Source organism: Mucilaginibacter sp., assembly GCF_025359345.1.
Taxonomy (GTDB): Bacteria; Bacteroidota; Bacteroidia; order Sphingobacteriales; family Sphingobacteriaceae; genus Mucilaginibacter.
Map to the genome: position 1 here is coordinate 171295 of NZ_JANYGQ010000026.1, position 230686 is coordinate 401980.

Sequence of the window (230686 nt, forward strand, 5' to 3'; positions counted from 1 at the left end):
GCAGGCCACGTCGTCAGACTCGCGCGAGAAGAGGACTTGATCCGCATAAAAATCATTTGTTTGCGTCAGCGCCCTGCTGAGGTTACTAGATTAAAGTTAGTGGATTATCTTTCCGATGTTGTAAAATACCTCTCGTAAGCGGAACACTTACACCTGTTGGGTTCAAGTTGGACGATTGAACCAGACAGAGAGAACCAATTATGATTTAAACCCGTCCGGTTTCCTTTTCGTATGGAAAACCGAAGTAATAAATACGGTGTTTAAATTATCATCGTACCAAAAAACAATAACGTAGGGGAATTTATTTAATGGGGTAAAACGCAAATCGGTGTCGTATCTCTTCGCGTACAATTTCGGATTCAAATCGATGAATTGTAGCGAGAATCTTAGTTCCTTTCTGAATTTAGCTGAAAGACCTACTTGTTGTTTCTCGTACCATTCACAAGCATCAATTACTTCAAGTTCTGCCCGCTTTAATAATTTAATTGTAGGCACCGTTCAGGTCTTCTTCTATGTCTTTCCAATCGCGCGCAGTTGTTTTACCGTCAATAAAGTCTTGTTTTGATTTTAAAAAGCTTTTTATCTCTGCTTCGTTAAAGCTATAATCGGCACTTGCATCTACGATATAAGACAATTCGAAACGGTCTAATGCTTCTTGCACAGCCGCCAAATCTTTATCATCTGGTATGTTTACAGTTAATATCGTCATACCCAAAGTTACAAAAGAAAAAATCAAATTTTGAGACGCCAATTAAAATAGGAAAATCAGCAAAATTGAAACTTCTTCCGCCGGTTTAAGCGGGAAGCTGTACCGGCGGGGGATTTACTTTGTGATTTTTCCGCCATGACTCCGGCTAAGCGTTCTATTTTTGCACGCGGAACACCCCGAACGCTATGAAACATGCTGATTATCAGGTGTTCCATTTTTAGCCAGGATATTTTTTTATGATAATTTTTTCGTTTTAGCCCTATTGCCGCTGCTTCCCGCCATTCTCGGCCAGATTCGAGGAATAGTCTTTCTGAATCTTTTCCACCATAAAAATGCTGTCTGCTTGAGTACGCGAGATCGTTTTATTGTTCATCCCCGCTTCGTACCTATAACTGGTTGAATCGACGCTTCCTGATTTAGAAAAATATGTACTTATGCTAACATATCTGTCAACACTATCGGCATGCTTAAGGTTATAGAAATCTTCTTCGAATTCAAGCCGGTGCAGCGAGTCGAGAAATATACTTTTATTTTGATGACCAATTGTGTTGCCTTTTTTACGCCATTCAGCATCGCGACCGCCGTAATAAGATGATTCCCAATTAGCCGGGATAACCGGTATGCCGAATTTAGTGCGCTTTGCGTTGAATGCGGGCCCATATTTAGCGAGCTGCAACTTATTTTGGTGGTCGTTGTAATTTCTGCGCAGGTTAAAAAAGGAAATCCATACCATATAAAATGCCAGGTAAGCCACTTGGCCCCAATTGGGACTGCGCCAACTTTTTATGGTTTGCCACGAAAGTACCAAAGCAAGCAACGGGAGAAATATCGCCTCAAACTGGTTATCAATACCATACTCCCATATCGCTACGGCCAGCAACCAAATAATAACTACGCCCATACAGATGCGGTAGAGAATTATTTTAAGCTTAGTCGTATCCATTGCTGTAAAATGGTTTGGTTACACAATGATAATAAAAACGTTGAGCATTTCCAGTTCAGGAGAGAGTCTTGTTCGACGTCCAGATCTGTTGGGGGGCTGAAAGGTAATAACTGTGCTTGTGCTATTGATTGGGAAAAATATCACTTAGTTAACCTATCTAATGATTACTTAGCATGCAGGCCACAAGTCGGAATGCTTGCGGCTACTAACAGGGAAGCTAATCAACTAATTGCCGGCCCAGCAAAAGGATAAACAATTTTTACGCAACACAGCATAAATTTAGATATTCTGATGTTTAAACCCGTTTCTAATGCTCCCCAATCTCTCTCCCCGGTGCATCCACGTTGAGCAACTGCTTAACAAAAAAATCCCTTTTCTTCCTGCGGCCATAAGGTCCGCCATCCGTATGGTTTGAACCCGGGATAACAACCAGGTCGAAGTTTTTATTACTCTTTTCCAGGGCATCCGCAAAACGAAAAGTAGACTCAGGTGGCACGTTTTCATCTGCCTCGCCGACGATAAGCAAGAGGGCCCCGCCCAATTTACCCGCATTGGTAATGTTTGATTGTTCATCATAATGCGGTCCAACCGGGTAGCCCATCCACTGTTCATTCCACCATTGCTTATCTATACGGTTATCATGGCAGCCGCAGGACGAAACTGCGGCCTTATAGAAATCGGCATGGAACAATACGGCCTGTGCCGAATTCTGGCCGCCTGCAGATGTACCATAGATACCCACCCGTGTAGTATCAGCCTGCGGATATTTTTTAGCCAGTGCTTTTATCCATAAAATACGGTCGGGGAATCCGCCGTCTACTATATTTTTCCAGCACACGTCGTGAAAAGCTTTGGACCGGTTTGCTGTTCCCATGCAGTCCACCTGTACCACAATAAAACCAAGCTGGGCAATGCTTTGCATTTCGTTTGCCGGACTAAAGTTTTTGGGCACAAACGAATCCTGCGGGCCGGCGTATATATTTTCAATTATGGGGTAGCTTTTCGCGCTGTCAAAATTAGCGGGGCGGTAAACAACACCCCAAATGTCAGTTTTGCCATCCCTTGCCTTGGCTACAAATACCTCAGGTAATTTAATCCCGGTAGCTAACAATGCCTGGGTATCAGTTTTTTCTACTTCCAGGATTTTTTCAGCGCTAATAGTTTTACACAGTATGGTTTCTGGCGGAACATTCACTTGCGAATACGTATCGAGATAATAAGCCCTGTCCGGCGAAAATACGACAATATGGTTGCCCTTTGCAGGTGTCAGGTCGATCATGTTTTTGCCGTCAAATCCTATGCGATAATAGTGGATGAAATACGGGTCTTCATTGGGATTTATACCGCTGGCGGTAAACCATATCTGCCTTTTTTGGGTGTCGACACTATCGATATCGCGCACAACCCAGTTGCCTTTTGTAACCAGCTTTTGGTCGCCGGTTATATCATTTACCAAATAAATATGCCGCCAGCCGTCCTGCTCCGTTATCCAGACTATTTCATGGGTATCAGGTAAATAACGGGTATACAGACGCTGTTCATAAATAAACGTATTTGTTTTTTCATCAATAACATTCCGGGTTTTGCCGTTGGTAACATCAACTTCAATTACGCGAAAGCGCTGGTGCCCCCTGTCAACCCTTTCATACGTATAGAACCTGTCGCTGCCTTTTCGCCAATGAGCCTGGGGTGCGCCAAAAAAATCAATTTTGTCTGCATCTACTTTGATTGCGCTCTTATCGTCGATGTTAAAAATAAAAGGCGTATAAGTGGTAAACGGGTCTCCCGGCTGGTCATACTCATGCGACTTTAGCTGTCCCCGACTGGTGCCCGCAACCGAACTCAACACATAGTAAACCTTTTTCGACTCGACCGGATCGCTCAAATACCCGATAAGATGCCTGCTATCCGACGACCAGGAGAAATCGCCATAAGGCTTATCCAAACTTCCGTCGCGGGTTAACTGCACCTCTTTGCCGGCTTCAAGCTCCTTTATAAAAAGATTGCCCCCTTTGCTGTAAGCCCGCCACTTTTTATCCGGAGAGATAGAATCCCTTCGCGCCGCTTCCCACCGGTAAGTACGTGATTGCAACGGTTTCGAACTATCATAGCGGTAAAATGAGGTATCGGTGGCCCTTACACAATGGTAGGTATTTAAATTACACTGTATCCAGTCGGCGCCCTTTTTTAAAGTGATAGTTTTGGCATCTGCACTGAAAAACATTTTCGATATACTCAATTTCAGCGGCGATACATTTTTGCCCGTCACAGCCTTTATACCTTCCGCCAAACGCTGCTGATCAAACGCTTTCTCCTTACTGCCTTTAACCGCATTAACGAAATAATATTCCTGGTCGTCGGCTGGTAAATGTTTCACGTACCAAAAGGAATTATCCTGTTGCCAGTTAGCCTGTATGCGGGCGTTGAGCGGGATTGTTTTAAGCAGCGAATCGAGCCTCGCCTGCTTTATGTACGATTCCACAACCTCCTGTTTAGAGGGATAATATGGCGCAAGTTTTTGCTGAGCATAAACCTGTTGTAAACAAACTATGCTCAGCGCACCCGGCAGTAACCACTTTGATAAAAAAGGCATTCGATTTGATATTTAATAAGGTATAACGAAGATGTGAGATTTGTCACTCATTTTGCCCTATAAATTACCAAATCTTAGCTATATTTTAGCTTAATCTTTTGAAACCTTTAGCCTGTAGTTTCCCCAGCCAAAACTCATTCCCCCAAAAACTTCCCCGTTGCCTCAATTACACTTTTCTCATTAAAAATCAGGTGTCCTAAATCGTTATCCATAACAATTAATTGGGCCTTTGTCATTTCGGCAAATTTTATGGCGAGGGTTTGGTTTATAATATGGTCCTGTTTGTTGGCAATGATCAGCAGTTTTGCTTTTATTAGTTTAGCGGCATTCTCCAGTGATCCACCGGCTTTGGTAGTAATATCTTGCTTCATCACCGCGTCTGTTTGCCACAGAAAATTATTGGCATCAACTTTAAACGGATTCTTTTCGAGCGATGCAAGGTACGCGGACAAACTATCTGCAGGTACCGCATTGTTCAAATATGCAGGTGTAGTAAGTATTAATTGCATCATATGGGTGGCCAACCGCGAATCGGGATTAACCGTATAATTGCCGGCATGATAAGCCGTGTCGCTTTTTACCGCCGCTTTATAAGTGTTCATCCACAATAGGTCGTAGGTAGTAAGTTTCGGTGTGCCTTCAATTGCGACTACTTTGTCCATAAAATCAGGACAACTTACTGCCCATTGTAAGGCCTGGCATGCACCCATGGAACCGCCCACCACAGCGGCTAAATGATGAATATTCAGTTTATCGATAAGCATTTTATATTGGGTGTTTACCATGTCGCGTATGCTAAATTGCGGAAACGACGTTTTTGGCTGACTAACACTGTTACTTGGCGAAGATGAAACGCCATTACCCAAAGCATCTACCAATATGAGGTAAAATCGGGTGGTATCCACCTCAGTACCCGCACCAAAAAGTTCCATCATAGCCGTTGTACTACCGCCGGATGTAGGGTATATCAACGCGTTAGACCGGGTTGCATTTAGTTTCCCAAATGTGCGGTACCCAATTTTACAATCAACAATATGCTGACCATTTTCCAAAGTAAAATCGCCGAGCGCTGCGTACTGTTGCCTGCCGCCGGTTGTAGCCTGTGAATATGCATTTTGCCTTGTCGCCAGTTGCAAAATGACAACTAAGAAAAGTATAGCCTGTTTCATATGGATATAGTTTTTGTTTATGATTTGTTTCAGCAGGGTCTCTCAAAGAGGACCCTGCGGGGATTGGAAATTGCAGCTCACGCTCTTTCCGCGCAGCGAAGAGATGGTCGACCAGCAAAGCGTGGTCGGGGAGAGTCGACGCCAGTGCATTTGCGTTAACGCCGCTCGTATATCGACTCACCCGGTCATTGCTTCGCTCGACCACCCTCTCTGCTCCGCAAAGAGGGAAAAGCCAGTTGACTAGTTCCGGCTATGAACCATGAACCATCAACTATGAACTACCCAACCGGCACATATTTATTAACTATTTTCCCGCTCTTAAAAGCGACTGAACTTTGCAATTCCAGCACCTTTCGCTCCTTAAAAATGGACAGACCTGCACCGATGGCAATTGGGTTAACGATAAGGTAATATTCATCAATCAGGTTGAGGCCAACCAGCGAGCTGACAAAATCGACGCCGCCGTAAACGATGATGTCCTTGCCGGGTTGATTTTTAAGGGCCTTTACCGTTGTTTCCAGGTCGCCGTTTTCCACTTCTATGTTGGGGTCGGGCACGCTTGTTTCGGTGTGGCTAAAGGCTATTTTGCGGTGGTCGGCCATAAGCTGCCCAAAAGGCTGCCAGGGGTTTTCAGGCTGTTTGGCCACATCTTCCCAGTAACCCACAAAACCAGCACCACCAAGTTTGCGGCCCAGCAGAATGGTATCGCAGCCGGCGGCCAGCTCTACGCCAAACGCGATAACCTGTTGTAAAGCCTCAGGGTCCTGCTTGCCGGGTATAAACACCCAGTCGTTCTCACCGTTCGGACCAGCAACGAAGCCGTCGAGGGTGGTTTGCATTTGTAATTTTAATTTTCGCATTGTGATTTTTCTTTAATTCATTGTGTTTGTTAAGTATTCTGTCTCAGCAGGGCCCCTTGCCGGTTTAAGTTAACTCACAAAAATTCCTCAAATATTTGAAGGGCCATCGGCCCGGAACACATTGTAGCCAAGGGTTTCAACCCGTGGTAGATTGATTGAAAAAATAAAGAGTGCCGTCGGCACGAGCCATATTTAGGTGTAAATATTCCAAAATATTGGTCGAACCTACGGTTCTGAATCCATTTCGTCTTTATTCCACGGGTTGAAACCCGTGGCTACAACATCTGGCCGAGGCTACGCCTCTTTAATTCACCTAACCATCTGCTGCAAAATCCGCATATTTTTTATGGGTTAATGTAAACTTGCCTGAAACCCTGCGGAAACCGTATTTATTCCGAAGCCAGTAATTCATCCAGGTTGTTAAAGCTCGCGCCAGTACCCTGTTTGAAGCCCCCATCCATGAACATTTTTATGGTAGATTCTTCTTCAAAGGTTATCACCGAAGCCACTTTTGACCTGTTACCGTCAATAGATAGAAATTTAGTATCGCGGTATGATTTTGGCCCGCCAGCAACCGGGTTGCCATCCCCGTCGCAAAACATACCTGTTGTTGAAATTGCACTGCCATTTTCTATCGCGGTAAATAATGCATAAACCCAGAACCGCTGCCCGTCAGTGCCAACCATGGCGTAAAGCCATACGCCGCCAACGGTAAAATCCCATGTTTTGGTTTCGGCCGTCCATGGTTTTGGTGCGATCCATTTCTCGATCAGGGCAGGCTCTGTCCAGGCCCGCCATACTTTTTCAACCGGTGCATTAAATTCACGGCTTATATAGATCTTTTTAGCAGCAAGGTCTGGTTCGAACACAAAGTTGTTTGTCATAATTTTTTGGTTTATAGGTCTTTTAATAAGTCGTCTAATTGGTCAAAACGGGTCTCCCATAACTTGCGGAAAGATTCCATCCAATGGTCTATCTCTTTCATTTTATTAATATTTAGCTGGTAATAAATCTCGCGGCCGCGTTGATCCTGGTCAACCGCGCCGCATTCGGCCAGTATCTGTATGTGTTTTGAAACCGCTTGCCTGCTGCTGCCAAAATGCCCGGCAATGGCATTGGGCGTCATGGCGCCTACGGTAAGCAGGGTGAGTATGGCCCTGCGGGTGGGGTCGGCTATGGCCTGGTAAATATCTCGTCTGATGTCCATTTGCAACTATTTGATTGCAAATATATTTGCAATTATCTGGTTGCGCAAATTTTTTTGAAAATATTTTTTGAAATGAGGTTGATATATGGGCTGGCGTATCAAAACTGTTACTTCGCCTCACCTAAATCCTCTCCAAAGGAGAGGACTTAAGCTTCGCACGCGAAAATATGCTTTTTAAGCCCCTCTCCTTTGGAGAGGGGTTTGGGGTGAGGCGACCGCTAGCTTATATCGAAAAAGCCAATCGGGAATTACAACGGAATTAAACCCTCAACCGGGTTTGCTGTCAAACGGATATCATGAAGCTTTTATCACCGATACTTATCCTTTTCGTTTTTCTATTTGCATCGTGCGGGGCGCCGCTATACGTTTCTGTTCCTGTTGAATATACGCCGCATTCTTATTTTCGTAAAGACTCTACGACGATAGTAGTAATCAACCGGTTTGATGCGGATGCACTAAAAATCGGCAACAAAAAAAAGCTCGCCGTTTTTAAAACAGGAGCTTTTACAGCCATCAAATCGGCTGCTAAACAATTGGGACAATTACAGCATGTAAAGACCATTAACCTTGTCGATTCCGCCGATTTTAAGGTGAATACTGATTCGATAAAGCTGATCGCAAAGAACTATAAAGCCGATTATGTACTGGCGCTAACGAATTTCAACGCCGGTATTGAGATGAATGAATTCGATGGCTCTGCTAGTTTTTACAGTTCCAATGTGGCGGTTAATTTCCTGTTATACGAGCACAACGGAATTTATTCCAAAAAACTCGATGGCATAGCCAGCGACCCAATGGCCGACAAGCTATCCAACAACCTGCTGGCAGTAATAGCTCTGGAGCCTGCCGTAGGGCGTAACAAGGCGACAGTAAACAGCTCTGCGGAGCATGCAGTGCAAATTGCCCTTCGCGAATATCTCCCATACGCTATAACCCACAACAGGCCACTTTATAACGATGATTTTTTGATGCCGGCCGTGAAGGAAATAGTAGCACATAACTTTGAAAAAGCCGATAGCCTGCTGCAGCCTTTTCTACAGGATAAAGTTAAGGTGCGTGCAAGCAAAGCCGCGTATAATCTGTCGGTAGTATATGAGGCAGAGGGTGATGTAGGTGCGGCCATCAACGCTGCACAGCAGTCGTCTGATTTATTTTTTAACGAGTACGCGACTGCTATTTTGTATGATTTGAAACAGGAGTAATTGGCTTTTCCATTACTTCGTAGTCGATCCCCTTTTTTGTAAAGAACCTGCCGGTTTGCACAAAACCCAGCTTAAGATAAAACGCAACCGCATCAACCCGTGCGTTACACCAGATTAGCGTGCCGCTGTTTTCTTCGGCGTATTGGGTCATGTAATTTACCAATAATGTGCCGAGGCCTTTGTGTTGGAAAGATGCATTAACCGCCAGCTTACGGAACTGGAATGAGGTGCCGTTCTGAAACAGCGAAACAACTCCCGCCAGTTTATTTTCCGTAAAAAGCCCGAAATGGATGCCATCAACATCTTCCTCCATTTCCATTTCACGCTTGGTCAACGCAGGGTACAAAATATCCCTGCGCAGTTGCCAGGTATGCTCCGGGCGGATTTGTTCTATTTCGGAATTCGGATGTTCGATTTCGGAATTATCAATTTGCATAACGTTGATAACAATTAGAAAAGGCAGTTTAGTCCTATTACAGAAATTTTAAATAATAAATATTCCCAAATCCGAAATCGAAAATCCGATATCCGAAATTCTTACAACGGGATATTCCCATGCTTCTTCCTCGGATTATTCACAACTTTATTTTCCAGCATTTTAAATGCGTGAATTAGCTTGAGGCGCGTTTCGGCCGGCTCAATTACTTCATCAATAAAGCCACGTTCGGCAGCGCGGTAAGGGTTGGCAAAAATTTCGGCATACTGTTGCTCTTTTTCGCGCCATTTGGCTTCCGGGTCTGCGGCCGAGGTTATTTCCCTTTTAAAGATGATCTCTGCCGCGCCTTTGGCGCCCATTACCGCAATCTCGGCAGTTGGCCAGGCGTAGTTCATATCGGCGCCTATGTGTTTGGAGTTCATTACATCGTACGCGCCGCCGTAGGCCTTGCGGGTAATAACTGTGATGCGCGGTACAGTTGCTTCGCAAAACGAGTAAAGCAGCTTGGCGCCGTTGGTGATAATGGCATTCCATTCCTGGTCTGTACCCGGTAAAAAGCCCGGTACATCTTCAAACACCAGCAACGGAATGTTAAAGCTATCGCAAAATCGCACAAACCGCGCGCCTTTGGTTGATGAATGAATATCAAGCACCCCGGCTAAAAACGCGGGCTGATTGGCGACAATACCAATACTGCGGCCAGCCAAACGGGCAAAGCCAACCACTATGTTTTCGGCAAAATCTTTATGTATCTCTAAAAACGAACCCTCATCAATCACATGGTCAATCACCTCGCGTATGTCGTAAGGTTGCGACGCATTTTCGGGCATTATGGTATTCAACTCCTCCCGCAATTCGTTCTTTATCTCGTACGGGATGTTCGGTGCAACATCCTCGCAGTTTTGCGGCATGTAGCTCAGCAGGCGTTTTACGTTTTGGATGGCTTCGATCTCGTTAGCACATGCAAAATGGGTTACCCCCGATTTGGTGGCATGGGTTGTTGCACCGCCTAACTCTTCGGATGTTACCACTTCGTGCGTTACGGTTTTTACCACGTTGGGGCCGGTAACAAACATGTAGCTGGTGTTCTCCACCATCAATATAAAATCGGTAATGGCAGGCGAATAAACCGCGCCGCCGGCACAGGGGCCCAATATGGCCGATATTTGGGGCACCACGCCCGATGCCATGGTGTTTTTGTAAAATATATCGGCATAACCGCCTAACGATACCACACCTTCCTGTATACGCGCGCCGCCTGAGTCATTGAGGCCTACAACGGGCGCTCCGTTTTTCATGGCGAGGTCCATTATTTTGCAGATTTTCTCAGCATGGGTTTCAGACAGCGAGCCGCCGAAAACGGTAAAATCCTGCGAGAAAACATAAACCAACCGGCCGTTTACCGTGCCATAGCCGGTTACCACGCCATCGCCGGGGTATTTTTCTTTTTCCATCCCAAAATCGGTTGAGCGGTGCGATACCAGCATGCCGATTTCCTGGAATGAGCCCTCATCCAATAAAAAATGTAAACGCTCGCGTGCAGTAAGCTTGCCTTTTTTATGCTGACTTTCAATACGCGCCTGGCCTCCGCCTAAAAGGGCCTCTTCGCGCTTTTTGTTCAATAATTTTATCCTGTTATCCACAACATCGGTTTAAATAAGTCCGGATTCCGAAAAAGGCCGGAAGTCCGAAAGATAGAAATTAGTCTACGTAAATAATAATTGATGCCAAAATTAATAGGAATACGCTAACCGGCAAGTAAACGAATGGCCGAAAAAGGTTAAATTCGTCGGGCGATGACTACTTACCATATCATATCTATCCTTATTTTACTAACGGCAATTTTTGCCTATGTAAACGACAGGTGGATAAAATGGCCGCCTACCATAGGTATTATGGTGATAGCGCTGCTGTCGTCCATCCTTATAGCCATCTTCGGCAGTTTAATTCCGGGGTTTTCGTCGAAAGCACTGCTGCTGGTATCAAATATCAATTTTGAGCAGGTACTGATGAAAATAATGCTGGCATTTTTACTGTTTGCCGGCGCCTTGCATGTTGATGCCAACGAACTAAAAAAGGAATTCTGGCCGGTTATGCTAATGGCTACCATCGGCACTTTTATATCTACTTTTTTAGTAAGCGTAATGGCTTATTATCTGTTTGGGGCCTTTGGCCTGCAAATACCCTACATCTATTGCCTGTTGTTTGGCGCCTTAATTTCACCAACAGACCCCATAGCCGTTATGGGCATACTAAAACAGGCAGGCATCCCCAAAACGCTGGAAGTAAAAATAACCGGCGAATCGCTTTTTAATGATGGGGTGGGCGTAGTTGTTTTTTTAACGATTTTTGAAGCCGCTGTAAACGGAACGGCTAAATTTTCGATAGGTAATACCGCACTGCTTTTTTTAAAAGAGGCAGGGGGCGGTTTATTATTTGGGGCGATACTTGGCTACGTTGCGCATCTGCTTATTAAATCAATCGATAATTACCGGGTAGAGGTTTTGATAACCCTAACTGTTGTAATGTGCGGGTATTGGCTAGCAGATTATCTTCATCTGTCGGGGCCGCTTGCAATTATCATAGCAGGTATCATAATGGGCACTAAAGGCAAAAGTGAAGGGCTTTCTGAAACATCGCGCGATTACCTTGGCAAATTCTGGGACCTTACCGATGAAATATTTAACGCCATACTTTTCCTGTTGATTGGTTTGGAAATGCTCGTGATAAAAGTTAACCCTACGATTATGATAATTGGCGGCATAATGGTTGGGGTAGTTCTATTTGCCCGACTACTTTGTGTTGCCGTGCCGGTTCTGTTTTTAAAAATCTGGATAAAATTTGAAAAGAATGCCATCCTGATGCTTACCTGGGGAGGCCTGCGCGGCGGGCTGTCAGTAGCTATGGCGCTTTCAATACCCGAAGCTATGCACCGCGATGAATTTGTTTTGATAACCTATGTAATTGTAGTGTTCTCTATCGTAGTGCAGGGATTGACGATTGGGAAACTGGCGAAGATGTCTGAAGTCTGAAGTCTGAAGTCTGAAGTCTGAAGTCTGAAGTCTGAAGTCTGAAGTGACATTATGTTAAGTCGCCACCGGAGTCGGTGAAATCATGCTCCAATCGGTGAAATCAAAAAAATAGAAATCACAGTTTCGCCCGCGTAGATAATACCACTACGCTCATGCCCATTATCGCTATAAAAACAAATGAAGCCCGCAGCGTGGCAAGCCCTGCGATAAAGCCTATTACCGGCGGCCCAATCAAAAATCCTATAAAGCCAATGGTTGAAACTGCTGCCAGCGCAACTCCAGGCGACATTGTCTTTGATTTTCCGGCGGCACTGTAAACCATGGGCACTACTGACGATACGCCGACACCTACAAGCATAAAACCGGCCATAGCTGTATAAAGATGCGGAAATATAACAGCCGTAAGTAAGCCGGTAACCGTTAATGAGCCGCTAACCTGCAATGTACGCTTTAACCCGAACCTGGCGGCAAACAAATCGGCGACGAACCTGCCGCCTGCCATGGTGAGCATAAAGGCCGTAAAACCTGCGCCTTGCATGGCAATAGGGGCATCCACTACTTTTTTAAAGTAAATAACGCTCCAGTCGAACATGGCGCCTTCGCATATCATGGAACAGAAAGCAATACTGCCCAACGTTAGCAGCGGGAGCATTAAACGTAAACGCTCCAGGAGTTTAATTTTAACAGCAGAATCTATTTTCGGGGCGCCAACATCATCATATAAATATCGCGATGCTATGGTTACACCCAAAGCAAGTATGGCCAGCACAATTACAAAATGATGAAAGGGATTGATGTGATTAGCTATCATTATGGTGCCTATACCCGCCCCGGCGAACCCTGCCAGGCTCCACAAACCATGGAATGAAGCCATAATCGGCCGCTCGTACATACGTTCGGCAACAACGGCCTGCGTGTTTACAGAAATATTTACCGCATTGCTCGAAAAGCCGAAGCAAACCAGGCCGACAATTAACTGGAGGGTGGTTTGTGCCAATCCCAATGATATCAAACAGATGCCGTAAACCAGGATGGCCCCCAGCAACACTTTTTTACTGCCCACTTTGGTAATGGCCCAGCCCGAAAAAGGAAGTGATAACATTAACCCAACCGGCAACGAGAATAAAACCGCACCCAAAGCCGCATCTGTTAAGCCCAGGTTTTGCTGAACAGTTGCTATACGCGATGCCCAGCTGGAAAAGCATAACCCAGCCATAAAAAATAAAACTCCAACAGCAATGCGAAGCGTTTTACGGGTATTTGTTGCCTGGATTAAAGTAGTTTCTGTCATTAAAAACGGATCAACTAAGTGTATTTTTTACACTTAGTATTATTAACGCAAATGTACCTGATTTATAGCAGAATTTGAAGGATAGCTTTAATTTTTACGAAAGAATTAGATAGCCGATTATTTGCTGATTGAAAATGAGCCCGGGCAATTCCGGTAAATTTTTGTGTTGTCGTTAGCGTCGGCCATATCTGCTGTAAATGTGCCTTCTATTTTTTTGGCGGTAAATATGGTGACATTGATCTGTGCAGAAGGAGACGGCGCAAGCACAAAATTACCGGCTATTACATCAGGCAGATCGAATGTGCCGGTGGTTGCATTTCTGAATACCAGCGCTATCACATCGGTTTGTGTATTCCCAACGGCGCCTAAGCTAGTCTGCCCGTCAGTAGCGCCTGCAGCCTGCGCCTCGGATGAACCAGCTGGGTAAGAAGTAAACGACGCGCTATTGCTGAAGGTGTAGTTGATGTCGCCTATTTTAATTTTGATGTAGCCAGAAGCTGGCAGGCCGGTGCCAGGAGCTGTTCCGGCAGGATAAATAGGCGGATCCAGTTTACAGCCGGCAAGGCTGCCAATAAAAAACAGGGCGATAAAGATTTTGTAGTAAAGTTTTTTCATGCGGACTTGTATACGTTGCAAATTAAGCGTCGGTTAATATGATACGTAATTGTAAGCCGCGGGGTTACATTATAATTAATTAGTTACAATCGCCATCCGGGCTGCATGATTCGCCTTCAACAGTTTCAAATTTGGGCCTGGGGTTTTCTTTTTGCCAGTCGGCATAGGCCTTTTGAAGCGTTTGTTCAAATACCGGCACAGCCTGTGCGCCGGATACAGCATATTTATTATTCAGCACAAAAAACGGTACGCCCTGTATGCCCAGGTGCTGCGCAGTTTCAATGTCGTGCTTTACGTCAGCCGCGTAGGCATTGCTTTCCAGCACCTGCTTTACTTCGGCAGCATCAAGGCCAATTTGTTTGCCCAGTTCAATTAGTGTGTTATTATCGTCAATATTTTTGCTGTTGGTAAAATAGGCTTTAAACAAAGCTTCCTCGGCGGCAATGCCAAGGCCGTGGCTTTTAGCCAGGTGGCTAAACCTGTGGGCCTTAAAACTATTCGCAACAACAGCTTTATCCATGTTGTAGGTTAAACCTGCCTCGGCAGCCATTTTGGTGACATGGTCGTTCATTTGCTGCGCGTGGTCAATCGTCCATCCTTTTTTATCGGCAAGGTATTGGTTTATATTGATGGTCGGGTCGGTCTCCAAATGGGGGTTAAGCTGAAAACTTTTCCATTCAATTTCTATCTTATCCCTGTGCTCAAATTGCTGTAAAGCATCTTCAAACCTGCGCTTGCCGATGTAGCAAAACGGGCACATTACATCGCTCCAAATTTCAACTTTCATAACCTTCACCTTTTAATACAAAGTTAATTTACTACCTTGACATCCCCGTAAGGGCAAAGTAAAATTTACCGCATCGCAAATTCTATATGAAATCATTACTTAAATATTTTTTTGTTGTAATTTTAATAACGCCGGGTTTTAAATCTGTCGCCCAGCGAAAGGCACCTGTTACCGGCGGCAATCTGTATAGCGCAGGCTATGCGTCTGCGTTTATTGGCGGATTATATGATGCCTGGTATCCATATAAAAAACTCCACCAGCATGGCAATTTTGGCTTGGGTGCGCCGGCTAAACTGGATGGTGAATTGTTAATGCTTGATGGGGTTTTTTACAAAACCCAATACACCGGTAAAACCAGCCCGATTAATGATGCCGACGAAACGCCTTACGCAGTTGTTTGCTTTTTCAAGGCCGCTAAGGTTTATAAGCCAGCGGGGCAGCTAACCAAAGCCGGGCTTTTTAAATATATGGACAGTGTGCTCACCAACCAAAACGGGATTTACGCCATTCACATAAAAGGAAAATTTAAATACGTAAAAACCAGGGCCTTCCCGCCGGTGCAGCAGAAGCCGTATCTGCCGCTTGCTGCCATGCTCGATAAGCAACATTTTTTTGAATTTAACGCTATAAAAGGCGATTTAGTAGGCTATAAGTTGCCTGTCTTTATGGAAGGTCCGCATATTGCAGGCTATCATTTTCATTTTTTGTCGGCCGATAAAACCTCAGGCGGTCACATTATCGATGTAATAGCTGATAATGTAACTATTGAGGTAGATATGCTCAACAGCTATACTATGGAATTGCCGCCAACTACTGATTTCAGAAATTTCGACTTTAAAAAAGACCGCAAGGAAGAAATTAAAAGCGTGGAAAACGGGAAGAAGCAGTGACCAACCATCCCGTCATTGCAATGACGGGAGCGGAGGCTATTCGTTTCATCATGCTTTCGCAGCCGACAGCGAATCACTAAACGCTTTAACCAAAAATTGGTTGTCTGTCCTCAGCATGTTTCGTTTACCTGTAACTTGATGATGCCATCCGGACCTGCGCCGCGAATTATTACCTTATGGTTTTCATAAAGCGCCTTCCTGAATTTTTTAACGTCGGTACCGGCCGTTAACTTAAAGTCGAATATGTTACTGCCGCCTTTTAGTGCGGTAACACTTAGACCGGGTACCTTATTCAGCTTTTCAAAAAGGTCTGTGGCTTGTATTGCGGTTTTCTTTAGCCGGTCTTCCAATCCGTCAAGATGATACAGGGCCATTGCCGCTTTGCTCCAATTGCTAAAGATGGTGCCGCCGTAAATTTTTATCAAATGCTCCATTTTGTCAATCACCGCTTTTTCACCGCAAAGGATAGCACCGCCATCCGCACCCAGGTATTTATAAAGGGAGATGTAAACGGTATCGAAATTGGCAGCATACTCGGCAATGGACGCCCCGCCAAAAGCCGACGCCAAATAAAGCCGCGCGCCATCCAAATGAAGTTTGTAGCCCTTGCTGCGGCAAAACTCCGATATCTTTTTTATTTCCTCAAGCGGTACCTGCCGGCCATCGCAACGCCTTACCGGGTTCTCTATGGCTATCGCCCCAATACCGCTTTTAAAAACCTCGCCTTCATTGGTAAAGTTGATGCCAGCTTTCAGATCGTCTAAGGTAAAATAGGGTTCATTAGGCGCCAGGGGCATTAATCTTTTATTATGGACGGATTGTGCCGCGTCGGCCTCGTCACGATAAATGTGGCTGGTGTCCTGTACAAATATCTTGGTGTTTTCGCCGCTAAGCACCGATATGGCCAGTTGATTGGCCATAGTACCCGTAGGCATATAAACAGCTGCTTCTTTGCCGGTTATTTCGGCAAATTTTTTCTGAAGCGCGGCTAATGTTCCGCCACCACCATATACATCAGCTTTTATCGGATTTTTCTTACTGATCTCCTGCAACTTGGCAAGGTATTCATCCGGCGGATAATGGATGCCATCGTCAGTAAATGAAATTAGCGGGCTTGAAGGAGTATCATTTTTTATTGCGACTTCCGGCGATTTTGCATTAACTGCGAAGGAAGGTAGCAAAGCGGGGACCATTGCCAGGCCCGATAGTTTCAGGAAGTTTCTTCTTTTAAGCTCTTTCATACTGATAATGTTTAATTGTGCAGGGATAGTATTCAATATTAAATATTTCTTTGGGTTTACCCAAGTATAGTCGTTTCAACCAGTGATAATGTTACAAAAAAGGAGCTGCTTTTTGGCAACTCCTTCAAGATTGATATTTTGGTGAATTTTTATTTAAAATCGTCAGCGGTTACACCGGTGTTTATTTTCACATCGGTAATAGTCATTTCAAATGTTTGGTCCTGCCCGCCAGCCGATTGGGTTATCGTTTGTTTGTAAGGGAACATCAGGTTGCCCACTTTGCGGTAATCGGCAAAATCAACTGTAGCGTTTACGCTCGTGCCGTTGGTTACAGTGGTACTTTCGTTTTTTACCAGCAGTTTGCTTTTTACATCATAATATTCGGTCGACGTTTTGCCGGTTGGGTCAGTAACACTAAGCTGGTAAGCATCTGCACCATTTATTTTTTGGATGCCTTTTACCACAAGCTTAAATGCCGGGTTGGTTAAGTAATCAAGCTGTTCGGTTAATGAAGTAAACACTTTTTTCTGAGCCACTTCGTCGGCACCAAGATCCTTTTTGTTGGGACCTTGTTGCTGGTAACCGGCTGCTCCGTCAAACACTTCTTTCATTACCGTGTTGCCGCCCATGGTGATATTCATCATCTCTTTATTAGGCGCCATTTTTTTCTGCGTTACTGCAAGCTTCATACCCTGCATGCTCATATCCATGGTAACCGTATATGATGTCAGTTTTCTTAGCTCAGCCTCACCGCCCAGGGCATTGATATAACCTTTAATCACATCAGCCGGCTTAACATCAGCTGTCGAAGCTGCGGCTGCGCCTTCAACTACAGGATTGGCAAATTTATCATACAGTTTAACCGGGTAGCCGCTTTTCTTTAAGCCTTCAAGCATCTGTGCGGCACCGCCTACAACCACCACACGGGTGTTATCGTAGTTAAAATACTTTTGTGCCACGCGCAAAATATCATCGGCAGTTACTGCATTTACTTTTTGCAGGTAAGTTTTGTAAAAGTCAGCCGGCAAATCGTTTATCAAAATATTGCTGGCAAAAGTTGCAGTACGGGCCGGGTCTTCCAGGCCTAAAGCAAACGAGCCGTTGTACAGCGCTTTGGCGTTGGTTAGTTCTTCGTCAGACACCTTTTCTGTACGGATTTTTTTAATCTCGTTCAGCATTTCGGTAACTGCGCTGTCAACCTTGGCATTCCGTACCGAGGCCGAAGCATCAAATGTTTCCTGGAAACGGCCGGTGCCTAACTGCGAATATGCGCCATAGGTAAAGCCATGCTTTTCGCGCAGGTTCATAAATAAACGGCTTTCGGCGCCACCACCTAAAATATAGCTGGCCAATATTGCAGGGAAATAATCCGGGTTGTTTTTCTTAAGGTCGATAAGGTTAATTACGTTAATTTCCGACTGTACGGCTGTAGGCACGTCAACCACATCAATTTCAGTTTTGGCCGGGTTTGGTACTTCTGCAAGTTTGGCAAGGCTAAGCGTTGCGCCTTTCCAATTACCCAGTACTTCGGTAGCCAGTGCCTTTGCATCAGATGGTTTAATATCGCCAATGATGGTTAAATAACCCCTCGATGGCGTAATATATTTGCTATAGGCATCTTTAACATCCTGTAACGTAAGGGCCTGTATGCCTTCTTCGGTCTGAAATTCGCCTTCCGGGTGGTTTTTACCATAAACCAGTGCGTTGTTTACACGGTTTGCAATAGCAGGCGCACTTTTGGCCGAGGACTTTAAACCGGTTATTGTCTGGCTCTTCAACTTATCAAATGATTCCTGGGTAAATGCGGGCTCTTTCAAAGCGGTGCCCATTAACGTAAACGCTTCTTTAAAATAACGGGTAAGCGCAGAGGCATAGCCACCGGTAGAGCTAAGCCCTATGTTGGCACCCAACTTTTCGCCTGCTTCGTCAAATACAGCCTTCGGCATTGTTTTGGTTCCCTCGTTCAGCATTTGCCCCATAAGGCTAACAACGCCGGCTTTGCTACCCTCGGTTACCGGGCCTAGATCAATTAGATAGCTGGCGTTTACCTTTGGCAGGCTGTGGTTTTCAACAACCAAAAGGGTAATGCCGTTGGGCAGTATGTATTTAACCGGGTCCTTTATGGTTAAAACCGGCGCAGGGCCTGGTTTGGGTTGTTTAGTACGGTCAATAGTTTGCGCCTGTGCATATTGCAGCAATAATGCCCCGGCAGCTATAATTATATATTTCTTCATGACTTTCTTTTCGTGATGTGGTTAATTATTGGGCTTTACCTTTTCCGGGCAAATAATACAAAATAAGGCGCTGGTTAGGGTTAAGGTATTTCCTTGCGGCGTCCCTTATTTCTTCCCTTGTTACCGAGCGTATTTCGGTCAATTCCTTATTAACATGGCCGGTATCTTTATGGTAAAAAGTGTAACCGTTGCTCAGGTTTTCAGCAAGGCCCAGCATACGGGTGTTAGCGCTTACAAAGTTATTTTCAAACTGATTCTGTAATTTCTGGTATTCTTCCGGACTGATTAAGTCAGCCTGCAGCTTTTTAATCTCTTCGTCCATATCTGGCAATAGCGATGCAGGGTCGGCGCCACCGTTTGGTAATGCGCCAACAATGTACATGCCGTAATCTTCAAGGGCGTAATTAAACGCAACTACCTGTAGCGCGTTCTTCTTTTCGTCCACCATCTTTTTGTACATGCGCGAGCTTGCACCACCCGAAAGCAGGGTAGATATCATCTGCATCACTTTCGAATCATGACTGTCACGACCGGGCACGCGGTAGGCCTCGATCATAAATGGCAATTGGATGTTAGCATCGTAAGCGGTATCAACAATTTGTTTGGTGATTGGCGCCTCGTCAACTTTTTTGTAAACCACGTCGGCGCCTTTCGGTATATCGGCAAAATACGACTGCACCAATTGTTTGGTTTTAACAATATCAATATCGCCCGCTATAGTTAATACGGCGTTGTTTGGCACATAATATTTCTTAAAAAAGTCTTTAAACTCGTCCAATTTGGCGGCGTCCAAATCTTTCATCGAACCAATTACACCGTTATGGTATGGGTGTGTCGGGAACAATCCCTCGCTTATGTAAGTAATTAAATTGCCATAAGGGCGGTTATCCAAACTCTGACGTTTTTCTTCTTTTACTACCTCGTTTTGGGTTTTTACGCCAATTTCGTTTATTACCGGGTGCAGCATGCGCTCACTCTCCAGCCACATACCGGTTTCCAATTGGTTCGACGGAAACACCTCGTAATAAAAAGTACGATCCTGCGTGGTATTGGCGTTGTTTTGCCCGCCGTTTGCCGATACTATTTTAAAAAACTGGCCGCGCTTGATGTTGTCGCTGCCCTCAAAAAGCAGGTGCTCGAAAAAGTGTGCAAAGCCGGTACGCCCTGCAGCCTCATTTTTCGACCCTACGTGGTACATAACACTCACCACCGCTACCGGCGCTTTGCTATCCTGGTGCAGAACTACGTGCAGTCCATTAGGAAGGTCGTATTCTGTAAATTCTACCTTTTGCGCTTTGGCTTGTAAGCCTAAAAAGGCTACTGCGAGGGCGCAAAAAACGTTTTTATTTAATTGCATATTTAATTATTGATTTATGGCTAATGTATTAATTTGTTTTAAATATTGATTGATTTGTTGCTTTGCGGTCCGTGTTTTAAGGTTTTTAGATTGTAAATCTACCAATCATCTTTTATACTTACGAACTTTTTAACTAAAAATATAGTATTCAACGTTTCTTAATCAACCCTTCACACTAAATGCGTTTATTTGCGTTATAATATGTTTTATAGATTCAATATCGAGTTTTAAATGAGCCGCTCCGCCAAAATGAGAATAATTGTGCCGCTGGTAATCGTCCTTTTTGTAGGTGCCTATGGCCGGCACAGGCAGCTTAACCGCGAAACGGATATAGCAGGCAAGCTTGAAAGCAAACAAATGAACGAAATTTCGGGCATTGCTGCTTCGGGCACTAGTCCGGATATTTATTATGTGCACAACGATAGTGGTGATACCAGTCGTTTTTTTGCGATAACACCTGATGGTAAATTAAAATCGACTATTTATTTTAAAGGAGATTTAAAGGCCAAACAGGGCGTTTATGATTGTGAGGACATCGCCGTTGGGCCAGGTCCCGCAAAGGGCAAAAGCTATGTTTATTTAGGCGATATTGGCGACAACCTGGCAAAGCGACCCTATTTAACAATTTATCGCTTTGCTGAAAAGGCTGATTGGCTGCAAAATGAAGTTACTTCGGACGAGCCGGTGCGGGTTAACTTAAAATACCCGGACGGGCCCAGGGATGCAGAAACGTTGATGGTTGACCCCGTAGAAAAACTAATGTACGTCGTTTCCAAACGGCAGGACTCGGTAACCGTTTACACAGCACCCTTAAAATATAAGGACAACGATACCATTACCCTAACCAAACGCTGCAAGCTGTTTTTTGCCGGGCTGAAATTGTTTAAATGGATAACTGCCGGAGACATTTCAAAAGATGGTTCGCAGGTAGTATTGAAAAGTTATGAAAAGGTTTATTACTGGAAGCGCAACGGCAACGAACCTGTTTGGAAAACCATGCAAGGCAAACCCGTAATACCATTTTATGTGCCCGAAAAACAAGGCGAGGCAATAGGCTTTACAGCAGACGGGAAAGGATACTATACCACCAGCGAAGGGGTTTATTCGCCTATTTATTATTATAAAACGCCTTGAGGCAGTGATTAGAGACCAGAGGTTAGAGATTAGGAAAATAAAGTATAGAATTCCAAGTATTTAAATCTCTAATATCCGGGAGTTTTTTCCTGATTCTTGTATCTTGATTTCTTGCTTCTATTCCTGCTCTACCGCACTCGCGTAACTATTCACATAATCCCTTGGCGACACGCCGGTAATACTTTTAAACACATAGTTAAAATTGGTAATGCTGTTAAACCCACAGCTGTAAGCAATGGTGGCAATGCTTTTGGCCGAACCGTTTACCAGCATCTTACAAGCCTCGTTCACCCGCACTTTGTTTACAAAATTTACCAGGGTATGTCGGGTATGCTTTTTAAAATAACGGCAAAAAGCAGTGGGCGTAAGGTGGGCCTGCATGGCAACATCCTCCAGGGTTAATGCGCTGCTGTAGTTTTGCATAATGTAATTGTATACCGATGCAATGCGCATGCCCTCGGGGTCGGTCATTGAAAACGCGTAGCTGCCCGACGATAGCGGCTGCAGGTTAGGCGTTGTGCTTAATACATTAAGCAGGCTTATAAAGCCGTATAACTGCTCAGCTCCGCTGGCTTGTTGAATTGCCAGTATACGATTTACCATATCGGGGTACATGGCGTCGGGTACTTTAAAGCCGCTTGGGTTTTGAGTAATAAACGCCTCAACAGATTTCATCTCGGGCAGTCCAAATAAAGCAGACAACTTACCTGACGGGTTAAAAAAAATGGTAACAGTCCGAACCTCTTTATCGCTATCAGGTTGAAAGTATGCCGGGTCGCTTTTAAACAAATGGGGTAGGTTGGCGCCAATCATATAAATTTCCCCCTCCCTGAACACGTGCATGTTGTTACCGGCCAGCAAGGTGCCTTCGCCGCTTATAATCCAGGTAATTTGAATTTCAGCATGGCGGTGCAGGTAGGTATAAAAATGCGGCAACACTTCTTCCTGCACAATTATGGAGTGGTCGTGCGGAACTGGAATGGTGAAGGGGAGCACTTTCATGATGTAAAATTAGTTAATTAGGTTGATTAAGTTGATTGGGTTGAATGGAGTTGCGGAATGTTTATTGTTACCTTAGATTTAACAACTCTTTAAGAGTTGTCAAATCTTCGCACGATTTATAAAATGGATACTACTATAAAATACATAGATGATGTTTGGACTGAACTAACCTTCGCCGAAGCGAAGCAATTAGATCGTTACCATAAGGTAATTGTTGATAATAATGACAATAAATACATTGAAACTTATATCGGAGAAAAGTTATCTGGTACAACTTACTACGTAAAGTCAGAAAATGAAATTGCTGAATACTTAGAAACAAATCCGGATGTTTCATTTAACCTTACCTATAAAGTGCGTAATTATAGTGTAGAGGAGCAACTGTCATACAGAGATGCCAAACTGAGTTTCAAGCGAGTGTTTATTTATGATATATCGGACAACCTTATTTGCCTGCAGAATTATGATGTTAAGACCGGTTTGCCTAAATATCCTGGTCCCGACAAAAGCTATTATGATGAGTCTGGCACGCATATTTACGAGTTTGTTTATAACGAAGACGGCTCATGTTTTTCTATCGACCGGGCTCAAATAATAGATACCGACGCTGAATTTTTGGCCAGTGAAATAGGGGTAAACCCCGAAGTAGATTTTACGTGGGCAGGATTTGAATATTATAAAAATGCTGAGCCATTGATACCGTTTGCTTCGGATAATGAGAAACTCTAACGAATTAAATATTATGGAAGGCACCAGCAAAATTGAATTAATACAAGGCGACATCACCAAAATAATTGTTGATGCAATTGTAAATGCCGCCAATACCTCATTATTAGGCGGAGGAGGAGTTGACGGCGCCATACACCGCGCCGGCGGTCCGGCAATTTTGGATGAATGCCGCGCCATAGTTGCCCGGCAGGGCGGCTGTAAAACGGGAGAAGCAGTGATAACCACCGCCGGGCGGATGCCTTCAAAACACGTCATCCATACCGTCGGCCCGGTTTGGAACGGTGGCAAACATCATGAAGACGAAAAGTTGGCCAATTGTTACAAGAATTCACTGCAATTGGCTATCGATAATAATTGCAAAACTATCGCCTTCCCCAATATCAGTACAGGCGTTTACAGGTTCCCGAAAGATGCTGCCGCGAAAATTGCTGTTGATACGGTCAAATATTTTTTATCCGGAACCGATAAAATTGAAAAGGTGATTTTTGTTTGTTTTGACGATGAGAACTACCAGCTTTATGAAAGGCTGCTGACTACTTATCGCGTTTAAGTTTGCAATGAAACTTTATGCCTTTGAAATCAATATCCATTCCTACTGAATCGCCTTCGGGATAATACCTGCCGTTATGCGGTATAACAACTCCTTCGGTGTTGGTAACCTTAAAAGTAAAATCGTTGCCGGCTATTTTGCCCTCTTCAATGTTCACAGGATTTCCCTGCGATTCGCCCGTGCCCGTTAGCTTATCGCCATCAACTTTGATGTTGTAATTCAGCGTGATTTCCTGGCCATCCGGGTCGGTAACAGTACCTGTCCATTTTCCTGATAACTCCGCTATTGCTGCTACAGCCAGGCAAACTATAAAGCAGCATACCAATGCCACAGTGGTAAATAATCTTTTGCTCATATTTTTAAGTTTAGTAATTATATGATGCACCGGCGCGACAAAAGGTTACAGGAAATTGCCGAATAAAAAAAGCCCTGCCGGTTTGGCAAGGCTTCTCAACATTAAGACTTTTAATTTTATTTATCAGTGCTGCGTTTTAAGGTCGCATGCATTTTAAAGCCCTGGTAATCTATGTCCATTCCTACTGAATCGGCTTCCGGGTAAAATTTACAGGTGTTTTTTACGTCAACGCCGTTTACGTCAATATTAAACGAAAAATCGTTGCCGGTAATTTTTCCATTCGTAATGTCTACACTTCCTTGTTGGCCGGTACTGCTGCCGGTTAGTTTATCACCGTCAACTTTAAATGCATAATTTAAAGGATAATCGTTGCCATCCGGTGCGTGTAATGAGCCGGTCCATTTACCGGTTAGGTCGGCGAAAAAAGCAAAGCAAACCATCACGCAACAAACCAGCGCCACGGTTGTGAAAATCTTTCTCTTCATAAAGTTTGGTTTTAGTGGTGATAGTTAGTTGGCTTTTTTAACAATAAAGTGTGCTTTCTGGCCGCCAAAATCGATGTCCATAGCAAGCGAATCGGCATAAATTTTACCGGTATGCGGGTAATCGGTGCCTGATACATTCACTTTAAACGAAAAAGCATCGCCGCTGATTTTGCCGTCATCAATTGTTACCGAGCCTTGAGGAGAATCGGCAGTTCCGGTTAATTTTTCGCCGTCAACTTTAAAATTGTAGGTAACCGCAATGTCCGAGCCATCAGTCGCTACAATAGTACCGGCCCATTTTCCTGAAATGTCTGCTATTATTGCGAAGCAAACGATAAAGCAGCATAATAATGCTGTAGTTGTAAAGAATTTTTTCATGTCAGTTTGGTTTTTTGTAAGATGCTTTAGGCGTTATAAATGTTACAATAAAGATATAATTAATAACGCTCATAGCGGCTCAACTATATTTCAATAAAAATAAAATTTTTGTCAATTAAATGGATGGAATAAGAGAAATATTTTTAGCGATGGCAAAAACTGAAGATATTAAACCATCGAAATCGTGCTGGGGGGCAATATTTATTCTTTTATCCCCCCTTTAGGGGGTTAGGGGGTCACTGCCTTGATCAATGTTGCGTGCGATTTTGCATCGCCCAAACTAATGTCAACCCCTACCGAATCGCCGTAAAATTTACCGGTATGGTCAATTTCCATATTGTTAACCATTACATTAAAGGTAAAAGTGTTGCCGGTTATTTTTCCATCGTTGATGGGCATATCGCCTTTGGGGGTTTTTGCAGTGCCGGTTAGCTGGGTGCCATCAATTTTAAAGTTGTAAAGCAGTGGGTACTCGTCGCCCTGGTCGGTTTTTAAAAGGCCCTGCCATTTGCCGTTTAAGCTTTCAATAGTAGCAAAGCCTGTAAAAAAGCAGCACATTAACAAAAAGGTAAAAATGATTTTCGGAGTTTTCATGATTAATGATTTTGTTTGATTTGATGATGTTTTTTTAATATTGATCGCGCCTTAGTTGGTTAGTTTTACATCGGCAAAAGTAGGATTGGCATTAGACGTTAATATGAACAATAGGTTAAGTTTTCATGCAGCGATTAACGGGCATTTGCCAATTTTTTAACATTTAGCAATGTTTAAATTAACAAAGGATTAATGATGTGAAAACCGGCGGCGAAGTGGCTAAAATAAAACTACGCTGACGCGAATAGAAAGGTGAAACGGCTTTCCCGTTAAGCAGTGATTATTTGAAATTATTAAACTTATAACTCACCCCCAAAAACACATACCGCTGAATATTTGAATAGCTGATAGTTTGCGTATAAGTAGGCCCCACATAATTGTTATAAAATTTAAACGAATTAAATATGTCGTAAGCCTGCAGCCAGGCCGACACATAGTTTTTAAAGAAACTCCTTTTAATTTCACCGTTCATTGAAAATGAGTGGTTGTTATTGATATTATGGCTATAAGTAAAAAGTGGGAACATTGAGACTTCCGATTTTAGAGCGGTTAATGAAATTCTGTCAGAATAAGTAAACGTAATTACATTACTGCTGCCGGTGCCAAAGTTAAATTTACTGTATGATGCGGCTAACAGCGGGGTCAGCGTAACCAGTGATTTTACAATTGGCAGCGTGGTTGATACCGATTGATTAAACAATATACCGCTGTTTAATACGCGCTGGCCGCTCACAAATGAAGGGTTTTCCTGGTAGCTTAACGAGCTGGTTGAATTAATATAGCGCTGATTGGCAAAGTTTTTATTAAACGAAAAAGAAAGCGCGCCCGATTTTGCATTACCCACATTGGTGGTAACGCTGCTTAAAAATGTGCCCGCAGATACAATTGCATAACCAAATTTAGAGGTATAATAGTTGAATTCGCCGCTGAATAAAAGCGATTCGGTATCTGAACTTTTTAAGTCATATGCAGCTTTAATGCTGTAATTGTCCTGGGGTTTAAGGTTGGGGTTGCCGCTCACCTGCGATACAAGGTCGAAATTGCTGTTGAGACTGCTGAGCTGGTGTATATCCGGATAGGTGGTAACTAAAGAGTAAGTGAGCAGCAGGTTTTTGCGCGGGTCGACTTTATAATCGGTTTTTAAGTCGAAGTTCACTTTAAAGGAGTTATTTGCAGTCCCGCCGGCCGTGTGTATATCTTTCGAATTGAATATCCCGGTAATGTTGCCATCAAATGAAACTTTAGAAAAAGTGCGCTGAAATTTTAGCCCGGTTTCCAGGTATTGGTTATAAATGCCGGCAGGGGTGAGGTAGCTTACAGCGGTATCGCTTTTTACATTGTCGCTTTCAACAATATCGTCCTTTTTGTAATTGGCAAAAATGGTGACATAGCTGTTTTCGCCCAAAGGTTCGGTATAGCTGCTGTTTATCGCCAATTGCCGGTTTGTTACCAGCCTTTTACCATCAATAAAATAGGTTTTTGTTACATTGTTGCTCAGGTTATAAATGTTGTTGCTCTCGTTTATGTGATAGCTGTTATCATTATAAATAGCGCTCACATTTAGTAGCCGCCCTTTTTTTGAAGCAAACCGGTGCAGGTAAAGCACCCTGCTCGATGAATTTTCGGTTAACGTGTTGTTTAGCCTGCCAACCTTCGATATCGTGTTGGTACTGTCTGATTTTATTGTATAATTTAACGAGTCGCGCACCCGGGTATTAACAGAGCTAAACGATTGCGAGATATTGAAGCTGTTGAGCAGGTCGGCGCGGTAGTTAATATTGAAATTTGAGTTGTCGATGCCCCAGGTTTTTATGTTTGAGGCATTGGTGGTTTTCGAAAACTGGCGGATATCCAAATCATTCCGTTCTGAAAGCGAGGTGTAAAGCTTATTGTCCAGCCTGCCCTTGATCTCAAAATTAACGTCTAATTTTTTAGCAACAACATTACGATAGGTAAACCTGGCGCCGCGCGCATTTAAGCCATTTCCCGTGGCCGAAAAACTTACGGATGGTGGCGTTATCAAGTTATCGCCGGCGTTTACGTTGTTCAAATTCAGGTCAAGCGATACCTGTTGTTTGTTCCGATATGCATACAGATCGGTATTTGCCAGGTAGCGCGCTGAAGTGCCACCGCCCGCATTGGCGTTGCCAAACTTGCCTTTGTTGTACTGGGGTTTTAGCGTCAGGTTTACTTTTACTACAGGTCGTAATTTGGTGGTATTGGTAGTACTATCGATATTGGTTTCAACCACCTGTATGTTCTCCATGGTTAGGGCAGGCAGCAAATGATAGATGTCGAAGTTGTTTTTGCCAAAAAAATCACCGCCATCAACCAGTATATTCGATACCAGGTTGCCCTTGTAATAAATGCGACCGTTTTTGTCTTTCGTAAAACCGTAGTTTCCCGAAAACAGGTCGTCCATCATTATTGAGCGTTCAAATTTATTTTTCGAAAGGTTAATGTTGGTGGTATCGCTGTACCGCCTTTTGGCATTAACTTTTACTTCCTGCAGTTCAATTTTGCCTGGTTTAAGCGCGAATGTGCCCAAAAGGTAATTTTTGTTTTGCAACTGTTCAATACTGAATTTCTTATCGATTTTTAAATCCTGGTAATTAATGCTGGTTATTTTCAAAGCCGTCATCTGTAAATACAAACTCTGTGGAATTTTAAAATTGCCCAGGCTATCGGTTGCGGTGCGGTAGGTAATATCGCTGCCTTGCAACAGCATAATATTAGCGCCTTCAACTGGCAAATTACTGTCTTTATTTACAATCTTCCCGGTTACAAAAGCCGTTTGCGCGTAAGCGCCCCCTGTAGCTATAGCCAACAGGAGCATCAGGAACAGGCCCGGAATTTTTATCATTAAATTATAAAAAGGTTTATGGTACAAGTATAAGGTATTAAGGCTGGTAATAAAATATATGTTTAATTTACAGTTAATGAATTGATTGAAGTGAATTGCTCAAAAGTTAATCACTCGCCATTATCAAAGCTCCGCCCAATATTAAATATTAAGTATAAGTGGCTGTATATGCTTCCATTTATGCTATGTGCTCCTTCAAAATAAACGAACGGTGTCGGCAATAACTGTCTATATAACAGCATATAACATTTTTTTTTCGCATTAAATAGCAATAGTTAGCTGGTTTATATCTAATGGATGCTTGGATCAGGCACGATAAAAATAGCCAAAAAAATTATTTGAAAAAATATTTTAGAATTTAAATAATAATATAATATATTTGAATACCAATTAACCTAAACGATTAACCAACACGAAGATTTTGTGGCAACTGGCAGTGGAGTTACCCGCTGTTTACCGGTTTCGGCATCCCTTCGGAAATCCAACAATTAAACATTTTTTTTACTCAAAAACCTGAGCCTTTAAACAATTTGAACTGACCGAAAACCTAATAAATTATTTAGTATCTATTAACCTTTAAAAAAACCTTTATGAAAAGAATTTTTCTGCTATGCAGCATACTATGCTGCGCGGCCCTGTCGTGCTTTGCCACAATTACATTCAACCATCCAAACGTTACTTCCGGCGGCACCATTGTTTGGACCGCAGTTGGTGAAACCCCGTCTAATCACATTGATGCTGCCAGCTTAAGTTCGCCAATGTATGTGATTACCTGCCCTGGAATATCGGCAGACAACCCGCCACCTTACGGCACAGGCGATGGAAATTTCTCTGACTATTTCCATATGGGAATACTGAGCGTACAAGCCTACAACTGTACTACATTGGCACCAACAACTATTTCAATAACATGTACAAGCACCGGCCTGGTTCCGGTAAACATCGACATTAACCTGCATTTTATGATGAAGTTTGATGTTTGCGGCGGCGCTAATGGTACAACCACAACCGATATAGCGCCAGGTGCAACCTTGTTCCCTGTGGGGCAATTTGGTAACTCACAGCGGTCGCAAGCCTTTACCCGCAATAATTGTGGTACGGGCTCTACCGGTTCAAGCGTAACGTATACGGTAATACAAAACACTTACGCGGGCAGCACGCAGGCGGCAGCCGATGCCCAGGCACAAACCGATATTAACAACAATGGCCAGAATTATGCAAACTCGCACGGCACCTGTACAGTAAACCCGCCAACCATCAGCTTCGCGGTTACAAACAACAGTGGCAACGGTTTATCAATTACTTTTGTACGCACAGGGCAATCTAACATTTCGGTAAACGCGCCGGCTCATTCGGGTACCCAGCATGTTACCTTGCCACAGGGCAGCGGTTATTACATTGGCTACAACCCATCAGGCATGCCGGTTAATTGCACCGTATCGTTAAGTAATGGCGAGTCGCACCCTAATGCACCGGGTGGCAACTTCAGCCCCGAAACTATTGGCACCGGCGCGGTGATATCAATGACGGCCAACTAAACAACAAACTAATTGGGAGTAAAATAATAATTGCAGGTCCCCCGGGTGATAAATCCGGGGGATATTGTTTTTAATGAGCTTGGTTTTACGCTATTCTATCCTTATAATTAAACAAAAGTATATCAACAAGGTAAAATGCAGTTATAATCTGGTAAAAATCCTTTGAATATAAATTTGTGCACTGCGTACTTTTGGATTCGTTAATTTGGTGTGGTTAATTCCAACCTAACAAACTCATTCAAAAGGCTATGATAAAGAATATTTGCTTATTGGCCCTTGTATCCTGCTGGTTTGCGGCAAACGCCCAAAAGCAGGATTATCCTATACAGCCAGTGCCTTTTACCAGCGTAAAGCTAACCGATCATTTCTGGTCGTCGCGCATCGAAACAAATCGCACTGTTACCATCCCGGCATCGTTTAAGCGTTGCGATAGTACCGGCCGTATCAAAAACTTTGTAATGGCTGCCGAGCACAAAGGTAAGTTTTGCACAGTTTATCCTTTTGACGATACCGATATTTATAAAACCATCGAGGGCGCCTCATACTCATTAGCAGTGCATTCCGATCCCGCATTGGCAAAATATGTTGATTCGTTGATTGCTATAGTTGGCCGCGCGCAGGAACCAGATGGCTATTTGTATACTGCCCGTAGTATAAACCCGGCACACCCGCTATCAGCAGCCGGGCCGGAGCGTTGGATAAATGAAGGGAAACTAAGCCACGAACTTTACAACTGCGGCCACATGTTTGAAGCCGCTGCAGCCCATTACATGGCAACCGGCCAGCGCAACTTTTTAAATATCGCCCTAAAAAATGCCGACCTTTTGGCAAGGACTTTTGGCCCCGGTAAAAAACACGTCGCTCCCGGCCACGAAATTGTGGAAATGGGACTGGTGCGACTATACCGAATTACGGGCAAAACTGACTATTTAAACCTCGCCAAGTTTTTTATCGATCAACGAGGTATAAAACAATACGACAAGCACAGCAAAAACCCCTACGAAAACGGCGTTTATTTCCAGGATAACGAACCGGTTATTGACCAGGATGAAGCCGAAGGTCATGCTGTAAGGGCAATGTACCTGTACTCGGGCATGACGGACGTGGCAGCCTTAACCGGCGATACTGCTTACATTAAAGCCATCGACAAAATCTGGAACAACATGGTTACTAAAAAAATGTACGTGCAGGGGAGCATTGGCGCAGTTGGCGATGGCGAGCGTTTTGGCGATAATTATGAATTACCTAACGCCACCGCTTATAACGAAACCTGCGCCGCAATAGGCAGCGTTTTCTGGAACCAGCGTATGTTTTTATTGCACGGCGATTCGAAATATATTGATGTGATGGAAAAGACGCTTTACAATGGATTAATCTCCGGCGTTGGGCTTGATGGCAAATCGTTTTTTTACACCAACGCCATGCAAGTTACCGACAGCTTTAACCACCCTGATTTAGAGAGAGAGCGCTCGGGCTGGTTTGTGTGTTCCTGTTGCCCTACCAATGTGGTACGGTTAATACCATCTATCCCAGGTTATATTTATGCACAGAACGGCAACGATGTGTATGTAAACCTTTTCATTAGTGGTACCGGTAATTTAAAGGTGAACAATAAGGAGTTGAAGATTACCCAGCAAAATAACTACCCATGGGATGGCGGCCTGGCTTTTACTATCGACCCATCATCGGCCATGGATTTGAACCTTAAGATACGCATACCGGGCTGGGTACAAAACCAGGCTATACCATCAACACTTTATAGCTATCAGCAGGTGTCGGTACAAAAAATAGAAATAAAGGTTAATGGCAAGCCGGTTGATTACCAAATGAAAAACGGCTACGCTGTTATTAGCAAAAAATGGAAAAAGAACGATAAGGTTGAGCTAACTTTACCAATGGATGTACAACGGGTGGCGGCCAACATAGCCCTTGTTGACGATATTGGCAAAGTGGCATTGCAGCGCGGCCCGCTGATGTATTGCGCTGAGTGGAAAGATAATAATGGCAAGGCAAGCAACCTGGTTGTTCCTAAAAATACTGTTTTTGAAACGGCCTATGATCCATCGTTATTAAATGGGGTAACTGTATTAAAAGCTACAGTTAAAAGTGTTAATATTGATGAAGCAGCGCAAACCGTAACTACCGAAAACAAAACTATGACCGCCATTCCATATTACTCATGGGCCAACCGGGGTAAGGGCGAAATGACGGTGTGGTTTCCTGAAAAAGTAAAATATATTGAATTGATAACAAAATAATTTATAAACCGTAGTTTTGACAGTATTAAACCAAAAAACCACCGTTTCTACGGTTGAACCAATTATCAAATCAATATTAAAATGATGAGAAAACTATTTTTGTTGACCTGCATAGTTGCCGCCCTTACATTTAGGGCTGCCGCACAGGAAATGTCAATCGACAAGGGATGGAAGTTTGCGATCGGTGATTCCACCCAATGGGCATCGCCGGCTTATAACGATAGCGGCTGGAAAGCAGCTGATTTAAGCAAGCCGTGGGAAGAACAAGGTTATAAAGGCGTTAACGGCTTTGGCTGGTACCGGCTGCATTTAGTTATCCCGTCATCGATCAAAGAAAAATCATTTTTAAAAGATAGTCTGCGCATCATCCTTAATGATGTTGATGATAACGATGAGGTTTACTTAAACGGTAAACTGGTCGCGAAATATGGCGGGCAAAAGGGCACTATAAAAGATGGTAACTATGGTCCGCGTAGTTATACCATTGCAGCCAATAACCCGGCGTTGTTGTGGGATAAGGAAAACGTATTGGCCATCCGCATTTTTGATACCGGCGGCGAAGGCGGTTTATATGGTAATAAATTTACCATAGCAATGGCAGGCATAATGGACCCGGTAACCATAAATACCGACGGTGAGTTCAGCTTTGGCGAAAACAACAGCCTTGACAAAGCCATTAAGCTAACCACCACCAGTAATTACCAGTATAAAGGTAAATTGGCCTTTAAAGTAACAGACCCTGAAAACGGCACTGTACTTTACGATAAGACAAACGAAGCCAATTTTACCGCGGGCAAACCGTTTACTTATAAGTTTAACATAGCACGGCTCGAGAAAAAATCATACCTGGTAACCTATACGTTTACTGAAGAAAAATCCGGCGAGACCGTTACAAAAACTGACGGTACACCGTATGTGCTAACACCTTACCCAAGCGCTAAACCGATGATCAACGGGCCCGATGTTTATGGCGCGCGTCCCGGAAATCCGTTTTTGTACCTGGTGCCTGCATCGGGTAAAAAGCCTTTGATTTATGAAGCAACCGGTTTGCCCGAAGGTTTAAAGCTGGATGCCAATACAGGTATAATTACAGGTGCTGTTAGCCAAAAAGGAGACTACGCCGTTACTTTAACCGTGCACAATAGCCTCGGTACCAAATCAAAGAAATTCACCATAAAAATTGGCGACCTGATAGGCCTTACACCCGCCTTAGGATGGAACAGCTGGAACGCCTTTGGACTTTCGGTTAACGACCAAAAAGTACGTGTGGCTGCCAAAACCATGATTGATAAGCTAAGCGCACACGGCTGGAACTTTGTAAATATAGACGATGGCTGGGAAGCTGAAAAGCGTGCTGAAAGCGGTGAGATTGTAACCAACAGCAAGTTCCCGGATATGAAGGGTACTGCCGATTTTGTACACAGCCTGGGCTTAAAGATGGGGATTTACTCGTCGCCGGGTCCGCGTACCTGCGGCGGCTATTTAGGTAGCTGGCAGCATGAAGACCAGGATGCCAAAACTTATGGCGATTGGGGCATTGATTATTTAAAATACGACTGGTGCTCGTACAGCGAGGTAACGGCTAAAGACCCAAACCTTGATGATATGAAAAAACCTTACCAGGTAATGCGGGCGTCGTTAAATAAAATTCCAAGGGATATTATGTTTAGCTTTTGCCAGTATGGTATGGGTCAGGTTTGGAACTGGGGCGCCGAAGTTGGCGGTAACAGCTGGCGCACAACCGGCGATATCACCGATACCTGGAAAAGCATGACGGATATTGGCTTTAGCCAGATGCCCGCCGCGCCACATGCAGAACCGGGCCATTTTAACGATCCGGATATGCTTATTGTCGGTAAAGTTGGTTGGGGCGATAATCAGCACAATACGCATTTAACACCTGATGAGCAGTACACGCACATCAGTTTATGGAGCCTATTATCATCTCCCTTATTAATAGGCTGTGATATGGGCAAACTTGACAGGTTTACACTGAACCTGCTTACCAACGATGAAGTACTGGCTATTGACCAGGATGCATTAGGTAAAGAAGCTAAACAATTCTATAACACTCCGAAGGATGACCCGATTCAGTACCAGATTTGGATAAAGGATTTGGCGGATGGCAGTAAAGCTGTAGGATTCTTTAATACCGGAGATAGGTATGGGACTACTAGTTTATACAAAAAGGCAAGCGGGCTGAGCGAATATACAAAGGTACGCGACGTATGGCAGCAGAAATACCTGATTATGAGTGGTGACGCAATTACGGTAAAAGTTCCACCGCATGGGGTTGTGCTGGTGAAGTTAAGTAAATAAAATTATGACTAATAACTCTTTGTCATTCTGAACGTAGTGAAGAATCTTATATAAGCAATAGGTATTCCCTTGTTAGGTCGCAAACCTTGCAAGCGGTGACTCACAACTGAATAAGATTCTTCGCTATCGCTCAGAATGATAAAAAAAAGTAAAAATTAAATAGTATAGCATACAAAACACAATAACATGAGCGTAATTTGGAAAGGGGTTTTCCCGGCGGTAACAACAAAATTCAACGACAATGACGAAATGGATTTTGAGGCATTCGATAAAAATATCGAAGCACAATTAGAAGCAGGTGCAAAAGGCATCATCATAGGCGGTTCGCTTGGCGAGGCCAGCGTATTAACCGATGATGAAAAAATCGAACTGTTAAAGCAAACCGTGAAAACGGTTAACAAGCGCGCTTATGTGATATTAAATATTGCTGAGCAAACTACCAGGGCAGCGCTGGTATGTGCCGCCAACGCTTTAAAATACGGTGCTGATGGCTTAATGATGCTGCCGCCGTTGCGCTACAATGCCGACAAGCGCGAAACGCTGGAGTATTTTGCAACTGTTGCCAAAAGCACGCCATTGCCGATCATGATCTACAATAACCCCTACGATTATAAAATTGAGGTTACCCTGGATATGTTTGCCGAACTGGCCCAATATGATAACATACAGGCCGTAAAAGAGTCGACACGTGACGTGAGCAATGTAACAAGAATGATAAACCGTTTTGGAGACCGATTTAAACTATTAACCGGCGTAGATACGTTAGCATTGGAGAGTTTGTTTATGGGCTGCGATGGCTGGGTAGCTGGCTTGGTTGATGCTTTCCCGCGCGAAACTGTTGCGATATTTAATTTAGCCAAACAAGGTCGCCACCAGGAAGCACTGGCTATTTACCGCTGGTTTTTGCCTGTGCTTGAGCTGGACATTCACCCCAAACTGGTACAGTACATTAAACTTGCTGAAAAGCAAACCGGCCTGGGTACCGAAACTGTAAGGGCTCCACGTTTACCATTAGTTGGGGAAGAACGCGAGCGTATATTATCAATAATTGATAACGCCATCGCTAATCGCCCTGAACTGCCTGCTGGTAGCTGGGGTGTTGCGGTTGAGGCTAATTAGCCTTTTTTGTCATTGCGAGGAACGAAGCAACCGCGAACTATGCAAGACGATTTTGCAGGGTGACGAGTTTGCTTCGTCGTATCTCATCGCAATGACAAGTTTTTTTAATTTTACATACTATGGAAACAAGAAACTTAATAGGCTACAAATACCAACCCGAACAAGGCAAAACATTTAAAGCCATTGACCCTGCTTTGGGCGTTGACCTGCCCGGCGAATTTTATGCCGCCAGCATAGCCGAAGCCGAAGCCGCCATGATTTTGGCAGATAAAGCTTTTGCAACTTACCGCAGCATCGGCAAAAGCAAAAAGGCCGCATTTTTACGGGCCATTGCTGATGAAATTATTGCGATTGGTGATGCGCTTATTGAGCGTGCATCTGCCGAAAGCGGCTTACCTGCACCACGTTTGCAGGGCGAACGCGGACGTACCACCAACCAGCTAAAAATGTTTGCCGATGTGCTGGAAGAAGGCTCATGGGTGGAAGCAATAATAGATACTGCCATACCCGATCGTCAGCCGCTGCCCCGTTTGGATATTCGTAAAATGATGGTGCCGCTTGGCCCGGCAGTGGTTTTTGGGGCAAGCAATTTCCCTTTGGCATTTTCTGTTGCCGGCGGCGATACTGCCGCCGCTTTGGCTGCCGGCTGCCCGGTAGTTGTTAAAGCGCACCCTGCGCACCCTGGCACGAGCGCTTTGGTTGCCGAAGCAATAAAAAAGGCCGCCGAAAAAACCGGCATGCCCGAAGGTGTTTTTTCGATATTATATGACGATGGCTATGCCGTTGGCGAAACGCTGGTGAAACACCCAAAAACTAAAATAGTAACTTTTACAGGTTCGTTAAAAGGCGGTATGGCCCTGGTAAAAATGGCACAGGAGCGTAAAGAGCCCATCCCGGTATTTGCCGAAATGGGTAGTGTTAACCCCATCGTTTTGCTTCCGCAGGCACTTGAAAACCGCCCCGAAGAATTGGCTAAACTGGCAGGCCCGGTAACTAACAATGCCGGTCAGTTTTGCACGCAGCCGGGTTTATTACTGGCAGTAAAATCTGCCGGACTGGATAAGTTTAAAACGGCGCTTGCCACTGCTATTGCCGGTATCAATTCAGATACCATGCTTACACCCGGTATCTGCAAAAACTTTAGCAAACTGGCTGAAAGCGTGCTGGCTGATAAAGCTGTAACGGTTATCGCAAAATCGGATAAAATAAACACCGAAAAGTTAAACCAGGGCGGCGCCGTAGTAACTGAAATTACCGCTTCTGCATTTTTAGCTGATGACAAGTTTAAAGAAGAAATTTTCGGGCCGTACTCCATGCTGATAGTGGCTGATGATATAGCCCAATTGGAGGAGGTTGTTGATTCGTTACACGGCCAGTTAACCGCCACTATTTATGCTGACGGAGATGAGCTTGCTGCTAATACAAGCATTACCGATAAGCTGGCAAACCGTGCCGGCAGGGTAATACTTAACTGCCCGCCAACCGGTGTTGAAGTTGGTAATGCCATGCAACACGGTGGCCCTTACCCGGCAACCTCAGATAGCCGCTTTACATCGGTAGGTACCTCATCCATCAAACGTTTTGTGCGCCCGGTATGCTGGCAAAACTGGAGCGAGGATTTATTACCCGACGAATTGAAAACCAATAATCCGTTAAATATTTGGCGGATGTTTAATAATGAATGGAAGAAATAGTTTCTTCTTAACTGTCATTGCGAGGAACGAAGCAACCGCGAACTATACAGAGCGGCTTTTGCAAATTCGCGGTTGCCACGCTGCGCTCGCAATGACAAAAATTAAATTAGCTTTAAATAGAAAATAATGTCTTCAAAAACATTCTTCTGCATAGACGCCCACACTTGCGGTAACCCGGTAAGGCTGGTAGCTGGTGGCGGCCCGAACCTTGAGGGTAATAACATGAGCGAAAAGCGCCAGCACTTTTTAAAAGAGTACGACTGGATACGCAAAGGACTGATGTTTGAGCCGCGCGGCCATGATATGATGTCGGGCAGTATTCTTTACCCGCCGCACGACCCGGCAAACGACGTTGCTGTTTTGTTTATCGAAACCAGCGGCTGCCTGCCCATGTGCGGGCATGGTACAATCGGCACGATAACCATAGCTGTGGAAGAAGGGCTTATAGTTCCAAAAACTCCGGGGATTATCCGCATGGAAGCACCTGCTGGTTTAGTGCTGATTGAGTACAAACAGGAGGGAAGCAAAGTTAAATCGGTAAAGCTAACCAACGTGGCATCGTATCTTGCAGCCGAAAACCTGGAAGTTGAATGTCCGGATTTAGGTATGCTTACTGTTGATGTGAGCTATGGCGGTAACTATTATGCTATTGTTGATCCGCAGCCGAACTTTAAGGGCCTTGAAGATTATACTGCAGACCAGCTAATATCATGGAGCAGGGTATTGCGTAAACGGATAAATGAGAAATATACTTTTGTTCACCCACAAAACCCAACTATAAACGGTTGCTCGCATATCCTTTGGACGGGCAAAACTATTTCGCCTGAAGCCACTGCACGCAACGCGGTTTTCTATGGCGATAAAGCAATCGACCGCTCGCCCTGCGGCACAGGTACGTCAGCCCGTATGGCGCAATGGCATGCTAAAGGGAAATTGAAAAAAGGTGACAAATTTATACACGAAAGCATTATCGGCAGCCAGTTTATCGGCACTGTTGAGGATGAAGTAATGATTGGTGATAAACCGGCCATCATTCCCGGTATTGAGGGTTGGGCAAAGGTTTACGGATATAATACAATTAAAATAGATGACGAGGACCCGTACGCATTTGGGTTCCAGGTGATATAACGAAATATTAAATTAAACTACGCGTCATTGCGAGGAACGAAGCAATCTCTACGCAGGATAGTCAAGAACCTTAATATTTTGGGGAACCTAAATGCGGCTTGCAAGGTATCCATAATTAATTGGTCCATTGATTTGCATGTGGAGAGATTGCTTCGTTCCTCGCAATGACGCGCGGAGAAAGAAGTGAATAATGAGCAAAGCAATAATAATCGGTGGTGGTGTAATAGGTTTATTTTCGGCATACTACCTGCACAAATCAGGTTGGGAAGTCGACGTTTTGGAGCAAGGCGACCTGAGCGACAATTGTTCATTCGGCAACGCCGGTATGGTTACGCCAAGCCATTTTGTGCCGCTGGCATCGCCGGGCATGATTGAGCAGGGGATACGCTGGATGTTTGACAGCAAAAGCCCGTTTTATGTAAAACCATCCTTAAATAAAGAACTGATTGGCTGGGGACTAAAGTTTGTAAAAAGCGCCACCAAGAAACATGTGGAACGCTCGGCGGGCGGATTGAGGGATATTTCATTACTGAGCCGGAATTTATACCACGAGTTTGAAAAAGACTCGGGTATCAACTTCGATTTGGAAGACAAGGGCATCCTGATGCTTTTTAAATCAGCTAAGGTTGAGGAAGAAGAAATACACATGGTTGAAAAAGCTACCAACCTTGGTTTGGATGCGCAATACTTAACATCGGCAGAAACCCGCAAACTACAGCCGGATATCGAACTGGATATATTGGGCGCCGTACATTATCATTGTGACTCGCATATGTCGCCCAACAAACTGATGAAGGGATTAGTAAAATACCTGGAAGCAGAGGGGGTGCGCATACACAGAAATACTGAAGTTACAGGAATAAACACTGATGCCGGTAAAATAACATCAGTAATCACAAAGGATGCCGAATATACAGGCGATAGTTACCTGATTTCCGGCGGTTCATGGTCGCCGGGAATAGCAAAACTAGCCGGATTGAGCATACCGCTAATGCCCGGCAAAGGCTATTCATTTATGGTGAACAACCCGGTTAAAAAAATGACTATTCCATCTATTCTTTGTGAAGCACGCGTTGCTATTACTCCAATGAACGGCGGAATCCGCTTCGGCGGCACCATGGAAATCGGCAAAATTAATAAGCAGGTAAACATGAACCGTGTAAAGGGAATTGTTGAATCAGTTCCTAAATACTTCCCTGAATTTAAGCTGGATGTGCCGGCTGAAAAAGATGTGTGGTTTGGCTTTAGGCCATGCTCACCGGACGGCTTGCCTTACATCGGGGTATCAAGTAAATACAAAAACCTGGCTATTGCAACCGGTCATGCCATGATAGGTTTGGGCCTGGCGCCTGCTACAGGTAAGTTGATTGCTGATGCTTTCAATGGCGAAAAGCCCGTTATTGAAGCAGGATTATTTAGCCCTAACAGGTACGAGTAGTCAGAGCCGTTGATTTTCATGATTGCGTTGATTTCGCTGATTGCCGTTTGCGAGGCATCATGGCAATCCTACAATCCTTTAGTCAAAGTTCAGACAAACAAAAATGACCTGCCATTCGGCAGGTCATCTCCATAAATTTTATATCGAATGCTGTTTACAAAACCGCTGCCGGTTCCTGTGCTTTGATCAGGTCGGTATCAGGTTTTGAGACATCGGTAAGCGCTACGCGGCCGCGATCTTTTCTTAGTATCCTGTTGAACAGCGATATCTCCCTGTCAAACAAAAATCTGAAGAATAACTTGGTCCACGAAGTATGATAATGTAATGTATCGTAATATTCAGGAGCAGCTTTCCTTATCTCAGGCAGCTTGTTCCATGGTATCGATGGAAAATCGTGGTGCTCATTGTGGAAGCCTACGTTAAATGCAAGTACGTTCCATGAGCCATAATAGCTATAGGTTTCCTGCTCGTCGCTATGGGTAAGGTAATGTTCCTGTATCCAGCGCGCACCAAGCGGGTGCAGGCCAACCGAAAACGAGAAGCTCAGCAGCAAAAACGCTACTGCCGGCCATCCCATAAAGTACCATATGGCAGTGGTGAATGCTGCCTGTAAAACAAAATTGGTAATAATCCACCCATCAATAGGGTGAATTTCGCGTAACCGCGATAAACGAAATATCTGGAATATTGGGAAAAACAGCAGCCATAATGCTTTACCAAAGAACGAGCTACCTATCAGCTTTGCTTCCCATTTGTTGGGAAGATCGGCATCAAGCTCATGTACACCCTGGAAAGAGTGGTGTTTGATATGATATTTTTCGAACGAGATTGCGCTCGGTAAAATTTGAGGCAAATTTGAAAACATTGATGCCCACCTGTTGGCGTTGCCATTTTTAAACAGCAGCTTGTGGGTACATTCGTGTATCATCACAAAAAGAGCGTGGTCGGCAAAGGCGCCCAAAAGATAGGCAGCGCCAAAAATAATCCACCATGATTGGTCGCGCACAAACCAGGCGAGCACTACCTGGAAAGCCACCAATCCTATAATGGCAAAAATTGTTATCGGGTTTTTACCAATCAACTGCCTTAGGTGCGGAAATTCTTTTAAGATTTTTTTTGTCCTTATACGGTGCGGCTCAGACTCCTGTGAGTAAACGAAATCGGTTCTTTTTGTCATTAGCTTAAATAGTATCAGGGGTAAAGATAATAATATGATGCTTAAATATAATTTTATTGTAAATTTTTATTCCGTAAAATTATATTAATAATTTATTTTTTTAATTCAAAACGTGCTTTTTGAGCCCATTATTGCCGAAATAGGGCATTATAGCCATTTATAAATCACAACCTGTGGTTGTTTGCCCTTTGAATTGTACGAGGGCTGGAAATTAAAATTGAGCATTACTCCAAACAACTCCAATATCCTCTATCCTGTGGCGATTAATTGGTTAAAGTATAAATATAGGTGATAATTCTGTATTAAAATTGGGTTGGTGCCGGTTATTTATCTCTGCCGACCGGTAAAAACCGTTCGCCATGGTTCACAAAGCGTACGCTATCGAACGTTTTTTTCAATAGTAAAAAATTTATTTATTTGATTATCAACTATTTAAAAATAGGGTATCAAATTTGGCATGGGTTAGTAAATTAAAAAATAAATAATTCATCAATAAAATATACAACAATGAAAACTATAATAATAACAGCAGCAATATTACTGGTAGCAGTATTTGGGCTAAGTAATTCTACCTATGCTGTAGCAGCAAAAGACTCACAGGCATATACCATATTAACCGAAGTAAGCAGTATTAACAAAATCGAAGTTCATGGTAACGTTGAGCTTTATGTATCGGCAGGTGCAACCGACCAGGTAAAAGTTTACAACCAATACTATAAAGAAACAGCATTGGTTCAAAGCCAAAACGGCGCGCTTTGTATATCATCATACAAAACAGAAAAACTGGTGGTTTGGGTAACTGTAAGCGATTTGCGCAGCCTTGAAGTTTATGATAATGCATCAGTAAAATCATTCGGCAAGTTTGCTGCAATTGATATCGATGTTAAGCTTTATGACAATGCAACGGCGAAACTGGATGTGGATGCTTTCCGCGCTGATATCACCCTTAACGATAATGCCAGGGCTAACGTTGCCGGCAATATTACCTATGCAGCACTTAAATACAACAAAGCCTCAATGCTAACTACTACAAACCTGGTGGCTGACAACATTATCAAAACAGATGTTGATGGTGTTAAAGACAGCTCAGCAGATTTTGTATCACTATAAATATACACACCAATCCAACCGACCGGCTTTGCATATTTGCAGGCCGGTTTTTTGTTTTATTAGCTTAGCGCTGTTTCGCCGTTATGGTTGTCGCCGTTAAGCTGATGTGCGTTCTCATGGAACTTACCGCCCCGGTACAAAATGCGCATTGCGCTTGGCAGTACTATCAGCAACATAGGCAACGCTACAACAAAGCCGCCAATAACAGCAATAGCTAATGGCTGGTGTAACTGCGCACCGGCGCCAATGCCCAACGCCAATGGCATCAGAGCTATAATTGCACCGATAGCCGTCATCAGCTTTGGCCTTAACCGTGTTGATATGGCGTACACAATTGCTTCGTCAATACCGTTTTCAGTACCTTTTTCAATATTTTCAAGCGCACGCTGTTTAAACTGTAAAAAGGTAAATATGGCATTTTCGCCAATGATACCTACAATCATTATCAGCCCGGTATAGCTGCCAACATTTAGCGGCGTATTGGTAATAAATAATGCCAGTATACTGCCCGAAATGCCTAACACTGCCACTATCAAAATTAATACGGCAATACGGAATTGCTTAAACAGGAACAATATCACTGCAAATACCAGTAAGCTTGAGGTAATGAGGATAGTCAGCAACTCTTTAAATGATTGCTGCTGCTGGGCATAGTCGCCGCCATACTCAATGTGGTAGCCCTGCGGCAGACTTACTTTTTGGGTGATATTTTTTTGAATAGCAGGGATAACGCTGCCAAGGTCGGCGCCCTCCAAACGGGAACTTATAACACCTATTGACTGCAGGTTTTCGCGGTTAATCTCGGCATCGCCAGGTTTCAGCGTCACGTCGGCCAGTTCGCTAATAGGTATCAGTTTACCGCTTGGTACAAATACCGTTTGATTTTGTATACCCGTAACATTTAAACCGCGGTTGCCGGGGTAAACCATGCGTATGGGCGATAGCTGCTCGCGTTCGAGCAGATTGCCTATTATATTGCCCTCGAGTGCGGTTTGTAGCTGGAATTGTAGACTGGCGGCTGTAATATTATATTGTGCAAGTTTGCTGTAATGCGGGTCGATACTTACCGACGGGCCTGCAATTATTATCCCGTCCTTCACATCGGCCGTGCCTTTTACACTTTCAACAATGCCTGCCACTTGTTGGGACAACGCTTGCAGTTTTTGCTGGTTATCGCCAAATATTTTTATCTCAATCGGGTCTATTGATGTCATCAGGTCGCCCAGCATATCGCCAATTACCTGGCCAAAATCAATATTCAAAGCAGGCTGATTTGCGGCTATCTTCTTTCGGAGTTCGCTGATAACCTCTTCGGTGCTTTTGTCGCGGTCTTTTTTTAGTTGGATAAGATAATCACCTTTGTTGGGTTCAGTTATAAAAAAACCCATTTCGGTACCGGTGCGGCGCGAATAAGCCTTAACTTCGGGTTGTTTTACAATTATCTTTTCAACCTGGCGCAGCATGCGGTCGGTTTCGTCGAGCGAGGTGCCGGGCGGCGAGCGATAATCGAGCACAATACTGCCTTCATCCATCTCAGGCAAAAAGCCGGTTTCGAGCAGGGGCGGTATAAATATGATAGCCAGCACGGCCGCCGCAATTATTATTATACTAACAAAAGGCCGCAGTATAAACCATTTAACCCAGCGCTGCTTTTTAACATGGTGTTCTTCTTCTTTTTTTGATACTGCAGTGCTGTTGGGCTTATGCCGGCTTAGCAAAGTATAAATTACGGGCAGGCCTATCCAGGTAACAAAGAAGGAGCACACCAGGGTAATGATCATGGTATTGGTGAGCACATGAAAGTATGCGCCTGCAACCCCCGTCATCAGCAAAAAGGGCACAAATATTACAATCGTGCTTATTGAGGAACCCAGCATAGCCGGAAACAGGTAGTCGATGGCGGTTTTTATCAATTTTAACGGCCGTTCGCGCGGATGCTCTTCGTGAGTACGGTGAATTTGCTCAACCACCACAATGGCATCGTCAATAATTAAGCCGAGCGCCGCGGCAATTGCACCCAGCGTCATGATGTTAAATGTATAGCCTACACCATAAATAACCGCCAGGCTAAGACAAAGGGTTACCGGGATGGTAATTAAAATAACGGCACTCGCCTTTACCGAACGAAGGAAAATAACGGCAACGATAATTGCCAGCAGTAAACCAATCCAAAGGCTGTCACTCACGCTTTTTATAGACTCTTTTACAAAATCGGCCTGCTCGTAGTAAGGTTTTATAGTTACGTCCTTCGGCAAAATTTTCTGCAAATCGGCAACCTTGCCATCCATATCCGCCGATAACGATACCAGGTTAGCATCCGGTTGTTTGATAACCGCAATCAGAACACCATCGTGCCCGTTTGCGTTTATCCGGGTATATTCAATGCTTTCCTGTATGGCAATGTCGGCAAAGTCCTTCAACCTTACCACACGCTTGCGGTTATTGCTTATTACCAGGTTCTCCAACTGGTCCTTTGCATTGATTGTAGCATCGGTAACAGTCAGGTACATCCGTTTATAGTCTGATAAATAACCTTCAGATTTTACAAAGTTGGTGGTGCTTAGCGTAGTGCTGATAATATCGGGCGTTAAGCCGAGCGAGCTCATTTTTTGTTTGTTGAGCGTTAGCCAATACTCTTTTGCCTTACCACCAATTACCCGTATTTCGGATATGCCATCAACCTGCGACAGGAAAGGCTTTACGGTATAAGTGGCCAACTGCCGCAACTCAATGGGAGAACGACTGTGGCTCTCGAGCGTGTAACCACTAACCGGCAGTATGGAGGGGTTCATTTTCTGCACGGTAATGCTTACATCTGCCGGCAGGTCATTTTTTACCTGGTCGATACCAGCCTGTATTTTTTGCAGGCTCATATCGATATCGGTGCTCCAATCCATGTAAGCCGATATTTCGCAACTGCCGCGGCTGGTAGTGCTGCGTACGGTTTGCAATCCCGGCACCTGCTTTATAGCATTTTCGAGCGGCTTGGTAACCGTAACCATCATTTTGTTTACCGGTTGCAGGCCCTCCTCAGCTATTACTTTTATTTTAGGGAAGGTAATTTCGGGGAAAAGCGAGGTTTGCAGCTTTGAATATGCAAACAAACCACCCATAATTATGATGACCAATACCAGGCTTACCGGCTTTCTATGCATTAAAAACGAGTCCTTTATAGGGGTCATGGCTCAATTATTTTTACTTTGGCGGTATCCGGCAGGCCATAATTCCCGCTAACAACTATTTTATCCTGTTTGGTAAATGATGGCGATAAAATCTCAATCCTGTCGCCCGAATGGATGCCCTCTTTAACCGGCACTTTTACGGCAGTGGTAGGGTTTATCAATTTCATTACCCAAAACTCCGTTTGGGTTTCATTTGCTAGTATGGCAGCTTTTGGCAGCGATACAGTATTAGTTTTTGCTGATTTTACTATGCGCGCTTTGGCTATCAGGTTTTCAGGTATTTGCTGAGCTGTGTTTACTTTTAACACCACACCCTGCGTTTGTGCCACCGTATCAACTGTTGGCATAAACGAAGTAACTGTCGAGCCTACTTTTGTTCCGCCGGGCAAGGTGAGGTCAACATTCTGCCCCATTTTTACATATTGGCGCAACTCGTACGGCAGCTGCATTAAAAACACAAAACTGCTGCGGTCACTAATTACGGCCAGCGCTTCTCCATCGGCTACGTAATCGCCTTTTTGATGGCTCAGTTGTGAAATATAGCCTGACTCTGAAGCCTTTATCTTATTGATTCCTGAAAATTTGAAAGTAGTATCGAGCACGTTTATACTGTTGCCAATGCTTTGGGCTTCCTTGGTTTTTATGGTGAAAAGTAATTGCCCTTTACTTACGTTTTGGCCCGGTTTAACATTAGCTAGTTCGATATATCCGTTGGCATTTGCTTTTACATAGTTTTTTTGCAGAATGGTTGACGTAGCGCTAAGGTCGATGTAATCAACCAGCGTGCTGTCGTTAACAGTTGTAACGGTAACCGGTGTTTGCGATGCTACTTTGGCATCCTCATCATCGGCGGCTTTGTCCTTGCCTTTGCACGAAAAAAGCAATACCGCAATGCCCAAAACCAAATATTTAACGGCGAATGTCTTCATTTTATCTGTTCCAGTAATTTAGCTGATTGATGAGTTGTAGTTTGTTGATGTTAGTGGTAGCACGCAGGTTTTTTACCGTAAAATAATTGCTGATGGCCAGTATAAGGTCGGCAATGCGCAGGTCGCCGGTTTGCAATAGCTTGGTATCAACCTTGATGAGGCCCTCCGAATACTTAATCTGTTCATCAATTTGCTGCAACAGGGTTTCAGTATCCTTTATCTGCTGCTTTAACTGTGCAATTTGCTGGCGGTATTGGGCATCGAAAAATGCTTTATAGTTTTGCCTGGTTTCCTCCTCGAGCGATAGTTTTCTATACTGCATTTTACGCTGGCCACCGTCATAAAGCGGCAGGGTAAAACTGAAACCGGCACTAACGCCAAAATTTTTATAAGCCTGGCCCATAAAATCGCTGTTATAGCCGCCGTCGGCCAAAATGCTGGCTTTGGGCTTGTAACTAAAATCAACCAGTTGGCGGCTGTTGACTAGTTTAAGACTGTCGAGCCGGTATTGCCTGAAAAAAATACTCGTGCCGGGATCGGGTAACATGGCCCTTTCAATTTTGGGTTCCTGTAACTCAATTATCGTGGTATCAGCTACGCCGGCCAGGTAATTAAGTGTACTAAAGTCGTTTTTATATTGCAGGCGAGATTGTAAAAGCGTTAGCTGTTGCTGTTTCAGGGTTACCAAGAAAGTAAGGTAATCGCTTTGGCGATAAACGTTGCTGCGGGTAAGTTTGCGCAGCAGGGTATCTTCCTGGTTAAGCAAGGTTACCACCTCCTGGTTAAACTTTTGCTGCTGCAGGCTGCCGTAGGCAGTAATGTATTGGGTGGTGATGGCCTTTTTTAAATCCTGTTCAGAAATTTTAGCAGTATTGCTAACGGACTGCGACTGCAGTGTAATAGCCTGCAACTGTGCATCCACATTTTTTTTCCCGACGATGGTTTGATTAACCCCCACCAGCGCATTAAAAGTATGCTCGTTAGTAATAGCCGAAGCATATCCATACCCGCTAACAACCGGCGCGTATAAGCCGCCGCTGTTTAAATTAACCTGTGGTTTTAAGCCGGCACGGAGGCGCAAACTGTCAACCTGGTTCGAGGCTACCTGGTTACGTAAGTCCTTTAGCAGGGGACTATTACCTTTGGCGGTTTCTAAAAAATGGTCGAGCGTGTTGGTTTGCGCAAAGGCAGCAGCACAACCAAAAAGGCTTAAAATAATGCTGAAAAGCAATTTCATTAAGTAATCAATAAGGGTATTCAGTTAGCTAAAATAGGATATAAATCTGGATTAATTTAGGACGGACGGTTATGTTGGCAGTATTTATAACTTGTAATAACATTGATACTCAAAAGTTTGTTTTGTTGGTAATTAGTTAAAATATCACCTCGAAAACGTGATAACCCTGGTCGTAAAAGTACTCCAGCTTAAAACCAAAACTCTCGCATATCTGCCTGGAAATGGTTAATCCCAGACCGCTGCCCTCGGAGTGCGACGATTTATGAAAACGGGTAAATATTTTTTCGCCTGCAAGTGGTTCCGCATCTCCTGTATTTTGAATGATCAGCCGTTCATTATCCAGGCTGATGATAATTTCGCCACCAATGTAATTGTGCCTTATTGCGTTACTGATAAGATTGCTTAACAATATTTCGGTAAGGTAACGGTTGGCGTAAATCTCTTTGTTATGAAGATTGCAGGTTACTTTTAATTCTTTGTCGCTAAAAATCTCTTCAAACTGGCTTGTCATTTCTTCTACCAAATCAAGCAGGTTCAATTGCTGCCTGTCGTGCATTAGTTTATTTTCAATTTTTACCAGTAGCAGCAGCGATTGATTCAACCTCGTTAATCTTGATGCCGCGGTGTATAAGTCGTTCAGCAGCTTGCTTTGCTGATCGCTAAAGTTTTCGGTTTGTATCAAGGTATCCAGCTTTGAGTTAATAACGGCAATGGGCGTGAGTAACTCGTGCGATGCATTTTCGGTGAATGCTTTCAGGTCATCATAGTCGTGCTTTGCCCGTCCGGCCATATCAACCACAGCCTTGTTAAGTTCATTAAACTCATCTATCGTTGTATTTACCTGCGTAATTTCGTGTTTATCAGCAATGCTGAACAACCGCAACTCGCCCATAATATTATAAAAGGGTTGCCATAGCCTGTTCAATATAAGGCGGTTGGTTAAATATAACACCAGTAGCAACAACAATATCACACCTATGGTTATGATAAATATCAGGCGGATAAGGTCCTCTGTTTCAACTTTAGATACGATGATAAGTATTTTATAATAGTTGTTACCAACTGTTACCGAACTTATCAACCCCCGGCCCGCTTCATATTCACCCTGCCGCCTGTGCCTGTGGTGGCCCTCAAATTTTTTATAATATTCGGTATTTATAAACTCTCGTTTCACCGAACCGGGGCTGGCAGATGTAAAAGTTATCTGCTGATCGTTTGATTCAAAAGTTTGGGGCAACTCGTGGTTAAGCTTTACGTAGTCAAAAATTTCGCGTTCCTCAACCACCAGGTCCTTATCTTTTATCCCGGTTAAAATGTAGCTGATGGCCTGGTAATAGATAAAGCCAGTTATCAGCATTACAATAATGGTGGTAATAAGGTTTACCCGGTTGTATTTGGTTAACAGCTTCATTTATCGGTAAACTTATAACCCATGCCGTAGGCTGCCTGTATGTAATCTGCACATCCGGCTTCCATTAATTTTTTGCGGATATTTTTTATGTGCGAATAAATAAAATCGAAGTTGTTGGCCATATCAATGCCATCGCCCCATAAGTGCTCGGCAATAGCGTTTTTTGATACCACTTTGCCTTTGTTGGCTATAAAATAAAGCAGCAAGGCAAACTCCTTACGGGTAAATTTAAGCGGCGTGTTATCAATCTTAACCTCTTTTGCCTGCAGGTCGATGGTGATTTCGTTAAACACCAGTAAATTGCTGCCATTGTAGCTTTTTCGCCTGATTATGGCTGTTACCCTTGCCTTCAGCTCAGATAAATGAAAGGGTTTTACCAGGTAATCATCGGCCCCAATGTTTAATCCTTCCAGCCGGTCATCCAGCGAATTTTTGGCTGAAATGATAAGCACCCCATCCGGGTGGTTGTTATCTTTTAAACTCTTAAGTATCTCCAGTCCGTTGCCGCCGGGCAGGGTAATATCCAGCAGGATACAGTCGTAGCGGTACATATTAACCTTTGCCAGCGCACTTTGATATGTTGCCGCAGTTTCGCAAATATTGCCCGCTTCGGTAAAATATTCTTCGATACTTTCGCGCAGGCCTTCTTCGTCTTCAACAATCAGTATTTTCAAAACCTAATTTTTCTGATAAAGATAACCGCTGATTTTGGATGATTTCTGTTTTATTTTGATTTCACCGATTTTGACACGATTTAAGGATTTGGCAGGATTTACAGGATTTTTATTAACTCTATGTAGGTTGGCTTTTGGTATTAATCGTGTAATCTTTTAAATCATTAAATCGTGTTCTGTTTGTTGTCCCAATTTTACACAGGTTTATTATCTAATTTTAATCCTGTTAATCATTCAAATCATTAAATCGTGTTTTATGTGGTGGATATACGCTTTACTCTCGGCCCTGTTTGCAGCCTTAACTGCAATTTTTGCAAAAGTTGGTATAAAAGGGGTTGATACCGATTTGGCTACTGCAATACGGACTGTAGTGATATTATTAATTGCCTGGGCCATTGTGTTTTTTAAGGGGGGCGTGGGGTCTATCGGCAGCCTCAACAAACTTAACTGGACTTTCCTGGCATTGTCCGGCTGTGCCACCGGTCTATCGTGGATATGCTATTTTAAGGCGCTGCAAATGGGCAAGGTATCACAAGTTGCGCCTATCGATAAATTAAGTGTGGCGCTGGCAATTATTTTGGCGGTTGTATTTTTAAAAGAATCGTTGAGCATAGCGCAGGCAGTAGGAGCGCTGATGATAATTGGAGGCAGCGTAGTGCTTATTTTTGCGTGAATAAGAGCCCAAAAGGTGTTGACAGTGTTAGCATAGTTTTGAATTTTTTCATGTTAAGTATTTGTAAATCAATTATTTAATAATAATAAGGTGTCAACACGTGTTTCACATTTAATGTTGTTTCAAAATTCAGTTTTAATCCAAAGTCGTACCGGACCTTTGCCGGTATAAATTGTTGGAAACAAACCGGATGAAAAAGCACTGGATATTTTTACTGCTGATAATAACTTCTTTAAATCTTAAGGCTCAAAATAATAATCAAAACAATACCGGTAAAATTGCCGGAAAGGTAATTGATGCCGTTACAAAAGTAGCAGTAGATTACGCCACCATTGGTATATACAAACAAGGCAGCACGTCGCCATTTAACGGCGCCAGCACCGACCCTAAAGGAAATTTTAAAATTGAAAATATCCCCTTCGGCGAATACATTATAAAAGTTGATTTTTTAGGATACAAACAACTTACCGTCGAACATTTGGTTATCAGCGCAACGGCTAAAAATTTGTCGGTTGGCAGCTTGTCGATATCTCCGGTGCAGAGTCAGCTAAAGGGTGTTACCGTTACCGCAAACGCACCTACTGTAGAAAATAAAATTGACAAGCTTGTTTACAGCCCCGGTAACGACTTAACAGCACAAGGCGGCGTAGCAATTGATGTGTTGAAGAAAGTGCCGATGGTTACTGTTGATATTGACGGCAATGTAGAACTGATGGGCAACGCCAACATCCGGTTTTTAATAAACGGGAAACCATCAAGCATTTTTGGCGCCAGCTTAACCGATGCACTACAAGCTATCCCGGCCAGCCAGATTAAAAGCATTGAAGTAATTACCAGCCCCGGTGCCAAATATGATGCAGCCGGTACTGGAGGCATCATCAACATCATATTAAAGGATAGCAAAGTTCAAGGTATAAACGGAAGCGTAAATCTTTCAGCAGGTACGCGGCTCGAAAACGGCTCATTTAACCTGAGTGCGCGTAAAGGTAACTTTGGTGTAAACGCATTTTTTAGCGGTAACGAGCAATTGAACAGCACAGCCATCAGTACAAATAACCGCACGTCGTACAATGGTGCAAGGGATACTATAACCAGTTTATCGCAAAAGGGGAGCAGTGCATTTAAAAGAAGTGGCTACCAATCGGGCATCAGTTTTAACTGGAGCATCAGCCCAAGAGATGAGTTGACGGCATCCATAAACTTCAACCATTTTGGCAACAATGGACATGGCATCACCAACCAGGACCAAAACACGCTTGCAGCCTTAAACGGTCAAAATATTGATACGTTAAGCCTCAGTAATTCAAGCAGTCGATTTAGCGCCAATTCAAAAGACTGGAGCCTGGCCTATAAGAAAACGTTTGCTAAAGAAGGCCAGGAATTAAATATATTATACAATGCCAGCTATGGGAGCAATGTAAATGATTATACCCTGCGGCAGGATTATTTAGCGCCGGTTGTCCCGTCGACTGGTTCAACAAGCAACAACCCTGGAAGGGATAAAGAGACAGATATATCGGTTGATTATTCACAGCCAGTAGCTAAAGATTTTAATATTGAAACGGGAGCTAAAACGGTTATCGAAAACTTAAATAATAGCATCATAAGCCAATCGCTTAGCAATGGTGCTTATATTCCTAACCCCTTTCAAACCTATGGGTTTGCCTATAAGCGCACCATTTTTGCCTACTATGTTTCAGCATCGTTTTCACTGTTTAATTTTGTTGATGGAAAGGCAGGCTTAAGGTACGAGCACACCAGCTCGACTTCCGATTTTCCGAATACCATCATCCCGTCATACGGCATTTTTGCGCCATCATTTGTGTTAACACACAAGTTGAGCAAAACACAATCGATAAAATTTAGCTACAGTTACCGGTTGGAACGCCCCGAATACCGCGACCTGAACCCATTTTACAACATCAGCGACCCGCACAACATCAGCACGGGCAACCCGAATTTGAAACCGGAACTTGGTCACAATTTTGAGCTGGGCTACAATAAATCATTCGATAAGGGTGCAAACGTATATGTTGCTGCATTTTACAGGTATAATACAAACGACATACAATCGTTCACCACGTTTTACCCTTCAATAAAAATTGGCGATTCCACTTATAACAACGTCTCACTTGATCAACGCTATAATATCGGCCGCGAGAATAATATAGGAATAAACCTGTACGGTTCGTTACCCGTAACCGGTAAGTTAAGCCTGCGCTCCAACATGTTTTTTGCCGACAGGGTTACCACCAACCCGGGCAGCCCTTCGGTTAGTGGTTTTATGTACCGCATTAACCTTAATGGCAGCTACCAGTTTGCCGATGATTTTGCAGCCGAGTTTTTTGTGAACTACCGTTCATCGCAAAAAACCATTCAGGGCTCAAGGCCGGCATTTGCATTTTACAATTTAGCCGTTCGTAAGCAGTTTATGAATAAAAAAGCAAGTATCGGATTAACTGCCGCCAATCCGTTTAGCCAGTATGTAAACCTGCAATCAAGTACATTCGGTTCTAATTTTAATCAGTCAAGCAGCAGGTTGGTGCCTTTCCGGTCGTTTGGTATCAGTTTAAGCTATAAATTCGGCAAGCTGGAGTTTAAAAAGGATAAGGAGCGCGACGATAATAGCCCGCCGATGCCCCAGGATAACGCCGGACAGTAGATAATATTAACGTGAGTTCGATATAAGAATTAGTAGTGACAAATCCGTGGCGTTTACCCAGGGGCTCGCGTTTCGCCTCACCTAAACGGCGAAGCCCTCATGTAATAATCCTCTCCAAAGGAGAGGACTTTAGCTTCGCTCCTCGAAATTTGCTTTTCAGAACCCTCTCCTTTGGAGAGGGCAGGGTGAGGCGACGACCAGCCATTGTGGTTTTACACATGGCTTAATGGATCGTCTTCTTATATCGAACTCGCATTAATATTAATAAATTGTTAAAAAAGCGTTGGTTTTGAGGGTGATACAAAATTAATCACCAATTTTTTTTACAATTTTGATAAAAAATTTGGGTTACTTAAATAAATCTAATATCTTGTCCTCGTAAAATGAGGAACAAATTAACCACCCTAATTCTCCTTCTATGCATGGTCGCTGTGTTGCCATGTGCTGCACGCGCGAAAAAACCAGCAAAATCAAAAAAATCGCATAAAACTTCAAGTCGTCACCATAAAAAATCGGAAGAGGAAGTGGTAGTTCACCGTACTTACGACCAGGCTTTTGGTACTGATTCTGTTTCGGCAGATAAATTAATAAACTTTGCTCAAAACCTGATAGGTACCCGTTACCGCTCTGCAACATCCAACCCACAAGTAGGTTTTGATTGCTCCGGATTTGTAAGCTACGTATTTAAAAATTTCAATTTTAATGTGCCCCGCTCGTCAGGTGAATTTATTGACGTAGGCGAAAAAGTTACTTATGACGACGCCAGACCCGGCGACATCGTCATATTCACGAGCCCCACCAATAGCCACCGTATAGGCCATGTAGGCATTGTGTACAGTAATAACGGCGGCGAATTTAAATTTATCCACTCCACCTCGGGTAAAGAGCACGGCGTTACCATTACAACAATGGACGATACCTACAAAATGCGTTTTGTACAGGTTGTACGTTTGCTTAAACGCAATGATGTGATGCTGGCGAGCCAGTAAAATCTCCAATTTGTTTTATCATTTGCCTTTAGGCACAGGCCTTCGACCTGTGCTGATGAATTGCGCCCCGTTGGGGCTTTGATGATTTCTCAGTGCAAAAAACGGAAAAATAATCACGTTTTATGATGTACAATAACTTAAAGTGACGATAAGACACCCAGCCCCAAAGGGGCGACCTCCGTCAGCGCAGGTCGCAGGCCTGCGCTAAATGTGGTTTTCAACGCACCCTGCGCAGTTTCAATATTTTAGCGTGAATTTTACAGGATTTATACAGAATGTTTAGTTAACTACGCACATGAAATTACTATTAAAAGCATTCGGCATAGCGCTAACGGGTTTGGCCTTAGCCGCCCCTTCACTATTATTTGCCCAAAAAACAGGCTTTAAAGTGTTAACCACCTTCCCCATAAAAAGTAGTGGCGGCTGGGATTATATTACTGTTGATGGCGCGAGCAAGCGTATTTATGTATCGCACGGAATGCAGGTAAATATTTTGGATGTTGCCACCGGCGATTCGGTTGGCGTAATCCCCGATACCAAAGGCGTGCACGGCATAGCCCTTGCTCCTGAATTTAATAAAGGCTACACCAGCAATGGCCGGGCAAACAGCATTACTGTTTTTAACCTTAAAACTAACGAGGTTTTAAAACAGGTTGCTGCAGGCACCAACCCGGATGCTATTTTTTATGACGAATTTTCAAAGAAGGTTTATGCGTTTAATGGCCGCAGTAAAGATGCAACAGTAGTTGATGCTGCTACCGATATGGTTGTTGCCACTATACCTTTAGGCGGAAAACCCGAAACCGGCGTATCTGACGGGAAAGGAAAAGTGTTTGTTAATATTGAAGATACCAACGAGGAAGTTGAAATAGACGCCAAAACAAACCAGGTATTAAACCGCTGGAAACTTGATGGCGGCGAAGAACCATCAGGCCTTGCTATCGACACTAAAACCAACCGTTTGTTTATAGGCTGCGGCGGTAACAAAACCATGGTTGTAATGGATGCCGGCAACGGCCACATATTTGGCAAATATCCAATTGGCGGCTGCGATGGTGTAGCTTTCGACCCAACTCTGAAGCTGGCTTATGCCTCTAATGGCGAAGGCACAATTTCAGTAATACGCGAGCTGAGCGCCGATAAGTTTGAGTTTGTAGAAAACATAATAACCGAACCTAGTGCGCGGACAATAGGGATTGATGTGTTAACCCACAAATTATACCTGCCAGCAGGCAAATCAAAACCGGTTGCACCAACGGCCGACAATGCCCACCCAAGGCCGCAACAAATACCGGGCACCTTTCATGTTATTGTAGTAGGGAAGTAATATACAATAAGGCTCCGTATCTCTCTGTGTCTTCTTGTGTAACCCGCGGTTGTTTTTACCCCGGAGGTTGCGGAGAAGGCACAGGGAGCACGGAGTTTGTTTTTTAGCAGTACTGTTAAGTCAAAAGTCTTAAGTCGCAAGTCTTAAGTCAAATTTTGTCTTTTTCTGACTTGGGACTCAAGACTTTCGACTCAAGACTAAGCGTCAATTCGCGATTGACACGACACCACCTTAATATTTACATATCTTGTTCCCTGCAAAACTTGTATTTTAGCGCTGCTAAATATTTAAGTGAACCACCAGGCTACCAACATAAAAACACCCGCGCAATTAAGGATAGCCTGTGCCATATTCTATTTTATTTCGGGGTTTGGGTATTCCACCTGGGCATCGCGCATACCATCAATTAAACACGCACTTAATTTAAACGAAGCGCAACTTGGTTCCGTGCTGTTTGCTATGCCTATTGGTCTTATGCTAACCATGCCCATAACCAACCGCCTGCTTAGTCATTACAGCGCTCGTGCAGTAATGCTTTTTGGTTCAGTATTTTTATGTGTGATAATAGTTGTTATCGGCTACACAAATGCCGTTTGGCAATTGGTGGCTATGCTGTTTTGTTTCGGTTCAGCACGTAACCTCATGACGCTCTCAATAAATACCCAGGGTGTGGCCGTGCAGGCTTTGTACAGCAAATCAATTATGGCTACGTTTCACGGCATCTGGAGTTTGGCAGGTTTTGCCGGGGCAGGGGTGGGTTATTTGGTAATATACTACGGCATTGGCCTGCAGTACCATTTTTTGTTTGTGGGTATCGCCCTTTTTGCATTAACGGTTTATTTTATCAATAGCACGCTCGATCAAAAACCTATCCCTCAAAGCCGCAAGCCAGTATTTTCATTGCCCGATAAATACCTGATCAAGTTCTCCTTAATCTGTTTCGCCAGTATGGCCTGCGAAAATGCCATGTATGACTGGAGTGCCATCTACTTTCAAAAAGCTGTACACTCCGAAAAAGCCACCGCAACAGCGGCCTTTGTATTCTACATGATAGCCATGACGGCCGGGCGATTTGTTGGCGACAAACTGGTTACCCGTCTCGGTATAAAAACGGTGCTTAAATTTAGCGGCATATTTATCTTCTCGGGTTTGATGCTTGCCGTGTTACTGCCATATACAGCTACCGTAATGATAGGGTTTGTGCTTGCGGGCCTTGGCGTATCGTGCGTGGTACCCATGATTTTCAGCCTGGCGGGTAAATCAAAAAATATGAGCAGTTCATCGGCCCTGGCCTCCATATCAACGGTTGGCTATATCGGTTTTTTGATAGTGCCGCCATTTGTGGGTTACATTGCACATGCATCGAGCATCCGCCTGTCATTTGGTATAATAGCTTTATTTGGGGTGATGATAGTCTGGCTGGTGGCGAAATTAAAAACGGGTGACAGCCACTCGGCCGACGAAAGCGCAATCCTTCCTGAAAATTAGTTCAACTAAAATATAAGTTATCAATACTATTTGCGTTATCACAACTGATGCGCACCTTAAAACTAATCGCACGCTTTTACCGCGGTATTTTCCTGGCTAATTTTTTTGTAACGATAGTTAGCGCCTATGCCATTGCTTTCCATCGCGACCTGGCTAATAAATTAATCGGAACGTTTTTTTGGGGCAAGATAGTAACCTTATGCCTGATGATTTACTTTGCTTTTGTAGCCAAAAAGAAAGAATTGTACTACTATCAAAATCTCGGCATATCGAAACAAAGGTTGGCCGTAACAGTCTGGCTGGTTGATTTTTCGCTTTGGTTGATATTAATAATTATTGCCTATCGGCAATGAAACAACCTAATCTACCCAATCTACCCCAATCAACTTAATCAACCATTCCACCATGATCCACACCCTCGAAGCAGACGGCATCCAGCTTGATTTCGGCATAAGGCACATCCTTACGGACGTTTACCTGAAATGCGAAACCGGCAAAATAACCGGTCTGCTGGGGCGCAACGGTCAGGGTAAAACCTGCCTGATGAATATTATACTGGGCACATTAAATTCTTCAATTAATTCCATCAGGTTTGATGGCAACGTTACCCGCAAAATAAATAAGCGACCTGATTTATTGCTTTATCTCCCCCAGTTTAATTTCGTCCCCAAAGAATTGACCGTAAAAACGGTGCTGGAAGATTTTGGGCTTTCAGCGGATGATTTGAACCGTCGTTTCCCTGAATTTGAATCACGGCACGAGCTAAAAGTTAAGCAGCTGTCAGGCGGCCAATGGCGGACACTGGAGCTTTACATTGTGGTAAAAACTCCATCGCTGTTTGCCATGCTCGATGAACCTTTTACACACCTAAATCCTATCCAGATTGAAAATATTAAACAGTTTTTGCTGGAGGAAAAAGCCAATAAAGGTTTTTTAATAACCGACCATATGTACACGCACCTGCTTGACATAAGCGACAACGTTTACCTGCTTAAAGATGGCCGTACCCACGTAGCCAATACTGTTGATGATTTGGAAGAACTGGGATACATACGGGTTGGCTATTAAATTAAATGCAATAATTGATAGTTTAAGCCTATAGTAAATGATTAAACATTGGCAACTTAGTATCTTTACTAAGCGTAATTTAATTACAAATTAAAACGTTTGATTTATTAGCCTATTTGGAATAAATTTGGTTATGGCCAAAACCTTGCTATTGCTATTTTTTTTACTGCCTGCTGTAATATTTGGCCAGGTAACCGTAACGGGCAAGGTAGTAAACCATGCCGACGGCAAGCCTGTTGCCAACGCCATCGTGTTTTTAAACAACACAACTACAGGTGCCAAAACTACAGCCACCGGTATATTCAGCCTTAAAAATGCGAAAGCGGGCAAATATGATTTAGTAGTTTCGGCACCCGGTTTTGATACGTATACGCAAACAATTAATGCTGAAAATGGCAATCAGAATATTGCTGCAATAAGCTTATCGGCCAAAGTAAAAAAGGTTACCGCGCTAACCGAAGCCGAAAAAAATAATTACGGCCGCTACCTCGGTTTGTTTAAAGATGAATTTTTAGGGACGTCAGCATTGGCTAAGGAATCAAAAATAACCAACCCCGAAATACTTAATTTAAAGTACGATGAAAAAACAAGCACGCTCACGGCATCGGCTGACGGCCTGTTGCTGATTACCAACGCAGCACTCGGCTATAACATAAAATATTTGTTAAAAGATTTTACGCTGAATAACGGGGAAGAAAAAACAAGTGTGTTTTCGGGCTATGCTTTTTTCGAAAAGACTAAGGGGACTGCGAAGCAGGAGCAGGAATGGCAAAACCGACGAGAGGAAGCTTATGAGGGCTCGCTGCCACATTTTTTACGCTCGGTTATTGCCGACAACCTGGACCAGCAGGGTTTTAAGGCCCAGCGCTTGCCGTCAAATGCCGAAAGGCCTGCAGACAGCGTAATTAATGCAAAGCTGAAGAAATTTATTGCATTAAGCAGCGACAAAGCATTCCGCGACTCGCTAAACTATTGGGTGAAAAAAAAGAACCTCCCCAAAACACCCGGCGGTCTGCTGCCAACGCCGCTCAACAAAACCGATTTAATAACAGGGCCCGACAATAACGGCTTGTATACTTTAAGTGGCAAGAGCGGTGAAATTTATGTGGCTTACAGCAAGTACCGTGCGTTTGCAAACATACCCTTTAACAAGTTAGCTGCGTATGACAATACAGGTAACACCCTGTTGCACTTTAACGGTCCGGCTGTTTTTTTTGATAAAAAAGGGATAATTACCAATCCCGAAAGCATAACAATGGAAGGTATTTGGCTGCGAAAGCGCCTTGCCGATAACCTGCCGACAGATTATCAGCCCCAGCAAAGCGAAGCAATTACGCCCGACAGCTTATTGGTTAAAAACTTAAACCAAAAAATAACCGACTATACAGGCGGCCATATTGAAAAAGCCTACCTGCATTTTGATAAGCCCTACTACGCAACAGGCGACACCATCTACTTTAAAGCCTACGTTACCGATGGTGCCAAACACGAACTATCAACGTGGAGCGAAGTGTTGAACGCCGATCTGATAAACAGCGATAATAAAATAGCGCGGTCGGTTAAATTGCAATTAACCAATGGCCTGGGGTGGGGTACTTTCGTATTGGCTGATACGCTATCGGGCGGTAACTACCACATAAGAGCTTACACCAATTGGATGCGCAATGCCGGGAACGATTATTTTTTCGACCAGACGTTAACCATTGGCAGTACCTCAGGTACAAAAGTTCCTGAAGGGGGGGCTGTTGCTGCTAAATCAAAACAGGCTCCGGTTGCTGCGCTCAATAAATCTGATGTGCAGTTTTTACCCGAGAGCGGCAATATGCTGGCGGGCGTTAAAACCAAAATAGCTGTTAAGGCCATATCGCCTGATGGGTTCGGCACGGAAATAAAAGGCATTATTACCGATAGCGAAAACAAACCGGCGGGCACGTTCGCAACCACTCACCTGGGTATGGGGGTGTTTGAGTTTACACCCGTTGCTGGTAAAACCTATAAGGCCACCATAACATTTGCCGATGGTTCATCAACGGTGGTGGAGCTACCAAAAGCAAGCGATAATGGCTACCAGGTAAACATAGATAACACCAACGCAGGCATCATCAAAATAAGTGTGGCGGGCGGTAAACAAAACCCGTTGGATAAAGTAACGCTTGTGGGGCAGTCGGGTGGGGTTGTTTATTTTTCGGCAAAAAATACCGATGCCGGTAAGTTTAGTGTTGCTGTATCAAAAAAGGAATTTCCGACCGGTGTAGTACAGTTTACCCTGTTTGACGCAAACGGGCAGCCGTTAAACGAGCGGCTTATTTTTGTAAATAATAACGACCAGTTGAACCTTGATGTATCAACCGGGCAAACGGCTTATGCAAGCCGGCATAAAGTGCAGGTAACTATCCAGGCCAAAAACAAGCTGAACCAGCCTGCTATCGGTAACTTTTCGGTATCGGTTACTGACGAAGCCAAAGTGCCTATAGATGAGGTAAATGAAAATACCATATTATCAAAACTGCTGCTTACGTTCGAATTGAAGGGTTATATCGAGCAGCCCAACTACTATTTTGCCAACGTTACCGACAAAACCGGGGCCGACCTTGATGCACTGATGCTAACCCAGGGCTATCACCGTTTTGAATGGAAACAGGTGCTGGACAATACTCCGCACCAGGTAACTTATCAGCCCGAAAAAGCGCTTGAAATTGCAGGTTTGGTGAAAAAAGGCAGCAAGCCACTTTCAAACCAAAAAGTAACGCTGTTTGCCAAAAGCACAACCAATTTTTTTAAGGACACTGTTACCGATGCTAATGGCCGGTTTGTTTTTAAAAACCTGGTATTTGGCGACAGCACCAAATTTGTTGTGCAGGCAAAAACAGCAAAGGGACAGGATAACGTGGTGCTAACCGTAGATACACCCTCAACCCCCGCAATATTGCATTTACTGCCTGCATGGAATGTTGCGGCAGGAGGTAAGGCAGGTAACGGTTTTTATGAGATTGATATGTCCGCCTATATACAAAACAGCAAGCAGTTTAACATGGAGCAGCAAAAATACGGCATCAATAAACACCCGCTGTTGCTAAAGGGAGTTACTGTAAAGGATAAAAAAGGGCAGGATACTTTTGAACATTCAGACAATTTTAATGGTAAAGGGAGCGCCGACCAGGTTATTACCGCCAAAGACCTGGAGATGCTCGCCTGCAGCCGCCTGCGCGACTGCCTGATAGCGAAATTGGTGAACATCGATTTTAAAAACGGTTACTTTTATGTTAGAAAGCTTGGCGGGTTGGATATACGGGCAACAAACGCCACCCCCGACCCCATGAAAGTAATAATTGACGGCACTATGCAGGAAAATGAACCTAACCTGCTGGACAATGTAATAGCAGGTGATGTTGAAAGTGTAGAGGTACTGGATAATATGCACACTACTGCAATTTACGGCACACAAGGTTCGGCGGGCTTGTTTGTTATTACGTTAAAACGGGGGCGCAAGGCAAACAACTATTACCATTATTCGCCGGGTGTGGTAACTTATATGCCAAAGGGTTTTTATTTAGCAAAGGAGTTTTACTCGCCACAGTATGATAACCCGCAAACCAACCAAAAAATGGCGGACTTGCGCAGCACCATTTACTGGAACCCAACAGTAGTAACCGGGCCGGATGGCAAAGCCTCGTTCGAGTTTTTTAATGCCGATGGCAAGGGCACTTACCGGGTAGTTGTTGAAGGTATTGATGTGGAGGGGAACCTGGGGCGACAGGTTTACCGGTATAAGGTGGACTAACACAAAATAGTTCTTGTAACAGGCAAAAAACTGTTGCTGTTCACAGTGGAACATAATGAACAGGGTGGAACAGTAAATAGTCAATACATTTCGGTAAAAAGTGCATTTCCTGTTCATTAGGGCAGTTTTTAACTTAAAAATCAGTATTAAAAACACAAAAAGTACTGACAAAACACTGTCAGTATTTCATCATTTTTAATGCCTAAATTTGCGGCCCATCGGACAGGCACCGTATATTGTCTGATTTCAGCTGCCATGGATAGCAATTTATGGAAGCAGGTGTATATTTATTAAGTAGAGTAAATTATTGCTACTCAATTGCATTTGCTATTGCTTTTTCATTAACTTTAGGTAATGAAAACCTTTATCTTAATCATATCACTATTATTCATTTCATTAGGTTGCCTGGGGCAGTACACTATCAGTGGCCGGGTTATCAACCAGGCTGATACAAAGCCTGTTGCCGGCGCCAGCGTATTTTTAAGCAATACTACAACCGGCACAACAACTGCCGGCGACGGTACATTCCTGCTGCAGAATGTGCGCCCCGGTAAGTACGACCTGGTAGTTTCCATTGTTGGGTTTGAGGCGGAAAAGCAAACCGTAACCGTAGGCATAGCAGGTATTAAGCTTACCGATATTGTGCTATACCCCAAAACTATTGTGTTGAGCCAGGTAACGGTTAGGGCCGAAAAGAACGACCCCGAAAGGCAAAAATATCTCGACAAATTTGAGAAGGAGTTTTTAGGCAACACCGACCTTGCCCGGGAATGCAAAATACTAAACCCCGAATTGCTCGACTTTCATTTTAACGCCGACAGTAACACACTATCGGCATCATCGGTTGACTTTTTGCTGATTGAAAATAAAGCGCTTGGTTACAGGATAAAATACCTTTTGAACTATTTTTTGCTTGATAACTCGCACTTCGATACAAAAGCATTGAGCTACTTCGGTTATATTTTATTTGAAAAAATGAGCGGCACGCCGGCGCAGGAAAAAGAATGGCAAAAACGCCGGAGCGATGTGTACCAGGGTTCGCAAATGCATTTTTTACGATCGGTTGTTAATAACAGGATTGAAGAGGAGGGTTTTAGGGTATTACGGCTGCCTGTTAAAGCTGACTACGTGCCCGACAGCGTTTTTTATTTTGATAAAGTGCTTTCGAAAAATATAAAAGATGCTGACTCCCTGGTTACCGGTCCCGACGGACAGGGCTTGTACAGCTTGTTCACCAGGCACGATATGCTTTATGTTAGTTATAATAAATACCATCATTTTAATAATAGTTCGTACGCTAAATTGGGCAACCAGGGCAATACTATCGTAACCTTTAATTCGCCGGGTGCAACCTTTGATAGCAATGGCACTATTATCGATCCTAAAAGCCTTACCTACGATGGCGCATGGGCCCGGAGTGGTATGGCCGCCCTGTTGCCGGTTGATTATAGTGATGGGTTGGTAACCACCATAAACACGAAGCAAATAAATACCATAATAAACAAACTAAAAGCCTTTGCCGATACCCAAAAAGTTGAGAAAGTTTACCTGCATTTTGATAAACCCTACTATGGGGCTGGCGATACTGTCTATTTTAAAGCGTACGTAACCTCGGGCGGGCAGCATCAGCTTTCGGCGCTGAGCGGCATATTGCATGTTGATTTGATAAATCCGGGTAGCAAATTAGCAAAATCCCTACAGCTAAAGTTAACCAATGGCCTGGCTTGGGGCGATTTTGCATTACCCGACACCATGAAAGGTGGTAAATACTGCATACGGGCCTATACTAACCCAATGCGCAATGGAGGAGAAGCCCCCTTTTTTGAGCAGGATATACTTATCGGTTCAATGGGGATTAAAGGCGTGCCGGAGGGTGGCAATGCAGTGACCAAAACATCGATTTTGAAAGCATCGGTAACCAAAAATGATATCGGGTTTTTACCCGAAGGCGGTAGCTTTATTGCCGGCAATTATTCGCGGATAGCATTCAAAGCGGTTGCCCCTGATGGTTTTGGCGCTGAGGTAAAGGGAACGGTAACTGATGACGCAGGCCAGGAAGTATGCACCTTTGCCTCTACGCATTTGGGCATGGGCGCTTTTAACATAGTCGCACGCGAAGGCGTTACCTACAAGGCGAACGTAATTTTTGCTGATGGCTCAACCTCCATTGTCGACTTACCCAAAGCAGTAAATACCGGGTACACGCTAAGCTTAAACAATAACAATGCTGACACCATACGGCTAAGGATAACCGCTGCAGGCGGCAGCAGTATAGATAAACTTAGTCTGCTGGCACAAGCAGGCGGAGTAGTTTATTACGCGGCCGAAAGTACGCCCGGCCTTAAATTTTTTAGCGCGGTAATACCTAAGAACAGGTTCCCGACAGGTGTTGTGCAATTTACCCTGTTCAACCCAAATGGCGAACCAATGAACGAACGCCTGGCCTTTGTAAACAATCCGGCGGACAGTCTTAAGTTGGCGATATCAGCAAAAAATACTTATGCGCCTCGCCAGAAAGTTAATATTAAGCTTACTGCCGCAGGGGGCGATGATAAACCGGTAACCGGCAATTTTTCGGTGGCGGTAATTGACGAAACCAATGTACCGGTTGACGAGGACGCCGAAAGCACTATCCTTTCAAACCTGCTTCTTACATCTGAATTGAGGGGGGCAATTGAACAGCCCAATTACTATTTCAGAAACGTTGACGATAAAAAGCTTGCCGATTTGGATATGCTGATGCTCACACAAGGCTACCGAAGTTTTGAATGGAAAAAAGTATTGGCAGGCACCAACACGCCGATAAAATACCAGCCCGAACAATCGTTACAAATATCGGGCACAGTAAAAAGAAACGGCAAAGCCGTACCCGGCGCCAAAGTAAAACTGTTCACTACAACTAACGGCGTATTTATGCTGGATACGCTGACCGACAGAAATGGTAAATTTATATTCCCGAACCTGGAATTTGCCGACAATACAAAGTTTGTGGTACAATCGCGGGTTGAAAAAGGGCAGGACGATGTTACGCTCGACCTGGATACACCTTCGTTCCCGGCCATCAGCATAAAAAATGCCGGTATTAACAACGCGCCGTCTTTTAAAAATGCCGATACTGCCTATTACATGATCAACCAGCACCGGTTTTACCAGGAGCAACTGAAGTACGGCATAAACAAAACTTCCATTTTGTTGAAAGAGGTAAAAGTTGAAGCCAAAAAAGACCCGGTTATACCGCATTCCGAAAACCTGAATGGTTCCGGCCAGGCCGACAAGGTGCTGACCGCTAAAGATATTGAACGGTTTATTTGCGGAAGGCTTAAGGATTGTTTACAAGGAGTTTTGAAGGGAATTATATTCACAAGGAATGGCACACCTACTTTCGATGGTATAACACCGGTCCCCATTTACATTGATGGCACTTTTGTTGAATCGGATGAATTTGATGCTTTACGCCCGGACGATATTGAAGGAATTGAGCAAGTTTATGGACCACATTACGGAGCAATTTACGGAGCAAGGATGGCCCGGGGCGGATTAATAATAACAACTAAACGGGCAAAAAAAACAAATGAATATTACCGCTACGCACCCGGTGTAGTAACTTATAAACCTACAGGCTTTTACAAAGCCCGCGAGTTTTACTCACCGCAGTATGACAACCCAAAAACAAACCAGAAAATGCTCGATCTCCGCAGCACCATATATTGGAACCCCAACATCATAACCGGTAAGGACGGCAAAGCAACATTTGAATACTTTAACGCCGATGGCCGCGGTACTTATCGCATTGTTATTGAGGGTATTGACGCCGACGGCAATTTGGGGCGGCAGGTTTATCGCTATAAAGTGGATTAAACTATATGGTTTGATAAAAATTTTATCAAATGCGAAATTATTGTGCATCACACAATTATAATATAATCGACGCGAAATTTATTTAAACTAATATTTTGATTTTTGCCTTTAACACTATACTTTTAGTTTTTGCGTTTTAACGCTATAATTTTAGTTTTTAACTATTACCTGGCCTTATGTTATCGTTTACCAATTACCAAAATCCCGAAGCGGCAGTTATCAAATTATTAAAGTGCCTTGCTATAGGCATTGAGCCTGTCACCATTATTACCGAGTTAGAAAAACACCCCGATTACCCCAGTCTGCTGGCAATCAGCGATGTGCTTACCGCGTTCGATATAGATAACGCGGCCTACCGGGTTGATGCCGAAAATATTGGCACAGTTCCCTGTCCCTTTATTGCGCATACTAACCTGAACGGCGGCGATTTTTTAACGATAGAAAAAATTAACGGCGACACCGTTTTAGCCAGCAGCGACAAATGGAACAAGCATAAACTAAGCCTTGATGATTTTAAAAAAATGTTCCAGGGCGTGGTATTAACAGCCGAACCATCATCCGCTTATAAAACAACTACAAGCCTCACTACGGTTTTAAACTCCATAAAAGTCCCGGCTATAGCAACTGTACTGTTGCTCATACTGCTGGGAGCGCTGCTGCATAACGGTTATTTTACTGATTTAACCTGGCAAACCGCATTGCTAACCCTTTTTAAAACCGCAGGATTGGTAACATCCATCCTGTTGTTGGTACAATCGATAGATAGTAATAATCCGCTGGTGCAAAAGCTTTGCCAGGCAAGCAGTAAAACCAATTGTAACGCCATACTATCATCAAATGCCGCAAAAGTTTTCGATGGCCTAAGCTGGAGCGAGGTTGGCTTTTTTTATTTTGCAGGAACCTGGCTGCTGCTGCTTTTTGGCGGCGGCTCCACTTTGGTTTGGTGGGTGCTGGCGGTTTTAAATATTGTAAGCCTTCCCTATACAGTTTATTCCATTTATTACCAGGCGCGGGTTGCTAAACAATGGTGTGTTTTATGCTGCACCGTGCAGGCGCTTTTATGGCTGGAGTTTGCATCATTTGCGCTTCGCACCCTCTCCTTTGGAGAGGGCCGGGGTGAGGCGATTATTCATAGCTGGGCTGAGGCCATTCCCATTTTTACCTGCCTGCTGCTGCCTGTCATTTTATGGATGCTGTTAAAGCCGCTGCTTTTAAGCCGGCAGCAATTGCGGCCATTAAAAAACCAACTGCGAAAGTTTAAATACAATACCGAACTGTTTAATAATGTGCTGGTAGCACAGCCCAAATACGCAACGCCCGATGACGAATGGAGCATAGTATTAGGCAATGTAGAGGCCAGCAATATAATTACCATGGTGAGCAACCCCTATTGCCCGCCCTGCGCCAAAATGCATGCATCTTTAGACGAGTTGCTTAACAACAACGGCAACATACAGGCCCGCATCGTATTTACCGCCAGCAATACCCCCGAAGACATAAAAACCCCCGTAAGCCGTCACCTGATGGCCCTCAACGAACTCCCCGACAAAGCAATTGTAAAACAAGCCCTGCACGACTGGTACGAACAAAAGCAGAAAAACTACGAAGCCTGGGCAAAAGTGTACCCCGTGCAGCTAAACGAAGCGAATTTTTACAAGCTGGATAAACAAAGCGACTGGGTAAAAATGGCAGAAGTAACCGCTACGCCCACAATGTTGCTTAACGGCTACCGCCTGCCTGATTTGTACCAGCTCCCCGATTTAAAATACATGCTCGAGTAAAGCACATAAAGATACTTTTCGCGAAAGTATAGGAGCATGCCCTTTTAAAAACACATGCAGCCTAATTTACCGGGGCTTGGTACGGGTAAAATTAATCAAAATTCAATAAACTTAATTTTATGTCAAAATTTGAAAAGCTTAGCAGAGCTGAAATGAAAAATGTAATTGGCGGTACTGCTCCAATTGGTGCTGACGGTGATTGTACGCATGATTGCGTGTGCAGCGACGGATCGCATAAAGAAGCAAAACTAACAGGTTGTGCGAAAGATACCTGTTCCAGCGATGCATCTGGAGTAACATGTACTGTAGGAAATTCACCTACGTCCAGGCTTTGCGTAAATATTTGCCCTGCCAGCTAATTAATCAAATGATATCACATTGGTATAACTGTCAATGTGATATCTTATCAATATAAGATTCATGACGATTAAAAGATTGCTTGTTTTGTTATCCTTATCCGTTTTTATTTTGAAGGTGGATGCTCAAAAAATTGAAATTGCCCTTCATGCATCAGATACTTTGGCTATTCAAAACCCATCCAGGCCTTTTAATGATACTTCTTTATTTACCAATGTACCTTATAAAAAATACCCATATTGGAGTTTAAGAAGAATAGCCTACTACAATTTGCAGGCTACATATGAAAATTTGCCTGAAACCCCAGGTAGAAAAAAACTATTTAGGGAATTTGTAGAAAGATATGAACTTGATACGACCTATCTCACAAAAACCAAAACTCCCGGGAATTATATTTATCTGTTCAATGCTATTGATTCGCTGGGAAATAGACATGTGATAGTGGATGCAAATAATAATCATGATTTCAAAGATGATATTGACTTCGAATTCAGTGCAAAAAGCAATAAGCCGCGGGTCTGTAACGCCACAATTAGCTATTATGATGAGAACGTTATACGTAAAGCTGTAGTACCATTAAAAATAGACGCATTTAATAATTTTTCAAGCGATGATTCTAAAATTGGAGATGCTAAAAAGCTTGACATAATAATTGACGTTTTATTGATTAACAAAACCGGAACACTTACTGTAAACAATAAACGATTTAAGATAAATGTGATAGGCTATGATCAACTTCATCCCAAGTCAACGTATGAAATCAATATTCAAAAACTTCCATTTGATGCAAAAAACAACAATGGGTACAGATACAAAAGCTCAGATACACTGAAAATCGAAGAAAATAGATATACTATAAAATCGGCGGTTAATAATACACTAGTTATAAACTATGACGGGAAAAGCAGTAAAACCGATGGAGAAACGGGAATGTTTGCGCCAGGTATTATATCGAGAGACATAAAAATAAATGCCCCGTTTTCCTTGGAGCAACGAAAAGGAAAATATGTACTGCTGGATTTTTGGGGCTCTTGGTGTGTGCCATGTGTTCGCCTTATTCCGGAAGTTAAAAAACTATATGGCAAATATAAAGACGAAATCCAATTTGTAAGTGTTGCATATGACAATTTAAGAGATGTTGAAAAAGTAAAAAAAATAATTAATGAACATGATATGAATTGGGTTCAGTTATTTGATAACAGAAATATTAGCAATGGTATTGTTGGACAATATAAGGTAAATGAGTTCCCCACCAGTATTTTAATTGACCCAACTGGGAAGGTTATATACAGAGGGACCGGTGACGACGGCTTGAAAAGACTTATTATCTTTTACAATGCCAAAACAGCTAATTGAATAGTCATAGGTAAGCTGGTATCGTTGGTCAATAAGTTTTGGGAGTAATGCAAATGTTAAATATAAAAAGTTTACATGATTAAGGTTTTACTGTTTTTAATTGTAGCAATTCAAAGTTTGGCTTTTGGCCAGGCAAGTAAGGATAGTACCTTTCAGAATAACCAGGACAAAAACATTGCCACAACCCTAGATGCTTACACAACCAATCACCCCACCGAAAAAGCCTATCTCCAATTCGACAAACCCTACTATGCCATTGGCGATACAATTTATTTTAAAGCCTACATAACCATTGGCGCACAGCATAAACTTTCAGCATTAAGTGGTATATTATATGCTGAACTAATCAGTCCTGATAATAAAATCGCCCGGTCATTAAAACTGCAAATGATTGCTGGCGTAGCATGGGGCGATTTCGCGTTAACAGATACGTTAAAGGGCGGCAACTACCGCGTTAGGGCTTACACCAATTGGATGCGCAATGATGGTGAAAGTGCTTTTTTTGAGCAAATGTTACCAGTTGGTAGCACGACTGCCCCGCGAATCCCGGAAAGCGCGCAACCGAAAAATAAAAAAGCTGCTGCGAACTTAACAACTAAAAAATTCGATGTGCAGTTCATGCCGGAAGGCGGTAGCCTTGTATCCGGCAATTACTCAAAAATAGCATTTAAGGCTATTGAGCCGGGCGGGGCAGGGACTGATATTACTGGAACTATTAAAGATGAGACAGGCACAGAGATATGCAAATTTGCATCGTCTCATTTGGGGATTGGATCATTCAATTTAGTGCCTGAAGTGGGTAAAACCTATAAAGCCAACATAACTTATGCTGACGGCACAACAAGCGTTATCGATTTACCAAAAGCAATAAACGATGGATACACGATCAGTTTAAATAATTCAAATCCTGATACATTAAGAATAAGAATCACGGCAGGCAACGAAGCAACCGGCAGCAAACTAAGCCTGGTTGCCCAAGCTGGCGGCGTGGTTTATTACGCGTCTGAAAAGCAGGGCTACAGTAAGATATTTTCAGCGATAATCCCTAAAAGTAAATTTCCTACAGGAATTATACAATTCACCTTGTTTTCGCAAAATGGTGAACCCATAAACGAGCGGCGTGCATTTATCAATCACCACGACCAGCTAAATCTCAATTCAAAAACAGATAAACCGGAATACACTATACGCCAAAAAGTAAAGATTAAATTATCCCCCCAAAATAAAGAGGACAAACCTGTAACCGGGAGCTTTTCTGTTGCGGTAACCGACGAAACAAAGGTGCCGGTCGATTCGCTTAATGAAAATACGATACTTACAAACCTGCTGCTTACTTCAGAATTAAAAGGAAATATTGAACAACCGGACTATTATTTTGCGGGCACAGACGAGAAAATACAAACAGATCTGGATAACCTGATGCTTACCCAGGGTTATCGGCATTTTGAGTGGAAAAATGTATTATCAGATACAGCTGCACCGACTGCCTACCAGCCCGAAAAAGCAATGCAGGTATCAGGAACGGTAAAACGGAACGGCAAACCGGTTCCCAACGCACAAGTTAAACTGTTTAGCAAAGCAGGCGGAATGTTTATGCTCGATACGCTAACTGATGTGAACGGAAAGTTTGCGTTTAAAGACCTGATATTTGCTGACAGTACAAAGTTTGTAGTGCAGTCGAGGGTAAAAAAAGGGCAGGATGATGTTACGCTCGAGTTGGATACCATCCAGGCAGCGCGGGTAGCGATAAAAAATTACGGTACCGGTCAATATGCTAAGGCAAATGTTTCGGTTGCCGATATTTCTACTTATGTTATCAATCAGAAACAGTTTTATGAGGAACAGCAAAAATATGGTATAAATAAACATCCAGTTGTTTTGCGCGAGGTAAAGGTGGAAGCAAAAAAAGAATCGATAATCCCGCATTCGGAAAATTTAAATGGTTCAGGAAATGCAGATCAGATTATAACGGCCAAAGATATTGAAAGGCTCATTTGCGGAAGGCTTGCGGATTGTTTACAAGGTGTCCATGGTTTACAATTTAGAAATGGAATACCCACGGGCGGAGCTTTGGTAATCGATGGCACTTTTGTGGAACTACAGACATTTGCTGATCTAAGACCAGACGATATTGAAGGCATCGAAATAATTGACGGCCCGCACTGGGGTGCCATTTATGGCACCAGGATGGCAGCGGGCGGTTTAATTGTAACTACCAAAAGAGCCAAAAAACAAAACAACAACTACCGCTACGCCCCCGGCGTCGTTACCTATATGCCCAAAGGCTTTTACAAAGCCCGCGAGTTTTACTCACCACAATATGATAACCCGCACACCAACCAAAAAATGGCAGATTTACGCAGCACCATTTACTGGAACCCCAACATCATAACCGATAAAGACGGCAAAGCATCGTTTGAATATTTTAACGCTGATGGCAAAGGTACTTACCGGGTAGTTGTTGAAGGTATTGATGCTGATGGCAATTTGGGGCGGCAGGTTTTTAGGTATAAGGTGGAGTAAAAAATATATGATTAAACGCTTATTGTTTCTTTGTTTGATTTTGCCATGTTTGGCCTTTAGCCAGTTAAAAATAACAGGCCGCGTTATCAATCAGCGTGATACCCACCCTATACCCAACGCCAGCGTATTTTTAAGCAACGCTACCATTGGCGACCATACTAAAGATGACGGAACCTTTGCATTAAATAGTGTAAAGCCCGGCAAATATGAGTTGGTGATATCGCTTATCGGTTTTGATAGGTACACGCAAACAATAACTGTCGACAACAGCAATATTACTTTACCCGATATTACACTGTATCCGGCCACCATCGGCCTTGCCGAAGTAAAAATAAAACCCAAAACCGACCCGGACAGGAAACGAAACTTTGATTGGTTTAAAGATGAGTTTTTAGGCAAATCGGATTTGGCAAAAGGATGTAAAATCGTCAATCCTGAAATGCTCGATCTCGACTACGATGAACGAAATGGCGTGCTCACGGGCTCATCGGTCGACTTTTTGATTATTGAAAACAAGTCGCTCGGCTACCGGCTTAAGTACCTTTTGAAAAACTTTACACTTAATAATTACGACGAGAACAATAAAAGTTTTTCGTATTCCGGGTCGGTATTTTTTGAGCGGCTTGCAGGTACACCACAAGAGGAAGCGCAGTGGCAAACTGCCCGGCAGGAGGCTTATGAGAACTCACAGTTACATTTTTTACGGGCAGCTTTAAATAATAAGATTGAAAGCGAGGGGTTCAGGGTATTTCGCCTGGCTATTAAGAGGAACCCGCAGCGCCCGCCTGATAGCTTAATAAATGAAAATATAAGGGTTTATAATGCATTGAAAGATGCGAAAGGCACTGTTAACTACAAGGATTCGCTCAACTATTGGATGAAAAAATCGAAGCTGCCCGCTACAATGGGGCAAAAACTACTCACCGAACCTTTAACCAAAGCCGATATGTTTAAGGTAAGCAATCGGCGGGGCCTGTTTGAATTTACATCGGGGGGCACCGACGCCCTGTTTATCAGCTACAACAAATACCACCGTTTTAGTTCCGGTGCAATAACACACCTCTCAGATAAGGATAATACTTATGCCACGCTGGTAAGCTTTAATGATCCTGTCGCGCTTTTCGATAACAACGGCTCAGTTATTAACCCGCGAAGTTTGAGCTACGAGGGTGTTTGGAGCAGGGCAAGGGTAGCAACGTTGCTTCCTGTTGACTATGAACCCGCCGAAAGCAATACGGCTGATGCCGACAGCAGTCTCATTAAAAATGTCGGTGCCAGATATAATCTCTACCAAACAAGCCATCCTACAGAAAAAACATATTTGCACTTTGATAAGCCATACTATTCGGCAGGCGATACGATTTATTTTGCAGCTTATGTTACGGGTACAGAACACAAATCGACCACGCTAAGCGGAGTTTTATACATCGATTTAATTGACGGGGTCAATAAACTTCGGCAATCGGCGCAGTTGCCAATTGTACAGGGTAAGGCATGGGGCAGCTTTGCACTGCCCGACAGTTTAAAGAGCGGGAACTACGGAGTGAGGGCCTATACCCGGTTAATGCAGAACGATTCCCTGCCCGTCTACGTTTATCGAAGCCTTGAAATTGGTTCCGCTATGGCCCCCCGTGTGCCCGAGGCTGGCTTAACTGGTAAAACCAACGAGACCACTAATGCCGCTACGCAGTTTTTCGCCGAAAGCGGGAGCCTTATAACCGGCGTAAAAACAAAGGTAGCTTTCAAGGCAGTTGCAGCTAGTGGATATGGAATTGATGTAAAAGGGACGATACTGGATAACGAAAACAAGGAGGCAGGCAATTTTGCAGCGACGCACCTGGGCATGGGATTTTTTTACCTCACCCCGGTAGCCGGTAAAACTTACCGGGCAAAACTTACTTATGCAAACGGTAAACAGGAGATTGTTGACTTGCCGCGCAGCACAGAAAATGGGATAGGTTTAGAAGTAACAGGCTCAAACACGGCATATAGTTTTAAGATAGACTGTAGCAAGCCATATTACGAGGGTAATAAAAATAAATTATTTACACTGATTGCCTATAGCGGCGGGGTACCGCTAAGCATTACCTTTAAGCTGGACAAACCGGAAGTAACCGTTACACTTTCTAAGAAAGATATGAAAATGGGCATTGCCAGGGCCACCCTGTTTTCGGCGGATAGTGAGCCCCTGTGCGAGCGCCTGTTTTTCGTACAAAAAGACGATTTATTGAAGCTAAACCTATCAGGCAATAAAACAGCGTACAGTGCCCGCCAAAAAGTTAGCATGCAATTAAAAACAAACAATGGCGGCGAACCGGCAGTTGGCCACTACTCAGTTTCAGTAACAGATGAGAATAAAGTAGCGGTAGATGAAGCAACTGAGCCTACCATTGTAAATAACTTGTTGTTGACATCGGAACTTAAAGGCTACATTGAGCAACCAAACTACTATTTCATCAATGCCAATGATAAAACAATGGCCGATCTCGACTTGGTGATGCTAACTCACGGTTATCGCAGTTTTGAATGGCAGCAAATATTGAAAGACAATAACAAAGCCGCTATAAACTACACTGCCGAAAAAGGACTATCCATAAACGGCACTATAATGGCGAAAGGCAAACCTGTGCCAAATGCCAAAGTAAAGTTATTTACCAGGGGCGGTGTTAATATAGTGCTGGATACCACCGCCGATAAAAACGGGAAATTTGTATTTGATAACCTAAGTTTTCCCGATAGTACCCGGTTTATACTGCAAGCCCGTACAGCTAAGGGCGACAAAGATGTTGATGTGCAAGTTGACAAACCCCGGCAGGAGCCTGGGGTTTCAACTGAATTTCGCTCGAATAACCAATCTGAAAATTCAGCTTTGGCAGCATATACTCAAAGTAATAAGAGTTTTAACGAAGAACAAAAAAGGAATGGTATTAACCAACATGTACAAATATTGAAGGAGGTAACCATAAAGGGAAAAAAGGAAACGGTGATTGTTGCACATAGCGAAAACTTAAATGGGAAAGGCGGTGCCGATCAGGTAATAACTGCAAAAGAATTGGAAAATCTGCCATGTAGCAGGTTGATTTACTGTTTACAGGCCAAACTTACAGGGATCGTTTTTAACAATGGTCAACTTTTTGTGAGGCACTTACAAAATCTGGATCTCAACAGTCAATCCCGATATGATCAGCCGATGGCAATAATATTGGATGGAATGTTTGTAGATTATGACATTTTTGACAGTTTAAACTCAAACGACATTGAAGGTATTGAAGTGTTAACAGGGCCACATTTTGCCGCCATTTATGGTAGTCAGGCGGCGGGTGGAGCGCTAATGATAACAACAAAAAGAGGTAGAAAAATAAATAATTACTACAAAGAAGCCCCAGGTGTAATAGTTTACACTGCTAAAGGCTTTTACAAAGCGCGCGAATTTTACTCACCGCAATATGATAACCCGCACACCAACCAAAAAATGGCAGATTTACGCAGCACGATATACTGGAACCCCAACATCATAAACGATAAAGACGGCAAAGCATCATTTGAGTATTTTAACGCTGATGGCAAAGGTACTTACCGGGTTGTTGTTGAAGGTATTGATGCCGATGGTAATTTGGGACGGCAGGTTTTTAGGTATAAGGTGGAGTAGATTATACGGTTTGGTAAAAATGTTATCAAATGCGAAATAATTGTGCACCACGCAATTGTAAAGTAATTGATGCGAAATTTATTTGCATTAATATTTTGTTTTTTGCTTTTAACGCTATACATTTAGTTTTTAACTATTACCTAACCTTATGCATTCATTTACAAGCCATCAATACATTATCACCCGAATAAATAGGTTAATAACACATCTATTTACTATAAGCTGTAAACAGTTTTGTTCCCCGTTGCCATTACCTGGTGTTGTTAAACCTATTTACCAAAAAGCAGAAGTACACGCGACGTCCATAATGTTGCTTAACGGCTACCGCCTGCCTGATTTGTACCTGCTGTCCGATTTAAAATACATGCTTGAGTAAAGCACATAAAGATACTTTGTGCACAAAAGTAAAGGAGCGTGCCCTTTGAAACACATGCCGCCAGCCGGGGTGTTACCGGTATAAAACTAAAATACACTTATATGAAAAAGCAACAAAAGTTAAGCAGAAATGAAATGAAAGCCGTTACAGGTGGCATCAGGCAGGACCAGGTTTGGGTTATTTGTAACATTAATGGCACTAACCAACAGGTATTAAGCCCGTGCGCCCCATGCCCTCACTGTCCTAACAATGGATCATGGGTTTCGTACGCATATGCTGGTGATGCAGACCGTTGTCCTTGCCTGTTATAAGCCTGGGCATTAATAATAATTGGCAGTTAGTACTTACTAGCTGCCAATTATTGGGGAACGATAAAAAAACCATGAAGAAATGGGAGATGATGCTATTACCGGGACTTCCATCAAAAAAAAAAGCATCATTTGAATATTAATGCCGACGGCAAAGGCACTTACCGGGTTGCTGTTGAAGGCAATGATGCAGATGGCAATTTGGGGTGGCAGGTTTTTAGGTATAAGGTAGAATAAATGTCAATTTAAAAATATAAATTCGTTAATAAATAATACGTCCTATGCCTTTCACCCACTATAAACAACCTGATCAAATGGACTGCGGCCCTACCTGTTTACGCATGGTGGCAAAGCATTACGGGCGTAATTTTAAGGTGCAAACACTGCGGAAGCTTTGTGAAATAAATCGCGAGGGCGTTTCGCTGCTTGGCATAAGCGATGCTGCAGAAAAAACCGGCTTTCGTTCATTGGGTGTAAAACTTAGTGTATCCCAGTTAAAAGAAGCAGAACTACCCTATATTTTACATTGGCGCCAAAATCACTTTGTGGTGCTGTATAAAATAAAAAACCATAAATATTACCTCGCCGATCCAGCGGCAGGCCTGGTAACCCTTAGCGAAGCAGATTTTACCCGCAATTGGGTAGGCGATAAAGAAAATGAAGAGGGTATAGCGCTGCTCTTAGCGCCAACGCCTCAATTTTATGAGCAGGACGATGAAAAAGGCACCGAGGTTAGCTGGTCGTTTTTGTTCAGGTATTTGATTGCCTATCGTAAACTGGTTTTGCAATTGCTTTTCGGACTGGGCATAGGCAGTTTACTGCAATTGATCGCACCGTTTTTAACGCAATCGGTTGTTGATATCGGTATCAATACCCGTAACCTTAATTTCGTCTACATCATCCTTATCGCCCAAACAGCTTTAATACTTGGCCGGGTAAGCGTGGAATTTATCCGCAGTTGGATATTGCTGCACATCAGTACGCGTATTAACATATCCATCCTTACCGACTTTTTAATAAAGCTGATGAAGCTGCCCATGAGCTTTTTCGATACCAAAATGACGGGCGACATTATGCAGCGCATGAACGACCAGAGAAACATCCAGACCTTTTTAACAGGGTCGACCCTGAGCACTGTATTCAGTATGTTTAACCTGGCAGTGTTTTCGGTTGTGCTGGCCTACTATAACATCGGCGTGTTTTTTGTATTTGCGGTGAGCAGCGCATTGTACATTGGCTGGATAGTGCTTTTCTTAAAACGCCGCCGCGCCTTAAACTATAAAAGTTTTGAGGTGTCGGCCAAAAACCAAAGCAGTATTGTGCAGCTGATAGGCGGCATGCAGGAAATTAAACTCAACAACTGCGAGCAACAAAAACGGTGGGAATGGGAGCACATACAGGCGCGACTATTTAAATTCAACGTAAAAAACCTGGCGCTTAGCCAATACCAGCAAGGCGGTGCAACATTTATAAACGAAGGCAAAAATATTCTGATTACATTTTTGAGCGCGCAGGCAGTGATAAACGGCAACCTGACGTTGGGTGCGATGGTTGCGGTGCAATATATTGTGGGCCAGCTAAGCAGTCCCATTGAACAGTTGCTGGGCTTTATTCAAGGTTTCCAGGATGCCAAAATTAGTTTGGAAAGGCTCAACGAAATCCACCAGATGGACGACGAAGAGCCGGTGAACAAGGAATGGAGCCACACCCTGCCCGAAAACAAAAGCCTCAGCATAAATAAACTGACCTTCAGATACCCGGGCGCAGGTAACGAACCTGTGTTGGAGGATATAGATCTGAGCATACCCGAAGGAAAAACCACAGCCATCGTAGGCATGAGCGGTAGTGGGAAAACCACTATTTTAAAGTTGCTGCTACGTTTTTACGAGCCGCAAAAAGGCGAGATAAAAGTTGGGGAGCAATCTATCAATAACATCGGCTTTAAAACATGGCGCGGCCAATGTGGCGTGGTTATGCAGGATGGTTTTATATTTTCTGAGTCCATTGAACGGAACATCGCTGTTGGCGATGACTACCCTGATAAAGAGAAACTAAAGCATGCTATAAAAGTGGCCAATATACAGGATTTTATAGATGGCCTGCCGCTTGGCTTAAACACCAAAATTGGCGCCGAAGGCAATGGCATAAGCCAGGGCCAGCGCCAGCGTATGCTGATAGCAAGGGCAGTTTATAAAAACCCGCAATACATATTTTTTGACGAAGCCACCAACGCGCTTGACGCCAATAACGAACGGGTAATAATGGACAACCTTGCCGAATTTTTTAAAGGCCGCACGGTAGTTATTGTGGCCCACCGCCTAAGCACGGTAAGCAATGCCGACAACATTATTTTACTGGACAAAGGCCGTATTGTTGAACAAGGTACACACCGCGAATTAACTGCATTAAAAGGCGACTATTATAAATTAGTGAAAAACCAATTGGAGTTAGGAACATAGCCCGCTTTCAACTAATCTCTAATCTCCAACCTCTAATCTCTAACACCATGCCATCAATATACACAGACAAGCTAAATCCGGATGCCCGCCACACCGATGACATGCAGGATATTATTACCGCAGTACCAGGCTGGCTATTGCGTTGGGGTATCTCCTTGTTTTTTGGAATCCTGGTTTTGATAGTGCTGCTGGGCGCGCTGATAAAGTACCCCGACATAGTAAACGCCCAATTAAAAGTCGATTCACCAAATTCGCCAAAGCCGGTAGTTTCAAAAATATCCGGCAAGCTGGTACAATTGCTTGTGAACGAAAAGCAGGTGGTTACCGCTGGTGAGCCGCTTGCCTATCTTGAAAGCACCGCGGATCATGATAAAGTGCTCGCTCTGCTAGCTAATATTAAAACGTTGCAATTGCAGTTAGCGCAAAATAAACCGTTAAACAACCTGGTTGTCAGCCAGGCCGATAACACCCAGCTTGGCGAATTGCAAGGTGCCTATCAGGCTTTTTCGCAGGAGTACCTGGCTTATAAATCGACAATTGACAATGGTTTTTTGATTAAAAAGAAAGCCTACCTGCAAAAGGATTTAAGTAACCTATCGGCCCAGCAGCAACAGCTTAATAGCCAAAAAACCATTGAACAACGCGATTTTTCGCTTACTGATGATGAATACGAAATGCACAAAAAACTCGCGCTGCAAAAAGTAGAAACTAAAGCAGAGCTGCGGCAGGAAGAGAGCAAATACCTGGCAAAAAAAACTTCACTGCTGCAAACTGAATCGGCTATAATAAATGGAGATAATAATTACGCCGCCAAGCAAAAGGAAATTTTAGAGTTGGATAACCAGGTGTTGGAAGAAAAATCGAAGTTTTTGCAGGCGCTCAATAGCCTGGTAAGCACAGCTGAGGACTGGAAAAGTAAATATGTATTAACAGCATCGCAGGCGGGTAAACTATCGTACGCAGGTATTATTCAAAAAAACCAGGTGCTAACCGCCGGGCAGGAAGTTTTTTATATCGATCCCGGTAATGAGGCATTTTTTGGCGAGATGACTATTTCGCAAAATAATATGGGTAAGGTTAAGGAAGGGCAGGAAGTGTTGGTAAAGCTAAGGAGCTACCCATTTGAAGAATATGGCATGATTCGCGGCCGGATAAAATATATTGCTGATGTACCTTATAAGGACAGCATCTTTATCTCGAAGGTTGATTTTAAAATAAAAAACTCGTCTGATTTAAGAAAACCCATCCATCTGAAGCAGGGCATGGTGGCCGATGCAGAGATAATTACGCAGGATGCCACAATTCTACAGCGCATTACCCGTAGTTTCTTTAAAATATTAGGCAGTAAGTAAAATTAATGGTCTCATAATCAAACCTGCAGCACTATTTTATTTTCAAACTAAAGTTTTAAGGAATAAAATTTTAGTTTTTTAAAAAGATCGGTATATTTATAAACCCAATTTAAATAACCGGTTTTTTTGCTTTTTTAATGCATTGCTTTATAAATACTTAGCTTTCTTTTTGACTGGAAGTAAAGAGCCGTTTAATAGTATTGAAATAAACCGACTAGCTTTTTAACTGCCCAACTAACGGGCATAAAAAAATACCCGGGAACCGTTAGCGCACACAAAATTACTTCACATGAGAAAGATATTTTTTACGATTGCCTTGTTTGTTTCGATACAAACAATTGCTTTTTGCCAGGGTAGCAGCCCGGTTTTAGAAAATGCGGTTTCGAAGATAAAAACTACAATTACAGACCGTATTATTGAAAAAGCTTATTTACATTTCGACAGGCCGTACCCGTATTATGTGGCCGGTGATGTAATGTATTTTAAGGCCTATGTTACCATGGGCGAGTTGCATCAACTATCTACCATCAGCGGCATATTGCATGTCGATCTTATTGGTAACAACAATGTTTTATTGCAAACAAAATCAATCCTGCTTAGCAGTGGCTTGGGTTGGGGCGATTTTACGCTGCCTGATACCTTGCAAAAAGGTACTTACCGCATAAGAGCCTACACCAATTACATGCGCAACGGCGAACATGCTTACTTTTTTAATAAAAATATTTCGGTAAGTTCCATAAACAATGTCGATAGGGTAGCGGCTGTCAATAAAAAGGCTGGTCAGCCGTCTCTGCAGTTTTTTCCCGAGGGCGGTAACATGGTAACTGATGTTCACACAAAAGTAGCTTTTAAAGCAGTAGGGGCCGACGGGCTTGGCATTGAGGTTAAAGGTGCAATTTTAGACGATGCAAATACCGAAGTAACCAAAATGCCTTCAAGCCATTTTGGTATGGGCACGTTTGAATTTATCCCCGAAGATGGTAAAAAATATAAAGCCAAAGTAACCTACAGCAATGGTGCGCAAGCTACCGTTAACTTACCAGATGCGGCCGCAAAAGGAATCGCGCTGGCTGTTAATACGAATGATCCATCGAAAATATCGATAGAAATAAGAGCCAATCGCGCTTATTATAAAGAAAACTTAAATAAAGAGGTGAACCTGTTGATATACTGGTCGGGTTCGGTAAAAAAAGTAAATACCAAGCTTGATAACGAGGTGTTGGGGCTTGATTTGCCAACAGCCGGCATAAGGACAGGTATTATGCAGGTTACCCTGTTTTCAGATAAAGGCGAACCGTTGAGCGAACGCCTTGCGTTTATACAAAATCCCGATTTACTTAATCTTGCTGTTACCAGCAATAAGCCATCGTTTGCTAAACGTGAAAACGTTGTACTAAATTTTAACGCAAAAAGCACCCAGGGCCCGGCTAAAGGATCCTTCTCAGTTTCTGTTATAGATGAAAGTAAAATTTTGGTTGATGAAAATGCTGAAAGTACCATACTCACCAATATTTTGCTAACATCCGACTTAAAAGGGTATGTTGAAAAGCCCAACTATTACTTTGCCAACGTAAATAATGAAACACGCGGCAACCTCGATGCTTTGATGCTTACCCAGGGCTACCGCCGTTTTGTTTGGAAGCAGCTGCTGGCCGACAATTCGACCACTACAGCAGCAGTTTACAAGCCTGAACAGGCGATTAATCTCACCGGTAAAGTAAAAACCAGGGCCGGGGTACCGTTGCCTAATTTGCAGGTCAATTTAGTGCCAAATGGCGTAGGAGCCCTTAAAACAGCGACTACCGACGCACAGGGAAGTTTTCAGTTTAATGATATGGTATTTGAAACAGGCAAAAGTTTTTTACTAAAAACAGATTCAAAATCGGGTAAAAATGCCGCTGTTATAACATTAGACATTCCGGATGCAGGTGCCGCTATCGACCCTGCCAACGAAATGGACGCAAGCTATAATTCAAGTGCCGACATATTAGCCTCGCTTCAGAATGGTCAAAAAGCAGGAGAGATGACCGCCAGCAATGACTCGCGGGTTTATTTAAAGGATGACCGGGTTGTGGGGCCTAAAAAAACTGCCACCTATCGTTCATCAAATTTAGGTGGCGCCGGCCATGCCGACCAGGTTATAAACGGCGATAATTTTGCAAATGCACCATCGCTTGTAACTGCGCTAAATGGTGTTGCCCGTGATGTTGATTTTGTAAACGGCGTTCCCTTCCTGAAAACGGGACAGGTGGTACAAAAAAATTCGGCGAGTAGCAACCCAATGTTAATAGTTGTTGACGGCATTGTTGGCGGAAAGACAATTGAGGACATCCCGCCGAGAATTGTTGAGACTGTAGAAATTTTAAAAGAGAATAATTCGTCTATTTATGGGGTAGCCGGCGGCGGCGGGGTAATAGTTATTACTACCAGGCAAAACCTTTCAGGCGGTGCGACAATTAGTAAAGAGATGGCGCCAGGTGTTTATTCATTTACACCTGCAGGGTTCTATAAGGCTAAAGAGTTTTATTCGCCGCAGTATAACGTAGCTGACGCCAGCAAAGGCCCGGATAACCGCACTACAATTTACTGGAACCCCAACGTGGTTACCGATTCAGGTGGCAATGGTGCAATTAGTTTCTTTAATGCCGATGGCACCGGCACTTACCGGGTAGTTATTGAAGGTATTGATTTGAATGGCAATTTAGGTCGCCAGGTTTTTAAATACAAAGTTAACTAGTAGTAAGTCAATAGTCTTTAGTCGGAAGTCCGAAGTCGAATTTTTGCCTTTTCTGACTTTCGACTCAAGACTTAAAACTAACCGTCAATTTTTGAGTGACATGACACTATTACTATGCCCGGCAACCAGCCGGGTAATTAAAAACACGTGGTTTAAAACATCGTGCCTGGTGGTTTTATTGATAAACCTGGGCATGATGTTTTCCTGCGGATAGTTTATAAACGATTTCAATATCGTGAATTTTGCCCGGCGTTTCACCAGGGTATCCATCGAGCGCCCGTTTACATAAAATACTGAAGCTTCGGTTGAGGTGAACTGGTCAAATTTATCAATCGGCACAAAGTCAACCGGCCGTTTGCAATAGAACTGGAAATTATTATTCTCGAACTTTACAGAATAGATATGCACGCTATCAAACTGTTTTTGATTGATGTATTGTGCGGCGGCGATTTCACCTTTGTAAGGTGTAATTTGATTAAACAGCACAGTATTTAAATAAAACCCCACAAATAGAGCAGCGGCACAGCTAAAAACAAAAAGGCGGAAATGTGCTTGCCTGATTCTTATAATGGCCGCAAAAATTATCAGCCCAAATAAAACAACATCCACCCAAAAAAGTAAATAATTGGCCGGCCGTAAAAAGTAATTGAGTATTGCAACAACAATGGGTAACAGTATAATAAATACCCATTGCGAAATAGTCCTGAACTTCTCCTCCAATTTACTTAGCTGGTTAACGTAAAACGGCGCAGTAAAAATGGCGAATAACGGAAATACCGAATTTGTATAGAAAGGAAGTTGGAAACCAGACAGCGAAAAGAGTACCAATAATAGCAAGCCACCGCAAGCGGTATAATACTCCGCCAGTTTTTCACCGCGAAATATCTGCTTTATGTTTTTAAACACTGCGTAATAAAATACCAGGCACCACGGCGCAAAGGCCCAAAGCAGCGTATGTAAGTAAAAGAATTTACTGCCTGTATCTTCACGGCTTATTGGTCCGGAGTTTATGAAACGACCAAATTGACTATCCCACAAAAACCACTTAATACCCGAAACATTATGTCTTCCAAATACCGTTTTTTCGGGATGCAGGTCAAACTGGGTGTAAAGGGCATACAACTCGGGCAGCACGAATACGATAGTAAGCACTCCCAGGGCCAGCCACTTCAGCTTAAATACCTGCTTAAACTGTTTTTGAAAAATAAGCTGGCCGAGCAGGGCACCATAAATAGCGATCACCACAAATATGCCTTTGGTCATTATAGCGCAGGCGGTAAGCAGTGCCGCCATCAATAATTGCCCCCAACTATAACGCTCATTCAGTTTAGCTATGTGATAAATGGCGCCTGGTATCAACGCCATAAGGTAGGGCTCGGCCCTGGTGTCGGTATTTGAAAGTAATACTTCTACCGCCGTCATCAATATCATAACTGCGGTAAAGGCAACCTGCCATCCGTAATACCTGCGCGCAAGCAGCCAGGTATAAACAAGGCTCAGCGTAAAAAAAAGTAAAGCAGGTAAGCGATAGGCCCAAACGCTTACGCCAAATAACTTAAAGCTGGCCAATACCATCCAAAACGGAAAATGTGGTTTGTCCAGCCAATCCTGGTTATAGGTGTAGAGTTCAAAAAAATCCTTTTTATAAAGGAGTGTTTTGGCTATGGTCGCATACAGACCGGGGTCGTCGGTAAAAAAGTTGACGTTTATGCCGGCAAAATTAACCGCAAGCGCCACTACAAATAATAACAGGTAAAATATCTTATTTGTATCCTTCATTTAATTGCGGGGCCATTTATAAATACCAGGCAAATATAAGGTATGCGGTTAAATAAAACAGCCGGGAAGAATGGGCGCAGGGTTTAAAACAAAAAACCTCACACCCTGTGGGCGTGAGGCCAAAAATCACAACAATTGTTTAACCTTTCGGTCAATTCCTAACTGCAATATGATTCTGATATTTAGAACGTTGTAATATTATTTTTGTTTTGTATTTGACTGCCGATTTTTAAATATTTTTGACTGGTAGTTTAAACAGGGGTAAAAGGCTGTTAACGCATATTGTTATGAAGCCATTATTGATAATTAGACGCTCATTTGACACTAAAAGTCCAAATTTTCAGTTTATCTTTATAACAAATTATAACCAATAAAATATTTATTATGAAAGCAGTATTTCAAATTAAGGCGCTATCATTTTTACTATGTGCCGTTTTACTATCTACGGCAGCTATGGCGCAAAGCCCGCACAAAGGCGTAAAAGGCACGGTGGCCGGTGCAGACATCACCATCCGTTACGGTAGCCCTTTTGTTAAAGGCCGTAAAATTTGGGGTGGTCTTGAGCCATACGGTAAAGTTTACCGCGCAGGCGCCGATTCGGCAACAACCTTTACTACCGACAAAGACATTACCGTTGAAGGTAAAAAATTAGCAAAAGGCAAATATGCATTTTTTGTTATCCCGGTTGAAAAAGGCAAATGGACCGTTATTTTTAACAAAACAGCCGAACAATGGGGCGCTTTTAAATACGACCAGGCACAGGATGCACTGCGTGTAATGGTAACCCCTAAAGCACATGCAATGACAGAATCATTGACTTACGTATTCAGCAAAAGTGGTTTTAGTATGGATTGGGATAAAATAAGCATCCCGGTTTCGATAAAATAATTTACGCTGATAAATTATTATTAAGAGCCTTCCGCATTTACGGAGGGCTTTTTTGTGGCCTAAAACCGGCATATTGCTATATTTACCGCGCATGTTAAGCCATACCGTTAAAAAGCAACTAAAGTTTAAAGCAATAATAATAGCCGCACTGCTTGCAGCTATCTTTTTGCTGATGTTTTTTGCAGGTTATCCGCATGCTGTTGAACGCTATTTTTCTGAAAGCCTTTATCCGGTAGTTTCCTACCTGCTGCATCCCGTGCTCAATATTTTCCCCTTTAGTGTGGGCGATGTGCTGTACATTTTTGTAATAGGTTATTTGTTTTTTGCTTTGTACCGTTTTATAAAATTGCTTTTTAAAAAACAGTTTATGCCTGCCGTATTTTTGGCAGGTGGTATCATAATAAAAGTGCAGGCTGCCATTTTGATATTTTATTTGTTTTGGGGGATGAACTACTTTCGGCCATCGGCTGGTGAAAGATTGAACCTTAGAGACACAAGTTACACAACGGCAAATCTGAAAGCGGTTACAACTATGCTTATTGACAGCGCCAATGCTACCCGGGGCCGTTTAACACCTGCAGATTTTGGGCAACCAAACTCAACAATATACCAAAATGCAGTAGCAGCAATCAGTAAGTTATCGGCTGATTCTATTCAGTTTCGCACCTATCATCCCGGCGTGAAGCCATCTATATTAACACCAATATTAAATTATATCGGTACTTCTGGATATTTTAACCCATTTTCCGGCGAGGCGCAAATAAACTACCAGATGCCTGTTTTTAACCGACCGGTAGTAGCCTGCCACGAAATGTCGCACCAGATGGGTTACGGGCCCGAAGATGAAGCAGACTTTGTAGGCTTTTTAGCAGGAATAAATTCGCACGACAAACTGCTGCGCTATTCAGCCTATCACCTTGCGGTTGACGAATTTATGCATGCGCTGTATTACCGCGACAGCCTGGCTAATAAAGAATTAAAGCCGAGAGTATCAAAAGCCGTTCACCAGGATTTTGTGAACGAACGTGCCTACTGGCGGGCCTACCAAAGCAAAGCCGAAATAATTACCAGTATTTTTTACGACAAGTTTTTAAAAGTAAACAACCAGCCCCAGGGCCTCGATACCTACAACCGCATGATTTTATTGGTAATGGCGATGTATGAGAAGAAGGTGCATGGTTGATGGTTCATAGTTCATGAACTACAAAATCACCCCTTCCGCAGTAAACTTCAAATCGTTTTTGCCGGCTAATGCCGACGTTGCGTAGCCGTTATCATTTATCATCAGCTTTTCGTTTTCGGCGCGGATGTGCAACTTGTCGACAAAAAACTCGCCGCTGATGCGGATTACTACAACCGGGGCATGTACTTCAAATTCGGCAACTATGTTATGCTCCAGGCTCATGGCCGAATCATTGTCCAGTTGGTGTACGTGTATGATGGTTGTTCCGTCCAGTCGTAGTATTTTGATGCTGTCGCTTTCGGTAATTATAGAATAAGGAGCACCGGTTACCGGTTTGTTCGCAAGAATTGTTACCCGTGTACCGTCAATGTCTTTAATATCCAGGTCAATTTCAAGATGCGAGGCGTTTGGTCCTGGCCCGCCCTGCGAAACCGAATTAATTCTTAAAAAGTGTTTCCAGTTACCTTCTTCGCCGTAGCTTATAGTTTTGCCCTGCACAATAAATGCGCTTGAGCCAATTACAAATGCGTATTTCATAGCCGTGTGGTTTATACAGCTATAATAGCAGAAGTATCAAAAATGTTTCTGTTATTTTTCAGGAACTTCAACCTTTATACCCAAAAAAAATGCGTTCCGTATCTCACCCCGGAACGCACACAACATCATTCAAATAATGTTGATCAACTAAATCTCAGATAACATGTTTAAAATCACCCAAGCTCTTTATGTAACAGGCTGTTAGGCCGCTATGTAACATTTTTATAATAATAAATAGATACATCAAAAGCTATACCTATTTACGCAATTTCAGCCTATATTAGTTAAAGCTAATATGCCAACGGCATTAAATAATATTTAGTATAATTAACAATTGTATTTTTAACACTAATTAACAATGTGATGTAAAAATAGCCTATTTGTTACGAAATGAAAGGAAAAACTGCTGTTATTATGAAGAAAAAGTTAATTATTGCCCTAGTACTATCCCCGATATTATGTTTTGCCCAAAAATATTCATCAACAGAAATAAATCGGTTTAAGCAGCAGGCAGCGGCAGTTACCATTGTGCGCGACAATTGGGGCGTACCGCATATTTATGGCAAAACGGACGCTGATGCCGTTTTTGGGCTGATGTACACCGAATGTGAGGATAATTTTAAGGGTATAGAACAAAACTATTTATACCAATTGGGTAGGCAAACCGAGGTTGCAGGCAGCAAGGAGCTTTATACAGATGTGCAGCTGCAATTAATAGCAGATACAGCCGATGCCATTAAAGATTATAAGGCAGCAGCCCCCTGGTTCAGGAAATTAATGGATGCTTTTGCCGACGGTGTGAACTATTATTTATACACTCACCCTGCTATTAAACCGGCTGTTTTTCAGCACTTTGAGCCGTGGTACGCGCTCATGTTTACCGATGGCAGCGTATCGGCGACCGTAACCGGTGGGATTAACCTTAGCGAAACGGCTAAATTTTACAGTAATGAGCCGGAGAAAATTGGTGCAATTTACAAGCCAAAGGTTGATGACCGGGAAACCGGTTCCAACGGATTTGCCATTGCGCCATCCAAATCAAAATCAGGCCAAGCTATGCTGTACATTAACCCGCATGTTCCGTTTTATTTCAGGAGCGAGGTACAATTGGTAAGCGACGAAGGCCTTGACGTGTATGGCGCAGTAACCTGGGGACAGTTTTTTGTTTACCAGGGCTTTAACCCGCACTGCGGATGGATGCATACAAGCAGTAACGCCGATGTTGGCGATTTGTACGCCGAGAAGGTTACCAAAAAAGACGGTCAATGGTTTTATGAGTACGATGGCAAGCTGAAGCCCGTAACTACGCGTAAACTGGTACTGAATATAAAAACTGCAGCAGGAGTGGAGCAAAAGGTCATCACCGGTTGCTACACCCATCATGGCCCGGTACTGGGCAGTCGCGATGGCAAGTGGCTGGCATTAAAGGCCAATAACCGCTCGTACAATGCTTTGGTAGAATCGTGGCTGATAACAAAGGCCAAAACATTTGCCGAATACAAAAAGGCTATGGGCCTGCTGCAAAATGCAACCAACAACACTGTTTATGCCGACGACCAGGGTAATATTGCTTTTTGGTACGGTAATTTTATGCCGAAGCGTAACCCGGCGTACGACTGGCGCTTGCCTGTTGACGGCACTACGCCTGCGACCGAGTGGCAGGGACTGCACCCGGTTGATGAAAGCGTGCATGTTTACAACCCTGCCAACGGCTGGATACAAAACTGCAATTCAACGCCTTTTGCCTCATCGGGCAAATACAGTCCGGATAAAAACAAGTACCCGGCTTACATGGCGCCCGACGGGCAAAACTTTCGCGCGGTGAATGCCATTAAATTATTGGGTGATGGCAAAAAGCTTTCTATTGACGAATTGATTGTGAAGGGCTATAACCATTACCTGGCTGCTTTTGATGTGCTGTTGCCGCCATTGTTTAAGGCTTACGATGCCGCACCCGATTCCGTAAGGCAAGCGCTCGCCGGCCCTGTGAATACCATGAAGCAGTGGGACAGGAATTCGGCTACCAATTCGGTATCCACCACACTGGCTGTTGAATGGGGCACTGCGCTCATGCGTAAACTTCCGGCTGCAAAAAGTGATGAAGAAAGCACTTATCAAACCGAACGGATCGGCAATTTGATGCAAACGCTTACTGCCAAACAACAGATGGAGATATTTGCCGAAGCCGTAAACGCAGTAAAAAACCGTTATGGCTCCTGGGAAATTAAATGGGGCGACATTAACCGGTACCAGCGCCCGGCAGATGGCAAAACATTTAGTGATGATGTGCCAAGTTTGCCGGTTGGGGCCGTTTCTTCGGCATTCGGGCAGTTGCCATCGTTCCAGAGCCGTACCATGGATACCAAAAAACGCTATGGCTATTCGGGCAATAGCTTTATTGCAGCTGTGGAATTTGGTACCCGTATTAAGGCAAAAACTATCATTACAGGCGGCCAATCGTTCAATCCGGCTTCAAAACACTATACAGATCAGGCTGGCATGTATATTGAAGGTAAGTTTAAGGAAGTTTTGTTTTACAAGGCTGATGTGTTAAAGCATGCGGAGAAAACTTATCATCCGGGAGAATGAGCCTCAAGTCCTGAGCCTTAAGTCAGTAGTCATAAGTCCTGGTAATAAAGGACTCAAGACTTTGGACTTAAGACTAAGGACTGTTATATTTGATATCGAACAAACAATTACTGTTGTTATGAAAAAATACCTGTTAATGTTGCCGGCGATGCTTTTGGCCAGCTTAAGCATACATGCACAAACCACAAAGTTTACCGACCTTATTTATTATGCCAGCCTTAAAAATAGCGACGTTTACGATAATATAATGCAAAGCAACTATTTCCGGCAGGACTACAGTATCGATGTTAACGGTCATGAAGTGGAGTATTTTAAAAATATCACCGGCAAACCCAATACCGAAAAAATTGAAGTAGGCAACTACACTAAATTGTACAATGGTGATATTTTGCGCACGGTTCACTATACCTCAACCGACCCGCAGCATATCATCAACATGATTGCCCAGGCCAAACGTTTCGGCCTCGACTTGAAGTTCCAGGGCGCGGACGAATCCAACAACATTTACATTTACGACAACAGCTTCTACGCAGTAAGCATCTACCTGCGCCGCGACCAAACTTCGGGCATGGTTGAGATAAAGCAGAAGGAGTATTTGGGGATAGAATAGACAGTTGGCAAGGCTTTCTAATTATGTCATTGCGAGCGCAGCGCGGCAACCGCGAACATTACAGGGCGAATTAAAAGGCATCCAACCTGTCTGACGGTATGCACGGCGTGCGGTTGCCGCGCTCGTTCCTCGCTCGCAATGACAAAAAAGCGATCAACTCGAATGATCATGCAATATTTTCCACCCTGTTTTAGTGTGTATACATACCAACGAATACCTTCCCGAGCGCTCCGGTAAATTATTACCATACAGTGTGAAACCACCAGTTACCAACGCATAATCGGTACCCAGCATACGCACTTTTAAATCAAAGTAGCGCAGGTTTTGCTTGGGCATGCCATCCGGCTTAAAGTACGATTTCTTATAAAGATCTGTTATCCCTGTCATTCCTACCGGTCCTGTGGGATACATCATAGTTGCTGATGGATCGTATAAGCTCACAAAAGTATCCAGGTGCCCTTTGTTCCACTCCAATGCCGAATTATTCATGGCATCTATAATTTCTTTTTCGGCGCTTTGGGCTTTAGCTCCAATTGAGGCAACTAACAGGCAAAGCATCAGCACAGCCTGCCTTGCAAAAGGTTTGTTGTTAATAGTCATTAGTTTTGAGTTTAGTTCAGGTTGAAGTTACCGAAAACAGGACGTTTTAATGTGCGAAAATTTTGTTTCTACAACCACTCTAACTTCTACAACCTCTACAACAATTACAACTTCTCCAACCTACTTCTTCTTACTCGCCTTCGCTTTAGGGTTAAAATCAAGCGCCAGCTTTATCCAGCGGTCAAAGTCTTTTTGATGCAGGAAGGCTTCCTCGCTTATGTAAACAAAATCTTTAGCGGGTCTGTCGCGCATCATCATCTGGCGTACACCGTTTTCGTCGAGCACGCCTTCAATAGCTTCCGCGCCAATGCGGCACATCATTTCGTCGCCGCTTACACAAACGCACATTTTTCCGTTCACCATAAAGCAAACGCCGCGAAACATTTCTTTCTCCTCCACATCAGGCAGGTGGACTAACGCTTCGCGGATTCTGTCGGCAAGATTAGTATTGTAGCTCATTGGTTCATTAGTTCATTGGTAGCGCGGTGGCTACCTGTCATTCATTAAATCATTGGTAATATGGTGGTAACTTGTAATTTTGTTCACTATTACCCGTCCAATATAGTGAATAATATTTTCCGGACTTTCGGACTTTTCCGACTTCCGGACTTTTTTTCAAATTCCTTAAAATGTTTCTGAAAGACAATCGTCTTCTATATTAAATAACAGTAAATAAATTGATAACCGCCGCAATGCCCGAAGAAAACCACCAAACTATCATACAAGCCATCGCTTCGTATGGTAAAAATTTGCTGGGTTTTATAAGGCGGCGGGTTAAAAACGATGCCGATGCCGAAGACATTCTGCAGGATGTATGGTACCAGTTTAGCTCGGTTATAAATTCGGAACCCATTGAGCAAACCAGCGCCTGGCTTTACCGCGTTGCCCGTAATAAAATACTGGACAAGCATAAAAAGCACACCGAGGTTTTGATGGACGATATGCTGCCCGACAGCGATGATGACGATGATGCGCCGGACTTTAAAGCCATCCTGATGACGGAAGCAAACACGCCCGAAACCGAATACCTGCGCAACCTTTTTTGGGAGCAGTTGCTCACTGCGCTTGATGAGTTGCCGGTTGAACAACGCGAGGTGTTTATGTGGCACGAGCTTGACGACATACCCTTTAGCGAAATTGCCGAAAATACAGGCATAAACGTGCAAACCCTGGTATCGCGCAAGCGGTATGCGGTGGTGCACCTGCGCAAACGGTTAAAACAATTGTACGAGGAAATTACACAATATTAAAAACATTAAAAGATTACGAACATGAAATCATTTCTTTATAAAAGGCGTTTTATTTTTATTCCATTTGGGGTTGCCGCCTTCCTCACCGTCATCAGCTTTGCGGTGATGGCCTTATGGAACAACTTACTGCCGGGCATATTACACGTAGGCGTAATAACCTTCTGGCAGGCCATGGGCATATTTGTTTTATGCAAAATACTATTCGGTTTTGGTAAAGGCGGAGGCCCCGGTCGCGGCAACTGGATGCGCCACCGAATGGAAGAAAAGTTTAAAAACATGACGCCCGAAGAACGCGAAAAATTTAAGGCCCGCATGGAAAACTGCGGTCGCGGCCACTGGGGCCGTCACGGCGACCACCCCTACGCCAAATACTGGCAGGAAACAAAGGCGGAAGAAAAGCCGGCGGCTGAATAAGTCATTAGTCATTGTGTCATTAGGTCATTGGTTTTTCCGACTGGCCTAATGCACAATTACAAAAAGATATGGCCAATTGTCCAATTTGTTAATTCTCATCAGTTATTCACCGAGGCTACTAATGACTTAATGACCAAATGATTCACACTATGGACATCCTGATATTCACAACAAGCGTTGAAAAACCCGAACAGGTTAGCGAAGTAAAACCCTTGCTAACCTCCGTTCCGGCTATTACCGGCTGGAATTTTGATTTGGAAGATTGCGACAACATCCTGCGCATCGAGGCCCACGATGTATCACCGCGCTACATCGAAACCCTGCTGCAAACCGCCGGCTACCATTGCCGCGAGCTGGAGTATTAAATCAGCAACAAATGAAAGCATCAACCGAACGTAAAGTAATACGCTGGGGGCACATTATCTTAAGCATCCCCGTTATCGGTTACATTTACGGCCCGGTTGCACAGTTGCACTATGCCGCACTTGCGGTTAGGTGGGTGTTTTTTCCAATTATCGTTATATCAGGGTTTTGGTTGTGGAAGGGGTATTGGGTTAAAAAACAGTTCAAGAGCGTTTAACGGTAACCTACCTTCATCACGTACCAAAATATACCCAATCCCCGGTATTTCCAACAGGCAAATCAAAGGCGTATCTTTAGTACCTAAAGAATCCCTCTTTATGAAAAAGTGTTTGTTTATTGTTTTATTATTTATCACCTGCCAGGCATCGGCCCAAAGTATTGAAAAACTGGTTGAAGGTGCACGCCCGATGGTGGACTCCATTAAGAACCTTGTTATTGAAGCCAACAATGGCTTTAAAAGCCGGCTGGGGCAAAAAACGGCACAGGCCAACGGTACGGTGCAATACGCCGTAAACCCTATCAAATGCTTCGACGCTGCCAGCCAGTACATCACCCAAAAAGATGGCAAAACCTTTTATGTGATAACCATAAGCGGCAAAAAACAGTATGCTTACTTCGAAGAAGCCATTTATTTGCTCACCAACTCTTACAAGGGCGTTTACGGGCCTTATAACATGCTGGATGATTACATAAATGACAAAACACCCAAAGACATGTACCGGGACGATAATGCTTTGTTTAATGGCAATAACGATGGCTGGCGTACCCAAACTATTTGCCAGAAAAACAGCCAAAGCACCCTGGCCCGTTACCGCGCCACATTGAAGGACCATAAAGCTGTTTTGATAATAGGCCCCGTGGTTGATTTTCATATTGAGCGGGATAAAGCGGCAGCTAAACAGGAGGCCGCCTGGCGCGAAGATACCCGCAAGGCCTATAAAATGACCGGCTATGCCGAGCAGGACTCGATAGGCATATCGCACTATGGCGATATTTGGGGCGATGGTGGTATAGGCAAGGCGCTGCAAGCGTTGTACGAATTGCAGGCCAATAACGATTATGATAATACCGTTGGAGATGCCTACAAAACCGCAACCGGTGAAACCCGCTACCGCGCCCCCGCGTGGCTTAATGCGGATGCCGCCTATTACCAAAAAGATACCACCGGCCTTGGTACCATGCTTAATATTTACCTGCAAGGCGGGCAGCCCAAAACGCTGGCTTTGCTGCAGGCCATACGCAGGGTATACAGTGGCAACAATTATAAAGTATTTGGCACGCAAGGCCCGCACGAGTTTTTATACCTCGACCGCGAGGGCTCGAGCATGATGTACCGGTACGATACCACCGCAAACAGTGTTTACAAGGGCCTTACGGTTATTGTAATGCAAATGTGGAAGCTGAAAGAAAAACGGGCCGAATATAACCGCGCCCAAAGTGCCAATGAAGCAATGGACAGGTACAACAATCAGCACGCTAATGACAAAGGCCAGTCGGTGTATTTAAGCGCTTGCGTTTGCTGCCACGGCAGCGGCAAACAACAAACCAAAACTGATAAGACTTATTCCACGGTTGATAAATATGGCAATAAAACCGGCACATCTAGCTATATTGATACTCCCTGCCCGTGTTGCCATGGTACAGGGAAACAATAATGTTAATACATGGTTTATCCACCCTTTGGGCGATAATGCGTTTTTTATGCGCTAAGCAATGTGTTGTTTTACAACCGCAATCAATTCATTAATATCAAAGGGTTTTGATAAATAGGCATCGGCCAGGCATTCTTTGGCAATGTCTTCAATCTCGTTCACGGCTGATACCAGGATAATAGGATATTTGGCGGTCGATGGGTTGCTTTTTAGCTTACGGCAAAGGCTGGAACCCTTTTCATTAGTAAGGCTGTTGTCGAGTACAATCAATGCGGGGTCGGTTTGTTCAATATTACCCAGTACACTGCCATCTACTGATGATATTACTTCGTAACCCTCATCTTCTAAAATGTATTGCATAAGGTCGAGGATATCACGGTTCTCCTCGATAACAATTACCTTTTTTGCCACGGCGGTGTAATTAACAGTTAATTAGTAACTTAACAGGAACTGCAATTTAGCTATTAATATTAAGTTATTACTGAAACATTCATTTTAATAATATTACCGTTCCGCCTCAATATCTTCGGGTTGTTCCAGGTTTTCATCTACAAGCACATCGCGTAGCTGTTTCAGCGCAGCAATTTCTTTTTTGAGCGCTACTATGGCGCTAATAACCAGGCTTATTTCTTTACTTATTTCATCTTTTTGCCGGGCAGCCATATTTTATCAAATTTTGACTTTAATAAACCGCCGGTATATTTAAATTGTTTGATGAAATAATATATTGTAATAAATATTATTGCAGATAGGAATTTAAACCGATGTACTAACACTACGAACATTGCAAACAGGTGTTAGTAGTGTTAGTAGTCAGTCGGCGATGTTAGTGACCCCGGCAATCTTGACTCTTGGTTCTTGGCACTTGATTCTTATCTCCTGATTCTTGATTCTTGGTTTCTTGACTCTTGATTCTCTCTTCAACCCTCCAATATCCTTCGCAAATAATTTATCTGCCCTAAATGATAGGTTAGGTGACCGTAAAGAGTGGTAAGATACCATGCGGTGCTTTTTTGGCCGAAAAATTCGAGCGGATAAATGGCCTGCAGCTGTTGTTGGGTAAGGCCGGGGAGGATGTTTTTTACTATTTCAATAACCCCGTCGACACCTGCAATCAATTCGGCACGCGGTACGTCCGTTGCCGAAAATTCGAGCTCGCGATTGCGCACATAGCCTGTGTTACCCAGCGTGGTGCCAACGCAAAAGTTAAGGTTGCCGGTTAAATGCAGCACCAGCGTTCCGGCCGAATTGCTTACACCATCTTCTCTGCGCCACAGGTTATCATCGTCTTTAAAGTTTTTAATTTCATCGCGCAACTTTAGCAGGTCGCGTTCATAAAGTTCGGCAAAGTAGTTTTCCATAATAATGGTGGTTATAATTGTTAACGGCGAAGTTAATAAGCAATAAGTTAACTGGATGTAATATTTGGCGGGGGGCTAAATACCGTGAATCTCGTCCGCATTGCTCACACAGGCCGGCGACCTGTGCTGGTGAATAGCGCCCCTTTGGGGCTTTGAGATTTCCCTTCAATTAAAAAAAATAGGTTTTTAAACCAAAGGGGACCTAATTTGATAAATAGCAACAGACAACCAGCCCCAACGGGGCGATACTCGTCAGCGCAGGTCGCAGGCCTGCGCTAAATAAACGAGATTGCCCTGGCTGGTTTCATCATGTTAAATTATGTTAATCTTCTACCACTTACCCACTTATACCTTATTTTTAGTCATCCAAACAAAAACATAACCTTATGCTGCAAAATTACTTTACCATGGCCTGGCGCAGTTTGTTAAAAAACAAAGGCTTTTCAATCATTAATATCCTTGGCCTTTCGGTAGGCATCGCTTTTACATTGCTGATAGGCGCCTATGTTTGGGGCGAATTGCAGGTAAACCATGATTTAAAAGATGCAGACAACCAATACATCATCCAAAGCAAATGGAAAGATCCTAACCTGGGTTTGGAGCTTACCACTATTGCACAACTGCCCAAAACTTTAAAAGAGGTTTACCCTGGTTTGGTTGCCAATTATTACCATTGGGACGGGGTCGGCTCGATAGTTTCCAGGGGCGACAAACACTTTCGCGAAAGCATCCAGATTGGCGACAGCACCCTGTTGAGCATGTATGGCTTTGGCCTTGCGCACGGCGATGCACAAAAAGCGTTTACCGATCCATTTTCAGCAGTGATTACCGAGCGGCTGGCAATAAAATACTTCGGTAAAACAGATGTGGTTGGGCAAACCCTTACTATTGAAAGCTTTAAAGGTGATAAACACGGTTTTACTATTTCGGGGGTGTTGGATAAACTGTCAAAAAATTCGGTAACGAACGTGAATGATAACAACCAAAACAATATTTTTTTGCCGGCCAAGGCAGCCGATTTTTTGGGCCGCACCCTGGAGGGCTGGAATAATAATGTACTTGTAGGCTACATCGAACTAGAAAATGGGATAACACCTGCGCAGCTTGTTGGGCCGATGAAGCACTTAATAAAAGAAAATGCGCCACAGCAAACGGTCGATAATTTAACCCCGTACCTGGTGCCGCTAAAAGATTATTATCGTGAAGGCAACGGCGGGACAGTTAAGAAAATGATTTTCACGCTATCGTCTATTGCCTTCTTTATTTTGTTGATGGCCATCATCAACTTTGTGAATATTTGCGTGGGAAGGTCTGCATCTCGTATGAAAGAAATGGGTATCCGCAAGGTTTTAGGCGGATTGAGGAAACAACTGATTTGGCAGTTTTTAATGGAATCGGTGCTTTTGGTGATGATTGCCACACTAATAGCTTTAGCCCTATACTTACTGGCCCGTCCATATTTAAGCGATGCACTTGGCAAAGAGATAACGCTGCTGTTTGCATTCCCGGCATATTTTTACCTGTTCCCGTTTGTATTTGCACTGCTGGTTGGCTTATTGGCCGGGCTTTATCCCGCACTGGTGCTATCATCATTAAAATCTGTCGATTCATTAAAAGGTAAATTGAGCTCGGTGAAGGAGAGCGTGCTATTTCGCAAAATACTGGTGGGCTTTCAGTTTGGCATGGCAGCGCTGGTATTTATTGTTTCAATAATCATTTCGCAACAGGTTGCCTATTTTCTGAAAGGGAACCTTGGTTTTAACAAAGACTATGTGGTTTATTCGCAGGTGCCACGCGACTGGTCGGCCAAAGGGGTTAAAAAGATGGAAACCATTCGCTACCAGCTTTCGCAGATGCCGCAGGTGAGCAGTGTCTCGCTATCCTGGGAGATACCCGACGGCGCCGGCAACGGGGCACAACTTTACCGCCAGGGCGCCGACCCCAAAAAAGCAATAAGCATGAACGGCTTAGCAACCGATAACCAATACGCGGCTACTTATGGCATACCGCTAAAGGCCGGCACATTTTTCACTCCGCAATATACGCCCGGCGACTCAGCTAAAATCGTAATTAACGAATCGGCCTCGAAAGCTTTAGGGTGGAATAAACCTGAAGATGCTGTAGGCCAGGTAGTAAACGCGCCGGGTTCAAACATCCCGTTTACCATTTGCGGCGTTACTGCCGATTTTCATACGGGTTCCATGCAGTCGCAAATCGGCCCGCTTAATTTTACAAATGTTAACTATACCCAATATTATAGGTATTTGTCAGTTAAGCTAAAACCCGGTGATATGCAAAACAGCGTTACCGCGCTTCAAAAACAATGGAGCATGTTAATGCCCGATGCACCTTTTGAATATCATTTTATGGATGAGGCTATCGCGAAACTTTACACTACAGAATTGCAATTAAAAAAAGCATCATACATTGCTGGAGTTCTTACAATTGTAATAGTATTGTTGGGCGTTGTAGGATTAATATCATTAAGCATACAAAAGCGTACCCGCGAAATTGGCATCCGCAAGGTGCTGGGTGCATCGGTACCGGGTATTATCAACCTGTTTTTAAAGGAGTTTTTGGGCGTGGTATTAATAGCCTGCGTAATATCGTGCCCGCTGGCATATTTAATAATGCACAACTGGCTTAACGGGTATGCTTATCGGATAAACATTACGGGATATCCCTTTTTAATATCGATTTTGCTGCTGACTGTGCTAACTATAATGCTGATAACTTTGCAAACAATTAAAGCAGCAGTTAGTAACCCGGTGAAGAGTTTGAGGACGGAGTAAGAAATTTTTGCCCCATCGGGGCTACCGCTTTGTAGATACGTAAAATAAGCAGGCGAACAGCTCCGTAGGTGCTGCCCTCAACTGGCAAGGTAGCCAGGGATGGATGTATAAGGGTAGCCTCTACGAGGCACAAAATCATCAGATATCTAATTCTACAAAGCTGTAGCGCCAATGGCGCATAAAAACCTATAGGTACACAGTAACCCAAAGGAAAGTTTTGATTGCGAGTGGCATATTTTGCTCCCCCTTTAGGGGGCTGGGGGGCTTTACTTCGTTGGGTCGTTAACCGTCCCTGCAAAAACTATCAGCCCGCTTTTCATTTCTCGTATGGCAAAAAAGAAGGGATGGTTGAGCATTACCATTGGAGCCAGCGGTGCGGCGGTTATGCCTACTTCAACCGATGTAGCGGCTGCTGCGGTGGTGCCGTCTTCATTTACTTCAACAAATGCTTTGTGCTTAACCTTGGTAATCAGCAGCGATGCAGTAGTATTTATCTTGCTGAAATCAGCAAGTTTGGTAAAGGCAATGCCCATTCCCAGCTGGGTTAAAGCATCGTTAAGGGTGGTCTCATAGCTAAATTTAAACTTAGGCAGCTGTATTTCCGGTTTACTGGGTGTAAGGCTGTTCATCCATAATTGCCATTTTGCAGAATCTATGCCGGCGACAAAATTGCCAATAGTTCCGCTTTGTGGCATAGCTACCACCATGCTGTATTTATCGCCCGAGTAAGGCAGCTCAGCCACAATAACATTATCGTTTGTAAATAAGTTAGCGGGCATTATTTTGTCCATAAAATCGGCTTGCACACTACCGCCGCCGTCAAGATTAAAGGTGCGTTTGTTGGTATGAGTTGGGTCGAATTTTTCTTTCCAGCTGCTTTTAAAATAAATAGCGTTGATAAGGTACATCACCGCATCGGCCGGAATGGTCTCAACTATGGTGGGGATTTTACCGGCGGTTTGGTCGCTTACCCAGTTATTTATTTGTGTTACCGAAGCCGGGTTATTAAAATCGAGTCCCTGCACTTTAGCGTGGAAGGATGTAGTATTGGTTTGCAAAAAATCGGGCAGTACGCTAAACTCCTGCCTGTACCAAATGGAGTTGGCAATTTTTAACGTAGTATTAGGGTCCAGCTGGGGCAGGTTGGTTATTAAATTGTTGTAATAGCTGTTTACCTGCTCCTGTGTTAGCCCGTTAAAGTTAAGGGTGTTTTTAATAGCGTCGTGCGTTTGTCCGTTGGCGCCGTTGCTTGTCATCCCCAGTGCAAAACTAACGCTTAAAGGCGATGCAAACAGGTTAGCGCCCGCAGTATTGCTGCTGCTCAGGTTTTTAAACAGCTTTAGGGTAAACACATTATCCGCCGTTACTTTTTGCTGCTCTAATGCTGATAATACCAGGTTTTTACCAGTAACAACCGGCTTAACATTGTTTTTTTTGCAGGAAGCAATAACAATAATCAAGCTAAAAAATAACAGCGGAGTTTTGTGCTTAAACATCATAATACCAATTTGGAGTAACAATCTATTTTCACCTGGTTATTAAGCATTACGCGGAAGGGAATTTAAACGATACACGGCAGCGTGAAAAAACATGTCAATGCCGGGTTGTACTTTATGTTAGTCCGCATTTAAACAATAACCCTTGCCATGCACATTGGTAATACTTACCGAAACGTCTTTTTCCAGCTTTTTACGCAGCTTTGAAACATACATGTCGAGGCTGCGGCCGGTTATTACACCATCATCCTCCCATCCTTCCTTAAGCAGCCGGTTGCGATCAATTACCTGGTTTAAATCGCTGGTAAATATGCTCAGTAGCTTTCCCTCTTTTGCGGTAAGTTCGGTGCTTTCATGATCACATAGCAGCAAATACTTGTCCGGGTAAAAACGATATTTTCCTATCGGGATGGATTTCGAATCAAGTGCGTCATCTGGTTTTACAGTTGCTACGGCCTTGTTTTGTTTTGATTTAGGCAGGACTTTCCAGGCAATAATAAATATCAAAACCGCAAGCACCAATAAACCGGTTACAATTAACAAAACACTATTCCAGCCATGCGTACCAGCCGTGGCAATAGCGGGTACCACCAGGATGTTAATGAAATAGTTTCGCTTAGGCAACGCCCTGCCTATACATGGAACTGTTCCTTTTATAATATCAGCTGTGGTAAAGCCATAAGCTGTTGCCTGACTTTCGGCTTCTGTCACCGTAAAAATAAATTCGGGCGGCGACTCCATTCTGCTCAAATTTCGCCCCACTATGACCACTAACGAATCGGGCATAAACGCAAACGGCTTCTCAAAATCTAGCCGGTAACTTCCGTCGTCGATTTTTTGCAGAGGGGGCACGCGGGATGTACGGTCGTTAACAGATAAAAGAAGCTCGTGCCCTATGCTGCGGAAAAGTATCCTTTGCCTGGCCTCATCTATTGGGTTATCCATTCCCTTACCCGCAAAAGGGCACAGCAGCGCCACAATAATCAACGGCTTTAGTAAATTCATAATCAGGAAAAAAATTTACAATTCGGTTTACAATTTTTTACAGTTGGTTGTATGCCTTTTAAAGGTAGTTGACTTAGCTTAGGTCTAAGTTATTCATTTTTAAAAACAATTTATGCTAAAAAAATTGCTGTCGTCAGATCCTATTTTAAAAAACTGGCAGGTTATTGCCAGGGTTATTACAGGTATTATTATCGCTAGATATGGTTTAGAGGTATTCAGCCATGATAAAATGAAAGGAAATGCCGACTGGCTTACCGAAATTCATTTTCCCGCACCTGTTTTTATGGCCTATGTTGGTAAAGCCACCGAACTTTTAGGCGGGATACTATTGGTCTTCGGCCTGGTCACAAGGTTTGCTTCTATTGCGCTGGTAGTAACTATGACTGTTGTAATATTTATTATGGGGAAGGGTAATATCTGGGGCGATGAACAGCTGCCTTTTTTATTGCTGCTGTTTTTTGTGAGTTTTATTCTTGGCGGTGCAGGCAAATGGAGTCTCGATTATTTGCTGTTCGATAAGAAAAGCCAGACTCAAAAACCATGAGGGTATTTACTCCACCTCAACTACCGACATTTCTTCCAGTTCCTTATCGCGTGTTTCTTTATTTATAAACTTAAAATTAAGCCGGGTTATCCAGTAACGCTTGAAGGTTGCCAGTGTGGTTATTTTTAAGCCTTTGGCCTTTAATGCCGGTAGTTCGGCAGCCTTTGCGTATAGTAAAAACGGCGTTAGGGGCAGGTTTGATTTGTCGATGGTAATTAGGGCAACGGGTTTGTTGTTATAAAATTCAAAGGGGGCAGTATTGTCGTCGTTTAATTCTGCAACGGGCAGGTTATGCTTGTTGTTGGCGTTTATCCAACTAGCAGCTTCGCTGCCCGCCTGGTATTTCATCAGTGAGGGATAGAACGAAAGGTTAAGATAAAGGCTAAAAATAAAAGTACAAAGCACCGTGCGTATGGTGATTTTTTGGTAGCCGGGCAAGCCGATAAAGGAATTATAAAATATAAGCATGGCCAACAGCATACCGAGTGTGGCTGCCGTGTACAGGCTAAATACACCAGGTCTGAAGAAATAATGCAGTGCAATTAACCCTAGCAGCATCAAGCTGATGATTACTTTTTGGGTAACTTCAATAGTAACGATGGTGTTTTTACTAGTTACATAATAAAGATACTGTGCCGTAATAATGGCAAAAAATGGATACACAATATTTAAATAATGCGGCAGCTGAAAACCCGACGCGGAAAATAAAATAAACGTTAAGAGGCCGCCGCTAACGCAAAACCACTCCTTTGTGTTGGATTGTTTTACCCCCTTTTTTATAAACTGGAACAATGCTGCAAAAAGCAGAAGCGACCATGGTAAAAATGCCCAAAGCGTAGTGTGTACAAAAAATGTAGGGTCGCCGGTGCCTTTTATGGGGCCAGTGTTAAAAAAACGGCCAAGCTGACTATCCCAAAAGAAAAATTTTATGCCCGATACGCCTTTGTGTCCAAATACAACCTTCTCGGGGTGCAGGTCGAATTGCTGGTTAAGGCACCAAAGCTCGGGTAATATAAATATCCCTATTAAAACACCTGCTATCAGCCATTTAAAGCTAAATAACTGCCTCCATTGCCTGGTTATGATCAAGTGGCCGGCTATTGCCCCGCCAATTGGCACCAGGGCAAACATGCCTTTGGTCATAACCGCCCCGGCGGTGAACAGGCAGGCCCACAATAATTGCCAGTAATTATTGCGGATATAAGCGTTATAAAAATGATAAACTGCAGCAATTATAAGCCCGGTTAAATAGGGCTCGGCATGCACATCGTTATTCGAAAGCACAATGTGCTGGGCGGTTAACAGTACAAGTACACTCCAAATAGCAATATCCCTATTGTAAAGGGTTTTGGCAAACAGCCAGGTGTACCGGGCGCCCATCATTAAAAATAAGATGCCCGGCAACTTATAAGCCCAGGTTGTAAAACCAAAGAGTTTGAATGAGAGGACAGTTATCCAAAAGGGGAAATGCGGTTTGTCGAGCCAATCGGCGCCATGGTAAAACAGCTGCACAAAATCGTTGTGCAGCACCATTGTTTTGGCTACTACAGCATAAACGGCAGCATCGGGCCCGGCAATGGGTATCAGCAGGCCACTGAAATTTACTAACACTGCTACACCCATAAAAAGGTAAAGCAACTGGTTCTCGGTTGATAATGAATTCTCGTCAGTCATTGTAAAAGGCTTATAAAGATAAAATATTTTAACTAAATCTGTTACAATAGGTTGCGATGGTATTTTAGGGAGAAGATAAGGGGTAAATCGGAAGGATTTAAGTTAAACCGTTATATCAACATTTTTACACTAAAACTGCCATGTTTAATAATATATCCCGATATTGAAGACACAAACCAATCGGCCTTAATTATGAAAAAATTATTTAACCGCATCGTACTGTTACTGTTGTTTTGCCCGTTTTTATCAATGGCACAAACCGGCAAAGTTTATGATAACCTTACTGTGCCCAGCAAAATATTAAAAAGCGACCGCAAATATGCCGTTTACCTGCCGCCTGGTTACGAAACATCCGAGCGCAGCTATCCAATATTATACCTGTTGCATGGCAGCGGCGACGACCAAACCGGCTGGGTTCAATTTGGCGAGGTGCTGAACATCACCGATAAAGCCATTGCTGATGGTATTGCCACCCCTATGATAATTATAATGCCCGATGCCAACACCGGTCGCCGCGGTTATTTCAACGATATTAAAGGCGACTGGAACTACGAAGATTTCTTTTTTAAAGAATTGGTGCCTTTTGTGGAGAAAAAGTACCGCGTAAAAAGCGAGAAACGTTTCCGCGCTATATCTGGCCTTTCAATGGGTGGCGGGGGCACCTTTATGTACGCCTTACACCATCCCGAAATGTTTTCGTCGGCTTGCCCGTTGAGTGCATCGGTAGGGTCATTAACGTTGGAGGATGCCCGTACGTCCATCACCAAAAACAACCCCGGTATTGCCGATTCGCTTATTGTGAAGTATTATAACGAGCATAGCATCCTGGCGCTGGTAAACAACATGCCCGACGCCCAGAAGAAAGCTGTGCGCTGGTTTATTGATGATGGCGACGACGATTTTTTATACGAAGGGAATTGCCTGGTGCACATAGCCATGCGTAAAAATGAAATCCCGCACGAGTTCCGCATCCGCGATGGTGCTCATACCTGGACTTACTGGCGCGCATCATTGCCAAATGTGCTGGAGTTTGTATCGCAGGCATTTCATCAATATTAACAACAACGGGCAACCGAAATATTAAAAACGACGTCATCATTAACAAACCAACTAATCTCTATTCAACTAACCTCTAATCTCTACCCACCATGGAACGCCGTCAATTTTTAAGAAACACCGCATTAACAGCAGGCTCGCTTGCATTGTTAGGCCGCAAGAGTTTTGCCGCCATGCTTGCCGACCCAACTTACCAGTTTAAGCCTTTGCGCAACAATGTAGGCATGTTTGCCGAGCAAGGTGGCACCATCGCTTGGCTGATAAACAAAGAAGGAATTGTTGTGGTAGACGCCGAATTTCCAGATCCGGCCAAACACCTGATAGCCGAATTGCAAAAACAATCAACCGTGCCCTTTGAATGGCTGATAAATACCCACCACCACGGCGACCATACCGGCGGTAATATTTCCTTTAAAGGTATTGTGAAAAATGTTGCCGCACATGCCAACTCACTGGCTAACCAAAAGGCCGTTGCCGAAAAAAATAATAAAGTAGACCAGCAGCTCTATCCCGATACCACTTTTACCGACACCTGGAAAGTCAAGGTAGGAGATGAACACATCAGCGCCCATTATTTCGGCACCGGGCATACCAACGGCGATGCGATGATCCATTTTGAAAACGCCAACATTGTGCATACCGGCGATTTGGTGTTTAACCGCCGTTACCCGTTTGTTGACAACAGCGCAGGCGCTTCGGTAAAACACTGGCCGATGGCTTTGGAACAGGCTACTAAAAAATTTGATAAAAATACAATGTTTGTTTTTGGTCATGCTTTCGACCCGCAAAAAGTAATCGGCACAATGGAAGATGTAAAGCTGATGCAGGACTTTATGGAAAAGTTGGAAGCCTATGTATCGGGCGCGGTTAAAGCAGGAAAAACCAAGGATGAGATAATGGCCGCTACTTCTATCCCTGGCGTAACCGAATGGCAGGGCGATGGCATACAGCGCGGTATACAATCGGCTTATGAAGAGCTGACGAAATCATAATTTGACACTAATAACACGAATTTAGGCGAATTACACGAATTGGGAGCCTAGCTTTTGCGGGTATAAACCCAATCGTCATTGCGAGGAACGAAGCAAACTCTACATAGGACATTCAGGGACGGAAATATTTGTGCAGTCCTAAAAGCGGCTGGTAGGTCGCCACAAAGTTTACGTTCCGTTGATTAGCATGTGAAGAGTTTGCTTCGTTCCTCGCAATGACGCATGTGGGGGCGCTGAGGATCCAAAAATTTTCGTGTATCTAATTCGTGTAATTCGCCTAAATTAGTGGCAATTAGTGATTATTGTGACTTTCGCACATTTCTAAAAATTGATTAGCTTTAGCTTTCGGCACCGTTAATTCAACACACATGAAACTATTACCAGCTATCCTGCTTTTGGCTTTTTTGACGCCTGCGAAAAACAATTCTACGTCAAAAGAAGTGTTAACCAGCATGTACAAAAAGTACCATGGCTCCTGGCACAAATCGTTAAAGTTTACCCAAACTACCGAACGTTTCAGGAACGATAGTTTAATAAATACCTCAACCTGGTACGAAACCATTGTGTATCCCGATTTGCTGCGGATTGATATCGGCACGGTAAATAGCCCTAATGGCATATTGTTCAGGCACGATTCAACTTACGTTTTCCGCGCCAATAAAATAGTAAGAGCGGAGAAGAACGAGAACGAGTTGATATTTTTCCTGGGTGGAATGTATTTTAAAACGTTCGACCAGGTGGTGGCCCATTTTGCCGAACTACACTATGACCTTTCAAAATTTCACGCCTCAATATGGAAAGGCAAACCTGTTTATGTGATTGGCGCCGATAAAGATGACGATAAAGTAAACCAGCTTTGGATTGACCAGGAAAAACTAGTGGCCGTACGTTTTTTAAAGTATGAAAAAGATACTAAAGAGGAAGGTACGTTTGAGCAGCAAGTGCCTGTAAAAAATGCATGGAGCGAAACCAAGTGCAGCTTTTATTTTAACGACAAGCTGCTGCAAACCGAAACCTACCGCGATTTAAAAGCAGATGAGCCCGTTGATATGAAGATTTTTGAGCCGGGCCTCATGAAGTAAACCGCTGATTTTTATGATTGCGCGGATTCCGTTGATTTAATTCGGCACAGTCTTTTTTTCCTTCCGTATGGCATCGATAAGCCACGCGCATTCCACCAGCGCTGCAATTACGCCGATGAATGACTGTAATCGGCCGATAAAACTTATATTATTCAGATAATTAGCGCTTTACAGTGTTTGCAGGCTGATTTTGGGCGTATGTCTATTACTATGCGGTTGTGGTCTATTTGGTTTTTTTAGTGTTTCAAGTTGTCGCACCTTTGAATTGTAAAACGATAACAAAAACATTCACATAACATTAAAAAGATTAAAGACATGAAAAATTCAATCAAATTGACCGCACTATTTTTATTAGCATCAGCAGGTTTATTCGCAGCAGTTCCCGCAAAAACAGTTAAAGCAGATGTGCCTTCGGTAACCATTTCAGCCCTTGCTTCTAACAAAGGCATAGCCGTTAAAGCTGCCGACTCAAAATCGATCGTAATGATTTACGACCAGGACAAAAACGTGTTACGCAAAGACGTACTTGCAGCCAACGGCTCAAAAGGATATGTGCTAAGCGGCCTTGACTACGGCGACTATACAATGGAAGTTACTACTGCCGGCCAGGTTGTTAAAAAGAACATCCATGTTTACAACGAAGACAAGACAAAAACCTTCATCGTACAAGAATAATAATTGATTAACCCAGTATAATTGAAGCACCGCTCCTGAAAAGGGCGGTGCTTTTTTTGACTAAGATTTTTTGGATTTGCAGGATTATGAGATTAATCGCCGACAGGTCGCCACGAGAATCCTAAATTCCAACCAATCCAAAAAATCTTAGTTAATGCCGCCACCAAGCGCCCGGTACAAATTAACCACCGCTTGTAATTGCTGCAGCCTGTCGTTAACAGCATCAAGTTGGGCAGCCAATAAGTTTTGCTCAGAGGTTAGCACATCGGTGTAGTTGGTTGCCGAGCTGTATCGTAGTAATTCCTGGGTATAATCAACGGCTTTGGTAAGGGCTGCTATTTGTTTGGTCCTGGCACCTCCCTTTTCGGTAGCGGTTTGGTAGGAATATAAAGCGTTTGATACTTCCTGCCCTGCAACCAGTAATGTTTGCTGGAAACCGTAAAGGGCTTCCATTTGCTGGGCCTGTGCCGTTTTTAACCGTGCTTTATTAATGCCCTGGTTAAATATGGGCTGGGTTAAACCAGCTGCAACGTTATAAAATATCGAGCCTACAAAAAAGTCTTTCAATTGCAGGTTTTGCCAGCCACCACTGGCTGTTATGGTTAACGACGGATAAAAATAGGTGCGCGCCAGGTTGGTGTTTTCAAATGCGCTATGGAAAGCATATTCAGCCTGCTGCACATCGGGACGGTTTTTTAACAGTTGCGATGGGATACCGGTTTGCAGGCTGTCAATCGTTTTCTGTTCATCAAGCTTTGTCCGGTTTAATGCACCAGATGGGCGGCCAACCAAAATATCGATGGCATTCTCCGTTTCGCGGATGCTGCGTTTTATATCAGGGATAGCAACTTCTGCGGCGTAGCGATTGGCCTCACTTTGCACAACAGCTGCCCCATTAACCACGGCGCCTTCTTTAAGCGCTTTCATGGTTTCTACGTCCTTAATGCGGTTTTTTAATGTAAGTGTGGTAATCTCCAGCTCCTTGTCAAGCGCAAGCAAGGTGTAGTAGTTGTTGGCAATATCGGCGATCAACTGGGTTTGCACAGCTCTTTTGGCTGCATCTGTTTGCAGCAGGTTGTTATAGGCTACCCGTTTGGCGCTGCTTAGCTTACCCCAAACATCGGCCTCCCACGACGTGGTTAAACCCAGTTGGTAAAGTGTACTTGAGGGGTTTACGCTGCCGGCTTGCAGGCCCAGGCTTGCACCTGATAACTTTGACCGCGTTGCGCTTGCGCCTGCACTTAAGCTGGGCAATAATGCTGCCTTGCTTTGCCCTAAAGCAGCCTGCGCCTCATTGATTTTTTGTATTGCTATTTTGAGGTTTAGGTTATTGTATAAACCCTCATGTATCAGTGCGTTCAAAACGGTATCCTTAAACAGGCGCTCCCACGGAATGCTTGCTATGGTTGCTGTGTCCGTTGTTTGCTGGCCGCGATATAGGTCACCGGTATTAAGCTGCGGCTGTTCGTAAGGTTTTGTGACCCTGCACGATAGCGCGATACTTAAAAAGGCAACTGTTAAAAATGTATATTTTATGGATGTTCTGTTCATCTGTACTTCAATAGTTAGTTTGCAGCCCCGGCTGCTGCATCTTCTTCGTCTTCTTTAAGCTGGCGTAAACGGCGCGGTTCGCTAATTTTCTCTTGTATGGTTTGGAAAATCATAAACAATACAGGGATGGCAAATAATCCAAAAAGGGTACCGATAAACATACCCCCGACAGCGCCGGTACCAATGGAACGGTTGCCGATAGCGCCAGCCCCGGTAGAAAACATCAGCGGCATGATACCGAATATAAACGCAAAGGACGTCATCAAAATCGGCCTTAAACGGGCTTCAGCGCCTTCAATGGCTGCTTGTAGTATCGGCATGCCGGCACGCCTGCGCTCAAGCGCAAACTCAACTATCAGGATAGCGTTTTTCGACAGCAGGCCTATGAGCATAATGAGCGATATCTGTACGTAAATATTACTATCGATACCGGCAATTTTTGCGAAAATATACGTACCCGATAAGCCTATAGGTAATGACAGTAACACAGCCAGCGGCAATATGTAACTTTCGTATTGCGCGCTTAGCAAAAAGTACACAAACACAAGGCACAGTATAAATATGTAAACCGACTGCGTGCCGCTGGATATTTCCTCACGGGTTAAACCCGAAAATTCATAGCCGTAACCGGCAGGCAGCTTTTCCGCAGCAACCGCTTTTATAGCATTGATAGCATCACCCGAGCTGTAGCCGGGATTTGGCAACCCGGTAACAGATACCGCAGTAAATAAATTAAAGCGGGATATTGATTCGGGCCCGAAAACTTTTGTCAGGCTGATAAATTCCGTGATGGGTGCCATGGTACCGCTGGCATTGCGTACAAATATTTTGTTAAGCCCTTCGGGATTGGTGCGGTACGAATAATCGGCCTGTACCATTACACGGTACTGCTTGCCAAATTGGTTAAAGTTGGACGCATACAAACCGCCATAATAGCCCTGTAAGGTATTTATTACCGAGGTAACTTCGATACCCGCCTCTTTACATTTGGCCACGTTTACATCAACCTGGAATTGTGGAAAATTTGGATTGAACGAGGTGTTGGTGTTCTGAATTTCTTTGCGTTTGCCAAGAGCTGCCAGGAAATCAGTCATAACTTTGTATATCTCGGCAGAAGTGTGGCCGCCTTTGTCTTCCAATTGAAATTCAAAGCCGCCGCCCTGGCCAAAGCCTTGTATGGTTGGCGGCGAAAAAATAAACATGGAGGCACCGTGAATATTAGCGATTTTGGCATAGAGCTGGCCGATAACTTTCTTTATGTCATCATTTTTCCGCTGATCCCATTTCTTCAGCTTCACAATGTCCATGCTATAGGCGCTGCCGCTGCCGCCGGTAAAGCTAAATCCAATAATTTGGAGTGTGTTTAATACCGAAGGGATTGAGTGCGCAGCGCTGTCTACCTGCCTGGTTATGGCGCTGGTGCGTTCCATGCCCGAGGCGGGCGGCAAAGTAATACTCACGAAAATGGTTCCCTGGTCCTCGCTGGGTACAAAGCTGGAGGGCGTTGTTTTTATCAGGAAAGTAAGCAATACGCCAAAGAACACAATGGCAACTATCACCACCCATTTTTTGGCAGCCAGCCATGTTACCGATTTTTCGTACTTTTTAGTAACGGTAAAAAACGCCTTATCAAACCGGGAGTAAAAAAAGTTAAAAAAACGTTTCTTCTTATGCTCTTCATTATGCGGTTTTAAAAATATGGCACATAGTGCGGGGCTCAGCGTTAACGCGTTAACCGCCGATAGCAGGATGGCCACCGCCAGCGTAATGCCGAACTGTTTGTAAAATACACCCGTTGACCCGGAAATGAAGGTAACCGGTAAAAACACCGCCGACATTACCAGCGTAATTGAAATAATTGCGCCTGAGATTTCTTTCATCGCATCAACTGATGCTTTGCGTGCACTTTTATAGCCTTTATCCAACTTGGCGTGCACAGCCTCGACAACAACAATTGCATCATCCACCACGATACCGATAGCCAGCACCATTGCAAAAAGTGTAAGCAGGTTAATGGTGAAGCCAAACAGATCTAAAAAGAAAAATGTACCTACAATAGCCACCGGCACGGCAATAGCAGGAATTAGTGTCGAACGGAAATCCTGCAGGAAAACGAATACCACTATAAACACCAGTATAAATGCTTCTATAAGTGTGCTGATAACCTTTTCGATAGAGGCGTTCAGGTATTCATTAGCGTCAACCAGGTAAGTTAATTTTATTCCCTTGGGGAATGATTCCTGGGCTGTTTCCAGTATTTTTTTGGTGTTGTTGATTACATCGCGCGCATTGGAGCCCGATGCCTGGGTAATGCCTACACCGATGGATGGCAAGCCGTTTGTTTTTAAGATGGCCGAATAATCCAACGCGCCCAGCTCGATGCGGGCAACATCTTTTAAGCGCAGCAACTGGCCTTTGCCAACAGATTTGATAATAATATCGCCAAATTGCTGGGTGGTTTTAAGCCTGCCGGTGTATTTTATCACGTATTGAAACGATTCTTTGCTGTTTTCGCCAAACTTACCGGGCGCGGCCTCAATATTTTGTTCGTTCAGGGCCTGGGTAACGTCATCAGGTACCAGGCTATAGCTGGCCATAACGTCCGGTTTTAGCCAAATACGCATAGAGTATTCCTTTTGCGTAAATATCTGCGTGTTACCCACGCCGTTTACCCGCTGAATGGCAGGCACAAGGTTTATCTGGCAATAGTTTTGCAAAAAGGTATCGTCGTAATCCTTGTTTTCGCTGTATAGCGAGAATATAAGAAGGTTACTATTCTGGCTTTTAGCAACTGTAACCCCTGCCTGCGTTACTACCTGTGGCAAAAGGCTCACCGCCCTTGATACCCGGTTCTGCACGTTAACCGCAGCCAGGTCGGGATTGGTTCCTACTTTAAAGAAAATAGTTATTTGTGCCGAGCCATCGTTACCTGCCGATGAGGTCATGTAGGTCATGTTCTCTACACCATTAATCTGCTCCTCCAGCGGAACGATAACGCTTTTCAAAACAACATCCGCATTGGCGCCGCTGTAGTTGGTAGATACAAATACTGTCGGCGGCGCAATATTGGGGTATTGGGATATCGGCAGGTTAATTAAACCTATCACCCCCAAAATAACCAGTAATACCGATATCACCGTGGAAAGTACCGGCCGCTCTATGAATTTTTTTAACATGTTTATTTTCTATGTAGAGACGCAATACTTGCGTCTCAGGATATTTATGTATTGGGGCATTTTATCGTCCGGGCAAATGTATTTAGAGACGCAAGTGTTGCGTCCCTACAGGACTATTTTAAATCTTTAAAAACCACGTCTGGGCTTACTTCAACGGGTTTAATTTCAGTCCCGTCTTTTAAGTTAGTTGCTCCTTCGGCAATAATTTTATCGCCGCCTTTTATTCCGCCGGTAACCACATAAAACTGGCCGGGGGTATTATCCATAGTAGTGATGGCCACGTTTTTAACCTTATTTTGGTTGTCTATTACATAAACAAAACGTTTGTCCTGCAATTCGTAAGTAACGTTCTGCGGCACCAAAATGGCTGATTTTAATAAAACGGGCATACGGACAGTCGCGCTGCTGCCAGTGCGTAAAAGTCCCCTGGGGTTTACAAATGCAGCTCTGAAATTAGCCGATCCGGTGCTTGTATTGATTAGTCCGTTTACAGTTTCCACCTTGCCGTTGTGGTCGTAAGTAGTACCGTCAGGTAACAGGAGCGAAACTTTTGGAAGATTGTTCAATTTTGATTTGAGCGTTGTGCCCGTGCTGTCCCTGCTGATATCCAGCAGTTGTTTTTCGTTAATGGCGAAATATGCATAAACCGTTGCTGTGTTGTAAACGGTGGTCAATGGATCGACGGTGGCGCTGCTTACCAGGCTACCCAGTTTGTAGGGCAGCGAACCTATAACGCCATCAACCGGGCTGGTAATGGTTGTATAACCCAGGTTAACTTTAGCATTGGCAAATGCCGCCTTGGCCTGCGCCAATGCAGCCTGCTTGGTTTGCAATGTATTTTGTGCCGATTCAAGCTCATAATGGCTAATGATGTCTTTCTCAACCAATGGCTTTACCTTGTTTACCTGTAAATTGGCGGTGTTAACGTCGGCCTGTGCGGTTTGTATGCCGGCTTCGGCGGTGCGCACATCCTGCTCGTATTGAGGGGCTTTAATTTTGAAAAGTAATTGACCCTTTTTAACCAGGGTGCCTTCATCTACATAAATACCCTCTACAAAGCCGTCAACCTTTGGCCGGATCTCGATGTTTTGCAGGCCCTGAATGCTGGCCGGATAGTCGGTATTTAAAGTGGCTTCGCGCGGTTGCAGGGTAACCGTTTTATAGCTTTGTGCCTGCTGAGGGCCACCTGCACCGTTTGCTTGTTTACCCTTTTCGCCACACGACGTTAAAAGCAACGAAAAGCCGGCAATTACCAGTGCAGGTTTTAATAACCGGGTAAAAGAACGACCTGTAAAAAAAGAAATTATATTATTAATTGTGTTCATGAGCGTGGTAGAAAATAGGGGAGTTAAAAAGCCCGCAAATATAGCAGCATTATTTTAGTAGATGTTGGACATAAGTATTAATTGATGAATGCTTAATATTTACCTTTTAAAAGGGGATTTATTATAGTTGCCGGTTAATCAGGCGCAAACATATTTTTATTTGGGCGGAGTGAAAATAATTTCAATCCAAAGGGCATTTTATTAAACCGAATGCCCTTTTGTTTAAACAATGATACTTGTGTATGACGCGCGAGAGGGGATTGTGTTACAAAGAATGTAGTCTTTTGGACTATTCTATTACCTGAAAAGATTTAAATATTCTTCAAAAACATAAATTTTACCCCTTTGCCCGCCGGTTGTTTCTATGAATATTCCGAGGCGTTCCATATCCCTTGCTAGTTTATAGGCAGATGCTGCCGACAAATCTGCTGCCTTGCCTATAACTGCCGTATTTATTATTGGCTTTTGAAACAAATGATGCACTACTTTTTGGGCGTTTGCCGCCCTGCTGCCCAGCGTATTTATTTTTAACTCGATTGTTTTTTGCAATTGCAGTATTTTATCAAATGTTTCAATTCCCTTGGTTGCAGTTTCGATTATCCCCACTAAAAAAAACTTAAACCAATGGTTGATATCATTGCGTTCGCGAATGTTCATCAAATTATCAAAGTAATTACTCCGGTTTTTCTCGAAAAAATCCGACAGATATAAGATAGGTTGATTTAAAATGCCTTTTGAAACCAAATACAAGGTGATAAACAAACGCCCAATCCTTCCATTACCATCTAAAAACGGGTGGATGGTTTCAAACTGGTAATGTATCAGCGCTATTTTAAGCAGCTCCGGAAAATAGGCGGTTTCGTTATGGGCAAATTTTTCCAAATCACTCATTAATTCTGCAATGCTGGTATGTACAGGCGGAATAAACTTGGCATCATTTATGGTTGCGCCACCAATCCAGTTTTGGCTCGTCCTGAAATTGCCGGGATGCTTTTGCTCGCCCCTTGAACCTTTTAACAATACCTTGTGTGTGTCTTTAATTAAACGCGATGAAAACGGTAAATGCTGCAAACGCTCAACTCCGTAATTCATGGCGCTGATATAATTTTGCACCTCAATCCAATCATCCACACGGTTTGAAGCAATATCCTCCTTTTCCATCATTGCATCGGCAATGTTAGTTTTGGTGCCTTCAATCTTGCTGGATTGTGTGGCCTCTTTTGCAACATGCATCTGGATAAACATATCCAGGTTTGGAACATATTTCGAATACATATCCAACCGCCCGATTTGCCTGTCAGCAATACCCAAAAGATGGATGAGTTCCATATCATCCAACTTCCATACCTTATCAATCAAATTTGGCTGAAAGCTTTTGTAATATCCCTGGTTTATGTAAACACCTGCATCAAAGGTTTTCATTTGTTATTTTAGTTTTTTGAATTAAACTAAAATAAAGGTATAAATTATTTTAGATTTTATAAAAAAACTAAAATAAGAAGCGGAGCTTTTTTAGTTTACTAAAATAAGGAATAATACTATTTTAGATTTTACTGGAAAACTAAAATAAGGCTAGCCATTGTGTTAGGAAATTAAAATAAGAAATGGTGTTATTTTAGATTTTTCCAAAAAACTAAAATAAGAGATATTAACCCTTACAACTTTTACAACAACTCCAACCACCTTACACCCACTTACTTAAAAACTTACTAAACGCTTCTTTATACTGGTCGCCAACGGTGATGTTTATTTTGCCTATTTGCAGGGCATTGCGGGTAATAGAATTTATCTTATCCAACGAGACAATGAACGAGCGGTGTACCCGCATAAACCGTTTGGCCGGCAGTTTTTCTTCCAATGATTTCAAACTGGTTAATGACAGCACCGGCTTTTCGGCGCTTTGCAGCCATACTTTTACGTAGTCTTTTAGCCCTTCGATGTACAGTATGTCGCTGAGTGCTAAACGCACCAATTGGTACTCAACCTTTAAAAATAGATACTCGTCCTCAATACGTTCTTCAACTGCGGCAGCCGGCGCGGCTACGGCTGCTGGAACGGTATTTGATTTTTCTACAAGCTGGGCATAGGCCAACGCTTTATGGGCGGCATTTAAAAACTCCTCATAATTAAATGGCTTCAGCAGGTAATCAAGCGCATCAACCCGGTAACCCTCCAGGGCAAACTGGTTATAGGCTGTGGTAAAAATAATGCGGGGCTTGTTTGTTTTGCTGTTATCGAGCACCCGCGCCAATTCAATGCCGTTCAAATCGGGCATTTGTATATCTAAAAACAGCACGTCTATTTTTTGCGAGTGTATGGCCCGCAGCGCTTCAACCGCGCTTGAGTAGCGGCCAACCAAATTTAAAAATGGGGTTTGCTCAATAAACGAGCATACCAAGCCGAGCGCTAAGGGCTCGTCGTCAACAGCTATACAATTAATTGTCATGCCAGGTTAAGTGTTAGGTTAACTAAATATGCATTTTCGGTAGTGCTTTCGTTTATCAGCAAAGTATGTTTGCCGGGATACAATAAATCAAGCCGGCGCCGCGTGTTATTAAGCCCAATACCGCTGCCTTCCTCTAAGTTATTGTTTTGTTCCTTAATTATAGTGTTAACTACATTTAATTCAATAGTAGTGTCCTTTTGATTGACAATTATACTAATGTAGCTTGGTTGGGTAGCACTTACACCATGTTTAAAGGCGTTTTCAATAAATGGCAAAAATATCATCGGCGCAATACCCATATCTTTCAATGCAGCCGGTGTGCTGAAATCTATTTTAACCACATCGGTTAGGCGCAATTTCATCAGATCGATATAATCTTTTATAAAAGCGATCTCCTGGCTCAGTAATGTTGTGCTGTTTTGCGTATCATACAATACATACCGCATCATGCGCGATAGCTGGTGAATAGCTTTGCGTGATACTTCTGCATTAATATGCGTTAAGGCATAAATGTTATTAAGCGTATTGAAAAAGAAATGCGGGTTTATCTGTGCTTTAAGGAATGATAGTTCGGAGCTTACCCGTTCCTGCTCCATATCCTGGTGAAGTTGTTTATCTTTCTGCCATTTTTGTATGGCGGTTATACTGGTGCTGATACCTAATACCAGGGCCACATTGGCCAGCATCAAAAAGTCCCAATTGTGATCGCGGCCATGACCTTTTCTCGGTGGGCCGCTTTTATGAAAAGCTATATCCATCAGTCTGTGGATATGAAGCCATTCATCCACATAAATATTGAGCAACACAACTATAGCAACAACGCCGGTAATAATAAGAAAGTAAATGCTGGTTTTATTTTTTAATAGAATTTTTGGTACCAGTACAAACGAATTGATATAAAAGGCCACCACCAATAACCCTAAAATTATGCTTTGTTTTATCCAAAGCTGGTAGGGTACCGTAATATTCCAGTTAAGCGGCTGAAAAAAATATATCAAACCAAATACTCCCCATATTAATATGTGGATGATAAAGGTTATTATTTTACTTTTTGATTTTGGTATCATTATCCCTAAATTATTAAAAATCAAACGCTTATCACGATCAATTATAACAACAATATTACAAAGCAAAAGCACACAAACCCAATGAAAATCTATAAGCGCTCAAAACTTATCGACAACGGGGCAAAAACTACCGATAGAAGCCGGATTTTATAAACGGCTATAAAAATTCGGCTTTTATGGGTTAAAAATGGGATTTAGTCTACTCTTATTATGCCTCTGTCTATCCTGTTTTTTGGTGCCGTAGGTTTGTTATTTATTTGCGGCATCTAAAAAAGAAAACAAGATATGAAATCAATATACTTTTTTATTGCCGCACTGCTTTTAATAAGCGTTAACAGCTTTGCACAAACGGGCCGCGACGTACACGGAACGATAATAGACAGCACCAAGGCTACCCTGCCGGGCTCGAGCATTAAATTACTAACCGGGAAAGACAGCGTAAGTACAATCACCGACTCGAAAGGTGCTTTTGTTTTTAACGGCGTAAAGGCCACCCAGATTAGCCTGGTAATACAATCAATAGGGTACGAACCAAAACGTATACGGCTGACATTTGACAACACCAATAACCCGGTGTTTTTAAAGCCGATTATATTAAAGCCATCGACAACGATGTTAAATGGGGTTACGATAACCGAAGCAATCCCGGTAAAAATAAAAGAAGACACTGTTGAATTTAACGCGGCTGCATTCAAAGTACGTGACGGTGCACCTGTTGAGGACCTGATAAAAAAGATCCCGGGCGCCGATGTAGATAAGGATGGCAACATGACCTTCCGCGGAAAAAGCGTTACCAAAGTGCGCGTAAACGGCAAAGACTTTTTTGGCGGTGACTTAAAAACTGCCACCCAAAACCTACCGGCAGACGCTGTACAGAACGTACAAATGGTAAACGACTATGGCGACCAGGCCAACATGACCGGCATTAAAACCGGCGACCCGGAAACCATTCTGAATATCAACATAAAACCAAGCCGTAACCATGGCTACTTCGGCCAGGCAAGTGCCGGCGGCGGCCACGATCTGATACCCACCAAAGACGGTATTGGCGGTGGCGCCCGTTATATAGCACAGGCAAATTTGTTCAACTTTAACGATGCCCAGCAAATTGCTGTATTGGGTAACCTTAATAACACCAATACCAACCTGTTTAACGGCGGCGGTCCCGGCGGCAGGCAAGGCGGAGGCGGAGGCCCCCCGGGAGGTAATAGTAACCAAACGGGTATATCAATAAACCGTTCTATCGGTTTTAACTATCGCGATAGCTGGGGTAAAAAGATTACCGTGTACGGTAGCTACAGTTTCTCCGATAAGTCGACAAATACTATCAGCAGTACTATTCAGAATAACATATCGCTGGTTAACCCCAGCACCAACTCGCAAAACAGTGTTAAGGACGATGAAACCAAATTTCACCGTTTAAACTTTAACCTGGAGTGGAAACCTGATACCATTAACTATTTAAAGGTAAGCCCATCATACACTTATACGGGTCTTAATACTGACCAAACAGGCTCAAACCTTTTAACTAACGAGTCGGCCACGGTATCAAACTATAGCTTTAAATCGCTAAGCAACTCGTCGGCGCCTAATTATGGCATTAATGCATTGTATAACCACCGGTTTAACGGCCATGGCCGTAACTTCAGCATAAACATCGGTACGGGGCGCTCAACCAGCAGGGCTTATCAAAACCCGGTTTATACTAATATTGGTACAGCGATAAATGCACCGCTCGACCAGTTTATCAATACCAACAGCCATACCGATACTATCGGTACATCGCTTTCGTACATCGAGCCACTGGCGAGAAGGTCGTACCTGGAAGTTAATTACAACTTTCGCCGCAGCTATACCACTGCCGATAAACAAACCGATACACTGGTTACCAACAGCACACAAATAAACAATTACCCACTGTTAAGCAATAACTACAACTTTACGTTTATAACCAACCGTTTTGGTTTAAACTACCGTTTTGTAGAGAAGAAGTACAATTACGTTTTAGGTGTTACCGCGCAGCCGTCTGTTTTAAAAGGCTACTCGGTAACTACCGGGATGCCTACCAATTCAACGGCATTTAATGTGTCGCCAAACGCGCATTTTATTTATAACTTCTCGCGGTCGCAATCATTCAGCGCCAACTATAGCGGCTCAAGCAACCAGCCAAGTTTTTCGCAATTGCAGCCGGTTACTGATTTTTCCAGTGCATCATACCCTATTACAGGTAATCCGGAATTGAAGCCCGAGTATAACAACCGGGTAGATTTCAGGTACAATAACTTTAGTTTCGAAACAGGAAATATCTTCTTCAGTAATTTATCGTACACCGCAACCTCCAACAAAATTGTATCAAATACGGTGACGTACCCGGTAAATTACCCGCTTAACAGCAAACTGGCCGGTACTATTGAAACGCAATACCTGAATACCTCCGGTTATTCAGCTTTGCAAGGTTTCTTCGTATTCAACAAGCCTTGGGAAAAACGCAAGTATAACTTGTTTTAGCAGGGCAATGTTTCGTACATCAACAACGCATCATACATCACAAATATCGATGCAACTACGTTTGACCCAACTACTGAAAAAAATAATGCAAAAACCTGGGTAATAGCGCCGGCAGTACGTTTTAGGGTTGATATTACCGATATTATTGATGCTGAGGCCAATACCACTTATACCATTAACTCATCAAAAAATTCGATAAACCAGCCGGGTATTAACGACAATTTCCGCACCTGGCAATTGGGCCTTAACGGCAAAAATTACTTTTGGAAAAACTGGACGCTTAGCTATGACTATACCAAGATGCTATATTATGGTTATAAAGGCTCTACCAATCCCAACATATTTAACACCTATGTTGAGCGCAGGTTCCTGAAAGGTAATATGGCAACCATACGTGCCGGGGTTTACGATGTGTTTAATGAGAACACAGGCTACACCAGCACACAAAACGGAAACTTTGTGACTCAAACCAACGCTAATAAGCTTGGCAGGTACTACCTGTTAACATTCACTTATCGCTTCACCAAAATGGCGGGCAAAGCACCTAATATGGGGCCAGGTGGCCCGGGTGGTCCGCGAATGGGCGGCGGCCCTCCGGGTGGTGGCGGCTTTGGCGGCCCTCCGGGCGGCGGCGGACAATAAATTTTGCTGATAGAGCTAAGTTGAAAATGTATTCAATATAGCTCTATCGCTTGTTTACAAGGATTTTACATAAATTTTTTGTAACGATACCGTATAACTGTGCGTCATACAGGTATTCAGTAATAACGACCTTAATGATTTTAAATAATCATGAGAAAAGGTGCGGGAGGTGAGATACCCGGCCTGGATTTAGTTGATTGTTCCGGGTAATAGCGGGACTGATTTTAACATTACATGGCGTTCCGGGGTGAGATACGGAACGCCTTTCTTTATTTTTTGATTTCACCGATTCGGGATGATTGCACCGATTTGACACGATTCAGGGATTACCAGGATTTTCAGGATTGTTTTATTTTCAAATCTTCAAATCAACGCATCTTCAAATCGTATTCCCCATCCGCACATCAATCTATTCTCTCTTCTAAAACCACCGTTACGCTGTCGCCTTCTTTTTTATTGATGAGTTTTTGCATTTCTGCTTTTACCGGCAGTTTGTGCGTACCATCGCCTAAGGCCATAAAGGAACTGCGGAAAGGATGACCGTCGACTGTGCCGCGCACTTTAACTAAGCCGCGGGTTTTAAAAAACGAAACTGATTCAGGCCATATTACATAGGTCCAGCCGCCTTTGTTGGGGCTTTTTAACAGCATTGCTGTAAATTGTTCGTTTAGCGTACTCATGTTACTATAATTTAAAGTTAACAGATTGAACAATACAAACATACTTTCATTATGACACGAGAGTGAGTGGCATTAATGACAACGTGAGGTGGTTTAAATGACAATAATATGATGGGTAAATGTCCATTGAAATTCTTTGGTGTAATTGGTAATTTAATAGCTTTGCCGCCGCCAGTTATACTTTGATGCATCAAAAGCATCTTATTAAAATGCGGTTATAATGAAACACCTGCTTGATAATCCTGCCTGGAATGCGCTGCACTCCGGAAATTCCCAATTCGCTGTCGGTACCGGTAATGTGAAATATTTTCAGCCGGATGTTTCGCCATTTGCCGCGCTGAATGAAAATACAGTTGAAAACCTGCAGGCGCTTTATGACATGGCCCCGCCGCGGGCTTTTTTTGGTGTGATTTCACCGGTTGAAATAACTATCCCCGAAAGCTGGCGACTAATTGAACGTATGGATTGCCTGCAAATGGTGTGCGAAACGCCCGCCCGGCAGGTAGATAAGAAACAGGAATTTGTCCCTTTAACCGAAGAACACGTGCCCGCAATGCTCGCGCTTACTAAATTGACCAATCCCGGCCCGTTTGCACAAAGAACCATAGAGTACGGGCATTACCGCGGAATTTTTGAGGGCGGGGAACTGGTGGCTATGGCGGGCCAGCGTTTAAACCCAAAACCCTATGCCGAGGTAAGCGCCGTATGCACCCATCCCAACCATGTTGGCAAAGGTTATGCTGCCCGGTTAATTATGTACCAGGTGGAGCGCATAAAGGCAGCCGGCGAAATTCCTTTTCTGCATGTGTTATCGAAAAATGAAAGGGCGATAAATCTTTACCACTCGCTTGGGTTTGAAACCAGGACGGGGATATTTTTTTACGTGATTAAGAAAGGGTAATCGCAGATTGTAGAGACGCAATATTTTGCGTCTCCCGTAGCTATAAAAAAGAAAAAATCCGAAATCGAAAACGGCGCAGCCCTCAACGGAGTTAATTCGACATCCGAAATCAAAATCACCCATTTATCGGAAAACACACCACGAACTCCGTATGCCCCGGTACCGAGCTGACTTTTATCGACCCGTTATGCTGGTTTACAATCCGTTGTACTACTTCTAACCCCATACCTGTGCCTTTTCCCATCTCTTTGGTGGTAAAGAACGGGTCGAACACCCTTGAACGTATTTCTTCGGGGATGCCGGGGCCATCATCGATGATGCTGACGCGAACAAACTCTTTATCTTTTTCGGTTTTGATGGTTAATGTGCCTTTGCCGTTTTGGTCCATGGCGTCAAAAGCATTGTCAATCAGGTTGGTCCAAACCTGGTTTAGTTCGCCAATCAGGGCTTTTACAGGTGGCAGGGTAAAATCGAAATCTTCAACAAGCGTGATATTACCTTTCTTTTTACGGTAGCCCAGCATGGTTAGTGTATTGCGGATACCGATGTGTATATCGGCGTATTGTTTATCGGCCCCGCGGTCCATATGGGTAAAGGTTTTAACTGATTTTACCAGCTCGGCAATACGGCGTGCCGACTCCTGGATATCTTCCACCATTTTTTCGGTAACCAGCAGGGTATTTATCCACCCAAAAACCGGCGATAAAAAAGCATCCGGGATGTTTTTTTTAAAGTTTTCGAGATCGGCCACCTTAAAGTTAAAATCGACAAACGTTTCGGCCATATCATAAGCATCTTCTATGTCGAGCCTATCCAGCCAATCTGCAATTTCTTCTTCGCGCTTGGTTTTTTCTTTCAATGAAAGCCTGGGCCGGTCTGTTTCGGCAAGTACGCGAAATAATTCATCATTAACGATGTCAACCTGCATGCTATCCATTTTAATAGCCGTAAGCTTTTTAAACGTCTCCGGCTCAAGGCGCAGGTGCTCGCGTAATGACACAGAGTCGCGTACAATGGCTGATGCCGGGTTGTTAAGCTCGTGTGTTAAACCGGCTGATAGCTTGCCCAAGGCCATCATTTTTTCGTTCTGTTGCATAAAGGCGGTGAACTCGCGCACCCGGTTGCTCATCACATGCACCAACGCCTGCGTAAGCTCAAAGTGGTCCTTTATCATTTCCCGGATCCGTTCGGTTGGGAAGGTAAGAATGCGCGCTTCGTTCCGCACTTTCATGTAAACGCTTGAAGTTTTGCCACGCGAGTAGGGCAGGTAACCGGTAATTACCCCGGCGCCAAAAATTCCCAGTTCGCGTTTGCTGTTACTTTGCGATACAAATGCTGCGAACTCGCCGCTAATTATAAAATGGGGGCCAACCATCGGATCCCCGGGTTTTACAAATAGAGTCCCTTCAGGCAAAACCCGTTCTTCACAAGTATCTATCAGCCATTGCAGTTGCTCATCGGGAACGCTTGCCAATGCTTCGAATGTTCTGAGGGTATTTATGGTAATGGGTTCCATGATAGTTAATCAGAGATTAGAGACTGGAGATTAGTTGTAAAGCCCGAATGTAAATCATTCCTGATAAAAAAACTAATTAGGGTGCGTGTTGGAGGTTTATCCACACAAATAATTATGCTATTTTTACAAAGCGGACAGAAACTAATCTCTGGTCTCCAACCTCTGATCACTAATATGCAGGTACAAAACAAAAACGACGGTAAACGCGGCGCATTCTTTATAGAAGACAATGGAAAGGAAGTTGCCCTGATGCACTATATTTTTTCGGGACCGGACAAGTTTATTATTGACCATACTGAAGTTGACGAAGCCTACGAAGGCAAAGGCCTGGGCAAACAACTGGTAAGGGCCGGGGTTGAATATGCCCGCGAGCACAAGATGAAGATTTTACCCTATTGCCCCTTCGCCAAAAAGATATTTGAGTTAACGCCCGAGTTTGGGGATGTGGTTTTTTAGTTCATAGTTGATCCCGCACATGCGGGATGGTTCATAGCCGGAAAGGTTGTGATAGAAAAGTTCATAGTTGATGGTTCATAGTTTATAGTAGAAAGGAATAAAGGATGGAATACATATTAGCCAACCCGGTGGCTGCCAGCATTGGCACCGAAAAATTTAAATGCACAGTTGTGTGGCGCAATGGTAAGTTTATCTCGGACGAGCCGGAAATTGCCGGGGGAAAAGACCTTGGGCCCGATCCTTATACCTTATTACTGTCGTCGCTGGGGTGTTGTACGCTGGCAACGCTGCGCATGTATATCGACCGTAAAGGCTGGGATATCCCGCAGATTGCAGTTGCAGTTAATATGTATTTTAAATTGGAAGGCGATAAAAAGATAACCGTGATTGACCGCGACCTGAATTTCTTAACCCCGGTTACTGATGAACAGCGTGAACGCTTAACCCAAATTGCCAAAGTTTGCCCGGTATCAAAAATACTGGAAGGCGAAATTCAGGTACGCACCTTTGCCTACACCGGCACCGAAGTAGAAAACACACATAGCTATACCAACGGCGAAATCACCGTTGAATGGCGGCCAGAACTTTGTAAGCATGCTGCCCGTTGCGCTACTCAATTACCACAGGTATTTAACCCTGCTGCCAAACCATGGGTAAATATGGATGGGGCTACAAGTAAGGAAATTGCTGAGCAGGTGGCTAGGTGCCCGACAGGAGCGTTAAAGATTAGAGATTAGTTGATTAGAGATTGGAGATTTGGAGAAATGGATCAATCTCTCCTTTTCATTCTGAGCGACAGCGAAGAATCTTATTCAATCGATACGTATGCGTCATTCAAGTCGCTTCAATACCTTTGTGTAGTAAATGTCGCATGCAGAAGATTTTTCGCTGCGCTCAAGAGATAGTTCTTCACTGCCGTTCAGAATGACAAATTTGCGCGTTCAACTAATCTCTAATTAACTAACCTCTAATCTCTGCCACCGGCCTATTCATCACCCTATAAAAAAAAATTCCCCCAACAATGTAAAGCCCAACATCAACCCAATCGCCGGTATAGGTTTTGGACAGCCAGGGCAGCAACACTTCAAATACCAGCGATACATATACTGTAATAAACACCACGTGCCATTTAGATAGGGTATAAAAATTATTTTTAAATACAACAACCCGCTGAAAGCAAAGGGCAATGGTGGCAATTACAGGGATGGCAAATACATCGGTAATGTAGCCATTAATATAAGGAATGGGGTGATGCAGCTTCCTGGTAGCAAATACCCAAAGCCAAACAACACAGCCGGTTATAAACCATCTGTTGAGCAGGGTTTTCATTTAGCCCGGTATAAGGCTTATCAGTACGATGATGATGGTTACCACAACAAAAAAAAGTATCTGCAGATAAATGCCAAACCAACGGAATGCACTTATCGATCTTTTTAAAAAACGTTTAACAAGGCCATCGCCCGGGCGGATGTAAAGAAACCCACTTTCTTTCAATGCTTCCTGCCGGGCTTTTCGTTCAACTCCGCGCGAAAATTGGTGTGTTTCTAAAAAGCCATTGCAATTAATGCACCTGTCATCAAGGCCACCTTCCCATAAAGTCCATTTACCGCAATGCGGGCATTTAATTTCTCTCTGGCTCATTAGTTCAATATGGGGCAAATATAAAGAATATGGCAGGCCTTACGCAATGTAAAGCTTACCGGATTTTGTAAAATAAAAAAGGACAGCCAATGGGGCCGTCCTTCAAATTTCTTAAGCGGTTTTTATATCTTATTATTTCGCTGTCCTTTTAGCAGGAACTAACGGTAAAATGATAACTGCTAACAGGGCAACAACTTCTAATACAACTAACATGGGTCTAATTTTAAGTATTTATTTAAAAAATGATTAATAACTCTTCAGAAACTAAAATACGTTCTGCACTAGGGAGGCGACACAAAACATGCCATTTTTAAAAAAATATTTTTCGACCCAAAAACGCTGAAATAGAAATTTGCTATTTTTTTAAATTCACTTAAAAAACAGGTGTTATTTTAGTTTTTGTCGATATTTTGATGTTTTTAACGTGAAAAAACGAGTGTTTGCAGAAATAATGTTCGTTTTTTAGTCGTTTTTTAATATCAAGCCGAAAAAAGTGAGTTTTTTCGAGGGCTATTAACTTCAGGCTAAAAAATTAATTGCAGCGTTTTGTGTGGTTTGTTAACGCAGATTAACATGTGAGCGTTTGGACAAACTTTTCAAAAAAACTGGGCGGAAATCGGTATGTATCCAGTACACTAATCCTTTAAAATATTTTTTTGTCAATTTGGCAGTAGACATGACAATGGGCAGATTTTCGTAAAAATCAGTCCACTTTTTTCATGACACAATACTGCCAAACTGACAATTCGCATGGATTGGCATAGTTAGGTTTACAAAACTGCTTTATTGGGCAACAACAACTGCCGCGCTGCCTGCAGGTACGGTAACGATAAAGCTTGTTTTATTAATAGTGGAGTTTTCAGATGTAACGGCGCCAAAGGTACCATCGGCTTTTACTGCAGCCCCGCCGAATGTAACGCCGGTTTTGGCGTCTATTGCCGGTGCGGTTAGCCTGGTGACATTTATGGAGGAGATAATTTTGCCCGGGATGATATTAAAGTCGAAGCTTTTATCGAGGCTTTTATTTACCAGGGTGACTGAATACTTACCATCAACGAGGCAGGCATGTGCGCTACAAAATAGCGAGTTGTCAATTGTTGTCGGTATTGATCGCCCGTTTGCACTGCCATATTTAAAGGCGAGCATGGCATAATATTCGGGCTTAGCTACAAATACGCCATTTTCCCGTATTACAGGAGAGTAGTGCAGGCCCACACCTGTGTGAAAATTAATCCCCTGGCAGCCGTTATCGGCTAATGTCCACATTGCGTCAAGCGCCCAAATTGCTGATGCAAATACATCGCTTACGCCAACCTTGCCTCCGCCGTAAACATTATTGCACTCGGTAACCCTAAATGGCGGCTGGGTTTTGGATGTTGATGTTTTAAACGACCGTATAAGTTCGGCAAGCTTTATGCTATGCCCTAAAATTGACTGGTAGGTAATGCCGGCACTGGTTGCAGGTCCGGTTTCATAGTAGTGGCCATCCTGCAATTTTACCTCGAAACCCTCATTGTCTGTAAATGATGTTATCCACGAAGTGTTAAATGCAACATCTGGTCCGGCAAAACTAGCGCCTGGTACCGCTTTTTGAACAGCAGCCTGGTAGCCCCGCCACTCAGACAAGAAATCGCCAAACGAATAGGTAGGGTTGCGAAGGTGATTGTAGGGTGCGTAAGCGTCGGGCTCATTACCCGATTGAAAGGCATACAGGCTGCTGCCCAGCGAATGCGAAACGTAAGTCGCTTCGTCCGCTGCTACATCCTGGTCATTGTCAGCAAGGTTTAAGCCGAAGATAACAGGCCAGCCGGTAGCGTTTGAAAAAGCAGCCAGATGGTCGATATCTGAAGTTGTAATTGCATCGGGCTGGGTAGCACCGCTGCGTGGCGATCCGGTCCAGGTTATCAGGTCGCTGGTGCCGCCGCCCATCCGGATGATGCCGGGGCCAATGTTTTTCATCAGTTGGATCAGAACGCTGTTGTTTTCGTTAAGGTAATTAATATCCTGGCCAAAAACGCCGTTTTCAAAGCTAAGCCCTTCAAATGTATCAGGGATGACATGCCCCGGATGCTGTTCATCAAATGTTACGTTAACAGTATGGTCGTTAGTTATAAATTGTTTTTTAATATCTGTGGAATTGTCCTTATGGCAGGAAACCAGCACGGCGGCCAGTAAAAGTATTAACCAGGTTTTTTGCATTGTGAAAAGGTTGTGAAACCGCCATAAAGATATGCAAATCCTGTTATTGTAAAAGGAAAGTTACAGAAATTTAGAGGGGAAAATCCTGGTCGGTTACACTCCGCTCTTCATCATCCAAACAAAGCCCTTCATCTATATTTATCAAATCCTCATCTATTATAATCACCGCATATTATTTTTATATTTACTTTTAATTGTGTCAAATAAACACAATGTTATAACCAGCCTGGTTATTATGAACCTGTTAAGCATTAGTAATTTAATTTAACCCTTTTGCCGCGTATAATTATGAAGAAAAATTTAAAACCGTTTGCCGTAGTCTGTCTTGCCGGGGCATCGACTATTTTATTGGCCGGTATGACTGGTGGCACCAATGTCAATATCTTAAACAAACAACCAGGGGCCGACAGTTCGGGCATTGTATTAGTTAAAAACACCAACGGGCCAGCGTTGGGCTACTCGACAACATCTGGCGTAAAAATTTTAACGGTTGATGGGTTTTCGTTTAAGGATTTAAACAAGAATGGCAAGCTGGATAAATATGAAGACTGGCGTTTAACGGTGGATGAACGCGCAAAGGATTTGGCATCAAAACTTTCGGTTGAGCAAATTGCCGGGCTGATGCTGTATAGCGCACACCAGGCTATACCTGCCATGCCCGGCCCGATGGGAGCCGCTACTTATAACGGAAAACCTTTCCCGCAAAGCGGCGCAAAAGCATCCGATTTAACGGATCAGCAAAAGGCATTTTTAATAAACGATAATTTAAGGCACGTGCTGGTTACATCTGTACAAAGCCCGGCGGTTGCCGCACAATGGAACAATAATGTACAGGCCCTGGTTGAGGGCAGCGGTTTTGGTATACCGGCAAACAACAGTTCCGACCCGCGGCATGGTACCAACTCGGGTGTTGAATATACCGCGGGCGCAGGTGGCAAAATATCGCAATGGCCTGACCAATTGGGATTAGCCGCCACATTCGATCCTGCTGTTGTACAACAATTTGGCTCGATAGCAGCTCAAGAGTACCGGGCATTAGGAATATCCACCGCACTATCGCCGCAGATTGATTTAGGCTCGGAGCCAAGATGGGCACGTATCAACGGCACCTTTGGCGAAGACCCGCAACTGGCGGCTGATATGGCCCGCGCTTATGTTGACGGCTTTCAAACTTCTACAGGTGATAGAGAAATAAAAGGAGGCTGGGGCTACAATAGTGTAAACGCCATGATGAAACACTGGCCGGGCGGCGGCCCCGAAGAGGGGGGAAGGGATGCCCACTTTGCTTACGGCAAATTTGCCGTTTACCCGGGTAATAATTTTGATGAGCACCTGGTATCGTTTGTTGATGGTGCTTTGAAGCTTTCGGGGAGTACAAAAATGGCTTCGGCGGTGATGCCTTATTATACCATATCGTACGGCAGAGATATCAAAAACAAAGAAGACCGTGGCAATAGCTACAGTAAATATTTAATAACCGATTTGCTGCGTACAAAATACGGCTACGACGGTGTGGTTTGTACCGACTGGCTCGTTACTGCCGATGAAGGCAAAACTCCGGATGTTTTCGCAGGTAAATCGTGGGGAATGGAAGACAAAACTGTTGCCGAGCGGCATTATAAGGTATTGATGGCCGGTGTCGATCAGTTTGGAGGTAACAATGTAGCCGGTCCGGTAATTGAGGCCTACCAAATGGGTGTTAAAGACCATGGCGAACCGTTTATGCGGGCAAGGTTCGAACTGTCGGCGGTAAGGTTATTGCGCAATATTTTCAGGACAGGCTTATTTGAAAACCCTTACCTGGATATAGAAACATCCAAACAAATAGTGGGCAAACCGGAGTTTATGACTGCCGGTTACAACGCACAGCTAAAATCGGTAGTGCTGCTAAAAAACACCGCAAACGTGCTTCCGCTGCAAAAGGGTAAAACCGTCTATCTGCCAAAAAAATACAGTCCGTCGGTTAAGGGATTTTTCGGACCGCCATCAAAAGAGAAATTTGAGGATGCCGTGAATGCCGAACTGCTGAAGAAATATTATAACGTTACCGATGACCCGGCCAAAGCCGATTGCGCCATTGTTTTTGTAAGTAGCCCAAGCGGCGGGGCAGGCTATGATAGCGAAGATGTAAAAAGCGGAGGTACCGGCTACGTGCCGATTACCCTGCAATACGGCCCGTATACCGCCACCGATGCCCGCGAGCACAGCATTGCCGCCGGCGACCCTGTAGAACCAACGGTAACTGACAGAACCTACAAAGGCAAAAGCATAACTGCCGCCAACCTAACCGATTTAAAAACCATACAAAGCACAAAAGCTGCCATGAACGGTAAGCCGGTAATCGTAGTAATCACGCTAACCAAACCTGCTGTGCCGGCTGAATTTGAAAAAGACGCCAATGCCATCGTTGCCAGCTTTGGCGTGCAAAACCAGGCGATACTGGATATTTTATCCGGCACTGCCGAACCATCAGGACTGCTGCCGTTCCAGATGCCGGCCAATATGCAAACTGTTGAATTGCAGGATGAGGATATTCCGCATGATATGCAATGCTATACTGATGCCGATGGCCATACCTACGATTTTGGCTTTGGGATGAACTGGAAGGGTGTGATACAGGATGCACGTACCCGTCATTATGTAAACCGGGTGATAGAACCAATTATCAGCGTAAAAGGTGGTACGGTAAGCATGAGCAGCGCAACCAATGGCGCTAAAATTTATTACACAACTGATGGCAGCACCCCGGCGTTTGTTAAAGAGAATGAATATTCAAAACCATTTAAGGTGGCTAAGGGTTCTGTTATTAAAGCTATTGCCAAGGTTTATGGGGTAGATAATAGCGGGATGGTGATGTATAAGGAAACTAAGTAGAGAACACACCCATCGTCATTGCGAGGAACGAAGCAACCTCTACACAGGACAATCAGGGACCTTGGTGTTTATGGTGATCTCAAAGCCGCTTTTAGTTCACCACAAAGTTTTTGGTCCGATGATTAGCGAGTGTAGAGGTTGCTTCGTTCCTCGCAATGACGGCTTTTAATTGATATTATATTGTTAAATATCGCCATGAAAAAGATACTAGTTATTTTACTTTTAGCCGGCGGCCTATCAACCGCTACCCGCGCCCAGGGCCATTGGCAATTAATAAAATCTACCAACAAAATCGCCCCCCGCAGCGAATGCAGCCTGGTAGCCGTTGATAACAAACTATACCTAATCGGCGGTGACGGTCCCGCCCGACCGGTTGAGGCATACGACGCCAAAACAAACAGTTGGGCACAAAAGGCTATGGCCCCTTTCACTATGCACCATTTGCAGGCGGTTGGCCTTGGCGATAAAGTTTATGTGCTTGATGCTTTTTACCAGGGAGGCTATCCGGATCAAATTCCGCTACCGAATGTTTACAGTTACGACACTAAAAAGGACAGCTGGCAAAAACTTGCGGAAACACCAGCGGAACGCCGAAGGGCTGGCGCAGGCGAAGCAGTTTATAACGGTAAGCTTTACATAGTTTGCGGCATAACCCACGGACATCGCAGCGGTACCAACAGCATGTTCGACTGCTACGACCCGGCAACCGACAAATGGACAAGCCTCGCCGATGCTCCCCACATACGCGATCATAGCATGGCCGTGGTTGTGGGTGATAAGTTGTATGCTATTGGCGGCCGCAACACCAGTTTGCACGATGCTGATAATTTCATGTCGTTTTTTAACAAGGTGGTGCTTGGTGTGGATTGTTACGATTTTAAAACAGGCAAGTGGAGCACGCTGGCCGCTAAATTGCCGATGGGAACCGGTGGCGGTACTGCGGTTAATTTAGACAACAAGATATTTTACATAGGTGGCGAACGCGCTACCGATACTAAGCCCAACGGTCCTCAAAAAGATGTTTACTGCCTCGACCCTGCCAAAGATACCCAATGGCAAAAAGTGGCTGATTTAAACCAGGCCCGTAACGGCGTTGGCGGTACTGTGCTTAACGGAAAAATATACATTGCAGGGGGCGCGGGTGGGGGACCGGGTGGTCCGTCTCCAGGTGCTAAACCGGGTGGTAATCCCCCGCCAAATGGACCGCGACCGAATGGTAGCCAGGGAGATATCGCGCTGGAGGTGTTTAGTTTAAAGTAAATAAACTCTATGTCATCGAAAGATAGTGAGAAAACTTTTGCGACTGAAAGTTATGCGCTAAACCTGTCCGCCGTTAGTATCGCATGGACAAGTTTTCTCCTCGTTCCTCGTCGAAATGACATATTGGAGAACGCATTTTGTTGTAAGGGAGGTAATTAATTATCTTTAACAAATCAATCAACCTAACTATGCGTAAACTTTGTATAATCCTATTATTATTACCTGCCTTGTCATGGGCGCAAACCGAGCCTGCTGTCATCCCGCTATGGGAAAAAGGCGCACCGGGATTTGAAAACCGCCGCAACGAACCTGAGTTGGCCAAAGATTATTGGGTGAGGAATGTACACAATCCATCACTCACCGTTTTTTTGCCACCTAAAGATAAGGCTACCGGCGCTGCCGTAGTGGTTTGTCCGGGCGGTGGTCACCGGCTGCTGGTTTACACTGCTGAGGGTATTGACCCGGCCAAATTTTTAAATAACCTTGGTGTAGCCGTTTTTGTATTAAAATATCGTTTGGGGCGCGATACCTTGTCGCCTTATAAAATTGATGTACATGCCAAACAGGATGGCTTCAGGGCCATGCGCCTGGTGCGCAGCCGGGCCGCTGAGTTTGGTATTGATACTAACCGCATTGGCCTGATGGGCTTCTCGGCTGGTGGCGAAGTGGTGGACATGGTGGCATTTGATAAAGGCAAAGGCGACCCCAAAGCCGCCGACCCGGTAGACCGTCAAAGCTCAAAACCGGCTTTTATTGTGCAAATATATCCTGGTCCGCTGTATGTGCCGGATGTTGTCCCTTCGGACGCGCCACCGGCGTTTTTGCTCGCTGCCAATGACGACCCTTGTTGTTCGGTACCTGTGATGCAATTGTTGCAGCGCTACCGCGATGCTAAGGTACCGGTTGAGGCGCATTTGTTTACACAAGGTGCCCACGGTTTCAATATGGGGCAGCGGTCAAAGCTAAAATCAATCAACACCTGGCCGCAGCGTTTGGCCGATTGGCTGTCGGATAATAATATTTTGCAGCCGGCGAGGCCGAAGGTGATGCATTAGGATGATTTGACCTTTACAATTGCGAGGAACGAAGCAATCTCTACTTAGGACATTCATGGACCTTAATTTTGATGGAGACCTTACAGCGGCTGATAGGTCTCCATGTGTTTTATGCTTCGTGATTAGCGTGTGCAGAGGTTGCTTCGTTCCTCGCAATGACGCGCGGGTAATAGTTGGTATCTATTGTATCGCCAGAGTAATATTCCGTAAATAATAAACCATATCGCCACAATAAGTGTTACCTTGTAGTAAACCCAAAAGATTATGGCAAATTTCCAGGAGATAATAGCGTCGGATAAACCGGTATTGGTTGATTTTTCGGCAGAGTGGTGCGGGCCGTGTAAAATGATGCCGCCAATACTAAAGCAGGTAAAAGATGCCTTAGGCGATAAAGTTACCATCATCAAAATAGATATCGACAAAAACCCCGCGGCAGCCAATGCCTATAAAGTGCAAAGTGTACCCACGTTAATGATTTTTAAAAACAGCGAAACCAAATGGCGCCAAAGCGGCGTAATGCAGGCCGGGCAATTGCAGCAGGTTATACAGCAGTTTGTTTAGGGTTGGAGGTAATACTCCCGCGTCATTGCGAGGAACGAAGCAACCTCTTCACATGCTAATCAGGGAGCAATAACACTGTGGTGACCTATCAGCTGCATTTAGGGCACCACAAATATCCAGGTCCATGACTGTCCTACGCAGAGATTGCTTCGTTCCTCGCAATGACGGTAATTATGTTTAGCGTAAGCCTCACACCTTCTCCATCTGCGGGTCACTAAAGCTGGATTTTCCGGTTTCAACGCGGCCGGCGTAGCGTTTCTCGAAAGTTTGGATACCGCTTACTTTTACTGTAAAATCGTACCAGTTATGGCTTGCCGTTAGGTTTAAAACTACGGTTGATGTTGCCCCCGGTTTTATAACCACCACATGGTTGTTGGCTTCGTAAGCATTGTCGGTTATCATTACACTTTTTTGTTGTGCGCTGTGGTTATGCAACCTTAGTTCAATATTGCCTGTAAGTTTTTTGGCACCAGGGTGGCCGGCCTGGTATTCGGCAGTAATATCTAAATCGGGGTCGTTAATAGAGCCTTTAAATTCACGGTAAAAGCCGTTGGGGCCATAAACGCGCAGGTGGTAGTTGTCGTTTTCAAAATCGCTTAGCGGCCATTCGTCGGCAAGGGTATCGCCGGCTTTTGCGGTGTAGGCCCAGGTACGCAAATCTTCATTCAAATACTTACCCGGGGCATAAACGTTAAATGGAGAGCCGGATGCTGTGTTTCCGAAATATTTATTGCTGGCTGTAAGTTTTAGTCCGAATGTTTTTTTGTCTGCACTCAATTTACCATCGGCATACAGCTGGTAAGGCAGCGGGCACGATGGTTTTATACCCGGCTCCTGCTTCGGCATGTACGGCGATGCATGAGGGTTTTTGTTAATCAGCGCAATTTCATCGGTAGTAAGCACCTTATAATCATCAGGCAGTTTTTTAAACTGTGCTTTGTGTATGCCTTCTATCGATTCATTTTTTGGTACAAAAGCCGGTGTCGGGATTGCTTCGCCATTATAAGGCCTGAAAACTGATGTTAAATCACCGCAAACTGTACGACGCCAGTCGCTGATGTTTGATTCAACGATGTTTTTGCCGGTTTTTTTGCTGAGGAATTTTTCTAAAAATTGTAGTGTGGATGTATGGTCAAACACTTCGGAATTTACCCAGCCGCCTTTACTCCAGGGCGAGGCTATCACCAAAGGCACGCGGAAGCCAAGGCCGATGGAATTCTCTTTTTCATAATGCTCCGGGAAATCTTTTCGGGCCAGTTCCTGCTCGCGGGTTACAAACTCAACGCGGGTATCAATACCTTCAGATACTTTGCCGGTTCCGCTTTTGTGCGAATGCGGCGCGGTAAATGGTGGTACGTGGTCAAAGTAGCCGTCGTTTTCGTCATAGGCCAGTATAAATATGGTTTTCTTCCAAACTTCAGGGTTTTTGGTAAGGATATCCAATACTTCCGAAACATACCATGCCCCAAACCATGCCGCGCTGGGATGATCGGAGAAGTTTTCGGGAGCAGTTACCCACGATACAGTTGGCAGCTTGCCGGTGTTTACATCTTCTCTGAATTGGTGCAGCACATCACCCTTAGGTACTTTCAACTCACGCATGGTGCCGTTGTCGGTATATTTTAAATCAGTAAGCGTTCGGTAGTCCGGGTCGTTTTTATTATTGCTGAAAGCTTTGTTGTGCAGGCTTTTTTCCCTGTCCGACAGCTTATCAAACATTTCCGGTTTATACGTTTCACGCTCTTTCAATACGCCTTTAAGGTAATTCTGCATCTCCCTTAATTGTTTTTTAAGGTGACTGATATGTGCATCGCCGGCAGGGAGGGCGTCTATTTTCTTTTGCAGTTCATCAATTTTGGCAGGCAATTCAGTCGCCCTTTTTTCCATGGCGATGATATGCGGCTTGTGCAAGTGGATATTGTATTGTTCGAAAAACTCCAGTGCGTTATCCTGGAAGTTGGAAAGCCAGGGGTCTTCCTCGCCCTCGAAACCGGTATCAATAGCCACTTCATTTTGGTAGCAGTTCCATGATATGCCGGCGTCTTCCAAACGTTCAGGAAAGGTTTTCCATTTAAGGGTGCCATAATCCATATCCTCGTTCCAAACGTGGGCCAGTGCATCTTCGTTTTGTTCCTCGCGGATGGTACCTGACCAAAAATAAAGGCGGTTTGGATTGGTACCTGTCAGGGCCGAGCAGAAGTTTTGGTCGCAAACGGTAAAGGCATCGGCCAGGGCATAATAAAAAGGGATGTCCTCGCGGGTGTGGTAACCGAGGGTAAGCGGCATATTGGCATATTCCTTATTGCCGCTGCGTTTATTGTCCAGCCATTTATCAAATTTGCCATCGTTGCGGGCATTCACCTGGTTGCGCCACGAGTGCGGCAGCGAATTCATCCAGGTGGTTTTTGTGTTTTTTATATCGAGGCGGAAAGGAGCGTAAGTTTCGCCTTTGGCATTTGACTGCAGCCACACTTTATTTTTATTGGGGAGATTAATGGCGCGCGGGTCGTTGTAACCACGCACACCTTTAAGCGTACCATACACATGGTCGAACGAGCGGTTTTCCTGCATCAGGATAACAATGTGTTCGGCATCCATGTAGGTGCTTCCCGGCGCAGGGTTAATGGCCATTGCCTTTTGAATTGAAGCCGGTATTAAACCCGATAAGCCGGCCGCACCCGTTAATAGGGCCGCCTTTTTAATAAAATCTCTCCTGGTATCCATTTTGTAAAGTTCATGGTTCATGGTTGATAGTTCATAGTAACTGCAATGAACCGGTAAGCTGAACCTTTGTGTTTATAACGATTTCAAATTTAGTATTATCTTCGGGCGGCTAGCAATAGGAGCTGGTTGTCGGCTATGAACTATGAACCATCAACTATGAACTTCTTTTCGCAAAATACTCCTCGCACAAGCCAAACGATAACGTCATGCCGTTGCCGCCAACGCCGTTTATCACGGTAACGCCGGGGGCTATATCTACAATCAGTTCAGTTGCGCCATTCATCATTTTTGGGTAGATGCCATGCCACGATTGCAACAGTTTCCAGTCCTTAAAAGTGGCAAAAGTGTGTAAGTAGGAAGTTATCATAGTATTAATAAATTCCTTGTCGAAAGGGTCGTGCACCAGGCCGTACTCATGCGAGTCGCCGATGGTTAGTTCGCCGCTGCCGTTTTGCGATACCATAACATGGATGCCCCATTTCAAATATTCAGCATATTGTTCCTCGTAACGTTTGCGAAGCGCAGGTAACGAAGCCGCCGCCTGGAAACCGGGGTAATGTATCATTGAGAGACCGCCGCATAATGATGGACCAATGCGCCATTCATCAGGCTGGGTAACCAGGCGCATCATTTGCAGTTTGCATTTGGTAATGTTTGTTTCTAAAAACAGTTCGGGGTACAGCGTTTCAAAATCGGCGCCGCTGCAAACAAATATCTCGTCTGCTTCCCAAACACGGTTGCCGGAAAAAACTCTTGGATGTTCAATTTGGCTGATGGCAGTGTTCCAGTGAAACACTACGCCATATCTTTCGGCCAGGTATTTTGCAACCTGCCCAACGGCTACACGCGACTCTACAATCATTTCCTCGCCGCTCCACAAAGCGCCTTTTAATCCGTCAGGGTTTACAGCCGGGGATTTTTCCAGGGCCTGTTCGGCGGTAAGTAAAGCGCAGTCGCGGTGGTTATGGTTAACCTCCACATATTCTTTTATAACCTGCAGTTCGTCATCATGGTATGCCAAATGCAGGGAGCCGACTTCGTTGTGCCAGATGCTGGCTTCGGTGCAAATTTCTTTCCAGATACTGCGCGACAGCATGGCCCTTTCAAACAATGGGCCGGTTGCCTGCCCTATGGGCCACACCATCCCGAAATTACGGATGGATGCACCGACGGCACGTTCGTTACGCTCAAAAATGGTTATGTTATAGCCTCTGAGTGCCAGCGCACGGGCGGTAGCCAAACCAACAATACCGGCACCAATTATAATTGCCGATTTGTTTGAAGATACTAAGTTCATACAGGTAATATGTTTAATTCGCCTTGCGGCTCTTCGCTTTTATTGATTTTGCGGGCGCTTCGTAAAAAATAAATAAGGGATAATATACCACCGATGCCACCTATTATCGCCACGAACACCACACCTTCTTTAAAAAAGTCGGCCCAGCTTATGCTTGGTTTGCCCAGCTCCTTTACCAGCAACAGGCTAACGCTGCCCAGGTAACCCACCGAATCGGCAACGTAAATAAAGAAACCTACATTGCTTTTGTAATGGAACGTAGCAATCATCCGCTCAAAAAATATCGCATTATAAGGGATGTAACCCATGTAAAGGCCCAAACCGGTGACAATCATCCAGTTGGTGGGGCTTATCATATTTAAGGAGAAAAGCAGGGTTGATACGCCGATGGCTGCACAACCGCCTATTATCATCAGGTGAATAATAGTGAATGCCCGCAGGTTTTTGCGCACCAGTATCATCAGGCTGATGGCGATCAATACAAATATTGATATCTGGGTGCTCGTTGTGGTGAAAATCAGCGGGTCTTTTATGCCAAAGCTATCCCATAGTTCGCGCTCAAAGCTGTCGCGTACATCGCGCATAACAGTTAGCAAAACGTAGATAACAAGGGTGATGATAATGCCGGGTAAAAACCTTTTTAAGAATGCCTTGCGTTCGGCGGCGTTCATGGGTTTGCGTTTGGTGCGCAGTTTGATGTCCTCTTCCGATGGCGCTGGCATAAGCTCCAGTAGTAACACAAACAGTACCAGCGGGATCACGAACAGCGCCCCCGTTAAAAACGGCATCTGGAAATCTGTTATCGGTAATGCTTTTAAAAGATATTTACCTATTGTTTTCACAAACCCCGAGGCAAATATCAGGCTTACTGATAGCACTGCCGCCATAAACTCAGTCGACCGCCTGCCCTCGAGATAACTGAATACCAAACCCCATATCAAACCCAGTGGGAAACCATTTATTAAAAGGAAAACAACATTATAGGGTGCTGGTACCAACGCGAAGCCCAGTAAAGCCAGCCAGGCGATGCCTATAAGCATTAAAATGGTAACACCTCGTTTGGCGCCGGTTATTTCGGATATGAACCGGATGCCGTAAAACTTGGCCATTGCGTAACCCATTATCTGGGCTATTACCAGCCAAACTTTAAAGTCGATATGAAAATACTGGTAGCCCGTAAATGTACCGGCTACAAAAGCCTTGCGGAACGCATACATTGATGTGTAGGCCCCAAAGGCAGCAACACCCGCCATTACTGATAAAAGCGCATAAGGCCATTTGGCTACTTTTGCGCGCAGGCTATCCATTATTGTCATACAACTATTTGCTTATGATGGTTAATACATCAGCAATATCGTCAATAATATGTGTAGGATTGTATTGTTCAAGCTCCTGCCGGGTAAATATGCCGGTGGTAACACCAATTACATATTTGCAGCCAGCATTTTGCCCCTCGCGTACATCAACTTCGGTATCACCAACTTTAGCAACTTCGCGCGCCCTGTCAATTTTACCTTCAATCATCATTTTCTGTATCATGTAAGGGTGGGGGCGGCCAAGCTCAACCTCGTCCGAACCAATTACATGGTCTATCAGTCCTTTTTTAACCCATTGCAGGCGGTTAACTATAGTGTCGGCAATGTCGCGCGAAAAACCGGTATTTATACCTACCTGTACGCCTTTTGCACGCAGGGCGGCAAAGGTCTCTTCTACATTTGGCAGGGGTTCAATACCCGGGGCCGATTTATAATGTTCTATCATTTGGTGCACAAATTCCTTATGGATTTTGCTTACCAACTCAGTGGTTATCTTGGCATCGTTGTGCTCGTGCAGACGCAGAATTTGCTTAATGGCAAGGTTTTTTTCGTAGCCCATCAACGGGTTTATCAGTTCGAGCGGGACCTCGTACCCTGATTTTAATAAGGCAGCCTGGAAGGCTTTGCTCACATCGTGGTCGTCTTTCACCGTTGTACCGGCTATATCAAACACTACTAATTTTATCGACATAATTGTTTAAGGATTGTTGAGCAATACTAAACTAAGTTTATTAATATCAAACTAAATTAAGATTAATTTTGTGTGAAGAAAGTTAAGAAGTCCGAAAAGTCGGGAAAGTCCGGAAGTCCGAAAGACGCTTCGGTGGCGGAATGCCTCACCGCGTCATTGCGAGGAACGAAGCAACCTCTACGTATGCTAATCAACGGGGCAAAACTTTGTGGTGACCTACCAGCCGCTGTAAGGTCACCATCAATAGAGAGGTCCGTGACTGTCCTTCGTAGAGGTTGCTTCGTTCCTCGCAATGACGGTAGTTTAAAACGGACCTACTTCTTCTCCTCAAAAAAATAAATAACCAGCATGCTGGCTGTGGTTTTGCCCATATTTTTTGGGGTGTGAGGTATGCGGCCATCAAAAAGCATGGAGTCGCCCTGGTTTAGAATTATCTTTTCCTCGTTAAACTGGTATTCAATTTCGCCGGATATAATGTACTTGTATTCAAAGGCGTCGGTTTCAACCAGGGGGCGGGTGGCGTCGGGTTCCAGTTCAAGTATTACAATGTCGACGGTAGAGGGGTTAATGGATTGTGTAAAAATGCGATGATAAAGAAAACCGGTGGCATGTTCTTTTTCAAAGTGGTCGTACTCGGCTTTGCGTTTTACCAGGATAGGAAGGTCGGCGCTTTTTGAGCGGATGTCTTTAAAAAATTCGTTAAGGTCAATTTCCAGCGCTTTAATAATTTCGATCAACACCATTAACGATGGTATGGTGCGGCTGTTTTCAATCTGGGATATTAATCCTTTACTCACATTCGCCCTTACTGCAAGTTCCTGTACGGTGATGTTTTTTTCGCGCCTGCGCTCTTTAATGCGGTTGCTTATCTGTATAAGGATGTCTTCTTCCATTATTGTTTAAAAGGTTGGGCGCAAAGTACTAATAAACCAATTCGCGCAAAATAATATTTTTGTTAAGATAAGTTAAACTAAGATTTATAGGATGAAAGGATTATTGGGTTCGCTTTTTTAGTTGTTTAATAACAATTCAATTTTTAGACATTAATGTATCCTTAATAATAGTATAACATCTATTTGTTTTATTTGCCGTAAAAATCCCAAATATGAAGTCCCCGACCAATCATCTCAAAGCTACCGTTAACCAGGTTTTCTCGCTATATGAAAAATATGGCGACGAAGATTACATCGGCGAGCCGGTTTCGCAACTGGAGCACATGAGCCAGGCGGCAGCATTGGCCGAAGAGGAGGGTTATGATGACGAAGTAGTGCTGGCAGCATTTTTCCACGACATAGGCCACTTGTGTGCCGAAGAAGGCGAGAGCGAAAGCATGGACGGTTTCGGCAATGTTGACCACGAAAAGATTGGCGCCGATTATTTGCTGGAAAAAGGTTTTTCGGAAAGAGTAGCCGCTTTGGTACAGGGCCACGTTTTAGCAAAAAGATACCTTACTTATAAATACCCTGAATATTATAATAAACTATCAGATGCCAGCAAAGCGACACTTGAGTTCCAGGGTGGCAGGATGGATGCGGCCGAAGCAGAAGAATTTGAACTAAACCCCGATGCCGATTTAATTATCCGCATGCGTTACTGGGATGACAAGGCGAAGGAAACGGAAGTGCCTGTTCATAATATTGATTATTTGAAAGAGATGGCGCTAAGACACCTTTCAGAAAGAGAATAGTCCGAAAATCGATTGCACCCGCCGCGCGTCATTGCGAGGAACGATCCGCCAGCTGGCGGACTACGCATGCTAATCAATGAAGCAAAAGCTTTTGTGATGACTTGAAAGCCGATTGTTAGTTCGCCACAAACATAGCGGTCCATGAATGTCCTACGTAGAGGTTGCTTCGTTCCTCGCAATGACGATGGTTTAATATGGTCTTTTTCATCTTTCGGACTTTCCGCCTTTCCGACTTTATTGATTACTTAATCAATCAATATTAAATATTTGTAAGCAAACAGTAACGCTTCTGTTACAGAAACCCACCCATTTAACATTTTCTACATCTATTGTTAAGCATTGCTTAATACTAATTTAGTTTACTAATAATAAACAAAGTTTAGTATTGCTGCATGAAAACTTCCTTTTCCTCACATTCAAAAATTAGCAGATGAAACAGATTTACATGCATTTACGGGTAGTAATAACCGCGTTGTTATTCTGCCTTGCCCCGGTACTGTTGTTCGGGCAAACAAAAATTGACGGTACGGTAACCGACAATAAAAAACTGCCTTTGCCTGGCGTAAGCGTTACGCTGAAGGGCACTACTAAAGGTACTGTAACAGACCTTAACGGACACTTTTCACTCACTGCCGAAAAAGGCCAGGTGTTCACGTTTAAATTCCTGGGTTTTTTAACCCAGCAGATCACCGTTGGCGACCAGGCCAGCTATGATGTAACAATGGTGGAAGACTCTAAAACATTAAATGAAGTTGTGGTAACTGCATTAGGTATTAAGAGGGAAACCAAAAGATTAGGTTACTCCGTTCAGGAACTTAATGGCGCAGAAATTACCAAAGCTCGTGAGCCAAATGCCATAAACGGCCTGACCGGTAAAATCTCAGGCTTAAATGTTGGTATTAACCAGGAAATTTTAGCTGCGCCAACGGTGTTGTTGAGGGGATCGCCCTTGAATTTTTATGTTGTTGACGGTATTCCAATCAATACCGATACGCAAAACATAAGTACGGATGATATAGAAACCTTTACTGTACTTAAAGGCCCGACTGCCGCTGCAATTTATGGTAGCCGCGGTATTAACGGTGCCATTTTAATTACCACAAAAAGAGGCAAAAAAGACGACAAAGGCTTTACGATTGAATTTAATTCGAGTACACAGTTTACTGCCGGTTTTCTTACCATTCCGAAGGTTCAAACCAACTACGGTGGCGGTGATTATGACAAGTACGCGTTTGGCGATGGCACCGGAGGTGGTGTTAACGATGGTGATTATGACGTTTGGGGCCCGCGGTTAAACTCAGGCTTGTTACTTCCTCAATATAACAGCCCTTATGACCCAACCCAAACTTATACTACCACCTTTGCAGATGGTTCGAAATTTACCGGCCATTACAAACCGATCCCATGGATAACCAGGGGCGCAAACAACCTGCAAAACTTTTTGCAAACGGGTGTTTTAACCAGCAATAACGTCGCTTTTTCTGCGACAACCGATAAGTCGAATGTCCGGATGTCGATTACTGATGGACATCAAACAGGTATCACGCCAAATACAAAATTAAATACGGTTAACTTTAACATTTTGGCCAGCTATAACTTTAGCAAAAAGTTTAAAGTTGAAGGTAACCTGAATTATAACCGCCAGTTTACCGACAATATTCCGGATGTTGTTTACGGCCCGAACAGTATAATCTACAACATAGATATCTGGACCGGCGCCGACTGGGGCCTTAAAGATGTGCGCAACTACTGGCAGCCCGGAAAAGAAGGCATTCAATCGTACTTCGTTGAATATAAACGTTACCATAACCCGTATTTCCAAAGCTATGAGTGGTTAAGGGGCCATTATAAAAATGATGTGTATGGCTGGGCAGCTTTTACTTATAGCCCAAACAAAGATTTTGATATAACTTTACGGTCGAACGTTAGTACTTACGACGTTTTAAGGACTGAAAAGGAACCATTTTCTGCGCACCCTTACGGAGATGAGCATAACCACGGTAACTACCGCGAAGACCGCCGTGACCTGTTTGATAATAACACTGACCTGTTGTTAAAATATAACTTTAATAACATAGCAAACAGTGGTCTTAGCATCTATGCATTAGCAGGTTCTACTTTGCGTAACATGAAATATACTTCATTGTACACTTCAACCGACCAGTTATTGATACATGATGTTTATACTTTCCAAAATTCAATAAACCCGTTAAAGGTCTATAATTTCGACTCGAACATGATTACGCTGAGCGAGTATGCCTCGGCCGATATCACGTTCAAAAAATATTTTACAATCACAGCTACGGCCCGTAATGAAAAATCGTCGGCGTTGCAAAACCAGTCTTACTTTTATCCATCGGTAAGCGCAAGTACACCGATTTCTGACTATGTTAACCTTCCTGATTTTATATCTTTCTTAAAAGCAAGGGCAAGTTATGCTAACGTAAAAGAAGGTGGTACTTCCGCGTATATCGGCCAGGCTGGTAACGCTGCCGGCTACGGAACCGACTATCAAACTAACTATGGTGGCCCTGCTTACGTTTCATCCCCACCTGCTTATAATTTAGGCAAGTCGAGTAATAACGTTACCATTGCTACTGCTCCTACTTACGCAATTGACCCAAGCTTGAAACCATCTACCCGTTCAAACTACGAAGCTGGTTTTGATATACGCTTCCTTAAAGATCGTATTGGTTTGTCAAGTACTTATTTCATCTACAAAGACGGTCCGAAAATATTTACGGCCTCAAGTTCTGAAACTAATGGAAGTGCACAAAGCTTTGTAACCAATGGTTTTGCTACAAAAAGAACAGGTTTTGAGTTCTCTTTAAGCGGTAACCCGGTACTTTCTTCTGATTTTAGGTGGGATGTGTTAGTTAACGTAGGAACTTATAAAGAAGTATACGATCAATTCCCAAGCCAGTTAAATGGTACTTATGCGCAATTCTTTCACATCGGAGATCGTGTAGATAAGTTATACGGTGGGCAGGAAGCAAAATCTCCGGACGGAAGGGTTATTCATGATGCATCGGGTTTGCCAATGTATTTACCTGTTGCCCAATACTTAGGTAATGCCGACCCTGATTTTAGCTGGGGTATTAACAACAAATTTAAATATAAACAATTTAGCCTTTCTTTCCAGTTTGACGGTGCAGTGGGTGGTAAAATCCAGGACCGTGTTTATCGTAAACTGGTTGAAGGTGGCCGTGGTGCAAATACCGATGAAGGCGTAATTGGCGCTGCCCGTTTATACGAGTCGCAGCATTGGGGAGATCCTGGATTTAGGGGAGCGGTTTACGCAGATGGTACACCAATTTTAGGTCATGACGGTGTTACGCTTGCCGCAGGCAGCCCTGCTATTCAGTACAATCCTACTACCGGCGTTATTACAAATTTAAGCCAGTTGAAATTTGCTCCAAATACTACTCCTGTTAAATATGTTCAGGATTACGTAAGCAGCTTTTATAACGACCCCGAGCACACGGTAATCAGCCGTACTTATGCTAAATTAAGGGAAGTTGTGATCGGCTACTCGTTGCCAAAATCGACATTGCAAAAATTACACCTTTCAAAGGTAGATCTTTCATTAGTTGGACGTAACCTGCTTTATTTCTTCCATCCAGGATATAAAGATATTGATGTTGATCAATATCCGGGCCGCGATCAATTGGGTAATGCCCACCTTGAATATAACCTGCAAAGCCCTACAACCAGGAGTATTGGCTTTAACATAAACGTTGTTTATTAAGCGGTTTAAATATTTTTTAACGAAAAAAAGACATTAAAATGAAAACATTAAAATTAACCATAGCTTCCTTAGCGTTCCTGGTAGCAGTATCGGGTTGTAAGAAGCAGTTCGATGCAGATGTTGTGAACAAAAACCTGCCAATAACAGGTCTTTCACCAAGCTTATTATTGCCGCCTATAGAACAGGACATGTTTATAGCCCCGTTTGGCGACGAAGAAAAAGCGGGCCAGTTCACAGCAATTAACTATACTTATTACGGTAGCAACCAATATTGGACAGGCAGTGCCGGTTTTAATTACGGCACATTAAATAATGTTGTCTCGATGGAAACTGAAGCGGGCAAATTAAATGCTACGCTCTCAAAACCATACCTTGCTTTAGCGAAATTTTTCAGGGCTTATTTTTTCGTAAACATGAGCCTTAAAGTTGGCGATGTGCCAATGACCGAGGCGCTGCAAGGTTTAAAAAACCCAACTCCTGCTTATGATAAGCAAAAGCAAATATTCATCAACGCTTTAGCCTTGCTTGAATCCGCAAACGCTGATTTGGGGGCCATGAATTCGGTTAATGCTTTAACCAGCGGTACTTACTCTATTCCTGCTACCTACGACATCTACTACGCAGGCGACTTAACAAAATGGCAAAAAATAGTTAACGCATTCAGGTTGCGGGTACTTATTGCTTTAAGTAAAAGGGTTGGTACCGATGCTGATTTGAATGTTGCAGCACAGTTTTCTGCAATATTATCAAACCCATCTAAATATCCGCTGATGGCATCAATGGATGACAACTTGCAGCATGTTTACGACGGTGTGTTCTCTATTTATCCAAATAGCCCCAGGAACTATGGTAATGATGCAACACGTGATAACATGGCTGCAACCTACCTGAACACCCTTGCTTCGCTGAAAGATTTGCGTGCTATGGAAGTTTCTGAGCCTGCCCGCGGTTTGGGTTTTGCCGATACTTCTTACAGCTCGTTTGTTGGTGGTGCGTCGGGCCAGGCATTGAGTGCCATGGCTCAGTTAATACAGCAGCAAAAAATTTCATTGATCGGCCGTCACCGTTATTATGAAACGCTGACCGGTGAAAACACTTTTATCATAAGTTATCCTGAAATGTGCTTCAATATTGCTGAAGGTATAAACCGCGGTTGGGCTACAGGCGATGCTGAAGCCTGGTATAAAAATGGTATAAATGCCGATTTAGGTTTCTACGGTGTTAAAAACGGTGCTAATTCCATCACTTTCCAGAAAAGCTATTTTGGAATATTATATGATGATATTACCTATATCGTGCACTTTAGCTATGATGGCTATTATAACCAGCCAGTCGTTAAATATGCCGGAAACAATGCAAATGGTTTAAACCAGATATTAACACAAAAATATCTTGCTTTTGCGCGTAACTCAGGTTTGGAGGCTTATTATCAGTGGCGCCGTACCGGTGTGCCAGCGTTTGATATTGGTCCCGGTAACACAGTAAATGGTAAGATACCTTTAAGGTACCAGTACCCTGTAAATGAAAGATCTGCAAATGCGAAAAATTATAACGCAGCTGTAACAAGCCAATACAGTGGTTCTGACGATATTTACCAGGCAATGTGGCTTATTAAGTAACATGAATTCGTAAGTTAGCGTTCGCCTCACCCCAAACCCCTCTCCAAAGGAGAGGGGCTTAAAAAATATAATGTGTCTTGAAGATGCGCAGTTAAAGTCCTCTCCTTTGGAGAGGATTAGGTGAGGCGAAACGGAAGCTTGTGGCTTCTAATTCTTATATCGAACTCTTATTAAATAGTACCTGTTAATTTCCCTTAAGGGAATAATTAATATACAATAAAGGCAGGCGTAAAATCCTGCCTTTATTTTTACAAAAAACATTAAAAAGTAAATATTGCTTTTAATCGTTCTGATTTTTCGCCAGATTGGGCTTGCTTTTAAAGCAGATACAGGACACGAGGTTGGCAACGGAATAGGAATGGTAAGGGTAAATAAATAAGCTTAAAACCAGGCAATAGTATGAATAATAGAATCTTTTTAGGTGCAATGTTATGTTTGTTTGCATGTAACGCACTGTATGCGCAAAAACAGGTAACTATTTTGCAGGTACCCGGTTTTGACCGATATAGTAAAATTGACACAGCCGGCACCTCTGTTTTACCAAGCGGCAGGTTTGTAACACCTGCGGGTAAAACCATTCGCATAACACACGATCCCTTTGGCTTGTCGATATCGCCTGACGGTAAAAAGGCTGTGACACTGCATAACGGCGTTTTAACGCTTATTGATGTAGGTACTATGAATGCCAACAGGGTCCCGGCTTTTGGCAAAGATAAAACATCACCATTATCTGGCGGCTCGTTTTTAGGCGTTGCTTTCTCTCCCGATTCAAAAACTTTGTACTTAAGCGGCGGTGATAACGGCTCGGTGATTGTTTATGATGCAGAGAATTTTGTAAAAACAGATTCACTAACACTTAACGGCAAAGTTGGCTCAAAAACTTATGATGATAGTTTTACCTCCGACCTTTTATTTAATGCCGACAAAAATGAATTACTGGTACTTGATCGTGGAAACTTCCGCATGGTGAGGATCGATCTGGCCACAAAAAAAATCACCGCTTCAATCGACGCTGGCCGCCAGCCATTCGGGCTGGCTTTAAGTCCGGACAAAAAAACCGCGTTTGTGGCTAATGTGGGGATGTATTCGTACCCGCTCATTAAAGGTGCCACTCCTAAAAATGCCGATTCTATCATGATATCCCGCCACCCCTATGGCGATAATACCAAAGAATCGCGCCAGGGGACAGTAGTTGAGGGCAGGAGGATCCCGGGAGTTGGTAGCCCGTCTTCGCCCGAGGCTATGAGTGTGTTCACCATCGACCTGGCAAGCAACCGGGTTATTAACAAGTTTAAAACCGGCCACCAGGTAGGCCAGATGCTGGAAGATGCCGAGGTAACCGGTGGAGCAAGCCCCAACTCGATAGCCGTTGGGACCCGATACGCGTATGTTACCAATGCTACCAACGATAACATAACTATTATTGATTACAAAAACCATAAACTGCTCGGCGATATCCCCATAAAGGTTGATGCCCGCATTGATAAATTCAGGGGCTTGCTGCCTTTCGGTATCAGCCTTAGTAAAGACGAAAAAACACTTTATGTAGCCCTTTTGGGTTTTAACGCAGTTGCGGTAATTGATGTGCCTACAAAAACCACCAGGGGGCTGATCCCTACCGGCTGGGGAACGTCAAGAGTAAAATTATCTGCCGATGAAAAGGAATTATACATTACATCGTGCCGGGGCTACGGCGCAGGCCCAAATGGCGGGCAGGGTTTTGTAGCACCGCCCCAGGGAACGTACATTGGCGACATTCAGTTAGGTACTTTTCAAAAAGTTGATATGCCCAATGATGTTCAGCTTGCCGCTTATACCCGGCAGGCTATCGGCAATACTTTTGTAAGTAAACCGGTAACGGTGGCAACTCAAAACCCATTGCCTGTTTTACCCGGCTCGTCGCCCACTCCAATAAAATATGTTGTTTACATTACCAAAGAAAACCGCACTTATGATGAAGTGCTTGGGCAGTTAAAAAATGCCAAAGGTGATAGTACTTTAGCACGGTTTGGTATGCATTGCGAGTATACTTTACCCGATGCCTTGCGCGTACAATTCCCTAATCTTAATGTTTCGCCAAATCATATCAAAGCGGCCAACCAGTTCGCATTTTCTGATAACTATTATTGCGATAGCGATGCATCCATTCACGGCCACCACTGGATGATGGGTGTGATACCCAATGAATGGGTTGAAGCTAACTCCAATACAAGCAGAACCGCCAAACTGTTTTCAAACGCGCCCGGTCGCCGCTTCCCTGGTTCAACGGGCAGTATGGACCCCGAAGACTATGCCGAAACCGGTGGCCTGTGGGAAGCTTTGGAGCGCAAACACGTAAACTTTTACAATTTTGGCGAGGCCAACGAAACCGCCCATGTACGCGAAACTTGGGAAGACACCAACACAGGTGCTGCCCACCTGGTTATGGTGCCTATGCAAAAAGCTTTATTTACCCGCACCAGCCATAATTACGCCGGCTTTAACACCAACATTCCGGATCAGTTCAGGGTGGAGCAATTCAGAAGTGAGTTTACCAAAATGTGGATCACCGGTAAAAAGAAAATGCCATCGCTCATCACTATGCAGGTACCTAATGACCACGGGGCCGATGAAAGGCCCGAAGATGGTTACCCGTACAGGCAGTCCTACATGGCCGATAATGACCTGGCCGTTGGCCGTATACTTGATTTCCTGTCGCACACCAAATACTGGAAAAACATGCTGGTAATTATTACCGAAGATGACCCCCAGGGTGGTGTTGATCACATTGATGCTCACCGCTCAATCCTTATGCTGGCCGGGCCGTACGTTAAAAAGGGTTATGTAAGCCATACCCACGCCAATTTTGGTTCGATATTAAAAACCATTTATAACGTGCTGGATGTACCGTATGTAAACCAATATGACGTTACCGCATCGTTGTTACAAGACTTTTTTACCGATAAGCCCGATTATACTCCATACACATTTGTAAAAAGTGATACCCGGATATTCGATACTAAAAAAGCGATGGCCCGTTACGGCAAAAACATCAATTGGCGAAAAATTAAGAAAGGTGCCGACATGGATGACGAAGACAGGGAGCGCGAAAACCATTATAAACAAAAAGGCAAAAAAACATCGGGGACGATAGTTAACTAACGTGAGTTCGATATAAGAATTGGTACACCACAATCTCTTACTTCGCCTCACCTAAACGGCGCAGCCCTCATGTAATAATCCTCTCCAAAGGAGAGGGCTTTAGCTTCGCTTTTCGTAAATCCATTTTTAGAACCCTCTCCTTTGGAGAGGGCAGGGTGAGGCCACGACCAGCTATTGGGATATCGCCCGCAACTCAAAGAATCGCGTTCTTATATCGAACTATAGTTAATTAAACGACAAAAATCAAAGCTAAACCACATGAAATTTTTATTTATTGGCGTTGCCGCCATATTATTGATGACCAGCGCAAACGCTCAAAACCCCGCACCGGCGGCAAGGCACAGATACATTGTTGCCGCCCACCGCGGCGACCATACCGTATACCCCGAAAATACCCTGGAAGGCTATGCAATGGCTATTAAAGACGGTGCCGACTATATTGAAATAGATCTGCGTACCACGTCCGACGGGCAACTCGTTAGCATGCACGATGGCAGCACCGACCGCATGACAGGCTTTAAAGGATTAATAAAAAACCTTACCCTGCAACAACTGCGCGATTTAAAAGTAAAAGCTAAAAATAATGCCGATACGGCAACCTACCGCATTCCGTTATTTGAAGAAATATTAAAACTTTGCAGAGATAAAATTTATATCTACATAGATTTTAAGGAGGCTGATGCAGCCGTTACCCTTAACCTGCTCAAGCAATACCACATGGAAAAGCAGGTGCTGGTTTACATAAACAAAGCATCACAAGTTACCGATTGGCGCAAAACGTACCCCGCCATGCCATTGATGTTCAGCATGCCGGATAGTGCAAAGGATGTAGAATCGATGAAGAAATTTATCGATATCTGGCATCCTGACATTTTGGACGGGGACTATAGTACATACACAAAAGAGATGCTGGCATTTGCAGCAACGTTAAATATTCCTGTTTGGCCAGATGCGCAAAGCCCGCTGGAAGGGCCGCTGGTATGGGACAAGGCAATTGCCACAGGCTTAAAGGGACTGCAAACAGATAATCCACCAGCTTTGATAAAATATTTGGAAGGGAAGGGATTGAGATAGTAGTTACGGCCTTTGTAGGTGTTGTCACCATGGGTGTTTGAATAATTAAAAAAGCCGTGGCCCGTGCGATTCCCGCCCCGGGGCGGGGAAGGGTGGGGTCTATCGAACTATTATACTCTTAATAATCATGCGCAAAAGCATGGCGCAGAAACCCCTCCCTCAACGATGAGATTTGTGGGTAAAATAGGCCGGCGGCTTATTCTTAGAACTTAAAAGATTGTGCACACCCGGCTTGTTGGTGACAACACCAACAAGGGCGGGAGTTATCCCGCCGGGTATTTTTGAGGCTGCAAATTTCCGACATTAAAAACGATAAAATGCTGACACTGTTTTGTCAGCATTTTATCGTTTTTTAACGTGGTAAATAAGTAAAAAAGTGCATTATTGTTGCAGAAACAAGCTTTTTAGTAACTTTTGGCGAGATGTTCCTGTTCCACCCTGTTCCTTATGTTTCAGTGTGAACAGGAACGTTTTCCGGCAAAAATATAGGCATGGAATGAGAATTGATTATTGTTTTATCAAAACAATCTGCTTATATTTATTAAAACAAACTAAAGGCTGTTTATCCCAAAAACTCCCTTTAGCACGCAGCCCAATTATAATCTTTAAAACCGGAGGTTATTATGAATCTTGTTCATCGGATTGAAAACTGGGGCGACACGCATCACCCCAAATTTATCGACGTTGTTCGTATCGCGCTTGGAGGCTTTTTGTTACTTAAAGGCATCGCCTTTATGAACAACACCGAATACCTTAAAGCGCTTATTGAAAACCAGAACACGGTCAACATTTCACCGGGCGTATTGATGGCGCTAGTGTATTATGTAACGTTTGCCCACATGGTGGGTGGCATTTTAATCGGGCTTGGTATTTTAACAAGATTTGGGTGCATAATTCAAATACCCATAGTGCTTGGTGCGATATTTTTAAGCGGTATTTTCCAGGATGCCATCAATTACATGGTAGGGCCTTCGGTTGCAGCGCTGGCGGCACTGGTCATGTTCCTGATATTGGGTTCGGGGCCATTGTCGCTTGATAGTTATTTTTTGCATAGCAGTGAGGAATGGTAAATAGTTTGCAGTTTGCGGTGTTTTTAACTGCCAACTGCAAACCGAAAACTGCCAACTCCTTCAATACTCCGCCATTTCTTCATCAACATAGCACCACAGCCAGCGTTCGCCGGGTTCGGCTGATATTACCACAGGGTGCCCTGCTTCAGCCGCATGTTTGCTGGCATGCTGATTGGGTGAACTATCGCAGCACAAAGTAACGCCACAAGTTTGGCAGGTACGCAAGTGCATCCAGGTGCTATGGGTTTTTATGCATTCTTCGCAAACATAATCCTTAGCATGCTTTAAGGTTTTAATAGCAGCTAAATGCTTGCAAACTTCGTCTTCCATGATGATGTCTATTTCAATTATGTATCAATAACATTCCAACTTTTTAACCTTACAACGTTCCAACACCCTAAACTTCCGCCAAATACTTATGCACAAAGCTTATCGCCATTGAGCCTTCGCCCACGGCTGATGCTACGCGGTTCATGGCTCCCGCTCGAACATCGCCGGCGGCAAATATGCCGTTGCAGCTGGTTTCCAACAAAAATGGGTCGCGGTTTTGCTTCCATATTTTGCCGAAATCCTCATAACGCCTTAACTCGCGACCGGTTTCAATAAAGCCTTTTTCGTCCTTCAAGATGTCAAGCTTCAGCCAGTCGGTATAAGGTTTTGCGCCGATAAAAATATACAGCGCCGCCGCCTCTTTGGTAACGGTTTCTTTTGTTTTTACATTAATTAGCGTCAGTTTCTCCAAACAATTATGCCCGCATGCCTCAATAATTTCGGTATCGGCCAGTACATGTATATTGGGTAAATTCGCTATCTGCTGTATCAAATAGGCCGACATGGTGTAACTCAAGCTATCCCTGCGGATAATGATATAAACGTTTTCAGCAAATTTTGACAAGTAAACTGCTGCCTGCCCTGCAGAATTACCCCCACCTATTACATAAACCTCCTTGCCTTTACACGCTGAAGCTTCTGTTGTTGCAGCGCCATAGTAAATGCCGGCGCCAGTATAATTTTCAACGCCTTTAACATCCAGTTTCCGGTAATCAACCCCGGTGGTAATTACCACGGTGCGGCTAACTATTTCCGGGCCGTCGTCCAGTATAATGGTTTTGTAACCGTCTTTTTGTTTGATGTCGTTTACTGCCTGCGGCGATAAAAACTCAGCGCCTAAACGCATGGCCTGGGTAATAGCACGACGGGTTAAATCGGCTCCGCTTAGCCCTGCAGGGAAACCGAGGTAATTTTCAATACGCGAGCTGGTGCCTGCCTGTCCGCCCGGTGCTTTACGCTCAATCAGCAAGGTTTTTAATCCTTCGGATGCGCCGTAAACTGCCGCAGCCAACCCTGCCGGCCCCGCGCCTATAATTACTACGTCATAAATATCATTGGTTATCTGCGGGTTGGCCCCAATCTTTTCCGATATCGACCTGATGGTGGGCTTGCATGCGTAAGTGCCATCGTCAAAAACAACCACCGGCAGGTCTTCCAACTTTATATTGTTCAATTCCAGTACCTGTTTGGCATCTGGGTTTTTCTCAATATCCAGCCATTTGTAGGGTATCAGGTTGCTGGCCAAATAATCCTTTACCGTATGCGATTGCGGCGAAAACTGGTACCCAACAACTTTTATGCCCTTAAAATCGGGCACGTAATCGTTCTGCCAATCGTCGAGCAAATCATCAATTACCGGGTACAGTTTTTCTGATGGCGGGTCCCAGGGCTTCATCAGGTAATAGTCAAGCTGCACATCGTTAATTGCTTTTATGGCAGCTTCGGTATCAGAGTAAGCCGTAAGCAAAACGCGCTTGGCTTTGGGATATATTTTTATGGCTTTCTCTAAAAAAGCAACGCCTTCCATTTCGGGCATACGCTGGTCGCACACAAACATGGCCACCACGTCCGAACTGTTTTTGTGTTCAACAAGGGCCTCCAATGCTTCGTTGGCCGATGTGGTGTTTATAATGCGATAATCCTTGCCGTACATCGATTTTAAATCGCGGCTAATAGCGCGTAACACCTGCGGGTCGTCGTCTATCGAAAATATTATTGGCTTTTCCATGGGTGAAGGTGTGTAGCGTAAAATTATAAATTATTACAAATGTAAGGTAATAATAAAACGCCTCAACCCCTCCAGACCCAAAAAATGCACTTTACTTTTTCACGCTGTCCCGTCTGGTGCCGTGGCCATGCATGCCGGGGATGTTGCGACCGGTATCTTTATCAAACTTGCTCGAGTCGACGGTTGGCGGATAGGTGCTTTTTACGGTATCGCCCTTGCCGCTTCGGGCCATGTGGTCGCCGCCGCATGCCGATAGCACGCAAATACTAAAGGTAAGGGCGGATATAATGATGCTGTTTTTCATGCCGGTAAATATTGATGTGTTTATTTAACAGGCGGAAAGGGGGATAGTTTTCGTGACCAGGATTTTTTAGATTTTAAGGATGCCTTTTCCTGTCTAACTTTTCCGACATTCCACTAAAACTTCACATATTTCTCAACCAGCAATTTATCAGTTCCCTTTGCCCTTGCTTTTTTTGCCTGGCGCCGCAGAATAAAGTCAAAAATACTCATCCAGCCGGGCAGGTTGCTTTCGCTGATATCGAACAGCCAGGCCAGCGCCAGCTTATCTTTTGGGAAACCGTTTGATTTTACCAAGCAATCATTTGCGAGGCCGTAACCTATTTGCAACGATTGCTCAAACCCCCGGCTTGCCGGCCTAAGCTCAACTCTGAATTTGCAGCTGCCACCACTCCGGTTGCGGAACAGGTGGTTAACATGCGGTTCGGCCATGGCGCTTTCGCCGGCTTTTAAAGTGTGTATCGTTTTGCCGAGCGCCTATTTGCACTTCGCCCTGCACGCAATCAAACTTTTCGCTGTAGGTTTTATGGTAGCGCAGGCCCACACCGCCGCCATCTGCAAGCTCCACTTCTACAAGTGTGTATTCGCCATTGGTTTCGGCCGATGTTTTCAGAAAAGTTACATAATCTTTTTGTACCGGGTTGTAAATTTTACGCTCGCTCATGATAAAAGGGAATGGGTTTTGGTATACGTACGGAACAGTTTGAAACAGGGTTTTTGCAAATGTATAATTTGATGTATGCGGGTTAATCAATTTTTTTAATCATTTTTATATGGTAAAACGCTGTCGTTCACCCGTTATATGAGATACCTGTTTGCCGTTTTTCTTTTTGTGTTGATGATACCCTGCTACGGCCAAAATACCGATAGCCTTAAAAAGGCAGCGGCCGGTAATAATCCTGCGCAAAAAAGATTGGCAGCTTTGACTCAGCTTGGCGCCCTATATGAAAATAAAGGTCAATACCGCGAGGCACTGAATTATTTCCGCCAGGCATTTGATATCCGCGACTCGCTCGACATCGTTAAAAAGTCAAAAGAAAGCTCGATAGAAGCTTATAGTCGTGGTTTCGTAAGCGATGTGATGGCGGGTATGCAAGGTAAAAGTGAATCGGAACAGGATATTTTAAAAACCATCGACAATAAAAAATCATTGAACGATACCCTGGCCCTCAGTATAAATTATTTTAACCTGGGGATATTGTATAAAGGCAAAAAGGAATATGCCAAATCATTAGCTGCCCTGCAAAATAGCTTTCAATATGCCGACCAAATAAAATACGCCGAACTGGAAAGCAGCGCACTTAACGAGTTGGCTGACTTGTACGAACGCATGGGCGATTACCACCAATCGGTGGCGTATTTTAAAAAACATATGGCCCTGAACAGTGCCGTTTACAACAGTCGCAACTCGAAAAATATTGATGAGCTGCAAACCAAGTACGAGATTACCCAGCGAGAAGACCGTATACTGCAGCAGCAGTTTGAAATATCGCGCCGTAACTATTGGATGGCTGGAATATCGATTATTTTGGTGCTGATATTGCTGCTGGGCTACATTTATTATAAGCAAACCAAGCTTAAGCAAAGCAACATTGCGATGCAGGCAATTATCGACACTGAAGAAAAAGAACGCAAACGCATTGCACAGGACCTGCACGACAGCGTAAGCCAAACCATTACCGCCGCCAAAATAAACCTCACCGTTATTGGCGCCGAGCTGCCATTTGTAAACGATGAGCAGCGCAAACGCTACCAAAAAGCCATTAATCTTGTAAACGATGGCTTTAAGGAAGTACGGACCATATCGCACAATATGATGCCCTGGGCGTTGCACGAAACCGGCCTTGCGATGGTGATAAAGCAATTTGTTGAAAACATTGAGACGGATGCCATCAGCATAAATTTTTTTAGTCGAGGCATTGATGAGCACTTTGACGATACCATTGAAACTATACTTTACCGCGTATTGCAGGAGTGCGTAAACAATGTAATGAAGCACGCTCAGGCCACCCGGATCGATATTTCGATAATAAAAGAGGACGGAAATATCAGCATGACCATTGAAGATAACGGCAAAGGCTTCAACACCGCCGACCCCGACAAATACTGCGGCATGGGCCTAAACAACATGCAAAACCGCATAGGCTATTTAAAAGGAAAAATTGAACTGGATTCGCATGAGGGGAGGGGCACGCTGGTTTCGGTTTATGTGCCTTTGGGTGGCAAATAGTCTACAAATTATACTGCAGCATAAACTTCGTTAACTCCACCGGGTTTTTCAAATTCAATTTTTGCATTATGTTTTTGCGGTGGGTTTCCACGGTGTAAATGCTCAGGTGAAGGTGGTCGGCCATTTGCTGGTTGGTGTAGTTTTGTTTGATGAACTGTAAAAGCTCCAGTTCGCGCTTGGTAAGCTGAAACTGTTTTAAAAATTCATCATCGTCATCAAACCCGGTGTTTTTTACCGGCTGCTTATATGGAAAGCATGATTGCCCTTGCGCCACCAGCCGCATTACCTGTAACAGTTCGTTTTTTTCGGCATTTTTAAACAGGTAACCATTGGCGCCGCCTGCCTTGGCCTTTTCAATTAAATGCTCCTCGTTATAAGTAGATAACATTATCACTTTTATTTTAGGGTAGATGGCTTTTACCTGTTTTAAAACTTCAAACCCATTTAGTCCCGGCATATTTATATCAAGCAGCAGCAGGTTTGGGGTATGGTTGTGCAGCAAGCTTAATACTTCGCGGCCGTTGATGGCAATTTCCATGATATGTATATCCGGCTCGTTTTGCAGTAAAGAACACAAGCCATTTATAAACAAAGTATGGTCATCAGCAATAATAACCGATAGCTTTTCATCTGTCATATCTATAATAATTAATTACCTGTAAAGCTACGCCCAATCATCAACCTCAAAAATACCAACTGCTTTGTATTGTGTGCTTTACGCAACCGCCCTAAAATTGTGATGTTAAAAGTAAACAAACAGGCCATGAAAAACAGCATTTATTTAACCCCTGTGTAAAGCAGCGCCACCCTGAATATATAAACCGCTAACGCATTTTAATATTTAAATACGCACTACCATGAAACCTATAACTTCATCAGTTATCATAATGCTTTGCACATTTGCTTTTGCCACACAAAGCATTGCACAAAAATTAGCAAGCCAGGTTAAGCCAACAATCAAGCAGGCAAATTCTTCTGAAAATAATGCAGGCACCGTCCCACAATTTGTTGCGCCCATATCAATTCAGGTGCTGCTTGGCAGTCAGGGCATAGGGGTCGATGTTAAATACGGACTGATGTCCAAATTATCGGGCAGGTTTGGGTTTGGCATTATCCCGGTAACAGCAAATAATCTTTTCAGCTTCTCGTCATTCCCAGTACAGAGCCAGGCATCGGCAAGGTTTTCGAATATCCATTTATTGGCCGATTATACACCGTTCAATACCCAACGAATCCGTTTGGTTGGCGGGGCAGCCTACCTTATAAAAGGCAGTGCACTGGTAACTGTAGCGCCATCCGGCACCAACCAGTTTGGCAGTCAAACCCTAACCAGCGACCAAATAGGCTCGGTAACTGCCAGGGCAAATTGGCAGGGTATCGCGCCCTACCTTGGTGTTGCGTTTTTCAACAGTTTCCCCAACCGCATGTTTAATATCAACCTCGATTTAGGCACCTATTACATAGCCAGCCCCGGCACCTCGTTTACCGGTACTAAACTTTTGGCCAATAACAATGTAAATGCCGCCCAGTTTAACAAAAACATGCAGGGCTACTGCTGGTTGCCCGTTGTTCAGCTCAACTTCAATTTCAGGATCAAATAAATCAATCACTATCATGAAAAAGACAATACCTACAAACTCCAGAAAAACTTCCGAAAGCACCATTAATTTGCTGGTAGCGCTATTTATTGCCATTATCCTGCTATTTGTGCTGTTTGCCGCCAACAGCTGCAAAAAACCTACTGAAAACATAAAACTGGTGGTAAACGAAAGCGACCTCGCCAAAGCGCCCGTGCTGCTGCATTTTGCCAACGCCAACAATGAATCAAACAATCAGCCCGGCGATTTTGACGTAAAAATAAGCGGCCGCGACGCTGCCATGGTACAAATTGACGGCGGTGCCACATCGGGTTTTAAGGCGTCGCATGGCTTTTTGCCGCTATCGCTTACTACCAATGCAGCACCGTCACCATCGGCGCCGGTTACGTTTAATGTATCGGCACAAATTCCCGGTTTTGCACCCGTTACCCAAACTATCACCATAACAAAAGATACCGCCACCATTGTTGATATCGGCGCTGTTGAGTACGCCAACCCGCCACAAGGTACCGGCGTTTTGGTACATCAGTCCGCTTTAAGCAATGGCGTGTCAAACGGCACGCAGCTAACCATACCGGCTGGTGTGGGTATGGTTGAGTCGGCACGGGTAAACATACAGGATGGAACCCAAATGCTGGATGCCGATAACCAACCTATCAGCGCATCAGAACTCACATCGGGCATTGTTAACTACAGCGCCACTTCGCCAACCTCGTATGGCGCATTTCCCGGCGGCTTCAGCCCAACTAACGTTATTGGTGCCGATGGCAAGCAGGTTAACGATGGTTTCCCCATCAATTTTGTTTCGGCAGGCTTGTTATCAATAAAAATGACTGCCGGTGGTACTCCGGTAAGGCATTTTTCGAAACCGTTGCAGGTATGGATGAAACTTAACCCTAATACTACCAACTTTACAACCGGCGCCAACATAAAAGCCGGCGATACCGTGCCGCTATGGAGCCTTGACGAAGAAACCGGACAATGGAAAAGCGAGGGCGATGTAACTATTGCCAACGATGGCGGTAACCTGGTGGCCCGCTTTGAAACCAGCCACCTGTGCTGCTTTAACCTGGACTGGAGCTGGGCAGTATATGGGCATCCTTATGGCACCTGCTTTCATCCGCTGGTGGTGCGCATACATTGCGGGGCAGGTAACAGCGGAATATATGATGTAACTATTTGCACCCCTAATAACCAGTACCTGGCAGGAGCCCACGGCGAGTTTGTGCACGATGGAGATGTAGTAGTATTCCCCAGCGTGCCTGATATTGCGCAGTGCAAGGTCGTTATCAGTAATTTTAACCTGTACCTTAACCCGCGCCTGCCCATACTGGCCCAAACCGGGTTGTTTAACCCCTGCGGCCAGGGCTCAATCGATCTTAATTTTGGTGCGCCTGCCCCGCCGTCATTTATTAACGTAACGCTTAACATCAGCGGGCATTGCAGCAACAAAAACATCAACCTGTTGCCATCCGGCTGGTTTTACCTGTACGATGCCGGTGCAGCCGCCCTTCACCAATACCCATGGACCTATGCCTACGTTTACAACGGCATAATAAAGTATGCATTTGGCACAGGTATAACCGGCAGCAACGGCCAATACAGTATTAAACTGCTAAGCGGCGACCGATATTACATGTATGCCTACAACAGCTTTGAGTGGTACCAGTCGCCGTTGTTTACACTGGCGCCGAGGGACTTTAAGTTTCCATCGGTGGCGGGTATAAATGGCAGCGCCACGTACAATGCTGCTACCAACACAATAAATATAAGCGCCACGTTTAGCGTACATTGCAGGTAAAAGATAGTTTTTTAAGATGAGTTGATTCTCTTTAATGGGATTAATACTACCAAGGTAAAAACAAGTTGCCCCGCAGACAGAAGTGTGTGCGGGGTTTTTTATGAGAGGATTGTCCGAAAGAGGCCCAACTACTTTGTAAAATGCTTGTGATTACGTTTCCAATACCAGGCAATAAACCCCCATTTGGTATCGGTGTAATCGTTTACGATGTCGGATTTAAAAGTTTTGAGTAGCTTCCTGTCCTTATTGTTAACGGTGTAAACCGAAATGCGGTTTTCTTTTGGGTTATTGCTGCAATCCTGGCAATTTATATTGCCAATGCGGACTGTTTTAAAGTTCTCTATTTTGAAAAGGTCGCTGTCCCAGTCGGCATCGGCACAACCACTGTGATGGTAGGAGTAATACATATTGGTGTGTTTTATCCGTATTGCATCTGGATAGTTATCAAAGGCTTTTACCAGCCTTAAATTTTTGGAGCGTTTATCGTACAGTAATAAATCGGCGATGCCCGGGGTGTTTGAAATGTAACTTATCTGCAGATCCTTGTAGCCGTCGCCATTAAAATCAGCAAACTCAAATCCAACAAAGCCAGCCGCATTTTGACGAAATAGTATTTTGCCGCCAGGCCCTTTAATATAGACGTTATAGCCTGTTGTGTACATAGCTGTATAATGGACTCCGTTTATGCTTGCTTTGGCAATTTCAGCAACGGTGTCTGCTGTATTCAAAAGCCTTTTTGCTCTGTGTGTAGCAGGAATTGGATAAGCGATGGCAGCACCAAGTAGGCCCGGAAACAGTAGCGTGAAAAGGCGTTTCATTTACGGCGATAGTTTTGTTTAAAGATATTTAATTGGCAATGGAAATAATACCGTTTGAATGGAATTATTTATTACGTTGCAAGCAGATGCGGACGTCCATCTTGACCACCACTTCGTTAGCCGAATTTACCATTTGGTAAGCGCCTCTGCTTTAAAACGCCGCAACTTTGCAGTGACAAAAAATTAAAGCAAATGGATATTTCAATAAAATTCAATCAATCATTAAAAAATAAGAGGGTAATTATATTAGGCGGCAGTTCGGGCATAGGGCTGGCTACCGCGAACGCAACGGCTGCTGAGGGCGCGAACGTGGTAATAGTATCTGGCAATCAAAGCAGGATAGACAGCGCATTGAAAGAACTTCCGCATGGCAGCACAGGTTTTGCTGTCGATTTAAGCAAGGAAGAACAAATCAAACAATTTTTTGAATCCGCCGGCAAGTTCGACCACCTGGTGTACACTGCCGGCGAAAACCTTACACTGCACACCATTAACGATACCGACATTGACGAAGCGCGTACGTTTTTCAACATACGTTATTGGGGAGCTTTTGCCGCTGTTAAATACGGCGCACCCAACATCAATGCAGGTGGAGCGATATCATTAATCAGTGGAACCGCCAGCTTACGTCCGGGTGCCGGATGGTCTGTTGCATCGAGCATTTGTGGCGCAATGGAAGGGTTTGTTAGGGCAATGGCTGTTGAGCTGGCGCCGATTCGTGTTAATTCGGTGGTTCCGGGTGTAATCAAAACAAATCTTTGGGGCGGCATGTCCGAAGCAGACCGCGAAGGCCTTTTCAAATCTCAGTCGGAAGCGCTGTTGTTAAAGCGTGTCGGGGAAGCCGAAGACGTAGCGCTTGCCTTTGTTTACCTCATGAAACAACAATTCGCTACAGGTCAAAATATTGTTATTGATGGTGGAGCGGTGCTGGTTTAGAGTTTGCAATAGAAATTAACTCATCCATCAACGCCGTTAAACTCACGCTGGCGCAGGCGATTAATTCATCGGCTGCGCCATAATAAATATACAGCCTGTCGCCAAATAGGGCCGTACCGGTGGGGAAACAAACATCGTCTACATCGCCTTTTAACTCGTATGGTAGTTCGGGCTTAAACAGGGGATAGGGTAAACGGGCAATTTCTTTCTGCGGGTTATCCAAATCAAGCAATGCCACGCAGCACGAATACTCGTAGCCTTTAACCATGTCTTTAACACCGTGGTATATCAGCAGCCAGCCATGTTCTGTTTCAATGGGCGGGCAGCCGGCACCCACGTAGCTTACCTCGTGCGGGTATTTGGGGGCTAATAAAATATGCTTATCAAAATGCCGGAAGTATTGCTCCCAAAATACGTTGTTCAACTCGGTTAAGCCGGTAACAGATGTTATTTGGATGTCGGGCTTTATGCGATGCAAAAAGGTTAGCTTGCCATTTATCCGGCGGGGGAAAAAGACAAAATCTTTATCAGCCAAAATGTTTGCGCCCCGGTTGTAGCGGAGGTATTTTTCGTTTAACACGGGTTCGTGAGCAGTGAGCCTGTCGAAATCAGCATAGCTTATTTGTGGTACAATGATGCCCTGCCTTTCAAAATTTACCAGGTCGGTTGAGGTTGCCAATGCACCAAGTGCGTTTGCGCCGTCAAAAGCTACATAGCTTAAATAATAAACGTCGTCGATTTTAACAATACGCGGGTCTTCCATCCCGTGTTTTTCGTAATCAAACTTCGGGGTTAAAAATGGCGTATTGTTTTTTTGTTCGATGGTTAGCGGACCATCCAGCCGGCAATACCCAATGCAGCTTTGGTTGTTATCGTGCACAGCCCTGTAAAAAAGATGCACCTTATTACCGTCCTGCCAAACAGCAGGGTTAAGTACACTTTCGTTCTCAAAATCAAGACTGGATGTTTGTAATATAATGCCTTCTTTTTTTACCTCTACCATAAATGTTTAGGATGTTAAAATCCCTTTTTATATCGCCCGTCGTCAAGGCAGCCTATAATACCTTCAATAATTTTTTTTGTTTCATCTGCATCTTTTGTACAAACCGAAAACGCGCCCGACTGCTTCGCCGGGTAATCGTTACCGCCGGGAAAAATAGCATCGCCAATAAAAATCATCTCACTTATTTTTATATCAAGCACCTGGTGCAGCTTGTGCATGCCATATTTTTTGTCGATGCCCTTTTTGGTGACATCCACAGATGTAGCGCCCCCTAGGTTAACCGCAAACTCAGGAATCAGCTTATCCAGGGATTGCTTTATCTTACCTCGTTTTTTAAAATCAGGGTCGTATTTTTTCTTTTCATCCAGCGGCGCCGCCTGCCCCAAAGCCGAGTAAGTTACCTGGCTGCCCCTGTCCTCAATAGTTGCTCCCCAGGTCTTTGCAGCTTTGTAGCCTGATGTCTCTACCGCTTCTTTTAGCGACGCAGTAATTTTTTGTTTCTGTGCATCGGTAAAGTTTTCGGAGTAAAGCAGTTTCCAGCTGTTTTTATATTGATAAAACTTGGTTCCACAGGTGGGGAGTATCGACAGGTTTTTAAGTTTTGTTCCTTTAGGCAAATGAGCAAGTACCTGTTTCTGAAACTGAGGCCAATCGCCGCCTGATATTACGGCCACCTTAGCAACTGTTAACAGTGCGGCAAGCCGCAGGGCCATATCCTGGTCAATAGCAGCCTTGCTTTCTGCAAGGGTACCATCGAGGTCGAAAACGATTAGTTTCTTCATCTGTTCATTCGTTCACTGGTTCACTAGTTCATTGGGTGGATGGCGGGCCAAAAGTTTTCATTCTCTTGGTTCTTATTAAAATTCCATCTCCGGTGTGTACTCACCCCTGCGGGCGGCATTGTCAAGACTTGCCCTGGTATAAAGCAGTTTTTGCGCGGCCTTTACATTTTTATCCTGCCCTTTCCAGGCATCCAGCGCCGGCTTCTGTATGGCGCGGGCAAACGAGAATGTAAGTGGCCATGGCAGCTTACCTTTATATTTTACGTGCATTGCATTTAAATGCGCAGTAGCCAGTTGTGGTGATTGTCCGCCCGATAAAAATGCAATCCCGGCAACTGAGGGAGGTACGTTGTGCAGAAGACACTCCACCGTTGCTTTTGCCACCTTATCAAGGTCTGCTTGCTTTTCCCTTTTAGTACCAGGCAACACCATATTGGGTTTAAGTATCAGTCCGCGCAGATCAACCTTTTGTTTTTCAAGCTGTTTAAAAAGTTCCTTTAGTGCCTTTGCGGTTACTTTGGCGCATTTCTTTAAGCTGTGGTCGCCCTCCATTATCACTTCGGGTTCAACAATGGGAACTATCGCGTTTTCCTGGCAAAGTGCAGCGTATCGTGCAAGCAAGTGCATGTTGGCTTCGATATTGCCTTTTGTGGGGATACCGTCGCCTATGGTAATAACAGCGCGCCATTTTGCGAAGCGGGCGCCAAGATCATAGTATTTCTCAAGTCGTTGTCTGAGCCCGTCAAGTCCCTCCGTGATTTTTTTACCGGGGAAATTGGCCATATCGACCGTGCCTTCATCAACTTTAATACCGGGGATAATTCCCGATTTTTTCAGGATATCAATGAATAATTCACCTTTTTTGGTGGATTGATGGATGGTTTCATCATACAATATTGCACCGCTTAAGCATCTGCCCAGGTTTGGGGTGGTTAAAATCATTTCGCGGTAGGCACGGCGGTATTCGATGGTTTGCGGTATACCTGCTTCTTCAAAACGTTTGTTGGCGGTGCTGGTGCTTTCGTCCATGGCCAGCAAACCTTTGTCGCCGGCCATAAGGGCAGTGGCGGTATTTATTAGTTCGTCTGTTTTCATTTTATTCGGCGTTAATAGTTTCGGCTGATATAAAACACCAACAGACACCGGCATTAATTGTTGGTGAGCTAAGCAGATTGTTACAATAAAATGGTAATTGAAGCGGGTTCATGGTTGCTAGTTCATAGTTCATGGCCGAACAGTAAAGTTGGGTTATTCACAATGAATGATGAATGCCGATTACTTCCCGCAGTTTTTCTATGAACTATCCCGCGCGTGCGGGATCAACTATGAACTTCTTCTGGCCTCAATGTCCATTTATCAATCCCGATGCCGCATCCTCATCCAGCATAACATGTCCCGATGAAAGCGTTTGAAATATTGACGCGGGCACTTCGTTGGTAACATTGCCTTCCAACGCTGTAGCTATTATCCCGGCTTTTTTAATGCCCGAAGCAAGCAACATGGGGATCCCGGCTTCCTGCAGGTGTTTAAGGCCAAGGGTTATGCCTTCGGTTAAATGGGTTTCGTGTTTGAAATATTTCTGGCCAACCTCCACGGTTATTGGTGCCAATGGCGAATGATGTGCGTAGGAGTTGAAGTTTACCCCCGGTTCGTTAAGACCGATGTGCCCATTCATGCCAACACCTACCAGCATAATAGCCAGCGGGCCATGTTGCTTAATAAAGCTATCCATTGCTGCGCATGATGCATCAAGGTCGGCGGCTTTGGCATCAAAAACCATCATTTGCGATGGGCTTATTTTTGCCGGGATAAAAAACGTTTCGTACAAAAAATTAGTACAGCTGCCCGCGTCATTTTTATCCATCCCAACCCATTCGTCAAGGCCCACAAACCAGCATTGGCTAAAATCAACCTTGCCCTCGTTAGCATATTGTACAAGTAGCTTGTATATCCCCGCCGGGGTGTCGCCCGAGGTAAGGCAGAACAGCGAATCGGGCTTTTGCTGTACCTGTTTAACGATTATATCCGCAGCGGCGCGGCACATTTCGTTGTAGTTTTTATGGGTGAGTATTTTCATAACGTATGGGTCTTTTAGTTGTCCAGGTTGAAGCTATCCTGCAATCTGATATCGTCGGATGCGCTGCCAATCATCAGGTTAAATTCGCCGGGCTGGGTAATCCAGTCGAGTTTGTCATTATAGAACGCAAGTTTGTCTTTAGTTATGGTAAATGTTATCGTCTTTTTTTCACCGGGCTGCAGCATCAGTTTTTTAAAATCCTTTAGTTCTTTAACGGGCCTTACGGGTTGCGATACCACATCGCGCAAGTAAAGCTGTGCAACCTCCTCGCCGGCATAATTCCCGGTGTTTTGCAAATCGAATGATACGGTAATATTGCCATTTTTCAACATCGATTTTTTGTTGAGCTTAAGGTTATCATACTTAAAAGTAGTATAGCTTAGGCCATGCCCAAAAGCAAATTTAGGGCTGTTTAACAAATCAATATAGGCCGATGTGTAGTTCACATCATTATCAGCATGTGCAGGTCTTCCTGTATTATAGTGGTTATAGTAAATTGGTATTTGCCCTTCGGTACGCGGGAAAGTGATAGGTAGTTTTGCCCCCGGATTATAACTGCCAAATAACACATCGGCAATGGCATTGCCTGCCTGGTTGCCCAGCCACCAGGTATACAAAATAGCCGGGGCATGGTCTGCAGTCCAGTCAAAAACCATCGGGCGACCAGCACAAAGCAACACCACCACAGGTTTGCCTGTGGCAACAATAGCTTTAATTAATTCTTCCTGCACACCTGGCAGGTGTATATTCGAGCGGCTTTTGGCCTCGCCGGTCATGTCAAAGCGTTCGCCCATGGCCATCACCACCACATCAGCCTGCAAAGCAGTTTTATATGCTTCGTTAAACCCTGTACGACTTGTATCTGTAACATCGCAACCCTGTGCGTAAAGCAGTTTGGTATTGCCGGCCTGCTGTTGCATACCTTCGTAAAGCGATACTACCTGGTTTTCGTCGCCAACATCCAATGCCCAAAAGCCTTTGTTTTCCTTCTTAAGTTTTACCATAGGGCCAATAAGCGCTACCGAGCTCAATTTTTTTGACAATGGTAAAATCTTATTATCGTTTTTTAATAATACAATGCTCTTGCGGGCAGCATCGCGGGTGGCTGCAATGGTTTCAGGCGTGTTAAGTACACGTTTTTCGCGTTCTGCATCGCTAAAGCGGTAAGGGTCGTCAAATAAACCCAACTCGTATTTTTTGGTGAGTATGCGCTTTACAGCCTCATCAATGGTAGCTATAGAGACCTTTTTAGCTGCCACCAGCTTAGCCAGGTTATTAATGTAGCTACGGCTTTCCATATCCATATCATTACCGGCATTGATGGCGGCTTCGGCAGCCTCATAGTTATCCTTTACATAGCCATGGTTTATCATTTCGCCGATGGAACCCCAGTCGCTCACTACAAAACCTTTAAATCCCCACTTGTTTTTTAAGATATCGCGCTGCAAATAATGGCTTGCCGAAGCAGGCGTTCCGTTTAAGTCGTTAAAAGAGTTCATGAATGTGCCAACACCAGCGTCAAGCGCCGCTTTGAAGGGTGGGAGGTAAACTTCCCACAAGGTCCGCAGGCTCATATCAACACTGTTGTAATCGCGCCCGCCAATTGCTGCGCCGTAAGCTGTAAAGTGTTTGGCGCAGGCCATTACAGCATCTAAATTACCGAGGCCATTCCCCTGGAAGCCCTTAACTCTCGCCGTTGCGATTAATGAACCCAGGTACGGGTCCTCGCCTGCCCCTTCCATTACCCGGCCCCAGCGCGGGTCGCGGGCGATATCAACCATGGGCGCAAATGTCCAGTGTACGCCGCCGGCGGCAGCCTCGGTTGCCGCAATTCGTGCCGATTTTTTTATGACATCCAAATCCCAGCTTGCAGCCTCGGCCAATGGAATAGGGAAAGTTACGCTATAGCCGTGTATCACATCCTGCCCAAATAGCAACGGTGTTTTTAACCGCGATTTCATAGCTGCTTCCTGGAACACCCGGGTGTGCTGTACGCCTACGATGTTTAGGATTGAGCCAACTTCGCCGCGTTTAATGGCATCAAGCTTGTTGCCAACGTCGGTAGTAACCGGGCCGGTAGCCGCCCAATCGCCGTTATATTGGTTTAGCTGGCCAATTTTTTCGGCCAGGGTCATCTTTTTTAATAACGCCTCAACTTTTTGCGGGATGCTTTTTGGCTGCGCATAAGTTGCACTAATAGCTATAAAGCAAACTAAACAGGCTGCTGTTATGGGATTGATACGGGTCATTTTTGGTAGAGGCTTATACCGGGCTTATTTTATTCAAGATTACAGAATAAAACTTTAAGGGAGAAATTAAGTAGAAAATGGACGGATTGGATAACATGTCCAGCTTTTTGATGAAAACTGGACATGTTACTTTTGAGTAGGAGCAATGAAAATGTACTGCATCTCAATTGATGCGGTATACTCTACATACATACTATAGTATATAGCATTAAAAAGCCGCTCACCAAATTGGCAGCGGCTTGCTAAAACTTTTTAGTTTGCATGGCTTTTTATCTTGTCATGCTTAATTTCTTCTAAAAAACCATGCTCGTTAATAGCATAATTGGCCTCCGAAGTATCACTATGGTTTTTAGGAATTTTGATTGCCATGGCCTGTTTTTTATACGGAAATATAACAGGCAAAATTAGCACTGCAAGTAAAGCGCTGATTTCAAGTAGTTCGATAAGCATATATTTTATACTAGTTAAATTAATAGCAAAAAGCACCTATAATTGGTTTATGTACAGTATTTTATACTGCCCATAATTTTAGGCGAAAGTGCCAATTGCATAAACAAAGCTAAATCAATGCCAAATATTTTCATAGTGTTTTAACACTACTTGCAAATTATTAATAAAACCTCATCAAGCTAAAATTATTTGGTTGTAAAGCCCCTTAACCCTATCATATTGATAAGCAATTAGCCGTTTAAACGCATTTTTAATATTTCATATTTTGCTGTTTTGTACGATAAAACAAACGAAATATCGTCTAATTCTGCGTGAAAAAGTACACATCTTGGACTGTTAACCAGTTTACAATTACTTAACATTATAATAACATTCTAGATAATTGTAAACCGTCTCTTTGTAATCAATATTAAATTATCATTATGAAATTGAAAACCATGAAGATTAGTAAGCTTTCCCTTTTAGGATTAGCGGTAGCTGCTTCGGCTTTATTTAGCTGCGGTGGCAATAATACAAAAACAGGCGGCGACAGTACGTCCAAGCCGGCTACAGCATCAGCAACCGATGCTAACACGTTGCTTGGCGCGGGTAGTACCTTTGTTTACCCGCTTTTCTCAAAGCTATTTGCTGAGTATGATAAAGCAACAGGCGTAAAAGTAAACTACCAGTCGATTGGCTCTGGTGGCGGCATTTTACAGCTTACCAATAAAACTATCGACTTTGGCGATTCAGATGCACCATTAACCGACGACCAGGCTAAAAAAATAGGGGTTGATGTTTTGCATATCCCAATGTGTGCCGGTGCCGTGGTTATCAGCTATAACCTGCCTGATGTAAAAAGCACCTTAAAACTTGACCCGGACGTGCTTGCCAATATATTTTTAGGCAAAATTACCAAGTGGGACGATGCAGCCATTGCAAAAATAAACCCAGGCGTTAAACTGCCATCAACCGGTATTTTTATCGCTCACCGCAGCGATGGTAGCGGAACTACCAATATTTTCACTACCTATCTTTCAAAAGTTAGCGCCGACTGGAACACCAAACCGGGCAAAGGCTCGGCTATAAACTGGCCTGTTGGTTTGGGTGGTAAAGGTAACGAGGGTGTTGCAGGTTTAATAAAACAAACCCCCGGTGCAATTGGCTATATCGAGTTGTCATACGCCATTCAAAATAAAATGACCTTTGCCGATTTAAAAAACAAAAGCGGCAACTATATCACCCCAACTGTTGCGTCAACCAGTGCAGCCGGTAATATTACTATCCCTGATGACGCAAAAGTTTCGTTAAGCAATACCGATGCAAAAGATGGTTACCCTATCAGCGGTTTAACCTGGGCGCTTATCTATAAAGAGCAAAACTATGCCGGCCGTACTAAAGACCGTGCCGATAAAGTAGTTAAACTGCTTTGGTGGAACATACACGAAGGCCAGAAATATTGTAACGACTTAAACTATGCGCCGCTTTCGACCGCTGCCGTGGCAGTTGCCGAAAAGATTTTGAAGTCGGCAACGTACGACGGAAAAGCAATTCAACAGTAAAGATTAATACGATTTATAATACAGCCTTGCAGATGTTTATTTGCAGGGCTTTTTTATTTGGATAAAAACGGATACAAATTGGATATATCCGTTTAATTTTATCGCAATCATAAATCAATCCATGACCTTCGCCCAAAAAGTAATTCAATTCAACAACCAACTGGATTTTAAAGGAACGCTGCCTCCGGGCATCAAGATCATGAACCCCTACAAGGAAAACGGGCAGGCCAGCCGGATTATGAATGAATTTTACACCAAATATTATAACGACTATAACGAGCGGTATTTAATATTGGGCATTAACCCGGGCAGGTTTGGGAGTGGTGTTACAGGCGTGGCATTTACAGATTCGAAACGGTTGAAGTCTGTATGCGGGATAAATTATGAGGGTAAAGAAACACACGAACCCTCATCGGTATTTATTTATGAGATGATAGCTGCCTTTGGCGGTGCTGAAGAATTTTACAGGCACATTTATATCAACTCCATTTGCCCGCTGGGCTTTACGGCTGATACAAAAGACGGCAAAGAAATAAACTACAATTATTACGACAGTAAAGAACTTACTGCCTCCGTTTACGATTTTATTACCTGGAACATTCAAACCCAAATAGACCTGGGCTGCTATACCGATACCTGCTTTTGCTTCGGTACCGGCAAAAACGAAACATTTTTACGTAAGCTTAACGAGAAGAAGGGTTACTTTAAAAACATTGTTGCTTTAGAGCATCCACGGTTTATTATGCAGTACAAGGCAAAAACAAAGCAACAATACATTGAAAAATATATTGCTGCTTTTAGAAGTAACATACCTACATTAGACTATAAAGACTCACAAGAACTTTAACTAAAACGTTCTCTTATTTCCCAAACAGGAAATTTATGCCGGCTTTATAAGCAATTACATGGGCAGCGTAATTTGTGTTGCTTAGTATTGGTGACGACAACCAATACGAACCAAATATTTCCAGTTTGTTATTTAATAAAACGCCGGCCTTTAGAGGAAACGAATACCACATCTTATCAAACTGCGCATATTTTTTTTCATTCACAACCTGCCCGTCGCTGTACATTGTCAAATAATGGTAATCGTTATAAAACGCGAAATTAAAAGCTACCCCTGCTCCTAAAAACGCCTTGACCCCCGGCGTTGAATAGACGTTGTAAATAAATTGCGGAATAACTGAAATATTTAATTGTTTAACATCCAGGCTTGAGTTAATTATAAAAGCACCGGGCGTTGACAGATTGAAATTATAATGATTGGCGGCTGCCATTAACTCCGCTCTGAAAACTACCTTCTGTGTATTTTTATTCAGGATCAAATCCGCCCCGGCTGAAAATTCCGGCGCAGTATGGCTACGGCTGGTGCCATCAGGAAAGGGCCCGTTTTCTCCGCTAAAAGTTAATTTATTTGCTGTAATGCCTGCCCCGGCAAAAAAACGCACTGCTGAAAGCTTATCATGCAAAAACTGTGTGTTTGATCCTCCGTTTATCGTATTTGCGATAGCCTTCAATTCTGTTTCCGAGTAACCGGCCGATTGGATCCGCTGAACTAAGCTTTTGTTGTCTGGCTGATAGGTATATGCAAATGCTAATAACTGCGTCCGGTACGCGTATATAGTTTTTACCGAAGAGTTGTCATCTGCATCCAGATAAACAAAATAGTCAAGTTCCTTCAAGCGACCATCTTTTACGTCTTTAATATAAAATCGTGTTTTAATATTATCGGTTAAATAATAAAGGGATACACCTTTACCCGTAGTTACTGTTCTTAAAAATACCGTATCCGTTACACGGGCTGTATCTACACCAACAGCCAGGCTGCCAACTTCAACATTCCCGGCACTGATACTAACCACGGCGCGTTCAAAGTATTCAAGGCTGGCAATACCAAAAGCCTGAGTGTTACTGGCTGTTAACTTTTGGACTGTGCTATTCGGGTTTGTCTTAAAATTGAACGAACGTGGGTTTTGTTTCCATTCCCGGTAGTCAATATATCCCTTTACAGTGTCGTTTTTGAGATCAACCAGGTACCCCGGTTTAAAATTGCTTTGAGCAAAAGATATAAAGGGCAGTAAAATGGATAGCATTACCCATTTTGGTGATTTTTTCATCGTATATATTTGTTGTGATAACGCTTACAGGCAATAAACATAGACATTTTTGGCCGGCAGTTAAAATAACTGCCAGCTTTAATTCGCTTTAAAACCGGGGGATGTATTAAGCGCTATAATCAATCAGTACCTGCCTGGCCTCGCCTAATCCGTCAATTCCCAATTCAATCACATCACCGGCTTTTAAATACACAGGTGGCTTCATTCCCAGGGCCACTCCGGCAGGTGTACCGGTTGATATAATATCGCCCGGTAATAAAGTCATGAACTGGCTGGTGTACGAAATTAAGTGCGGGATATTAAATATAAAGTTCGAGGTATTGCCATCCTGCATGGTTTTGCCGTTAACTTTTAGCCAAAGGCGCAGGTTATGCGGGTCGGCTATTTCCTCTTTGGTGGCAAAGAATGGGCCGATGGGGGCGAACGTATCGCAGCCTTTTCCCTTATCCCAGGTACCGCCGCGCTCAATCTGGAATTCACGTTCAGATACATCGTTATGTAAAACATATCCTGCCACATAGTCCATAGCATCTTCTTCGCTTACGTAGCTCGCTTTTTTGCCCATAACAATAGCCAATTCAACTTCCCAATCAGTTTTTACAGAGTTTTTTGGGATGATGATATTATCAAAAGGCCCGGTAATAGCTGTGGTCGATTTCATAAATATCACCGGCTCGGTAGGAGGAGTGGCATTGGTTTCCCTGGCATGGTCGATATAATTTAAACCGATGCAAACAATTTTTGATGGCCGGCCCAGCGGGCAACCCAGTCTCACATCTTCATTAATCTCAGGTAACAGGCTATCCTCTAAAAAATAGCTTAAACGGGTTAGGCCATCGTTTTCAAAGAATGATTCACCATAGTCCTCGCCAAAAGCGGAAGTGTCGTATTTTTTATCGTTGATGATAACACCGGTTTTTTCCTTGCCGGCTTCACCAAATCGTATTAATTTCATGTGTGTTTATTTATTTCGGATGTTCGATGTCGGATTTGTTTTTATTTCGGATGTTTTATTTTTGAATGCTTGATTTTTAAGTTATTTTTTTTAATTCCGAAATCGAAATTCCGAAATCAACTTCAATTATTCAGAGTAATAAAGCCCCCATCAATCGGGTAATCAGTTCCGGTTATAAACCCTGCTTCGTCCGAGCAAAGGTATAAGGCCAGCGCTGCAATTTCTTCTGATTTTGCCATCCTGCCGATAGGCTGTGATTTGGATAGTTTTTCAAATATCTCGGCTTCCTGCCCGGCATAGTTTTTGGCTATAAAACCATCTACAAACGGCGTATGTACCCTTGCAGGCGATATGCTGTTGCACCTGATGTTCTCATTCAAATAATCCCGTGCTACCGACAGCATCATGGCATGAATGGCACCTTTGCTGGTGGAGTAAGCAAATCTGTCGGTTATACCAACATGGGCAGCTACCGATGCTGTGTTTAATATTACCCCGCCCTTATTGGCTTTCATCAAAGGCAGTGCAGCAAACAGGCAGTTGTACACGCCCTTTACATTCACGTTGTATATCCTGTCGAAATCTGCCTCGCTGGTGTTATCGGCTTTGCCAATGTGAGCTATACCAGCATTGTTTACCAGTATGTCGATTTTGCTTATCCCGTTAAAAACATCCAGCACTTGTTGCTGGTTGCTTACGTCGCAGTTATGTACTGATGCATTGCCACCGGCTGCTTTAATTTCGGTTAGCGTATCATTGGCTGCTTCTTCATTCAGCTCAATGATATGCACGCTTGCTCCCTGGGCTGCAAACAGTACCGACATTGCCTTGCCTATTCCGCTGCCACCGCCGGTTATTATTACTTGTTTATTGGTTAGTTTGAACATGATTCTTGATTTCGGATTTCGGATGTCCGATTTCGGATTTGTTAAATTTTAAATTTATAAATACTGAATTTCCCAATTCCGAAATCGAAATTCCGAAATCCGACATTCCTCACAACGATATCCCCCTCTTCCACGGTATCCAGTCATCCTGCCCCAACCGTACCGATGCAGGTTCTGCTTCGCCGCTGGCTACCTGTATTACGTAATCCAGTATGCGTTCACCGGCTTGTTGTATGGTTTCGTCGCCTTCTATAATGGTGCCGCAGTTAATGTCGATGATATCAGGCATTTTTAACGCCGTAACTGTGTTTGTTGATAGTTTGATCACCGGTGTTACCGGGTTACCTGTTGGCGTACCCAAGCCGGTTGTAAACAACACGATATTCGCCCCTGCTGCTACTTCTGCTGTCGTACTTTCGACATCGCTGCCGGGAGTACAAAGCAAGTTTAAGCCGGGTTTTGATACCTTGGCGGGATAATCCAGCACATCTGCCACCGGCGATGTGCCGCCTTTTTTAGCCGCGCCGGCCGATTTAATGGCATCCGTTATCAATCCATCCCTTATATTGCCCGGTGATGGGTTGGCGTAAAAGCCTGAACCATCAGCCTCTGCGCGTTTGTTGTAGGTGGTCATCAGCTGCATAAAGTAGTTGGCTTTGTCCTCGTCAACGCAGCGGTCGCTCAGTTCCTGCTCTACGCCGCAAAGCTCCGGGAACTCCGATAAGATAACCGAGCCGCCCATCGTCACCAATAGATCGCTCACATAGCCCAATGCCGGGTTTGCCGATATGCCCGAAAATCCATCCGATCCGCCGCACTCCAGCCCTATACATAGTTTGGATAATGGCGCAGGTGTCCGTCCGGTTTGGTTGGCCTGCATCAGGCCAGCAAAGGTTTGTTTGAGGGCCTGTTTTAACAGGTCGCTTTCGGTGCCTACTTTTTGCTGCTCCAGTATTACCAGCGGTTTGCTGAAGTTGGCATCTCGTACTTTTATTTCCTGCTCCAGTATACTTACCTGTGCGTTCTGGCAGCCCAGGCTTAGTATGGTTGCGCCTGCTACGTTTGGATGGGTTATGTAACCTGCTATCAGCCCGCACAAGGTTTGCGCATCGCTGCGGGTACAGCCACAACCCATTTCGTGAGTCAGGAATTTAATCCCGTCAATATTCTTAAAAAACTTCTTCGACCCAGCCTTATCCGCTGAATCCTCTATGTCAGCATTCAATATCTCCTCAACTGATTTCCCAGCCTGGTACAGGCTCATCAGCTGGTCAACATCGCCCTCGTAGCTTTTTGCTTTTTTGTAGCCAAGTTTATCTACCAGGGCCTCTTTCAATACATCAATATTGCGGTTCTCGCAAAATACCAGCGGCACCACAATCCAGTAATTACCGGTACCTACCGAGCCATTTGCCCGGTGATAACCATTAAAGGTTTTGCTGCTATACTTGCTTGCATCCGGTTGGTGCCAGTCCAGCTTGCGTTTGCCAAGGTGGAACTCGCCCGAGGCATGGTGCACGGTTTGGGTGCCTATAGGCCCGCCTTGTGGAATGTCCACTGTGGCTTTACCCACCAGTACGCCATACATAAATATTTCATCGCCGGGTTGCAGCGCGTTTATACTGAATTTGTGCTTGGCATCAACCTTTTCAGTTAAATTAAAAGCCTGGCCCTCAAAATTAATTTCGGTTCCTTGTTGCAGGTTTTGCAGGGCCACCAAAACGTTGTCTTTCGGGTGGATGCGGATATAACTATGTTTCTGTGTCGACATTATAAATCTTAATTCAATTATTGCAGCGTAAGCTCCACTACTGGTATTTCGTATTGCGGCTTTTTGGCCGGCAAAGTTAATATCAAATCATCCGGATTACTTGGCGATGGTTTGTATAACAACTCCGATGCATCATTTAAAAACGCCGCATATTTAATTTTACCTGCATAGCCCGGCAAAGTTACGGTGCCGCCCTGCGGATAATAGTACAAATGTACGTACAGCTTTTTGGTTTTGGCATTGTATGTCAACTTATCATTTTCGGGCACCTTGTAGGTATCGGGCGCGTAGGTGCAGTTGTAAATAGCGCGGTTGTTGGCGTGCATCCAGTAGGCCATGCTGTCCAAAGCGCGGGTTGCGCGGTAGTCAAACTCGCCGCGGGCTGTGGGGCCAACGTTTAGTATCAGGTTGCCGCCATTGCTTACCGATGTTATCAGCAAATCAAGCAATTGGCGGTGTGTTTTCCAGGTGTTTTCATCGCGGTAGTAACCCCACGATCCGCTGAAGGTTTGGCAGGTTTCCCAGGTTTTGCCGCGGTATTTGGCCAGTTCGTCGGTGCCTACCTGCTCAGGGGTTTCAAAGTCGGCGCCGTCCTTATATTCCTCCAGGTTAAGGCGGTTATCAATGATGATGCCCGGCTGCAGCTTGCGGATCAATTTGATCAACTCTACCGAACCCCAGTCGTCCTTGCCTTTGCCGTGGCCGTCTTTGCGGGGAAACGAAAAATCGAGCCAGATGATATCAATTTTGCCGTAGTTGGTCAGCAGTTCAGTTATCTGGTTGCGCATGTACTGGCGGTATTTGGCCATATCGCGGCCCTTGTTCATCCGCTCATAGCTGGCATCCTTTTTATCCAGGGGCGATTGCGGGTGAATATCATCTATCGTATAATTCGGGTGGTGCCAGTCGAGCAGCGAATAGTAGAAACCCACCTTCAGCCCCTCGGCGCGGTAGGCGTTTACATACTCGCGCACCAGGTCGCGTTTGGCAGCGGTGTTGGTGGCCTTGTAGTCGGTATATTTCGAGTCGAACAGGCAAAAGCCCTCATGGTGCTTGGTAGTAAGCACAGCGTACTTCATGCCGGCAGCTTTGGCGGTTTTGGCCCATTTTTTGGGGTCGAAAGAATCCGGGTTAAACTGGTCGAAATATTTTTGGTAGCCGGCGTTGTCAATCTTTTCGTTGTGTTTTACCCACTCGTGCCGGGCAGCGCCACTGTACAATCCCCAATGTATAAACATGCCGAAACGCCCGTCCGTCCACCACTCCATGCGTTTTTTCTTTTGCGCATCAGTTTCGTTACCGATACTTTTTTGGGCGAAAGTGGTGCCGGTTATTACCATAAGTAACAGCAGCAGCGACAGTTTTTTTAGGTTCATAGGTGGTTTATTTATTGGTTAGTATAATTCTCGAATTTGCCAGTTATAAAACTTTGTCATTGCGAGGAGGAACGAGCGCGGCAACAGCGAACTTTACAGGGCGGACTTGCATAGTTCGCGGTTGCTTCGTTCCTCGCAATGACAAGCGGGCTAAAGTTCAAATATCTTATTCATCAGCACCCATTTCTCGCCCTTCATGGCTTTTTTTAGCGGCTGCTGGTAGTTCCACATCAAATCTTCCCATTCCTGCACTTTGGCGTTGCCGGCATCCATTTGGCCTTTGCGCTCAAAGCTGAAGGTGTCATCAACATCCATAATCATAAACAGGCGCGTATCAAAGCGATAGATCTCCATGCCGCTAATGCCTGCGCCGGTAATGCTTTCCCTTATTTCGGGCCAGATAGCCTCGTGGTAGCGTTCGTACTCGGCAATCAGGGCAAGGTCGTCTTTTAAATCAAGGGTTAAACAATATCTGGGCATAATTGGCGGATGTAATTGTCAATAGTACAAGTATAGGAAAAAAGTCCGGAAAGTCGGAAAAGTCCGGAAGACCGAGAAGTCATTAAAGACGGAAGAACTGAAAGATGGAAAGCCAAAAGCGTCAGTGTCGTAACATTTGTAATTTCATTAGTAAAATAGGGGCATTCTCAGCCGGTAGAAGCGGGGGCCGTGCTGTGCGCTTATACGGTACTAGCGTTAGGAACAGGCCGATAACCGCTGCCATCACAATGTGGGATAACATGATGAATCGAGCATGAAAAGGGGTTGACAGGGTTAACATAATTTCGCCCTTAACTTATTTAATATATTGATAATGAAGTTGTTTGAAAAATATAGGAATTAACACATTTTCCCGCTTTTGAAGCAATTAGCGCCCCTGGACCGGAAAATACGCCTATCTCTCCCCTCCAAAATTCCCCAACCCAATATACTGTTAACATTAACTTAACACAATGATAATGCTGTATTAACCACTCAGCCTGTACCTTTGTATACCCTTGTAAGCAGTTTATTATTAACACTATTAACGCTAATCAACCATGGAAACTAAGGCAAATATCGACATCAAAAACCGCGAAATCTCTCAAATAAAAGCTAATTCTGAAGATGAATACTGGGCAAAAAAATACAATGTTTCTGCCGAGGAGCTGAAAGAAACCGGTAATGCGCTAAGCAGCATTCAGGAGCGGATTTTAAAAATCACCACTAAAAATAAAAGCTTCAGCTTTTAAGGTAACCCAAAGCTTTTATTAGCTTGCCCGGGTATTCCTTAACCAAGCAAACATATTACGCCGGCGCTGGTTTATATTAAACTGGCCCCGGCTTTTTTATTTGCGCTTATTTTTATTTTACTATCGAAACTTCAGAAACGCTACAGAATAAATGCTTATACTCGCAAATAAGTAAAAAACAGGCTTATAATACTTTATAGCTGTATAAATACGTTTGTGTAATTCTTATTATCTATTTATTGTTTATATTATTTTGTTACTTATTTGCTGGATCAGTGCAGGCGTGTTAGCTTTCTACCGTAAAAACATTTTTAATTGGTTAATGCTTTTTAATAAGAGCCGGGTAAAAATATCAGGTTGTTTTTGCCTGCTGTTGCTTGCATTAAACGTTGCTGCCCAGCAAACCGATACCCTCAAAAAATCAAAGGACACCTTAAAAACCAGTGCTGATACAGGGCATAAAGCTGCCTTGCAGCCACTGCTAACTACCCGGGTTACCGGCCATGTGCTTGATGCCGCAACAGGCAAGCCACTATCATACGTTAATGTAAACTTTACAGGTACCGGCACCGGCGCCAATACCGATTCGCTGGGGAAATTCGACCTTATTGCCGAAGGCTCGTTTACTTCGGTTACGTTTTCGCACATGGGGTACCAATCCATAGCAAAAAACATTAAGCCAGGGCAGGAAAATGCACTGAACGTAAGTTTGCGCGGCAGCCAAACCCAGCTTAAAGGGGTAACCATAACCTCGGCAAAAAAAGAAAAATACCGCAACAAGGGCAACCCGGCCGTGTCGCTTATCCAGCAGATCATCAACCATAAAGATGAAAACCGCATGGAGAGCGCCGCCTACCTGCAATATAACCAGTACGAACGGATAGGATTGTCGTTTTTTAACCTGCCGCAAAAATTTATAAACGGCAAATTTTTCAGCAAGTATAAGTTTATGCTGGATACCACCGCCAATATCGACGGACAGAAACAAACCCTGCTGCCTGTTTTATTAAGCGAGAAGCTGTCGGACATTTATCACCGCAAAGAACCTTCAAAGGACATCCAGGTATTAACGGCGCAAAAGCAGATCAACATCATCAAGTTTATTGATACAGCCGGGTTGGATGTTTACTTAAATCGCTTGTATGGCAATAATCTCGACATTTATTCAAACAACGTCTTTATAATTGCCAGCCAGTTTTTAAGCCCCATTGCCGACCATTCGCCCAATTATTACAAGTTTTTTATCGCTGATACCATTAATACGCCTGCAGGCAAGCAGGTTGAAGTGATGTTTACCCCCCGCACCAAAGGCGACCTGCTTTTTGAAGGCAAACTGGTAGTTACGCTCGACGGGCATTACGCGGTTACGGCCTGCGAGATGAACGTAAACAAGGAGATCAACATCAACTTTATGCGCAGCCTCAAAATCAGGCTCGATTTTGTGCAGCAGCCCGGCGGTAGGTATTACCTCACCAAAAGCGATGTAAAAGCCGATTTTGGCCTCTCGAAAAAGAAAGGCTGGGGCGTTATAGGCCAGCGAACGGTCAGTTATACAGGCTACAAGCTTAATGCGCCGCAGCCCGAAGAGTTTTATAAGGGCAAGGACCTTCAAATTGCCCCGAATGTAAACCGCGCAGATACAGCCTTCTGGGCCGCCCATCGTACTGATACGCTCAGCAGGCAGCAGTCACAGGTATACAGCAACGTAAACAAGCTTGGGCAAATGGCATCGTTTAAGCGAACCATGTGGATAGCATCAACCCTCACGAGTGGTTATGCCGATTTCGGGTGGGTACAGGTAGGGCCGATAGGGCAGTTCTTTTCATTTAACAGCCAGGAGGGCCTGCGTTTCGAGGGCGGGGCGCGCACTACGCCAAAGCTCGACAGTATGTTTTACATGGAAGGTTATGGCGCAATAGGCACAAAGGATAAAAAGATAAAGCTGGATGCGATTGCCTACCTGAGTTTAAACAAAGTGGCGCCCTACAGGTTCCCCAACGATTATTTTAAAATAAGCTTTTTGTACGATGTTGATGTGCCGGGGCATACGTTTTCGATAAGCAACCGCCAGGCGGCGTTTTCATCGTTCCAAACCGGTAAAACAAATTACTGGCTTTACAGTGGTATTTTCAAGCTGGAGTATGTGAAGGATTTTGAAAATCACCTCTCGTACCGCGTTACCTTAAAAACCTGGAACCAGGCGCCGGCAGCACAATTGGTTTATCAATTTAACGATGGTGTAAATAAGGTAGTGCACGATTTAACAACCAGCGAGCTTGATGTGCATCTGCGCTACGCCCCGCACGAGCAAATTATACAAGGTAGCCAGGACCGGCACACCATTTACAGCAAATACCCTATTTTTGATTTGCAGGTGAACCGCGGCTTCAAAAGCTTTTTGTATGGCTCGTATGCATTTACCGACCTGGGGTTAAATATTTATAAACGATTTTACTTTTCGCAGCTTGGCTATGCCGATGTTACCGTAATAGGCGGCTATGTGCAGGGCAAGGTGCCATTCCCGCTGCTGAATATCAGTCCGGCCAACCAATCTTTGGCTTACGACCGGGACGGTTACAACCGCATGAACTATCTTGAATTTGTAAGCGACCATTACGTGGGCCTTAATTTTACCCAAAGCTTCAACGGCTTTTTTCTGAACAAAATACCGCTGATTGAACACCTTAAATGGCGCGAATATCTGTCGGGTAAAATATTATATGGTGGCCTGCGCGATGAAAATAATCCCGCAATAACCAAAGGCCTTTACCGGCTGCCACCGGCCACAAACGGCGCATACGGCACTTATGCCCTGGGCAGCACGCCCTATATTGAAGCGGGGGCGGGCGTGGGCAACATATTTAAGTTTTTACGGGTTGATTTAATCAGGCGGTTCAATTACTTAGACCATCCCGGAGCCTCGCGATATGGCATTAAGTTTAGCTTTAGCCCTGATTTTTAAAAACCTAAAAATTATTTTCCATCAGCGTCAGCACCTCATCCCAGTTATTTGCCCTTTGGTGATGGGTGTAATTAACGTTATGAAAGGCGTGGAACATAATGGTTGTCCCTTTAAAATAGTCGAGGTTTTTTATGTGATCGTCAATCATATAATCGGTACCGATAACACTTTTATCGCCGCAGAAAATAATATGCCTCCAATCGATGAAAGGGAAATGTTCATTCAGCCATTCCAGCTTTTCGGGTAAGCACTGCGGAAATTCCATGGCGGCCGAAACAATATAAACCTCGTAGTTTTTCATCAACATTTTTACCGCTTCAACTGCGCCTGCAATAACAGGCAGTGTACGGAAAAAGCCAGGAGTAAAAGCAAACTTGCGTGCCGCAGTTTTATCAGGGAACATCTCATTTTCTTCAAGTCCCCGTATCGACTCCGGGGTAACACGTACACCATAGTCGCGTTCGTACCAATTAATGAAGTGAGTTTCGGTGTCGGCAATTACGCCATCCATATCAATAGCAATTGATTTTTTCATGGCTAAAATTAAAAAACATTAGTTAATGGTTGTGTAAATTTTACACTTCTTTTGCCATCAATTCCAAAACCTCCTCCCAATTATTAACGCGCTGGTGATGGGTGTGGTTTACATTGTGAAAAGCATTAAACATAATGGTCTTTCCTTTAAAATAGTCGAGGTTTTTAATATGGTCATCAATCATGTAGTCAGTACCGATGATGCTTTTATCGCCACAAAAAATGATATTACGCCAGCTGATAAATGGGAAATGCTCGCCAAGCCATTCCAGTTTTTGCGATAAACTGTGCGGGTATTGCATGGCCGCAGAAACGATATAGATATCGAAACTATCGGCCAGTTTTTTTACCGCTTCAACGGCGCCGGGCATAACAGGCGTAGTGCGGAAATATCCGGGCATAGCCGAGAGTTTAATGTAAGCGTCCTTTTCGGGCACTACATCCTCTTCCCGGCGGCCATTAAGTTCAGCAGGATGTATTTTAACACCGTAGTGCTGATCGTACCAGGTTAATAGTTGCACCACCTCGTCGGCAATAACACCATCCATATCAATAGCAATAGATTTTTTCATATAAATAGCTGTTACAGTTTTTGGTACATAACGTAAATATTGGTAAGCCCCAACTGCCGGTGATTAAAAGCATCGGGCACTTCGCCTACTATATTAAAGCCCAGGCTTTGCCAAAGTTTAACTGCCCGTTCATTAGTTTTTACCACGAAGTTAAACTGCATGGCTTTATAGCCAAGCCGCCGGGCTTCTGTTAGTGAAAACCCACCCATAGCTTTGCCTATACCTTTGCCGGCAAATAATGCCGAAACCATGAAAGCGCCATTAGCCACATGCGAGCCCAACCCAGGCTGGTTATCACAAATGGCGAATGTGCCAGCTATTTTGCCGTCGTAAAGGGCTAAGTAGGTGTGCTTACCCCGAGCAAACCAATAGGCCATCATTTGCTCTCTTGTCGATTCCGGGGCGAACGAGTAGGTATCGCCTCCCTGCAGCACCCGGTGTATTATTTCCCAAATGGCACCCTGATCGGTCTCGGTAGCTTTTCTTATTTCTATCATAATCTAACTGATGTTTTTGCGTATGCGGCTTAACGATTGTGGTGTGATGCCCAGGTATGCGGCAATATCTTTCAAAGGCACACGCATGGCAATATCCGGTTGCTGCACCGTAAATAACTTATATTGGTTTTCGGCATCAATACCGAGGTAGGTATTGCGCACGTTTACTTTTTCAATTAAATGCAGCTGGTTAATGTTATCTATTACCTGTTTTAACCAGGGGAGCTGATGGTATAGATCCATCAGTCCGCGTTTGCATATGGATAACACTTCCGCATCGCAACAGGCCTGTATGGCAGCTGGTGTTGGCGTTTCCTCATTAAAGCTTTGCAGTATGGAACAGAATTTATTTTCGTTATAAAAAAAGTGGGTAACCTCAACGCCTTTATCGTTAACCGACATAATCCGGGTCACGCCCCTGCAAACAAAAAACATTTCGCGGCTTACCTTGCCATCACCTTTGAATAAATAATCGCCTTCTTTAAATTGCCTGGGGATAAAATGGGCTGCGATGATTTGCTCATCCTCAGCGGGAATATGCCTTAGGAGTTTGAGGTAATCGATTAAAGGGTTCATAAGGCAAATATCTGAAAATCTACAATTAATCGCCGGTCGCCGCTGGATTAAAATCCAGCGCTACAATATTGGCCGAGCCTACGGCTCTCGAAAAAAACAATTATTTATTTTATGGTGACCAATAATTTTTAATATTAGAAAAATGCAGAGGCAGAGCCTCGACCCATGTTGCAGTGCCGGATTATAATCCGTTTTTGAGATCAGCCTATCTTCCTGACATTCCATCCATAATTAAATGACAATTAAATGAATACACTTAGTAATTTATCGCTGTACATTTGCTTAACGGTGTTAAATTATTTAATACCCACACAAAATGGCTAGTAAAGACAGGATATTACGATTGAAGGAAGAAACCAGGTGCAACATCCTGGAGGCTGCGCTTCAGATCGTTAAGGAAGAGGGATGGCAAGCCTTGAGCATGCGCAAAATTGCCGACGTGATTGAATATACCGCGCCTATTATATATGAATACTTCAGCAACAAAGAAGCTATACTGTTGGAATTAACCCGCCAGGGATACTTAAAGCTTTCGAGAGAATTGGAGCAGGCCCGCGACAGGCACCGCTTACCGGCCAAACAGCTGGAAGATATGTGGTTAACCTATTGGAACTTTGCTTTTGCAAACAAAGAGATTTACCAGGGAATGTTTGGTGTAACAACAAGTTGCGCCTGCGAAATGGTAAACAATTTACCAGAGGCGGAAAGGCCCTACGAATTATTCAGCGCCGTGATTGGTGAAATGATGAACATAGACGACCTGGAAGGCGATATAATATGTACAAAGTATTACACTTTTTGGTCGGTTGTACACGGGCTGGTATCTATTAACCTGTTAAGCCGCGGCTCGTCTGACGAAATTAACCGCCAGGTACTTAAAGATGCAATAGGGGGTATAATCAGGACGATGGCTGTCTGATTTTTTTGACTAAAATAAAACATCATTAAATTATTTAACAGTGTTAATTAAATATTAAATAATCATCAACAACTAATAATTACAACTATGAAAGCAATGAACCAAACCCTCCTTCAAATATTTAACACTGTTAAACAGTTTAATGATGTTAAAACAAATAATGTTATAACAAGCATTCCAACATCATATCACCCGTGTTGCGGGTGATAGATAATCAAATCAACGCACTTACATCATACAACAATGCAACCATACAACAACAAAATAATAATCATGAAAAGTTTAATCTTAGCGATACTCGCAATATCATTATACAGCTGCTCGCCAAAGCCGCAAACAGCTGCAGCGCCGCCGGCGCCATCACTGCCGGTTGCCGTAATTGCCACGGGCAATGACACCACTTACCAGGAATACCCTGCATCGGTAGAAGGTACCGTAAACGTAGAAGTGCGCCCGCAGGTAAGCGGAACACTGGATAAAGTATTTGTTGACGAAGGTGCTTTTGTAAGCGCCGGTCAGCCTTTATTTAAAATAAACGACCAGCCATACCGCGCTGCGTTAAACAATGCGTTGGCCAGCCAGCATGCGGCCGAAGCAGCTGCGGGCAACGCCGACCTGGAAGTTAACAAGCTTATCCCGCTGGTTGAAAACAAGGTAGTATCAGATTACCAGTTAAAAACAGCCAAAGCCGCTGTACAAGTCGCCAAAGCCAATATTGAATCGGCTAAAGCAAACGTGGCCACTGCGCAAATCAACTTAGGGTATACTTTAATTAAAGCCCCGGTTAACGGTTACATAGGCCGCTTAAACAAGAAGCAAGGAAGCCTTGTTGGCGCCGCCGATCCGGAAGCACTTACACAGTTATCTGATGTGCACGATGTACACGTTTACTTCTCACTTAGCGAAAAGGACTTTGTAAGCTTTAAAGAACAATACGCCGGCTCAACCCTTACCGATAAATTGAAACAGGTGCCTATGGTATCGCTGGTGTTAGCTGATAACACTGCTTACGGCAAACAAGGTAAAGTTGATATGATTGACGGCCAGTTTGATAAAACAACAGGCGCCATCACTTTAAGGGCAAGCTTTTCTAACCCGCAAGGTTTACTGCGCTCTGGCAATACCGGTAAAATCCGCTTAAGCCTGCAGCACAAAGATGTGTTGCTGGTGCCTCAATCGGCCACTATTGATATGCAGGACAAAGTATTCGTTTTCGCAGTAGCCGACAGCAACAAGGTTAAAAAGCAGGCCATTACCGTAGTAGGCAAAAGCGGCGACAATTACCTGGTTAAAGATGGTATAAAAGTGGGCGACAAAATTGTGCTTTCTGGCTTCGATCATTTGCAGGACGGCACCATCATAAAGCCTGAGGCAGCGAAAGATAAGACCGCTGCACTTGCTAAAAACTAATTGAAAAAGAGTCAAGAATCAAGAAATCAAGAGTCAAGATAAAACGTCATATCGAACATAATTGGAAGACAATAATTCTGTCTTGGTTCCTGACTCTTGACCTCTTAAATCTAAATTAAAAAGTCATGTTAAAAAAATTCATAGAAAGACCGGTACTCGCTACCGTAATTTCAACCTTACTGGTGATACTGGGCGTGCTCGGTTTAACCAGGCTGCCCTTGCAGCAATTTCCTGACATTGCTCCGCCGTCGGTACTGGTAACAGCCATTTACCCGGGCGCCAATGCCGAAACCGTTTTGCGCTCCGTAGCGCCATCGCTCGAAGAATCTATCAACGGTGTTGAGAACATGACTTACATGAGCTCGACCGCCAGTAACGATGGTACTTTAGCAATTACCGTATATTTTAAATTGGGCACCGATGCCGACCAGGCCGCGGTTAACGTTCAAAACCGTGTGGCCCAGGCCACCAGCCAACTGCCTGCCGAAGTAGTGCAGCAGGGCGTTACCACTGCCAAACAGGAAAATAGCTTTATTATGGCTATTGGTATGTTTACCGAGGATGAAAAGAAATACGATCAGACATTTATTGCCAACTATGCGCAAATAAATATCATCCCCGAAATTAAACGTATCCCCGGTGTAGGTTCGGCTGCCATATTCGGTGGCTTAAAAGATTATTCGATGCGTGTGTGGTTGAACCCATCACAAATGGAAACTTACCACATTACCCCAACCGAAATATTTGCAGCTATACAGGATAAAAGTTTGGAAGCCGCTCCCGGCCGTTTTGGCGAGCGTAGCAAAGAGGCATTTGAATATGTAATAAAGTACAAAGGCAAGCTTGCAAAACCCGAAGAATATGAAAATATACCTATACGCTCAAATTCAGATGGTTCGGTATTGCGCTTAAAAGATGTGGCCCGCGTTGAGCTTGGCTCTTACTCGTATACCAGTATAACCCGTTTAAACGGTAAAAAAGGTATCGGTATCGGCGTTATCCAGTTATCAGGCTCTAATGCCAACAAGATACAGATTGAGATAAACGACCTGATGGCTAAGTCTGCAAAAGACTTTCCAGATGGCGTTAAATACAACATCTTTTACAGCACCAAAATTGCGCTGGACGAATCTATCACCCAGGTAAAACACACGCTTATCGAGGCATTTATACTCGTGTTCCTGGTGGTATTTGTCTTCCTGCAGGATTTCAGGTCAACGCTTATTCCTGCCATAGCGGTTCCGGTGGCCATTATCGGTACGTTTTTCTTTATGTCAATATTTGGCTTCTCTATCAACCTGCTAACCCTGTTCGCGTTGGTATTGGCTATAGGTATCGTAGTGGATGACGCGATAGTGGTGGTCGAGGCCGTGCACGCCAAAATGGAGCACAAAGGCCTCGGTCCAAAAGAGGCAACACTCGAAGCGATGCACGAAATTACCGGTGCCCTGATATCTATCACACTGGTAATGGCAGCAGTATTTTTACCGGTCGGTTTCCTTGAAGGGTCGACAGGCGTATTCTACCGCCAGTTTGCCTTTACCATGGCAATCGCTATCGTAATATCGGCATTAAACGCATTAACGTTGAGTCCTGCTTTAGCAGCATTATTTTTGAAACCCTTGCACCATGACAGTAATGGTCAGCCGGTTAAAACAACTTTTAAACAACGTTTCTTCAATGGATTCAATACCAGCTTTACTTCACTAACCAATAAATACGTTGGCGGGCTTAAGTTTTTAACCAAAAATAAATGGGTTGGCATTACGGGCCTGGCTATAGTAACATTTGCTGTAGTAATGATGGTAAGGACCACTAAAACAGGCTTTATACCAACAGAAGACCAAGGCTTTATTGCCATTGCAGTAAATACCCCTTCAGGTACCTCGCTCGACCGTACCTCGCAAGTAATGGAAGATGCCGAATCGAAGGTAGGTAAAAATCCTGCTGCACGGTTTGTAACATCGGTACCAGGCTTTAACCTGCTTACCAAATCAAACAGTCCATCATCGGCCATCTTCTTCGTATTGCTGAAGAAACCCGAAGAACGTGGCGCGGTAAAAGATATCAATGCTATAATGACCCAGATACGCGGCGATTTAGGCGCGGTGCACGGTGGCAGTTTCTTCGTGTTCAGCTTCCCAACTGTTCCCGGTTTTAGTAACGTTGAGGCCCTCGACTTTGTATTGCAGGATAAAACCAGCGGCAAGCTGGACAAATTCAGCGGTATATCAACCAAGTTTATTACCGAGTTGATGAAGAAACCGGCAGTTGCTTTTGCTTTTACTTCGTTCAAAGCCGATTACCCGCAGTTACAATTAGACGTTGACGATGATAAGGCTAACCAGCTTGGTGTAAGCGTGAAAGATATACTGCAAACCATGCAGGTGTATTTTGGTAGTGCCCAGGTGTCGGACTTCAACCGCTTCGGTAAATACTACCGTGTACAGGTACAGGCAGATATTGCCGATCGTGCTGATCCTTCATCTATCGATCGTGTCTTCGTGAAAAACAAAACAGGAGAAATGGTGCCGATCAATTCACTGGTTAAATTAACCCGTGTTTATGGTTCTGAAACTGCATCGCGTTACAACCTGTTCAACTCTATCGAAATAAATGCGATACCAAAACCAGGCTTTAGCTCGGGCGAGGCTATCAAAGCGATAGAGGAGACAGCAAAAGAACAGTTGCCATTGGGTTATACTTATGACTTTACCGGTCAAACCCGCGAAGAAATATCTTCAAATGGTCAGTCGACAGCGGTATTCCTTTTGTGTTTGGTGTTTGTGTACTTCCTGCTGTCAGCACAATATGAAAGCTATATTTTGCCACTGGCGGTTATTTTCTCCATTCCAACAGGTGTACTGGGCGTATTTATCGCCATCGGCCTTACAGGTATCGAGAATAACATCTATGTACAGGTGGCGCTCATCATGCTCATTGGCTTGCTGGCCAAAAACGCGATTTTGATTGTAGAGTTCGCGGTGCAGCGGCGAAAGGCAGGCTTGTCGCTTATCGCGTCAGCAATTGAGGCAGCCAAATTAAGGCTTCGCCCGATTATCATGACGTCGCTGGCCTTTGTGTTCGGTTTGTTCCCGATGAGTATTGCCACCGGTCCGTCAGCACAAGGTAACCACTCTATCAGTATCGCCGCAGCAGGTGGTATGGTTTCGGGGGTTATCCTCGGTCTGTTTATCATTCCGGTTCTGTTCGTAATATTCCAGGGCTTGCAGGAAAGAATAACCGGCGCACCCGAACCAGTGTTAACGGCTGATGGTGTTAGCGATGGAAAAAATAATAACCATGCGGTTGCGCTGCAAGGCGAACTGACTGCATAAAAATAAGAGAAGTGCGATTTCGTCCCCTGAAGACGGGAATGGGAAAGTGAAAATCGAAGGTTTCCAGGGGATGGAATCGCACTAAATAATCTCAACAATAAATAGAAAGCAAAATGAAAAATTATATAAGCGTATCCATTTTGATACTAACATTATCGGTGCTGAGCGCCTGTAAGGTGTCAAAGGATGTAGAAACACCCAAGCCGGCATTACCTGAAACCTTCAGGAATGCAGCTACAACCGGCGATACCAGCAGCATTGCTGATATACAATGGAAACAGTTTTTTACCGAAGCTACTCTACAAAAGCTGATTGATAGCGCCATCGTAAAAAACTACGATATGCAGATTGCTGTTAAAAATATCGAAGCATCGCAATTGCTGTTTAAGCAGGTAAAATGGAACAATGTTCCGCAGGTTGATTTAAACGTTACCGCCAGTTCAAGCCGCCCGTCGGATAACAGTATTAACGGTTTAAGCCTGAGCCAGAATAATATCGGCTCAAAGCATGTTGAAGATTATTCAGCAAACTTAGCCGTATCATGGGAAGCTGATATATGGGGCAAAATCCATAACCAGCAACGGACTGCTTTGGCTGCTTACCTGCAAACACAGGAAGCTAAAAAAGCTATCCAGACCAGCCTGGTTGCAAGTGTATCGCAAGGTTATTACAACCTGTTGATGCTTGACGCCCAGCTTGACATTGCACAAAAAAATGTGAAGCTGAATGACAGCACTTTGCGTATAATCAAGCTGCAATATGATGCAGGCCAGGTAACCTCGTTAGCCGTTCAACAGGCCGAAGCCCAAAAGCAGGCAGCCGAACAATTAGTGCCACAGTTTGAACAAAACCTAACCATACAGGAAAATGCCCTGCGTATTTTAACCGGCGAATTGCCTGATAAAATTGCAAGGAATTCGAACCTGGATGCAATGGTGATCCCTGCAAATGTGGCTACCGGCGTGCCATCGGCCATGGTAAGCCGCAGGCCCGATGTAAGGAGCGCCGAGCTTGAATTAATGATAGCCAACAGCAAAGTAGGCATTACCAAAGCCGAAATGTATCCTGCATTGCGCATAACTGCCGAAGGCGGTGTAAACTCGTTCAAGGCCAGTAATTGGTTTAATATCCCCGCATCATTATTTGGTGTGGTTGCCGGAAGCGTAGTGCAGCCATTGTTCGATCACAAACGCTTAAAAACCGATTATGAAGTTGCGCAGGTTAACCGTGAAAAAACAGTGTTGCAGTTCCGTCAGTCGGTTTTAAATGCAGTTGGCGAAGTATCTGATGCGTTGGTGAAAATTGATAAGCTGAAATCGCAGCAGGTAATAGCCGCTAACAGGGTGAATACCTTACAACAAGCAACAAAAAATGCCAATCTGCTGTTTAAAAATGGCCTTGCAAACTACCTGGAAGTAATAACAGCGCAGGGCAACGTACTGCAAAGCGAGCTGGAGCTGGCATCAATAAAAAGAGACGAATTAAGCGCAGTGTCTGAATTATACAGGTCGCTGGGCGGTGGTTGGAAAAACTAAAAATTAGTACCCATGAAAGAATTTGTAGTATCAAGAAGCAAGCTACTTTTTTGTTCGATAAAAGAATGGAACGTCACCCTTGTGTTTTGGGCAGCTGTGCTGGTGATTGAGGTGGCGATGAATGTGTTAAAGTAAGATCTTTATAGATTTTGATCTGATTACCGGGTCATAAATAATCCCCTCGGGACAACACCATAAACCGGCCTGTTGTCCCGTTTTTATTTCATTTAACTTTCTATCGAGAGATAAAAAAGTAGCTTAGCAAATTAGTAACAAGTATGTCAGCAGGCGTAGCTGGGTTGACTTGGCACGGTTAATGGCGAATAACTAACACATACACATAAATAATAAATGAATCCGGCAACAGATCTCAAGAAAACAAAAAAAATAGGATTAGCCCTGTCAGGCGGTGGTATAAGAGGTGTCTCTCATTTAGGTGTGATGCAAGCGCTAACAGACCACGGCATTGAATTTTCGCATATTTCAGGCACAAGTGCAGGAGCAATTGCCGCATCCTTTTTTGCCGCCGGGTATGCACCAAAAGAGATCCTGCAGATTATTAAAGAAACCAAACTGCTTAAACTGCTTCGCCCGTCAATTGGCAGTGCGGGCTTAATTTCTATACTAAGGGCCCGGTTTTTATTTGCGCGGTATATTCCTCATAATTCCTTTCAAAAACTTAAAATACATGTTACCATTTCGTCTGTTGATCTGGGCGAAGGAAAACTGGTTTATTTTACAGACGGGGAACTGGACCTGGCAATTTTAGCCTCATGCTGTTTACCTGGTATTTTTAAGCCCATTATTATTAATGAACATATGTATATCGATGGCGGGATCCTCAATAATTTCCCGGTTGAACCATTGGTAGGCAATTGCGACCTTATTATTGGTTCCTCATGTAACCATTTACCGGTAGTTACCGAGATCAAATCATTTGGGAGCCTGGTTGATAGGGCTGCTATGATTGCTATCAACTCAAGCCTTAACATGCATAAAATTTTATGCGATATAGTTATTGAGCCGCATGGTTTGGGCGGCTACGGTATATTTGATACCGATGCTGCTGACGAAATTTATAAGATAGGGTACGAAGAAGGGTTAAAAGCTATTGATGAGAACAAGATCCTTAAAGATATTGTTGAAGCACATAAAGAAGCAAAAAAAGCATCCGGGGCATAAGGAGCGGGCAGCTTTCAAATAACTAAGGACTGCCTATTTGCTGTAGGCAAATTCTTTAAATGTTATCTCTTAAAACTTGCTAAATAAATTTGATGCGGCGAATAAGGGTCTTATTTGCCGCATTTTTGCTGCGAATAATTTGTACATGCGGCAAATAGTTTCTATATTCACCGCATATTTACGGTGAATATGTATATACATGAGTTAGAGGCGTGGCCAAATTTCACATGGGATGACAAAACGCTCTCCGAAAAACTCGGTAGAGTAAGGCATAATATGGGATTAATATTGGGGCAGATGAATGCTGCAGGCTTTAAACAGAGAGAAGAAACACTCTTGAAAACGCTCACATTGGATGTTACTAAATCAAGCGCTATAGAAGGGGAAATACTAAATACAGAACAAGTGAGGTCATCTATAGCCAGGCGTCTCGGAATAGAGGTAGCTGGGATGATCATATCAGACCGTCGTGTAGATGGCGTTGTAGAAATGATGCTTGATGCAACGCAAAAGTTTAATTTACTATTAACTGCCGACAGGCTTTATGGCTGGCATTCATCTCTTTTCCCGTCTGGCAAAAGCAGTCTGAATAAAATAATAGTTGGTAACTGGCGAAATGATGAAACCGGACCTATGCAGGTTGTTTCAGGGCCGCTGGGTAAGGAGCTAGTGCATTACCAGGCGCCTGACGCCAAACAGGTTCCGGCTGAAATGGATCTATTTCTTAATTGGTTTAATGATGAGCAACACCTTGATCCGGTTATAAAAGCCGGAATAGCGCATCTTTGGTTTGTAACTATACATCCTTTTGATGATGGGAATGGGCGTATAACCAGGGCTATAACAGATCTACAATTGGCAAAAGCCGATAAATCAACTCAACGGTTTTATAGTATGTCTGCTCAAATAGAAAAGGAAAGAAATGCCTATTATGATATACTAGAAGACACGCAGAAAGGCAATCTGGATATAACGGGCTGGCTAGCGTGGTTTTTTGACTGCCTTGACCGGTCAATGGATAATACAGTTGATGTATTGGAAAAGATATCCATAAGGACCCGGTTTTGGGATAAACACCAGGATAAGGCATTGAATACCAGGCAAAAGAAGGTTACAGATATGTTGCTGGATGATTTTTTTGGGAGTTTGAATGTCTCAAAATGGGCTAAAATAACTAAATCATCAACCGATACTGCCTTAAGAGATATCCGGGATTTGATGAGTAAGGGTGTACTTGCACAAAATGAAGGCGGTGGCAGAAATACAAGCTACAGCATAATATTAAACTGAAATCATTACCTTTCAAATTTAAATAACACGCTTCTTTCAATGGAACTTTTTACGTCAAAGCACTTATCCTTTAAGCTCATAGTCTTATTAATATTGGTCGGTGCTATTAAAGCAGCCGCACAGGAAACCAGCAGGTATCCCTTAATTCCTTATCCATCCAAATTAATTACCGGAACGGGCTCTTTTATCATCAGTACAAAAACTAATATCAAAACTGACAGCCGGTTTGAAAGCGAAGCCGAACAATTAAGTGAATTACTTGGCAACGGGCTTGGCAAAAAGCTAAGCATCAACAAAAGCGAAAAAAACAGCCGTATAAAACTGGTGTACGATGCAAGCATTACCGCGGCCGAAGGCTACAAACTATCTGTAACCCCGCAACAGGTAACCATTAGTGCCAAATACCCGGCAGGCATGTTTCATGCTGTTGAAACCATTAGGCAGCTTTTGCCGGTATCCATTGAGGAAGGTATCGCCCATAAACAATTATCCTTACCGGCAGTAACTATTGCTGATGAGCCTGCATACGACTGGCGCGGTATGCACCTCGATGTATCCCGTCACTTCTTTTCAGTTAGCTATCTTAAAAAGTTTATCGATAGGTTGGCCCTCTATAAAATGAACAAACTGCACCTGCACCTAACCGACGACCAGGGCTGGCGTATAGAAATAAAAAAATATCCGCTGCTTACCGAACAGGGAGCATGGCGTACTTTCAATAACCAGGATTCGGCGTGTATGAAACGTGCAGCCGATAATCCTGATTTTACTATTGATAAGGAGCATATCATCCAGCGTGATGGAAAAACCTTATATGGCGGCTTTTACACGCAGGAAGAAATGAAGGGTGTAGTTGCCTATGCCGCTGCAAGGCACATCGACATCATCCCCGAAATCGATATGCCGGGCCACATGATGGCGGCAATTAATTCGTGCCCGTTTTTAACCTGTAATGGAGAAAATAAATTTGGCGAGCTGTTTTCAAAACCGATTTGCCCCTGCAACGAAACCACATTTGAGTTTGCCGAAAATGTGTTTACCGAGATAATGGATATTTTCCCCTCAAAATACATTCATATAGGTGGAGATGAAGTGGATCGTTCGGACTGGGGTAAATCAGACGCTTGTAAGGCTTTGATGCAACGGGAAGGAATCAAAGATTTGCCCGCGCTGCAAAGCTATTTCATCAATCGGATGGAAAAGTTCTTCAATTCAAAAGGCAGGAAAATGATTGGCTGGGACGAGGTTATTGAAGGCGGCGTAACTAAGTCGGCCATTGTGATGTACTGGCGCACCTGGGTGCCAGATGCCCCGGTAAAGGCTGTGAAAAACGGTAATACCGTAATTATGGCACCCGGTGAACCATTGTATTTTGACAACCAGCCCGACCAGTACACAATTTATAAAGTGTACCATTTTAACCCTGTCCCCAAAGCTTTAAATAACCAGGAAGCAAAAGCAATTATAGGGGCACAGGCGGAAATATGGACAGAAATGATACCATCCGAAAAGCGTGCCGACTACATGTACATGCCCCGGATGACCGCCCTCGCCGAAAATCTGTGGACGAACAAGCCGGATAGATACGAATCGTACACAAAACGTTTGGTAACACAATTCGCCAGGATGGACGCGATGAAGATAAACTATCGCCTGCCTGATTTGCCGGGGTTACTTAATAACTATGTATTTACTGACGAGGGAAAGCTAAGCATCGACAAACCGCTGCCAAGCCTAAACATTCGTTATACAACAGATGGCTCGGTGCCCGATGTACAATCGTCTGAACTCCCATCGCCGTTGACAATAAAAACATCTCAGCAAATTAAGGTCGCCCCTTTTACAGCGGCAGGCACGCGCGGCGATATTTATACGCTTAATTACAAGCAGCAGCAAATGCTTGGCCCGATAAAAATTGCACCGCCCCAACCAGGACTAATGTGCAGTTATTATAAAGCCTATTTTAAAGAAACAGCCTTAATGCGCAATGCCAAAATCGACAGCACATTTATCAGCGATAAAATTGCCGTACCGGCCTCGGTAAAAGTGCCGTCATTTGGCATAAGCTATAAAGGGTACATCGATGTGCCGGCCGACGGCATTTACAGTTTTTATTTAAATTGTGATGACGGCGGGGTATTGAGCATAGGGAATGACGTTACCGTAAACAACGATGGCAACCATTCGGCACAGGAACGCAGCGGACAGATAGCTTTAAAAATGGGTGCTCATCCTTTTATGCTTGATTTTATTGAGGGTGGGGGCGGATTTACACTAAAATTACGATACAGTGTAAATGGTTCGGAACCGAAAGAAGTGCCGGCTGGCTGGTTGAAACATTGACCTCAAAAATTCGATATTTTAAGGTCGATGGAAATTTAGACATTAAATGCGTTTTTATTAATCTGGCCGGATAATTAGCAGTTTATTCCCCAAAGTTCTGTTTATATAAATTCAAATACTAAAAATATTAGTAATTTTGATTGATATGAATGTGGACAGGATAACAGAGAAATTGAATATTTTGGCAGATGCTGCCAAATACGATGTATCATGTGCATCGAGTGGAAGCAAGCGTAAGAACGAAAATAAAGGTCTTGGTAACGCCAGCAATGGTATTTGTCATAGTTATACCGAGGATGGTCGCTGCGTGTCGCTGCTAAAAATCCTGCTCACCAATCATTGTATTTTTGATTGTGCCTATTGCGTCTCCCGCAAAAGTAACGACATTAAACGCGCTGCCTTTACCGTGCAGGAAGTGGTTGATTTAACCATTAACTTCTATCGCCGTAATTATATCGAGGGCCTGTTTTTAAGTTCGGGTATTTTTAAAGATGCCGACTACACCATGGAACGGCTGGTGCAGGTGGCAAAAAAACTCCGCACAGAAAATAATTTCAACGGCTATATTCATTTAAAAACAATTCCCGGGGCAAGCGACGAGTTGATGCGGGAAGCCGGTTTGTACGCCGACAGGCTAAGTGTTAACCTGGAAATGCCTACCGAAGCGGGGTTGAAGTTACTGGCACCGGATAAAAATCGACAGGATATGATCGACCCCATGGCCTTCCTGAAAAAAGAGATCATCCAACGCACAGAAGAGAAGAAACTATTTAAAAAGGCGCCGATGTTTGCGCCTGCAGGGCAAAGCACCCAGGTAATAATAGGTGCCACGCCCGAGAATGACAGCGAGATTTTACAAACGGCCAATCACTTTTATAAAAACTTCAATTTAAAACGGGTTTACTATTCCGGCTACGTGCCAGTACTGGCAGACAAGCGCTTGCCAGGCCTCAATACGGCAGTACCCATGGTACGCGAAAACAGGCTTTACCAGGCTGATTGGCTGATGCGGTTTTATGGTTTTAAGGTAAGCGAAATTGTAAATACTCAACAACCATTGCTGGATTTGGACATCGACCCTAAACTTGGTTGGGCAATCCGCAATATGCATGCTTTTCCTATTGATATTAATATAGCTGATATACAAATGATACTACGCGTGCCAGGTATTGGCTTATTGTCGGCAAAAAAGATTATAAGCGCCCGCAAATTTGGCAGGTTGAATTGGGAGCAACTTAAAGCAATCGGCGTTGCGCTAAACCGCGCTAAATATTTTATTACCTGCAAAAGCAACAGTTTTGAAAAACGCGACCTCACCGGCACCAAAATCAAACAGTTTATTCTGGCTGAGTCGCAGAGTAAGTATTTGAAAAATCAACAAACCCAGTTGAGTATTTTTTAGTATGACAAGGCTGATTTACGACGGAACGTTTGAAGGGCTGCTTACAGCTGTATTCGAAATTTATGAACGGAAACTTAATTATATTAATCTGCAAAAAATAGGGGTGGCAAGCACAGCCATGTTTGAGGACGTGATTAATGTTATTACTGATAACAGCCGTGCCAGCCGCGTATTAAACGGATTGAAAAAAAAATTGTCGGCAAACGGCGTTCAACGGGTTTACATCGCCCATATGAGTGAAATTGAAAACGAGGAAAACAACATCGTTGGGTTTATCCGGCACGCGTTTGATGCCGACCGAAATATCGAAGAAGATTACGGTAACAGGTTTGTTCTCCGTATATCAGAAATTATGGTGATGATGCGCCGCGAAAAACACAGGATGGAAGCTTTTATTCGTTTCCAGAAATTAAAGGATGAAACTTATTATGCTGTAATTGAGCCTGATTTTAATGTGCTGCCGTTATTAATCCGGCATTTTAGAAGCCGCTATGCCGACCAAAAATGGATGATTTACGATATCAAACGAAATTATGGCCTCTACTATGATTTGCACGATACCGAATTTATATCGATGGAATTTTCAGAGGCCAAATCGGCAACAGATGTAGAGGCATCCTACACTGAAGACGAGGAAGTGTACCAGCATTTATGGAAAAACTATTTTAAAAGCGTAAACATCGCTTCCCGTAAAAACACGAAACTCCATGTAAGGCATATTCCCAAAAGATATTGGAAGCATTTGACAGAGAAGATATAAAAATTTTGTCATTGCGAGCGAGGAACGAGCGCGGCAATCGCGAACATCACCGGTCGAATTTGCAAAGTTTGCGGTTGCTTCGTTCCTCGCAATGACAATCGGAGGATTTTGCTTATTGCTTCTTAATCTCTACCCTTCTGTTCAGCTTCCTCCCGTCTTCGGTACTGTTGTCAGCAATCGGCTTGCTTTCGCCATAACCTTTAACATCCAGGTTACTGCCGGGGATGCCGGTATTTACCAGGTATAATTTTACCGAGTTGGCCCGTTCAACCGACAACGCCATATTATGCGCATCCGTTCCCTCGGCTGATGAGTTACCGTTCAAAACAAACTTTACCGATAAGTCTTTTTTCATTTCGGCCGCAGCTTTATCCAAAAAAGGATAGGAGTCGGTTTTTAATATGCCCGAGTTAAATTCAAATTGTATATTTTTAAAATTATAGTCAGGTTTTGTAACCGGGGCTGGCGGTGGTGGCGTTTCCTGTTGTGGTGCAGGCTGTTGTACCTGTGGCGTCTCTTTCTTTTCAGGCTGAGGGTCGGGTGGGTAACTTACCGCTGGCTTAGTAACAACCGGCTTTTTGGCTTTGCAGGCGGGCAAAGCGGCTATGGTAAACAAAATAGCTATCAGCAAAAAATGTGATTTTATAATTTTCATAAGTAATAAATGTGATGATGTAAATATAAAAACGCAGCTTAAGCGCGCTTAGTACAACTTATAAACATACTCACATCTTTTGCAGGCACCAGGTTGTCATGCAGCGCAAGTTTTGCACGTTCGTCGTTTTTATAGGCTCAAAAAGCTGACCGTTTAATTTTTCGGTGTAATCAAGCAGCATTTGCTGGTTCACCAAAAAACGTTCGGAGCCATCGGGCAGCAAGTAACGGCCGTTGCCGCGGCTTTGCACCAGGGTTTCAATCCCAATATCCGATGCCAGGCGGGCAAATAAATAACCGCCGGGTTTTAGCACGCGCCACATAGATTGGAGCATGGCATCGAAATGTTTTTCGTCCGCAGCAAAATGCAATACCGCACTGCTGATTACCAAATCAAAGCTACCATCATCAAACGGTAAGTCCTCGGCTGCAGCAACAATGAAATTTGATAAGGGTAAATTGGACCCCAGCCCGTAGGCCAATCTTGTAACTGCCTCTACTGCGTTTGGATTTGGGTCGATGCCATAAACGTCAAAACCATTGCGGAGAAAATAAACAAGGTTGCGCCCACCACCGCAGCCGGCATCAAGTACCTTATGGCAATTATCAAACCGGCCTTTTAATAATTGGTCGAATAAGTAAATGTCGATATTACCGTAAAGCTGCTGTAGGTTCTGCTGCATGCTGCTAATGTAAGCGGAACTATCCGGAAATTAAAAATTGTTTGTCATTGCAATATTTTTCTATCTTTGCCGCAATTCCTTATTTGTTAACCATTTAATACAGAGGAATCATGACAGAGCAAATCCACATATCGCCCCTTTCGCTCATTGCCTAACAGGCAGGCAAAATGCTAATTTTCAATTTTTTTGAAGACGAATAACTGCTTACATTTTTGTAGTCATTAAGTTTTTTGTGCTGCCATAAATCCGTTAGGCTACCGTTCTTCTGCAAAGGGTATATCCCTAACCCGGGGATGAATCAAAATCAATAAAATTTATAAACTTATCTGTACACTCTACAACGCGTTTGTGCGGACCTGGAATACATAACCCACATGGGCAATTTAAAAACAAAAGATTTAACAAAAATAGGCTTTGCCAATAACCAGCTGATAAGCCTGGCGCTTGGCATAGCCTCGAAACATTTTAAACACCATACCAATAGCCAAATTATAGATGTTTTTACAGAGATTAAAAACAACCCCCAACTATACCTTGATGATGAGGTAACAGGCAAAATAGCGGCCAAAGTAATTGGTAAAACGGATGCGCCGGCGTTTAAAACGTTTGATTTAAGAACGCAGCCCACGCCTTACAAAATTTATGGCGGCAAGGACATTGAAACTGTTGCTAAAAAGCAGATGGATTTGGCCATGCTACTACCGGTTAGCGTTCAGGGTGCTTTAATGCCGGACGCGCACATGGGGTTCGGTTTGCCTATTGGCGGGGTGCTGGCTACTGATAATGTGGTAATTCCCTATGCCGTTGGTATGGACATTGGCTGCCGCATGGCACTAACGATTATCGATGAGACCGATGCATTTATTAAACGCTACGATTACCAGCTAAGGCAAGCTTTAAAAAACCATACCCATTTCGGTATGGAGGGCGGGCTTGATACAAGGCAGGAGCACGAGATTTTGGACAGCCCCGTGTTCGGGCAAATTCCATTCCTGAAGCAGCTTCGGGGCAAGGCGGTAAGGCAGCTGGGTACCTCTGGCAGTGGCAACCATTTTGTGGAGTTTGGCGAGATTGAGCTGGCCGAAAACAACTCGCTTGGTTTGCCGGGCAAAAAATATGCGGCATTGCTATCTCACTCCGGAAGCCGGGGTTTGGGCGCAGCCATTGCCAAATATTATACGCAGGTTGCCATGAATACCTGCAAGCTGCCCCGTCATGCCCAGCAATTGGCCTGGCTCGATTTGAATAGCGAAGCAGGGCAGGAATACTGGCTAACAATGACCTTAGCCGGCGATTACGCCAAGGCCTGCCACGAGCGCATACATGCCAACCTGTTAAAAGCTGTAGGCATAAAGCCTGTTATGGTGATAGAAAATCATCACAACTTTGCCTGGAAGGATACGCTGGCAGATGGCAGGGAAGTTATTGTACACCGCAAAGGCGCTACACCGGCGCATGCGGGCGAGCTGGGCATAATCCCGGGAAGTATTACAACGCCGGCTTATGTGGTAAAGGGTAGGGGAGCGGATAATGCACTTTTCTCCGCCTCCCACGGCGCCGGTCGGGCGATGAGCCGGCAAAAGGCAAAGGATGGTATGACCGTGTCAGCCATGAAGAAAATGCTGGCAAATGCTGATGTGGAACTTATTGGCGGCAGCGTGGAGGAAAATCCGCTGGCTTATAAGGACATTGAAACAGTAATGCAGGCGCAAAAAGAACTGGTGGATATTCAAGGCAAGTTTACCCCCCGCATTGCGAGGATGAATAAAGATTAAAACAATGAAAAAAGTAATACTACAAATTACATCAGGCAAAGGCCCGGCAGAATGCTGCCGGGTTGCTGCCCTTGTGCAACAAATTATATTGAAGCAAGCCAAACAACAAAGCATTACCGCCGAAGTTCTGGAAACCATAAAAGCGAGCGAAGAAAACACGCTGCTATCGTCAACCATATTAATTGAAGGAGACGACTTCGATACTTTTATAACCGAATGGAAAGGCTCTATACAATGGATAGGCCAAAGCCCCTTCCGCAAAAATCATAAGCGTAAAAACTGGTTTATCGGCGTCGAATGTTTCGACATTAAGGAGCTGCCCGCCTGGGATATTAAAGATGTAAAGCTCGAAACCTGCCGTGCATCCGGTCCCGGCGGCCAAAATGTAAACAAGGTTGAAACGGCTGTACGGGGCGTACATATCCCCTCGGGCATACAGGTATTTGCTATGGACAGCCGCTCGCAGCTTGAAAATAAAAAACTTTGCCTCAGCCGCCTCGAAGCAAAAGTAATGGCCTGGCAAACCGGGCAACTAGTTGAACAACAGCAGAACAAGTGGATGCAGCATAATTCATTACAGCGTGGCAACCCGGTAAAAACGTTTAAGGGAGATTTATTTTAAATGACATCTGGTCAAATTATATATCTTTAGTTTATAAAAGAATCAACTAAACAATAATATGAAGGCAGCAATAGGGGATAACGCAATAAAAACACGGTTACTTTCACTCGATTTTTTCCGTGGTTTTACGGTTGCCGCTATGATTTTAGTAAACGATCCCGGCGACTGGGCGCATATTTATCCGCCGCTTGAACACTCAAAATGGAATGGCTGCACACCTACCGACCTGGTGTTTCCGTCGTTTTTATTCATTGTTGGGGTATCGATCGTCTATGCCATGCAAGCAAAAAAAGCCGACCCGGCAACCCACCACAAGCTGCTGCTTTCCATTCTGCGCCGTACACTGACAATTCTGGCTCTTAGTTATACATTACGGCTCATCAGTAATTTTGATTTTACCCATTTGCGTATACCGGGGGTGTTACCGCGTATAGCTGTTGTGTTTGGAATAACGGCTTTCCTCTATATTAAAACCAATGTGCGCACGCAGGTATGGGTTGCTGCCGTTTGCCTGGTCGGCTATTATTTATTAATGACCTTAGTGCCGGTACCGGGCTTTGGCCCCGCCAATTTGGAACCAACCACCAACCTTGGCGCCTGGCTCGACAGGTTGGTTTTTACACCTAACCATCTTTGGGTCGATTCAAAAACGTGGGATCCTGAAGGCCTGCTGGGTACTATCCCAGCTATTGGCACTTGTTTAATGGGTTTGTTAACCGGCACCTGGCTTAAAAAAGATAAAACAAAAACGGGCAGGCAGCTATTGCAAATGGCCGGCGCCGGGGCAGTGCTTATTGTAGCCGGCTTAATATGGAACGAGTTTTTTCCTATCAATAAAGCGTTGTGGACAAGCTCGTTTGTGCTGTATGCCGGTGGAATTGCTGTAGTGATACTTGCATTGTGTTATTGGCTGATCGACGTAAAAAATTACCGCAGGCTAACCCCGCCGTTCCTGGCTTTTGGGCGAAACGCTATAACTGCCTATTTGCTGGCCGACTTTATCCCGGCCATATTGACGGGCATAAAGGTTACCTCTGACGGAAAAAAAACGAGTCTTTGGTCTTACATGTACAACCATTTGTTTGTGCCGCTTTTGTCCCCTGTAAATGCCTCCCTTGCCGGCGCTTTTTTAATGGTCCTTATCATATTTATTCCCATCTGGGTGCTTTACGTCAAAAAGATTACCATCCGGGTATAGTTAATGTAAATGCGAAATGAGGATTAATAATAAATTCTGATTATCAGATATTTAAACTAAATAAAATGTATTGATAATGAGCGTGTTTCGTAGCGTTCCGGGTGTTCCATGTGAGAAAATGGAACGCTTATAAGTTAACGTTCATTTGGCTCGAATACTAAAAACCCTTCCTGTGATATAAACAAGACTAAAGAAGAACAGGAGCGGCTTTGAAATAAATGAACTCCTATAAAAAAAACGATGTGCTAAAAGATTTTGCTGATTGTTGTTTTAGCGTTCGGGTTATTGCCCCCCTAAAGTTTACAAAAGATTGTATGATTCTAATTGCTCGGCAACTCGATGTAAAACCTCTTCGTCTAAAATTCCGGTGTTTTTGCAAATATGCAGGCCCCGGTGCCCGTCCGGTTCAAAACTACCGACGAACTGGCCATTGTTAAATACTTCAAACTTGCATTCATCATCTTTATGATGCATGTAGTCGCGCACCTCTAAATGATAGTTTTGATTGTTGCTGGTTACAGAGATCTCGAACTTTTCCATGGCGTGTGTTGTATTTTATTAACCGTTACGCCGGCGAATTGTTATCGGTAGTTATAAACAAAAAAAATTCCAACCCCGAAAATAACTCTCTCCAAAATATTTTTTCAATAAGCATCTCTTCCATTAGCTTTACAGCCGTAAACCGCTATTACTACATGAAGAGAATTTTACCTGTAATTGTACTGTCTCAATTTTTTTGTACTTCGCTTTGGTTCGCGGGTAATGCGGTGATGGCTGATATGGCCAAACAATTACGCCTGCAGCCATCTTACCTGGCCTACTTAACAAGCGCGGTGCAATCAGGGTTTATTGCGGGGACATTGGTTTTTGCGATATTAAGTATTGCTGACCGGTTTTCACCTTCACGGGTTTTCTTCACGTGTGCAATTGTTGCGGCGTTAATCAACCTCGCCATTAGTTTCAGCGGCTTAACCGTTGGGGCGCTGATATCCTTCCGTTTTTTAACAGGATTTTTCCTGGCAGGTATTTATCCCGTCGGGATGAAAATAGCAGCCGATCATTACGAACAAGGCCTGGGCAAATCGTTGGGATTTTTGGTGGGCGCTTTGGTGCTCGGTACCGCCTTCCCTCATTTTTTAAAGAGTGTAATGGCAGGTTTGCCATGGAAAGACGTTGTATTTGCAACATCGGCCCTGTCTGCATTGGGTGGCCTGGCCATGCTTATCCTGGTGCCCGATGGCCCTTACCGCAAAGCAGGGCAAAAACTCAGCTTCGGCGGTTTTTTAAACAGTTTTCGCGATGCCAAATTTCGCGCGGCTGCGTTCGGGTATTTTGGCCACATGTGGGAACTATATGCCTTTTGGATGTTTGTGCCGGTAATTCTAACGGCATATAAAAGCCATTATCCCGAGGCCGGTTTTAATACTCCACTGCTGTCCTTTTTGATAATTGCTTCGGGCTCATTATCCTGTGTTTTTGGCGGGTTTATATCACAGCGTTTAGGGGTAAAGAAAACGGCAATAATAGCGTTGTCGTTATCATGTATTTGCTGTTTCATATCCCCACTGTTCCTATTTAATGGCTCAACCACCGCGTTTATCGCTTTTATGTTTATATGGGGGATGGCGGTAATTGCCGATTCGCCGTTGTTTTCGACATTAGTAGCGCAAAACGCACAACCGGCATCAAAAGGGACATCGCTCACAATCGTTAACTGTATTGGCTTTTCCATAACCATCATCAGCATACAATTGATTAACGCGTTGCGAAATGCCGAAAACGCCGGCTATATCTATATGCTGCTAGCTATCGGGCCTGTTCTGGGATTATTAGCATTGCTTAAACGCAGCAGGCTGACCGCCTGATTTTTATCCTCGAAATTCTACAGCAGGTCGTCCTTTGTAACCAGTATTCTTCCAAACAAAGAGGCATCCGGCTAAAGGCTGTTTTTCAAGCTCGCCGGGCGAAATGTCTTTTCTCGCGGTGGTGATATACAAATCCTGTAAGTCCACACCGCCAAATGTGCACGATGAAACATTGGCAACTGGCATTTGCAGCGTAAATAGCTTCTCGCCTGTTATTGGATTCCAGCGGCTTACCTGCCAGCCGCCCCAATGAGCAACCCAAAGCATACCCTCAGCATCTATCGTCATACCATCGGGGTAACCACCGGTCTCGTCTATTTTAAATGCTGTTCTTTTATTCGATATGCTGCCATCATTATTGTCGAAGTCGTAAGCTACAATTGCCCGGGTAGGCGTGTCGATATAATAAAAAGTCTTGCTATCAGCGCTCCAGGCCATACCGTTCGAGATAGTTGTACCTTCAATTTTTTTGCTGATTTGATTATTGCTGTCCAGCATATAAAGGCTACCGGCATTCGGCGTTTCGTTGATAGCCATGGTGCCGATCCAAAACCTTCCGGACGGGTCGCATTTGCCGTCGTTAAATCGGTTGCCGGGTAAATGTGGTTCCGGGTGCACAAACGTGGTTATTTCGTGGGTGTGCCTGTCAATTTTTGCCAGCCCGGTTTTTAGCGCGGCCAATAAATTGCCATCGGCGCAAAGCGCGACTGCGCCCACCATTTGATGGGTCTTTATGGTTTTGTGCGAATTTGTTTCCGGGTTAAATTCATGTATATCACCTGCTAAAATATCTACCCAAAACAATGTATTTGTCCTGGCGTCCCAAACAGGTCCCTCGCCTAAAAAGCAATTGTAATTAACGGCAACTTCTACCATTTTTCCTTTTTTATTTAATGCCGGTCGGCAATATGCTTACAGCTGTCCAACCTCCGTCAACAATTAAACTTTGCCCTGTAATGTGTTTTGCCTTGTCGGATACTAAAAACAAAGCAGTTTCCGCAATATCAGTTACCGAAGCCGGGCGACCCATAGGTGTTATATCTGTCCATACACGCTCGTAGTCGGCTTCCTCCGTGGTACGTTCGGTTAGCGTAGCGCCGGGGGCAACGGTGTTTACATTTATTTTATATTGAGAAAGTTCAATTACAAGGTTTTTTGCGAGCATTTCCAAAGCAGCCTTAGTCATGGCATAAGCAGCAAGGCTTTTAAGCGCCTGGTGGCCCACCACCGATGAAGTAAACAATATAGCCCCGCCGCCGCTTTGCAGCTTCATTTTATTGGATGCCGCCTGTGCCAGGAAAAATGAACCGCCCAGGTTAACTTGCATTACTTTATAAAATGCCTCGGGTGTATAAGTGCCGAAATCGCCAAACAAAGTGATCCCCGCATTGGCAATTACTATGTCCAAATGGCCGTACAGTTTAACAGCGTTATCAACCATTTTATTAATAAATGCTAAATCACTGGCATCACCGGCAAAATGAGTGCAATTCCCTCCTGTCTGAGTATTGATTTGCGCAACAGCTTTTTCGGCTAATTTGGTATCAACATCATTTAATAACACCGTTGCGCCACGAGCAGCCAGCAACCTGCATATCTCGAAACCGATGCCCTGGCCGGCGCCGGTTACAATAGCTACTTTATCTTTAAAATCCATAGCAGATGTTTAGTGTGAATCCCGTACTACTTTATCTCCCGAACCGCCGCGCAAAAAGTCCATATCTGCACCTAAGTGTGCCTGTTGTACATGGTCGATATAAAGTTTTACATAACCGCGACTGGCAACTGGCTCTGGTGCTACGTATTGGGCCTTTCTTTTTACCAATTCTTCGGCGTCGATATCAACATTCAATAACCTGTTCGGCACATCGAGTGTTATTAAATCGCCCGTTTTTATCATTGCAAAGTTACCGCCTGCAGCAGCTTCGGGTGATACATGCAACACTACCGTTCCGAAACCTGTTCCGCTCATCCGGCCGTCAGAAATGCGGACCATATCGGTAATGCCCTTCTCCAACAACTTCTTTGGTATCCCCATATTGCCAACTTCGGGCATGCCAGGGTAGCCTTTTGGGCCAACATTTTTTAAAACCAAAACGCTGTTTTCATCAACATCTAATTCCTCGGTATCTATTCGTGCTTTAAAATCTTCAATATTTTCAAACACTACGGCTTTACCGGTATGCTGCATTAAATGCTTACTTGCTGCCGATGGCTTAATAACCGCCCCGGCTTCGCACAGGTTCCCGGTTAATATGGCCAGTCCCGTCGATGTATTAAAAGGAGCATCAACGGTGGTTATTACATCGCTGTTGTAGCTCGTTGCATTGCTGTAATTTTCAGCCATGGTCTTCCCGTTGACTGTTATACAGTCGCGATGTAGTATACTATCCAGGGCTTTTAAAACAACTGGTAGTCCCCCTGCATAAAACAAGTCTTCCATAAAGTATTTGCCCGATGGCTGCAGGTTGGCTATCAGCGGGATATTTTCAGAAAGATGATTAAAGTCGTTTAATTCCAGCTCAACGCCTATCCGGCCTGCAATGGCCAGCAGGTGGATTACAAAATTAGTTGAGCCGCCAATAGCAGCATTTACCTTAATGGCATTTTCAAAAGCATTCCGGGTGAGTATATCGGATAGTCTAAGGTCTTCCTTAACCATTTCAACAATACGCAGGCCGGATAGCTGCGCCAGTACTTTTCGCCTTGAATCGGCAGCGGGGATAGCTGCATTGCCGGGCAGCGAAAGGCCCAGCGCTTCTACCATGCAAGCCATTGACGACGCTGTGCCCATAACGGCGCAATGCCCCTGGCTGCGGCACATAGCTGCTTCAATGGTGACCAATTCTTCTTCTAAAACATTACCAAGCCGTACCTCGTCATGATAGCGCCAAACATCGCTGGTGCCGATGTTTTTGCCACGGTGGTTGCCGGTAAGCATAGGGCCGCCCGATACCACTATAGTTGGAATATTAACACTGCAGGCACCCATAACTAATGATGGTGTTGTTTTGTCGCAACCGCAAAGTAACACCACTCCGTCTATAGGGTTGGCCCTGATAGATTCCTCAACATCCATGCTTGCCAGGTTGCGGTATAACATAGCGGTAGGCTTTATCAAAGTTTCGCCAAGCGACATCACCGGGAATTCAACCGGGAAACCACCGGCTTCCAGGATCCCGCGCTTAACCGACTCCGCCAATTCTCTGAAATGCGCGTTACAAGGGGTTAATTCGCTCCAGGTATTGCATATGCCAATAATAGGTTTGCCGTTAAATTCATAATCGGGTATGCCCTGGTTTTTCATCCAGGCCCGGTAGATAAAACCATCCTTTCCTTTACGGCCAAACCAGGCACGGCTTCTTAATTCTTTTTCCTGCATTTTTTATTGGCTACTGGTTTACTAGTAGCGTCGCCAATGTAGGTAATCTGTAATTGCTTTGCAAACCCGGGTACAAAAGATAAATTGATGGTGACGACCGGATAGTTGCAGGCCGCAAATTTCGTCGTGCTTTTTAAAAGAATTCTTACCTTTAAAAACTTACAACCGCCTATGGAAGCCAAAGAAACATTAAAAGCTCACGTTGCTAAATTGGCCACGTTAACCGATGATCAGTTCGATTATTTCTTCTCGCATTTTAAAAAGATGAGCTTTAAGAAAGGGCAGGCCATTATTACCGGGGGCGATGTGGTGGATTGTGAATACTTTGTAATATCCGGTTGCCTGAAATCTTTTTTTATTAACGATGACCTGAAAATGTATATCCTGCAGTTTGCCATGCCTACCTGGTGGGCATCGGACTACAACGCATTGTACAGTCACGCCAAAGCTACCATCAACGTAGACTGTATTACCGATGCCGAGGTTCTTTGCCTTAGCGGCAGCGATAGAGAAAAGCTATGTGACGAAATTCATAGCGCTGAGCACTTTTTCAGGTGGCGAACCAACAAGGGCTATGTTGCTGCTCAAAAAAGATTACTCTCCTTTATGAATAACGACGCGAAACACCGCTACGAGGAACTTTTGAAACTATATCCCGAACTGTATAATATAGTTCCCAAAAACCTGATTGCGGCGTACCTGGGCGTTTCCAGGGAAACACTTAGCAGGTTATATCATACCTGAGACTTAACCCCGTTTAATAAATATCCGTTACCGGGTTTGTCCAAGCGGCCTTAATACTATATCGTTTACGTTGATATTGCCGGGCTGGCTTATGGCGTATACAACTGCATTAGCGATGGCTTCTTCATCCATCTTTGGCATACCTTTTAAATTCCCATAAAGCGCCTTAATCTTCGGGCTGGTTATATCGCTCCCTAGTTCCGATTGTGTGGCGCCGGGGAAAACGGTGGTTACTTTAATAGTTTGGGCCACTTCTTCGCGCAAGGTCTCCATAATGGCGCGAACGGCAAATTTCGTCCCTGAATAAACCCCGATACCCGGCGATGTTTTTATACCGCCAACAGATGACGTGGCCAAAATATGTCCCTCTCCGCGTTGCAGCATATGCGGCAATACAGCATTAATACCATACAACACGCCTTTAATATTAATATCAATCATCCTGTCCCACTCTTCAACATGCCCTTCGTCAAAAAAAGAAAGGGGCATAATGCCGGCATTGTTCCATAATACGTCCACGTGTCCAAACTTTTCAATGCTACGCTGTACCAGGTTATCCAAATCGGCTCTTTTACTTACATCGGTTACTACATAAATGGCGTTACTGCCCAATTCCTGCACCAGCGTTTTTAGCTGATCTTCTCTTCGGGCGGCCAATACCACTTTTGCGCCCAGCGCGACCAATTTCCTGGCGGCGCCTGCACCTATGCCGCTGCTGGCACCGGTAATCACTATAACCTTATCTTTAATTCCTTCCATGATTTTACATTTTATTACTGCAAAATTAAAACATGGATGCGTTTATGGATTGCGCAATTCAAACAGATACTTACGAAATGACGATAATTTGATTGAAACGCCGAGGGGTTTGCAAAGTGCTTTTCCGCAATTGCATGTTAAAGAGAAACACGCACTAAAAGTGACCTACGTCACATAAACTGATCCGCGTTTCAAATGTGATATAGGTCACGCAGGTGCCTGCAGAATGGTGCCGTACTTTGTGTTGTAATTAAAAACATAAAGAAAATGAAAACTCAAAAATTTGAAATCGTAAGTGCTCAGAGCAATATCGACTGGGTGGGCAAAAAAGTAACCGGCGCCCATAATGGTACCATAGCTGTCAAAGAAGGCGACCTCATTTTGAATGATGGTAAACTTACCGGCGGTAAGTTTACTATCGACACAACGTCTATAAAAATACTGGATGTAACCGATCCTGCTACCAATGCGCAATTCTTCGGTCACCTGGCTTCGGACGATTTCTTTTCAATTGAAAAATACCCTGAAGCATTTTTGGATATCACCTCAGTTTCGGGCAATCATGTTGAAGGCGATCTGACCATCAAAGGTATAATGCACCCGGTTGCTTTCGACGCGGCCATTAATGTAAATGGCGACCTATTAACCGCAACAGGCAAACTGTTGGTTGACCGTACCAAATATGAAATGAAATTCCGCTCGGGTAATTTCTTTAAAGATCTGGGCGATACCCTTATCTACAATGATTTTGAACTGAATGTAAATGTAACCGCCAAAGCTGCTTAAAAAGCAGTTTTAGCACAAAAACTAAAATCATGCCATACGTGAAAATAGAAGTAACCCGTGAAGGTGTTACAAGAGAGCAAAAGCAGAAACTTATTAAAGGAGTAACTGACTTACTCAGTGATGTGTTGAATAAAGACCCGCAATTAACTTTTGTAGTAATCCAGGAATATGACCTGGATAACTGGGGCCATGCCGGGGAACAGGTATCGGTGTTAAGAGAAAAAGGTATAACTGCTGAAAGAAAGAAATAAAATGAAAACGCAAACAATAATAGTTACCGGTGCATCATCGGGAATAGGAAAAGAAGTAGCCCGGCACTTTTTAGCGAACGGCGACAACGTGGTGATCAACTCATCAACTGCTGAAAAATTGGAACAGGTTTACCAGGAATTAGGCGCAGGCGAAAACCTGGCGATGGTAGTCGGCGATGTAAGTGATAAAAGAACCGGTGAACAACTGGTTGCTACTGCCATAACAAAATTTGGCTCGGCAGATGTACTGGTAAACAACGCCGGCATATTTGAAACAAGGCCATTCCTCGAAGTAGACGAAGCTTACCTCGACCGCTTTCTGGATACAAACCTGAAGGGTACCTTCTTCACCACACAGGCTGTTATTCCGCAAATGCTTAAGCAGCATGATGGCGTGGTGATCAACATCGGCACCCCTTTGGTTAATCACGGACTTGGCGGAGTGCCTATTACCGCACAAATGGCGTCGAAGGGTGCAATACATGCGCTTACTATACAACTGGCGGCAGAGTTTGGAAAAGATAACATCAGGGTGAATACCATTGCCCCAGGTACTATCCGCACCCCAATGCATGGTGACAAGGCCGACCAAACCGCTGGCTTACATTTGCTGAACCGTGTTGGCGAAGTAGAAGATATTGCACAAATGGTTTTTGCCGTTGCAAAAAGTAATTTTATTAACGGAGCCATTATCAACGTTGATGGAGGTTTCGGAGCGGGGCACAACCTGAACTAAACTGAAAACGTTTTTATGAACCGCTTTTATTACCTGCACTTAGCTCGTGATAAAAGCACAAAATTCAAACAAAATGGAAAATAATCAGCAAGATTCAGCAGCAATTACAGATGTGCTGGAGAATCATTATTTCAAAGGAATTTATGAAGGTGATATCAACGGGCTGGTAAATGTTTATCATTCCGGCACTTTACTGTTTGGTGATGTTAAGGGGCAGCCTTATGCCAAAACCCTGGATCAGTACCTTGAGGGTGTTGCCCATCGCCAAAGCCCGAAAGATTCAGGCAAATCATTTAAAGGAACAATCATTTCTATTGATGTGGTTAACTCCATAGCTGTTGCCAAAGTACATGTTAAAATGTACGACTTTAACTATGACGAATTCCTGTCGTTCCATAAAATTGATAACCGCTGGCTTATCGTTAATAAAATGATAAGCGACGTGGCCGAATAAATTAAAAATTAGCATTATGTGGTATCAAACAAAAGCATCCGAAATACTGGGTATCCAATATCCAATCCTGCAAGGGCCGTTCGGTGGCAACCTGTCATCTGTTGAACTGGTATCAACAGTATCAAACGCAGGCGGGCTCGGTGGATACGGGGCCTACACCTTAAGCCCGCAGGAAATTATAGAGGTAGACCGGCAGATTAAAGCGGCCACCAATAAACCCTACAATATTAACCTGTGGGTTTCGGATACAGATGCGGTGGACGGTACAGTTTCCGACGAGCAGTTTAAACAGGCGCAACAATTATTCAAGCCTTATTTTGATGAACTGGGGATAGCCCTGCCCGAAAAACCTGCGCCGTTCAAAACCCGTTTCGAAAACCAGGTGGAAGTGATACTGCACCAGCGCCCGCCGATATTCAGCTTTATGTTTGGTACCCCGTCTGCTGATATTCTTGAACAATGCCACAGGCTGGGCATTGTCACCGTTGGCGCAGCAACCACGCTTGATGAAGCCATCGTTTTGGAATCGGCCGGGGTCGACATGATCATCGCCTCAGGTTTTGAGGCCGGAGGGCATCGCCCATCGTTCCTTGCATCGGCCGAGTCGTCAACAATCGGGACGTTTGTACTACTGCAATTAATTAAAGAAAAAGTAAAAACACCGGTTATTGCCGCAGGTGGTATAGCGAATGGAAAAGGTGTTGCCGCAGCACTGGCCCTCGGCGCAGATGCTGCGCAAATTGGCACTGCTTTCCTGGCTACCGATGAATCCAATGCCACGGCTATCCATAAACAAATGCTGTTTTCTGATGCGGCTAAACACACTACATTATCCAGGGCATTTACCGGACGATTAGGCAGGGGAATAACCAACCGTATTGCAGCAGACTTAATCCATAAAGAAACCGGCTTTCTGCCTTTTCCATTACAAACACAGTTCATGTCGTATTTACGAAAAGCGGCTATAGAACAGGAAAAATGGGATATGATATTGTTCTGGGGAGGCCAGGTTGCACCGGTGCTGAAACATACAAAGTCCGCTGAGCTGATGAAAACTATCATCGAAGAAACCACGGCCTATTTTGATCATTTAAAAGCTTAAAACCATGAACACTTCAAAAGTATGGTATGTAACAGGGGCCTCCCAGGGATTGGGACTCACCCTCATAAAAAAACTGCTTGATAGCGGGTATCGAGTTGCCGCAACCTCCCGCGACGCGCACACATTGAGCCACGCGGTAGGTTTGATCGACAGCGATCGTTTTCTCCCGCTGGCCGTCGACTTGACGAACGAGGATTGTATTGACGAATCCATACGGCAAACGCTGGCAGCATTCGGGAGGATCGATGTGGTTGTGAATAATGCCGGCTACGGAATGGCCGGAACAGTAGAAGAAATAACCGAACAGGAAATCAGGAACATTTTTAACGTAAATGTATTCGCAACCGTTAATGTGGTAAAGCGTGTGTTGCCGGTAATGCGCAGCCAACTATCCGGCTATATTATAAATGTTGGCTCGGTGGCCGGTTTTGTAGGCGCTCCCGGGTGGTCGGTTTACTCGGCTACAAAAGCTGCGGTGGCTGCCTTTTCCGAAGTAATTGCGCTGGATGTAAAGGGATTTGGAATCAAGGTTACCGTAGTTGAGCCATCAGGCTTCCGGACAGGCTTTTTGACCGAAAGCTCACTTGCAATAATTACCTCTAAAATTGAGGGCTATGAAGCAGTAAAAAATACACAGGACCGATACCTGTCTGCAAACGGGCAGCAACCCGGAAACCCAGGCCGCGCGGCCGAAATATTCATGGAATTAACTGAAAGCCAAGACCCACCGATGCACCTGTTCCTGGGGAATGATGCCTACAACAGGGCCTCAGGCAAACTAACCGACATGGCTGCCGAATTGGAACAATGGAAAGCTACAACTATCGGGGCCGATTTTAAATAACGGCAGTTCAATAACCTGGCACAAAAGGAAAATGGGGAAATAACGGGCATTTGCAATTGATGCTTTGAATAACGTACGTTTGCATAACAAGCCATGCATATTCCATTTTCCTTAATAATTGAAATCCTGGGTACAATCGCGTTTACAATTTCGGGCGTATTTTCAGCTATGCAGAAAAAACTCGACTTGTTTGGTGTGCTGATAATTGGTTTTGTAACAGCAGTGGGCGGCGGCACTATCCGCGATGTACTTATCGGCAACACGCCGGTTACCTGGATGAAAGATATAATTACCCCCTTAATTATTTTAGGCACGGCCATTGTTACCATCTGTTTTAAACAGCTTGTAAAGAATTTAAAGGTTACACTGTTCCTTTTCGATGCCCTTGGGTTAGGCCTCTTCACGGTGATCGGGATACAAAAAGGATTAGACGCAGGCCTTAATCCCGGTATCTGTGTTGCACTTGGAACCATTACAGGTTGCTTTGGCGGTGTATTGCGCGACTTATTACTAAGCCAGATTCCGGTGCTTTTTCAAAAAGAGATATATGCTACCGCTTGTATTATCGGCGGTACGGTTTACGTCATATCTTTAAGTTTTATCAATCAGCAGTTTGCCGAGGCTATTGCTGTTATACTTATTTGCGGCATCCGCATTTTTGCGGTGCGATTGAACTGGAAATTGCCCTCCATTAAGATATAAATGAATTTACCCGCGGCATTGGCGTCTTAGTTTAAAACGTTACGTGATTTTAAAATATAATCCGTTTACTCACCCATATTTTACCACAAACAGCCAATGCCTGTTGTTACGCAAAGGCATATTTAATGGCTGATTAAATATGTACCTTTAAGCAAATATATAATGAATAGGGCATGTTAAAAGCACTGCTGGTTGATGATGAGGCCAATAACCTGGCGAGCCTTGAGTTTTTATTGATGCATGACTGTACAGGTGTAGTTGTTACAGGCAAAGCACGCAGTGCAAAGGAGGCCCGTGAATGGTTAAAACAGAACGATGCCGATGTGGTTTTCCTGGATATCAACATGCCGGGCGAAGACGGCTTTCAATTTTTAAAAAGCTTAGGCATACCGAATTTTAAAGTGGTTTTTGTAACGGCTTATAACGAATATGCTTTACAGGCCATTAAGGCAAGTGCAGTTGATTATATCTTAAAGCCGGTAAATATTGACGAGTTGCAAAATGCAGTTGAAAAAGTGAAGCGTTCGGTTAACAACCCCGCAGCGAATGAGCAGCACCAGCAGTTGCTTCAACATCTGTTAACAGCAGTTAATAAAAAAGCCCCGCCCAAAAAAATCGCCCTGCCACAGTTGGGCAGTATTAGTTTTATCGAGGTCGACGATATTGTATCGTTGCAGGCCGACAGCAACTACACCATCATCCACATGGTAGATATGCGAAAATTGGTTATAAGTCGTACCTTAAAGGATTTTGAAGATCTGCTTGACGAGAGCCAGTTTGCACGGATTCACAAATCGTATATAGTAAACCTGCGCTACATTAAAGAATACAGCACCATTGATGGTGGCATTGTAAAAATGAGTGATGGCAACCGCTGGAGCATCAGCCGGCGGCAACTGGATATATTTTTGGAGAAAATGAAAACTGCCAGCCTGATGTTTGGTAAATAAAAGAGCTCATAATCATGGTATTACGCACCGTATAATTATCTTTAAACTATGCGGATTTCATTTTTATTGCAGCTTTTTTTATTTACAACTACCGTATGTGCTGCCCAGCAGCAAAAATACTCCGCATTTACGGTAAATGATGGGTTACCAAGTAACTATGTTTATCGTGCCATTGAAGACAACAAAGGATTTTTATGGGTGGCAACCGATGCCGGCATTGCCAGGTTTGATGGCAAGCATTTTCAGGTTTTTACAATTAAGGATGGTTTGCCTGATAACGAGGTGCTGGCCGTAGTAAAAGAAAAAAATGGCCGGATATGGGTGAATTGCTTTAAGCAAAGCCCGGCTTATTTTGACGAAGTTAAAAACAAGTTTATTAATGCAAAAGAAGACAGCCTGCTGGCTAAAGTAAAAGAATCTACCGGAACCATGTATTGCTTTGCTTTGCAAAATGGCGGGGTAATGTTTAATGACAGTAAAGGCTCGTTTATTTTTAAGGATAAAAAACTAATCAGTTATTCCATTGCGAGGCGGAAAGACTTTTTTATTAAAGACAATGGTGATGGCACCCGCCTTGAGTCGGGAACTGTTCTGTCGGGCGAAAAAAATAAATTCCAAACGGCGATATTCCTGATACGGGGCAACACCGTTTTAGACAGTGTAATTATTCGTGTCAACAGCACCATGGATAACGTTACGTTTGGGCTTAACGATGGGAAATTCTACTTTTTAAGCGCTTTGATCGGCAAGTGCTACATTTATAGCGATTTTTCATCAAGTCCAATCCGTTTCCGGATAGATTCGGTAGCGCCACCTGAACTGTTCGTTAATTTTGAATTTACCGACGAGGGATTTTACCTGTTGGGCGCTTCGGGTAAACTTTACCTTTATAACAAAAAAACGTTACAAATGGAATCTGAAGTGTCCGGCAACTACCTGCCTAATTCGATGTACAAGGACCATAGCGGAAATATTTGGGTATCTACCATTGACAAAGGATTAGTGGTTTATAAGCGAAAACAGTTCGGCTCAATTGAAATGCCGCGAGGGTTTACACATACCGATTTTTTAAGTGTTGCCCGTAAACCAGACGGCACCATATTGGCTGGAAACTTTTATGGCGAAGTTATTGAAAGCCATAAAAACATAATAACCAATCATATAATTGCCGGGCTAAGCCAGGTAAACCGTCAACGCAAAATATTATTATCGCAGGGTAAAACCTTCACGTTTTCTGAAACCAATGTCTATGAAAATTACAAGCCAATTGGAAGGTTCGGCAAAACCGCAATTAACTATAGTGATAGTGTCATCATAATAGGACAATCCCGCACAATGATAAAACTGAATACCGTTACGGGAGAATTTACCAATTTAAACGGCCTTAAAAAAAGGGTTACAGCACTAACTAAAGCTGTTGATGGCGCGGTATATTTTGGGTCGACCGATGGACTATACAAATATAACTACTCAACAAATATACCTACTGTACTTACAGAAAACAGCCCGCTGCTGCGCGAAAGGATTACGGCACTATGTGCTACTCCGGATGGCCTTGTATGGGTGGCTACATCGGGCAGTGGCGTTGTTGTATTAAAAAATGATAGGGTGCTGTTTCAAATAGATGAAAAAAAGGGTATTGTTAGTAATGTAACCCGAAGCATAACAATCGGGAAGCCGGGCCAAGTATGGCTTGGCACATCAGCAGGGATAAGCGTGATCAACTACAAATTGCTCCGCAATAAATTGCCGTTTACTATTCAAAATCTTACCGAACACGACGGGTTGGCCAGCAACGTAGTAAATGAGATGCTTTATCAAAACGATACTGTGTACGCAGCAACTGGCAAAGGTATTGCGGTTATACCTGCAAATGTTTCTATTCCCCAATTTAATATTCCGGTACAGGTGATACGGCTGACTGTTAACCAGCGAGATACTATTATTAAACCGTTTTATAAATTAGCATATACGCAGCAAAATGTGCAGGTACAATTCGCTGCTATTGAATTAAGCGGCCATTTTAAAAACCTGCAATACAGGCTGGACAAAAATGAAAACTGGACTAAACTTAATGAAAACACATTAACTGTTCAGCTTAACAGCGGAAACCACCTGCTAATGGTTAGGGCCGTTGACGTAAATGGAAATATCAGCAACAAAATACTTACCCTTAAATTTAATATTGCAACACCTTTCTGGAAGGCGATCTGGTTTTGGGTAGGCATAGCCCTGGTAGCGCAGGTAATTATTATTTACCTGGTTAACCGGCGTCAGAAGAAAAGGAAAGAAGACAAACTGGCGAAAGAAATTGCAGGTGTGCAAACGGCTGCGCTCGAGCAGCAGGCTTTTACTTCGTTAATGAACCCGCACTTTATGTTTAATGCGCTAAACAGCATTCAACATTATATCAATTTGAGCGATAGGCGTAACACCAACCGTTATCTTAGCGACTTTGCATCGCTTATCCGTAAAAATTTTGAAGCAGCCCAGCAGTCGTTTATTCCTCTGGAGCAGGAAATAGAAAATATAAAAATATATCTCCGTTTGGAGCAGATGCGATTTGACGACAGGTTTGTTAACAAAGTAAACGTTGATGAAAACCTGGATGTTGAAGAATGGGTGGTGCCCACCATGATTTTACAGCCGCTTTTAGAAAATGCATTGTTGCATGGCATAATGCCATCTGCCATTGACGGGATGGTAACCATTGAATTTACGGAGTGTGACGGTAATTTAATAATAACAATTACCGACAACGGTATCGGTGTAGCCAACAGCATAGCGCTGAAGGACACTGGTACCCATAAAAGCCGCGGGATGGAACTGATAAAAAAACGAATTGCTGCCTTAAGCCGTTTCGGTAAACAACCAATTACTATTTCAATAAGCCCGGCATTTGAAAGCGAGTCCAACCCCGGTAATAAAATAGTCCTGCTCATCCCCAGCCAACTTCACCAGGCCTGGGTAAAGGCACAGCGGTGATTACCGCACACTCACTCATACTGTTCTCACAATCAATAGCTTCACGCATTTAAGCGGCGGCGGTTGCCTGGATTTATCATTACAGGTACTTTAATATCGATTTTTAAATTATTCAAACAATTACCCTCTGAGAAGAGGCCATAAAAGCCTGCAATGAAAAAATTTATCGCAATTATATTCACTGCCCTTTGCGCAAGTGCCTTTGCACAAACAAACCCCATAACAGCTATTAACATTACGCTTCCGGCAAACCCTGATAGGAACGTAGCAAATTGGGGAACCGGGACTTCATTGCTGATGATTACAGCCAGCGCAAAATCAGCAAACGGGCGGATAGACCCAGCTATTGAAGAAAGTAGGCTACTGGTAATCATCAAACAAAACGGCAAAACGGTTTGTGGGGCTTACACTAAAAGCACAGCGCCGCAAGCTGGGTTTAGTACCTTAACAAAAGCTTGGAGCGGCGGCAATGCAGCTTCTTATTTGGGGAAAGACTGCGCACTGGCACCTGGCGATTACGAGCTGAGCGTACAGTTTTTTGGTAACGGCGCTGCTGGGCCAATTCCGCTAAGTGACGAAAGAATAAAGCCGTTTACCATAAAGGGGAATGATCAGCAAGCTTACCAGCCCCCGCAACCCAGTTCGCCAGCAAATGGCACTTCGTTGCAGGAAACCGACATAAAGAAACCTATTACCTTCAGGTGGACACCCGTAATTCCCAAACCCCAGGAACCGGTAACCTACCGCTTAAAAGTCTGGCAGCTTATGCAAGGTCAAACTGGCCCACAGGCTATAAAATCAAATCAGCCAATCTTCACTAAAGATGTTGACAACATTACCCTGGCAATTATTACAAATATAACAGATGGGCCCTGCAAGCCGCCTTTAATGTGCGCTTTTGTGTGGAACGTACAGGCACTAAACAGGGAAGGAAAGCCTGTTGTGTCAAATAATGGAACAAGCGAAATAAGTGGCTTTAAGTTTGATATTTCGTCAAAGGCAGATGTTGTCCGCGGTAATATTTTTGGCGATGGAAATGCGCTTGCTAACTCTTTGCCGAAGGGTCGCTTGCCGGCAAACGGAGCCACAATAAAGTCGAATGAGTTTCCGAAATTCACTTGGGAGGGAGGGAATTCACTGTATAAATTAAAGATAGTTGAGATAATAGGGAACCAGTCGCCGGATAACGCGTTTAGAACCAATAAGCCCTTTTTTGAAAAAGACAGTTTGAATGAACTAACCTTTCAATACCCACACTCGGCTCCGGGTTTTATCGCGGGAGAGCGCTATGCCTGGTATGTACAGGCTTTGAACCGTGACGGGAAACCAGTTGGGGGGAATAACAGCATAGGTGAATCACTTGTCTTTAAGGTTGCCGGGGGAAAAACAGAACACCCGATAGGTAATCCAAATCTTCATCAAAATCCGGGTTATTTAACAAAGGCTGATAACAAAGGTGAGCCGGGTTCGCCTGTTGCCCCAGGGAAGCAGAAAAACGAGGACGCTAATACCGTAATGGGTGCTGTAAGTACCACCCGCATGGTTGTAGCAACCGGGCAGGCAACACAAGGCATGGCCATCACCGGCATTGATATCACTTTACCCAATAACCCCAATGCCAACACCATTAACAGTGCAGATAGTTTTGGCGGTGGGGCAAGTAACCAGGGAATCGCAAATAATATTGTTATTGGAACCATTTGCCGGCTGGTTAACGGGCGGGTAGATCCTCGTATTGAAGAAAGCAGGATACTGGTATTAATAAAAAGGGATGGAAAAAAATTATGCGGCGCCTACACCAGCGGTACTGCCCCCGTTGCTGGTCTAACCAGGACTAAAACGATTGGACAATTGAGTACCAGGCCCTCAACAGGCATTGCAAACTTTTTAGGGCAGGCCTGTGTTTTGGAGCCCGGCAACTACGAGCTTAGTGTGCAGTTTTTTGACAATAACTACCGCAAAATCACTCCCTTAAGCGATGAGATGACAAAATCATTTACCATTAAATAACAAAGCAAACAGTATCCCGAATATTTATCCGATAAACATGATGAACAATTTTACTAAAATATCGGTGATACTGCTTTTGTTCCTTTCTTTCTATGCAAATGCCCAGGATGAAAAACCGAAGGCTATTTCCGTTACCGGCGATATGGGCGTTTGGTATGAATATTACGGGCTCGACAGGTCGCCGGAATCATCAATTCCAAACTTTTACCATCCGCGCAAACCCTGGAATACGCTGCGTTTTTCATTCAATCCCAATATTTCGGTGGGCAAATGGAGCATTCCATTTAATTTCAACTTTAGCGCACTGCAAAATAATTTTGTTACGCCTGTTGCGCCGGGCAAGCAAAGTGTTTGGCAGTTTTTAACTAATCCGGCAAATAACTTTGGTATCAGCCCTAAAATAGGTTCAACCGAAATATTACTGGGCACCCAAACACTTCACTATAGCGACCTTAGCACCGGCGATGTGGGTGTTTTTGGGTACGGGGTTAATTTAGCGCCCGGTAAATTCAGGTTTAGGTTTTTTAATGGTGTATCGCAAAGGCCGGTTAATTATGTGGCGCCCACCCTGGTACCACCTAATCCCGGTATAGTTGGCGCATACCAGCGCAACCAATACATGGCCCAGGTTGGGATGGAAAAGGAAGGGAAATACTTTGTTGGTTTTAACCTGGTAAAAGCCACGGATAAAATCAATTCCTTAACATCAATACCCTTGCCGCCTATTGAACCGCAGCAAAATGTAATAGTGAGTTTTGTGGCGAAGGCAACTACAGGCGATGGGTGGAATTATTATTTCGAGGTTGGGCAAAGCTATCACACCACCGATTTAAATACCCCCCTTTCAAACGTTGCGGTGCCCGATTTTAAGCCCTTTTTACGCGCACGCACCGCTACTAATAAAGACAATGCGCTGATGCTGGGTATCGCCAAAAAGGGAAGTGATTGGGAAATAGGCGGCAAATTTAACTATTATGGCGCCGGGTATTTTACCGCAGGCTACCCGTTTATGAACAACGACCGAATGGAATACCTGGCAAATACGCGTTTTAACGCCTGGAAAAAGAAGATAAACGTGGTTGCAAGTATCGGTCAACGTTTTGGCAACCTGAGCTTGTTGTCGGGGCCTAATGTTACCAAACAACTAATAGCCAATATTAATGTGTTTACCCAGTTTAGTGACAGGTTTAGCTTAAATACCAGTTTTAACAATTTCGGCTTTAACGCTGCTGATATTTCGGGATATAAAAGCGTAAGCAATGAATTGAGCATCAATCCATCCTATACATGGACTAACACTAAAATGAGTAATTTAATAAGCGCCACCTATACCTGGAGCAAGTATGATGAAACAATAATTATCCCGCCGTCGGTAACAAAAAACAATACCCAAACACTTTTGGTGCTCTATGTACCTACCGTTTTTTCAGCCAAACTTAACCCGGATTTTAGCGTATTGTGGTTCCGGAATACTGCGCCTGCCATTAACTTAACACTACTCACCGCTACGGCCGGCGTGAACTGGAAAATTGATACGAAGTTTAAATTAAAAGGCCAACTGCAGTATAATTTGACAACAACCTCGCCATTTACAGCCAATAAAAATATTTTAATTACCAGTGGATATGACTGGGCACTTTATAAAAAGCTAACATGGCAAATGCTGATAACAATAAACGTATATAAATATGGCACGGAGCTGCCGGGAAGCTCGCTCATCCCACTTTATACAGGCAACCCCGGTTACTTGGAAAGCTCGGTACGAACAGGATTACTATACAGGTTTTAAACAAAAACAGGATGAAAAAATATTACCTATTGATAGCCGTTGTGTTTTTGGTGGCGAGGGTTTCGCAGGCACAAATTACGCTGAACCTGGCCTTGAATAGCAGGCCCCAGGCCCATCTTTCCGACTGGGGCAACCCCGTTAACGGCGTGATGATTATCTCGTATTCGCAAGGTGCGATACAGATTGACCCGGCGATAAAACTTAAAACCACCCTGCTTGATCAAAACGGAAGTGTTGTCGGTGTTTCGAACGTAGGTGCCGAAAGGGTGTATCTGTTAAAACCGGGGGTAAACCAGTTTAGCATAGCCGACGCTTTGCAGCTGCAAAACTTAATGCTGTTTGGGGGCGCAAAAATACAATTGCAGCGAACAGGGCGCTTAGCAGCGGGGCAATACCAGCTAATGATTGAAATAACAAACACAGCCGGGGATTTGGTTTTGACAAAGCAGGGTAAGCCATTTTACGTAACCTCGTACCAGTTGCCCATTTTAATGCAGCCCGCTGACGGGGCCGGATTGGATGCACACATTGCACAAAGTATCATAACCTTTCGGTGGACAGCTTTGGTTCCACACCAGGAAATTCAGGTGTACCGTGTACAGGTATTCGAGATTTTGCCGGGACAAACACCCATGCAGGCCTTCAGGGGCAACCGGCCGTTAGTGGATGAGGAGGCAATAAGGGGTGCTACACAATTTATATGGCACCCAAACCTTGCAATGGTTGACACAACTGCTAACAAAAAATTTATATGGACGGTACAGACTTTTGATAGTGATGGACTCCCGGTTCCAACCGAAGACGCTAACACCCAGGGCAGGAGCGAGCCGGCTATATTTAATATAGTTAACCAACAAGGGACAGTCGATAAAAACAAAAATGATCAAATAAAACAATAATGAAACAGCTGTTGACGGTACTTTTTATGAGTTGCCTGGCCGCCGGAGCGTCCGCACAGGACAGTCTTGGAAGAAAGCCATCCACCTTTGTTTTTCATATGTTTTATAACGACTTTAAAACGGCGCAACAGCTGCGGACCAGTTCATTTAAGAATTTAAAGTGGAGCAGCATCGGCGATATGCAAACCGGGTTTGGGGTAAACTACCTGAAAGGTATAACCCGTAAAATTGATTTTGCAGCCACGCTCGACGGGAGTTATACCGATTACCTATATAAAAATGGCACCACCAATGGGAGCAGCGAGTTTCTATTGGATGCCAATGCCGGGCTCAATGTAAAGCTGTTAACAGACAGGCACCCTGTGGTGCCTTATGTTTTCGCCGGTGCGGGTTTTTCCATCTATAAAGGAAAAAGCGGCTTGTATGCCCCCGTGGGAATTGGCCTGCAGTTTAATTTTTTTAATGAAGCATTTGTATTGGCTAACATGCAATACCGCACGGCGTTATTGCCCGCTGTAAACAATCATTTTCAATACAGCATTGGTATTGGAGCGAGTTTTGGAAAAAAGAAATCAAAGCCCGTACTTCCACCACTGCAAGTTGTTAAAATCGTCACCCATGATACTCCGATAATTGTAAAAGTGCTGGTTAAAAACATCGTGATAACGGTAACCGATGAACAAACAGGTTTGCCCCTGCCTTCTGCTGAGGTATCTATCAATGGGCCGGATGGAAAACTAACGGCAAAGACCGATACTAACGGGCGTGCGGTCTTTAACGATATAAAAGCTGCTGATTATAAGGTAAGCGGTGTGCTGCATGGCGTTGCAACAACAACCCAATCCATTTCGAAAAATAATTTTAATACTGCGGATGATGTAATCAGCATCAATATCACCCATAACGACCCTCGGTTTACATTGCAGGGTGTTGTCATCAATAAAAACACAGGCAAACCCGAAATTAATGTAACGGTAAATTTGGTTAACATAACCCGAAGCAGCAGCACAGATACTTATAATGAGCTTAATAGCGGAGCATTCAGTTTGCAATTGGAACCCAACAGTAATTTCACAATCTCGGGTAAAAAAGGCGGGTTTATTTCGAATATCGAAAAGGTAAGTGCCAAAGGACTAAACCGCAGCACCACTTTATATGTAAAATTGGAACTAAGCATTGAAGAAGCGCTAACAGATAGGACCATTGTATTATCAAATATCTATTACGACAAGGGCAACAGCAAGTTTAGGCCAGCAGCCCTGCCCGACCTGGAAAAGCTGGTAAAATTTTTAAAAGACAACCCCACATTGAGAATAGAGGTAGACTCGCACACCGATAGCCGCGGTAACGCCGCAAAAAATTTAAAGCTTAGCCAGGCCCGGGCGCAGGAAGTTGTAAATTACCTTCAAAAAAGTGGTATTGAAAAAACCAGGCTTATACCAAAAGGATATGGGGCTGCAAAATTAGTTAACGGCTGCATTGTTGGGGTAAAATGTACGGAAGCTCAGCATGAGCAAAACAGGAGGACCGGGTTTAAGGTAATCCATTAACTAATAACGATATAGAATGTTCCAATATTAACAACTTTACCGGCACTACAAAACAATACTACAGGCGGTGGTTATCAATAGTTTTGTCGCGGGTTAAAGGGATAATTATTTCCAGGGCAAGTAAAGAGCAAGCCATTTCTGCCTGGAATCCACTTTCCCAAAAAACGTAATGAGTACCCTCCTATATTGAAAATGTAGATAAACTTCAGCAAGCGCTTGCATGAACAAAACTAAGGCTGATAATGTAAAAAGATAAGAACTCTAGCAGGGGCGACAGTTCTTTTTGTTAACTTGTATAAATTCATAACAGCTTACTGTTTTTCTTTGCTGGCTGGGTATTATTTGCCAGTGTGCAGTTCGATCATCAGTTCAGTAAAATAAACTCATAAAACCATGATAAAGCGTCGCCTAATATGTTTTTTATTGCTCGCGGTTTCCTTTCGTGTGCTTGCGCAGGATGCCACCACGCCAACACCGCAGTGGAGGCCGGTATATCACTTTACACCCGATAAGTACTGGACCAACGACCCCAACGGGCTTATTTACTTTAATGGCAAATTCCAATTGTATTACCAGCACAATCCGCTCGAGAATAAATGGGGGCACATGAGCTGGGGCCATGCCGAAAGCACTGATTTAGTGCATTGGAAGCACCTGCCGGTTGCTATCCCTGAGGTTGTGACCAAAGATACCACGCTATACATCTACTCCGGTTCAGCAGTTATAGACAAGAATAACACCAGCGGTTTCGGCAAAAACGGCAAAGGGCCTATTGTAGCCATTTTTACGGGCGACCTGCCGAAGCAGAAAAAGGAAGCGCAATATATCGCTTACAGCAACGATAACGGGATGTCGTACAAATTGTATGACAAGGACCCGGTTATCGATTTAAACAAACGCGATTTCCGCGACCCTAACGTGTTCTGGTTCGCGCCAAAAAAACAGTGGATAATGACCGTTTCGATGGTGGATGAACATATGGTACGTTTTTACGGTTCAAAAGACCTGAAGAACTGGGAAAAGCTGAGCGATTTTGGTCCGGCGGGATATACCAAAAATGGCTGGGAATGCCCGTCGCTGATACCGCTGCCGGTTGATGGCAATGTGGCCAATACCAAATACGTGCTGTTTGTTTCAAACTTTGGAGAGCACGGCCCGCAGATGCAATATTTCGTCGGCGATTTTGATGGGACCACCTTTAAAAATCTGAACCCGGCGGATAAAATGCTGCGCGTTGATTACGGCGACTGCTTTTATGCAGCCATAGCCTGGCGCGATGCCCCGGCCAACAAAAAAATATTTATGGGCTGGCTGATCAATGGCAAACCTGAAACCTATCCCTGGAAAGGCCAGATGTCTATCCCACGCGATCTTTCGCTAAGAAAAACCGCTGAAGGTATACGCCTGTTCCAAAACCCGACGAGCATCATCACCAGCTCGTTACCGAAATATGCAAAAGGTGCGGCATTAACGAAAAAAGACCTGCATGTCAGTGGATCGGTTGCACTGTCAACTGCTTCAAGGCTAAATAAAAACGCCTGGTGGATTGATGCTGAGATACAACCCGGCAAATCGGCAAAAAGCGGTTTTGTAGTTGCTGCCACCAAAGATGGCGCTAAGAAAATCGAGATTGGCTACGACGCCACAAACAAAGAGATATATGTTGACTGCACCACTGCCGAAGGCGCTAATAAAGATAAGCGCAACCTTGTGCAAACTGCACCGGTTAAAGCTGTAAATGGTATAATACGGCTGCGTATATTGGTCGACAAATCGTCGCTCGAAGTATTTGGCAATGTCGGGGAACAGGTAATATCAACCATGATATATCCTGATAATGATGCGACTTCGCTTTCGGCATTTGCATCGGGGACTGCGGTTTTCAAAACGCTGAAAATATGGGATATGGATAAATAAACCGGCACGCAGGGAAACGCCCATCGTGAAAGCGACAGGTGTCGAATATTTAAAATATACAACTAAACGCATACATATTCTTCATTAATAAAATCGTCGCACCAGGTGCGCTTGCCCACCAGGTGCACCCGGTATTTTCAAATAAATGTTGGTTTGACGTTTAAAAATGCTTTTTTTGTTAGATATTTACCTAACACTACAACCTACTATGAGAACCATTTCCAAAGCATTCGCCATGGCGGCGATAGGTGCCTGCACGTTAATTTCGGTGCAAGCGCAGGTTTACAAAATGCCTGCTTATCCGCTTATCAGCCACAATACCTACTTTAGTATTTGGTCGAATACCGACAAACTGTACGATTCGCCAACCCGGCACTGGACTGGAAAAGATCAGTCATTGGAGGGTGTGATTAAAGTTGACGGCGAGTATTACCATTTCATGGGCAATGAACCTCCTGAATTGAAACCCATTGTAACCGCCGGCGACGAGGAAAGCTACAATTGCAGCTATTTAATTGATTCGGCACCAGAAAAAGGTTGGGAGCAATCCACTTTTGACGATAAAAGCTGGAAAACCGGCAAGGGCCCCTTCGGCGACGACCGCATTAGCAACGGCACTAAATGGACCGGTACAGATATTTGGCTGCGCCGCAAATTCTCATTGACAGATATTCCGCAGGGAAAACTAATCTTAAGAAACTACCACGACGATGATGCGGAATATTACCTTAACGGCCACCTGGTCGCCTCGCGGCCCGGCGCAAATGGAGATTACGAACTGTTTGAATTGCCGGCCGACGCAAAAAGCTTTATGGTAAAGGGCGAAAATGTTTTAGCTATCCATTGCCATAATACCGGCGGTGGTACCATCATCGACGCAGGCATTTCGGTAGAAGTAAAACATGACCCTTTTGCCGGAATCAAAACCGCAGCGCAAACCAGTGTTGATGTTACTGCTACCCAAACCATTTATCATTTTAACTGCGGACCTGTAAAATTGCGCGTTGCATTTACATCTCCGCTTATTCTTGACGACCTTTCGTTGCTGTCGATGTCGATATCGTATATCACTTACGAAGTTCAAGCTACCGACGGTAAAAAACACGATGTGAGCATATCAACCAATGCAAGTTCAAATATCGCGGTAGATGTGGCCTCGCAGGTTGTAAAAGCCAGCGCTTACACGTCTGCCGGGATGCGTATACTGCGTGCTGGTACTGTTGAACAGCCTGTATTAAAAAAGAAAGGTGATAACCTGCGCATCGATTGGGGGTATATGTACGTGGCTGTACCTTCAAACATTCGTGCGACACAGACCATCTTACCGCGTAACGAGGCAATCTCATCAATTACAACCAAAACATTAGCCCAACCTCAAAAAGAGGGTAAACAACTTAACTTAGGTACCACGATCTATTTAGGAGACGTAGAAGCGACACCTGTTTCGCGCTTCCTGGAGATAGGCTATGATGAAATGGAATCGATACAGTATTTTGGCGCTAACCTGAAGCCGTGGTGGCGCAATACGCCCGGTGCTACAATGGAAAAAATGCTTGCCGGTGCAGCCAAAAATTATGAGGTAATTATAGCCAAATGCAATGCTACCGATAAAAAAATTTATAATGACGCGCTTGCAGCAGGTGGTAAAACGTATGCCAAATTGTGTATTATGGCTTATCGCCAGGGTATCTCGGCCCACCAGTTGGTAAAAAGCCCATCGGGCGAAATATTGTGGCTTTCGAAAGAAAACTTCAGCGGTGGTTTTATCAATACGGTTGATGTAACCTATCCTTCCGCGCCCCTTTACCTGATCTATAATCCAAAACTAATGGAAGGCATGCTGAATGGCATCTTCTATTTTTCTGAAAGCGGGAAGTTCAACCATGATTTTGCTGCGCACGATCTTGGCCTTTATCCGCAAGCCAACGGGCAACTATATGGCGAGGGCATGCCGGTTGAAGAATCGGGCAACATGATCATTCTTACTAATGCCATTGTTAAAGCCGAACACAACGTTGCCTATGCACGCAAACATTGGAAGGCGCTGACCACGTGGGTAAATTATCTCGCCAAATTTGGCCTCGACCCGGGCAACCAGCTTTGTACCGACGATTTTGCCGGGCACCTTGCCCACAACGCCAATCTTTCGGTTAAAGCTATTGTAGCGATAGGCGCGTACGCACAAATGGCAGCTGCAATGGGCGATGCGAAAGCCGCAGCAAAATATAAAACTATGGCCGCTGAAATGGCCAAACAATGGATAGTAAAAGACAACGCAGGCGACCACTATGCGCTGGTGTTTGACGATAAAAATACCTGGAGCCAGAAATATAATATGGTATGGGACAAGGTTTTTAAACTAAACCTATTCCCGCAAAAGGTTTACGATACCGAGATAAGCTATTATTTGAAACATCAAAATGCCTTCGGTCTCCCGCTCGATAGCCGCAAAACCTACACCAAATCCGACTGGATAATGTGGACGGCAGCTATGACCACCGACAGCAAAAGCTTTAACGAGCTGATAGCCCCGATTTACAAATTTGCTACAGAAACACCTTCACGTGTGCCCCTGAGCGATTGGCACGAAACCACCGACGGCAAGCAGGTTGGTTTCCAGGCAAGGAGCGTGGTGGGTGGATATTTTATGAAGAGTTTGCTGAGTAAGATGAAGTAGAATGAGTGTCTAAATAAACCAATGCCACAGGTGCATTTAAAAGCTTAACAATGAAAAAGATAATACTGCAATTATTATTTACAATAGCCGGTTCTGCTGCATTTTGCCAGGGAACCACTGTTAAATACCTGTCGGGAACCGATAAGGACCACACCGCGCAATGGGATTTCTATTGCATCGCCGGCCGAAACAGTGGCAAATGGACGAAGATTGCAGTGCCGTCTAACTGGGAATTGCAGGGCTTTGGTACCTATAATTATGGTCACGATAAAATAAAAGGAAACGAGCAAGGGCTTTATAAACACGAGTTTTTTGCAGGCAATTGGAGCAATAAAAAGATATTCATTGTTTTTGAAGGCTCCATGACGGATACCAGGGTAACCATTAACGGGAAACAAGCGGGCCCTGTGCACCAGGGGAGTTTTTACCGGTTTAAATACGATATAACAAACCTGGTAAATCCAAACAGCAAAAATCTGCTGGAAGTAACAGTTGATAAAACGTCGGCAAATTCATCGGTAAATGATGCGGAACGCAGGAACAGCGACTTTTGGGTATTCGGCGGCATCTATAGGCCGGTTTACCTGGAAGTTGTTCCGGGTACTTTTATTGATAGGGTGGCCGTAAATGCAAAAGCCGATGGTTCCTTCCTGCTTGATGTGTATCCACAAAACTTGAAACCCGGCGAAATTGTTGAGGGCCAGATTCAAACGTTTAACGGTAAAAATATCGGTAAACCCTTCTCAATAACAGCCGACCCGGCGCAAGGGTATCTGACTTTAAAAAGCAGCGTTCAAAAACCATTATTATGGAGCGCCGAATTCCCCAATTTATACCAGGTAGTTGTTACCATTAAAAATAAACAGCAGGTTATCCATCGGGTTAAACAAAAATTTGGTTTTCGTACGGTCGAACTGCGGGCTAATGACGGATTTTATGTAAACGGTGCGCGGGTTATAATGAAAGGCAGCAATCGGCATAGTTTCTGGCCGGAAACAGGTCGCACGTTAAGCCATAACGTCCATTTGCTTGATGTCAGCTTGATGAAGCAAATGAATATGAATGCCGTGCGCATGTCGCACTATCCGCCAGATCGCGATTTCCTGGCTGTTTGCGATTCGCTGGGTTTATATGTGTTGGACGAACTAACCGGCTGGCAGGCAAAGTATGATACGATAGTAGGCCACAAACTGGTTAAGGAATTGGTGGTACGCGATGTAAACCACCCATCAATAGTATTTTGGGATAATGGTAATGAAGGCGGCTTTAATAGGGCATTAGATAATGACTACGCTTTGTACGACCCGCAAAAACGTACCGTAATACATCCCTGGGAAAAGTTTAACGGTACCAATACCAAACACTACCCTGATTATAACTATATCGTAAATGAAGTAGCGAACGGCCAGGAAGTTTTTTTCCCGACAGAATTTATGCACGGCTTGTACGATGGCGGTGCAGGGGCGGCACTTGACGATTTTTGGAGCCAAATGCTTAAGAACCCGCATGGAGCAGGTGGTTTTATATGGGCGTTTTTGGACGAAGCGGTTATTCGCACCGATAAAAACGGCGCATACGATTCTGACGGCAATCACGCTCCCGATGGCATTGTAGGCCCGCACCGTGAAAAGGAGGGGAGCTTTTACACGATAAAGGAAATTTGGTCGCCTGTTTATATCGACCCAAAGCCGATTGACAACAATTTCGACGGTAAAATAATAGTCGAAAACCGGTATTCGTTTACAAATTTGAACCAATGCACATTTTCATGGAAACTAGTTAATTTCCCATCGGCGAATGAAAATACCACAGCCGCAATTGTAAAAGCTTCCGGCAGCACGGCTGCTCCGAACCTTAAACCGGGAAGCGCCGGCATGTTGAAACTAGCCTTGCCTGCATCCTGGCGTAATAGCAATGCGCTTTATCTAACTGCATATGGTCCCGACAAAAAAGAGGTATTCACCTGGAGTTGGGCGATTAAATCTCCTGAAGCAATCCGTAAAACAATAAAGCCGTCGCCAACTTCTCTGGCGATAAAAGCTGAAGAGCAAAATCAATCGCTTGTGGTCAATTGCGATGGTATAAAGTATTATTTTGATAAAACTACCGGGTATATTCAACATGTAGCAAAGCCCGGGAAGGATATTTCACTATCAGGCGGACCTGTTTTGGCCGGGGTTAATACCACCTTGAAGAGTTTTGTTTATAAAGCTGTTGAACGGCAATACGTTGTGGAAGCTCAATACCAGGGCGCAGCAACGCTACATATAAAGTGGACGTTTGCGCCGGGCCAGCCGGTTAAGCTGGAATATAGCTATGCCCAACAGGGCGATGCCGATTTTATGGGCATTACCTTTAATTATCCTGAAGACAAAATAACCGGTATGAAATGGCTGGGCCGCGGTCCGTATCGCGTTTGGAAAAACAGGATGCGTGGACAACAATTTGGTCTGTGGCACAAAGCATACA

Annotated in this window: 186 protein-coding genes (1 of these 186 cut by a window edge); 101 read left to right on the forward strand and 85 right to left on the reverse strand. The window is 44.0% G+C overall.

Annotated elements, in window-relative coordinates; translation table 11 throughout:
• Positions 1–198 precede the first annotated feature (198 nt).
• The 8 genes from Q0R52_RS29370 to Q0R52_RS17295 form a co-directional block, all read right to left on the reverse strand.
• Complete coding sequence (locus tag Q0R52_RS29370; protein WP_366520913.1) at positions 199–495, reverse strand: type II toxin-antitoxin system RelE/ParE family toxin; 297 nt, start codon at positions 493–495, stop codon at positions 199–201.
• Complete coding sequence (locus Q0R52_RS17265; RefSeq protein WP_295796444.1) at positions 482–709, reverse strand: hypothetical protein; 228 nt, start codon at positions 707–709, stop codon at positions 482–484. The genes Q0R52_RS29370 and Q0R52_RS17265 overlap by 14 nt, the downstream gene beginning before the upstream one ends.
• Positions 710–968: 259 nt before the next feature.
• Complete coding sequence (locus tag Q0R52_RS17270; protein ID WP_295796445.1) at positions 969–1652, reverse strand: hypothetical protein; 684 nt, start codon at positions 1650–1652, stop codon at positions 969–971.
• A gap of 307 nt (positions 1653–1959) precedes the next feature.
• A complete protein-coding gene (locus tag Q0R52_RS17275; protein ID WP_295796446.1) occupies positions 1960–4245 on the reverse strand; it encodes a S9 family peptidase in 2286 nt (761 codons plus the stop codon).
• Between the two features lie 134 nt (positions 4246–4379).
• A complete protein-coding gene (locus Q0R52_RS17280; RefSeq protein ID WP_295796448.1) occupies positions 4380–5414 on the reverse strand; it encodes an alpha/beta fold hydrolase in 1035 nt (344 codons plus the stop codon).
• Positions 5415–5692: 278 nt separating this feature from the next.
• Positions 5693–6274, reverse strand: coding sequence for a dihydrofolate reductase family protein (locus tag Q0R52_RS17285; RefSeq protein WP_295796450.1), 582 nt, complete (start codon positions 6272–6274; stop codon positions 5693–5695).
• Between the two features lie 389 nt (positions 6275–6663).
• On the reverse strand, positions 6664–7158 hold the full coding sequence (locus Q0R52_RS17290) for an SRPBCC domain-containing protein (protein WP_295796451.1): 495 nt from the start codon (positions 7156–7158) through the stop codon (positions 6664–6666).
• An 11-nt stretch (positions 7159–7169) separates the two neighbouring features.
• Positions 7170–7481, reverse strand: a complete 312-nt coding sequence (locus Q0R52_RS17295) for a metalloregulator ArsR/SmtB family transcription factor (RefSeq protein WP_295796453.1) — start codon at positions 7479–7481, stop codon at positions 7170–7172.
• A gap of 296 nt (positions 7482–7777) precedes the next feature.
• Here Q0R52_RS17295 and Q0R52_RS17300 point away from each other — a divergent pair, with 296 nt between their 5' ends.
• Positions 7778–8683 (forward strand): DUF6340 family protein, encoded by a 906-nt coding sequence (locus Q0R52_RS17300; RefSeq protein WP_295796454.1) that lies wholly within the window; start codon positions 7778–7780, stop codon positions 8681–8683.
• Here Q0R52_RS17300 and Q0R52_RS17305 read toward each other — a convergent pair.
• Positions 8655–9119, reverse strand: a complete 465-nt coding sequence (locus Q0R52_RS17305) for a GNAT family N-acetyltransferase (RefSeq protein ID WP_295796455.1) — start codon at positions 9117–9119, stop codon at positions 8655–8657. The genes Q0R52_RS17300 and Q0R52_RS17305 overlap by 29 nt on opposite strands.
• Positions 9120–9220: 101 nt before the next feature.
• Positions 9221–10762 carry an acyl-CoA carboxylase subunit beta gene (locus Q0R52_RS17310; RefSeq protein WP_295796457.1) on the reverse strand — a complete coding sequence of 514 codons (1542 nt, stop codon included), beginning with the start codon at positions 10760–10762 and terminating at the stop codon, positions 9221–9223.
• Positions 10763–10915: 153 nt separating this feature from the next.
• Here Q0R52_RS17310 and Q0R52_RS17315 point away from each other — a divergent pair, with 153 nt between their 5' ends.
• Positions 10916–12151, forward strand: coding sequence for a sodium:proton antiporter (locus Q0R52_RS17315; protein ID WP_295796459.1), 1236 nt, complete (start codon positions 10916–10918; stop codon positions 12149–12151).
• A gap of 115 nt (positions 12152–12266) precedes the next feature.
• Here Q0R52_RS17315 and Q0R52_RS17320 read toward each other — a convergent pair whose 3' ends face one another.
• The 3 genes from Q0R52_RS17320 to Q0R52_RS17330 all read right to left on the reverse strand — a co-directional run bounded on the left by Q0R52_RS17320 (position 12267) and on the right by Q0R52_RS17330 (position 14844).
• On the reverse strand, positions 12267–13442 hold the full coding sequence (locus Q0R52_RS17320) for an MFS transporter (protein ID WP_295796460.1): 1176 nt from the start codon (positions 13440–13442) through the stop codon (positions 12267–12269).
• A gap of 117 nt (positions 13443–13559) precedes the next feature.
• The gene (locus tag Q0R52_RS17325; RefSeq protein ID WP_252788358.1) at positions 13560–14057 is read right to left on the reverse strand and encodes a hypothetical protein; all 498 of its coding nucleotides are present in this window, start codon (positions 14055–14057) and stop codon (positions 13560–13562) included.
• A gap of 79 nt (positions 14058–14136) precedes the next feature.
• Complete coding sequence (locus tag Q0R52_RS17330) at positions 14137–14844, reverse strand: DsbA family oxidoreductase (protein WP_295796462.1); 708 nt, start codon at positions 14842–14844, stop codon at positions 14137–14139.
• An 86-nt stretch (positions 14845–14930) separates the two neighbouring features.
• Here Q0R52_RS17330 and budA point away from each other — a divergent pair, with 86 nt between their 5' ends.
• Positions 14931–15734, forward strand: coding sequence for an acetolactate decarboxylase (gene budA, locus Q0R52_RS17335; RefSeq protein ID WP_295796463.1), 804 nt, complete (start codon positions 14931–14933; stop codon positions 15732–15734).
• Between the two features lie 110 nt (positions 15735–15844).
• Here budA and Q0R52_RS17340 read toward each other — a convergent pair whose 3' ends face one another.
• The 3 genes from Q0R52_RS17340 to Q0R52_RS17350 all read right to left on the reverse strand — a co-directional run bounded on the left by Q0R52_RS17340 (position 15845) and on the right by Q0R52_RS17350 (position 20566).
• Complete coding sequence (locus Q0R52_RS17340) at positions 15845–16975, reverse strand: aminotransferase class I/II-fold pyridoxal phosphate-dependent enzyme (protein WP_295796464.1); 1131 nt, start codon at positions 16973–16975, stop codon at positions 15845–15847.
• A 149-nt stretch (positions 16976–17124) separates the two neighbouring features.
• Positions 17125–19209: a pitrilysin family protein gene (locus Q0R52_RS17345; protein WP_295796466.1), complete on the reverse strand. Its 2085-nt coding sequence runs from the start codon at positions 19207–19209 to the stop codon at positions 17125–17127.
• Positions 19210–19234: 25 nt separating this feature from the next.
• Positions 19235–20566, reverse strand: coding sequence for a pitrilysin family protein (locus Q0R52_RS17350; protein WP_295796467.1), 1332 nt, complete (start codon positions 20564–20566; stop codon positions 19235–19237).
• Positions 20567–20797: 231 nt separating this feature from the next.
• Between Q0R52_RS17350 and Q0R52_RS17355 the strand changes: the two genes are divergently transcribed.
• The gene (locus Q0R52_RS17355; RefSeq protein WP_295796468.1) at positions 20798–21700 is read left to right on the forward strand and encodes a hypothetical protein; all 903 of its coding nucleotides are present in this window, start codon (positions 20798–20800) and stop codon (positions 21698–21700) included.
• 117 nt (positions 21701–21817) lie between these two features.
• Here Q0R52_RS17355 and Q0R52_RS17360 read toward each other — a convergent pair whose 3' ends face one another.
• Complete coding sequence (locus Q0R52_RS17360) at positions 21818–22702, reverse strand: AraC family transcriptional regulator (RefSeq protein WP_295796469.1); 885 nt, start codon at positions 22700–22702, stop codon at positions 21818–21820.
• 123 nt (positions 22703–22825) lie between these two features.
• Between Q0R52_RS17360 and Q0R52_RS17365 the strand changes: the two genes are divergently transcribed.
• Both Q0R52_RS17365 and Q0R52_RS17370 read left to right on the forward strand, forming a co-directional pair.
• Entirely contained in the window at positions 22826–23431 is a 606-nt protein-coding gene (locus tag Q0R52_RS17365; protein WP_295796471.1) for a hypothetical protein, read from the forward strand.
• Positions 23418–23981 carry an O-acetyl-ADP-ribose deacetylase gene (locus Q0R52_RS17370; RefSeq protein ID WP_295796473.1) on the forward strand — a complete coding sequence of 188 codons (564 nt, stop codon included), beginning with the start codon at positions 23418–23420 and terminating at the stop codon, positions 23979–23981. The genes Q0R52_RS17365 and Q0R52_RS17370 overlap by 14 nt, the downstream gene beginning before the upstream one ends.
• On the opposite strand, the gene Q0R52_RS17375 is transcribed toward Q0R52_RS17370, so the two are convergent.
• The 5 genes from Q0R52_RS17375 to Q0R52_RS17395 all read right to left on the reverse strand — a co-directional run bounded on the left by Q0R52_RS17375 (position 23965) and on the right by Q0R52_RS17395 (position 28656).
• Positions 23965–24336 (reverse strand): hypothetical protein, encoded by a 372-nt coding sequence (locus tag Q0R52_RS17375; protein ID WP_295796475.1) that lies wholly within the window; start codon positions 24334–24336, stop codon positions 23965–23967. The genes Q0R52_RS17370 and Q0R52_RS17375 overlap by 17 nt on opposite strands.
• A 116-nt stretch (positions 24337–24452) precedes the next feature.
• On the reverse strand, positions 24453–24821 hold the full coding sequence (locus tag Q0R52_RS17380; RefSeq protein ID WP_295796477.1) for a hypothetical protein: 369 nt from the start codon (positions 24819–24821) through the stop codon (positions 24453–24455).
• Positions 24822–24845: 24 nt separating this feature from the next.
• Complete coding sequence (locus Q0R52_RS17385) at positions 24846–25199, reverse strand: hypothetical protein (protein ID WP_295796478.1); 354 nt, start codon at positions 25197–25199, stop codon at positions 24846–24848.
• 228 nt (positions 25200–25427) lie between these two features.
• Positions 25428–25793, reverse strand: coding sequence for a hypothetical protein (locus tag Q0R52_RS17390; RefSeq protein WP_295796480.1), 366 nt, complete (start codon positions 25791–25793; stop codon positions 25428–25430).
• 280 nt (positions 25794–26073) lie between these two features.
• The gene (locus Q0R52_RS17395; RefSeq protein WP_295796481.1) at positions 26074–28656 is read right to left on the reverse strand and encodes an outer membrane beta-barrel protein; all 2583 of its coding nucleotides are present in this window, start codon (positions 28654–28656) and stop codon (positions 26074–26076) included.
• 590 nt (positions 28657–29246) lie between these two features.
• On the opposite strand from Q0R52_RS17395, the gene Q0R52_RS17400 reads away from it, so the two are divergent.
• The 7 genes from Q0R52_RS17400 to Q0R52_RS17430 all read left to right on the forward strand — a co-directional run bounded on the left by Q0R52_RS17400 (position 29247) and on the right by Q0R52_RS17430 (position 40150).
• Positions 29247–30194 (forward strand): DUF5977 domain-containing protein, encoded by a 948-nt coding sequence (locus tag Q0R52_RS17400; protein ID WP_295796483.1) that lies wholly within the window; start codon positions 29247–29249, stop codon positions 30192–30194.
• A gap of 248 nt (positions 30195–30442) precedes the next feature.
• The gene (locus Q0R52_RS17405; RefSeq protein ID WP_295796485.1) at positions 30443–32452 is read left to right on the forward strand and encodes a glycoside hydrolase family 127 protein; all 2010 of its coding nucleotides are present in this window, start codon (positions 30443–30445) and stop codon (positions 32450–32452) included.
• An 81-nt stretch (positions 32453–32533) separates the two neighbouring features.
• A complete protein-coding gene (locus Q0R52_RS17410) occupies positions 32534–34771 on the forward strand; it encodes a putative Ig domain-containing protein (RefSeq protein WP_295796487.1) in 2238 nt (745 codons plus the stop codon).
• Positions 34772–34957: 186 nt separating this feature from the next.
• Positions 34958–35890: a dihydrodipicolinate synthase family protein gene (locus tag Q0R52_RS17415; protein ID WP_295796489.1), complete on the forward strand. Its 933-nt coding sequence runs from the start codon at positions 34958–34960 to the stop codon at positions 35888–35890.
• A 119-nt stretch (positions 35891–36009) separates the two neighbouring features.
• Entirely contained in the window at positions 36010–37584 is a 1575-nt protein-coding gene (locus tag Q0R52_RS17420) for an aldehyde dehydrogenase (NADP(+)) (RefSeq protein ID WP_295796491.1), read from the forward strand.
• A gap of 126 nt (positions 37585–37710) precedes the next feature.
• Positions 37711–38712 (forward strand): 4-hydroxyproline epimerase, encoded by a 1002-nt coding sequence (locus Q0R52_RS17425; protein WP_295796493.1) that lies wholly within the window; start codon positions 37711–37713, stop codon positions 38710–38712.
• Positions 38713–38902: 190 nt separating this feature from the next.
• Positions 38903–40150 (forward strand): FAD-dependent oxidoreductase, encoded by a 1248-nt coding sequence (locus tag Q0R52_RS17430; protein ID WP_295796495.1) that lies wholly within the window; start codon positions 38903–38905, stop codon positions 40148–40150.
• 154 nt (positions 40151–40304) lie between these two features.
• Here the strand turns inward: Q0R52_RS17430 and Q0R52_RS17435 are convergent, their stop codons facing one another.
• The gene (locus tag Q0R52_RS17435; RefSeq protein WP_252788327.1) at positions 40305–41327 is read right to left on the reverse strand and encodes a fatty acid desaturase; all 1023 of its coding nucleotides are present in this window, start codon (positions 41325–41327) and stop codon (positions 40305–40307) included.
• Between the two features lie 507 nt (positions 41328–41834).
• Between Q0R52_RS17435 and Q0R52_RS17440 the strand changes: the two genes are divergently transcribed.
• Positions 41835–42437, forward strand: coding sequence for a DUF2807 domain-containing protein (locus Q0R52_RS17440; RefSeq protein WP_295796497.1), 603 nt, complete (start codon positions 41835–41837; stop codon positions 42435–42437).
• A gap of 59 nt (positions 42438–42496) precedes the next feature.
• Here Q0R52_RS17440 and Q0R52_RS17445 read toward each other — a convergent pair whose 3' ends face one another.
• From Q0R52_RS17445 to Q0R52_RS17465, 5 genes are all read right to left on the reverse strand, one after another.
• Positions 42497–45619, reverse strand: coding sequence for an efflux RND transporter permease subunit (locus Q0R52_RS17445; RefSeq protein WP_295796499.1), 3123 nt, complete (start codon positions 45617–45619; stop codon positions 42497–42499).
• Positions 45616–46548, reverse strand: a complete 933-nt coding sequence (locus Q0R52_RS17450; RefSeq protein WP_295796502.1) for an HlyD family efflux transporter periplasmic adaptor subunit — start codon at positions 46546–46548, stop codon at positions 45616–45618. The genes Q0R52_RS17445 and Q0R52_RS17450 overlap by 4 nt, the downstream gene beginning before the upstream one ends.
• 1 nt (position 46549) lies before the next feature.
• Positions 46550–47785 (reverse strand): TolC family protein, encoded by a 1236-nt coding sequence (locus Q0R52_RS17455; protein ID WP_295796504.1) that lies wholly within the window; start codon positions 47783–47785, stop codon positions 46550–46552.
• A gap of 136 nt (positions 47786–47921) precedes the next feature.
• Positions 47922–49196: a HAMP domain-containing sensor histidine kinase gene (locus Q0R52_RS17460; RefSeq protein ID WP_295796506.1), complete on the reverse strand. Its 1275-nt coding sequence runs from the start codon at positions 49194–49196 to the stop codon at positions 47922–47924.
• Positions 49193–49870 (reverse strand): response regulator transcription factor, encoded by a 678-nt coding sequence (locus tag Q0R52_RS17465; RefSeq protein ID WP_295796508.1) that lies wholly within the window; start codon positions 49868–49870, stop codon positions 49193–49195. Before Q0R52_RS17465 ends, Q0R52_RS17460 begins: the two co-directional genes overlap by 4 nt.
• Positions 49871–50126: 256 nt before the next feature.
• Here Q0R52_RS17465 and Q0R52_RS17470 point away from each other — a divergent pair, with 256 nt between their 5' ends.
• From Q0R52_RS17470 to Q0R52_RS17555, 18 genes are all read left to right on the forward strand, one after another.
• Positions 50127–50543, forward strand: a complete 417-nt coding sequence (locus Q0R52_RS17470) for an EamA family transporter (RefSeq protein WP_295796510.1) — start codon at positions 50127–50129, stop codon at positions 50541–50543.
• Positions 50544–50733: 190 nt separating this feature from the next.
• Positions 50734–53205 carry a TonB-dependent receptor gene (locus Q0R52_RS17475; protein ID WP_295796512.1) on the forward strand — a complete coding sequence of 824 codons (2472 nt, stop codon included), beginning with the start codon at positions 50734–50736 and terminating at the stop codon, positions 53203–53205.
• 383 nt (positions 53206–53588) lie between these two features.
• Positions 53589–54194: a C40 family peptidase gene (locus Q0R52_RS17480; RefSeq protein ID WP_295796515.1), complete on the forward strand. Its 606-nt coding sequence runs from the start codon at positions 53589–53591 to the stop codon at positions 54192–54194.
• Positions 54195–54489: 295 nt separating this feature from the next.
• Positions 54490–55521, forward strand: a complete 1032-nt coding sequence (locus Q0R52_RS17485) for a YncE family protein (RefSeq protein WP_295796517.1) — start codon at positions 54490–54492, stop codon at positions 55519–55521.
• A 291-nt stretch (positions 55522–55812) separates the two neighbouring features.
• Complete coding sequence (locus Q0R52_RS17490) at positions 55813–57009, forward strand: MFS transporter (protein WP_295796518.1); 1197 nt, start codon at positions 55813–55815, stop codon at positions 57007–57009.
• A 47-nt stretch (positions 57010–57056) separates the two neighbouring features.
• Complete coding sequence (locus Q0R52_RS17495) at positions 57057–57362, forward strand: hypothetical protein (protein WP_295796521.1); 306 nt, start codon at positions 57057–57059, stop codon at positions 57360–57362.
• Positions 57363–57414: 52 nt separating this feature from the next.
• On the forward strand, positions 57415–58077 hold the full coding sequence (locus Q0R52_RS17500) for an ATP-binding cassette domain-containing protein (protein ID WP_295796522.1): 663 nt from the start codon (positions 57415–57417) through the stop codon (positions 58075–58077).
• Between the two features lie 133 nt (positions 58078–58210).
• Complete coding sequence (locus Q0R52_RS17505; RefSeq protein WP_295796524.1) at positions 58211–61858, forward strand: carboxypeptidase regulatory-like domain-containing protein; 3648 nt, start codon at positions 58211–58213, stop codon at positions 61856–61858.
• Positions 61859–62212: 354 nt separating this feature from the next.
• Positions 62213–65716, forward strand: a complete 3504-nt coding sequence (locus tag Q0R52_RS17510; RefSeq protein ID WP_295796526.1) for a carboxypeptidase regulatory-like domain-containing protein — start codon at positions 62213–62215, stop codon at positions 65714–65716.
• A 176-nt stretch (positions 65717–65892) separates the two neighbouring features.
• Positions 65893–67497 carry a vitamin K epoxide reductase family protein gene (locus Q0R52_RS17515; RefSeq protein ID WP_295796528.1) on the forward strand — a complete coding sequence of 535 codons (1605 nt, stop codon included), beginning with the start codon at positions 65893–65895 and terminating at the stop codon, positions 67495–67497.
• Positions 67498–67616: 119 nt separating this feature from the next.
• Positions 67617–67856: a hypothetical protein gene (locus tag Q0R52_RS17520; protein ID WP_295796530.1), complete on the forward strand. Its 240-nt coding sequence runs from the start codon at positions 67617–67619 to the stop codon at positions 67854–67856.
• Between the two features lie 61 nt (positions 67857–67917).
• The gene (locus tag Q0R52_RS17525; protein ID WP_295796533.1) at positions 67918–69210 is read left to right on the forward strand and encodes a TlpA disulfide reductase family protein; all 1293 of its coding nucleotides are present in this window, start codon (positions 67918–67920) and stop codon (positions 69208–69210) included.
• 75 nt (positions 69211–69285) lie between these two features.
• Positions 69286–71733 carry a TonB-dependent receptor gene (locus Q0R52_RS17530; RefSeq protein ID WP_295796535.1) on the forward strand — a complete coding sequence of 816 codons (2448 nt, stop codon included), beginning with the start codon at positions 69286–69288 and terminating at the stop codon, positions 71731–71733.
• A gap of 7 nt (positions 71734–71740) precedes the next feature.
• On the forward strand, positions 71741–75382 hold the full coding sequence (locus tag Q0R52_RS17535; RefSeq protein WP_295796537.1) for a carboxypeptidase regulatory-like domain-containing protein: 3642 nt from the start codon (positions 71741–71743) through the stop codon (positions 75380–75382).
• 477 nt (positions 75383–75859) lie between these two features.
• Positions 75860–76069: a hypothetical protein gene (locus Q0R52_RS17540; protein ID WP_295796539.1), complete on the forward strand. Its 210-nt coding sequence runs from the start codon at positions 75860–75862 to the stop codon at positions 76067–76069.
• Between the two features lie 278 nt (positions 76070–76347).
• Positions 76348–78525 (forward strand): peptidase domain-containing ABC transporter, encoded by a 2178-nt coding sequence (locus Q0R52_RS17545; RefSeq protein WP_295796541.1) that lies wholly within the window; start codon positions 76348–76350, stop codon positions 78523–78525.
• 47 nt (positions 78526–78572) lie between these two features.
• Complete coding sequence (locus Q0R52_RS17550) at positions 78573–79877, forward strand: HlyD family efflux transporter periplasmic adaptor subunit (protein ID WP_295796543.1); 1305 nt, start codon at positions 78573–78575, stop codon at positions 79875–79877.
• Positions 79878–80166: 289 nt separating this feature from the next.
• A complete protein-coding gene (locus Q0R52_RS17555; protein ID WP_295796546.1) occupies positions 80167–82614 on the forward strand; it encodes a carboxypeptidase-like regulatory domain-containing protein in 2448 nt (815 codons plus the stop codon).
• A gap of 84 nt (positions 82615–82698) precedes the next feature.
• On the opposite strand, the gene Q0R52_RS17560 is transcribed toward Q0R52_RS17555, so the two are convergent.
• A complete protein-coding gene (locus Q0R52_RS17560) occupies positions 82699–84393 on the reverse strand; it encodes a glycosyltransferase family 39 protein (protein WP_295796547.1) in 1695 nt (564 codons plus the stop codon).
• A 384-nt stretch (positions 84394–84777) separates the two neighbouring features.
• Here Q0R52_RS17560 and Q0R52_RS17565 point away from each other — a divergent pair, with 384 nt between their 5' ends.
• Together Q0R52_RS17565 and Q0R52_RS17570 are read left to right on the forward strand one after the other, a co-directional pair.
• The gene (locus tag Q0R52_RS17565; RefSeq protein WP_295796549.1) at positions 84778–85281 is read left to right on the forward strand and encodes a DUF2911 domain-containing protein; all 504 of its coding nucleotides are present in this window, start codon (positions 84778–84780) and stop codon (positions 85279–85281) included.
• A 91-nt stretch (positions 85282–85372) separates the two neighbouring features.
• Positions 85373–86464, forward strand: coding sequence for a DUF3810 domain-containing protein (locus Q0R52_RS17570; protein WP_295796551.1), 1092 nt, complete (start codon positions 85373–85375; stop codon positions 86462–86464).
• An 18-nt stretch (positions 86465–86482) separates the two neighbouring features.
• On the opposite strand, the gene Q0R52_RS17575 is transcribed toward Q0R52_RS17570, so the two are convergent.
• Positions 86483–87001, reverse strand: a complete 519-nt coding sequence (locus tag Q0R52_RS17575) for a hypothetical protein (RefSeq protein WP_295796552.1) — start codon at positions 86999–87001, stop codon at positions 86483–86485.
• Positions 87002–87415: 414 nt separating this feature from the next.
• Between Q0R52_RS17575 and Q0R52_RS17580 the strand changes: the two genes are divergently transcribed.
• Together Q0R52_RS17580 and Q0R52_RS17585 are read left to right on the forward strand one after the other, a co-directional pair.
• Positions 87416–89590 carry a penicillin acylase family protein gene (locus Q0R52_RS17580; protein ID WP_295796553.1) on the forward strand — a complete coding sequence of 725 codons (2175 nt, stop codon included), beginning with the start codon at positions 87416–87418 and terminating at the stop codon, positions 89588–89590.
• A gap of 118 nt (positions 89591–89708) precedes the next feature.
• Positions 89709–90200 (forward strand): hypothetical protein, encoded by a 492-nt coding sequence (locus Q0R52_RS17585; protein WP_295796555.1) that lies wholly within the window; start codon positions 89709–89711, stop codon positions 90198–90200.
• A 153-nt stretch (positions 90201–90353) separates the two neighbouring features.
• Here Q0R52_RS17585 and Q0R52_RS17590 read toward each other — a convergent pair whose 3' ends face one another.
• Positions 90354–90800 (reverse strand): nuclear transport factor 2 family protein, encoded by a 447-nt coding sequence (locus Q0R52_RS17590; RefSeq protein WP_295796558.1) that lies wholly within the window; start codon positions 90798–90800, stop codon positions 90354–90356.
• 120 nt (positions 90801–90920) lie between these two features.
• Positions 90921–91259, reverse strand: a complete 339-nt coding sequence (locus tag Q0R52_RS17595; RefSeq protein ID WP_295796583.1) for a TfoX/Sxy family protein — start codon at positions 91257–91259, stop codon at positions 90921–90923.
• Between the two features lie 233 nt (positions 91260–91492).
• On the opposite strand from Q0R52_RS17595, the gene Q0R52_RS17600 reads away from it, so the two are divergent.
• The 5 genes from Q0R52_RS17600 to Q0R52_RS17620 all read left to right on the forward strand — a co-directional run bounded on the left by Q0R52_RS17600 (position 91493) and on the right by Q0R52_RS17620 (position 94482).
• Entirely contained in the window at positions 91493–92050 is a 558-nt protein-coding gene (locus Q0R52_RS17600; protein WP_295796584.1) for an RNA polymerase sigma factor, read from the forward strand.
• Positions 92051–92071: 21 nt separating this feature from the next.
• Positions 92072–92464 (forward strand): hypothetical protein, encoded by a 393-nt coding sequence (locus Q0R52_RS17605; RefSeq protein WP_295796585.1) that lies wholly within the window; start codon positions 92072–92074, stop codon positions 92462–92464.
• Positions 92465–92613: 149 nt separating this feature from the next.
• Positions 92614–92829, forward strand: coding sequence for a hypothetical protein (locus tag Q0R52_RS17610; RefSeq protein ID WP_295796586.1), 216 nt, complete (start codon positions 92614–92616; stop codon positions 92827–92829).
• 11 nt (positions 92830–92840) lie between these two features.
• Positions 92841–93044 carry a hypothetical protein gene (locus Q0R52_RS17615; RefSeq protein ID WP_295796588.1) on the forward strand — a complete coding sequence of 68 codons (204 nt, stop codon included), beginning with the start codon at positions 92841–92843 and terminating at the stop codon, positions 93042–93044.
• Between the two features lie 100 nt (positions 93045–93144).
• Entirely contained in the window at positions 93145–94482 is a 1338-nt protein-coding gene (locus Q0R52_RS17620) for a hypothetical protein (RefSeq protein ID WP_295796590.1), read from the forward strand.
• Between the two features lie 51 nt (positions 94483–94533).
• On the opposite strand, the gene Q0R52_RS17625 is transcribed toward Q0R52_RS17620, so the two are convergent.
• From Q0R52_RS17625 to Q0R52_RS17635, 3 genes are all read right to left on the reverse strand, one after another.
• Positions 94534–94890: a response regulator gene (locus tag Q0R52_RS17625; RefSeq protein WP_295796592.1), complete on the reverse strand. Its 357-nt coding sequence runs from the start codon at positions 94888–94890 to the stop codon at positions 94534–94536.
• 93 nt (positions 94891–94983) lie between these two features.
• Positions 94984–95142 (reverse strand): hypothetical protein, encoded by a 159-nt coding sequence (locus tag Q0R52_RS17630; protein WP_295796594.1) that lies wholly within the window; start codon positions 95140–95142, stop codon positions 94984–94986.
• Between the two features lie 257 nt (positions 95143–95399).
• Positions 95400–95840: a DinB family protein gene (locus tag Q0R52_RS17635; protein ID WP_295796596.1), complete on the reverse strand. Its 441-nt coding sequence runs from the start codon at positions 95838–95840 to the stop codon at positions 95400–95402.
• A 386-nt stretch (positions 95841–96226) separates the two neighbouring features.
• Here Q0R52_RS17635 and Q0R52_RS17640 point away from each other — a divergent pair, with 386 nt between their 5' ends.
• Complete coding sequence (locus Q0R52_RS17640; RefSeq protein WP_295796598.1) at positions 96227–98632, forward strand: ABC transporter permease; 2406 nt, start codon at positions 96227–96229, stop codon at positions 98630–98632.
• Between the two features lie 266 nt (positions 98633–98898).
• Here the strand turns inward: Q0R52_RS17640 and Q0R52_RS17645 are convergent, their stop codons facing one another.
• Positions 98899–100131, reverse strand: a complete 1233-nt coding sequence (locus Q0R52_RS17645) for a serpin family protein (protein WP_295796600.1) — start codon at positions 100129–100131, stop codon at positions 98899–98901.
• A 117-nt stretch (positions 100132–100248) separates the two neighbouring features.
• Positions 100249–101133 carry a helix-turn-helix domain-containing protein gene (locus Q0R52_RS17650; protein ID WP_295796602.1) on the reverse strand — a complete coding sequence of 295 codons (885 nt, stop codon included), beginning with the start codon at positions 101131–101133 and terminating at the stop codon, positions 100249–100251.
• Between the two features lie 112 nt (positions 101134–101245).
• On the opposite strand from Q0R52_RS17650, the gene Q0R52_RS17655 reads away from it, so the two are divergent.
• On the forward strand, positions 101246–101677 hold the full coding sequence (locus Q0R52_RS17655) for a DoxX family protein (RefSeq protein ID WP_295796604.1): 432 nt from the start codon (positions 101246–101248) through the stop codon (positions 101675–101677).
• 6 nt (positions 101678–101683) lie between these two features.
• Here Q0R52_RS17655 and Q0R52_RS17660 read toward each other — a convergent pair whose 3' ends face one another.
• Positions 101684–103351, reverse strand: coding sequence for a glycosyltransferase family 39 protein (locus Q0R52_RS17660; RefSeq protein WP_295796606.1), 1668 nt, complete (start codon positions 103349–103351; stop codon positions 101684–101686).
• 192 nt (positions 103352–103543) lie between these two features.
• Between Q0R52_RS17660 and Q0R52_RS17665 the strand changes: the two genes are divergently transcribed.
• The 4 genes from Q0R52_RS17665 (at position 103544) to Q0R52_RS17680 (ending at position 107156) form a co-directional block, all read left to right on the forward strand.
• Entirely contained in the window at positions 103544–104410 is an 867-nt protein-coding gene (locus tag Q0R52_RS17665; protein ID WP_295796608.1) for an alpha/beta hydrolase-fold protein, read from the forward strand.
• 89 nt (positions 104411–104499) lie between these two features.
• Positions 104500–105399 carry an MBL fold metallo-hydrolase gene (locus tag Q0R52_RS17670; RefSeq protein WP_295796610.1) on the forward strand — a complete coding sequence of 300 codons (900 nt, stop codon included), beginning with the start codon at positions 104500–104502 and terminating at the stop codon, positions 105397–105399.
• A 368-nt stretch (positions 105400–105767) separates the two neighbouring features.
• Positions 105768–106481, forward strand: a complete 714-nt coding sequence (locus Q0R52_RS17675; RefSeq protein WP_295796612.1) for a hypothetical protein — start codon at positions 105768–105770, stop codon at positions 106479–106481.
• A 315-nt stretch (positions 106482–106796) separates the two neighbouring features.
• Positions 106797–107156 carry a hypothetical protein gene (locus Q0R52_RS17680; RefSeq protein ID WP_295796614.1) on the forward strand — a complete coding sequence of 120 codons (360 nt, stop codon included), beginning with the start codon at positions 106797–106799 and terminating at the stop codon, positions 107154–107156.
• A gap of 147 nt (positions 107157–107303) precedes the next feature.
• Here Q0R52_RS17680 and Q0R52_RS17685 read toward each other — a convergent pair whose 3' ends face one another.
• The 6 genes from Q0R52_RS17685 to Q0R52_RS17710 form a co-directional block, all read right to left on the reverse strand.
• Positions 107304–108707, reverse strand: a complete 1404-nt coding sequence (locus Q0R52_RS17685) for an efflux transporter outer membrane subunit (protein WP_295796615.1) — start codon at positions 108705–108707, stop codon at positions 107304–107306.
• Positions 108708–108721: 14 nt separating this feature from the next.
• Complete coding sequence (locus tag Q0R52_RS17690; RefSeq protein WP_295796617.1) at positions 108722–111883, reverse strand: efflux RND transporter permease subunit; 3162 nt, start codon at positions 111881–111883, stop codon at positions 108722–108724.
• A 113-nt stretch (positions 111884–111996) separates the two neighbouring features.
• Positions 111997–113208 (reverse strand): efflux RND transporter periplasmic adaptor subunit, encoded by a 1212-nt coding sequence (locus Q0R52_RS17695; RefSeq protein WP_295796620.1) that lies wholly within the window; start codon positions 113206–113208, stop codon positions 111997–111999.
• Between the two features lie 297 nt (positions 113209–113505).
• Positions 113506–114630: a Fic family protein gene (locus tag Q0R52_RS17700; RefSeq protein WP_295796622.1), complete on the reverse strand. Its 1125-nt coding sequence runs from the start codon at positions 114628–114630 to the stop codon at positions 113506–113508.
• A gap of 262 nt (positions 114631–114892) precedes the next feature.
• The gene (locus tag Q0R52_RS17705) at positions 114893–115654 is read right to left on the reverse strand and encodes a LytTR family DNA-binding domain-containing protein (RefSeq protein WP_295796623.1); all 762 of its coding nucleotides are present in this window, start codon (positions 115652–115654) and stop codon (positions 114893–114895) included.
• Positions 115651–116721: a histidine kinase gene (locus tag Q0R52_RS17710; RefSeq protein ID WP_295796625.1), complete on the reverse strand. Its 1071-nt coding sequence runs from the start codon at positions 116719–116721 to the stop codon at positions 115651–115653. Before Q0R52_RS17710 ends, Q0R52_RS17705 begins: the two co-directional genes overlap by 4 nt.
• Positions 116722–117006: 285 nt before the next feature.
• On the opposite strand from Q0R52_RS17710, the gene Q0R52_RS17715 reads away from it, so the two are divergent.
• Positions 117007–119229 (forward strand): outer membrane beta-barrel protein, encoded by a 2223-nt coding sequence (locus tag Q0R52_RS17715; RefSeq protein WP_295796627.1) that lies wholly within the window; start codon positions 117007–117009, stop codon positions 119227–119229.
• On the opposite strand, the gene Q0R52_RS17720 is transcribed toward Q0R52_RS17715, so the two are convergent.
• Complete coding sequence (locus Q0R52_RS17720; RefSeq protein WP_295796629.1) at positions 119226–119390, reverse strand: hypothetical protein; 165 nt, start codon at positions 119388–119390, stop codon at positions 119226–119228. The genes Q0R52_RS17715 and Q0R52_RS17720 overlap by 4 nt on opposite strands.
• Positions 119391–119466: 76 nt before the next feature.
• On the opposite strand from Q0R52_RS17720, the gene Q0R52_RS17725 reads away from it, so the two are divergent.
• Entirely contained in the window at positions 119467–119871 is a 405-nt protein-coding gene (locus Q0R52_RS17725) for a hypothetical protein (RefSeq protein WP_295796631.1), read from the forward strand.
• A 404-nt stretch (positions 119872–120275) separates the two neighbouring features.
• Here Q0R52_RS17725 and Q0R52_RS17730 read toward each other — a convergent pair whose 3' ends face one another.
• Positions 120276–120551, reverse strand: a complete 276-nt coding sequence (locus Q0R52_RS17730) for a DUF1905 domain-containing protein (protein ID WP_295796633.1) — start codon at positions 120549–120551, stop codon at positions 120276–120278.
• A 220-nt stretch (positions 120552–120771) separates the two neighbouring features.
• Here Q0R52_RS17730 and Q0R52_RS17735 point away from each other — a divergent pair, with 220 nt between their 5' ends.
• Positions 120772–121452 (forward strand): GNAT family N-acetyltransferase, encoded by a 681-nt coding sequence (locus Q0R52_RS17735; RefSeq protein ID WP_295796635.1) that lies wholly within the window; start codon positions 120772–120774, stop codon positions 121450–121452.
• Positions 121453–121567: 115 nt separating this feature from the next.
• Here the strand turns inward: Q0R52_RS17735 and Q0R52_RS17740 are convergent, their stop codons facing one another.
• Positions 121568–122968, reverse strand: a complete 1401-nt coding sequence (locus Q0R52_RS17740; RefSeq protein ID WP_295796636.1) for an ATP-binding protein — start codon at positions 122966–122968, stop codon at positions 121568–121570.
• A gap of 174 nt (positions 122969–123142) precedes the next feature.
• Between Q0R52_RS17740 and Q0R52_RS17745 the strand changes: the two genes are divergently transcribed.
• On the forward strand, positions 123143–123424 hold the full coding sequence (locus Q0R52_RS17745; protein ID WP_295796637.1) for a GNAT family N-acetyltransferase: 282 nt from the start codon (positions 123143–123145) through the stop codon (positions 123422–123424).
• Positions 123425–123528: 104 nt separating this feature from the next.
• Positions 123529–124161: a (4Fe-4S)-binding protein gene (locus Q0R52_RS17750; RefSeq protein WP_295796639.1), complete on the forward strand. Its 633-nt coding sequence runs from the start codon at positions 123529–123531 to the stop codon at positions 124159–124161.
• Positions 124162–124384: 223 nt separating this feature from the next.
• Here the strand turns inward: Q0R52_RS17750 and Q0R52_RS17755 are convergent, their stop codons facing one another.
• The 3 genes from Q0R52_RS17755 to Q0R52_RS17765 form a co-directional block, all read right to left on the reverse strand.
• Positions 124385–124753: a hypothetical protein gene (locus Q0R52_RS17755; RefSeq protein WP_295796641.1), complete on the reverse strand. Its 369-nt coding sequence runs from the start codon at positions 124751–124753 to the stop codon at positions 124385–124387.
• Positions 124754–125065 carry a hypothetical protein gene (locus Q0R52_RS17760; protein ID WP_295796643.1) on the reverse strand — a complete coding sequence of 104 codons (312 nt, stop codon included), beginning with the start codon at positions 125063–125065 and terminating at the stop codon, positions 124754–124756.
• A gap of 783 nt (positions 125066–125848) precedes the next feature.
• Positions 125849–127264 (reverse strand): glycosyl hydrolase family 79 C-terminal domain-containing protein, encoded by a 1416-nt coding sequence (locus Q0R52_RS17765; protein WP_295796644.1) that lies wholly within the window; start codon positions 127262–127264, stop codon positions 125849–125851.
• Between the two features lie 288 nt (positions 127265–127552).
• Here Q0R52_RS17765 and Q0R52_RS17770 point away from each other — a divergent pair, with 288 nt between their 5' ends.
• From Q0R52_RS17770 to trxA, 4 genes are all read left to right on the forward strand, one after another.
• Positions 127553–130138, forward strand: a complete 2586-nt coding sequence (locus Q0R52_RS17770) for a glycoside hydrolase family 3 N-terminal domain-containing protein (protein WP_295796646.1) — start codon at positions 127553–127555, stop codon at positions 130136–130138.
• A 195-nt stretch (positions 130139–130333) separates the two neighbouring features.
• Positions 130334–131398: a kelch repeat-containing protein gene (locus Q0R52_RS17775; RefSeq protein WP_295796647.1), complete on the forward strand. Its 1065-nt coding sequence runs from the start codon at positions 130334–130336 to the stop codon at positions 131396–131398.
• A gap of 188 nt (positions 131399–131586) precedes the next feature.
• Complete coding sequence (locus Q0R52_RS17780) at positions 131587–132453, forward strand: alpha/beta hydrolase (RefSeq protein WP_295796648.1); 867 nt, start codon at positions 131587–131589, stop codon at positions 132451–132453.
• Positions 132454–132717: 264 nt separating this feature from the next.
• On the forward strand, positions 132718–133014 hold the full coding sequence (gene trxA, locus Q0R52_RS17785) for a thioredoxin (protein ID WP_252788251.1): 297 nt from the start codon (positions 132718–132720) through the stop codon (positions 133012–133014).
• Between the two features lie 189 nt (positions 133015–133203).
• Here trxA and Q0R52_RS17790 read toward each other — a convergent pair whose 3' ends face one another.
• From Q0R52_RS17790 to Q0R52_RS17810, 5 genes are all read right to left on the reverse strand, one after another.
• A complete protein-coding gene (locus tag Q0R52_RS17790; protein WP_366520914.1) occupies positions 133204–135759 on the reverse strand; it encodes a phosphocholine-specific phospholipase C in 2556 nt (851 codons plus the stop codon).
• A gap of 133 nt (positions 135760–135892) precedes the next feature.
• Positions 135893–137035 carry a TIGR03364 family FAD-dependent oxidoreductase gene (locus Q0R52_RS17795; RefSeq protein WP_295796650.1) on the reverse strand — a complete coding sequence of 381 codons (1143 nt, stop codon included), beginning with the start codon at positions 137033–137035 and terminating at the stop codon, positions 135893–135895.
• Complete coding sequence (locus Q0R52_RS17800) at positions 137032–138342, reverse strand: DUF5690 family protein (RefSeq protein WP_295796652.1); 1311 nt, start codon at positions 138340–138342, stop codon at positions 137032–137034. The genes Q0R52_RS17795 and Q0R52_RS17800 overlap by 4 nt, the downstream gene beginning before the upstream one ends.
• Before the next feature lie 13 nt (positions 138343–138355).
• Positions 138356–139042, reverse strand: coding sequence for an HAD hydrolase-like protein (locus tag Q0R52_RS17805; RefSeq protein ID WP_295796653.1), 687 nt, complete (start codon positions 139040–139042; stop codon positions 138356–138358).
• A gap of 314 nt (positions 139043–139356) precedes the next feature.
• Complete coding sequence (locus Q0R52_RS17810) at positions 139357–139935, reverse strand: XRE family transcriptional regulator (protein ID WP_295796654.1); 579 nt, start codon at positions 139933–139935, stop codon at positions 139357–139359.
• Positions 139936–140147: 212 nt separating this feature from the next.
• Here Q0R52_RS17810 and Q0R52_RS17815 point away from each other — a divergent pair, with 212 nt between their 5' ends.
• The 6 genes from Q0R52_RS17815 to Q0R52_RS17840 all read left to right on the forward strand — a co-directional run bounded on the left by Q0R52_RS17815 (position 140148) and on the right by Q0R52_RS17840 (position 151381).
• Positions 140148–140729, forward strand: coding sequence for a phosphonate degradation HD-domain oxygenase (locus Q0R52_RS17815; protein ID WP_295796656.1), 582 nt, complete (start codon positions 140148–140150; stop codon positions 140727–140729).
• Between the two features lie 430 nt (positions 140730–141159).
• Positions 141160–144477 (forward strand): SusC/RagA family TonB-linked outer membrane protein, encoded by a 3318-nt coding sequence (locus Q0R52_RS17820; RefSeq protein WP_295796657.1) that lies wholly within the window; start codon positions 141160–141162, stop codon positions 144475–144477.
• Positions 144478–144515: 38 nt separating this feature from the next.
• Positions 144516–146096, forward strand: coding sequence for a SusD/RagB family nutrient-binding outer membrane lipoprotein (locus tag Q0R52_RS17825; RefSeq protein ID WP_295796658.1), 1581 nt, complete (start codon positions 144516–144518; stop codon positions 146094–146096).
• Positions 146097–146495: 399 nt separating this feature from the next.
• Positions 146496–149237: a hypothetical protein gene (locus tag Q0R52_RS17830; RefSeq protein WP_295796660.1), complete on the forward strand. Its 2742-nt coding sequence runs from the start codon at positions 146496–146498 to the stop codon at positions 149235–149237.
• Between the two features lie 258 nt (positions 149238–149495).
• Positions 149496–150311, forward strand: a complete 816-nt coding sequence (locus tag Q0R52_RS17835; protein ID WP_295796661.1) for a glycerophosphodiester phosphodiesterase family protein — start codon at positions 149496–149498, stop codon at positions 150309–150311.
• Between the two features lie 623 nt (positions 150312–150934).
• Positions 150935–151381, forward strand: coding sequence for a DoxX family membrane protein (locus Q0R52_RS17840; RefSeq protein ID WP_295796663.1), 447 nt, complete (start codon positions 150935–150937; stop codon positions 151379–151381).
• Between the two features lie 60 nt (positions 151382–151441).
• On the opposite strand, the gene Q0R52_RS17845 is transcribed toward Q0R52_RS17840, so the two are convergent.
• From Q0R52_RS17845 to Q0R52_RS17865, 5 genes are all read right to left on the reverse strand, one after another.
• The gene (locus tag Q0R52_RS17845; RefSeq protein ID WP_252788239.1) at positions 151442–151711 is read right to left on the reverse strand and encodes a UBP-type zinc finger domain-containing protein; all 270 of its coding nucleotides are present in this window, start codon (positions 151709–151711) and stop codon (positions 151442–151444) included.
• Between the two features lie 67 nt (positions 151712–151778).
• Positions 151779–153440: an FAD-dependent oxidoreductase gene (locus Q0R52_RS17850; protein ID WP_295796665.1), complete on the reverse strand. Its 1662-nt coding sequence runs from the start codon at positions 153438–153440 to the stop codon at positions 151779–151781.
• Between the two features lie 91 nt (positions 153441–153531).
• Positions 153532–153744, reverse strand: a complete 213-nt coding sequence (locus tag Q0R52_RS17855; protein ID WP_295796666.1) for a hypothetical protein — start codon at positions 153742–153744, stop codon at positions 153532–153534.
• A gap of 113 nt (positions 153745–153857) precedes the next feature.
• Positions 153858–154172: a hypothetical protein gene (locus tag Q0R52_RS17860; protein ID WP_295796667.1), complete on the reverse strand. Its 315-nt coding sequence runs from the start codon at positions 154170–154172 to the stop codon at positions 153858–153860.
• Complete coding sequence (locus Q0R52_RS17865; protein ID WP_295796669.1) at positions 154153–154404, reverse strand: hypothetical protein; 252 nt, start codon at positions 154402–154404, stop codon at positions 154153–154155. The genes Q0R52_RS17860 and Q0R52_RS17865 overlap by 20 nt, the downstream gene beginning before the upstream one ends.
• A gap of 138 nt (positions 154405–154542) precedes the next feature.
• Here Q0R52_RS17865 and Q0R52_RS17870 point away from each other — a divergent pair, with 138 nt between their 5' ends.
• Positions 154543–155970 carry an ATP-binding protein gene (locus Q0R52_RS17870; protein WP_295796670.1) on the forward strand — a complete coding sequence of 476 codons (1428 nt, stop codon included), beginning with the start codon at positions 154543–154545 and terminating at the stop codon, positions 155968–155970.
• 1 nt (position 155971) lies between these two features.
• On the opposite strand, the gene Q0R52_RS17875 is transcribed toward Q0R52_RS17870, so the two are convergent.
• Positions 155972–156607: a response regulator transcription factor gene (locus tag Q0R52_RS17875; RefSeq protein ID WP_295796671.1), complete on the reverse strand. Its 636-nt coding sequence runs from the start codon at positions 156605–156607 to the stop codon at positions 155972–155974.
• Positions 156608–156827: 220 nt separating this feature from the next.
• Here Q0R52_RS17875 and Q0R52_RS17880 point away from each other — a divergent pair, with 220 nt between their 5' ends.
• Positions 156828–157571, forward strand: coding sequence for a hypothetical protein (locus Q0R52_RS17880; protein WP_295796673.1), 744 nt, complete (start codon positions 156828–156830; stop codon positions 157569–157571).
• A gap of 13 nt (positions 157572–157584) precedes the next feature.
• On the forward strand, positions 157585–159369 hold the full coding sequence (locus Q0R52_RS17885) for a hypothetical protein (RefSeq protein ID WP_295796675.1): 1785 nt from the start codon (positions 157585–157587) through the stop codon (positions 159367–159369).
• Between the two features lie 128 nt (positions 159370–159497).
• Here the strand turns inward: Q0R52_RS17885 and Q0R52_RS17890 are convergent, their stop codons facing one another.
• Positions 159498–160187, reverse strand: a complete 690-nt coding sequence (locus Q0R52_RS17890) for a hypothetical protein (RefSeq protein ID WP_295796677.1) — start codon at positions 160185–160187, stop codon at positions 159498–159500.
• A 192-nt stretch (positions 160188–160379) separates the two neighbouring features.
• Here Q0R52_RS17890 and Q0R52_RS17895 point away from each other — a divergent pair, with 192 nt between their 5' ends.
• Positions 160380–161123: an SDR family oxidoreductase gene (locus tag Q0R52_RS17895; protein WP_295796678.1), complete on the forward strand. Its 744-nt coding sequence runs from the start codon at positions 160380–160382 to the stop codon at positions 161121–161123.
• On the opposite strand, the gene Q0R52_RS17900 is transcribed toward Q0R52_RS17895, so the two are convergent.
• The 6 genes from Q0R52_RS17900 to Q0R52_RS17925 all read right to left on the reverse strand — a co-directional run bounded on the left by Q0R52_RS17900 (position 161095) and on the right by Q0R52_RS17925 (position 167684).
• Positions 161095–162126 (reverse strand): hypothetical protein, encoded by a 1032-nt coding sequence (locus Q0R52_RS17900; RefSeq protein ID WP_295796680.1) that lies wholly within the window; start codon positions 162124–162126, stop codon positions 161095–161097. The two genes, Q0R52_RS17895 and Q0R52_RS17900, sit on opposite strands and share 29 nt — an antisense overlap.
• 14 nt (positions 162127–162140) lie before the next feature.
• Positions 162141–162908 (reverse strand): HAD-IIB family hydrolase, encoded by a 768-nt coding sequence (locus Q0R52_RS17905; RefSeq protein ID WP_295796683.1) that lies wholly within the window; start codon positions 162906–162908, stop codon positions 162141–162143.
• Positions 162909–162983: 75 nt separating this feature from the next.
• Positions 162984–164003 (reverse strand): class I fructose-bisphosphate aldolase, encoded by a 1020-nt coding sequence (locus tag Q0R52_RS17910; RefSeq protein ID WP_295796686.1) that lies wholly within the window; start codon positions 164001–164003, stop codon positions 162984–162986.
• A gap of 247 nt (positions 164004–164250) precedes the next feature.
• Positions 164251–164985, reverse strand: coding sequence for a glucosamine-6-phosphate deaminase (locus Q0R52_RS17915; protein ID WP_295796688.1), 735 nt, complete (start codon positions 164983–164985; stop codon positions 164251–164253).
• Positions 164986–164999: 14 nt separating this feature from the next.
• Positions 165000–167234 (reverse strand): beta-glucosidase BglX, encoded by a 2235-nt coding sequence (bglX, locus tag Q0R52_RS17920; RefSeq protein WP_295796690.1) that lies wholly within the window; start codon positions 167232–167234, stop codon positions 165000–165002.
• Positions 167235–167486: 252 nt separating this feature from the next.
• Positions 167487–167684 (reverse strand): hypothetical protein, encoded by a 198-nt coding sequence (locus Q0R52_RS17925; protein WP_295796692.1) that lies wholly within the window; start codon positions 167682–167684, stop codon positions 167487–167489.
• A gap of 422 nt (positions 167685–168106) precedes the next feature.
• On the opposite strand from Q0R52_RS17925, the gene pstS reads away from it, so the two are divergent.
• Complete coding sequence (gene pstS, locus Q0R52_RS17930) at positions 168107–169225, forward strand: phosphate ABC transporter substrate-binding protein PstS (RefSeq protein WP_295796693.1); 1119 nt, start codon at positions 168107–168109, stop codon at positions 169223–169225.
• Positions 169226–169346: 121 nt separating this feature from the next.
• Entirely contained in the window at positions 169347–170072 is a 726-nt protein-coding gene (locus tag Q0R52_RS17935; protein ID WP_295796695.1) for a uracil-DNA glycosylase family protein, read from the forward strand.
• Between the two features lie 13 nt (positions 170073–170085).
• On the opposite strand, the gene Q0R52_RS17940 is transcribed toward Q0R52_RS17935, so the two are convergent.
• The 6 genes from Q0R52_RS17940 to Q0R52_RS17965 all read right to left on the reverse strand — a co-directional run bounded on the left by Q0R52_RS17940 (position 170086) and on the right by Q0R52_RS17965 (position 176811).
• A complete protein-coding gene (locus tag Q0R52_RS17940) occupies positions 170086–171342 on the reverse strand; it encodes a hypothetical protein (RefSeq protein ID WP_295796696.1) in 1257 nt (418 codons plus the stop codon).
• Between the two features lie 106 nt (positions 171343–171448).
• Positions 171449–172297: a fumarylacetoacetate hydrolase family protein gene (locus Q0R52_RS17945; RefSeq protein ID WP_295796698.1), complete on the reverse strand. Its 849-nt coding sequence runs from the start codon at positions 172295–172297 to the stop codon at positions 171449–171451.
• A gap of 122 nt (positions 172298–172419) precedes the next feature.
• Entirely contained in the window at positions 172420–173184 is a 765-nt protein-coding gene (locus Q0R52_RS17950) for an SDR family oxidoreductase (RefSeq protein WP_295796700.1), read from the reverse strand.
• A 109-nt stretch (positions 173185–173293) separates the two neighbouring features.
• On the reverse strand, positions 173294–174955 hold the full coding sequence (locus Q0R52_RS17955; RefSeq protein WP_295796702.1) for an altronate dehydratase family protein: 1662 nt from the start codon (positions 174953–174955) through the stop codon (positions 173294–173296).
• A 17-nt stretch (positions 174956–174972) separates the two neighbouring features.
• The gene (locus Q0R52_RS17960; RefSeq protein WP_295796704.1) at positions 174973–176331 is read right to left on the reverse strand and encodes an alpha-L-fucosidase; all 1359 of its coding nucleotides are present in this window, start codon (positions 176329–176331) and stop codon (positions 174973–174975) included.
• A gap of 150 nt (positions 176332–176481) precedes the next feature.
• A complete protein-coding gene (locus Q0R52_RS17965; protein ID WP_295796707.1) occupies positions 176482–176811 on the reverse strand; it encodes an L-rhamnose mutarotase in 330 nt (109 codons plus the stop codon).
• A 560-nt stretch (positions 176812–177371) separates the two neighbouring features.
• On the opposite strand from Q0R52_RS17965, the gene Q0R52_RS17970 reads away from it, so the two are divergent.
• Together Q0R52_RS17970 and Q0R52_RS17975 are read left to right on the forward strand one after the other, a co-directional pair.
• Positions 177372–177563, forward strand: a complete 192-nt coding sequence (locus tag Q0R52_RS17970; protein WP_252788219.1) for a hypothetical protein — start codon at positions 177372–177374, stop codon at positions 177561–177563.
• 322 nt (positions 177564–177885) lie between these two features.
• On the forward strand, positions 177886–180525 hold the full coding sequence (locus Q0R52_RS17975; RefSeq protein WP_295796710.1) for a DUF5686 and carboxypeptidase-like regulatory domain-containing protein: 2640 nt from the start codon (positions 177886–177888) through the stop codon (positions 180523–180525).
• 4 nt (positions 180526–180529) lie between these two features.
• Here Q0R52_RS17975 and Q0R52_RS17980 read toward each other — a convergent pair whose 3' ends face one another.
• The 4 genes from Q0R52_RS17980 to Q0R52_RS17995 are packed head-to-tail and all read right to left on the reverse strand — an operon-like array spanning position 180530 to position 182704.
• Positions 180530–181060 (reverse strand): 5'(3')-deoxyribonucleotidase, encoded by a 531-nt coding sequence (locus Q0R52_RS17980; RefSeq protein WP_295796712.1) that lies wholly within the window; start codon positions 181058–181060, stop codon positions 180530–180532.
• Positions 181061–181100: 40 nt separating this feature from the next.
• Positions 181101–181631 (reverse strand): 5'(3')-deoxyribonucleotidase, encoded by a 531-nt coding sequence (locus Q0R52_RS17985; protein WP_295796714.1) that lies wholly within the window; start codon positions 181629–181631, stop codon positions 181101–181103.
• Between the two features lie 11 nt (positions 181632–181642).
• Positions 181643–182128, reverse strand: a complete 486-nt coding sequence (locus Q0R52_RS17990; RefSeq protein WP_295796715.1) for a GNAT family N-acetyltransferase — start codon at positions 182126–182128, stop codon at positions 181643–181645.
• A gap of 3 nt (positions 182129–182131) precedes the next feature.
• Entirely contained in the window at positions 182132–182704 is a 573-nt protein-coding gene (locus Q0R52_RS17995; protein ID WP_295796716.1) for a cyclic nucleotide-binding domain-containing protein, read from the reverse strand.
• Between the two features lie 316 nt (positions 182705–183020).
• On the opposite strand from Q0R52_RS17995, the gene Q0R52_RS18000 reads away from it, so the two are divergent.
• The 10 genes from Q0R52_RS18000 to Q0R52_RS18045 all read left to right on the forward strand — a co-directional run bounded on the left by Q0R52_RS18000 (position 183021) and on the right by Q0R52_RS18045 (position 196883).
• Positions 183021–183623 (forward strand): TetR/AcrR family transcriptional regulator, encoded by a 603-nt coding sequence (locus Q0R52_RS18000; RefSeq protein WP_295796718.1) that lies wholly within the window; start codon positions 183021–183023, stop codon positions 183621–183623.
• Between the two features lie 273 nt (positions 183624–183896).
• Positions 183897–185033, forward strand: coding sequence for an efflux RND transporter periplasmic adaptor subunit (locus Q0R52_RS18005; protein WP_295796719.1), 1137 nt, complete (start codon positions 183897–183899; stop codon positions 185031–185033).
• Between the two features lie 125 nt (positions 185034–185158).
• Positions 185159–188371, forward strand: a complete 3213-nt coding sequence (locus tag Q0R52_RS18010; RefSeq protein WP_295796721.1) for an efflux RND transporter permease subunit — start codon at positions 185159–185161, stop codon at positions 188369–188371.
• Positions 188372–188484: 113 nt separating this feature from the next.
• Positions 188485–189906: a TolC family protein gene (locus Q0R52_RS18015; protein ID WP_295796722.1), complete on the forward strand. Its 1422-nt coding sequence runs from the start codon at positions 188485–188487 to the stop codon at positions 189904–189906.
• Positions 189907–189918: 12 nt separating this feature from the next.
• Positions 189919–190041 (forward strand): hypothetical protein, encoded by a 123-nt coding sequence (locus tag Q0R52_RS18020; RefSeq protein ID WP_295796723.1) that lies wholly within the window; start codon positions 189919–189921, stop codon positions 190039–190041.
• Positions 190042–190257: 216 nt separating this feature from the next.
• Complete coding sequence (locus tag Q0R52_RS18025) at positions 190258–191088, forward strand: patatin-like phospholipase family protein (protein WP_295796724.1); 831 nt, start codon at positions 190258–190260, stop codon at positions 191086–191088.
• Positions 191089–191277: 189 nt separating this feature from the next.
• Positions 191278–192378: a Fic family protein gene (locus tag Q0R52_RS18030; protein ID WP_295796725.1), complete on the forward strand. Its 1101-nt coding sequence runs from the start codon at positions 191278–191280 to the stop codon at positions 192376–192378.
• A gap of 39 nt (positions 192379–192417) precedes the next feature.
• Positions 192418–194721, forward strand: a complete 2304-nt coding sequence (locus tag Q0R52_RS18035) for a family 20 glycosylhydrolase (RefSeq protein ID WP_295796727.1) — start codon at positions 192418–192420, stop codon at positions 194719–194721.
• Between the two features lie 145 nt (positions 194722–194866).
• Complete coding sequence (locus Q0R52_RS18040) at positions 194867–196123, forward strand: putative DNA modification/repair radical SAM protein (protein WP_295796729.1); 1257 nt, start codon at positions 194867–194869, stop codon at positions 196121–196123.
• A gap of 1 nt (position 196124) precedes the next feature.
• A complete protein-coding gene (locus tag Q0R52_RS18045; protein ID WP_295796731.1) occupies positions 196125–196883 on the forward strand; it encodes a TIGR03915 family putative DNA repair protein in 759 nt (252 codons plus the stop codon).
• 112 nt (positions 196884–196995) lie between these two features.
• On the opposite strand, the gene Q0R52_RS18050 is transcribed toward Q0R52_RS18045, so the two are convergent.
• Complete coding sequence (locus Q0R52_RS18050; RefSeq protein ID WP_295796732.1) at positions 196996–197538, reverse strand: OmpA family protein; 543 nt, start codon at positions 197536–197538, stop codon at positions 196996–196998.
• 70 nt (positions 197539–197608) lie between these two features.
• Complete coding sequence (locus Q0R52_RS18055) at positions 197609–198220, reverse strand: class I SAM-dependent methyltransferase (protein ID WP_295796734.1); 612 nt, start codon at positions 198218–198220, stop codon at positions 197609–197611.
• A 374-nt stretch (positions 198221–198594) separates the two neighbouring features.
• Between Q0R52_RS18055 and Q0R52_RS18060 the strand changes: the two genes are divergently transcribed.
• From Q0R52_RS18060 to Q0R52_RS18070, 3 genes are read left to right on the forward strand one after another with little or no spacing between them, the layout of a single operon-like run.
• Positions 198595–199995 (forward strand): RtcB family protein, encoded by a 1401-nt coding sequence (locus Q0R52_RS18060; RefSeq protein ID WP_295796736.1) that lies wholly within the window; start codon positions 198595–198597, stop codon positions 199993–199995.
• A 4-nt stretch (positions 199996–199999) separates the two neighbouring features.
• Complete coding sequence (gene prfH, locus Q0R52_RS18065; RefSeq protein ID WP_295796738.1) at positions 200000–200617, forward strand: peptide chain release factor H; 618 nt, start codon at positions 200000–200002, stop codon at positions 200615–200617.
• 58 nt (positions 200618–200675) lie between these two features.
• Positions 200676–201815: a heparan-alpha-glucosaminide N-acetyltransferase domain-containing protein gene (locus tag Q0R52_RS18070; protein WP_295796740.1), complete on the forward strand. Its 1140-nt coding sequence runs from the start codon at positions 200676–200678 to the stop codon at positions 201813–201815.
• Positions 201816–202115: 300 nt separating this feature from the next.
• Here the strand turns inward: Q0R52_RS18070 and Q0R52_RS18075 are convergent, their stop codons facing one another.
• Positions 202116–202355, reverse strand: coding sequence for a hypothetical protein (locus Q0R52_RS18075; protein ID WP_252788198.1), 240 nt, complete (start codon positions 202353–202355; stop codon positions 202116–202118).
• 155 nt (positions 202356–202510) lie between these two features.
• Between Q0R52_RS18075 and Q0R52_RS18080 the strand changes: the two genes are divergently transcribed.
• Complete coding sequence (locus tag Q0R52_RS18080; RefSeq protein ID WP_295796742.1) at positions 202511–203680, forward strand: MFS transporter; 1170 nt, start codon at positions 202511–202513, stop codon at positions 203678–203680.
• A 3-nt stretch (positions 203681–203683) separates the two neighbouring features.
• Here the strand turns inward: Q0R52_RS18080 and Q0R52_RS18085 are convergent, their stop codons facing one another.
• Genes Q0R52_RS18085 through Q0R52_RS18095 form a run of 3 tightly spaced genes read right to left on the reverse strand, consistent with a single transcriptional unit; the run spans position 203684 to position 207062 of the window.
• Positions 203684–204556 (reverse strand): SMP-30/gluconolactonase/LRE family protein, encoded by an 873-nt coding sequence (locus Q0R52_RS18085; protein ID WP_295796744.1) that lies wholly within the window; start codon positions 204554–204556, stop codon positions 203684–203686.
• A 10-nt stretch (positions 204557–204566) separates the two neighbouring features.
• Positions 204567–205337: an SDR family oxidoreductase gene (locus Q0R52_RS18090; RefSeq protein WP_295796747.1), complete on the reverse strand. Its 771-nt coding sequence runs from the start codon at positions 205335–205337 to the stop codon at positions 204567–204569.
• Between the two features lie 9 nt (positions 205338–205346).
• A complete protein-coding gene (locus tag Q0R52_RS18095; protein WP_295796749.1) occupies positions 205347–207062 on the reverse strand; it encodes an IlvD/Edd family dehydratase in 1716 nt (571 codons plus the stop codon).
• A 171-nt stretch (positions 207063–207233) separates the two neighbouring features.
• Here Q0R52_RS18095 and Q0R52_RS18100 point away from each other — a divergent pair, with 171 nt between their 5' ends.
• The gene (locus Q0R52_RS18100) at positions 207234–207806 is read left to right on the forward strand and encodes a Crp/Fnr family transcriptional regulator (protein WP_295796750.1); all 573 of its coding nucleotides are present in this window, start codon (positions 207234–207236) and stop codon (positions 207804–207806) included.
• Positions 207807–207833: 27 nt separating this feature from the next.
• Here the strand turns inward: Q0R52_RS18100 and Q0R52_RS18105 are convergent, their stop codons facing one another.
• Entirely contained in the window at positions 207834–208565 is a 732-nt protein-coding gene (locus tag Q0R52_RS18105) for an SDR family oxidoreductase (protein ID WP_295796752.1), read from the reverse strand.
• Positions 208566–208832: 267 nt separating this feature from the next.
• On the opposite strand from Q0R52_RS18105, the gene Q0R52_RS18110 reads away from it, so the two are divergent.
• The 16 genes from Q0R52_RS18110 to Q0R52_RS18185 all read left to right on the forward strand — a co-directional run.
• The gene (locus tag Q0R52_RS18110; RefSeq protein WP_295796753.1) at positions 208833–209351 is read left to right on the forward strand and encodes a YceI family protein; all 519 of its coding nucleotides are present in this window, start codon (positions 208833–208835) and stop codon (positions 209349–209351) included.
• Positions 209352–209380: 29 nt separating this feature from the next.
• A complete protein-coding gene (locus Q0R52_RS18115; protein WP_295796755.1) occupies positions 209381–209602 on the forward strand; it encodes a 4-oxalocrotonate tautomerase family protein in 222 nt (73 codons plus the stop codon).
• A 1-nt stretch (position 209603) separates the two neighbouring features.
• On the forward strand, positions 209604–210338 hold the full coding sequence (locus Q0R52_RS18120; protein ID WP_295796756.1) for an SDR family oxidoreductase: 735 nt from the start codon (positions 209604–209606) through the stop codon (positions 210336–210338).
• Positions 210339–210411: 73 nt separating this feature from the next.
• Entirely contained in the window at positions 210412–210792 is a 381-nt protein-coding gene (locus tag Q0R52_RS18125) for a nuclear transport factor 2 family protein (protein ID WP_295796758.1), read from the forward strand.
• 16 nt (positions 210793–210808) lie between these two features.
• Positions 210809–211894 (forward strand): nitronate monooxygenase, encoded by a 1086-nt coding sequence (locus Q0R52_RS18130; protein WP_295796759.1) that lies wholly within the window; start codon positions 210809–210811, stop codon positions 211892–211894.
• A gap of 4 nt (positions 211895–211898) precedes the next feature.
• The gene (locus tag Q0R52_RS18135; RefSeq protein WP_295796761.1) at positions 211899–212738 is read left to right on the forward strand and encodes an SDR family NAD(P)-dependent oxidoreductase; all 840 of its coding nucleotides are present in this window, start codon (positions 211899–211901) and stop codon (positions 212736–212738) included.
• Positions 212739–212831: 93 nt separating this feature from the next.
• Positions 212832–213440: a trimeric intracellular cation channel family protein gene (locus Q0R52_RS18140; protein WP_295796763.1), complete on the forward strand. Its 609-nt coding sequence runs from the start codon at positions 212832–212834 to the stop codon at positions 213438–213440.
• Positions 213441–213613: 173 nt separating this feature from the next.
• The gene (locus Q0R52_RS18145; RefSeq protein WP_295796765.1) at positions 213614–214390 is read left to right on the forward strand and encodes a LytTR family DNA-binding domain-containing protein; all 777 of its coding nucleotides are present in this window, start codon (positions 213614–213616) and stop codon (positions 214388–214390) included.
• A gap of 48 nt (positions 214391–214438) precedes the next feature.
• Positions 214439–217375: a two-component regulator propeller domain-containing protein gene (locus Q0R52_RS18150; protein WP_295796766.1), complete on the forward strand. Its 2937-nt coding sequence runs from the start codon at positions 214439–214441 to the stop codon at positions 217373–217375.
• 153 nt (positions 217376–217528) lie between these two features.
• A complete protein-coding gene (locus Q0R52_RS18155; RefSeq protein ID WP_295796768.1) occupies positions 217529–219385 on the forward strand; it encodes a hypothetical protein in 1857 nt (618 codons plus the stop codon).
• A 37-nt stretch (positions 219386–219422) separates the two neighbouring features.
• A complete protein-coding gene (locus tag Q0R52_RS18160; protein WP_295796770.1) occupies positions 219423–221174 on the forward strand; it encodes a hypothetical protein in 1752 nt (583 codons plus the stop codon).
• Between the two features lie 11 nt (positions 221175–221185).
• The gene (locus tag Q0R52_RS18165; protein WP_295796772.1) at positions 221186–222073 is read left to right on the forward strand and encodes a hypothetical protein; all 888 of its coding nucleotides are present in this window, start codon (positions 221186–221188) and stop codon (positions 222071–222073) included.
• On the forward strand, positions 222073–223623 hold the full coding sequence (locus Q0R52_RS18170; protein ID WP_295796773.1) for an OmpA family protein: 1551 nt from the start codon (positions 222073–222075) through the stop codon (positions 223621–223623). Before Q0R52_RS18165 ends, Q0R52_RS18170 begins: the two co-directional genes overlap by 1 nt.
• A 393-nt stretch (positions 223624–224016) precedes the next feature.
• Positions 224017–225540 carry a glycoside hydrolase family 32 protein gene (locus tag Q0R52_RS18175; protein WP_295796775.1) on the forward strand — a complete coding sequence of 508 codons (1524 nt, stop codon included), beginning with the start codon at positions 224017–224019 and terminating at the stop codon, positions 225538–225540.
• Positions 225541–225748: 208 nt separating this feature from the next.
• Positions 225749–228217: a glutaminase family protein gene (locus Q0R52_RS18180; RefSeq protein ID WP_295796776.1), complete on the forward strand. Its 2469-nt coding sequence runs from the start codon at positions 225749–225751 to the stop codon at positions 228215–228217.
• A gap of 50 nt (positions 228218–228267) precedes the next feature.
• Positions 228268–230686 carry the 5' portion of a glycoside hydrolase family 2 TIM barrel-domain containing protein gene (locus Q0R52_RS18185; RefSeq protein WP_295796778.1) on the forward strand. 341 nt of this gene lie beyond the right edge of the window, so only the first 2419 of its 2760 coding nucleotides appear in the window; the start codon lies at positions 228268–228270; the stop codon falls past the right edge of the window.

What these genes read in the sequence shown, in the direction of transcription:
- Q0R52_RS17390 (WP_295796480.1), bottom strand. Translation starts at nt 25,793, where the DNA reads ATGAAAACTCCGAAAATCATTTTTACCTTTTTGTTAATGTGCTGCTTT.
- Q0R52_RS17670 (WP_295796610.1), top strand. Translation starts at nt 104,500, where the DNA reads ATGGAACGCCGTCAATTTTTAAGAAACACCGCATTAACAGCAGGCTCG.
- Q0R52_RS17350 (WP_295796467.1), bottom strand. Translation starts at nt 20,566, where the DNA reads ATGCAATTAAATAAAAACGTTTTTTGCGCCCTCGCAGTAGCCTTTTTA.
- Q0R52_RS17565 (WP_295796549.1), top strand. Translation starts at nt 84,778, where the DNA reads ATGAAAGCAGTATTTCAAATTAAGGCGCTATCATTTTTACTATGTGCC.
- Q0R52_RS17525 (WP_295796533.1), top strand. Translation starts at nt 67,918, where the DNA reads ATGACGATTAAAAGATTGCTTGTTTTGTTATCCTTATCCGTTTTTATT.
- Q0R52_RS17595 (WP_295796583.1), bottom strand. Translation starts at nt 91,259, where the DNA reads ATGAGCTACAATACTAATCTTGCCGACAGAATCCGCGAAGCGTTAGTC.
- Q0R52_RS17695 (WP_295796620.1), bottom strand. Translation starts at nt 113,208, where the DNA reads ATGAACACAATTAATAATATAATTTCTTTTTTTACAGGTCGTTCTTTT.
- Q0R52_RS17275 (WP_295796446.1), bottom strand. Translation starts at nt 4,245, where the DNA reads ATGCCTTTTTTATCAAAGTGGTTACTGCCGGGTGCGCTGAGCATAGTT.
- Q0R52_RS17330 (WP_295796462.1), bottom strand. Translation starts at nt 14,844, where the DNA reads ATGAAAGTTGAAATTTGGAGCGATGTAATGTGCCCGTTTTGCTACATC.
- Q0R52_RS17615 (WP_295796588.1), top strand. Translation starts at nt 92,841, where the DNA reads ATGAAAGCATCAACCGAACGTAAAGTAATACGCTGGGGGCACATTATC.
- Q0R52_RS17750 (WP_295796639.1), top strand. Translation starts at nt 123,529, where the DNA reads ATGGAATACATATTAGCCAACCCGGTGGCTGCCAGCATTGGCACCGAA.
- Q0R52_RS17560 (WP_295796547.1), bottom strand. Translation starts at nt 84,393, where the DNA reads ATGAAGGATACAAATAAGATATTTTACCTGTTATTATTTGTAGTGGCG.
- Q0R52_RS17440 (WP_295796497.1), top strand. Translation starts at nt 41,835, where the DNA reads ATGAAAACTATAATAATAACAGCAGCAATATTACTGGTAGCAGTATTT.
- Q0R52_RS17765 (WP_295796644.1), bottom strand. Translation starts at nt 127,264, where the DNA reads ATGCAAAAAACCTGGTTAATACTTTTACTGGCCGCCGTGCTGGTTTCC.
- Q0R52_RS17940 (WP_295796696.1), bottom strand. Translation starts at nt 171,342, where the DNA reads ATGAAAAAATCACCAAAATGGGTAATGCTATCCATTTTACTGCCCTTT.
- Q0R52_RS17515 (WP_295796528.1), top strand. Translation starts at nt 65,893, where the DNA reads ATGTTATCGTTTACCAATTACCAAAATCCCGAAGCGGCAGTTATCAAA.
- Q0R52_RS17510 (WP_295796526.1), top strand. Translation starts at nt 62,213, where the DNA reads ATGAAAACCTTTATCTTAATCATATCACTATTATTCATTTCATTAGGT.
- Q0R52_RS17400 (WP_295796483.1), top strand. Translation starts at nt 29,247, where the DNA reads ATGAAAAGAATTTTTCTGCTATGCAGCATACTATGCTGCGCGGCCCTG.
- Q0R52_RS17865 (WP_295796669.1), bottom strand. Translation starts at nt 154,404, where the DNA reads ATGAGCGAGCGTAAAATTTACAACCCGGTACAAAAAGATTATGTAACT.
- Q0R52_RS17835 (WP_295796661.1), top strand. Translation starts at nt 149,496, where the DNA reads ATGAAATTTTTATTTATTGGCGTTGCCGCCATATTATTGATGACCAGC.
- Q0R52_RS17395 (WP_295796481.1), bottom strand. Translation starts at nt 28,656, where the DNA reads ATGATAAAAATTCCGGGCCTGTTCCTGATGCTCCTGTTGGCTATAGCT.
- Q0R52_RS17355 (WP_295796468.1), top strand. Translation starts at nt 20,798, where the DNA reads ATGAGCCGCTCCGCCAAAATGAGAATAATTGTGCCGCTGGTAATCGTC.
- Q0R52_RS17325 (WP_252788358.1), bottom strand. Translation starts at nt 14,057, where the DNA reads ATGAAAAAACTTTACTACAAAATCTTTATCGCCCTGTTTTTTATTGGC.
- Q0R52_RS17475 (WP_295796512.1), top strand. Translation starts at nt 50,734, where the DNA reads ATGAAAAAGCACTGGATATTTTTACTGCTGATAATAACTTCTTTAAAT.
- Q0R52_RS17840 (WP_295796663.1), top strand. Translation starts at nt 150,935, where the DNA reads ATGAATCTTGTTCATCGGATTGAAAACTGGGGCGACACGCATCACCCC.
- Q0R52_RS17830 (WP_295796660.1), top strand. Translation starts at nt 146,496, where the DNA reads ATGAATAATAGAATCTTTTTAGGTGCAATGTTATGTTTGTTTGCATGT.
- Q0R52_RS17855 (WP_295796666.1), bottom strand. Translation starts at nt 153,744, where the DNA reads ATGAAAAACAGCATCATTATATCCGCCCTTACCTTTAGTATTTGCGTG.
- Q0R52_RS18100 (WP_295796750.1), top strand. Translation starts at nt 207,234, where the DNA reads ATGGAAGCCAAAGAAACATTAAAAGCTCACGTTGCTAAATTGGCCACG.
- Q0R52_RS17635 (WP_295796596.1), bottom strand. Translation starts at nt 95,840, where the DNA reads ATGGAAAACTACTTTGCCGAACTTTATGAACGCGACCTGCTAAAGTTG.
- Q0R52_RS18085 (WP_295796744.1), bottom strand. Translation starts at nt 204,556, where the DNA reads ATGGTAGAAGTTGCCGTTAATTACAATTGCTTTTTAGGCGAGGGACCT.
- Q0R52_RS18060 (WP_295796736.1), top strand. Translation starts at nt 198,595, where the DNA reads ATGGGCAATTTAAAAACAAAAGATTTAACAAAAATAGGCTTTGCCAAT.
- Q0R52_RS17320 (WP_295796460.1), bottom strand. Translation starts at nt 13,442, where the DNA reads ATGACAGAAACTACTTTAATCCAGGCAACAAATACCCGTAAAACGCTT.
- prfH (WP_295796738.1), top strand. Translation starts at nt 200,000, where the DNA reads ATGAAAAAAGTAATACTACAAATTACATCAGGCAAAGGCCCGGCAGAA.
- Q0R52_RS17610 (WP_295796586.1), top strand. Translation starts at nt 92,614, where the DNA reads ATGGACATCCTGATATTCACAACAAGCGTTGAAAAACCCGAACAGGTT.
- Q0R52_RS17815 (WP_295796656.1), top strand. Translation starts at nt 140,148, where the DNA reads ATGAAGTCCCCGACCAATCATCTCAAAGCTACCGTTAACCAGGTTTTC.
- Q0R52_RS17805 (WP_295796653.1), bottom strand. Translation starts at nt 139,042, where the DNA reads ATGTCGATAAAATTAGTAGTGTTTGATATAGCCGGTACAACGGTGAAA.
- Q0R52_RS17885 (WP_295796675.1), top strand. Translation starts at nt 157,585, where the DNA reads ATGAAAAAGACAATACCTACAAACTCCAGAAAAACTTCCGAAAGCACC.
- Q0R52_RS17505 (WP_295796524.1), top strand. Translation starts at nt 58,211, where the DNA reads ATGGCCAAAACCTTGCTATTGCTATTTTTTTTACTGCCTGCTGTAATA.
- Q0R52_RS17305 (WP_295796455.1), bottom strand. Translation starts at nt 9,119, where the DNA reads ATGCAAATTGATAATTCCGAAATCGAACATCCGAATTCCGAAATAGAA.
- Q0R52_RS17980 (WP_295796712.1), bottom strand. Translation starts at nt 181,060, where the DNA reads ATGAAAAAATCAATTGCTATTGATATGGATGGCGTAATTGCCGACACC.
- Q0R52_RS17605 (WP_295796585.1), top strand. Translation starts at nt 92,072, where the DNA reads ATGAAATCATTTCTTTATAAAAGGCGTTTTATTTTTATTCCATTTGGG.
- Q0R52_RS17880 (WP_295796673.1), top strand. Translation starts at nt 156,828, where the DNA reads ATGAAACCTATAACTTCATCAGTTATCATAATGCTTTGCACATTTGCT.
- Q0R52_RS17735 (WP_295796635.1), top strand. Translation starts at nt 120,772, where the DNA reads ATGAAACACCTGCTTGATAATCCTGCCTGGAATGCGCTGCACTCCGGA.
- Q0R52_RS17780 (WP_295796648.1), top strand. Translation starts at nt 131,587, where the DNA reads ATGCGTAAACTTTGTATAATCCTATTATTATTACCTGCCTTGTCATGG.
- Q0R52_RS17890 (WP_295796677.1), bottom strand. Translation starts at nt 160,187, where the DNA reads ATGAAACGCCTTTTCACGCTACTGTTTCCGGGCCTACTTGGTGCTGCC.
- Q0R52_RS18070 (WP_295796740.1), top strand. Translation starts at nt 200,676, where the DNA reads ATGAAGGCAGCAATAGGGGATAACGCAATAAAAACACGGTTACTTTCA.
- Q0R52_RS18155 (WP_295796768.1), top strand. Translation starts at nt 217,529, where the DNA reads ATGAAAAAATTTATCGCAATTATATTCACTGCCCTTTGCGCAAGTGCC.
- Q0R52_RS17455 (WP_295796504.1), bottom strand. Translation starts at nt 47,785, where the DNA reads ATGAAATTGCTTTTCAGCATTATTTTAAGCCTTTTTGGTTGTGCTGCT.
- Q0R52_RS17905 (WP_295796683.1), bottom strand. Translation starts at nt 162,908, where the DNA reads ATGAAGAAACTAATCGTTTTCGACCTCGATGGTACCCTTGCAGAAAGC.
- Q0R52_RS18160 (WP_295796770.1), top strand. Translation starts at nt 219,423, where the DNA reads ATGATGAACAATTTTACTAAAATATCGGTGATACTGCTTTTGTTCCTT.
- Q0R52_RS17530 (WP_295796535.1), top strand. Translation starts at nt 69,286, where the DNA reads ATGATTAAGGTTTTACTGTTTTTAATTGTAGCAATTCAAAGTTTGGCT.
- Q0R52_RS17445 (WP_295796499.1), bottom strand. Translation starts at nt 45,619, where the DNA reads ATGACCCCTATAAAGGACTCGTTTTTAATGCATAGAAAGCCGGTAAGC.
- Q0R52_RS17985 (WP_295796714.1), bottom strand. Translation starts at nt 181,631, where the DNA reads ATGAAAAAATCTATTGCTATTGATATGGATGGTGTTATTGCCGACGAG.
- Q0R52_RS17740 (WP_295796636.1), bottom strand. Translation starts at nt 122,968, where the DNA reads ATGGAACCCATTACCATAAATACCCTCAGAACATTCGAAGCATTGGCA.
- Q0R52_RS18110 (WP_295796753.1), top strand. Translation starts at nt 208,833, where the DNA reads ATGAAAACTCAAAAATTTGAAATCGTAAGTGCTCAGAGCAATATCGAC.
- Q0R52_RS18135 (WP_295796761.1), top strand. Translation starts at nt 211,899, where the DNA reads ATGAACACTTCAAAAGTATGGTATGTAACAGGGGCCTCCCAGGGATTG.
- Q0R52_RS17935 (WP_295796695.1), top strand. Translation starts at nt 169,347, where the DNA reads ATGACCTTCGCCCAAAAAGTAATTCAATTCAACAACCAACTGGATTTT.
- Q0R52_RS17340 (WP_295796464.1), bottom strand. Translation starts at nt 16,975, where the DNA reads ATGAAAGAGCTTAAAAGAAGAAACTTCCTGAAACTATCGGGCCTGGCA.
- Q0R52_RS17420 (WP_295796491.1), top strand. Translation starts at nt 36,010, where the DNA reads ATGGAAACAAGAAACTTAATAGGCTACAAATACCAACCCGAACAAGGC.
- Q0R52_RS17790 (WP_366520914.1), bottom strand. Translation starts at nt 135,759, where the DNA reads ATGAACCATGAACTTTACAAAATGGATACCAGGAGAGATTTTATTAAA.
- Q0R52_RS18025 (WP_295796724.1), top strand. Translation starts at nt 190,258, where the DNA reads ATGAATCCGGCAACAGATCTCAAGAAAACAAAAAAAATAGGATTAGCC.
- Q0R52_RS17500 (WP_295796522.1), top strand. Translation starts at nt 57,415, where the DNA reads ATGATCCACACCCTCGAAGCAGACGGCATCCAGCTTGATTTCGGCATA.
- Q0R52_RS17820 (WP_295796657.1), top strand. Translation starts at nt 141,160, where the DNA reads ATGAAACAGATTTACATGCATTTACGGGTAGTAATAACCGCGTTGTTA.
- Q0R52_RS18080 (WP_295796742.1), top strand. Translation starts at nt 202,511, where the DNA reads ATGAAGAGAATTTTACCTGTAATTGTACTGTCTCAATTTTTTTGTACT.
- Q0R52_RS17965 (WP_295796707.1), bottom strand. Translation starts at nt 176,811, where the DNA reads ATGCCCAGATATTGTTTAACCCTTGATTTAAAAGACGACCTTGCCCTG.
- Q0R52_RS17450 (WP_295796502.1), bottom strand. Translation starts at nt 46,548, where the DNA reads ATGAAGACATTCGCCGTTAAATATTTGGTTTTGGGCATTGCGGTATTG.
- Q0R52_RS17945 (WP_295796698.1), bottom strand. Translation starts at nt 172,297, where the DNA reads ATGAAATTAATACGATTTGGTGAAGCCGGCAAGGAAAAAACCGGTGTT.
- Q0R52_RS17955 (WP_295796702.1), bottom strand. Translation starts at nt 174,955, where the DNA reads ATGTCGACACAGAAACATAGTTATATCCGCATCCACCCGAAAGACAAC.
- Q0R52_RS18040 (WP_295796729.1), top strand. Translation starts at nt 194,867, where the DNA reads ATGAATGTGGACAGGATAACAGAGAAATTGAATATTTTGGCAGATGCT.
- Q0R52_RS17585 (WP_295796555.1), top strand. Translation starts at nt 89,709, where the DNA reads ATGAAAAAATACCTGTTAATGTTGCCGGCGATGCTTTTGGCCAGCTTA.
- Q0R52_RS17770 (WP_295796646.1), top strand. Translation starts at nt 127,553, where the DNA reads ATGAAGAAAAATTTAAAACCGTTTGCCGTAGTCTGTCTTGCCGGGGCA.
- Q0R52_RS17540 (WP_295796539.1), top strand. Translation starts at nt 75,860, where the DNA reads ATGAAAAAGCAACAAAAGTTAAGCAGAAATGAAATGAAAGCCGTTACA.
- Q0R52_RS17365 (WP_295796471.1), top strand. Translation starts at nt 22,826, where the DNA reads ATGGATACTACTATAAAATACATAGATGATGTTTGGACTGAACTAACC.
- Q0R52_RS17990 (WP_295796715.1), bottom strand. Translation starts at nt 182,128, where the DNA reads ATGATAGAAATAAGAAAAGCTACCGAGACCGATCAGGGTGCCATTTGG.
- Q0R52_RS17995 (WP_295796716.1), bottom strand. Translation starts at nt 182,704, where the DNA reads ATGAACCCTTTAATCGATTACCTCAAACTCCTAAGGCATATTCCCGCT.
- Q0R52_RS18120 (WP_295796756.1), top strand. Translation starts at nt 209,604, where the DNA reads ATGAAAACGCAAACAATAATAGTTACCGGTGCATCATCGGGAATAGGA.
- Q0R52_RS17470 (WP_295796510.1), top strand. Translation starts at nt 50,127, where the DNA reads ATGTGGTGGATATACGCTTTACTCTCGGCCCTGTTTGCAGCCTTAACT.
- Q0R52_RS17660 (WP_295796606.1), bottom strand. Translation starts at nt 103,351, where the DNA reads ATGACTGACGAGAATTCATTATCAACCGAGAACCAGTTGCTTTACCTT.
- Q0R52_RS17575 (WP_295796552.1), bottom strand. Translation starts at nt 87,001, where the DNA reads ATGAAATACGCATTTGTAATTGGCTCAAGCGCATTTATTGTGCAGGGC.
- Q0R52_RS18000 (WP_295796718.1), top strand. Translation starts at nt 183,021, where the DNA reads ATGGCTAGTAAAGACAGGATATTACGATTGAAGGAAGAAACCAGGTGC.
- Q0R52_RS17630 (WP_295796594.1), bottom strand. Translation starts at nt 95,142, where the DNA reads ATGGCTGCCCGGCAAAAAGATGAAATAAGTAAAGAAATAAGCCTGGTT.
- Q0R52_RS17425 (WP_295796493.1), top strand. Translation starts at nt 37,711, where the DNA reads ATGTCTTCAAAAACATTCTTCTGCATAGACGCCCACACTTGCGGTAAC.
- Q0R52_RS18115 (WP_295796755.1), top strand. Translation starts at nt 209,381, where the DNA reads ATGCCATACGTGAAAATAGAAGTAACCCGTGAAGGTGTTACAAGAGAG.
- Q0R52_RS17715 (WP_295796627.1), top strand. Translation starts at nt 117,007, where the DNA reads ATGAAATCAATATACTTTTTTATTGCCGCACTGCTTTTAATAAGCGTT.
- Q0R52_RS17730 (WP_295796633.1), bottom strand. Translation starts at nt 120,551, where the DNA reads ATGAGTACGCTAAACGAACAATTTACAGCAATGCTGTTAAAAAGCCCC.
- Q0R52_RS17650 (WP_295796602.1), bottom strand. Translation starts at nt 101,133, where the DNA reads ATGAATTTACTAAAGCCGTTGATTATTGTGGCGCTGCTGTGCCCTTTT.
- Q0R52_RS17950 (WP_295796700.1), bottom strand. Translation starts at nt 173,184, where the DNA reads ATGTTCAAACTAACCAATAAACAAGTAATAATAACCGGCGGTGGCAGC.
- Q0R52_RS17895 (WP_295796678.1), top strand. Translation starts at nt 160,380, where the DNA reads ATGGATATTTCAATAAAATTCAATCAATCATTAAAAAATAAGAGGGTA.
- Q0R52_RS17700 (WP_295796622.1), bottom strand. Translation starts at nt 114,630, where the DNA reads ATGAAAACCTTTGATGCAGGTGTTTACATAAACCAGGGATATTACAAA.
- Q0R52_RS17495 (WP_295796521.1), top strand. Translation starts at nt 57,057, where the DNA reads ATGCGCACCTTAAAACTAATCGCACGCTTTTACCGCGGTATTTTCCTG.
- Q0R52_RS18045 (WP_295796731.1), top strand. Translation starts at nt 196,125, where the DNA reads ATGACAAGGCTGATTTACGACGGAACGTTTGAAGGGCTGCTTACAGCT.
- Q0R52_RS18010 (WP_295796721.1), top strand. Translation starts at nt 185,159, where the DNA reads ATGTTAAAAAAATTCATAGAAAGACCGGTACTCGCTACCGTAATTTCA.
- Q0R52_RS18015 (WP_295796722.1), top strand. Translation starts at nt 188,485, where the DNA reads ATGAAAAATTATATAAGCGTATCCATTTTGATACTAACATTATCGGTG.
- trxA (WP_252788251.1), top strand. Translation starts at nt 132,718, where the DNA reads ATGGCAAATTTCCAGGAGATAATAGCGTCGGATAAACCGGTATTGGTT.
- Q0R52_RS17460 (WP_295796506.1), bottom strand. Translation starts at nt 49,196, where the DNA reads ATGAAGCTGTTAACCAAATACAACCGGGTAAACCTTATTACCACCATT.
- Q0R52_RS18020 (WP_295796723.1), top strand. Translation starts at nt 189,919, where the DNA reads ATGAAAGAATTTGTAGTATCAAGAAGCAAGCTACTTTTTTGTTCGATA.
- Q0R52_RS17705 (WP_295796623.1), bottom strand. Translation starts at nt 115,654, where the DNA reads ATGACAATTAATTGTATAGCTGTTGACGACGAGCCCTTAGCGCTCGGC.
- Q0R52_RS18050 (WP_295796732.1), bottom strand. Translation starts at nt 197,538, where the DNA reads ATGAAAATTATAAAATCACATTTTTTGCTGATAGCTATTTTGTTTACC.
- Q0R52_RS17675 (WP_295796612.1), top strand. Translation starts at nt 105,768, where the DNA reads ATGAAACTATTACCAGCTATCCTGCTTTTGGCTTTTTTGACGCCTGCG.
- Q0R52_RS17620 (WP_295796590.1), top strand. Translation starts at nt 93,145, where the DNA reads ATGAAAAAGTGTTTGTTTATTGTTTTATTATTTATCACCTGCCAGGCA.
- Q0R52_RS18125 (WP_295796758.1), top strand. Translation starts at nt 210,412, where the DNA reads ATGGAAAATAATCAGCAAGATTCAGCAGCAATTACAGATGTGCTGGAG.
- Q0R52_RS17385 (WP_295796478.1), bottom strand. Translation starts at nt 25,199, where the DNA reads ATGAAAAAATTCTTTACAACTACAGCATTATTATGCTGCTTTATCGTT.
- Q0R52_RS17825 (WP_295796658.1), top strand. Translation starts at nt 144,516, where the DNA reads ATGAAAACATTAAAATTAACCATAGCTTCCTTAGCGTTCCTGGTAGCA.
- Q0R52_RS18095 (WP_295796749.1), bottom strand. Translation starts at nt 207,062, where the DNA reads ATGCAGGAAAAAGAATTAAGAAGCCGTGCCTGGTTTGGCCGTAAAGGA.
- Q0R52_RS17550 (WP_295796543.1), top strand. Translation starts at nt 78,573, where the DNA reads ATGCCATCAATATACACAGACAAGCTAAATCCGGATGCCCGCCACACC.
- Q0R52_RS17910 (WP_295796686.1), bottom strand. Translation starts at nt 164,003, where the DNA reads ATGAAAACAGACGAACTAATAAATACCGCCACTGCCCTTATGGCCGGC.
- Q0R52_RS17960 (WP_295796704.1), bottom strand. Translation starts at nt 176,331, where the DNA reads ATGAACCTAAAAAAACTGTCGCTGCTGCTGTTACTTATGGTAATAACC.
- Q0R52_RS17685 (WP_295796615.1), bottom strand. Translation starts at nt 108,707, where the DNA reads ATGAACAGAACATCCATAAAATATACATTTTTAACAGTTGCCTTTTTA.
- Q0R52_RS18090 (WP_295796747.1), bottom strand. Translation starts at nt 205,337, where the DNA reads ATGGATTTTAAAGATAAAGTAGCTATTGTAACCGGCGCCGGCCAGGGC.
- pstS (WP_295796693.1), top strand. Translation starts at nt 168,107, where the DNA reads ATGAAATTGAAAACCATGAAGATTAGTAAGCTTTCCCTTTTAGGATTA.
- Q0R52_RS18170 (WP_295796773.1), top strand. Translation starts at nt 222,073, where the DNA reads ATGAAACAGCTGTTGACGGTACTTTTTATGAGTTGCCTGGCCGCCGGA.
- Q0R52_RS17690 (WP_295796617.1), bottom strand. Translation starts at nt 111,883, where the DNA reads ATGTTAAAAAAATTCATAGAGCGGCCGGTACTTTCCACGGTGATATCG.
- Q0R52_RS17405 (WP_295796485.1), top strand. Translation starts at nt 30,443, where the DNA reads ATGATAAAGAATATTTGCTTATTGGCCCTTGTATCCTGCTGGTTTGCG.
- Q0R52_RS17270 (WP_295796445.1), bottom strand. Translation starts at nt 1,652, where the DNA reads ATGGATACGACTAAGCTTAAAATAATTCTCTACCGCATCTGTATGGGC.
- Q0R52_RS17430 (WP_295796495.1), top strand. Translation starts at nt 38,903, where the DNA reads ATGAGCAAAGCAATAATAATCGGTGGTGGTGTAATAGGTTTATTTTCG.
- Q0R52_RS17380 (WP_295796477.1), bottom strand. Translation starts at nt 24,821, where the DNA reads ATGAAGAGAAAGATTTTCACAACCGTGGCGCTGGTTTGTTGCGTGATG.
- Q0R52_RS17655 (WP_295796604.1), top strand. Translation starts at nt 101,246, where the DNA reads ATGCTAAAAAAATTGCTGTCGTCAGATCCTATTTTAAAAAACTGGCAG.
- Q0R52_RS17375 (WP_295796475.1), bottom strand. Translation starts at nt 24,336, where the DNA reads ATGAGCAAAAGATTATTTACCACTGTGGCATTGGTATGCTGCTTTATA.
- Q0R52_RS17975 (WP_295796710.1), top strand. Translation starts at nt 177,886, where the DNA reads ATGCTTTTTAATAAGAGCCGGGTAAAAATATCAGGTTGTTTTTGCCTG.
- Q0R52_RS17360 (WP_295796469.1), bottom strand. Translation starts at nt 22,702, where the DNA reads ATGAAAGTGCTCCCCTTCACCATTCCAGTTCCGCACGACCACTCCATA.
- Q0R52_RS17545 (WP_295796541.1), top strand. Translation starts at nt 76,348, where the DNA reads ATGCCTTTCACCCACTATAAACAACCTGATCAAATGGACTGCGGCCCT.
- Q0R52_RS17800 (WP_295796652.1), bottom strand. Translation starts at nt 138,342, where the DNA reads ATGGATAGCCTGCGCGCAAAAGTAGCCAAATGGCCTTATGCGCTTTTA.
- Q0R52_RS17870 (WP_295796670.1), top strand. Translation starts at nt 154,543, where the DNA reads ATGAGATACCTGTTTGCCGTTTTTCTTTTTGTGTTGATGATACCCTGC.
- Q0R52_RS17795 (WP_295796650.1), bottom strand. Translation starts at nt 137,035, where the DNA reads ATGAACTTAGTATCTTCAAACAAATCGGCAATTATAATTGGTGCCGGT.
- Q0R52_RS17925 (WP_295796692.1), bottom strand. Translation starts at nt 167,684, where the DNA reads ATGCTTATCGAACTACTTGAAATCAGCGCTTTACTTGCAGTGCTAATT.
- Q0R52_RS17415 (WP_295796489.1), top strand. Translation starts at nt 34,958, where the DNA reads ATGAGCGTAATTTGGAAAGGGGTTTTCCCGGCGGTAACAACAAAATTC.
- Q0R52_RS18105 (WP_295796752.1), bottom strand. Translation starts at nt 208,565, where the DNA reads ATGGAAGGAATTAAAGATAAGGTTATAGTGATTACCGGTGCCAGCAGC.
- Q0R52_RS17285 (WP_295796450.1), bottom strand. Translation starts at nt 6,274, where the DNA reads ATGCGAAAATTAAAATTACAAATGCAAACCACCCTCGACGGCTTCGTT.
- Q0R52_RS17570 (WP_295796551.1), top strand. Translation starts at nt 85,373, where the DNA reads ATGTTAAGCCATACCGTTAAAAAGCAACTAAAGTTTAAAGCAATAATA.
- budA (WP_295796463.1), top strand. Translation starts at nt 14,931, where the DNA reads ATGAAATCATTACTTAAATATTTTTTTGTTGTAATTTTAATAACGCCG.
- Q0R52_RS17645 (WP_295796600.1), bottom strand. Translation starts at nt 100,131, where the DNA reads ATGATGTTTAAGCACAAAACTCCGCTGTTATTTTTTAGCTTGATTATT.
- Q0R52_RS17435 (WP_252788327.1), bottom strand. Translation starts at nt 41,327, where the DNA reads ATGACAAAAAGAACCGATTTCGTTTACTCACAGGAGTCTGAGCCGCAC.
- Q0R52_RS17300 (WP_295796454.1), top strand. Translation starts at nt 7,778, where the DNA reads ATGAAGCTTTTATCACCGATACTTATCCTTTTCGTTTTTCTATTTGCA.
- Q0R52_RS18180 (WP_295796776.1), top strand. Translation starts at nt 225,749, where the DNA reads ATGAGAACCATTTCCAAAGCATTCGCCATGGCGGCGATAGGTGCCTGC.
- bglX (WP_295796690.1), bottom strand. Translation starts at nt 167,234, where the DNA reads ATGACCCGTATCAATCCCATAACAGCAGCCTGTTTAGTTTGCTTTATA.
- Q0R52_RS17485 (WP_295796517.1), top strand. Translation starts at nt 54,490, where the DNA reads ATGAAATTACTATTAAAAGCATTCGGCATAGCGCTAACGGGTTTGGCC.
- Q0R52_RS17755 (WP_295796641.1), bottom strand. Translation starts at nt 124,753, where the DNA reads ATGAAAACCCTGCTCAACAGATGGTTTATAACCGGCTGTGTTGTTTGG.
- Q0R52_RS17590 (WP_295796558.1), bottom strand. Translation starts at nt 90,800, where the DNA reads ATGACTATTAACAACAAACCTTTTGCAAGGCAGGCTGTGCTGATGCTT.
- Q0R52_RS17680 (WP_295796614.1), top strand. Translation starts at nt 106,797, where the DNA reads ATGAAAAATTCAATCAAATTGACCGCACTATTTTTATTAGCATCAGCA.
- Q0R52_RS17900 (WP_295796680.1), bottom strand. Translation starts at nt 162,126, where the DNA reads ATGGTAGAGGTAAAAAAAGAAGGCATTATATTACAAACATCCAGTCTT.
- Q0R52_RS17555 (WP_295796546.1), top strand. Translation starts at nt 80,167, where the DNA reads ATGAGAAAGATATTTTTTACGATTGCCTTGTTTGTTTCGATACAAACA.
- Q0R52_RS17760 (WP_295796643.1), bottom strand. Translation starts at nt 125,065, where the DNA reads ATGAGCCAGAGAGAAATTAAATGCCCGCATTGCGGTAAATGGACTTTA.
- Q0R52_RS17345 (WP_295796466.1), bottom strand. Translation starts at nt 19,209, where the DNA reads ATGAAGAAATATATAATTATAGCTGCCGGGGCATTATTGCTGCAATAT.
- Q0R52_RS18165 (WP_295796772.1), top strand. Translation starts at nt 221,186, where the DNA reads ATGAAAAAATATTACCTATTGATAGCCGTTGTGTTTTTGGTGGCGAGG.
- Q0R52_RS17410 (WP_295796487.1), top strand. Translation starts at nt 32,534, where the DNA reads ATGATGAGAAAACTATTTTTGTTGACCTGCATAGTTGCCGCCCTTACA.
- Q0R52_RS18145 (WP_295796765.1), top strand. Translation starts at nt 213,614, where the DNA reads ATGTTAAAAGCACTGCTGGTTGATGATGAGGCCAATAACCTGGCGAGC.
- Q0R52_RS17480 (WP_295796515.1), top strand. Translation starts at nt 53,589, where the DNA reads ATGAGGAACAAATTAACCACCCTAATTCTCCTTCTATGCATGGTCGCT.
- Q0R52_RS17665 (WP_295796608.1), top strand. Translation starts at nt 103,544, where the DNA reads ATGAAAAAATTATTTAACCGCATCGTACTGTTACTGTTGTTTTGCCCG.
- Q0R52_RS17850 (WP_295796665.1), bottom strand. Translation starts at nt 153,440, where the DNA reads ATGGAAAAGCCAATAATATTTTCGATAGACGACGACCCGCAGGTGTTA.
- Q0R52_RS18140 (WP_295796763.1), top strand. Translation starts at nt 212,832, where the DNA reads ATGCATATTCCATTTTCCTTAATAATTGAAATCCTGGGTACAATCGCG.
- Q0R52_RS17315 (WP_295796459.1), top strand. Translation starts at nt 10,916, where the DNA reads ATGACTACTTACCATATCATATCTATCCTTATTTTACTAACGGCAATT.
- Q0R52_RS18130 (WP_295796759.1), top strand. Translation starts at nt 210,809, where the DNA reads ATGTGGTATCAAACAAAAGCATCCGAAATACTGGGTATCCAATATCCA.
- Q0R52_RS17280 (WP_295796448.1), bottom strand. Translation starts at nt 5,414, where the DNA reads ATGAAACAGGCTATACTTTTCTTAGTTGTCATTTTGCAACTGGCGACA.
- Q0R52_RS17265 (WP_295796444.1), bottom strand. Translation starts at nt 709, where the DNA reads ATGACGATATTAACTGTAAACATACCAGATGATAAAGATTTGGCGGCT.
- Q0R52_RS18150 (WP_295796766.1), top strand. Translation starts at nt 214,439, where the DNA reads ATGCGGATTTCATTTTTATTGCAGCTTTTTTTATTTACAACTACCGTA.
- Q0R52_RS18075 (WP_252788198.1), bottom strand. Translation starts at nt 202,355, where the DNA reads ATGGAAAAGTTCGAGATCTCTGTAACCAGCAACAATCAAAACTATCAT.
- Q0R52_RS17775 (WP_295796647.1), top strand. Translation starts at nt 130,334, where the DNA reads ATGAAAAAGATACTAGTTATTTTACTTTTAGCCGGCGGCCTATCAACC.
- Q0R52_RS18175 (WP_295796775.1), top strand. Translation starts at nt 224,017, where the DNA reads ATGATAAAGCGTCGCCTAATATGTTTTTTATTGCTCGCGGTTTCCTTT.
- Q0R52_RS17370 (WP_295796473.1), top strand. Translation starts at nt 23,418, where the DNA reads ATGAGAAACTCTAACGAATTAAATATTATGGAAGGCACCAGCAAAATT.
- Q0R52_RS17640 (WP_295796598.1), top strand. Translation starts at nt 96,227, where the DNA reads ATGCTGCAAAATTACTTTACCATGGCCTGGCGCAGTTTGTTAAAAAAC.
- Q0R52_RS17535 (WP_295796537.1), top strand. Translation starts at nt 71,741, where the DNA reads ATGATTAAACGCTTATTGTTTCTTTGTTTGATTTTGCCATGTTTGGCC.
- Q0R52_RS17875 (WP_295796671.1), bottom strand. Translation starts at nt 156,607, where the DNA reads ATGACAGATGAAAAGCTATCGGTTATTATTGCTGATGACCATACTTTG.
- Q0R52_RS17845 (WP_252788239.1), bottom strand. Translation starts at nt 151,711, where the DNA reads ATGGAAGACGAAGTTTGCAAGCATTTAGCTGCTATTAAAACCTTAAAG.
- Q0R52_RS17600 (WP_295796584.1), top strand. Translation starts at nt 91,493, where the DNA reads ATGCCCGAAGAAAACCACCAAACTATCATACAAGCCATCGCTTCGTAT.
- Q0R52_RS18035 (WP_295796727.1), top strand. Translation starts at nt 192,418, where the DNA reads ATGGAACTTTTTACGTCAAAGCACTTATCCTTTAAGCTCATAGTCTTA.
- Q0R52_RS17580 (WP_295796553.1), top strand. Translation starts at nt 87,416, where the DNA reads ATGAAGAAAAAGTTAATTATTGCCCTAGTACTATCCCCGATATTATGT.
- Q0R52_RS17745 (WP_295796637.1), top strand. Translation starts at nt 123,143, where the DNA reads ATGCAGGTACAAAACAAAAACGACGGTAAACGCGGCGCATTCTTTATA.
- Q0R52_RS17810 (WP_295796654.1), bottom strand. Translation starts at nt 139,935, where the DNA reads ATGGAAGAAGACATCCTTATACAGATAAGCAACCGCATTAAAGAGCGC.
- Q0R52_RS17295 (WP_295796453.1), bottom strand. Translation starts at nt 7,481, where the DNA reads ATGGACATCAGACGAGATATTTACCAGGCCATAGCCGACCCCACCCGC.
- Q0R52_RS17860 (WP_295796667.1), bottom strand. Translation starts at nt 154,172, where the DNA reads ATGGCCGAACCGCATGTTAACCACCTGTTCCGCAACCGGAGTGGTGGC.
- Q0R52_RS17915 (WP_295796688.1), bottom strand. Translation starts at nt 164,985, where the DNA reads ATGAAAATACTCACCCATAAAAACTACAACGAAATGTGCCGCGCCGCT.
- Q0R52_RS18030 (WP_295796725.1), top strand. Translation starts at nt 191,278, where the DNA reads ATGTATATACATGAGTTAGAGGCGTGGCCAAATTTCACATGGGATGAC.
- Q0R52_RS17710 (WP_295796625.1), bottom strand. Translation starts at nt 116,721, where the DNA reads ATGATACCAAAATCAAAAAGTAAAATAATAACCTTTATCATCCACATA.
- Q0R52_RS17290 (WP_295796451.1), bottom strand. Translation starts at nt 7,158, where the DNA reads ATGACAAACAACTTTGTGTTCGAACCAGACCTTGCTGCTAAAAAGATC.
- Q0R52_RS17520 (WP_295796530.1), top strand. Translation starts at nt 67,617, where the DNA reads ATGTCAAAATTTGAAAAGCTTAGCAGAGCTGAAATGAAAAATGTAATT.
- Q0R52_RS18055 (WP_295796734.1), bottom strand. Translation starts at nt 198,220, where the DNA reads ATGCAGCAGAACCTACAGCAGCTTTACGGTAATATCGACATTTACTTA.
- Q0R52_RS17970 (WP_252788219.1), top strand. Translation starts at nt 177,372, where the DNA reads ATGGAAACTAAGGCAAATATCGACATCAAAAACCGCGAAATCTCTCAA.
- Q0R52_RS18005 (WP_295796719.1), top strand. Translation starts at nt 183,897, where the DNA reads ATGAAAAGTTTAATCTTAGCGATACTCGCAATATCATTATACAGCTGC.